The organism is Pseudidiomarina homiensis, from assembly GCF_003987225.1.
In the GTDB taxonomy this organism is placed as follows: domain Bacteria; phylum Pseudomonadota; class Gammaproteobacteria; order Enterobacterales; family Alteromonadaceae; genus Pseudidiomarina; species Pseudidiomarina homiensis.
In genome coordinates, this window is record NZ_PIPX01000003.1 from 57672 (window position 1) to 241171 (window position 183500).

Below are 183500 nucleotides of genomic sequence, written 5' to 3' on the forward strand. Positions count from 1 at the left end.
TGCCGAACTGGTTTTGGCTGAAATTATTATGTTGTTACGCCGCGTGCCCGAGAAAAATGCTGCAGCCCATCGCGGTGGCTGGGATAAGTCGGCGAATGGTTCATTCGAAGCACGCGGTAAAGTGCTTGGCATTGTGGGCTACGGCCATATCGGTAGCCAGTTGAGTATCTTAGCCGAACAGCTCGGCATGCAAGTGCGTTTTTATGACATCGAAACCAAGTTACCGCTTGGCAATGCACTTTCAGTAGGCTCACTCGACGCGCTGCTGGAACAAGCTGACGTGGTGACCTTGCACGTACCGGAAACGGCGCAAACCCAATGGATGATCAGCGCCCCACAATTGGCCAAGATGAAAAAAGGTGCGTTGCTTGTTAATGCTTCACGCGGCACTGTGGTCAACATTGAAGACTTGGCCGCCAGCCTGCGCAGCGGTCACTTAGGTGGCGCAGCTATTGACGTCTTCCCAGTTGAACCAAGCAGCAATAACGACGTATTCGAGTCGCCACTGCGCGGCATCGACAACTGCATTCTGACCCCGCATGTCGGTGGCTCGACCCAAGAAGCCCAAGAAAACATTGGTATTGAAGTGGCTGGCAAGTTGGCACACTACTCTGACAACGGCTCTACCTTGTCGGCAGTCAACTTCCCAGAGGTTTCACTGCCAGCGCACCACGGCGCCCGTCGCTTGTTGCACATTCACCAAAACCGCCCGGGCATGCTAACCAAAATCAACCAGATCATGGCCGAGCAAAACATCAACGTCTCCGGTCAGTACCTGCAAACCGACAGCGAAGTCGGTTACGTGGTCATTGACGTCGACACGCCCGAAGAAAGCACCATTGCGGACGATTTGCTGGAGCAAATGCGCGCCATTGAAGGCACCATTCGCGCTAGGGTTTTGTACTAAGAGCAATTGCACTAGTTAGACATAACTGTATCCAAAAGTCTATTTTTTAGGCTATAATGGACACCATTATGTCTATTTCGGGTGCATTATGAAGTATCAACTCTTAGTCGAACAAGATGTTCAGTCGGCGTTTGCGGACTACCTGCGTACCGCGCGTGAGCAAGCAAAACTGTCGCGCGCAGCACTTGCCGAGAAAAGCACTGTTCCCGCTGCCACAATTAAAAAATTCGAGTTAACTGGGCAAATCTCGTTTCGCCAGTTGCTGTTATTGTGGCAAACCCTCGATGACTTAAAACGACTTTACGAACTTACCCAAGCACAACAGTCAGTGACGCCGACCTCTATCGAAGAGGTGCTGAAAGATGAATTTTAGACCCGTCAAAAAACTTCAAGTACACCGAACCCTTATGTCTGGAGCGAAAGTCTTGGTGGGTACGCTTGCACAAAATCGGCAAGGTGTATTCTTTCAGTATGCGCAAAGCTATCTAGATATGTGAAGAATTCTGCGAGTACTTCGGGGCGACAACACTTTCATAGCGCGTGCGGATTGCTTGACGCTGATTTTCGCACGCCAAGCCTCGACTATGATGATTTAATCAAAGCAACCAAAATACTTTGTAAGTCACCAGCCTATGGTCAATTACAATTTAAGCGCGCAATTTTCAATTTACTCACCTGTAATCAGGATGATCACAGTAAAAACTGGGGGTTTTTACTCAATGACAATGGAGCATGGCACCCAGCTCCGTTTTACGACATCATTTTTAACCCCAGCGCATTTAACGAGCATGCCACAGCCTACGCTGGTTATGGTAAAGAGCCGCCGCTTAAAGCTCTGCAGAAGTTAGCGAACTCTGCTGGCTATACTCGCTGGTCACAGGCAAAGCACGATATTTTAGAAGTTGCCGAGGTTGTTGATGAGTTTAACGCGATTGCCAAGGAGCTCGATATTCAGCAACAAACGCGACGGCTTATCTCGCAACACATTGAACGCTTGCGCGAAGCTCTTCTAAAACACCTTTGACAACGGCTCCGTGTGGCCGGCCAATAGCTATACCGATAAGGCTAGCTAACGAATGCCAAATGTGCGGCCGTCATCAATGACACCTACAAACACTCCATAGTAGGTACCCTCTTGCTCGACGATGCGCAAATAGCCGCCACTGGTGGCATTACTAAGCATCTCATCGCGTGTCAGTTCATTCAGTGCAGCTGACACGTGCTCACGCGATAAGTCCGATATCATAACGGCGCACAATTCATCGGAGCATTGTAAAGCATTCGTGTAAACTTGTGCTTGGTTGCTAAGCAACGTCGCTAACCTTAATCTGACCGTACCAGCTTGCTCAGTACTTTCCTGTGATTGAGCAAGTGCATCAACCTGCTGTTGCAACTCGACAACCGAAAGCTCATCAAGCGTCTCCGTTTCCAACACGCGCCCCTTACCACTTTCTGTTAATAGTGTATGCAAAGATTGATTTACAGTTAGTCCGTCAATTTCAGCATCAGATTGACTTGGGGGAGGCGCTCGTTGTGACTCAACATCAGCATCATTCAAATCTGTAGAATTCGTAACAACCGCAGTCGACTCCTCGTTGGAGTCTTGCTCGGTTGTAGATGCAACATGATGCATCGGTCTATCGTTCTGTATTATCTCGTCACGTTGATTTGCTTGGATATAATAAAAAGCGGCGAATAACGCCGCTAACGTGATAACGACTAGGAGTGTTTTTTTCACTGTCTCTCGATTCCCGTTAGAAGGCCAATAGACCCCCTGTTAACTTCACAAGTTTGATAACAATACCTTTTAGTTTTAAAAAAACAAATTTCAAGGTTATTGCTACCTTTTTACCACTTCTCCGTTATATATAAATCCATATTTCACCTTACGCTAAGGGAAACAAAAAAAGCCGGCGGATGCCGGCTTTATGGTGGCTTTACATAATCACTCTGAATCAGGCTGCGGCCGACCCACGGTGCGCGCCATGGATTCTGGCGACACGTGGCGCACGTCTTTACCTTTGACGAAGAAAATAATGTACTCGGCGATGTTCTGGCAACGGTCACCAATACGCTCGAGTGAGCGCGCTGACCAAAGTACATTCATGACCTTGGGAATACCGCGCGGGTCTTCCATCATGTAGGTCATCAATTGACGGGTTAAGCCTTCGTATTGACGGTCGGCTTGGGCGTCCATTTGATGCACTTCATAAGCGCTGTCGAGGTCCATCCGGGCAAAGGCATCAAGCACACCATGCAACATCGCCAAGACCTGCTGGCCAAGGTTCTCAAGGCTGACTAAGAACTGCTGCTGATCGTTGTTGAAACTCTCGAGGGCCACGCGCGCAATGCGCTCAGCTTCATCACCAATGCGCTCTAAGTCGGCGATGGTTTTGAAAATCGCGATGATCAAACGCAAGTCGCTTGCTGCTGGTTGACGCTTGGCAATGATCTGCACACAAGCTTCGTCAATCTGTACTTCCAACGCATTGATTTTGTAGTCACGCTGCAAGACTTGCTCGGCAAGCTCATGGTCGGAGTTTTCAATCGCGATCAGCGAGTCACGTAGTTGTTGCTCAACCAAGCCGCCCATGTTCATGACCTGGGTACGGACGGCATCGAGTTCGTCATTAAATTTACCGGAAATGTGCCGGCCAGTATTTAATTTATCCATGATTCAGCTCCTCTTAGCCGTAGCGTCCAGTAATGTAGTCTTCGGTCTGCTTCTGGGTCGGCGTGGTAAACAGCGTATTGGTATCAGCATATTCAATCAGCTTACCCATGTACATAAAGGCTGTTTGATCCGAAACCCGTGCTGCTTGTTGCATGTTGTGCGTCACAATTACCACGGTGTATTTTTCTTTCAACTCGGTGATCAGCTCTTCGATCGTCAGTGTTGAAATTGGGTCAAGTGCCGACGTTGGTTCATCGAGCAACAGTACTTCTGGCTCAATCGCAATAGCTCGGGCAATCACCAAACGTTGCTGCTGACCACCTGATAGGCTGAAAGCACTAGCGTTTAGACGATCTTTCACTTCTTCCCAAAGGGCTGCGCCTTTCAATGAGCGTTCGACCACCTCATCTAAGGTACGACGGTCGTTTACACCCATCAAGCGCATGCCGTAGACCACGTTCTCATAGATTGACTTCGGGAACGGGTTCGGACGCTGGAATACCATACCCACACGGCGACGCAATTCAGCGACGTCAACATCTTTGTCGTAGATGTTTTTGTCGTGCAAACGGATCTCGCCGTTCACTTTACAAATCTCAACCAAGTCGTTCATGCGGTTAATGCAACGCAACAACGTTGACTTACCGCAGCCCGACGGGCCGATAAAGGCGGTGACACGGTTACGTGGAATCGCCATGGAAATATCATGCAAAGCTTGAGCATCGCCGTAGTGCAGATTCAAATTGCGAATTTCCATAGCGGTTTGATCCGCCGTTAAATTTTCTAAATCGAGGCTGTCTGCCTGATTGTTTGTCGGAGTTACCGAAATCATAGTAAGACCTTTTCGCTTCTGCTTCGTTAATTAATGCTCAAGTGAGCGATACTTTTCACGTAAATGGTTACGCACGCCAATGGCCGTTAAGTTCAAGCCAATAATCACCGTTACCAACAAGAACGAGGTGGCGTAAACCAGCGGACGTGCCGCTTCAACGTTTGGACTCTGGAAACCAACATCATAAATGTGGAAACCTAAGTGCATAAATTTGCGATCCAAATGGAAGTACGGGAAGTTACCGTCCACCGGCAACATTGGCGCCGACTTCACTACACCGACCAACATCAGCGGGGCAACTTCACCTGCGGCACGCGCTACGGCCAAAATCAGACCGGTCATAATTGCCGGTGAGGCCATTGGAATAATAATCCGCCACAAGGTTTCGGCTTTGGTTGCGCCGAGCGCCAAGCTGCCCTCGCGCAGGGTGCTTGGAATGCGCGACAAACCTTCTTCGGTCGAGACAATCACCACCGGCAAGGTCAAAATCGCCAAGGTAATAGCTGCCCACATGACGCCAGGTGTACCAAAAGTCGGACTCGGCAAGGCTTCTGGGTAGAACACTTGGTCAAGTGAGCCACCTACCATGTAGACGAAGAATCCTAGGCCGAATACCCCGTAAACAATCGACGGTACACCCGCCAAGTTAATCACGGCAATGCGTATCAGTCGGGTAATCGCATTTTTACCGGCATATTCGTGCAGATAAATCGCCGCGATAACCCCGAATGGCGTCACGATGACCGACATCAACAACACCATAAACACGGTACCGAAAATAGCCGGGAACACGCCGCCTTCAGTATTCGCTTCGCGCGGGTCTTCGCTGACAAACTTACCAATTTGCACAAAGAAGTGGCCGATCTTCTCGACTAGGTTCATGTCGTTCGGAAAGTACACCGCCAGCATGCGATACATCGGCAGTGTGACTTCAACACCACGCATGTCGCGCATGACCACTTCGTCGCGGCTCGCTTGGTCGCGCAAGGCGAAGAGTTCTTCTTCCAACACTTCGTAATCGTCGCGCAACTGTTGCTCAGCAGCACTAATGCGCGCTTTTTCAGCTTCAGTTAGCTGGCCTTCAAGGTCCAATGCGCGGCGTTCTAAACGCAGCTGGTTAAGCTGATAGTTAATCGCGCCGATTTCGCTGTCTTGCAGGTCTGCGGCTTGCTCGTTGATCTCGACCACGCGTTCAATGCGCTGCTCAAGTACTGCACGAACGTTCTCACCGTTTGCTACCGACTTGCCGTTTTCGAGCACATCGACCACATAACCATAAAAGTTACCGTCTTTCGAGCGTTCGAGCTTCGCCAAGTCCGCAGGTGTTTCATCGCGCACGATTTGCGGCTCGAGTACCCAAGTAAAGTCCAACGGTACGTATTCACGGTTACCGATTTTGATCAACCAACGATCGAGCGCTACTTCGTTGAAGTCGTCCAGCTGCACACCTGATTCCTTCAGTCGTTCCAGCGGAATCGTTTCAGTGTCGTAGACTTCACCAATAATGGTCGAAATCGAACCATCATTCGCCCGCACGTCCATCTCATGAATTTGTGCTGGCCAGAAGAATGACAGACCACGCCAACCAATCAGAATCAGCAGCCCGATAACCGCGATCAGACTGATACTCACAGAACCTGCGGTGAGCCAAATCCAGGGTTTTCCTGAGTTAAACCATTGCTTCATGGAAATCCTCTCGCTTACATCGAGCTGTATTTATCGCGTAGACGCTGACGAACAAGTTCGGCCACCGTGTTGAACGCGAAGGTGAAAACAAAGAGCACAAAGGCTGCTAAGAAAAGAATGCGGTAATGCGAGCTGCCAACTTCAGACTCTGGCATTTCAACGGCAATGTTGGCCGAAAGCGTACGCATACCTTCAAAGATATTCCAATCCATAATCGGTGTGTTACCGGTGGCCATGAGAACGATCATCGTCTCGCCAACGGCACGACCTAAGCCCATCATAACTGCCGAGAAGATCCCCGGACTCGCCGTGAGCAACACCACCTTGGTTAAGGTTTGCCAAGTGGTCGCACCTAGAGCTAACGAGCCATTCGACAAGTGTTTTGGCACGCTAAATACCGCATCTTCGGCAATCGAGAAAATGGTTGGGATAACCGCGAAGCCCATGGCAATACCCACCACCAACGAGTTGCGCTGGTCAAAGGTGATGCCAAGCTCATTGGTCAGGTACTGACGCACGTTGCCGTCGAATAACACATTCTCGATAACCGGCGACAATTGGAACGACAACCAACCAACGAAGGCCACCAAGGGCACCAAAACCAACGCCGCACTACCATCGGTTAAGCGTGAGCGAATGACCTGCGGAAGTACCGAGCTGAGCATGGCGAACAAGATTATCGACAGCGGCACCAACACAATAACCGCAATGATCCCCGGTAAATAGGCCTCCACCAACGGAGCCAGCCAGAGACCTGCCAAGAATCCTAGAATAACGGTCGGCAGTGCCTCCATGATTTCCACTGTCGGTTTCACCACTTTACGCACGCTCGGTGACATAAAGTAAGCAGTGTAAACGGCCGCTGCAAGACCAATGGGCACCGCGAACAACATCGCATAGGCCGCGGCTTTAATGGTACCGAACGAGATCGGTACTAAGCTGAATTTAGGCTCGAAGTCGTCTGAGCCTGAGGTCGACTGCCACACATAGTCCGGCTCCGGATAACCCTCATACCAAACTTCTTGCCACAGGCCGCTCCACGTTACCTCTGGATGTTCGTTGCTAAGCTCAAAAACATGCAGTTGCTGCCCTTCGCGCATCAATAGGGTGTTTGCGCGCGGGTCAATCACCAAGTTTTGAGCTTTGAACGCATCCGGATGACCGCGATAAAGCTCAGCTTCAGAAGTGGTGTGAAAGACGCCCACCTCGCCGTTTTCGGCAATGGTGTAGAAGGTGCGACGATAGTATTCAACAACGATTTCAGTGATGGCACTTTCAGCCGCTTGGAAATCGCGAATAAACTGATAGCGACGGCCATCATCGCCAGCCACTTCAAACCACTGAGTGATTTTACCGTTGGCATGGCCAAACAATACCGAACTAGCGCCGGCCAATAAGCTCATCGAGGTGACTTCACCAAACCGACGGCTGTCAACATTGATCAGCTGACGTTCCTTCACGGTACCCGTGCGGGTCACATCGAACACCCAGAAGCGATTATTCTGGCGTACCATCACTTGGCGCAAGTCTGGCGTCACAAGCAGTTGATCAACGCCACCGTTAATCGGCAGTTCGCTTACTTTCGACTCCATTTCGACGGCGCCACTAAGAAAGTTACGCTTCGCCTGCATGAAATTTACGAACACGCGGCCTTCGGCACTCTGTGCAGCAAATAACTTTGACTCACCATCGTACTCGTAGGCAAGTTTAACAATGTCCTGATCCTGCGGATCCACTTGCAACAGCTCGCGCGCGTCGAGTTCAACTTCGCGCGGTTCTACAAACATTTCACCGTCAATAAAGCGGCTCGAGAATTTCGGCTCGATAATGCGCACAGCACCGCCAGGAACGGCAAACGCATAGCGGTTATTTTGTGGCTGCGTTTTGGTAAATGCCGTCGGCTTTTGCGCGGTTACCGCGGTACGCATGAGCTCTTTACCAGGCTCCCATTCGGTACCCTTTTTCGCGCGTAAAGCAAAGTAGACGAGTTCGCCATCTGCGGTAAATTGATAACCAATTTCCGATTGCTCTTCCATGCCCATTGCCACTACATTTTCGGCTGGTGTTTGGAAACTACGCTGATGGTTAATTTCAACGCCACGGAAAATCGGCTCAATAACATAGAGCAGATAGAAGAAGATGAGCAACAATGCGACTAAAACCATCACGCCGCCTAGGCTTACGCCCCAGCGCGCCGCGCGATCTTTAATCAGTCGATAATTGCTGGCTCCCAAAGAGGGTTTTGCTGCCGCCATCATAACCTCGAGTGGTTGTGCAAGTTAGAAATTTCATTGCGCGCAGTATAGTAGAAAAGTATGACAGTATTGTTACAGCACCGTCATAAAACTGAAATTTTTGGAAAACTGCTGGCCGAGATTTGGGTAGCCCGTGGTTTTACCACGGGGATTCTCGATTTCAACGATAATGGTCAAAACGTCAGATTTGACCCGTGGTAGAACCACGGGCTACCACCAGCGCAAAAAAAACGCTGTTCGCTTTTTCAAACAGCGAACAGCGACTAGCAAACAGCGCTCTTTCTTAGTTCAAGCCGAGCTTTTCTAGCTCTTGCTCAACGACAACTTTCGGTAGTGGAATGTAACCGTCTTTGTCAACAATGACCTGACCAGCTTTCGACAGCACCATTTTCAAAAACTCTGCAGTGGCTGGATCAAGCGGCTTGTTCGGATGCTTGTTAACGTAAACGTACAAGAAGCGCGAGAGTGGGTACTTACCAGCAAGCGCATTTTCTGTGGTTGCGTCTACATATTCAGCACCTTCTTCAACCGCCAAAGGTACAGTTTTCACACCAGAAGTAAGGTAACCGATACCTGAGTAACCAATCGCATTCAACGACGTTGAAACCGACTGTACTACTGATGCAGAACCGGGTTGCTCATTGACGTTGGCACGGAAGTCACCGTCACACAACGCGATTTCTTTGAAGTAACCGTAGGTACCTGATACTGAGTTACGACCATACAACTGCAAGTCGCGGTTACCCCAGCTACCAGTCAAACCTAAGTCGCCCCAGCGCTGTACTTGCTCAGTAGCGCCACACAAACGGGTGTTACTGAATACCGCGTCGAGCTGGGCAATGGTCATGCCTTCGATTGGGTTATCTTTGTGTACAAAAACCGCCAAAGCATCAATCGCTACGCGTACTGGTGTTGGCTTGTAGCCGTGACGTTTTTCAAAAGCTTCGATTTCTTTCGATTTCATACCACGGCTCATCGGGCCGAAGTTTGAAGTGCCTTCAGTTAACGCTGGTGGCGCAGTTGACGAGCCAGCAGCTTGAATTTGCATGTTTACGTTCGGGTACAGACGTTTAAATTCTTCTGCCCAAAAGGTCATCATGTTGGCGAGTGTGTCAGAACCAACAGAAGAAAGGTTGCCAGAAAGACCACTTACTTTCTCGTATTCAGGGAGGTTGTCAGTCGCTTTTTGGGCGTGGGCAGAGGTTGCTACCAAGCCAGCTACGCTTAAAGCAAGAAGTACTGATTTAACTTTCATAATGACTCCAAGTGTCAGTGCTAAGGTCAGTGCCAAAAATAGTGGATTAAAACTTAGCTTTGCTTAATGAACACTGGGAATTTTAGTAGGTCAATGTGACACTTTGATGACAACTTCTATTTATTTGTCATATTTCTGCCACTTTTTTGTCATGCTTAGGCGGGCGTAATGACCAACTCTTCCGGAACGCGCACGCTGAAGGTGGAACCGCGCCCGACCACAGAATCAATGGTTAGCTTGCAATGATGGTTTTCCACGGCTTGCTTCACAATGGCAAGACCAAGCCCAGAACCACCTTTACTGCTGTTGCGATCTTTATCGATGCGATAGAAACGTTCAGTCAACAAAGGAATGTGCTCGGCAGGAATACCTGGGCCATTATCGGTAACACTGAACTCCATTTGTTTACCCACCGGCCGCCAGCGCACAGTGATTTTGCCGCCTGGTTGCGTGTAATGAATGGCGTTGGTCACTAAATTGGCAAACACACTACGTAGCTCGTCTTCACGACCATACATACTTTGTGCGGCAATCTCGAAGTGTAGCTCATGCTGTTTGGTTTGATTAAGCTGCTCGGTATCTTGTTGGATGCGGCGTAACAGGTCAGGCACCGCAACCGCCCGCTCAAAAATATCACCACGAGCTGAGTCGATACGCGATAACGACAGCAGTTGGTCAACCAAGTTGCGCATACGCTTTGACTGCCCGCTCATATCGGTTACTGCTTTTTGCATTAATGCCGGCGGCATTGCACTGACGTCATCATCCAGCATTTCAAGGTAGCCTTGAATCACCGTCAATGGTGTTTTTAATTCATGGGAAACATTAGCAACGAAGTCTTTACGCATCTGCTCTAATCTGCGTAGCTGTGTTACATCACGCGCCATTAGTAGATACTGATCTTCGCTGTAGGGCATCACACGAACTTCAAGTTCTATGTCTTCACGTACCGGTGATGGCAAATACATTGCTTCGCTAAAATCACCTTTTTGCAGGTAAGCGATAAACTCGGGGTGACGAATCAAGTTGGATAACCGAATACCGGTGTCGGCAGGCCACTTTAAGCCGAAATAGAATTGCCCAAGCTTGTTACACCAAATCAATCCGCCGTCACGACGAAACACGATGGCAGCATCTGGAATTGCTTCAGAAGCTTCACGGAAACGGCGCAAGATGCGCGCTAAGGCGCGACGCCGTTGCTGACTGCGCCGCTGGGTGCGGTAAATACCATCGTAGATATAGCTCCAGCTGCCTGGCGCGCTTGGCGGCAACATAGTGCGACGGTGCCAAAGCCAATCCACCAACTTGTATTGATAGAAATAGTGCCAAGCCAGAATCCCTAACAGGCCAAGGCTCAATACTTGCCACAAATAACCAAACAGCCAGCCAAGCACAGCTAAAGGCACGACATACCAAAGGAAGCCGCGCAGAATAAACACTGCGGAAAAACGCTTATCCATTGAGCCCTACCCTTGCGGTCGCCACTGCTTTAGCGTGGCGAGAATCGATAGCCCACACCGCGCACAGTTTGCACCAAGCGGTCATGGCCATGCATTTCGATGGCTTTACGTAAACGGCGAATATGGACATCCACGGTACGGTCTTCAACGTAGACATTCGTGCCCCAAACATTATCGAGGAGTTGCTCACGACTATACACGCGATCAGGGTGTGTCATAAAGAAGTGAAGCAATTTAAATTCTGTCGGCCCCATATCAAGGCGATCATTAAAGGCACTCACACGATGTGAAATGGGGTCTAATTTTAAGCCTTCGATTTCAAGAGGTTCATCCAAAACGGTAGGCGATACTCGGCGAAACACCGCACGCATACGGGCCATCAATTCTTTCGGCGAAAATGGCTTGGTAATATAGTCATCGGCGCCCACTTCGAGGCCGCGCACTTTGTCTTCTTCTTCGCCGCGAGCCGTCAGCATAATAATCGGAATACTGCGGGTAAAGTCATCGCTTTTCAGCTTCTTCGCTAACTGAATGCCTGAGCCACCCGGCAACATCCAATCGAGTAGAATCATATCGGGGAACGGTTCAACAATTTTCTCTAAAGCAACTTGATAGTCGTTCGCTTCAACCGCTTGATAACCATGCTGCTCCATGACAAAGCTGAGCATTTCGCGAATCGGCGCTTCATCTTCAACAATCAGAATTTTTCGTGACATCGTGCTTCACCTAGTCGTTTTTAAGCAGCGTCATTATTACGTTACTTTATGACAGTTTTATGAATCTACGACATTTTTGTGAAAATTACTGCAATTGGATGTCAAGCCACACTAGACGGTGATCCGAAGAACGCTCACGGTCGGCGACCAAGTCCGCTTTCGCTTCGGCATTGGTGGGCCAAAACACACCGCCGTCGATAATACGAATGCCATAGCTAGACGGCAATACATAGTCCGCCCTTTTACGCCAACCTGCAGTATGCTGCGCCGCCAATGGATTGTCCGGAGTATGCGCCTTGCCACCCGCACTCTTAGGTACAAAATCACCTTGTACAGCTGGATGTTCGAGCAATTGCTCGATAGTGCCCGGCACGTTATCCGTACTTTCAATCGAGGCATTCAAATCACCCGCAATGATAAAACGCTGCTCTTCAAGTAAGCCGCCACGACGACCTTGATCATCGTAGATATATTGGGTTTCGAGGTCACTAAGGTACTCGTGCCAAAAACGCACTTCGTCATGGTTCCGACGACCGTTGCGATTTTCGTCGCCGTCAAACACCGGCGGCGTCGGATGGCTTACCAGCAAATGTAACGGGTACCCGTCAACGTCGAGCATAACATCCCAATGAGACTTCGAGCTCAACGGCATTTGAGCCCAAGCAGTTGCGCTGTACCAAGGCTCATGGGTATTCGGTACTAACGGCTGCAAGGCACCCGGCAAGTCGCGCCATTTAAAAAATTGAAAGGTCCGCGTCGCCGCCTGATCAATCGGGTATTTCGATAGTACCGCCATGCCGTATTGACCTTCATAGTTGCCATAGCCCCAGGCGTCGTCGCCCACGCCGCTCGCTTCACCATCGCGATTAAGGTCAAATGGACTCGCTCGGCCCGTATTCACCGGGGCGATAAAACTGTGCGGATAATCGATCGGAGCCTCACCATTCTGACTGACGGCCAAGAATTCCTTGCGAAAGATCTCCAGCACCTGTGCATCAGGTAGGTAGTCAAATTCGTTCAAGACGATGATGTCTGGTCGCACATGTTGAATAATTTCGGCGATGGCACGAACCTGCGGATGTTGCTGTGCAAGAGCGGCAGGCAAAGCTTGCGCCCCCTCACTTTGCCATTTTTCCGCCGGCAGGTAATTCGATGCATCCATACTGACATTAAAAGTAGCAACCCGGAGCGTAACCGGCGGTTTAGAATTTTTTTTCGGCACATCACACCCATTTAAGAAAAAAGCGAATAAAGCTACAACACCGAACAGAATAGGCTTCATAGACATTCCTGCAACATTTGAAGAGCCGCTGAGACATATTTTTACTGTATTAGTTCCACTTTATCGGTGCAATTACGAGCAAAGTTGATTAAAATACTGTCACATTTTTGACACACGCAAGTGTTATAAAAGCGTACACAAAATTCACAAGGCTCAACATCAAGCGGTATTGCCTTTCAAGATTTTTTTTAAACCACAACCCAGGAAATTAAGAAAGATGAGTACATCTCTGCGATTTTCGCGCACCGCAAGTGCCGTCGCGATTGCCTTAGGCTTTGCCTCAGCAACAGCGGTAGCACAAGACACCTCAGCTTCAATGCGAGGCGAGATTCTTGGACCACAAGGTAGCGGCGCAGCCAATACCACTGTTGTCATCGAACACGTACCATCAGGTAGCCGCACCCAGGTGAACACTGACGGTAACGGTAGCTTCATCGCTAGCGGTTTACGTGTTGGTGGTCCTTACCGCATCACTATCGATTCAGACGTGTATCAAGACGCACAGTATTCAGAAGTGTTCTTGAAGCTGGGCGAAACATTCCGCCTGAATGCACAACTTGAAGCAGCAAACGTTGAACGCATTAGCGTTACGGGTCAGGCTATCAACTACGCACAGTTGAATAACGGCTCAAGCAGCTCGTTTGGTGAAGAGCAAATCGAGTCATTGCCTACCTACAGCCGTGACTTGAAAGAAATCGTTCGTTTGAACCCACTTGCTACGCAGTTGGGCGACGGTGATCAGTTAGTTGTTGCGGGTAACAACCCGAAATACAACTCAATCACTGTTGATGGCATCAACCAGAACGATGACTTCGGTTTGAACAACAACGGTTATCCAACCCAAGGTTCACCGATTTCAATCGACGCGATCGAGCAGATCACTGTTGATGTTGCACCTTTCAACGCCAAAGACACCAACTTTACCGGTGCTAAAGTTAACGCGGTAACCAAGTCGGGAACCAACGAGTTAACTGGCTCAATCTTCTATCAGTACACCAGCGACAGCTTGGCTGGCGACGCAGAAGCTTCTAAGTACGACGAAGATGCGTTACCACCAAATGTTGACTACGAAGAGAAAACTTTAGGTTTCGGTCTTGGCGGCCCAATCATTAAAGATAAATTGTTCTTCTACGTGAACTATGAAACCCAAGACGAAAGCAATGCACCTTACCGTGGTCCTATCGGTTCAGATGCAGCGAACATCGCCAACATCACTACCGAAGAACTCAACGAAGTTCTTGATATCGCGCGTAACGTCTACGGCTTAACTGACGCACAGCTTGGCGGCTGGAACATTCCAGCAGACGAAGAAGATAACAAACTTCTCGTGAAACTTGACTGGAACATCAGCAACGAGCACCGTGCAGCCTTTACTTATCAGCGCACTGACGGTAACTCGATTCGTAACCAATACGGCGGTGACGGCACATTGACCTTGTCATCAAGCTGGTACAACAATGAGCAAATCCTTGACGCTTATGCGGTACAGGTTTACTCAAACTGGAGCTCAAACTTCTCGAGCGACATTAAACTTTCACACAAAAACGTCGAAGCGATTCAAGACCCTTTGAACGGTCGCACCATGGGTATGGTTACCGTGGAAGTTGGCGGTCGTAACGCGATCGAATTTGGTCCTGACTATTCACGTCACGCCAACGAAGGCGAGAACACCACTATCGAATTCCAAGCAAACGGTGAATACCTGCTTGGTGACCACGCGATTGGTTTCGGTTATGCCTTCTCTGAAACCGACATCTATAACTTGTTCGTACAGAACGCTTTAGGTTCATGGGAATTCGACAGCATCGAAGATTTCCGCAACCGTGAAGCGGGTGACTTCTATTATGCTGGAAGTTTAACTGGCGATATTAATGATGCCGCAGCAAACTTCACCCAGGGCACACAAGCACTGTATATCCAAGATACATGGCAACCAACTTGGGATCTTGAGGTTATGTTTGGTGTGCGCTATGAGCGCATGCACGCTGAAGACAAACCTATCTATAACCCAAATTTTGCAGCGCGTTATGGTTTCGCCAATACTGAAAACTTAGATGGCAAAGACTTGATCCTTCCGCGCGTCGGTTTTAACTATCAATTGACCGATGACACTAAACTACGTGGCGGGTTTGGTCGCTACGCTGGTGGCCGGCCAAATGTTTGGGTATCTAACTCATACACCAATAATGGGATGACTTTCTCGCAGTTTGACCGTTACTTGGCCGATGTTCCTTGGTCGGTATTCTTCGACAACGTTGATCCAACTCAAGTACCACAAGAAGTCCAAGACGGCTTGCTTGCAGATGGTTATGTCAACGCAATTGACCCTGATTTCGACCTACCTTCTGATTGGCGCGGAAGTTTAGCTGTTGACTTCAACAACCTTAGCATCCCAGTGCTTGGTGATGATTGGTTTGCGAGCGTTGAGTACATCTACACTCGTCGTAAAGATGACGTGCAGTGGAAAGACTTAACCCGTGTACCATTGTTAGACGAAAATGGTGACCCACGTACCACCGTTGACGGCGGTCGTATTCTCTACGTTGTTGACGACCCGCTTGATAACCACACGCCTAGCGGTGTGGGTGATCATGGCTTCGTGCAACGTTATGACCTCATGTTAACTAACGGTGACGGTGGCAAAAGCCAAATCTTCACGACAACCCTTGGTAAAGCATGGGATAACGGCTTAAGTATGCGTGCCAGCTACACCAACCAAGACATTCAAGAAGCGGTTGCAGGTAGTTCAAGTACTGCACTGTCAAACTATCGTTATCCGGTAGCATTGGATCGTCAGAATGTTCGTCCTGGTACAGCATCTTACCAAGTCGAGCACCGCTTCATGGCGGACGTAACCTATAAGACTGAAATCTTCAACGGTTACACGTCGACTTTCGGTCTATTCTGGGAACGCTACTCTGGTCGTCCTTGGGGCTACGTTTACGACAGCTACGGCGACGTAAGCTTTGGTAACCAACCGTTTGGTCCTTTGGGTCGCTCATCAGTTTACTTGCCATATATTCCAACCGGCGCTGATGACTCAGCAGTTGCATATGAAGACGGCTTTGGTTACGACCAACTTATGGAGTATCTCCAACGCGCAGGCCTAACAGGTTACGAAGGCCAGTACTTGCCACGTAACACTGAGCGCGGTCCATGGACCACTAACTTGGACTTCAAATATACCCAAGAGCTTCCTGGGTTTGCTGAAGGCCACAAAGGTGAGTTGTACATTAACGTACGTAACCTGATCGCTATCTTTGATAAAGACGCTGGTCAGAAACACGTATTGCCATACGGTGACAACGTACGTGAATTGGTAAGTGCTCACATCAACGATGACGGCCAATATGTTTACGGTACGCCTTACAACAACCGTGCATTCGACTTGGTCACGCAAGCACCAACTCGCTACCTTCCAGAGCGTTCAACTTGGCAGGCGAAGATCGGTATCCGCTACCGCTTCTAAGCCAGTTGCTAACAACTGGAATGTAAAAAAGTACAGAAATGTACAAAAAGCCCTCGCATTTGCGGGGGCTTTTTTTTAGAATGCGCGCCATATTGCTTTCTTATTTAAGAGATCGCTAATGGACCACGAACGTTACATGCGTCGCGCCCTTGAACTTGCACAGCAAGCCGAAGCTATCGGTGAAGTGCCTGTTGGTGCTGTCGTGGTCGCCAATGACACCATCATTGGTGAGGGCTATAACGAAGTTATTCGCCTCAGTGACCCCTCGGCTCATGCCGAAGCCCAAGCCATTCGCGCTGCTGGGCAATTTCTCAATAATTACCGTTTAGTCGATACCACTCTGTACGTTTCTCTAGAGCCCTGCGCCATGTGTGCCGGACTCATTACGCATGCGCGCATCAAAACCCTAGTGTTCGCCGCGAGCGACCCGCGTACAGGGGCTACTGGAACGGCTATCGAAGTTCTCAACCACGACACCATGAACCATAAAGTCGAGGTAATTAGCGGTGTACTCGAACAAGAGTCAGCTGCGATCTTGCAGGGTTTTTTCCGTAAAAAACGTGAACATGCAAAGAACAAGAAACGTGAAGAAAAAAGTGTGCATTGATTATTTTTTGACTACTATTTCATCAAACTGTCATAGAAGTTGATTAGGATTTGACACCCAATAACGACAATTTGTTCTAACCACAACCCAGGAAAGCAACATCATGTTGAATAATAAACCTAGTCGTATTGCTGCTGCGGTCGCACTCGCCATTGGCTTGTCGGCAACTGCAACGGCGCAAGAAACGTCATCTAGTCTCCGCGGCGTGGTCACCAGTGAGAACACTGGCCAGACTATCGCTAACGCTAACGTGACTTTGCGTGATGAGCGCACGGGCACTAGCACCACTTTAACGGCAAACGCTAACGGCTTATTTTCAGCACGTGGTCTTGCGGTTGGTGGTCCATACACACTTACTGTCACTGACAACCAGGGTAACAGCGAAGTTATCGAAAACGTGTTCCTCACCCTTGGTGAAACTGAAAACGTAAGTGTACAGATTGCCCAGCAAAGTGTTGAGCGTATCGAAGTATCAGGCCGCCGTTTAACCATGACTTCAGGTTCAAGCAGCCCCGCTTCTAACTTTAGCTTGAGCGACCTACAAGAACAGCCAGCAGCGAATCGTGATATCAAAGACGTGGTACAAATTGACCCGCGTATTTACATCAACGAAACCAACGCCCGCGATATTCAATGTGGTGGTGCAAACCCACGTTTTAATAGCTTGACCGTAGACGGTGTGCGCACCAACGACAACTTCGGCTTGAACTCGAGCGGTTATCCAACTGAACGCATGCCTTTCTCTTACGATGCTATCGAACAGGTCGCCGTCGAATTAGCACCGTTTGACGTACAATACGGTGGTTTTACCGCCTGTAACATCAACGCCGTAACCAAATCGGGTGAGAACGAACTGTTTGGTAGCGTGTTCTTCGATTACACCAATGATTCACTGACCGGCGACGAACTTGAAGGCGAGCCTATCAACATTGGTGCTTTCAACGAAAAACGCTACGGTTTCAACGGTGGCGGAGCATTAATTCAAGACAAATTGTTCGCCTTTGTCGCTTACGAGAAGCTTGAAGGTTCTGATACCTTTGACCGCGGTCCTGAAGGTGCAAACGTTGCGACTCCAGTACTTGGCGTCACTCAAGCCGACCTCGACCGTATCGCTGGCATTGCCCGTGACGTTTATGGTTTTGAGCCAGGTGGTTTCCCATCAAGCTTGCCAGTTGAAGATGAAAAATTCTTGGCGAAGATTGACTGGTACATCAATCAAGATCACCGTGCGCAGTTCACTTACAACTACAACGACGGTTATTCGATTGCCGAGTCTGATGGCGATGACGACGAGTTAGAGTTCTCGAACCATTTCTATTCACGTGGTGCTGAGTTCAATTCGTATGTTGCTCAACTTTACTCTGACTGGACTTACAACTTCTCAACCGAGTTACGTGCAGGTTACTCAGAGCTTGAGAATGCTGTTGTTCCTCTTGGCGGTACCGAAGTCGGTGAAGTACAAATCCGTCACAACGGTAACACCATTTATTTAGGTGCTGATGACTCACGTCACTCGAACAAGCTTGCTTATGACACTATGTTCTACAAGCTTTCGGGAACCTATTTGTACAACGACCATACCTTCACGTTTGGTTACGAGTACGAAAGCTACGACGTTTTCAACTTGTTCATTCAAGAATCACAAGGTGAGCATCGCTTTAGCTCAATCGACGACTTCGAAAGTGGTCTAGTGAACCGTATCATCTATGAGAACGCTGCGGGTACCAACAACCCAGACGACGGTGCTGGTCAGTTTAAATACGCGGTGAACACGTTGTACGCGCAAGATGAGTACTACTTCATTGATCACGACCTGACATTAACTTTGGGCTTACGTTACGATTGGTACACCACCAGTGACGCACCTACCCTCAATCAATCGTTCCAAGACACCTATGGCTTCGCAAATACCGCGACCTTAGATGGTGAAGGTTTGATTCAGCCGCGCGTTGGCATGAACTGGGTGGTGAACGACCAGTTAGAACTCCGTGGTGGTTTCGGTCTGTACTCTGGTGGTAACCCGAACGTCTGGTTGTCGAACAACTACTCCAACAACGGTGTCAGCTTGTACGAAGCGAACCGTTTTGGCGTTAACCTGTTTGACCTCGACTATGGCACTGGTAGCCCTATCATCGACATTCCTTTAGAAATGATCGACGAAGTTGCTGAAGCAGCTGGTCGTGGTCCGGTGAACGCACTTGACCCGAACTTTGAAATTCCAAACGAGTGGAAATTCGCATTCGGTGCAACTTACGTCACCGAGAACGACTACGTGTTAATGGCTGACTTCCTACATACGCGTAAGCAAGATGCCGCCATCATCCGTGATTTGCGTGCGGTACAATCAGGTACAGCACCTGATGGTCGTCCGATTTATGCACGTAACGGCTCTGACGCCTTCTTACTTACTAATGTCGACGGTGACGCAGGCGATCAAACCAGTATTAGTTTTGCGATTTCAAAAGAGCACGATTGGGGCTTCGATTGGTCACTTGCCTACGCCTGGAACAAAGCTGAAGACGTTAACCCAATGACCAGCTCTGTGGCGTACTCCAACTACACAAGTGTAGCGACAGCTGACGCCGAGAATCCCGGCATTGCCACCTCGAACTATGAAATTCCGCATCGTTTCACCTTCCGTGGTACGTACACCGCTGAATGGTTAAACGGTTACGATACCAAGTTCAGTGTGTTTGGTTCTGCCAACAAAGGTCGTCCATACAGCTTTACTATGAACGCTCCTGTCGGAGATATTACTCGCGGCCGCTCACTGTTGTACGTACCCGATGGTATGAATGACAGCAACGTGGTTTGGGGTGACGGTCTTAGCGAAGCACAAATCCAAGAGTTCTTAGCTTTCATTCAGGAAGCCGGTCTTGACCAATACGCTGGTGGTATTGCACCTCGTAACGAGTTCAACAGCGATTGGTGGCACAAAGTTGACCTGAAAGTTGAGCAAGAGTTGCCTGGCTTTATGGATGGTCACAAGTCAAGCGTCTACTTTGTGGTTGATAACTTCACCAACATGCTCAACGACGACTGGGGTGTGTTATACGAAGCTAGCTTCCCACGCGCAGTAAACGTTGCGGAAGTTGATATTAACGACCAAAACCAGTGGGTATTCGAAGAAATCAACCCACGCATTAACTCTGTGCAAGGCCGCGCTGGCTCTCCATCACTTTGGAGTGTTCGCTTAGGCTTCCAGTACGACTTCTAAGTTGTACTGACACGTACAAAAAACCCGGCTTTCAAGCCGGGTTTTTTATTGCCTATTGAAGGGTGTCGCTGGTCTTAACCAAGGTAGACACGCGCATTACGGAACATGCGCATCCACGGACTATCCTCGCCCCACTCATCTGGATGCCAGCTGTTGGCGACAGTGCGGAACACGCGCTCAGGGTGTGGCATCATAATCGACACTCGGCCATCAGGCGTGGTTAAACCAGTAATCCCTTCTGGCGAGCCATTTGGATTCGCTGGGTAATGGCTAGCAACACTGCCGTCATTGTTGATGTAACGCATCGCCACCAACCCTTTCCCAGTGATCTCGGCCAGGTTGTTACCCTTGAATTCCGCTCGCCCTTCGCCATGTGACACTGCGATAGGCATTTTCGAACCGGCCATTTCTTTGAAAAACAGCGATGGACTGTCTTGCACTTCGACCATGCTAAAGCGCGCTTCAAAACGCTCAGAGCGGTTGGTCACAAAGTGTGGCCATGCTTCAGCGCCAGGAATCAGCTCACGTAAGTTCGAGAGCATTTGACAGCCATTACAAACACCAAGGGCAAAGGTTTTATCACGCTCAAAAAATGCCGCAAACTGATCGCGCGCTCGGCTATTGAATAAGATCGACTTCGCCCAGCCTTCACCGGCACCGAGTACGTCACCATAAGAGAAACCACCGCAGGCCACGAGACCGTTGAATTTATCAAGACTCACACGACCACTTAGGATGTCGCTCATGTGAACATCGATAGCAGCAAAGCCCGCACGGTCAAATGCGGCGGCCATTTCGACATGCGAGTTCACTCCTTGCTCACGCAAAATCGCAACCACCGGATCACGGCCAGTATTGATGTACGGCGCGGCAATGTCTTCACTGCTGTCGAAAGTTAAATCAGCAAATAAGCCAGTGTCGGACGTCTGTTGCTTCGCTGTAAATTCTTCGTCGGCACACGCCGGATTATCCCGTAAACGCTGCATTTTATGCGTGGTTTCCGCCCAAATGCTGCGGTAATGACTACGTGCGTGTTCAAGTACCACTTGGCCATCGCGGGTAAACTGTACGACATCTTCGTCAGTAACTTCACCGATCACCTGCACTGCGTCAGCTAAGCCAGCTTCAGCGTAGGCGGCTTGGACTTTCTCAACGTCATCGCTGCGAACCTGAATGACTGCCCCTAGTTCTTCATTAAACAATGCTGCCAAGTCATGTTCATGCATGCCATCAAGACGAACATTAACGCCACAGTGACCGGCAAAGGCCATCTCCGCCACGGTAACAAACAAACCACCATCAGAACGGTCATGGTACGCAAGTAGCTTTTTCTCGCGTACTAACTGTTGGGTAGCGGTAAAGAAACCCGCCAACACCTCTGCACTATCAACCGTTGGCGCTGTTTTGCCGAGCTGACGATAGACTTGGGCCAGTGCCGAACCGCCTAAGCGAGCTTTGCCGGCGCCCAAGTCAATCAATAACAACTTGGTCGCACCTTTATCGGTACGCAACTGTGGGGTCAGCGTGCGGCGTACATCGCGCACGCGACCAAAGGCGGTAATAACCAAGCTCAACGGCGCGGTGACGGCTTTATCTTCGCCATTATCCTGCCACTGGGTTTTCATCGACATCGAATCCTTACCCACAGGAATCGTGATCCCTAGCGCTGGGCAAAGCTCCTCGCCCACTGCTTTTACCGCTTCGTAGAGGCCAGCATCTTCACCAGGGTGGCCTGCTGCCGCCATCCAGTTCGCCGAAAGTTTAATGTGTTTTAAGTCGCCAATATCAGCGGCGGCGATATTGGTTAACGCCTCGCCAACCGCCATTTTCGCCGAAGCTGCAAAGTCGAGCAGTGCCAACGGCGTGCGCTCGCCCATCGCCATCGCCTCACCAGCATAACTATCGTAACTTGCCGCGGTAACGGCAACGTCCGCCACTGGGATCTGCCATGGGCCGACCATCTGGTCACGGGCAACCAGGCCTGTAACGGTGCGGTCACCAATGGTAATCAAAAAGGTCTTCTCGGCAATCGCAGGCAAGCGCAATAAACGTTCTGCAGCTTCAGCAAGTTCGATACCTTGCGTATCTAATTCAATCCCTTGCGCACGCTTTGATTGAACGTCGCGATGCATTTTCGGTGGCTTACCAAGCAGCACGTTTAACGGCAGATCAATTGGCGTATCCTTGAAGTGTGCATCGGTCAGTGTCAAATGTTCTTCTTCGGTGGCTTCACCGATGACCGCATAAGGTGCACGTTCACGTTCACAAATTGCCGCAAAGGTTTCCATGTGTTCTGGCGCAATCGCTAGCACATAGCGTTCTTGCGATTCGTTACACCAAATGGCTAAAGGTGACATGCCTGGCTCATCATTCGGCACCTCACGTAATTCGAAGTTGCCGCCGCGACCGCCATCACTCACCAGTTCCGGCATTGCGTTTGACAACCCACCAGCACCCACGTCATGAATAAATGCGATCGGGTTTTTCTCACCGAGCTGCCAACAGCGATCAATGACTTCTTGGCAACGACGCTCCATTTCTGGGTTGTCACGTTGTACCGAAGCAAAATCCAAATCTTCGCTGGAGGTACCTGAGGTCATGGATGAAGCGGCACCACCGCCCAAACCGATATTCATTGCTGGGCCACCGAGTACCACTAACTTGGCACCCACTGGAATCTCGCCCTTCTCGACGTGATTCTCGCGGATGTTACCCATACCGCCAGCAATCATGATTGGCTTATGATAACCGCGAATTTCCTCGCCATTATGGCTGTTAACTTTTTCTTCAAAGGTACGGAAGTAGCCCGTTAGTGCTGGGCGACCGAACTCATTATTGAATGCTGCGCCACCTAACGGGCCTTCGAGCATAATTTCCAGCGCCGTGACAATGCGATCCGGCTTCCCGAAATCTTCTTCCCATGGTTGTTCAAAACCAGGAATACGTAAATTGGAAACACTAAAACCTACTAAACCCGCTTTAGGTTTAGCACCACGACCGGTTGCACCTTCGTCACGAATTTCACCGCCAGAACCGGTAGCTGCACCAGGGAAAGGTGAAATTGCCGTTGGATGGTTGTGCGTTTCGACCTTCATTAGAATATGCACAGGTTCGTGGAAGTAACTGTACTCGCCCGCAGCTGCGGTACCTGCTGGATAAGGATAGAAGCGCCCCGCTTCTGAACCCACCATAACGGCAGCGTTATCTTTGTAGGCCGACAACACATGATCCGGCGTTGCTTCGAACGTGTTTTTAATCATTTTAAACAGCGATTTAAGCTGCTCTTTGCCATCAATTGTCCAATCGGCATTAAAAATCTTGTGGCGGCAATGCTCTGAGTTGGCTTGCGCAAACATGTACAGCTCGATGTCGTTAGGGTTACGCCCTATCGCGCTGAAGTTTTCATACAGATAGTCTATTTCGTCGTCAGCTAAGGCCAAGCCCATGTCGATATTGGCACGTTGCAACGCGTCACGCCCGCCCGCAAGAATATCAACCGATGCCAACGGAGCTGGTTCGGCAGCGACAAACAATGCCTCAACTGCTTGCAGGCTCGGCATCACGGTTTCCGTCATGCGATCGTGCAAAACAGCCTCGGCCTGCGCTACCTGTTCAGTGGTGAATTCGCCTTCTAAGTAGTAAGCGATGCCGCGCTCGATGCGGCGGATTTGTGCCAAACCACAATTGTGCGCAATATCTGTAGCCTTGGATGACCACGGCGAAATCGTCCCCTGACGTGGCGTCACTACCAGTAAGCGCCCTTCTGGTAAGTGCTGCGCTAGTGCCGGACCATAGGTCAGTAGTTTTTTCAGCACATGCCGATCGGCTTCATCAAGCGCACCTTTAACGTCAACAAAGTGCATGTATTCGGCATAAATATCGCGTACAGGCACATTAGCTTGTTGTAAGCGTTGCAGTAACTTTTCCGTTCGGAATTCAGATAGGGCTGGGGCGCCGCGTACTATCTCCACAGATCATTCTCCAGATTGGCATTGGATGGCAATTACGACTTTTCGCAGCCGCGTATTATAAAGGTTTAATCTTCTTTTTCACACAACCGGAACCATTTCTGTCGGCGGTCATTTAACAAGTGGCGTTTCTTTCGTAACCATGCTCGACGACGAGCATGCGGGACTAACCGTTTTGTTGTTCGCATTATGGGGCCTTATCGCCACTCCCAGTTGGAAGTGAAATATCTAGGGGTTGAGCTGGGATGCGTCCTCGTTCATCCAACCAAACCAACGTATCGTAGTAGCGACGAATGTTTCCTACGTATCGCACTGGCTCATCACCGCGAGCAAACCCATAGCGAGTCTGACGGTAATATTTTTTCTGTCGTAATAAGGGTAGTCGTTTGCGCACATCGATCCAGCGATCAGGATCAGCACCTTGACGCTCGGTCAATACGCGTGCGTCCTCTAAATGTCCGTAACCAATATTGTAGGCCGCCAACGCAAACCACGTGCGGTCAGGCTCTGGAATACGTGCTGGAATGGTATCGAGCATGCGCTCAAAATAGCGTGCGCCACCACGAATACTTTCTTCTGGATTCAGGCGGCTCGTCACACCCATGGCTTCAGCCGTTGGCAGGGTAAGCATCATTAAGCCACGCACACCGGTCGGTGACACGGCTCGTGGATTCCATAAACTTTCTTGATACGAAATTGCCGCCAACAAACGCCAATCAAGTCGCCCGGAGTGTTCAACAAAGAAGTCACGATATTTGGGTAAGGTCGTCTGCACTGCGTCAATAAAAAAGCTCGTATCGACGTAATTAAACTGCGAAACATGACCAAAATGTCTATCGACCAGTTGTGCCAGTTCTCCCGATGCGCGCAATTCACCAAAAAAGCGAATGACCTCTGCATACAAAGAGCCATCACGGCCAGGCGCCAGCATCCAGCTGATGTCTAAGTCTTCACGTACGGTGAACGCAACACTAATGTTGGGGAAGTAACGCCGTTGCATATCCAGAATATTGCTGTCGGCAATGGTAAAGGCGATTTCACCTTCAATCACCGAGCGTAGTAGTTCAGTGGCGTCGTGCTCATTGGTCGCCCGCCATTCCAGGTTGGGGTAATTCTTGCCATTGCGTTGCAACCAATCATGGTGACTACTACCGGCAACCACAACCACTTCGCCGTCTACTTGTGACCAATCACGCGGGCGATCACGCGAGCCTTGACGATAAACCAAACGTTGTGCGACTTCTTGATAAGGAGGACCGAAACGATAGCGCCGATCACGTCGTGGCGTGCGATCTAAGCCAGCAGCAACAACATCGACTTGCGCCTGATCGAGCAGCGTGAAAAGGTCATTAACGTTGTAGCGTGAAACCACTTCGAGCTCGACGTCGAGTTGCTCGGCAAAAGTAGCGGCGAGGGCATATTCGAGGCCGCCCTCGCTTTCTAAGTCATGGTAGTAGGTGGTAGGCCCTAACAGCGTTCCCACTCGCAGCACGCCCCGCTCTTTGATTTCACTAAGGTGGTCCGGCTGCGGTTGCGGCGCGCAGCCAGCCAGTAGCAAAATTGCTAACAAGGCGAGCCAACGCACCATTCTACTTACTCCCACTCGATGGTGGCTGGAGGTTTACCTGAGATGTCATAGACCACCCGTGAGATGCCATCGATTTCGTTGATGATGCGGTTGGAGACTTTTTCCAATAGTTCATAAGGTAAATGTGCCCAACGTGCGGTCATAAAGTCAATAGTTTCGACCGCGCGCAGTGCAATCACCCAATCGTATTTACGGGCGTCACCCATCACACCAACCGAACGCACCGGCAAGAACACCGCAAATGCTTGGCTTACGTCGTGATAAATACCTGCGTTGCGAAGCTCAGAGATGAAAATGTGATCGGCACGACGCAATAGATCGCAGTACTCTTTTTTCACTTCCGCCAGAACGCGTACGCCAAGACCTGGTCCTGGGAACGGGTGGCGATACAGCATGTCGTACGGCAAGCCAAGCTCGAGCCCGATCTTACGTACTTCGTCTTTAAACAATTCGCGTAACGGCTCAACCAGCTCAAGCTTCATATCTTCAGGCAGTCCGCCGACGTTATGATGCGACTTAATCACATGGGCTTTACCGGTTTTCGAGCCAGCTGACTCAATCACATCCGGATAAATGGTCCCTTGCGCTAAATAGGACACATCGTTAATACGCGTGGCTTGCTCATCAAAAATTTCAATAAACACTCGGCCAATGATTTTGCGTTTCGCTTCTGGATCGTGTTCGCCTGCTAATGCATCAAGAAAACGGTTCTCCGCATCCACGTGAACAATATTGAGTCCGTAGTGGTCGCCGAACATTTCCATTACTTGCTCAGCTTCTTGCCAGCGCAATAAGCCGTTATCCACGAAGACGCAGGTCAGTTGGTCGCCAATGGCGCGGTGCAACAACATAGCAGTGACCGAACTATCGACGCCGCCCGATAAGCCAAGAACAACTTTACCGTTGCCCACTTGCTCACGGATGCGTGCCACTGCGTCATTAATGATGTGTGCTGCGGTCCAGTTGGTTTCGCATTCACAAATCTCGACCACAAAGTGCTCAAGCATGCGCATACCTTGACGGGTATGCGTAACTTCTGGATGGAATTGCACACCGTAGAAGTCACGTGCGTCATCAGCCATCGCGGCAATTGCACAGGTCGGCGTTTGCGCGACAATATGGAAGCCTTCTGGCGCTTCGATGACTTTGTCACCGTGACTCATCCATACGTCGAGTAGCGGATTGCCATTGTCGTGCACCGCATCTTCAATGTGGTGGAACAATGGACAAGGTTCGGTGCGTTCTACTTGCGCATAGCCGAACTCTCGCTCTAACGAGCCTTGTACTTTACCGCCCAGTTGCGCGGCCATGGTTTGCATGCCGTAGCACACACCCAATACTGGCACGCCAGCTTCAAACACATACTCAGGTGCCCGCGGTGAGCCTTCTTCAGTTACCGACTCAGGGCCACCCGACAAAATAATGCCGTTGGGGTTAAAGTTTTTGATGTCTTCGGCGTCTACGTCCCACGCCCAAAGTTCACAATAAACGCCAATTTCACGAATACGACGCGCAATAAGCTGGGTGTACTGTGAACCAAAATCTAAAATCAATATGCGATGCGCATGAATATCTTGCATGTCGGCTTAACCCATTCGGTAGTTTGGAGCTTCTTTAGTGATTTGCACATCGTGCACATGTGATTCGCCCATGCCCGCAGAGGTCACACGAACGAATTGCGGCTTGGTGCGCATTTCTTTGATGGTGGCAGAGCCAGTTAAGCCCATTGCCGAGCGCAAACCGCCCATTTGCTGATGAATAATGGTCGCAATAGGTCCTTTATAGGCGATGCGCCCTTCGATACCCTCTGGTACCAGCTTTTCGGCTTCATTGCTGGCCTGGAAATAACGGTCAGATGAACCATGACGTTGATTCATAGCGCCTAAGCTACCCATACCACGGTACGATTTGTAGTAACGCCCTTGATACAGTTCAACTTCGCCCGGCGATTCTTCAGTACCCGCCAACATGCTACCCACCATCACGCAATCCGCGCCTGCGGCAATCGCTTTGGCGATATCGCCTGAGAAGCGAATACCACCATCGGCAATAACCGGAATACCGGTGCCTTTTAGGGCATCGACAGCATCGCTGATTGCGGTAATTTGCGGCACACCACAGCCGGTAACAATGCGCGTGGTACAAATAGAACCAGGGCCAATACCTACTTTAACAGCATCAACGCCCGCATCGGCCAAGGCTTTTGCACCAGCGCCGGTAGCAACGTTGCCAGCAATCAGTTGTAAGTTTGGATAAACTTTGCGGACATAAGCAACGCGATCAATCACGCCCTGCGAATGACCGTGTGAGGTGTCAATCAACAACACATCGACGCCTGCTTCAGCTAGTGCGGCAATGCGCTCTTCGGTACCAGGACCAACGCCGACCGCAGCGCCAACACGCAAGCGACCTAATTCGTCTTTACAGGCGTTAGGTTTATTTTCAGCTTTAGTGAAATCTTTCAGGGTAATCATACCGCGCAGGTGAAACGCGTCATCGACGACCAAAATCTTTTCGATACGATGTTTATGCATTAAGCCAAGAATTTCTTCGCTTTCCGCACTTTCTTTTACCGTAATCAGGTTGTCTTTTGGCGTCATGATGGTGGCAACACGTTTGCTGTTGTCACTTTCGGCACGCGCATCGCGGCCGGTGATAATTCCGACCAACTCACCGTTGGTTTCGACCACCGGAAATCCATGGAAGCCATGTTCGACACTTAAGGCACGAATTTCGCCAAGGCTTGTGTCCGGCGTGACGGTCACAGGATCAGAAACCATGCCACTTTCGTATTTTTTAACCTTACGAACATGGGCTGCTTGCTCAGCAATGGTCATATTCTTATGAATGAAACCCAGTCCACCTTCTTGCGCCAGCGCAATAGCTAAGGCTGCTTCAGTGACGGTATCCATAGCGGCAGAGACCATTGGAATATTCAGCTCAATACCGCGCGTCAAACGCGTGCGCAGGTCAGCAGTATGAGGTAAAACGGTCGAGTGACCGGGGACGAGTAAAACATCGTCAAAGGTAAGAGCTTCTTGAGCGATTCGTAGCATGGCAACATCCCACTAGCTGAGTTAATGTTGCGGGCAGATTTTACTCGTAAACGGCTTTTCAGTAAACTAATTTTTTTGCTAAACGCTACTTAACTAAGGTTCCGCCTCATGCCTGATGCCGCCATTTTCACCGTTGCTCAATTGAATGCTGAAGTACGTCAAGTACTTGAGCAAGGATTTGGCTCTATTTGGTTGCTTGGCGAAATTTCGAACTTTGCCGCGCCGGGGTCCGGTCATTGGTACTTTACACTCAAAGATGAGCGTGCGCAGATCCGCGCTGCTATGTTCCGAAATGCCAATCAGCGCGCTAAAATTCGTCCACAACATGGCATGCAGGTGTTAGTCCGCGCGAAACTTACCGTGTACGAACCGCGCGGAGATTACCAGCTGATCGTGGAGCACATGGAAGACGCTGGAGCGGGTTTACTGCAGCAACGCTATGAGCAGTTAAAGCATAAATTACAAGCGGCTGGCCTGTTTGCTGCGGAACACAAACAAGCACTACCGGACAAAATTCGTAAAGTTGGAGTGATTACCTCACCGACCGGCGCGGCGATACGCGATATTCTGGCGGTACTCAAACGGCGCGACCCGCGTCTCGAGGTGATCATCTACCCCAGCGCGGTGCAAGGACAGGCTGCCGCCAACGACTTATTGTTTGCCTTACAACGCGCCATTGCGCGTAATGAAGTCGATGTTTTAATTTTAAGCCGCGGTGGCGGCTCACTTGAGGACTTGTGGTGTTTTAACGATGAGCAACTGGCATACGCTCTGCATAGCTGCCCGCTGCCCACCATCAGTGCTGTCGGTCACGAGGTCGATTTTACCATTGCGGATTACGTTGCTGATGTACGCGCCCCTACGCCATCGGCCGCTGCCGAATTAGTCAGTCGCGATCAACGCGAAGTGTTGCAACGCTTGCAGCAACTTGATCATCGACTACAGCAGTATTGGCAACGGCAACGTAGCTTTATTCAACAAACCCTGCAGCATTGGCAACATCGGCTTGAACAACAGCACCCGCAACGCCGTTTACAACAACATAGTCAACGCGTTGATGAATTAATGGCACGGGCGACGGTGGCGATGCAACGCAGTCAACGACAAACGCGCGAACGCTTAGGCTATCAGCAGCAGCGTTTACTTGCGGTGCATCCCCAACGGCAATTAACGCCATTGCACCAGCGCTTGCAGCAACTTCAGCAACGGCAAAGCTTGGCGATGCGGCAACTGCTAAAGCATTGGCAGCAACGGCAACAAACCGTCGTGCAGAACCTGCAGTTGGTCAGTCCGCTGCAAACGATTGCCCGTGGTTATGCCGTGGTGCGCTCGCAACAAGGCGAGGTTATCCGCGACCCCGCCCAACTTAAAGCCGATGAAGTTTTTTCGGTACGCGTAGCTGAAGGCGAATTTAATGCGGTTAAAGCCCCTGCAAAGCCTGCAAAATAAAGTACCACAGCGGTAATGTCGCAAAACAGAGCAGCACCCCGTAGCCGACCACGGCCGCTGACAATGTCGGTGCCAATCCGGCCATAATGGCTAAGGCACCGGCCGAAATCATGGCAGGCATTGCAGCCTCCATAATGGTCACTTGTACCGCTAATTGTTCTAAACCAAAGCCCCACAGGAGCAATAAAGCGACCAACGGCATTAGACCTAACTTAATCAGTAACGCCCAAGCAAGTGGACCGCGATCTTCTTGTGGTAAGCGAAAGCGCAGCTGAAATCCAACCGCAACCATAATCACTGGCACTAAGGTCACCGCTAAAGAGTCAATAAAGTGCTGCATAACGTCAGGATAATCGATGCTGCGCAATGCAAAGGCAGCGATGAGCGCAACAAAGGGCGGAAACTTAATGATTTTCCAAGCGATAGTTTTGCCCGATGGGCGTTGCGCCTGTTCACCCTCGGCATGACTGTAGACCGCAGCAATAATGGTGGCGTAGATCGAGAGAATAAAGAATGAGCCAAGTTGATCGTATAGCAAGGCATACGGAATACCTGCTGGTCCAAAAAACGCCTCGATCATCGGAAAGCCAACGAACGATGTGTTTCCCAACGGAATGACAATCAGCATCGCTCCCGTTGTCGTTCGCGACCACTGCCGCCACCGTGCAATCCACATAACCACCGGCACAGTGAGTGCGAGTAACACCCAGGGCAGCAACGCTGGAAATAGCAGCTCTTTACCAAAAGTGAGGGCTGGAATTTTTTGCAGTACCAATGCCGGTAATGCGACATAAATCACATAGGCATTGAGGATTTGCCCAGAATTTTGCGGAAATTGCCGACTCCGTCGCAGCAGTAAGCCAATCAGTACGTAGCCGGCAATATAAAGAAAGTTCGCCATCGTTCAAACAAGCTGGTGAATGATGGCGATAGTCTACAAGGCTTTCACGGCCAAGAGAAATTAGACTTTAGAAGCGGTGTTCAAGACCTACAGCGAAGTAAGTTTGCTCGGCCGCTAAAGTATCCAAGTCGCGGCCAGTGTACCAAGCATACACTTTGGTATTCTTACTAAACTTGTAGTCCGCACCAAAGGCAATAGAGTCATCGTCGCCGTCAACAAATTCCATCATCTGGTATTGTGCTTTTAAACGCCATTGGCCCAATGCATGTTGTACGCTTGCGACAAAACCATCGGCTTCGTTGGTGCCCATGACTTCTTGTTGCTGCTGCCACATCAAACCAAACATGGTATCAGCCACTTTGGTATAACCCACGAGACGCTCGATATCATAACCATCAACGTCGCGATCGATAGCAGCACCAAAGTAATACGGTGTGTCATCTAAGCCTTCGTCGCCGTAAGTTAACGCAAGTGAATAACCGTCGTCTTGCTCGTCACCCTCGCTTAATACCACTGAGCCGGCAATGCGGAACTGTGCGAAAGCAGGTGAATAATAAGACAGGGTATTACTGGTGCGGTTTTCACCCTCAAACAGGGCTTTGACGTCAGCTTCATAGTCGCTGAACTGATCAATATCACCTTGCACGGTTTTCAGTACGGTGTCACGGCGACCTACGGTGAACTCACCAAAACTACCACGCAAACCCACGTACTGGTTGCGTGATTTCAAATTATCATCACCACCTAGATCGGTAAGGTCAACCTGCCATTCTAATTTATAGATGACTTCGAGATCGTCATTGAGCTGAGCGCCGCCCTTTACGCCGATGCGTGAAGCGTTGCTTTTCAGTTCACTGTCGCTACCTTGCCCATCGTCGCTGCTTTGTAAAGAAACATTCGCGCGACCATAAAAGTCGAAACTTACTGGATTCTCGTCCTGAGCTACAGCTACGCCACTAAACAGTGCGAGCGGAAGTACCATCCAAATAGAAGAGTTAACTGTCATAACGGTTACCATCGTTGCTAAGTTGAGAGTTAAGCAGGCCCTTGCCTACTCAATACGCGCATAGCATATGGCACTTTTATGACAGTTTAATGACTATATGTCAGTTTTTTTTCGTTTTGATAAAACTTTTATGGCGTATTTATGACGCTTGCAGTTGTTTTATCCGTTCTGCTTGCTCTTTTTCTGAGGTTGCATAACGTTCCCACTGTGCTGCTGCTTTACGCGCATCGTCAAAAGCTTTGGCTTTTGCGAAGGCTTGCAGCGCTGGATTATAGTTCTCTTGTTCTAATTCAGCCATGCCAATGACCAAGTGCATGGTCCCCGGCTTCTCTAAATTACCCTTGGCAAGTGCGGTCTCGGCAGCAGCGATGGCTTGCGGATAACGTTCCGCATTCAATAGCACTTGTGCACGCTGGGCATCCAACTCACCATCATTGCTCAACTCTGCCGCTTGCTCGAGGGCCGCCACAGCACGGTCTGTCTCACGCGCCGCAATCCAGCTTTGCGCCAGCAGTTTAAGATTACGCAAATCGGCTTCGAGCTTTCCTTCGGCAAGCGCCTGCTCCATCACTTTGCCAGCCTTGTAAGGAATGCCGCCAAAGAAGTAGCTTTGCACTAACATTTGTAAATCTTGGCCTTTGGTCAGAAAGCCTTGCTGGTATGCAGCTTCAAGCATCGCTAACTGTTGCTCATCATTACCGAGTTGACCATAGACACCTGCAAGTTGAACCCAGTATTCAGGTTTGTTGAAGTGCTTGATCATTTTTTCTAAGACCGTTGCAACGGCAGCAGTTTGCTCAAGTTCATAATGAATCGCGCGTTGCAATACGTACCAGTTCTCGTCACCCGCACCGCCGTTTTCTTCGGCGCTAGCAATGGCACGTTGAATCGGCTTGAGTGCGCGTTGATAATCACCTTTTTGATAAAGTGCTTGGGCGCGCAACACATCTGCCTTTTGCGCCTGGTCGTCACCAACCACTTGCTGCCAACGGTCAAGGTACTCGAGCGTAGCGGCATAGTCGCCCTGCCCCAGCGCTAACTGCGCAAGACTGAATAGAGTGTTTTGTTTTAACGCGTCGGGAATCGGATCTTCGTCAACAACTTTAGCGAAATACTGAATCGCTTCCGCCAATTGGTCTTTGCCGTAATACATGTAACCGTAGAAGTTCCATAACATGGCACGTTCGTAGCTATTCATACTACTGAGCTTCGACTCTACGTTCTTCAGCGCCGCTAAGCCGGCGGTAACATCGCCGTTGTCAGCGAGTTCTTGTGCCCGTGCCAGTTGTGAATACACTTGCTCACGCAGCGCTGGTACACGCTTCGTCTCTTGAGCGTGTAAAATTTGCATGTTCGCTTGTGCGAGGACGACAAGGGCTAATGCTGTGATTAATTTACGCATGGTTCTTCTCCTAACCGTCGATCTCAAAGGTTAAACGGTTTTGTACGCCTTCCACTTCTACCGTTTCGCCGTTGACGACACGCGGTTTGTATTTAAATTTCACCACTGCATCCAATGCGGCTTGATCAAAAATCTGCTCAGGTTCGGCCTCGACCACACGTGGGTCACGCACGGTACCTTGCTTGGTTACCGTAAACTCAACCACGACATAGCCTTCAATTCCCCGTTGCAGAGCTCGGCGCGGGTAAGCTGCTTGCACTTTTACAATCGGCAAGTACTCGCCGTCGCTGGTATCAAGGTTCATGCCACCGGCAAGGCCAGTGTCCGCTTGCGCTACTGCAGAGAAATCATAGCTACCCTCACCTGGGGTGAGTTCACTGCTGTCCATTTGCGGCTGTGGCAAGTCTTCCGGCGGTTGCTCTGGCTCGGGCGGCCGTTGCGGTTTACGTTCCTTTTCTTGCACCACTTCTTCTGGCTTCACCCGCACAAAGTCGAGCACACTGCCTTTTGGCGGTTCGGTCATTGCGCCTTCACCACCGGTGATAAAGGATTGCATCAAATAGAACAATCCAAGCGTCACTACGGCGGCTACGGCAAGTGCAGCTAGAAAACGCATAAGCTATTCGTCCTGTGCAGCAATCGAGACATCATAAACGCCAGCGGCACGGGCTGCGTCCATCACTTTAATAAGCGTTTCGGTGGTCGCCAGCTTATCGGCTTGAATCACTACCGAACCTTGCGGGTTCTCAGCGTAAAGCCGTTCGATATTGGCTTGCACGGCACGCACATCTACCTGACGCTTGTTGATCCAGATTTCACCGGTCTCACTAATGGCCACCAAAATATTGGCGCGATCCTTTTGCACTGCGGTTGCTGCGTCTGGACGATTAACGTCGATACCCGCTTCCTTAACAAAGGTGGCGGTCACAATAAAGAAGATCAGCATGATGAACACCACGTCGAGCATGGGCGTCATGTCAATTTGCGTTTCTTCTTCGTCGATCAAATTGGCAAAATGTTGTTTCATAAATAAGCCCTCTAGTGGTGTTCCATCAGCATGCGGTCTTCAAGCTTTAAGCGTTCCCGCTTTGCTGTGCGCTGCAGCCAAGTGGTGGCAAACACCCCCGACAAAGCGCCGACCATGCCAGCCATGGTTGGAATTGTTGCTTTCGATACGCCAGCTGCCATCGAGCGAGCGTTACCTGTGCCAGCGATAGCCATCACATCAAACACTTCAATCATGCCGGTTACGGTGCCCATCAAACCAAGCAGTGGACAAAGTGCCACTAAGGCTTGTAAGACAGGAACTCGACCACCTAAAGCGAGCGATACGCGTGAAATCATGGCTTGCCGAATCTGTTCCGCATTCCACGATGATTTATCATCACGCTGCTGCCATTTTTCGAGCACACGACGCTTCTCTTGCTGATGACCGCGGCTGTAGTAAAAAACGCGCTCCAGAATCATCAACCACATCACGAAGATGAGGATCCCGATGACCACTAACACCTGGCCACCGGTTTCAACAAAGTCCTGAATCGCACTGTAAAAGTCGATGAAGAACACCATGTTTAGTGACTCCGCTCAGAACGCTCCGCGATAATGCCAGAGGCCTGTTCTTGCAAGACATGCACAATATTTCGGCTGCGTGTGTTTAATGTCGCGAACAACAGCGTCATTGGAATCGCGACAACCAAGCCCAGTACAGTTGTCACCAAAGCCTGCGAAATACCGCCCGCCATGAGTTTCGGGTCACCGGTACCAAACAGAGTGATGGCTTGGAAGGTATTGATCATACCGGTTACCGTACCCAACAAACCGAGCAGCGGTGCGACCACTGAAATGATTTTGATAAAGGTTAAGTTGCGCGTGATTTTCGGCACTTCGCGTAAAATCGCCTCACTGAGTTTCAGTTCAAGGGTCTCGGTATCAACTTGCGGATACTTGTCTTGCACCGCCATAACCCGTCCCAGCGGATTGTCCTGTTTAGCCTCATTTTGTTTCAGCTGACGCTTCACTTTACCGCCCATTAGGGTAAGCGTGACAAAGCGCTCTAACGCAATCAGCAAGCCAATCGCACCTAGCGCAAGAATGATGTAACCCACCGTTGAACCTTGCTCGATACGCTCCATGGTTCCTGGGGCTTGAACCAACAAGCCAAGAATCGAACCGCCGGTTGGGTCTAAGCCAAAGCGCACTGGATTGTCATCGCCTTGCTCTAACGCTTCAACTGTCGATAAATAACGGCCACTTGGCTGACGCACGAGTTCTGCGACAGCGTCAGTGCCTGGGATAAGCTCCAAGTATTTACCGTCAGCTACCATGTTGAAGGTACCAACCCGAACTACTGGCTTGGTGACTTTCTCACCGCTCGCCAAAGTTACGGTGGTTTCAAATTCGCTGACTTTACCCGACTCGGTCATTTCCTGTTGTAAGGCAAACCAAACCGACTCGATTTCTTCAATACTGGCGAGCTTTGAACTTGAGCCCATTTTCTGCGCAAGGTCGCTCAAGGCATCGCTGCGCCCCGGATACTCCACCGATACGTAGGAGTTCTGCAGCGTACTTGCGGTATCACCGGCGACTTGCTGCAACACACCAAACAATTCTTTTAACGACCCCATACGCTGAGTGAGTGCTTCTTCGAGCGCCGCCAAATCACGTTCATTGGCTTCAAATTGACCTTCCAGCTCAGCACTGAGTGCTTCGAGTTGATCGCGTTGAGCAATCGCGTCACGTAAAATTTGTTGTTGCTGTTCAGCTTGGGCACGAAAGCGAGCTTCACGCTCCTGATTCGCCTGCGATTGCGCAAACTTGCCTTCCTGCAATTGCTGCAATAGCTGATCAAGGTTCACCGGTTCCTGCGCCAGCACCGGAGTACTCAACGCCAGCACCGCCGCAACGAGTAAATGTTTTAGCTTCAACATGGGTTATTCTCCTGCTTGGGTGTCGGCGTGGAAAATCGGCAGCATGAGCAAATCAGGCGCTAGCTGTTTACGTGCAATCCGCAAAGCTTCTTGCACATTCGATGCATAGCTCGAATCCAGTGCTTGCCACTCACGTTGCTCCTGGTTCCATACACCCATGGTGTCACCGTTGCGCGTCTTATAAATCAGTACCGTGCGGCCAACGCGCAAGAACTCGACGTCTTGGCTTTGCCCGTCAATCTCCTTGGCACCGTTATAGGCTTCGATGGTGCGGCCATATTCAGATTCGATTTGGTAGGCTTCCATAACGCGACGGAATTTTTCCGAAACGTCAACATCCGCGCGGTCCATTAAGTCCTGCAGACTTGCGATACGGTTGGTGCGTTCTTCCTGCAAGAACGGCACATCAAGCTCGACAAAGGTGGCTAAGCTATCGATCATACGCAGCATCAGCGGCGTGATCTGGCGCTCTACGACGCTCACTTCGTCGATCGAGCTATTCAAATCACCCTTTTCGGTTTGTTGCGAGTCAATTTGCTTTTGCAATTGCTGCACATAAACCTCTAGACCTTCGATTTGACGGCTGATTTGTTTGTACTGCTGCACGCGCTCTTGCGTGGTGTCAGCAATCTTATCGACAGTAAGTTGTGAGGAGCGCGCGGCTTGGTTGATTTCGTTAGCAGCATCGACCACAGGGTCAAGTGCTTGCTCTTGCGCGGTTACTTGCGGACTGGCAACGCCAACGGTGGCTAAAAAGCTTGCCACCAACAGCGTGCGAGTGAAACATGGGTTCATGGAAACACCTTGCACACGTTGTGAATGATGGTGTGCAAGATACGTCAGTTCTATGACAGCTTGGTGACTGTATTATGGCAGTTTTATGTCAGGATGAATCTTTTGTGCCAGTTTCATGTAAGTTTCGTGTCATTTCCCGCATATCGACCCCGCTGGGGTGCTGGAATACACGCAGCCCAAACTCTGGCAAAATCGCTAACAAGTGATCGAAAATATCGGACTGGATACTTTCGTACTCGGTCCATGCTGTGGTGTTGGTAAAACAATAAACTTCAATCGGTAAACCGTCAGAAGTAGGGTTCAACTGACGTACCATCAAGGTCATCTCTTGGTGCACACGTTCGTTATTTTCCAAATACTTTTTCACGTAAGCGCGGAACGTACCGATGTTGGTAATTCGGCGGGTATTGACCGGCTCTTTACCCTCATCTTTGAGCTGTTGATTCCAGTCGTCGATCTCTGCTTGCTTGTCTTTCAGGTAATCCTTGAGCAAGCGGAAGCGCTTCACCGCTTTCATCTCATCTTCAGTGAGAAAGTGCACGCTTTGCTGGTCCAGTAACAAACTCCGTTTAATCCGTCGACCACCCGACTCTTGCATGCCCCGCCAGTTCTTAAACGGGTCCGAAATAAAGCGGCGTGTCGGAATAAAGGTAATCGTCTTATCCCAGTTCTGCACTTTCACCTGATGCAGGGCAATATCAATGACATCACCGTCGGCATTCAGATTCGGCATTTCGACCCAATCACCCACGCGGATAATGTCATTCGAGGTGATCTGTACGCTGGCTACAAGGCTCAGTAAGGTGTCTTGGAACACCAACATCAGCACTGCGGCCATTGCGCCTAAACCGGAAAGCAAGATAACCGGCGACTTGTCGATCAGCACCGCAATCATCAGAATCGCGGCAACGGCGTAGATAACAATCTTCGCGACTTGAATGTAACCTTTGATCGGCCGCTGATGCGCATCTGGCTGACGTTCATACAGCATATTGACGATGGTCAACGTGCCGCTAATCGCTCGCGCAATAGTAATGACAATGAATGCGTAGCAAACATTGGTGACGACAATTGTCAGTTCTTCAACAAGGTTAGGTACCGAGGTGATGCCAAAGGCAATGACTAAAGCAGGAACCACATTGGCAATGCGCGCAACGATATTGCGTTCTATCGCTTGGCGGTCTTTGCCGACTGGCGTGTAGCTAATAAGGTTGAGCAGTCCGCGCAGCAGAATTTTTTTCACCACAAAATTGGCGATCCAAGCGCCAAGTAGCAACAAGCCTAGCTTGGTTAGCGTGTCCATATCGGGGCGTTCAATGAGCCACTGTTCTGCGGTTTCGAGTTTTTCTTTTAAATCCTGCATAGTTCGCTGTTCGCTGTTGGCTGTTCGCTCGCTAGTGATTAGAAACCATCTAGGCTTAGGTTTCAACAAGTAGCGTAGCCCGTGGTTTTACCACGGGGTAAATTTCACGTTGCGACTGTGTAGGTTCAATTCGATATTCCCCACAGTAGAACTGCGGGCTACAAACAAAAACGGGAGCCGAAGCTCCCGTTCCAAATCAACCCGCACGTTCAACCAAATCAGAACGCGTAGCTGTATTCCAGACTGATACCAGTACCAACCGTACGACTCTGAATCGTTCGACCGTTTTGCTCGATCTCAACATTGTCACCCAGTATGTTCTGTACTTTAAACTTCAGTTTCGAATTGAAGTCTGGGTAGTACGTATAAACCGCATCAAGACTATGGAACGGTTGTTCGAATGCATCATCGATACCGACTTCACCCTGCTTCACACCTGCGAAGGCGATGCGTTCACCGGCGACGTTGTAGATCAACGAGGCACTGTGTTCGCCGTTGAGCGAGTCATAACCGAGCTGCAAGTTGGCCACATATTTCGAATGGCCAGTCATGCGGCGGGTGTTATTGGTCAACTCAACGTTACCGGTATTGGCGATGCTGATTTCAGAATCAGACAAGGTCAGGTTACCGGTCACAAACAGGCCGTCGGCGATACGGGTTAAGTCTTTTAAGAATTCAAACTCAACGCCATAGACTTCACCAGCTTGACCATTCAAGAAAGTGATAACCCGGTCCGAATCGGTACCTTTGGCTTCCACTGCCTCGATCGGATTAGCAAGATCCTTGTAGAACGCCGCTACCGAGTAATTTTCGCCAGAAGGAAGATACCATTCCCAACGCACATCAAAGTTATCGATATCGGTGGTCATCAACTCGCTGTTACCGCGCACTTTGAAGTTGGTAATTGGGTCAACGAAAATGACTTCTGTCAGTTCACGCAAGTCAGGACGCACCACAGTACTTCCGTAACCAAAGCGCAACTGCATTTCGTCATTGAGCTGGTAGGTTAACGCGAGCGAACCATAAACATCGTCTTCCATACGACCGGCTTCAGCGGGATCGCCAATCATGGTCATATCGCGAATGTCGAGCTGTGCGGCAACTTGCGTATACTGCTCCCAGCGCAAACCACCGCTGACTCGCCAATCCTGGTTCACTTGTACATCAACCAAGCCATAGCCTGCTTCAATTTGCTGTGCGGCAAGGTAGTTAGGATCAGTCGCTGTTGGCGCACCAAATAAGGCCAAGCCGAAGTCAGCGTCGGTGATGTTGGCATCACTGAAAAGATCGTTATAACCAACATTGACCAGGTCTTCGTTATTAACCTGTTCAGCACTCAAGGCGAAACGACGCGAGTACGATGAACGTGCTTTCTTCGAAACTTGTCCGCCACCTTTGACTAAGATTTCCATCTCGGCAAGATAGAGTGGCAGCTCACCATCAACACGCCAGTCTTGCGCATCATCTTGCAAGGTCTGGAACTGCATCGTGGTTGCCGTACGGGTTTGTTGGAAGGCTAAATCGCCAATACCTTCGCCTAAGTCGCGGTTATTGATGCGACGGTAAAACACTTCACCTGGTGCATCACGATTCGCGCGTGAGTCGGCGTACTGCCAGTCCAACGCAAAGCCCCATAGCTCGGGGAAGTAATGCGAACCACGGATTTGGTTCGTTAACAGCTCACGCTGCTCATAACGAATGTCGGTGTCGTAATAACTCAAACCATCTTCGTTGATGGAGTTCAGCGTTTCGATACCACCTTGTTCGACGCGGTCGGCGGTATTACGTAAGAAAATAGTCGATGTCTCAAGCTTGTGATAATCACCTACTTGGATACCAAAGTTAAGCAATCCACTAAGTTCAACGTCTTGGGTGGTAACACGTGTTTCACTACGTTGGTTAACCACCGCCTCGCCGTTGGCGATACCTAGCACTTCTTCCGTTTCTTCGTTATTTGACCAACCACTGTCATAGTCAACTGCCGCCAAGAAACCAAAGGTAATGTCGTTGCCAAGGTCATAGTTTGAGCCATAAGTGACAGAACCTTTGATATCCGGTGCCATCGACTTGGTGTAAACCTCGTTTTGAGTATTCAGCGACGCGGCTAAGCTACGGTTAATCTCTGCCGCTTCAGCCAACGAAATGTTCTCAAAGCTAGCGATGCTTGCGGTATTGATAGACTCTTGATAGCGCGCCAACGCTGACCACATTTCAGGTGATAGCGCACGAGTACCGTCATCTTTACCAAGCCAGTCATCACTGCCGCCAGCGTAGCTCAAACCATCGTCAGAAAGGTTGGTATTCCAGCCAGTACCGATCGAAAGATCAAAGACTTCCTCGGTTGGAATGGAAACCGTACGGATATCCACGTTACCGCCACCAAAGTTGGCCGGCATATCTGGTGAATAGGACTTTTGTACCGACATACTTTCGATAATGCTTGCTGGGAACATATCTAAAGGAATGACGTTACGGGTTGGATCGGGCGAAGGTACAGACGCACCATTCAGTTGCGTACTAGAATAGCGCTCACCCAGGCCACGAACATAAATAAATTTACCGTCAACAAGGGTCAGGCCCGTTACACGGCGCAAGGCCGAAGCCGCGTCGCTGTCACCGGTGCGTGAAATCTGCTCAGCACCAAGAATATCGGCAACGAAAGCTTGTGCTTTGCGCTCTTCAACCACTGCCGCAGCCGAACCTTGCAAACGTGTTCCTGTGGTTACGACTTCTTCAATGGTAGCGTCTTCACTGGTCGACGTATCTTGTTGTGCATAAGCAATAGGTCCTGACAACGCAAGTGCGATGGCAAGGCCTAATTTACTTTGAGTTAAAACAGCCTGCTTTTTCATAGGAAACTCCGATTGCGTGACATGAGAATTACGGGAAAAGCTGCACATCCATGTGCCCCTAATCCGTGCTTAGTCGCGCAGGCCTACGGTCCAGCCGTTGGTCCAATCGTCGTCTTCACTCACCGCGCCGATGAAGTCAACATCATCGAAGAACGGGTCAATGCTGCTTAAGTCAGTTTTTGGTGTAACGGTGACTGGGGCGCCAGAAGCATCAGTCATGTCGCTTGCAGTAACGTAACCTGAAGTCAGCACGCTTGCGCCAGCGCTAAGCGTTACGTTGCCAGTGCCACCTTCAAACCAAGTTTGTGTTTCGGTGTCTTTGAAGTTTTCAGTACAAGCAACCACTGAGTTTTCAATCGACAAATCACCGTTTGCTGCTGCAGTAAGAGTTGCTGCATCATCGATTTCCAAACACTCGCCACGCGCTTCCGTAATCAAGAAGTTATACATCGCGCCGTGCGTACCTTCACGGACCAACACGCCTTCTGATTCGTCAGAGCCGTCAGTTGCAGTGAGTGAGCCGATTGAAGTGAAGTTAGCGATAATCGGATCTGAATAAGGTGTAGCGTCGTTGTTGCCGCTGTTACCGTCGGCTTCGATAGCACGGTTGGCACGGTCATCAGCATGTTTCACAAGGATGTATTGAATCTTACCTTGCCAGCCGTCTGCCCAGTCCAATGAATCATCATCGTTACCGGTCAGAACAACATTTTTCACGTTGGCAGCGCCACCGAAGAACTCGATGCCATCGTCCAAGTTATTGTGAACTTGGATGTACTCTAATGTGGTACCAGAGCCTACAGTGTAGAAAGTGATGCCGTTAAGCTCGTTGTCGAGAGAAACTTCGTAACCGGCGTACTTCACCAATACATAGCGCATGATGCCTGAGTCGTCAGCATTGTCGTCACCGCCGTAGAAGCCAGCGCCGCCCTCACCTTGCAAGACGCAGTTTGCCAGATCGTTTTGGTCACACTTGTTCGAAATACCTAAACCATTGATAACCACACCGCCCCACAAACCACGCGCATTGTCGGCAATATCAAAACCTTCAACTTCTTGTACAGAAGTGAACGTAATCGGTGCGTTGCGGTTACCTTCTGCAATGATGTTGGCACCGCGTGCGATACGAACGAACGAGTCGCCGTCTTCAAATGCAAGGGTTACACCTGCATCGATCGTCAAGGTAGGACCTTCGCGGTTCACGTCAGCAGTCGCTTCAACGTTTTCACCAATGTATAAACCATTTGGGAAAATGTGCGCGCCACCTGGTAATTCAACCAAACGAATGTCGCTGCTCACTGGGTTCTCTGGAGTTGAGAAGCTACGCGGATAAACGCAGTCTGCGCCGATTTTCTCACCACGAATGGTGGTGCCTGATGACTCATACGATGCACAGTTGTTGGTGTCTGGCGTACTACCGCCACCTTCATTCACTGAGTTATCGATTGAAGTAGGGGTTAGGTTGATGTCACCACCACAGCCAGCAAGCAGCATAGAGGCGGTAAAGGCAGAAAGAGCGAAAGCTTTAGTGCGGTTCATGTTAATCTCCGTTGGATTGTAGCCGAAACTGAATTTCGTGAACGCACTTTAAGGACGTTATGTGACACCTAGGTGACGCGTATGTGAACACTTGATGACAATCGGAATGGTTGCGCTTGTCCTTAGTTGGGATAAACTGAGCACAGCTAACTAATGGATGAGTCGATGTCGAGCACCACCAAGATTTCCAAATCCCTCCTCACGAATGTGTTGTCGGTCTATTTTGTCCTGACACTGGTGGTGACCTGTGTGCAGGTGATGGGCGAGTACTTCGATACCAAAAGTCAGCTCGTACAAGAACTGCAAAACCAGCAAAGTACCTTCAGTAACTCCGTTGCGCGATCGCTGTGGGAGTACAACAACCCGCAGATCGAAGCCATTGCTGAGGGCTTGATCAACATCCCTGCCATTGCTGGCGTGATCATCCGTGATGAAGGCAGCGATGTTATCGTAAAGCTTGGTCTCACGGAGAATGTGAACACCTACAATTTGGCGCCTGACGTTGAAGATTACGTGATTGAAGAACACAACGGGCTATTCGGTTATTACTCATCGATTATTTTTGAGTTTGCTGGAACCTCAAACCGCGTCGGTGATGTAACACTATTTTCAACGCGTGATATCGCACTCGAACGTATTCGTTTTAGTCTCTACTTTATTTTCGGCAATGCCATTATCAAAAGTACCTTTTTGATTGTGCTCTTTACCCTGGCCTTCAGTCGTATGCTCAATCGCCCGATGGAAATGTTAACGCAGCAAATCCGTAATTTTCGACTGGATGACCTCGAGCACTCGCGGATTAACCTGAAGAACAACCGCCATGCTGAATTCACCATGCTCGAGCAAGCCTACAACCAACTGCTCGACAACATCGAAGACTATCAAGAAGACTTGAAACGCACGCAGCAACAACTGTTGAAAGTCAACCGCCAGTTAGATGATCAAAACGCCATGCTGGAACAAGAGGTGGCACGGAAGACCTCTAGCTTAAGCCAAGTTTTAACCGACCTTGAACGGCGCAAAAATGAGCTTGAACAACGCCAAGAAAAGCTCGAACGCGAAATTAGACAACGAAAAATCATTGAAGAAGACTTGCGCGAAGCCAACTTGCAATTGCAAAGCTCGGTTACTGCCTCAGAACGCTTACAAGACCAATTGCTTGAAGCCGAAAAACTGGCAGCTCTGGGCCGCTTGGTCGGCGGCATTACCCATGATGTTGGCACCCCGTTGGGCATTGGGATTACCGCAGCAAGCGTGCTCGGCGAAAAACTCGAAGCCATGCGTTCAGCACTCGAGAACCGCGAGCTGACGGAAAGTCAGCTACGTGACTTTCTGACCACGGGCGGCGAAAGCATTGTTTTGCTTGAGAGTAATTTGGCGCGTGCCTCCGAACTCCTTGGCAGTTTTAAACAAGTCGCCGTGGATCAGACCTCCGACGCAGTGCGCGAGATCAATGTGAAACACTATATTGAGAGCGTGCTGCAAGCGCTTCGCCCGCGTTTTAAAAATACACCGCATCAATTTACGCTCGACTGTCCCGACAACATAGTGGTGCGCTGTAACGCTGGTGCCTTAGCGCAAATCGTCACGAATTTAGTCTTAAACTCACTTATTCATGCCTTTGACGATGACCAACAAGGTCAACTCGAGTTAACCATTTCAAGGCACGGTGATGTACTCAACTTGCAGTATCAAGATGACGGTAAAGGCCTTACTGAGTCGCAACAAGAGCAGCTCTTTACGCCATTCTTCACCACCCGCCGCGAACGTGGCGGCAGCGGCTTAGGCACGCACATTATCCATAGCCTCGTCGCACAAACATTCAAAGGTAAAATTTCAATTAAGTCAGCCCCACAAGAGGGCTTGGCTTATACCATCGAACTGCCTATTCAATTTATCGATCGTTAATACGGTCCCAACTCTCACAGCAAGGAACGATGTATGTGGTTTCGTAATTTGCGTATTTATACGTTAGCCGAAGACTTTGAACTGTCGACAGATCTTGACCAAGCGCTCGCTGAGCATAGCTTTAAACCCTGTGGCCGCAGTGAGCTTGCCAGTTTCGGTTGGTCGTCGCCGTTCGGCCCTCGCAGTGAAGTGCTGTTCCACAAAATTGGTGACAGCTACTTATTCTGCGCACGTAAAGAAGAGAAAGTACTGCCCAGCAGTGTCGTTAATGCGCAACTTGAAGAGCAAATCGAAGCCGTCGAAGCCGAACAAGGCCGGCGTGTCGTCGGCAAAGAAAAGCAAACCATGAAAGAAGACCTGGTTCACCGCTTACTGCCGCAAGCCTTCACGCGCTTTAAGTTGACCTGGGGTATGCTCGATATGCAGTTGGGTATTGTCGTTGTTGATGCGTCAGCCAGTAACCAAGCGGAAGATTTTCTCGGTTTATTACGTAGTAGTTTAGGCTCGTTACCGGTGAAACCGTGGTTTAGTGACAATCCGACCGAGCTTTATTTCACGAAATGGCTTAAAGACAGTGAAATCCCCGGCGACTTTGATTTCGGTGATGAGGCTGAGTTACGAGACAGTGACCAAGAAGGCGGCATCATTCGTTGTAAAAACCATGAATTGACCAGCCCGGAAATCTTGGCGCATCTTGAACATGGTAAACAACTCACCAAACTTGGCGTTACTTGGGCTGATCGCATCACCATGGTCATTGAGCAAGATATGGCGATGAAGCGTTTTAAAGCGACGGATATTCTGCTTGATGAACAAGACAAATTGGTAGATGCCAGCGCAGAAGAAAAAATCGACGCTGACTTCGCTTTATTAAGCGGCGAAATCCGTGAACTGTACCCACAGTTGGTTGGTTTATTTAACGACGAAATAAGCGTAGATTAAGTGCGTTTGTGCAACAACATATGTGCAGAAAAACAGAGAGACACTTATTATGACTACTTTACGATTTTCTTTGACCGCACTTGCGAGTGCGATGTTGCTCTCAGCTTGCAGCCAACCCGCAAATGAGACAACTCCTGCGAGTACCGAGCCAGCAGCTGAGAAAACCAGCCACAGCCTAGTGGAAGGTGCCGCGCAACGACTAGATATTTATCAGCCGGTCGATTTAACTGCAGATTTAAATCATCTTTCCGCCGACCAGAAAAAAATGATCGGCTTGCTCATCGATGCTTCAAAAATAATGGATGAGCTTTTTTGGGATCAAGCCTACCCGGGCGACAAGCAAGAGCTTCTTAACGCCATTGATGATCCTAAAGTGAAGCAATTTATCGAAATCAATTACGGGCCGTGGGATCGTCTCAATAACAATGAGCCGTTTTTAACGGGCGTTGATGCCAAGCCCGCTGGCGCCAACTTCTACCCTGCGGATATGAGCAAAGAGGAATTTGAGGGTGCCACTTTTGCTGGCAAGGTTGACCTTTACACGCTGGTGCGTCGCAATCAAGACGGCGAGCTTTACTCGATTCCGTACAACGTGGCGTATACCGAGCAACTGAAAGCCGCCGCTGAATTATTGCGTGAAGCCGCGACCTTAGCTGAAAGCCAAGCCTTTGCGAATTACCTGAAGTTGCGCGCCGATGCTTTCGAGAGCAATAGCTATCAGGCATCTGACTTTGCTTGGATGGACATGACCGATAACGAAATTGACATCGTCATGGGTCCCATCGAAACCTATGAAGATCAACTTTATGGTTATCGCGCCGGTTTTGAATCTTATGTCCTTATCAAAGATATGGACTGGAGCCAGCGTCTCGAAAAATACGCTGAGTATTTGCCAAGCTTACAACGTGGATTGCCTGTAGCCGACGAATACAAAGCCGAGATGCCAGGCTCAGGCGCGCAATTGAACGCCTACGATGTGGTTTACTATGCTGGTCACTCAAATGCGGGCAGCAAGACCATTGCCATCAACCTGCCGAACGACGAACAGGTGCAACTCGAAAAAGGCACGCGCCGCTTACAGCTAAAAAATGCCATGCGTGCGAAGTTTGACGAAATTCTCGTGCCAATTGCCGACGTCCTTATCGTACCGGAACAACGTCAACATATTACCTTCGATGCTTTCTTTGCCAACACCATGTTCCACGAAGTCGCGCATGGACTTGGCATCAAAAACACCATCGATGGCTCGAGTACCGTGCGTCAGGCATTGAAAGAACTGGCTTCTGCGCTTGAAGAAGGCAAAGCCGACATTCTGGGTCTGTACATGGTGACGCAATTGCTTGAGCAAGGTGTGATTACCGAAGGGCAACTTGAAGATTACTACACCACCTTCTTGGCAGGTATTTTCCGTTCAGTTCGTTTTGGCGCTTCAAGTGCACATGGTAAAGCGAACATGATCCGCTTTAACTACTTTGCTGAAGCGGGTGCCTTCACTCGTAACGAGCAAGGTCAATATGCGGTCGACATGGCAGCGATGCGAGCGGCAATGAACAGCTTGTCCGAGAAGATCCTGACCTTACAAGGTGACGGTGATTACCAAGGCGTAGGTGAACTTTTTGCTGAAATGGGCAATGTCCCAGCCGAATTGCAAGCTGATCTCGACCGCTTATCTGCGGCCCAGATCCCTGTCGATATTACCTTCAACCAAGGTAAAGCCACACTCGGCTTGTAAGTCTTACACGCTTTAAGTGTTGCGACCGGCGAGGTAAAACTCGCCGGTCAACTTTCGAAATGCTTCGCTGTACGCCCCGCTCTGATCATGAATCGTCAACTCTTCTTTCGCTACCGCTGCAACTGGCGCTAGCTGCCAACCTTGAATCACTAACTTCACCGGTTTGTTCACGGTCGTCTGAATACTTAGCTCAGTCTTGAGGTGCAGCCCGTGCGCCTCGGCAAGCGTCTGCCATGCAGCAGCTTGTGAGGTCGGCAAGACCCAATACAATGCACCAGAAGCATGTAACGAACGCAGCGCACACAGCAGCCATTGTTGCGGCGCGACACCCCCCTGCCGCGCCGATTCCCGCGCGCTATCACGGCTGCTCAGGTGCTTGGCAAAATAAGGCGGGTTACAAAACACCACATCATAACGCTGCTCAGGTTGCCAGCTCGTCACACAGCACTGGCTTAGATGAATGCGGTCTGGCCATGGACTATGCATGGCATTGTCTTGCGCCTGCGCGACAGCGGCGGCATCAGCATCAAAACCATCAACCTGTGCCTGAGGGGCTCGTTGCGCCGCCATTAATGCGAGCAAACCACTGCCGGTGCCCATATCCAATACCCGCTTAACGCCACCAACGGGCACATAACTACCTAAAAGCAGACTATCGGTGCTGACTTTCATCGCACATTGGTCGTCTTTGATATAAAATTGCTGGCATTGAAAGCCCATTTTGACTCCAACCACAGCGTGATGCTGCAATGAAAGGATGACATCATGACCCCTGACTGGGATCAACTCGAACTCGACGATGACCTTATCGACGTCTTAGTCGCCGCAGAGCTTAATAAGCCCGCCAAAGTGCAACAAGCGGTTATCCCCGCGGCTCTGGCCGGTCAGGACTTGCTGGTCAACTCGCCCACAGGAACTGGCAAAACCTTAGCGTTTTTATTGCCTGCCCTGCAACATTTGCTGGATTTCCCAAGGCAACAGCCAGGCAGCGCTCGGGTGCTGATTCTTGCCCCGACTCGTGAACTCGCACAACAAATTGCCGAGCAAGCCGATGCTTTTGAAGAAACGTCAGGTCTTCGCACCGTGCTCGTTACTGGCGGGGTGAATTATGGCAGTCAGCACAAAATGTTGGAACAGCCGCACGATATTTTAGTGGCTACGCCTGGTCGTCTCTTAGATCTGCTAAATGCCGAACAATATGAACTCGAGCATATCGAATGGCTCGTCATTGATGAAGCTGACCGCATGTTGGATATGGGCTTTGCCAGTGCCGTTGAAATGATCGTGCACTCCGCCTTGCACTTGAAGCAAACCTTACTGTTTTCAGCCACATTGGAAAGCTCTGGGGTGTTGAAGTTCTCGGCGGCCATTCAAAAAGACCCAGAACATATTGTTGTACAACCGCCGAAACGCGAGAAAGGAAAAATTTTACAACGCTGGTACCAAGCTGATACCGCTGAACACAAGTTTCAACTTTTACTCCGTTTGCTTCCAGATTACCCTGGCCGACGAATTATTTTCGTACGCACCCGTGAGAAGGTCGATGAGATTTCTGGCAAACTCTGGAGTGCTGGCATTAAGAACATGACGTTACGCGGCGATATGCCGCAAGATGAGCGGCAAAAAATTATCGCTCGTATGGAGACCTTTGGCGATGCGACCTTGGTCGCCACTGATGTCGCTGCACGTGGCATCGATATCGAAGCGGTTGAACTGGTCGTGAACTATGACCTACCGCGTCAGGCCGACGTCTACTTACATCGAATTGGGCGTACCGGTCGAGCGGGTAAGAATGGTGTTGCGGTGTCACTCGTTGAAGCACACGATGCCGATTTACTGGGCCGTATCGAACGATATCAAGATGGTAAAATCGAACGCCGTGTATTCGCTGAGTTAAAGCCGCAATACAAATTCCCTGACCCGCGGAAGAAAACCAAGAAGAAAAAGAAGAAAGCCGACGCTAAGAAGTCTAAGAAGAAGTCTTAGTACGGCGCTTACGGTGGCGCATAAAGCGCCACCATGTAATCAAATAGAAAGTTGCAGCACCGGCGGCATCGGCCGCCAAATCAGCCCAACTGGACGTGCGATAAGGTAACAGCACTTGCACGTACTCAATCAACAAGCCATAGCCTGATAAGACCAATAAAGCGAGCCAAATCGGAATTGGAAAAGCATGGTGAAAGGCCCACGCCAATACAAAGAATGCGCCAAAGTGGACGACTTTGTCCAGGTGTTCAAAACGCGGCAAGTCGCCGCTTGAAACCTGCATTAAAAAGGCTGCGGTGACTGCGACCAACAACACTAGAAAAATTACTTTTGCCCAATTCTTTGACAGCATCTTTGATCCTTGTGCGAACTGCATCAACCTTTGCGTTTTGGCTGATAAACTCCAACGTTTTCATAACCCTGTTCCTGTAAGTACAAGGCTTGCAACTTACTCATTACACCCTTCTCGCAGTACAGTAGATAATGTTTATCAACGTCAAGTTCCGCAAAAGCCGTAGCTAACTTGAAAAACGGTATGTGCTGCACCGCGACGCCTAACTGGCTCGCGTCAAGTGGTCTTGCTTCTTGCTCGTCCGCGCTACGAATATCAATAATAATCTCACCCGCTTGTGCCGCATCTACGCTATCGACCACATGCGCTTGCTCATCTGTTTGCTCACCAATGTGACGCACTTCTTCAACATTGGCGGCACGCACGACTTGGTACAACAGCTCAGGGTCGAGTTTTGCCTCAGCCTCGAGCACAGCATCACGTTGCGCTTTCACATTGGGCTTCACCGAGATCACGCCACAATATTCTGGCATGCTGCGCGCAATATCCGCCGTGCCAATGTGTTCAGCAATATTAATAATTTCTTGCTTGTCCATGGTGATCAGTGGGCGTAACACAAGGCTATCAATGGCTTCGTCAATCACGGCAAGATTACTCAGGGTTTGACTCGACACCTGACCCAAGGCTTCACCAGTGACTAAGGCGCTCGCATTAATACGTCGCGCGACAATCTGTGCGGTACGTAACATCTGCCGCTTCAACACCACGCCCATCAGGCCGTTGTCGACGTGGGTAAGAATTTCTTCAACCACGGGAGCAAAATCGATGCTGATAAACTTTAATGGATGCGAGCTGGCATAGTTTTCCCACAAATAATACGCCGTCTGTCGTACCCCAGTTTCGTGCCGATCACCGCCTAAGTTGAAGAAGCAAAAGTGCGTCCGAGCACCACGCCGCAACAGTTGAAAACTAGCAACACTCGAGTCAAAGCCGCCGGACAGTAAACTAACGACTGTTTCTTGCGTCGGCAAAGGAAAACCACCAAGTCCTGCTTGTTTGTCACCAAACACGCGTACCACGTCATTATCGATCTCGATGCGCAACTCAACATCCGGACGTTTTAAATCGACCCGCGTACCTGCCACTTGCTGCAACACGCCACCGCCAATATAGCGCTCCAAATCTAAGGAGCTAAATCCATGCTTGCCTTTGCGCTTCACACGCACAGCAAAGCTACGCTGTGTTAACCGTGCGCTCCATGTTGCTAAGACTTGCGCTAAAATCGGCTTAAAGTCAGCCTGTTCACGATCATTTAACGGCAACTCATGGGATTGACTAAACCACGCGATGCCGGGTATGCGCTGAAGTTCTTCGCTTATTTGCTCGGCCACTAGCGGATCATTACTGTCGACATTGACCTCAATGCGATCCCAACACCAGAGTACTTTTACTGGGGTCGCGGCGGGCAATTCAACCCGTTGCAGGATCTTTTTCAGGTTATTTACCAAGACCTTGCCGTAGCGTTTGCGAACACCTTTACTTTTGATGGTGATCTCGGCGTGTAAGCGAATAACAAATTTCATGAACGAACAACTTATTGGATGCTAAAAACGCGCTAGTATAACCGATTTGACGGTCCATCGGAATCAGGGTAACTTGTGCGCGAGCACTTTTAGTCACGTACGAAGTCAGGTAGGCAACATGAGTGATGTCACGTTAGAACAAGCGATTGCCGAGTTAGAAAAAATTGTCGTTCAACTCGAACAAGGCGACCTCCCCCTCGAGAAAGCCCTTGAAGAGTTTGAAAAGGCTGTGCGTTTATCGCGGGTAAGCCAAGAAAAACTGCAACAAGCTGAGCAAAAAGTAAGCCAGCTACTGCAACAGCAAGACGGTGAAAAATTGGCACCCTTTGCCAATGATGCAGACGATCAAGGAGCAGCTTCGTAGTGACCCTTCAAGCTTTGACCGCACCGCAACGAGAAGCTATCAATCGCGTTTTAGAAGAACAATTACAGCTCATCGCATCACCAGCAGCTCGCTTGCATGAGGCGATGCGCTATGCGTTGGTGCTTGGCGGCAAACGCGTCCGTCCATTTCTGACCTACGCGGTTGGCGACATCTGCAGCGCACCGCGCACTACCCTCGATCTCGCCGCGGCAGCAGTGGAGTGCATCCATGCCTACTCATTGATCCATGATGACCTGCCAGCAATGGATGATGACGACTTACGTCGTGGCCAGCCGACCTGTCACAAAGCCTTTGACGAAGCAACCGCTATCCTCGCCGGTGATGCCTTGCAAACCTTGGCGTTTGAACTCCTTAGCAACGCTCAATTGGAGGTGCCAGCGGAGCGTCAGTTGCGCATGTTGCAGGTATTAAGTCGCGCCAGTGGTAGCCGTGGCATGTGTGGTGGCCAAGCACTTGATCTTGCGGCAACCGGCCAACATCTAAGTGAAGCCGAATTGTCGCAAGTACACCAACTGAAAACTGGGGCGCTGATAGAAGCCGCAGTACAACTTGGCGTGCTTGCCGGTAATGATGACGCCCAACAGTACTACGATGACTTCACGGATTTTGCCGCATGGTTGGGATTGGCGTTTCAAGTGCAAGACGACATTCTCGATGTGACCAGTTCCACCGAAACTCTCGGCAAAACCAATGGTAAAGACGAAGCGGCCAATAAAAGCACCTACGTGCAGCTGCTGGGTCTTGAGCAAGCACAAGTAAAGCTCGCGCAATTACACCAGAAAGCGCTTCAAGCCCTGCAAAGAATCCCCTACAATACACAGTTACTAGAAAAGTTCGCAGAACAGTTGTTAAATCGGGATCACTAAACGCATGTCATCTACCTCGCACACCGCACACGGTTCGTATCCGCTGCTTGATACCATTGATACACCAGCAGATTTACGTACGTTAAACGAACGCCAGCTGCCGCAGCTGTGCGCCGAAGTGCGCGAGTTTTTATTGAACTCGGTGAGTCAAAGTAGTGGCCACTTAGCTTCGGGGCTCGGCACGGTAGAGCTGACAGTGGCGTTGCACTATGTCTATGCCACGCCGTATGACCAGTTGGTCTGGGATGTTGGTCACCAAGCGTATCCACATAAAATTTTGACCGGCCGTAAACAACAACTGCATAGCATTCGACAAAAAGATGGCCTGCATCCGTTTCCTTGGCGGCCAGAAAGCGAATACGACACACTAAGCGTGGGGCACTCAAGTACCTCGATTAGCGCGGCGCTTGGCATGGCGATTGCCGCTGAGCGAGAGCGAACCGAACAAAAGGTCGTCGCCATTATTGGTGATGGGGCAATGACCGCAGGTATGGCGTTTGAGGCGCTAAACCATGCCGGTGACATCAAACCGAACATGCTGGTCATTTTGAACGACAATGACATGTCGATTTCCGAGAATGTCGGTGCGCTGAATAACCATTTAGCGCGTGTCTTATCAGGTCGCTTCTATAACTCGGTACGCGAAAGCAGTAAAAAGCTGCTACAAGGCATGCCTGGTATTCAGCACTTGGCCAGCCGCGCCGAAGAACACATGAAAGGTATGGTTGCCCCAGGTACCATTTTTGAAGAGTTAGGCTTTAACTATATTGGCCCGATTGACGGCCATGACGTTAACTTATTGGTGTCCACCTTGCGCAATATGCGCAACCTCAAAGGTCCACAATTCCTCCATATCGTAACGCGCAAAGGTAAGGGCTACGAGCCTGCCGAGAAAGATCCTATCGGTTACCATGGGGTGCCTAAGTTTGACCCTGCAACCACCTCACTGCCAAGTAAAAAAGCCACCTACCCATCGTATTCACAGGTGTTTGGTGATTGGTTGTGTGACATGGCAGCGCGTGACCCGAAGCTCATGGCGGTCACCCCAGCCATGCGCGAAGGTTCTGGAATGGTGCGGTTCTCGCAAGAGTTTCCGCAGCAGTACTTTGATGTTGCTATTGCCGAACAGCATGCGGTGACCTTTGGTGCTGGCCTTGCGATAGGCGGTTACCACCCTGTTGTCGCCATCTATTCGACATTCTTGCAGCGTGGTTATGATCAGTTGATCCACGATGTTGCTTTACAGAATTTACCTGTATTGTTTGCCATCGATCGCGCCGGCATCGTTGGTGCCGACGGCCCCACCCATCAGGGCGCGTTCGACTTAAGCTACCTGCGCTGCATTCCAAATCTCGTTATCATGGCGCCGAGCGATGAAAACGAATGCCGCAATATGCTCTACACCGGCCACCTGCTGCAACAACCCGCAGCTGTTCGCTACCCTCGTGGTAATGGTATTGGCTGTGACATGGACGACGATTTACAGCAACTCGCCATTGGTAAAGGTCGGGTAATACGCGAGCAAGGCGCTGGCAAAGTAGCCATTCTGAGTTTCGGTACCGCACTACATGACGTACTGCCATGTGCCGAGCAACTCGATGCCACGGTCGTCGACATGCGTTTCGTTAAGCCGCTCGATGAAGCACTGATCAATGAACTGGCCGCAGCGCACGACTTACTGGTAACGGTGGAAGATAATGTCGTTGCGGGTGGCGCAGGCAGTGCGGTGGGTGAATATCTGCATCAGCAAGGACTTGCCACGCCGCTGCTACAACTGGGCTTGCCTGACAGCTTTATAAAACACGGTGGTCAGGATGAAGTTCGCAGTGAGCTTGGGCTTGACGCTAAAGGCTTAGAGCATCGTATTCGCGACCGCATGACCAAGATGTAGGATGGCTGCGCTGGCCACACCAGCCAGCAAGTCGTCCAGCATAATCCCCATCCCGCCGTGAAGATGCTTATCACACCAACCGATCGGCCCGGGTTTACGAATATCCAACCAGCGAAACAACACAAACGCAGCGAGTAAGTTAAACCACGTCGCAGGCAAAAAACTCAACGCCAACAGATATCCGGCAATTTCGTCCCATACGATCGCGGGGTGGTCATGCACTCCCAAATGCTGGGCCGTACGTTGACATAGAACAATACCTACAAGCCCCGCAGCGAGGGCAACAAGAACGTACAACCAGCTCGGTAAGCCTTGCAACAGCAGCACCAACGGCACAGCAGCCAAGGTACCAAAGGTGCCAGGCGCTTTCGGTGCCAGCCCACTGCCAAAACCAAGCGATAAAAAATGGACGGGATGCAACAAGGTCTTCGCCGTGACCTTCGGCATGACTTTAGCGGAAGTGTTCATAACCACCAGCTTGCATTGAATCTTCGGTTTCCCATGGCTCGCCGTCACGTTCCAGCCGTAACTTGCCAGGTTCACTGGTAATCCGTCCAATACACGTGGGCTTGGCTGGGTGACGCGCCATTAAGGTGTCAAATACGCCGCGCCGACTCTCAGGAACCGTGAAGCACAATTCGTAATCGTCACCACTACTCAAGGCGAAATGAATCGCTGTATCCGCTGCTACGGATTCTGTGAGCGCTAAACTTAGAGGAATTTCATCAACATCAATGCGGGCTCCGACGTTTGACGCTTTCAGTACATGGCCAAGATCGGCACGCAAACCATCGGAAATATCGATCGCACTCGAGGCGACTTCGCGGAGGTTTTGTCCGAGGGCAACTCGGGGCGAAGGAAAGTACAAACGCTCTAAGACGCGCCGATAATGACTATCCGAAACCGCACAACGCTGTTGCTGACAGGCCAATGCTAAGCCTGCATCACCAAGCGTACCACTTACATAGATCCAGTCCCCTGGCTTCGCTGTATCACGGCGTAGCGCCAAACCATTGGGCACGAAGCCATGTGCGGTAAGCGTCATACTCAAGGGTCCGCGGGTGGTATCGCCACCTACCAATTGGCACCCGTAGTAATCGCAAATCTCGCGCAAACCATGACTAAAGCTGGTTAGCCATTCATGATCGATGTCCGGTAATGTCAGGGCCAGTGACAGCCAAGCGGGCTCAGCCCCCATGGCTGCTAAGTCACTTAAATTGACGGCGGCGATTTTATGGCCAATGGCACGGGCTGGAGTTTGCTGGTCAAAATGCACGCCTGAAACCATGGTGTCGGTCACCACAACGAGTTGGTTATTTTCAGGCACGTTAAGCAAGGCGCCGTCATCGCCGACACCCAGCTCAACATCAGCGCGAGTAGGCCAACGCTGGGTGAAATAAGTGGCTATGAGATCAAATTCACCAAATGCCATAATGGCGAAGCTTACTTGCGGGTCGGGCGCAAACTGTCAATGGCTTTATCGAGTACACCATTAACAAAACGGTGACTTTCATCAGCGCCGAAAGACTTGGCTAACTCAATAGCTTCGTTAATTGCCACTTTGTAAGGCACGTCTAAACGTTCACGTAACTCAAACGCCGCTAACCGAAGTACCGCACGCTCAACTTGATCAAGCTCCGTTAACGGACGATCAAGAAAAGGTGACAAAGCTTCGTCAAGTGTTTTGACTTGGCCAGCAACGCCTCGTACGAGTGCCAAAAAGTAATCAACATCGATTTTACTGGTGTCATTGTCGGTGAGAAATTGAGCTTCGATGTCGCTCATACTGTTCTCACTCAACTGCCATGAATAAATGGCTTGAACCGCTAATTTACGCGCCTTACGGCGTGCAGCAGGTTTCATTGTCTATCCTCTTAAAGCTGTTCTAGCACATTGACCATTTCGAGCGCACTTAAAGCTGCTTCTGCACCTTTATTACCGGCTTTTGTGCCGCTACGCTCAATGGCTTGCTCAATGGTGTCGGTAGTTATAACGCCGTTCGCAACTGGGATGTTGAACTCGTGCATGACACGACTCAAACCGCTATTACATTCGCCCGCAACAAAATCAAAGTGGGGTGTACCACCACGAATCACAGCACCAATTGCAATAACTGCATCATAGTTACCGCTGGCAGCTAGCTTTTTCGCCGCCAAAGGCAACTCATATGCGCCAGGCACTTTCACCACAGTAATCGCATCGTCGCTTACCTGCCCGTAGTGCTTGAGCGTTTGCACCGCACCATCGAGAAGACTATCGACAACAAAATGATTGAACCGCGAAACCACCAGAGCAAATTTTTTACCCGGTGCTGCGATGCCAGCTTCAATAACGTTCATGATTGCATCCTTTTAAAGAAATCGGCGCGATAATAGCACAAATTTTGCTAGCAGGCATGTTGAGGATTTTTACCCTCTGCATGAGCAATCGCTTGCTTCACGCGCGCTAGCTCAGCATCAATGTCACCCGTGATCAGCATTGGCGGACGGATATCGATAACGCGCCTTGAAAAGTCCATAGCAACTGGCACAACGGGAACTTGCGCAGCTTTAGCGATGTGAATAAAGCCCTTCTTCCATTCAGTTACTTTCTTGCGCGTGCCTTCGGGCGCCAATGCGAGAATCAGCTCGTGACGTTGACTAAACTCAGTCACCATTTGCCCCACAACACCTTGTGCAGCGCGCCGATCAACTGGAATCCCGCCAAGCCAGCGCAGAAGGCCATTCACCGGGAAGCGGAAAATGGTGTGCTTACCAAGAAAAGACAGTTTTAAACCTAATGCCAGCATCACAAAAACACCGACAAAAAAATCCCAATTTGAGGTATGGGGAGCGACCGGAATGATAGCTTGGCGGGTATTCGGTAACTCGCCTTCAATGCGCCAACCGCCAAGTAAGCGCATACCAACACGACCTACCCAACGACTGAACCGATTACCACGCGTTGGTAACGGGGCACGCAAGTGCTCAGGAATCTGTGTCATCGTCGTGGTTTATTGACTTGACTCTAATGCGCTGCGCAAGCTTTCTAGTTTTAGCTTCACACGACGCATATTGTCAGGACCCAGCCGCAACATTTGTTTCTGCGCATCGGGTAAGGCTTCTAAAGCAGGGTCCGCAAAGCGATACATTACCGATTCATCGGTTAATTCAATGACGGTACCCACCGACGGTGTCGCCATCAACATCGTAATGGCTTCATTGATAGCCACTTCAGGAGCGGTATCTGGATAACCAATTTCCGCCAGTGCTTCTTGCGCTAATGGCCGGTAATCTTCAAGCATTCCCACAAGAACGTCAGTGTCGAGACTAACAAACCAATCAACTAAGGTGTTGTAGCGGTCATACGAGCGCGGATCGATGTAGATCTTGCCATCTTGTTCCAACACGCGGAATTGTGCTTTTGGTCCTTCGACAACAGCGGCCTCTTTGACCACAATGCCGTTGCGAAGATTATCAACGAACACCACTGCATCGCGGATTAATTGCTCGCTTTGTAAAGGCTCAACGGCCTGCTCTTGTGCTTGCAAGCGCTCGACAATTTCGCTGGTGCTTTGTTGTAAAGGAGGCAGTTCGCGCGCCGGTTTTTCTGGCTCTGGTTCGACCGTTTCAGGCTCTTCTTCGGGTTCGCCCAATTCCACTGTTTCCGCCGGCTCTGCGACCAGTTCAGGTTCCGGCTCTGGCTCTGGTTCAGTCACCGCAACAGGCTGCTCCATTGGTTCTGGTGGTTGCTGTGAATCTTGCGAGAGATACCAAATAATGGCGATAGCAAGCGCAATAACGACCAATAAGGCTATGATAAGTTTACCTTTTCCGCCATTCGTTGTTTGGTCATTAAAGTCTGTATCACTCATTGTCATCTCCTCAAGATAATTTTACCAGCGTCTACTGATCGCGTTCGGCGCGCTGAAAGACCAGCTCGTTGTCACTCGATTGCTCAGCATTGAAGCGGTAGCCATTAGCATTGAATTGCTTTAAACCCGCAACATCAGTGATCTGCTCTTTCATAATGTAGCGTGCCATAGCGCCACGCGCCTTTTTAGCCCAGAAACTTATGACTTTATACTGGCCATTTTTTTCATCTTTAAATACCGGAGTAATTACTTCGGCGGTTAAATTCTTCGGCTCGACGCTCGAAAAATATTCATTCGAAGCCAGATTCACCAAAATAGAGCTGTCGATCGCTTTCAGATCTTCGTTCAGCATATCGGTAATAACGTTGCCCCAAAACTCATAAAGGTTTTTACCACGAGCAGTCTCGAGCTTGGTTCCCATCTCTAAACGGTATGCCTGCATCAAATCGAGCGGGCGTAATACTCCATATAGACCCGACAAAATGCGTAAATGTTCCTGAGCAAAGGCAATTGTTTCAGCAGACATTTTTTCAGCTTGTAAGCCAGTATACACGTCACCATCAAAAGCAAAGACGGCTGGGCGTGCATTATCCGGAGAAAACGGCTGATGCCATTCCGCAAAACGTGCAGCATTTAAGCCAGCAAGTTTGTCGCTGATTTTCATTAGCGACGAGAGATCTTGCGGGCTTAGCGACTGACAACGGTCAACCAACTCTTGGGCATACTCAAGCAGCCGCGGCTGACTGTACTCTTCAGTCGGCAACGGGCTTTCGTAATCCAAATTTTTTGCGGGTGACAACACAACAAGCATCATCCGTTCTCCTTTTGTCCTGCTTACCGATTAAGGCATCGGCTCGAGATCTTCGCCTTCTTTTTCTACTTCAGGTGGCATGAGGTCTTCACGACTTACGCCTAAGGCAAGTGCCAGCGAGCTGGCAATGTAAATCGATGAATAAGTACCGATAAACACACCAAAGAGCAACGCTGTAGCGAAACCATGGATAAGTGCACCGCCAAGGAAGAACAGTGCCAAAAGTACTAACACTGTCGTCAATGACGTGATCACTGTACGACTCATGGTATCGGTCAGTGCACCATCAATAATCTCTTCTGATTCGCCTTTACGGAATTTACGAAAGTTTTCGCGAATTCGATCGCATACCACCACGGTATCGTTAATCGAGTAACCAATCACCGCAAGCAACGCAGCCAATACCGTCAAGTCGAATTCGAGTCCTAAAACGGAAAACAATCCCAACGTGATGATGACATCATGTGCCAACGCTCCTACTGCACCTAAGGCCAAGCGCCATTCAAAACGAAACGCGATATAAGCCAAAATACAGATAAGCGCTGTTAGCATCGCTAAGCCGCCTTGCTCGGTCAGTTGGTCGCCTACATTAGGGCCAACAAACTCGATACGACGCATTGCCACTTCTTCAGTTGAAGCCTCGCGCAATACGCTCAAAACGTTTTCACCAACCTCTTGGGCTTTTACCCCCTCTTGCGGCTCAAGACGAATCAATACGTCTTGTTGGGTGCCAAAGTTTTGTACCACAGCGCCTTCGAAGCCATTCGCATCCAGCGTTGAGCGAATCTCACTCAAGTTGGCCTGTTGCGCGTAGCCGACTTCAATGACAGTACCGCCAGTAAAGTCGAGACCCCAATTAAGTTGGTTAACTGCCAGTGAGACAATCGACGCAGCTAAGAGCAGGCCACTAAAGATCCATGCGCCAAAACGAAAGCGCATGAATGGAATGGTTTTATTAGTTTTAATTAATTCGTGCATGTGGCCTCCTAAACCGACAACTTATCAATGCGTTTGCCACCCCAGATGGCATTGATAACAGCCCGTGTACCCACGATAGCCGTAAACATTGAGGTTAAGATACCGATCATTAGGGTCACGGCGAAACCTTTGATGGGTCCCGTACCGATAGCGAACAAAATAATTGCGGCAATGAGTGTCGTCACGTTGGCATCGGCGATGGTTGATAGCGCACTATCATAACCGTGATGAATCGCTTGCTGCGGACTCCGCTTGGCTTTGATTTCTTCACGTATTCGCTCAAAGATAAGCACGTTGGCGTCAACCGCCATACCCACCGTCAAGACGATACCCGCCATACCCGGCAAGGTCAGCGTCGCGCCTGGGATCATCGACATAACGCCAATAATCAATACCAGGTTCGAGGCCAAAGCGAGATTGGCGACAAGACCAAATTTTTTGTAGTAGATCACCATAAAGATCAAGACCAATACAAAGCCCCAAATGATGGCTTGGGTACCCATATCAATGTTTTCTTGACCAAGGCTTGGACCAACCGTACGTTCTTCAACGATTTGAATCGGTGCAATCAAGGCACCTGCGCGCAATAGTAGCGCGAGGTTCTGTGCTTCTTGTACCGAGCTGATACCGGTAATACTAAAGACACTGCCTAACCGCGACTGAATCGTCGCAACGTTGATGACTTCTTCTTTGCGCTCGAAAATAATGTTGCCTTCGCCATCACGCTCACCTGTCGCCTTAAACTCAATAAACAGGGTCGCCATCGGGTTGCCAACATTATCGCGTGTTGCCAACGACATTTTGTCACCGCCGGCACCATCAAGCGTGATGTTGACTGACGGACGTTGGTTTTCATCAAACGCTGAGTTTGCTTTAACGATGTGATCACCGGTGAGGATGACATCCTCTTCCAACAACACATTGCCGCCATTACGATTTGGGAACAACTCAGAACCGAAAGGTACACGACCCATTTCAGCGTCGCGGACACTGTTTTCCGTATCCACTAAACGAAACTCAAGCGTTGCCGTAGCACCAAGAATTTCTTTCGCGCGTGCAGTATCTTGCACACCCGGCAGTTGCACCACGATGCGGTCAGCGCCTTGACGCTGAACCAAAGGCTCTGCAACACCTAACTCATTTACCCGATTACGCAAAATGGTGACGTTCTGCGAAATCGCATAGTCTTGTGTCTCGGCGACTTGCGCTTCGGTCATGCGCAAGGTGATTTCTTGTGCACCTTCGTCTTCCAAGACGATGTAGCCTTCGTAGGCGCCATCAAGATAGGCCGCGGCAGCGCTAAAATCGTCAGGGGTACGCAAGCGTACGGTTAAGTCATCACCATTGCGCTCGACACTTGTGTAACGAATCCGCTCTTCACGCAAATCAGCACGAATAGTGTCACGCATCTGCCCGAGGATTTTGCGCATGGCTTCGTTCATGTCGACTTCCATCAAGAAGTGCACACCACCACGCAAATCTAGACCGAGCTTCATCGGAGTCGCACCAAGAGCTTCAAGCCATGCAGGAGTTGCCGGCGCTAAATTCAACGCCACCACGTAATCACTACCCAACGACTTTAAGATAGCCTCACGAGCACGCAACTGTTCACTATCAGAATTCAGACGAACGAGAATCTGACCTTCTTCCATGACCACCGACTTAGGTGCAATGTTAAGTTCTTCTAATGTGTCCTCAACCTTGCCTAAGACTTGCGTATCCACCGTGGTCGTACGGGTTGCTGATACCTGCACCGCAAAGTCTTCACCGTACAAGTTTGGCAAAGCATACAGCGCGGCCACCGCCAAAATGGCAATGACCATCAGGTTTTTCCAGAGCGGAAACTTGTTTAACACGTTACATCCTTATCTCTATTACAGAGATTTCATGGTTCCTTTTGGCAGAACCGCTGTTACCGCCGATTTTTGCACGGTTACTTCAACGCCTTCAGCCAGCGCGATAACCATAAAGTCTTTGTCTTCAGTGATCTTAGTGATGCGACCAACCAAGCCACCGTTCATCAATACTTCGTCGCCCTTGCTCACGCTCGCGATAAGTTCTTTATGTTGTTTTACGCGTTTCGCTTGCGGACGATAGATCATGAAGTAAAAGATTAAACCGAACATCACCAGCATGAAGATAAGCTCCATACCACCACCTTGCTGGGCTGCGCCATCTTGTGCGTATGCGGTACCGATTAAAAAGTCCATAATTTCCTCATTCGTATCGAGTTAGATTGAATCACTTTGAGATGGGGCTATTCGTTACACAAACAACCCTACATCGCAATTTTTTGTAAAAATTGTCCCGCATTCTAACGAATTTATCGCGCGAAGGGGAGTCATCTTCGCATGTGACTGCTAGGCATCCGTCACAATCCATGCCAAACTGAGTTTTTTATCGAGCAAAACAGTCGATTATCGCCATGGAACTCTTTTTTTATTGGTTTGATCATTTAGGCGTTGCGGTGTTCGCTATTTCCGGCACGCTGCTGGCCTTCCGCAAAAATATGGACGGCTTTGGCGTGATTGTCCTCGCCTCAGTCACCGCTATTGGCGGCGGCACTCTGCGCGACTTGATTCTGGATTTGCCTGTCTTCTGGGCCTACGACCCCACCTATCTTTACACGATTATTGTTGCTGCTCTTGGCACCATCGTCTGGCTGCGTTTTCGCGATTATATCCACCAAAAAACCTTGCTGACGGCAGATGCTTTCGGCTTGGCCTTCTTTACGGTGATGGGCGCACAAAAAGCGCACATGGCTGAGTTTCCTGCGATTATCTGTGTGGTCATGGGCACCATGACAGCTTGCTTTGGCGGCATGTTACGGGACGTGCTTGCGCGCGACATTCCAATGGTATTAAAAGGCGAACTCTACGCCACAACCTGTTTGATTGGCGCCAGTGTTTACGTGCTTATTGCTGATTACAGTCCGCTACTGGCCCTGTTAGTCGGTGGTGTTGTCACATTACTGCTGCGCCTTGGCGCAATACGCTGGCAGTGGCACTTGCCGGTATTTCAAGAGCATGGTGAGTCGCGTTAACCATGTTACCCACGTCGCTCACCGTCATACTTGCCATACTGTATATCGCGTTGCTCTACAGTATCGCCTATCGTGGTGAACGCAAAACACCGAATGAAATCAAACCCTATCGCTATGCCCTCGCCCAAGGCATCCACTGCACCACTTGGGCGTTTTACGGAACCATCACGCAGTCTGCCTATTACGGCTGGTCGATGGCACCGACGTATTTAGGCGCAATCGCGGTCTTTTTGTTCGCCCATCGCGTGCAAATGCGCTTGCTACATGTTTGTAAGCAAAAGAACCTTACCTCGATTGCTGATGTGATTAGCCACCGCTACGGCAAGTCATCGAGTCTTGCGATCGTGGTGGCCCTACTGGCGTTGATTGGCATCGTCCCCTACATCGCATTGCAGCTACGCGCCGTCACCGGTAGCTTCGCCACCGTTACTGGGTTAGTCGACCAACCATTACCTTGGTTTGGTGACGTTGCCGCACTCGTCGCCTTAGCGATGATGGGCTTTGCCATCTTGTTTGGTACCCGCCGCCTAAGCCTCGCTGAACAGCATTCTGGACTTATGGATGCGGTTGCTTTTGAATCGGTTATCAAGCTCGGCGCCTTTCTACTGGTCGGCTTGTTTGTCAGCTACACCATGTTTGATGGCGTCGGCGACTTATTTACCCAAGCCGCACAACAACCAGAAATAGCTACAGTGATGCAGGGCAAATCCAATGGCGCTTTCATCTATGTGACGCATGTGCTGCTGGGTGCGATCTCGATGTTCTGCTTGCCTAGACAATTTCACGTAAGTTACATCGAAAACACCGACCCAGAAGAGTTGCGTACCGCCCGTTGGGCTTTTCCGCTTTACCTATTTGCCATTAACTTATTTATTTTGCCGATTTCACTTGCCGGTCTGTTACTGGTGCCGCAAGCCGCCCAGCAAGACACCTTCATGCTACAACTGTTGCTGCTGGCCGACGAGCCAACAATTACTGCGGTCGCCTTTATCGGTGGCTTGGCATCGGCGACCAGCATGGTGATTATCGCCACACTCGCACTCAGCATCATGATGTCGAACGATGTCATTATGCCGCTGTGGCTTAAACTTACACAGCGAAAACTACGCAAATTGACCTTCACACCGAATCGTATCTTGACGATCCGGCGGTCGACCATAGCCACCATCATCGTCTTAGCGTTCGGTTTTCACAAACTCACCGAAGCGAATTTGCCGCTGGTTAACGCCGGCTTACTGTCTTTGGCACTCCTTGCGCAACTGGCACCAGCGCTGCTCGGCGGCCTGGTCTGGCGACGCGGCAGTTATTATGGCGTGGTCAGTGGCTTGCTGGCCGGTACCGCATTGTGGGGCTGGTTACTCTTTTGGCCCTCGTTGGCCAGTTCCCGCGATTTACTCGATGTAGAACTCGCAAACGGGGTGCTACTGAGTCTGGGCTGTAACTTAGGCTTGTATCTTGCTGTTTCATGGTTAACCAGTTTACGTACCCCGCCAAGTCAGCGCCGCGACTGGACTAACCCTACCTTGCATCACCAAGAGCTTTATCAACATCAGCCCATCAACTGGGGGCGGTTGCGACAAGTTCTGGCGCGTTTTTTTGATTCCGTAGAAATTGAGCGCCTGCAGCAGCGTGCGCAACTTGATCTTACCAGTGCCGACTCCGAAGACTGGGTACCCACACCGATATTGGCCCGTGTTGAGCGCGAGCTCGCAGCGGTCATTGGTAGTGCCGCCAGTCGAATTTTGTTGGAAGCCGTCACGCAGCAACCTGCGATGCCTATTTCGCAGGTCGTCAACTGGGCCACACAAGCCTCGCAACTGTACAAATTCAATCGCGAATTATTACAAGCCTCGGTAGAAAATATCCCGCAAGGTATTAGTGTGGTCGACCAAGATTTGCGTTTGGTCGCTTGGAATCAACGTTACGAGGAAATCTTCAGCTATCCGAAAGGCTTTCTCAATGCCGGTATGCCGGTCGCCGAGCTCCTGCGCTACAACGCAGAACGCGGCTTACTCGGACGTGGCCACGCCGCTGATCTTGAGCGTGAAGTCGACAAACGCTTGAATTACCTGCGCTCGGGCAGCGCTTATCGGTATCAACGACAGCAAGGCGAACGCCATATCGAATTACAAGGCGCGCCGATGCCAGGCGGTGGCTTTGTGACGACTTACACCGATATTACCGAGCTGGTAGCTGCGCAAGAACAGCTCGAAGACATCAACCGCGAACTCGAACAACGCGTCGCCGATCGTACCCAACAGTTATTGTTAGCCAAACAAGCTGAGGAGAGGGCGCACGAGAGTAAAACGCGCTTCTTCGCCGCGGTTAGTCATGACTTAATGCAGCCCTTTAATGCCGCAACGCTATTCTGTGACATGTTGCGCCAACGACTTGATGGCGAGCACGGCGTCCTGGCCCGACAAATCCAACAGTCGTTACAGAATGCCGAGGAGCTGCTGACGATGTTGCTGGATATGACGCGACTTGAAGCGGGCAACTTACCGGTCAATAAACAGCGCGTAAACTTGCATGAGGTCATTGCGCCAGTGGTAGAGGCACAGCGTGTTATCGCTGCCGAAAAAGGCCTGCAAATTCACTATGTTCCTTGTAACGCCGAAGTTTACACCGACCGCAAGCTACTCAGTCGGATGTTACAGAACTTGCTTTCCAATGCAGTTCGCTACACCCATAAAGGCAAAGTTTTGGTGGGCTGTCGACGTAGTGACAAGGCGGTCCGTATGCATGTTATCGATAGTGGTCAAGGCATTCCGCCGGATCAACTGAAGGCGATCTTCCGTGAGTTTCATCAAGTTTCGCCGCAAGGCGATAATCCAGGCATCGGCTTAGGACTCGCCATTGTCGAACGCCTCGGGCAACTACTAGAGATTCCTCTGCAGGTGAACTCTAAGGTCGGCCAAGGTACTGACTTTTCGATGTTGCTGCCCGTCGAGCGTTGGCGTAGCACCAGCGTTCCCACAGCTACCCCCCACCCCATCAGCGAGGCAAGCTTTTTGCAAGGCAGGTCTTTCTGGCTTATCGATAATGACACGCGCATGCTAGCCGCTGTGCAACAGCTATTGGAAAGCTGGGGGGCTGAGGTTACCAGTGCGGTTAACGCCGATAACTTGCAACGTGATGCTGGCCAAGCACAACCTGACTTATTAATCGTCGATTACCATTTGGACAATAACGTGACTGGCATTGAGGTGCTTCATCAATTGCGCCAGCAACCGCAACTTGCGGAGCTTGATGCGATTGTCATTTCCGCTGATCCAGATGAGGTGCTGCGCGAACAGGCGATTGCCGCGCAGGCTGGCTTTATGCCAAAACCCTTAAAGCCAGCGGCGCTGCGTAGACTTTTGAAGCGTTATTTGCAGAATTAATCTTGGTTGTCAGCAACCAGAGAATGACGATCGGGAACACTCAACATTTGCTTAAACACAATTCCAGCTTGCGTGCGATTGGTCACTTCCAACTTGCGCAGAATAGCCGAAACATGCTGTTTGATAGTGGTTTCTTGGACGTTCAGCTCATAGGCGATTTGCTTGTTTAATAAGCCGTCGGCTAAACATTCGAGCACCCGGTATTGCTGTGGCGTCAGGAGTTCTAGGCGTTGCGCAAAATCCACTTCAGGCGTTGCTTCATTATTGGCGACTGCGTCGCGCAAATGCGCAGGTAACCAAGTGTCGCCAGCGAGCACGTGATGAATCGCTGCCTGCAGCTCAGCGAGCGGCATGGATTTCGGAATGTAGGCACTGGCGCCAAAGGCCATCGCCTGCCGAATGACCGACAACTGCTCATTGGCCGACACCACCACAACAAGGATGTCTGGGTAGCGGCTCCGTAGCGAAGTTATCGCCGACAAACCTTTGTTGCCAGGCATCGATAAGTCGAGCAGCACCAGCTCAAGTTGCGGTTGTTGCTGCAAAACATCGAGTAACTGCGGAAAACTTGCTGCTTCAGCGATATCAGTGGAAAGGGTTTCCACCAGCGCTTGCTTTAGCGCTGCACGAAATAAAGGATGATCATCAGCAATAACTGCACGAGCCATAGATGTTTCGGATTGGTTAAGACTGATGACCATGCTAGCGTGTCCAGAGAGAAAAGTCAGTGGTTACCTACCATCAACTCACCGATAGTAAGTAACCACTTGTAACAGGGGGCTTAGAACTTGTACCCCACTGACAGGGAGATGGTACGCGGGTCGCCATAGAAGCCAACGACAGCGTCATCACCGAAGGTTGGGCCGAAGTTATAACCACCAACACGATACTCTTCGTCGGTTAGGTTTTTACCATGTAGCCCAACATTCCACTGACCACTGTTTGAATACCAAACGATACTTGTATTCAAGAGACCATAGCTGTCTTGGTCAAGCGGCGAGGCGGCTTCAAACATTTGCACGTCATCACGGAACGCATAGTTACCCGACCATACGATCTGTCCACTTTCCAACTCAAAGGTTTGATTGAAACCGAGGTTGTAGGTGAGTTCAGGGGTGTTTTGGAATGACCATGCATCCGTTACATCGGTGGTCTCTCCGGTCGCTGGCTCGGTGTAGACAACGGCATCGAATTCAGCATCGATGTAACCCAACATCGCCGTAAAGTTCAGGCTGTCGGTTGCGGCAAAGACGGTCTCAACTTCAAAACCTTTTACCGTCGATTCACCGGCATTCAAGACTTGTGAAGAGATACCTGCTTCCACAACACGTTGCACGGTCACCTGCATGTCAGTGTAGTCCGAGAAGAACACCGCACTGTTCAGACGCATGCGGCCGTCCAGTAATTCAGACTTCATACCAAACTCGAAAGTGTCGACGATTTCTGGATCGTAAGGCTCATCAATGGTGGGGTTGAGCGACTTATCCGCGCGCATATCCACACCACCCGACTTAAAGCCGTTGCTGTAGCTCGCATACAACATCACGTCATCAGTCGCTTGGAAGTTCACTGCAACATGCGGCGAGAAACGACTCCAGTCACCGCCACTATTAAACTCAGAGTTCACTGCAAATGGATCGCCGTACGCGGCGCGAACTTGCGCTGGGTCATAGGCAGTACCGACAGTGCCATCATTGATATAGTGCACACCTAAATAAGTGTAACGGAAGACATCAGCTTCTTTTTCGTCTTTGGTGTAACGACCACCGAGCGTTAGGCTCCAGTCGTCATTCATTTGGTAGGTACCTTGACCATAGAATGCCAAGCTATCGGTATCTACACAGCCACCGTTATCCACGGTAACGCCGCCCAGGGCAGCCAGATACATTGGCAGCACCGTACCGAACACACCACAAGCTTCGCCATCATAAAAATAGACGCCACCAACAAAGTCAAAGTCACGATTGTTGCTGTAACTTAGTTGGAACTCTTGGGTGAACTGCTCATCTTCATAAATCGCCGGTACCATGAAGATCGGTTCACCGGTCGAGTTAAAGTCGATATTGGTATTGGTGTAGCCTTCACGGCTGGCGGTCACCGATTTAAAGCCCCAGTTCGCATCGACATCCCAGTTGAACGTCAACGACCAGCCTTCAGTCTCGACGATGTTATCAACCGGCATTGCGGTGTTGGAGTTATACACGTCGGCATACGGCTCTTGCCCTGTAATGGCGCTGGTTTGCAAACGGTAGGCGCCTTTCGCGTTCGACTCATCTTCCGTTTTGTCATACGCAAACTTCAGGTCCATAGCGTTATTGATAAGCCATTTGGCTGAGACACGATAGGTCAATAAGTCTTTGTTGTAGTTGTCATCACCGGTATTAACGTATTCGCCAAAGCCATCACGTTGTAGCGAGGCAATCGCCGCCCCTACATAAAAGTTGTCGCCTAGGGCCGTCTGACCAGAGATTTTAAGGTCACGTTGGTTGTAGCTGCCAACGGTACCTTGCACCGATAGCTCGTCATAACCAGTGAGTTCTTTGGTGACATACTTCAGTGCACCACCGATGGTATTCTTACCGTACAGCGTGCCCTGCGGTCCGCGTAGTACTTCGATGCGCTCGAGGTCAAAAACTTCAAGAACTGCGCCTTGTGGCCGCGCGATGTAAACATCATCAATGTAAACACCAACACCTGGTTCAAAACCCCACAGCGGATCTTGTTGTCCGACGCCGCGAATATACGCGGTTAATGTTGAGTTGGTGCCGCGACTTACTTGAATCGTCGCATTGGGAATCCGCTGCTGCAGCTCAGTAATGTCTTCAACACCTACTTCTTCCAAATCGCCAGCACTAAACGATGACACCGAGACTGGCACATCTTGCAAGCTTTCAGTTTTGCGGCGGGCGGTAACTTCAATACGCTCTAAGGCTTTCGCTTCGTTTTCTTCGCTTTGCTCATCCTGTTGAGCGTACGCTGGCATACTGACCACTGACGCTACTGCTAAGGCCAGTAAGGAATGTCGAAACTTGGGTTGACTCATGGTGTCATTCTCCCGGTAACTGTTATTGTTGTACTGTTATCGTTAAGTGCTTTCGGAGCACATTTTTTTTATGGCAGGCTTACCCTAGCGCAAAGAATCAAGTTTGTATTCTGTACGTTAGTACTATGTAAATTAAACAGCGTCTCACGCATGATGTTGCTGTCAAAAATAATAACAACGAGGTAATGCATGTTAAGCATGATTGGATTAGTCGGCGGCCTAGTGCTTCTTATTGTACTTACGCTGCGCGGCATGAACCTTTTTATCAGCGCGCCATTATGCGCCGTCATTGTAGCGCTCACCAGTGGCGTTCCCTTATTTCAAGGTGACATTAACTTCGTCAGTGCCTACATGGATGGCTTTGCTAGTTTCGTCGCCGCTTGGTTTTTCATGTTCTTACTGGGTTCACTCTTTGGTAAATTCATGGAAGATACCGGTGCCGCCGACAGCGTGGCCCACTGGATCATCGGCAAGCTCGGCAAAAAACAAGCAGTACTCGCAGTGGTCTTGGCCTGCGCCATTTTGACCTACGGCGGTGTGAGTGTTTTTGTCGTAGCCTTCTCGGTCTACCCCATGGCATTAGCACTCTTTAAAGATGCTGATTTACCGCGGCGCTTCATTCCGGCGGCGCTGGCATTCGGCTCAGTCACCTTCACCATGACCTCTGCCGGTTCACCAGAAATTCAGAACTGGATCCCGATTCAATACCTCGGCACCTCTCCCTATGCTGCCTGGGAAGTATCATTAGTGGTCGCCGTCATTATGTTCGTCATCGGTTATTGGTGGCTCTCAAAAATGATCAAAGCCGCGGTGTCGCGAGGTGAAAGCTTTCAACAACGCGCCAGCGATCCTGAGCTGGTTGAACGGGAATTGCCCTCGCCCATTAGTGGTTTAGTTCCTTTAATTGTAGTGCTGACCTTAAGCTTCCTCTTCCATGAAGACTTGAAACAAAATGCCCTGATTATCGCCTTGAGCGGCGGCGTTTTAGCCATTGCGATCATCAACTTTCGCTATTTTCAGAATATGTCACGAGCGGTCGGCGAAGCTTCAACCGGTGCGCTCATTGCGATTGGTAATACATCGGCTGTGGTTGGTTTTGGCAGTATTGCCAAAGTGACTCCGGCCTTCGCCGACGCCGTTACCTTCATGACCAGCTTGCCTGGCAACGAATTGGTTGGCGCCGCGGTTGCTGTCAGCGTGATCGCCGGCCTCACCGGGTCAGCCTCGGGCGGCCAAGCAATAGCCTTACCGGAAATCGGTCCGCACTATATGGACCAAGGCGTCAATCCCGACCAGCTCCACCGTATCGTGGCCATTTCATCGGGCGCATTAGATTCCTTGCCACACAATGGCTACGTGGTCACGACCATTCGCGCTATCTGTAATGAAACGCATCAGGCGGCCTACTGGCCGGTGGCTGCGGTGACAGTGGTAGTGCCATTTATTGGCTTGAGCATCGCAATTGCGTTGTTCAACTTCTTCTAAGTTCAACTGTTTTAAGCGAAGGTCGTTATTCATGTTTGAAACAACCCAAGAATCCGCACCGGTGATGGCTGCAGCAATGCAGCCGAGCCAGCTATTGATCATTGATCTGCTGCGTCATGGTGTGCGTCGCCACCCGCAGCAAGAAGTTGTTAGTCGGCGTATTGAAGGTGATATTCATCGCTACACTTATCAAGATTGCTATGCGCGCACCTGCCAACTTGCACATGCCCTCGACGAGTTGCAAATCAAGCCCGGTGAACGCGTCGCCACCTTGGCATGGAATACCTACCGCCACCTTGAGCTTTATTATGCGGTGAGTGGCATCGGGGCGGTTCTGCACACGGTTAACCCGCGTCTCTTGGCCGAGCAAATTGCATGGATTATGCAGGATGCTGATGCGCAATGGTTATTTGTTGACGCGTGCTTTGCGGAACTCGCGAATGCTGTTGTCGCCCAATTGCCGAACTTAAAGGGTGTGGTTGTGTTGGCCGAGAGCAAGCAACAACCAGCACTTGCTGAGGTTGCTACGCCACTGTACGCCTACGAACCATTCATCGCTGACCAACCCACAACCTATACATGGCCTGCGCTGCATGAAGATACCGCCGCGCTACTTTGCTATACCTCTGGTACCACCGGCCATCCGAAAGGTGTGCTCAGCTCACATCGAGCGATGGTGTTACATGCCCAAGCCACCGCCAGTGCTGAGTTATTAGACTTACGCGCCAACACCGTGCTCATGCCGATGGTAGCGATGTATCACGCTGGAGCTTGGGGCGCACCTTATGCGGCGCCGTTAGCAGGCGCTAAGCTAGTGTTACCCGGTAGTGGTATGAGTGGCGCCGACATGCATGAATTGATCACCAAGGAACACGTCAACGTTGGGCTCGGGGTGCCGACGATCTGGTTGACCTTGCATAATCACTTAAGTGAAAAATCCCTAAACGTGCCTTCGCTGGAGCGGGTTTGTGTAGGGGGGGCAGCCTCGCCACTTGGTCTAGTGAAAACCTTTGACCAACAGTATGACGTCTACTGGCAACCCATTTGGGGAATGACGGAAACCGGCCCGTTGGCCTGCTCAGCGCCGCCGGAACCCAGTCTCATGGCGTTACCAACCGAGCAACGCTACCGCATCCAAACCACCGCTGGACGTGCATGCTTCGGCGTTGACATGCAGATCGTCAACGCTGACGGCGAACCGCAGCCACACGACGGTGAGACCAGCGGCGAATTGCGGGTGCGCGGACCATGGATAGCCAGTAGCTACTTTCAACGTGATGACCCAGACACTTTTGCCGAGGGCTGGCTTGCCACTGGCGATATTGCGGTGATTGATGCGCAAGGCTACATGAAAGTGGTCGATCGCAAAAAAGATGTGATCAAGAGCGGCGGTGAATGGATAAGCTCGCTCGATATCGAAAATATTTGCAGCCAACACCCGGCCGTTAACGAAAGCTGTGTGATTGGTGTTAAACATCCAAAATGGGATGAGCGACCACTTTTACTGGTGGTGCCGAACAAAGGCCACCAATTGGATAAAGCCACACTGTACGAATTCTTGCAGGGTAAAATCGCAAAATGGTGGATGCCTGACGACATACTCATCGTTACTGAGTTACCCCACACTGGTACCGGCAAGCTCGTGAAAAACGAACTGCGTAAGCATTACCAAAACTACCTTATCGAATCTCAGGACGCTAACTAGGAGCTCCTTATGCAACGTTTACTGATTGGTTTTCTGATTGTTTGCAGTGTGCTGTTCAGCGTCAGCTGTGCAGCACAAGAAACAGCTGTGCCGATGTTGGTTGAAAAGCAACGTTTTAGCTTTGACAACTACACTACATTGGGTGGCGAAGTTATCCCGCAAGTTACCATTGGCTGGGAGAGCTACGGCGAACTCAACGAGACGAAAGATAATGTGATTCTTATCACCCATTTTTTCTCTGGGAATAGCCATGCGGCTGGTAAATACGCCGCTGACGACATGATGCCAGGTTATTGGGACAGTATCATTGGTCCTGGTAAGGCCATCGATACCAATAAATATTTCGTCATCAGCTCTGATACCTTAGTCAATGCGTTTCCCAACGACCCTAACGTCATTACCACCGGTCCAGCTTCGATGAATCCAGCAACCGGCGAACCGTACGGTCTTGATTTTCCAGTCGTGACCATTCGTGATTTTGTTAACGTGCAGCACGAGCTACTCAAGAGCTTAGGTATTGAGAAATTGCATGCAGTGGTTGGCGCATCTATGGGCTCGCTGCAAGCGCTCGAATGGTCGGTGGCCTATCCTGACATGGTCGAACGCATGGTCTCGGTGATTGGTGCTGGAGCCATGGATGCGTGGACAATTATGGCGCTTGAACATTGGGCGCGCCCGATCAAGCACGACCCTAACTTTAACGGTGGCGATTATTACGGTGGCGAAGCGCCATTGACCGGTATTACCAGTACGTTGGCCATGATCACACAGCAAGCCATGCACCCAGTGATTATGAACATGCGTGCGCCACAGCCTGAAGTGATGCCAGAAACCGCGTTAGAGAGTGTCCTGAACAGCACTCCTGTGCTGGATTATCTTTTTGCTAACTCCGCGAACCGTGCGCCACTAGCAGATGGTAATCACTTACTTTATCTGGTTCGGGCGAATCAGCTGTTTGTCGCTGGTCATGATGGTGACTTAGCCAGTGCGATGGCAAAAGTGAAAGCAAAAACATTGTTTATGCCGGCGACCAATGATTTGTTGCTACAGCCTTATCTCGCCAGAAAGGTAGTGGAAGTACTGAAGCAGCAAGGCAAGGATCCGCAATACAGTGAAATCGAGGGCATCTGGGGGCATCTGGATGGGCTCTTTTCGATTCCGAGTAAAGCTGAAGAGTTACGAGCATTTTTGGAGAGTGAATAAAAAGGGCGCTTCGGCGCCCTTTGCTAGTCTAGTTGCCGCCGAGAATGCCTTTGAGTTTGTCCTTCACTTTGTCTTCGAGCTTATCCTGAAGTTTCGCTTCGAGTAAGCTTTGGAGACGCTCTTCACGGTTTTCGGCGTCGGTGAGTAAGCCTGACAACTCGCTTAAGTCATCACCGTACTCGCCGACAAAGCCATCTGACTGCGTCGTCAATCGTTGCCGCAACTCGGTTAGTTCACTGCCAGCAGCGTCCATCGCCGCAGCTTTGAGGGCCTGCCCTAACTGACGATCGAGATCGGAGCTTAACTTAAAGTCAGGAGACATTAACGCACCTTTGATGTCAGCGTTAATATCGAGACGATTCAAGCTCTCTAAAGCCTTCGCAATGACCTGCGCCCACTGGTTTTCGGCATTTGCTTCAATGGTCATATTCGCAAGGCGCAGAATGGCATTACCGTCAAATTGACTGTCCCGCAAGGCAATATTCCCCTCACTATCTAACAGCGCAGATAAGATGGTTGCGGCAAGTTCGCTACGTTCACTTAACGCGGTCCTGGCTAGGTTAACGCCCTGTACCTTCCATTGTTGACGCGCATCGAAGCCCTCGGCAGTGAGTGCCAACTCACCATTAAGCTGCAATAGCGTCCACAAGTCGTTATTTTCTCCTCGTGCACGGAAAACCGTCGGCTGTCCGAGTTGCTCATGTTGATGGGTAATATTTTCCCAGTCGACATCGAGTACCGTTGGCCCCACGGCAAACTCGGTTCGCGCCTTTTTAATTAAAAAATCAGGTGGTGCATCAGCACCGGTAAATGAAAACCAAATACCCTCGCCTCGTGGGGGCTCAACAGCGGTCTCATCGGCTGATCGCTGTAACATCGGCATGACTTGCTCATAGGCCAGCAACATGTAGTCAGCCCAACGTCGCGCCTGCTCACCAAAAAGAACGGCAGTAATTTCACTTAAGCCATCACTGTTCAATTGCATGAGTTCGCCAACCCGATCAAGATCGTGCTGTGGCGCTGCTTTGACTTTCTGCATTTGCGTTTTTAATTCAGCGACGGCGGTGCTCGCAACTTCCTTAAATTCTTTCAGAGCCTTTTGATCAGAGGCAAATTGTTCTTTCAGCTGCTCGAACTTTTCTTTGCGTTGCTGCAACTGTGCAGGGGTAGAAATATCACCTTCAGATAATTCCTTCATCTGCGCTTCATACTGGCTAAGCTTTTCTTTGCTCGGAAGTTTTTCCATCAACTCTTTAACTCTTTGGCGCTGAGTTTCAAAACTTTCCTTCGCTTCACTGATGGCCGTTGGGGTACGCAAATCCACCCGCGCCATAACATCGTCTAGCGATGGCATCGACAGTTGCAGGTCAGCCATGTTCTCGCCGAACCAGTTTTGCATCTGCGATTTATCCGGTAGTTGGTAGACTTCACCTGCACTGTCACGCTCAGTGTGGACACGGATTCCAGTGCTCACAACTTCTTCAAAATGGAAACGCCCCATCAAAAGTTGTTCCCAATTTAACTCACCAGAAGCTTCGCCGATGGCCACCCGATTAAACTCTGGTTGCGCTGGGTCGGTAACCTGAATATCACTCATGCGGATTTTTAACGGTACCCATTGATGGTCAACCTCAGCGATATTTACCTCAGCACCGTTTAATGTGCCCAAGGTACGCTCAAGCGACCACTTTAAAATGGTGTCGAGCAACAACCACGAAAACGCAGCAATCACACCGACAATAACGAGAAATGCGACCAGACCAGGCCAGCGAAAAGCGCTGCGACGAACGGTATGCTGTTCCATGTGCTTACCCCCTTAAGTTCGCATAAATCGTGTAGAAGCGATTCGCCTTGAGTGCCTGCACGATTTTTAGCTTATTAAACCAAGCCTGAATGCGCTGGCGATATTGACTCACAATCCAAAAACTAACCAGCGCCAGAATCGGTGCAAAGGCAAAACTAAGAACGAGGCTCCCTAAGGTAATCGTATGGTGAAATTGCACCACGCGCCAAAAGGCTGAATCGTACATATTCTGCCACACCGGCTGCCAGCTCTCCGCGGCTAAAATGGCAAAGCCAATCTTATGAAAAACAGGGTCTAACAGGTACGCAAGCCCCGAACAAAGGACAAAACTCAAAATAAAGCCGGATAAATTGACACGGAAGAGGAGAGCAACAAGTAAAATCACCAGATTATGCACCCGCCATAACGGCGTGAACCCCATAATCATACCGAGCACAAAGGCAATCGCTAACGCCCATGCGCCGGACTCAGAATTGAGCGCTTTCAATAGCCTAGCTAATAAAGTCAGCATCCTTTTGCCCCCTAAGTTAACGCTGAATTTAAGCATAGCTTAATGGTTTTTATCTGCTACCCTTTTTTGTAAAGCTTAGATGAAAATTTTACTTGTATTTTCGTCAATTTAGCCGTAAATATGCGCGCAATTCTAGTGCGGAGTTTTTATGCAAAATGCAGCCTTGATCATCCTTGATGATATTACCGATTGGCAACCTTATTACCCCAGCCAATCTATCGTTACCGCGAGCGAGTATTTACTCCAGCAAAACGCCAAAGCACGTGCGCAAATTCTGAATTTGTGCGGTGACTTAAGCTATTTGTCGACCGGTTATTATGTCAGTTTACTCGCCGAGGCGCGTGGCCAACGCGTGTTGCCATCGGTAACCACGATTAATGATCTGGCGAACTTCTCGCACTACCAACTGGTGCTGCCGGCCAATACCGACAAACAAATCAGTAAGTATCTTGGTCAGCAGTCCACCGCCGCAACACAACGTGTGCTGGTATGCTTTGGCCAAGCCGAGAACCCGCAGCTAAGCAGTTTCGCGCGACAAATTTTTGATCGTTATCCGTGCCCGATCCTATGGGTCGAGTTTAGCCATCAAGGGCGCTGGTTTATCACCAATATTGGTGCTGGTCACCTTGGTGAACTCGACGACGCCCAACAAACATTCTTCGGGAATGCGCTAGATAGCTTTAGCAAACGCGTCTGGCGTAAAGCGCGCACGCCAAAAGAGTATCGCTATGACTTGGCGATCTTGCATGATCCCGAAGAAGCGATTCCGACCAGTGACAAAAAGGCATTGCAGAAATTCATTAAGGCGGCGAAAGAAGCGGACATTGACGCGGAGCTTATTACGGCCGAGGACTACAATCGCTTGTTGGAGTTCGATGCGCTCTTTATTCGCGAAACCACGCGCATCAACCACTATACCTATCACTTTGCCAAGAAAGCTGAAGCGAATGGCATGGTGGTCATCGATACACCGCACTCGATCCTGCAATGCGCTAATAAAGTTTTCTTGAAGGAGTTGCTGGATAAGCACAACATTCCCACGCCGCGTACTGAGCTACTGCTGAGCCAACAATCCATTGACTATCAAGCGATTGGCGAACGACTCGGCTATCCAGTTGTGCTTAAGATCCCCGACGGGTCGTTCTCGATTGGGGTCGAAAAAGCGGAGAATATCGACGAACTTAAGGCGATCGCCGCCGATCTTTTTGAAAAATCGACGATCTTATTGGCGCAAGAGTTTGTTCGTACAGAGTTCGACTGGCGCATTGGCGTACTCAATAATCGCCCCATTTACGCCTGCAAGTACTTGATGGCTCGCAACCATTGGCAGATCTACAATCATGCGAGTGCCAGTAGTCGCGGTAAATCCGGCGGTTTTGAAACCGTTGGCGTACACCAAGTACCGAAAGAAGTCATCAAGACCGCGCTGCAAGCAACACGGCTCATCGGCGATGGACTGTACGGTGTCGACATGAAAGTTACCACCAAGGGACCGGTGATCATTGAAATTAACGATAATCCGTCCATTGACGCCGGTGTTGAAGACTTACTCTTGGGTGACGAGCTTTATTACATCATTATGCGCGACTTCGCACGACGCTTGGATGAAAAGTGATGACCCCGACATTGCGTGCCGCCACAACGAACGACTTAACTCAGTTGGTTGCCCTGGAGGCCGCAACTTTTGATTACAGTCAGCTTGGTCGGCAAAGTTTTCGCCGACTTATCACTAGCCCAAGTGCGCATCTATTTGTGCTCTATGAGCACCAACAACTGTTAGGGTACAGCCTGTTACTAACGCGTAAAAATAGTAAGGTGTGGCGTCTCTATTCCATCGCTGTCGCCGCTATTGCCCGCGGTAAGGGCGTTGGCAGGATGCTGTTAGAGCATGCCATAGAGCTGGCAAAAAGGCACGGCGCCACAGCGCTCTCGCTTGAGGTTAAAGTTGATAATCAAGCGGCGATAGAACTCTATCGCCGCTATGATTTTGAAGTTGTGGATTTACTTCCGGACTACTATCCAGGACATGCCGACGGTTACCGCATGCGGTTAACATTTAGCTAGGCTTGTACCACACCCGTTCGCCGCTATCACGATAGCGCGCCAACATTTCACTGATAGGTTTAAGATCGAGGTTGAGACCGCGACTTTTCAAATAGTCTTTATTGTAGAGCTTACTCGCCGAGCGCTCGCCTAGGTCACAGGCAAACGTCACAATGGTTTTACCCGGTCCATGTAACGCCGCTGCTTGCAGCGCACCGGCTAAGTTGAGTGCCGAGCTACTGCCCAGCACAATCGCATCCTGATCACGCACATAACGTGACAATGCCAGTAAGTCTTGGTCGGGTAAATTAACCGCAGCATCGACGCGCGCTTGTTTAAAGTTTTCGACCAGACGCATAATGCCGATGCCTTCAGTAAAAGACCCGCCATTGGCAACATACTCGCCCTGCTTCAAAAAACTATAAATACCAGAGCCATCGGGATCGGTAAGCCAAACTTGCACGTCAGGATTACGTTCTTTCAAATACATAGAGTTACCCGCAATAGTACCGCCAGTTCCGGCAACCGATACAAAAATATCCACTGCACCGTTGGTCTGCTGCCAGATTTCCGGCCCCGTGGTCAGGTAATGTGCTCGCGCGTTACTGGTATTTTCAAACTGGTTGGCCCACCAGTAATCATCACGGCTTTCGGCAAGTTTGCGGGCCGTATGATAAAAGTGGTTATCGTCGCGAAACGGCACCGGATCAACCGTCTTGAGTTGGGCACCATGCAAACTAATCATGCGCTCTTTTTCAGGAGATTGATCGTTTGGCATCACCGCCAACATATTGAGGCCCAATGACCGCGCCACAATGGCTAAACCGATCCCGGTATTGCCTGCGGTGCCTTCAACCACTGTCATTCCTGGTTCCAGCTCGCCGCTCGCCAGCGCATCTTGAATCATTTGCAGCGCCGCACGATCTTTGATGGAGCCACCTGGGTTTTGCGACTCCAGTTTCAACCAGATGTCACAACCGGTAAGTTCCGACAACGAACGGACTCTGATCATGTCAGTCTGACCAATCAAATCGATCGGACGATGCGCATTACGCATAAACTACTCCTTCACCGCTTACGTGTTTAGCTTGTTCTATTGTAACGGTTGCGCTTGAAAAGCGGTACCTTCGCACCACCAACGCGCGGTGCAACCACCGTCACTATCTTGCTGGCAACGCTTTAATACGATGCGATTCGCTTGTTTGTCCGCAGCGGCTAATTTCATCGCAATCATGGCTTCTTCTTGCGACGCTTGGCCGTCCAGTAATGGCCGCTGGCAAGACTCGCCGCGCACCACACCTAAATCTACGAATTCAACGTCCGTACGCGACAATTCATAAGGTTGCATGAATTCAACCTGCTTACTGCGCTCAAGATCCGCTGTTGGAAAGCGTTCGACCGACGTTGCGCAGCCAACTAACAAGCCGCTACTTAAAATCACCATCACTAGATTACGCATACCTTGCCTCTTCCGTGTTCTTTATGAAACCCTACGGTGCTAATGATGAATAGTCTAGTCCGTTTCTGACTAAGCTAGAACTTTCCTGCGCTTAGCTGCATTTTTTGTCAGCTTAGCTACACTTAGTGGCAACCTGCGGAGGCGTTATGAAAACTGAAGCTTATATCGCTCAATTGTTACAACAAGCGGATGTTCAACTGAATGGTTCCCGCCCTTGGGACCTGCAAGTACACAATACAGCCATGTATGCCGATGTTCTTGCACGAGGCAACCTTGGCCTTGGTGAGGCTTACATGCGCGGCGACTGGGACTGTGAGCAGCTCGATGTCCTCTTTCAGCGTATTTTACGCGCTAGTCTTGGTGAGCATATTCGCCCGTTGAAACTCCTCTGGCACCATTTGAAGGCACGCATTCTGAATTTACAAAGTTCCCGTCGTGCCTGGCAAGTCGGTCAACACCATTACGATTTAGGGAATGACCTCTATCGAGCAATGCTTGATGAACGCATGGTCTACACCTGCGGTTATTGGCAGCGCGCGCAAGATCTTGACGCCGCGCAACGCGATAAACTTGAGCTGGTCTGCCGTAAACTGCAACTCAAGCCTGGTATGCGCGTGCTCGATATCGGTTGTGGCTGGGGCAGCTTCATGAAGTATGCCGCCGAGAACTACGGTGTGCGATGCGTGGGACTTACCGTGTCAAAAGCCCAGGTTGAATTGGGCCAGCAACTTTGTGAAGGCTTGCCCATTGAGTTTCGTTTGCAGGATTACCGCGACATCAATGAACCTTTTGATGCCGTCGTCAGCATTGGCATGTTCGAGCATGTTGGACAAAAGAATTACGCCACTTTTATGCGCGTTGCGCAGCGTTGCCTCGCCGATGAAGGACTGTTTTTATTGCATACGATTGGGCGTAATCGCGACGTCCGCGGTACCGATCCGTGGATCAATCGCTATATTTTCCCGAATGGTGAACTACCTTGCCTTAGCCATATTGACGATGCTTCTCGGGAGCTCTTTTGTACGGAGGATATTCATAATTTTGGTGCCGACTACGACACCACGCTCATGGCCTGGTGCGCTAATTTTGAGCAACATTGGCCCGAATTACAGAAACACTACAACGAAACCTTTTATCGGATGTGGCGTTACTACTTGCTTTCCTGCGCCGGAGCTTTCCGCGCGCGTGACTTACAAGTATGGCAATGGGTCTTCAGTAAGCATGGCTTGAGCCATGGCTATGAGCGACCGCAGCTCGACTAAACATCGGTGCTATGTGGTAGTGCGGCGTGGTGCCGCGGCGAGCCATTACAGCTCGCCATTAAAGTCCTTCATGAAGATTTGCCAAGTCGCCATGAACAACGCTGCCACCAAAGGTCCGATAACAAAGCCATTAATGCCAAAGAGCGCAATCCCGCCAATGGTCGAAAACAGCACGACGTAATCTGGTAATTTAGTGTCACGCCCCACTAAAATCGGCCGCAACACATTGTCGGCGAGGCCAATCACAATAGCACCGTAGGCCACTAGTACGGTTGCACTAATCCAAGCGCCTGTCGCATACAAATACAAACTCACGGGAAACCAGATAATCGCAGCGCCAACAGCGGGAATAAGCGACAAGAAGGCCATGACCACGCCCCATAACAACGGTCCAGGAATAGCCAAAATCCAAAAAATGATGCCGCCAAGCGCGCCTTGCACAATGGCCACCACCAGATTGCCTTTTACGGTTGCCCGCGTCACCTCAGCAAACTTCGTAAACAACGCTTGTTCACGCTCGTCACCTAACGGTAAAGCTTTGATGATCAGGTGCACCAGCTTCTTACCGTCACGGAGCAAGAAAAAGGTTAAATACAGCATCAACGCAAGGCTGATCAGGAAACTGAAGGTATTCTGCCCGATGGTAAAGGTCTCTTTGGCCAAAAACTGGCTCGCGCTCACGAGCGACTGTGACAAACGCTCCCTTAAATTATTGGTGTCGACGCCAAACTCCACCAACAACTGATCCACCCAAGGAAAGGCATCACGCAAACGCTGTAAGATTTGCCGCGGGTCAATCTCGCCCGCCTCGATGCGCTGGTAGAACTGTACCCCCTCGCTGACAAACGCCGAGGTCAGTAGAATCACCGGAATCACGACAATGGCCATGAGTGCTAGTAGGGTGAGTAACGCTGCCGTATTAGGCCGTTCGCCGATTTTACTGAGTACCCAACGCTGCATCGGCGCGAAGATGACCGTTACCGCGCACGCCCAGAAAATCGCGCCCCAGAAGGGTTCTAAGATCAAGCCAAAGGCAATACTGACCAATACCAGTAACAGCAAAAATGAGCGACGTTCCAGTTTATCGCGCATGTTCTTTCCTTTCTGTTTAATTTCTATTTATAGTAGATGGAGGTTGCATAGTGACAGCAGTTACTTATCGTAGCAAAAAATTATAGCAAGAAGCGGAGCGCTAGCATGAAAACAATCACCGACCATTTAGCAGAGTACGCGGCTTACCATCGTGATCGTCGCAATATTGCCACTCACTTAGTCGGCATCCCGATGATTGTAGTTGCGCTGCAAATCTTGCTGTCACGACCATACTGGGGTTTTGATGGCTGGTTTATTACACCTGCGCTGATCGTCGCTGTTTTGGCTTCAGTCTTTTATCTGCGCTTAGATCGACCACTCGGGATCCTCATGACGTTATTGCTTGCGCTCACGGTGATACTTGGCTTACAAGTTGCAGCTTTGGCAACCGGAGTATGGCTTACGTGGGGGATCGGCCTGTTTGTAATTGGCTGGCTATTTCAGTTTATTGGGCATTATTTTGAAGGCCGTAAGCCGGCTTTTGTCGACGATATTATGGGGTTGGCAATAGGTCCACTGTTCGTAGTGGCCGAAGTCGTCTTTATGCTTGGCGGAAAAAAAGCGTTGCACCAAGCGATTGAGGCTCGGTTTGCGCAAAAATAAATGACGTCCGTGTCAGCAATACTGTCCAAGCTTATCGTTAGTGTTGAGGTTCTTTCGCACCATCATCTGCCACATATTCCATTGGCGGGTTGACCCAAATAATACGATTTTGGGTTGTTGAACGTTTTGAGGCAGCTTCCACCGCTGCTACATACTCCTGATCAACAACTAATTTGGTTGGTGCTTGTACTGTGTGCGTGCTCGAACATCCGCTGATCAATGCAACGCCCAACAGGCCTAGTGAGAGTACTAAAGTACGCATAATCACCTCCTGCGGTGTCTGTTGCTAGCTAAAGTATAGCTGCATTTTTGAGAATTTTTGCAACTCTAATTGTCTCAATGACTTACAAGTTGTATGCTGGCAAAACCACATCAAAAAGCCATTTTCTTGAACTTGTACAATGAAAAAATTAAGTGCATATCACATTACCGCATCGGTACTTCTTTTGGCCTTCGTCAGTCTCAGCTCGGCGGCAGCTGCCACACTTGAGCCAACTGCTCACGACGAACAACCGCGGCGCAGCAACGTTAGCTTTAATGACGTGCTTAAAGTGCCCTTTAGCAAACCCGACCAACGTACTTACTACGGCGAAGCACCGATACAATTTGTTGAGCGCTGGCAAGCTGTCAAAGACCAGTCATCAACGCCGGTCATCATAAGCATTCATGGCGGCTGCTGGTTAAACGCATACGCTATTGACCACACCTATGCCATGAACAGCGCGTTACGTGAGGCTGGGTTTGAGGTCTGGGCGTTGGAGTACCGTCGGGTAGGTGATACCGGCGGTGGTTGGCCAGGTACATTTGTCGATGTCCAACAGGGCTTAGCTCGTATTGTCGCAGAGTTTGGTGGTGAGCAGGCATTAGCGCAGCGGGATGTCACTCTCATGGGACACAGCGCTGGTGGGCATTTGGCGTTGCTTGCGGCACAGCAAAACACGCAGATCGTTGACCGTGTCGTTGGTTTGGCAGCGATCACCGATCTTAGCACCTATGCGCAGGGCGAAAATAGCTGCCAACAAGCGGGCAAACGTTTTATGGAGGGTGCGGACGCCACAGCGTGGCAGGCCGCTAACCCTGCTACAATGGCACCAGCGCAGCCGGTCTATCTTTTTCACGGCGATGCTGACAGTATTGTGCCACAGCAGCAAAGTCGTACCTACGCCGTGCACGACAACGTGCGACTGCTATGGCTTAAAGGCGCAGGTCATTTCGACGTCATTGATCCACAGAGTCACGCATGGCTTGCTCTCGTCACCCAACTTAAAGAATTAAGCGCACAGAACTAGGAAGCTTTTATGAGTAGTATTGACTTCGCCACCCTTGCCCGCCGTGATGCCGACGATCCGTTGGCGGCCAAGCGCAGTCTTTTTAAAATCCCCGCAGACACGGTTTATTTGGACGGCAATTCGCTTGGTCTATTAACCCATCAAACTGCGCAGCGCGTGCAAGAAGTAGTGCAAGCGCAATGGGGCGATGATGCGATTAAGAGCTGGAACTTGCATGACTGGGTCGATTTACCGCTTAGCGTCGGGAATAAAATTGCACCATTGATTGGGGCTGAGCCGGGGCAGGTTATCTGTTGCGATTCCATTTCAGTTAACCTTTTTAAAGCGCTCAGTGCTGCTCTGCGACTGCAAGATGGCCGTAACACTGTCATCTCGACCGCCGATAACTTTCCAACGGACTTATACATGGTACAGGGGCTCAGTGAGCTCCTTGGCGAACAACGTTGCCAGTTACAGTTGGTTGACGAGGCTGACTTACTTGCTGATCCTCAGCGTGTGATCGACGAAACCACAGCGGTCGTCCTGTTGACTGAAGTTAACTTCCGCACCGGTCGGCGTTTACCCATGCAGCAACTGATTGCGCAGGCGCATGCGGTAGGTGCTTTAGTTATTGTTGACCTTGCACATAGCGCCGGCGCAATGCCCGTGGCGCTCGATGCATGGCGCGCCGACTTCGCCGTCGGTTGTACCTACAAATACTTAAATGGTGGCCCTGGAGCGCCAGCCTTCATCTATGTTGCCGAGCGTCATCTAACACAGCTGCAGCAGCCTATTGCCGGATGGTTTGGGCACGCCCAGCCGTTCGCCTTTGACCCCATTTACCAGCCCTCGCCCACCGTTAAACAAATGCTGAGCGGTACGCCCTCAGTGCTTGCTATGAGCGCGGTCGATGCTGCCTTAGATGCATTTGTGGATGTTGATTTGCAGGAATTGCGAAATAAATCACTGGCGTTAAGTGAGTTGTTTTTGGAGTTACTCGAAGCCAACGGGTTAGCGGGCAGCTTTACCTGTATCTCGCCCAGCACTACCGCCGAACGTGGCAGTCAATTGTCATTTGCACACCCTGAAGCGTACGCCATTTGCCAAGCATTGATTGACGCTAAAGTCATCGCCGATTTTCGTGCGCCTAACTATTTGCGCGTCGGCTTTACGCCGTTGTACACCAGTTATACCGACATCGGCACAGCCGTTGCACGACTGAGCACCATCATGCAACAAGAGAGCTACCGCGCGCCACGTTTTCAGCAGCGACACGCGGTCACATAGTACAAGCCTAGCGCAACACCAACACCGGTGTTGTGCTTTCTTGCAACATACGCATGGTCGTGCTGCCCACCAAGAACTGACGGATACGCGAGTGCCCAAAGGCGCCCATCACCATCATGTCGATGCTGTGTTCCGTTTGGTAAGCATGCAGAGCTTGTTCGACATCGCCGGCAAGCAATGCTGTTTCCACCTCATGACCACCAGTACGCAGTTGTTGCGCCGCCCACTCAAGTCTTTCACGATTATCCGCAGTGTCAGCATCTACCATGACAATATGCACTGGCATACCTTTAAATAGCGGGCTTTGAGCCAGCAATTCGACACCTTTTTTGGTAGTTGCGCTAGCGTCAAATGCCAACATCGCCGTCTTCGGTTCGCTAAAACTGTCTGGAGTTAGCAGCAGTGGGCGATGTACCGTGCGGATCACCGTTTCCAAATGACTGCCAACTTTATGCAGTTGGTTCACCGAATCCTCACCATGTAACCCCATCACTGCGAGTCGAACATCACTTTCCATGTCGAGCAGGGTTTCGGCGAGCTCTCCGTGGCGCTGCCGTTGATGCACATTCTCAACGCCCAACGTCTGAATTTTTTGCGCGGCCTGCTCGAGCACCATATGGCCATGCTTTAGCGCTAACTTGGCGCGCTGTTCATCCAGCTCGGCCAGTTGCTCCAACAAGCCCTCGCGAGTACCTAGACCAATATTTCCGGTCACGTCGGTACTCACCTCGCGCGCATGATCTTCGAGTACGTGTAACAGCATCAACGGTGCCGATAACTGCTTCGCCGACCAAGCTGAATACTCACAGACTGCAGTGTTCGCAGTCGCGGCATCAATGCAGCCAATTACGTAAGACATAGTATTCTCCTTCGTTCGGCCAGTTTAGTGGCCGCCCATGATTTCATCGGTGGCGCCCGGCTTGTCGTGCACACCAAAGCGGTCGACAATGGTAGCGCTGGCTTCATTTAAGCCAATCACTTCAACGTCGGCACCTTCACGACGAAACTTGATCACGACTTTATCAAGCGCGCCAACTGCGGTGATGTCCCAAAAGTGAGCTTTGGTCAAATCAATCACTACTTTATCAACCGCTTCTTTGAAGTCAAAAGACGCCACAAACTTGTCGGCTGAACTAAAGAAGACTTGCCCGATAACCTGATAATGACGCACTGTTCCGTCATTGTCGATCGTTGAACTAACGTGCATAAAGTGACCAATTTTGTTGGCGAAGAACATGGCCGCTAGCAATACGCCAACACCGACACCAATCGCTAGGTTATGGGTCGCCACCACCACCACGACAGTGGTTACCATAACGATGTTGGTCGATAACGGGTGCTTACGCATTTGTCGCAATGAATCCCAACTGAAAGTACCAATAGAGACCATGATCATTACCGCCACCAACGCAGCCATTGGGATTTGTCGCAGCCACTCATCAAGAACCACAATCATCACCATTAAGAAGACACCGGCAACCAACGTCGACAAACGCCCACGACCACCTGACTTCACATTGATAACCGATTGACCAATCATGGCACACCCTGCCATGCCACCGAATAAGCCAGCACCAATATTGGCAATCCCTTGACCACGGCATTCACGGTTCTTGTCACTGGTCGTGTCGGTTAGGTCATCGACAATCGTTGCGGTCATCATCGATTCCAGTAAACCGACTACAGCAAGGCCCATAGAGTAAGGAAAGATGATCATTAAGGTATCGAGGTTAAGTGGCACATCTGGCCATAAGAATATCGGCAACGTATCCGGTAATTCACCCATGTCGCCAACCGTGCGGATATCAATGTTCCAGACAATCGCCACCACCGTTAAGCCAATGATGCAAACCAGTGGCGACGGCAACAGCTTGCCGACTTTAGGTACGTACGGGAACAGATAAATGATACCAAGGCCCGCCGCGGTCATCGCATAAACATGCCATGTCACATTAGTAAGTTCAGGCAACTGCGCCATAAAAATAAGAATCGCCAAGGCATTCACGAAGCCCGTGACCACTGAGCGCGAAACAAAGCGCATTAAATCACCGAGTTTCAACACTCCCATGATGATTTGTAGCACCCCGGTCAGTAAGGTCGCTGCTAGCAAATATTCAAGCCCATGCTCTTTGACTAGGGTCACCATGAGCAATGCCATTGCCCCAGTCGCGGCAGAGATCATGCCAGGACGACCACCGACAAAGGCAATAATCACCGCGATACAGAAGGAGGCATAAAGACCGACCTTTGGATCGACGCCAGCAATAATAGAAAAGGCGATCGCCTCTGGAATAAGCGCCAACGCCACCACAATACCCGCGAGCACATCGCCACGAATATTCGCTAGCCACTGACTACGAATCGTATTCATCATATTTTTTTCACTTAAGTTAACTAAAGAAGGTTAATTAAATAGTTTTATCGCGAGCTGCGATCAATAAAGATGCCGCCTCACTGGGAGCCAGCAAAAAAAGGAAGGTCTGTTACGTCTAGGGTGGCGTAAGCAGTTGCAAAAGATGTTCTCCAATTGCGTTTAAAATAGGGCGCGGAGTATATAGCAAACGCGCCCTAGCTTCAAATTAGTTCCCCTGCGAACCACTCATCACGTCAGCAAGGCTACTTTGCCCCTTCTGCGGGCGAAGTACGGCACACGGACTCCCCGTGTCGCCACAACCTACGCCCTGAATACGTGAGCCAATCGAGCGGTTATCAAAATTTGGCGCCTCCTCGAGTTGCTCAACCAAACGGCCAAGTTGCGTGCGATACAAGCTAGCATCAGCAGTGACGGTGATGCGCTCCATCGCCTGTTCAGCGGCCTGCAAACGCTCGCCTTGCTCGGATTGGGCAAATTCTGTTGGCGCCAATTGTTGGTTGACCACACGTAGTTGCTGACGTGCATTGGTGTGGCCTGAGCGCGCTAAACGCGCATACAAAGCCCCCGCTTTCGGCAGGTCTTGCTCAACCAATGTGCCCGTTTGGTACAACCGTGCTAACGCATACATAGCGGTTAGCAAGTTCGCTTCGGCGGCCTTTTCCAGCAACGGAACCGCGGCTTGTTGATCAGCGCGATCCGTTGCCGCCAACAACTGTACAGCCTTTTCATACTGTGCCGGTGCATAATCTTCGGCGGCGGCGCGGTCGAGCCATAGTTGCGCTTGTTCTGCGTCTTGTTGCACCACAAAGCCTTTCGCATACCAATCCGCAAGCACGAACATAGCCAACGGATTACGGCGACTGGCGCCACGTTCAATGAACGTCTGCGCCTTCGCCAAGTCCTGCTCGACGCCATCGCCACTCGCATAGGCAATCGCCACCACTGCCGCAGCGTCACCACTACCTTTACGCGCAAAACGTTCAAGCTTGGTCAGTTCCGCCTCACAGTCACCACTTTGGCATATCGTCACACCTTCGGTAACGTCTGCGTGAACTTCGACTGATCCTAGATGCATGCCAACGAAAAGCACCACCCCAATCAGTTTTACCGACGAGCGAATCATATCGCTGGCTCCTGTTGGTTAAGTTACATCATTTGGCCAAGCGGGAGGCTTTGACCGTTCAAGTTTAGTAAACCTTGAGCGACTTCAGCATCAAGCAGATACTGTTCATTCTCAATTTTCAGCAGTCCCTGCTGCACAAAGTTTTGCAACACCATCGTCGCTTGTTGCGTCGCCATTTGTTCCAATTGCGCTGGATCTAATTCTGTTTGACCGCTCGCTTCGAGCATGCTCAGAACATAAGTCTTGGCGAGTCGCTCTGCTAAAGGCTTATCGATAGCCACACGAGCACTAGCAACCATGTTTTGCTGGATAAACTGTTCATCAAGCTGAGCCGGTACTTGTTCGAGTTCGGCTAGCGCTACACGCATTGAGCCATCAAGCTCGCCCTCGGGCATACGGAAACCAAAATCACCAATAGCGAACTCAGGCTGCGCCATCAACAGAGCTTCTTTATGACGCTCCATCATTGCCGTCATTTGCTGTTCAAGCACCTGCGGATCCTCTTCACCGACGAAGTCCTTCATGGTCTCAAAGTAATCATCAACAAAACCACGATCGATATTATTAACCGCAGTCAGCAAGCGCAGTTCAGTTGCTTCAGTTCCACCTACAAACACTTGCTCGGCACGATAACCCATGTGTATGTGGGCAAGGCGGCCATCCTCACTTTCTTTAAGTGTGATATCGCTCACTAGATGACTCAGCAAAAAGAGTTCTTCATCCGCAGATTCCACGCGCATTTGACCGATCGTGAACGTCGCCGTCGAAGGGTAATATTTTCCGACAATCATGGTCTTTAAGTCCGCTTGGGCATCGACATTCATAGCCATCGCATTCAACTCAACCGCAAACTCTTCGGCAACGTTGAATAACAGCTGCTCGTAATTGCCTTGATAAGCGAAGCTACCACTACTGTAGCTACCGTCACCACGATACTCAGTCAGCGTGAAGTCGAATTCCGGAATCGCGTCGGTACTTTGCAAACGCGGAATGTAATCTTGATAAACGGCATTGCCCAGAAGGCTTACGCTACCTTGCTGCAGGTAAAACGGCTGGCTTTCATCCCACTGCACATAGGTTTCTAAACCTTTACCGCTATTTTCAGCCTGCCATGAGGCTAAGCCCACCGAAAAACCTTGGTCGGTAAGAATGGGGCCGTGCTGAATAGATAACTCAATATCGGTGGTCAACACTTCGGCCTCTGGATCGGCCAATAACTTCGGTAAATCGATGCCGAGCTCTACAACAACTTGCGAACTAAACCAATTGCGCTCGTAACTCACCACTTCGAGCGTGTAGCCTGGCTGTTCTTGATCGAAAAGTTCCACGTGCTCACGCAAACTCGATTCCGTTTGCGAACCAATGATTGTTGGACTAACGATTAGTCCCGCCGCTACAACAATGGCTCCAATGCCCCATCCTTTCTTGCTCATTTTTATTCTTCCGCAGTTTGTTGTAAAAACGTTAGGTTAACGGATAAGTAGGCACAATTCACGTTAAACCTTTGCGAAAAAGGTGGACTTACCGGTGATCTTTTCCGTTTAATTGTAAGAAATAATATCAAACACCTTTTTACCTTTAGGGAGCCACGTGTTGCGCCAACTCGCATTGCTACTACTCGCCACCGTGTTCGTCTTCAGCGGTATCGCCGGCTGTTCATCCAGTGATTGGCGTAACACCTCGCGCGAACCTGCGGGTTTATCGTTAACCCCAACAGCAACGCAGGAAGCTGTGATTGAAGCCTATGCGGCCGATGCATTTGGTTGGCGTGGCTGGTTTGCGGTGCATACGTGGTTAGCGGTCAAACCTGCAAACGCGGACGAGTATACCGTTTATGAAGTGGTTGGGTGGCGCGTGGACAGCGGGCAACCGGCACTGCGCATTTATCAAACAGCAACGCCCGATCGTTACTGGTACGGTGCACGCCCAGAAAAACTATTGACGGTGACGGGTGAGCAAGCCGCAGATTTGATCCCACAAATTGCCGCAGCGGCAGAAGAATACCCATGGACGAACGAATATGAAGCGGTTCCGGGCCCGAATAGCAACACCTTCCCGGCGTGGATTGCGCTACGTTTTCCCGAGCTTGGATTGCAGTTACCCTTTAGCGCGATTGGCAGTGGCTATGCTGACAATGACCCACGGCTGCCCTACTAGTTTGACTCCCGCGCAAGGCTAACATCTTGCGCGTCGCCGTACACACAGACCCGATCGCGACCATTACCTTTCGCCTGATACAACGCGGTATCTGCGTCATGCAAGGCCAGTTCGATCGAGGATACGTTTAAGTCAACTTCGCTCACCCCGATACTCACCGTCACCGTCAGGTCGGCTTGCTCAGCGGCTAACTTTAACTCCCGCACTTGTTGGCGCAGTGTTTCAGCAATGGCCTCGGCGCTGCTGAGTGACGTGCGGTACAACAAGATCACGAACTCCTCGCCACCGAAGCGGGCGACGACATCATGTGAGCGGCAGGACGCACGGAGTAGCTCGGCAAGCTGCACCAATACTTGGTCACCGACATGATGACCATAGGCATCGTTCACCTGCTTAAAATCATCAAGGTCTATTGCTAAAACCACGAGCGGCACGTTTTGGTGTTTCGCTTTTGCCAATAATTCGTTCGCACGGCGATGAAAATAACGACGATTATAGAGCCCGGTGAGCGAATCCGTTTGTGCTTCGATACGAAGTTGCTCCTGACTGGCTTTAACCTGTTCCAGCATCTTAATGCGATACGCCACAATAAAGGCCAGCATTAATGCTTCGAGCATAATACCAATCCCAACACCGTGCTTGGTCACATAACTAAAATCAAGAATCGACTTGTAATAAAGCACCGCTAGAGCATTAAAAACAAAGAAGAAACCGTGCCCTAATAAGAAATAAATTGCCAATGGATGGCCTTTCCGCCAAATCGACAGGCCCACCGACAGGGTCACCACAATCATGATTGCGGCAATGGTACTGGCATAGCTAAGTGCGCCGACGATATCAAAAATACCGTAGACAAAATCAGCCACGATGACCGCGAGCAACAATGACAAAATCTTGTGTTCGGTGGGAAAGCTACGTTTGGTATCAAAGATCGCGATCATGAACAAAATCAGAAATGCCGCCATCGCCATCAGCGACAAATGAAATTGCAAGGCAATATCGCCGAACAAGCCAAACATATTGCCTAGTAAACCGTACGATAATGCAATCCAAGTCGCGCCAGAAATAAGGTAGAGCGCATAGTAGACGTTTTCGATTGAGCGCGATGAAAAATACAGGAGAAAATTGAAGATAATTAGCGCCAGCAAGATCCCCACCATTAATGCGATATCCAGCATAGTGCCTGCTAACGCATTGCGTGAGTGCTGCTCATCATAAACATTGAGCGCAAACCATTGGTGCGAATACGACCAACTGTGCACGTAAAACGTCGCGCTTTCGCCTGCGCCAAGGGTTGTATCATAAACCGCTTGTTCACGAATCATCGACGGATGTTGCTTCGCGTTATTCAGATCAATTTTAATTTTGTTGCTCAGCAGGCCATCGCGCAGTTCATAAAAACCTACCGCACGATTATGATAAGCCTCAGGGAAGTGAATAAACACGCGCCGGGGCACACTTGCAGTGTTCTCCAGACGAAATCTAAGCCACACTGATTTAGCCTCAGTGCCTAGTGCTAATTGGCTTTCATAGGGGGTGAATGTGAGCGCGCGCACTTCATTAAGGCTCATAGCGTCGCGTGGCGCAACCGAATATTCGATTGGAAAGCTCTCCAACTTTATAGGCTCGGCGCTGATCTGGCTCGTCGGAATGGCAGCATGCGCCGCAGTACTGAAAATCAGCACTATGCAGCTTACCAAAAGCCAGCTCATCAGAAGCCAGCTGAGCTGGCGCAACAATGCAGTCATGTAAAAAAGTCTTTGCAGTTTATTTAATTATTATTGTCCGACAAGCGTAATACATAACGGTAAAAAATTCCACGCAGACGAAAGGGGTGAAAATGTGGATAATAGGCGCTGTTGAATCTTTTCACGGCACACGCCCTCGCAATAAGTAGCGCACACAATGGAAATCAAAGTTAATTTTCTCGACAATCTCCGCCTCGAAGCCAAATTCGACGACTTTACAGTGGTCACCGATCAGCCGATCCGCTATAAAGGCGACGGCTCGGCGCCGAGCCCATTTGACTACTTTTTGGCGTCGTCGGCGATGTGTGCGGCCTATTTTGTGAAGGTCTACTGCTTATCACGTGACATCCCCACCGAAAATATTCGCTTGTCGCAAAACAATATCGTCGACCCAGAGAATCGCTACAACCAGATTTTCAAAATCCAAGTCGAGCTTCCTGAAGATATTTCTGACAAAGATCGCCAAGGCATTTTACGATCCATTGATCGTTGTACCGTTAAAAAGGTTGTGCAAACCGGCCCTGAATTCCAAATTGAAGTGGTCGAGAACCTTGATGAAGATGCTCAGGCGCTATTGATGGGGGCACCAGAGGGCGGCTCACTCACCTACATCGAAGGGAAAGATCTACCGTTAGAGCAAACCATTGCCAACATGACGCAAATTCTTGCCGACCTCGGCATGAAAATAGAGATTGCGTCGTGGCGTAACATCGTGCCACACGTGTGGTCGCTACATATTCGTGATGCCGCATCGCCAATGTGTTTCACCAACGGTAAAGGTGCGACCAAAGAAGCCGCTTTGGCGTCAGCACTAGGTGAGTTCATCGAGCGTTTAAACTGCAACTTCTTCTACAACGACCAGTTCTTTGGCGAAGAGATTGCCAATAGCGAATTCGTACACTATCCGAATGAAAAGTGGTTTGCGTTAACCGAGGACGATAGCCTTCCCAAAGGATTACTCGATGACTATTGCCTGCCAATTTACGATCCAGAAGGCGAGCTGCGCGGCTCACATTTAATTGATACCAATTCTGGACGCCGTGATCGCGGCATCTGCGCTTTACCCTTTAAGCGCCATTCCGACGGTGAAACCCTGTATTTTCCCTCGAATCTGATTGAAAACTTGTACCTGAGCAACGGTATGAGCGCGGGTAATACGCTCGCGGAAGCACAGGTGCAATGTTTGTCGGAGATCTTCGAGCGCGCCGTGAAGCGCGAGATTCTCGAAAACGAAATTGCCCTCCCCGAGGTGCCGGATGACGTGATGGCGCGCTATCCTGAGTTGGTAGAAGCGGTGCAAGCGTTGGAGGCACAAGGTTACCCGATTTTAGTCAAAGACGCCTCGTTAGGTGGTCAATTCCCGGTGATGTGCGTGACCTTGATGAACCCGCGAACGGGAGGCGTATTTGCCTCTTTTGGTGCGCACCCGAGTATGCATGTGGCACTCGAGCGCAGTCTTACCGAGCTGATGCAGGGCCGCAGTTTTGAAGGCCTAAACGACTTCCAGCCACCCACCTTTAATTCCATGGCAGTGAGCGAACCGAATAACTTTGTCGAGCACTTTATCGATTCATCAGGGTTAGTCTCTTGGCGTTTCTTCAGTGCACGCAGCGATTACGAGTTTGCCGACTGGGATTTCTCGGGCAGTAATGCCGAAGAATCCGACGGCTTGTTCCAAATCCTCGCCGACATTGGTAAAGAAGCCTATGTCGCGGTGTATGAAGACCTTGGTGCGCCAGTATGTCGTATTCTGGTACCCGGCTATTCAGAAGTGTACCCGGTCGAAGACCTGGTCTGGGATAACACCAATATGGCGCTCGACTACCGCGAAGACATTCTTAATTTGCATCGTTTGTCGGACGAACAGTTACGCGATCTCGTTGATCGTTTAGAAGAAAGCCAGCTCGACAACTACACCGATATCATCACCTTGATTGGTATTGAGTTCGACGAAAACACCGTCTGGGGCCAACTGACGATTTTAGAACTGAAACTGCTCATTTACTTGGCACTCGGCGAGCACGAAGATGCGCTCGATTGCGTGGAAATGTTCTTACAGTACAACGACAACACCGTTGAGCGTGTGCTGTTCTATCGCGCCGTGCAAGCCGTTTTAGAGATTGAATTAGACGAAGAGCTGGAGCTCGACGACTTTATTTTTAATCTACGCCGCATGTACGGTACCGACACCATGACTGCCGTCGTTGGCTCTGTTACCGGGAATGTCCGCTTTCATGGTCTCAAACCAACCAACATGCAGCTCGACGGTTTAGACAAACACCTGCGCTTAATCGAGAGCTATAAAAAGCTCCATGCCGCACGAGGCGCAAAGCTATAGCTGATCAATATGCTCAAATGCGGCACGTAAACCGGCGTTGTAACCTACTTCAAGGCGCTCGCGCTGACGCGTGAAGCGCCCAACCGGCATAGAGTCCGGCGGGGCAATAATGTGAACCGTGCAGTCCGCGGGCGGGTTTTCGATAAAGTCGATGGTGGCGTTGTAACGTTCAGCACGATCTTCGATAGCATCGCACAACTTCGGATATTGGCTAAGTATACGGCGGGTAATGCCGAGCGAGCGCCCTGAGGTTTTACGATAACCTTTCGCACGCGACAGAATCACTGTGATTTCACGTGCTCCCATCTCATAGGCCTTCAACACCGGAATAGAATCCGCCACACCTCCGTCAGTCATCGCCACGCCATCGACTTCGGGAAAATCACGAAACGCCAACGGAATCGCGCACGATGCCGGAAAGAGCTGATGCATGTTTTGCTCATTCACTTGGATATAGCACGGCGCGCCATCTTCAACCCGCGTCGTTACCGCATAAAGTGGGATTTTGCCCGCTAGGTAGTGTTCGAAGTGCAGCTCAATCTGATCGTAAGACGTGCGCCACAACCATTCCACATCACACAAGTGCCCGCCAAGCATGCCGCGGATTGGGTCAATAAAGTCTTTCGATTGCGCCAGCTCAGTGAGAATCCGGTAGCTGCGTTGGTAGTCATCAGTTAAATAACCAATGAGGTTGGTCGAGCCAGCCGAAACGCCGATAGCGACATCAAAGGGCTTAAATTTATCGCGCATAAACCCATCGAGTACGCCGGCGGCAAAAATACCGCGCATAGCGCCGCCTTCGACAACTAGCGCACGTTTTGTTTTTGCTGTCACAATTGCTTCGCTTCTTATTGGTTATACCGCCTTGCGGCGACTCAAGTCCCCTACCCCACAAATAGTAGCATCGAAAGGCGCTGAATTAAAAAAGGCGCCTAATGCGCCTTTTTAGTCTCTAACTTAACTCTTCTTCATGTGCGTTATTTATTGCACTTCCGAAGTGATTTCTGTCGTGATGGTAAACGGCGTTGCGATACTAATATAACCAGTTACACGCAATGTATAGGTGCCCACCATGTCTGTCCAAAACTGGATAACCTCAGGGTTTTCCAAGGACGCGCTTGATGCAATTTCGACACCATCGGGGTTAACCAAGAAAAAATCTAGGTCAGCGACCCCGGTCCAAGTCAAAGTGGACGTAAGGTTGACATCGTTAGGGCCAATTTCTAGCGGGAATTCCTGAACCTCAAGGTTCTCCGCCGAAACCCCCATTGTTCCTGAGTCAATTTGTTGGCTTTGGGTGAAGCTAACATCAGGAGGCAAAATTGCGCCATCGACATCCATCCGATCGAACATCACGCCCTTATCGAGAACCCGAACTTCTAAGTCATGAATGCCGTCACCTAAGTCATCGAACGCAACCGCTACATCTTGCGGTGATCCTGCAGAAGCATTACGCGCATAAATTGTTTCAGCCCCCATCACGCGCCCATCGCTGATCAGTTCGATAGATACTGGCTGATCACTGGTCGCCAAAAAGTGGAGCCGCACGCGCTCACCTCTCACTTTCGCAAAAACTGACGCATGTGCGTTTTTAGCTTTAGAAACCGTTCCTTCGAATGCTTTGGTATCTGTTTTGCTTTGCCATTTTCCGACATAAACAAATTCTTGAGCACTGTCATCGGCCTGCGCCCAACGTCCTTGACTTGCCCAAAGCGTATCGCCATTCATGAAGGCAATACGATTACCGCTTGTTTCTTTCGCTAAGTCCACCGCCGCTTTAACGTCAATGTAACCAGCGCCTACTTCATGGGGCGCATAGTCCATCGGTTCAGCAGTATCCTTAATTATCTGCTCTATTTGGTCTGGCGACAGCGCTGGATTCGCTTCTAGTAACAATGCAGTCACTCCAGCAATGAACGGTGTTGCCATAGAGGTACCGCTTATCGTGTGGTAGTACAACAGATAATCGGGATTTTCTTCATCAATAACTGGCCCCATTGCCCCAATCGCTGTATTTGGTGCGCGCGTTGACGTTATATTTTGCCCAGGAGCCGTAATATCGGGTAGTTTATATTGATGACCCGCAACCCCCCGACTGGAAAAGTCTGCGAGTAGTTTGTCACTGGTACCAGCTGCCACATTGATAACCCAAGGTGCGATCGCATATTGGTTTAACGTATCCTCTGTAGGGCCTGAGTTTGACGCTGCAAAACTTACCACCATCCCCTTCTTATACGCTTCAAATGACGCTTTGTTTATTGGGTTGTTTGGATCAAACTCTGCACCGTCGCCGCCGCCCCAACTATTGGTAATCACATCGATACCCAACCGTTCTCGGTTCGCAATGGCGTAATCGAAACCCAACAGTGCATACAGAATCGAAATGCCTTCACCGGCGCCAAGCCCCACTAAGCTTGCTCCTGGAGCAATACCATCGTGGTAATAGGCTCTACGTGTATCATCAATAGATGCCATGCCTGTTCCAGCAACGGTACCAGCAACATGGGTACCGTGACCCGACGAGGTATCACTGTTTGGCACCCCTTCTAGAAATGCATTGCGTCCGCCAAGCAAATCAAGATCGCCAACAATTTTTACATTCTCGATCGTTTTGGTTGCGAACTCCAAATCCGGGTGCGTCGCATCGACCCCAGAATCTAACACTGCAATTGTTACGCCTTGTCCGTCTAAACCATAGAAGTCTTGCACATAATGTCCGCCAGTAATTTCACCCGACGTATAGTTGCTGTATTCTAAGGGAGTGTTCGCATAGATACTGCTGACAGCTGGGCTCGCCAGAAGCGCTTGCAATTGCAACTTGCTTACAGTCGCACCTGCGATGGGCATTGTTTGCAGTGCAATGTAGGGGATTCCTAGGTTCTGTAGCACACCATCAATTTGGTTGTGCTCCTCAAATGACACTATTACATCGTAAGGCCCTGTCAGGCTTTGTAGGTCTTGTGAGAGTTTAGGACCCAATAAGGCATCAGCATTTGCGCTCCCTACTCCGATAAGCCCAGACGCCAAAATACTCAATGAAAGAAGAGTTCGTTTCATAATCATGCTCCAAGTAAACGTTGTTGACGTTCACAGAGTTGCAGCAAATGAAAACCGAGGATATAGGGGATCTCCCCTAACTTACCAATATTGAGAAGTGGCTTAACAATTAAAAATGGTGGCCCCTCCCAGATTTGAACTGGGGACCAACCGATTATGAGACGAAAACACCCTCTGTTCAGGCTGTTCGCCTATGAACAAACATGAACAAATAATCCTATTTATATCTATTATTTTCATCAACTTAAATACACTACCGTCAATAACCCCTGTTTACAGTTGTTCACATTCTTACCTCGTTGTGCAATTATCTAGCTACATTGCTGCTACATTTTCGATTGGTGAGTGCGAAATGACGACCCTGACGACAACCCGCGTAAAGCTGACAAATTCCGTTTTGAAAGGCCTGAGTGAGCAGATTCGGCGGGTCAATGATACCGAGCTTCCAGGGTTCCACCTGCGGATCAGCGAGCGTGGCAAAATGACCTATTACCTGTTCTATCGCCTTCACGGTAAACAGGTCAATTTCAAGCTTGGCTCGCATCCTCAAATCACCCCAGCCCAAGCACGGGAAATGGCCAAGCAAAAAGCGGGAGAAGTCGCTAATGGTATCGACGTTCAGCAAGCACGAAAAGCGCAGCGCCTGCAAACCGAGCGCGACAAACTGACACGACTGGAAGCGTTCATCGAGCAGCGCTACCGTCCCTACCAGGAAACGCGTAATCCCAAAACAGCAACTAAGCTCATTCAACAGTTTTACTCCGGCTTCCCTGAGCTCCTGCCATTACAGCTCTCAGACATAACCGCCGCCCGTATCGAAAACTGGCGTAATGCAAAGAAAAAGGGGGGGATGAAAGACGCGACCATTAACAGCTATGTCGCTACACTCAAGGCCGCTTTGAATCGAGCCGTCGACTGGGATCTTATTGACCATCACGATCTGCAGAAAGTCAAACCGCTTAAAAGTGATAATACCCGCGTGCGCTATCTCGAAGATGACGAAGAGCAGCGTCTTCGCGAAGCTCTGCGTGCTCGCGATCAGCGACTTAAAAATGAGCGCGATAGCGCCAATAAGTTTCGCCAGCAGCGTGGTTATCCCTTAAAACCTCCACTTTATGACTATCCCTATGCCGACCATTTAGAGCCCATCGTTTTATTAGCCATGAATACCGGACTACGTAAAAGCGAACTCCTCTCGCTCACCTGGGCGGACGTCGACATAAAGCGTAAGCACCTGACTATTTTGCCGAGTAACGCTAAATCCGGAAAGACCCGTCATGTTCCGCTTAATTCTCATGCGCTGAACGTTTTTAAGGGATGGGCCAAGCATCACGCGCATCAACACTATGTCTTTGAGCGCGCGCCTGGTGACAAGCTACAGGACGTAAAAAAGAGTTGGAATAAGGTGCTAGAAGAGGCGCAAATTGAGAACTTCCGCTTTCATGATTTACGTCACCACTTTGCAAGTCAACTTGCCATGCGCGGCGTGGATCTGAATACCATTCGTGAATTGCTCGGTCACCACAGTATGGAAATGACACTCCGATATGCTCACTTAAGACCTGAGAAAAAGACTGCCGCTGTCGATCTACTTTGACCCTTTGGTTGATAAACATCAAATTGATAAAATCGCGCATGCGGCCTGTTTACTATACCTTGGCTAGCGGTAATTGCCGCAAATAGATCCTGACTAAGCGCTACCACTCAGCCAGGATGATTTAATAGTCTGCGTTATCTTTGCTGGTAATTTATTACCGTCTGACATTTCGGACACGTGTGCAGAGCGAAGAACTTATTCGCCACCCTCTAAATTCGCTCTCGATCTTCCATAACAAGCTTCTTCCTACCTTCAGTGAGATCCCAGAGAAGCGTCAGGCTTGGCGCTTTATATTTCTCTTCACTATAAAATATTTTAAGGTATTCATAATCGCTCCTATGGGCATAAAGCTCATCGCAAAGCCGCCGCCTTTCGGCTAGAAAGAAACTGTGCAAGCGATCCTGAGCCGCAGCGAGTCGCGACATATTTTTGGTAATCACCTCGTAAATACCAAATGCTTTAAAGGTATGGTAGCCGCCGAAAGCAAATCCAGCGCCCATAAAAGAATACATGACAGGTGGGTAATGTTGCCTCATTAGGTAGTAACTGAGAAAGAGGCCTCCAAGAGCAAAAATACATACTGCAATTAATTCGCAATCATCCAGTCTGTTATCTATCAACTTACGCCAGTGTCGAATCTCATAATCGTAAGAGTCGTTTACCGCCTTGTGCAGAAAATTGTAAAGTTTTTCATGTTCCATGAATAAATCTCCTTTTTAAATCTTTCAAGTATTTTCAACGCAAGCCAGACGGTAAAGTCAGCACATACACTTTGTTACCTTAGTGCCGCTCACCATTGTTTTATAGCAACGATTCACTCATTATGTCTCTAAAAAAATAAGAGATAAACAAGGATGAACCGATAATGGCAGCAATTAACTTTTTACGACTCGGAGAGAAAGCGCTCGAACGAATCGCTAATGAGGCCGATATATACTCACTGGTAAAAGGCGGACATATAAGGTTATGGGCTGAAATTCCGCGCACTTGGGCATTGCTGACCTTACCTGATGAAGCTGAAACGGCAGTTGCAAAAGCGGTAGTTGAAGGACTCGTGATGTTGCGCAATGCAGATGCGTTAAGACTTCTTGAAAACGGTGTAATCAAAACAGATACCGTTTACGCATTTGTTGGAGAGAGTATAAAAGCGACTTCTTTTGATAACCCTTTTTCCTCCGAGCTACCAATTGACTTTATAAAAAACTGGGCACCTGAGAGATATAGCAACGAGAGACTAACGTTATACAGAGCAAAGTTAAATGCTGAAGAGGCAAAAACCGGGGGGGCTATATTCAAAGAGATGCTTGAGGGGTCAACAGCTCACAACCAGGAATTTAAAGATGCATTTGCGAACCTTCAAAAGATATTTGCTTCACAACAGCAAATAACGATACAAACACGAGCGATCGAAATCAAAAGGTTGCAAGTACTGGTTGACTCAAGCATTACGCAGTTCAATCCTGCACTTCCTAAAACGACACCGACCACAAATGAGGTTTTTTTATCGCAGTACTCAATCCCCTCGTATCCGATTATTCTAGACACTCTAGAATACCTGCGTGTTAACCCATCGATTAAACCCGCGAACTTATGGAAAAAGCTTCGAGAAGAGCATAATCGCTCTTCCCCAAAGGTTATCGACGTCAACGAGTCAATTATCGATATTTCACAAAATGACATGGCGCATTATGACGCCAACAACAATCGTGAAGAGATGAGCAAGAAACGCTATTCCAACTTGGTTGCCGAACTAAGAAAACTTCTCGATTCATAAGAAAAGAGCCCGGGATTTTGCCCGGGCACTTTTCGATCTCGTAAGTTTCGTCATGAACCAGTACATCACATGAGGAAACTACTATGTCACTACACAAACGTGCATACAGTGAGAGCGAAGCCTCACAGTACATTTGCATGAGTCGCTCATTTTTACGTCAAGCGCGTATGAACGGGCCTCTCGCAAAAAGAACGCCAGGACCACGTTATATAAGAGTCGGGCGCGCAATTCGCTACTTAGTTGACGATCTTGACGCCTGGCTCGAACAACATTGCAAGCACCAATCCCCTCTTCATGCTCTGGAGGGTGGACATGACTGAATCAAAAAAAGAAGCGATTCTTGAGCAGTTCAAGCATTTCCCAAAGCTTCTCATCTGCTTGGACGTATGTAGCCGATCCGGATCGGTGATTTTCGGAGAGAACCCACCTGAGTTAAGCATGTCTTTACTCGCCGAACTGCGAGCAGAAGGGAAAATCGAAAGAAAGTTTCGAGAAGTTCACGGAATACATTGGTGCGAGGTCACTCCGAAGTCAGGGAGAAGACCATGAACCAAAAAGACATGCAACGGCTAGAAGCTCTTTACCCTGATTTAGTTCCATTTTCAGAAATGATTGAAATTGATGACGCTAAATTTATTCTTCAGAAGCTATCCGTATTTCCCCGCCCAAGTTGGCCACGGGTCCTTAGACGCTATAGAGGAAAGGGTTCGAAAAGAGAACGGAACCTATTTCTATACGAATTCGCTGAAGAAACGCGAAACTCACTTCCTAGCTGTATAAAAAGCCTCGATATAGATTCGGAAGAAATAAACACGATTGCTAAATATCAGCTTGGTAGAATCACTGAGATAGCTAAAGGGGTGCTATACGAAGTAGAGGATCATTTTCACGCACCCTATACCTATACGGGGAGAGCCAATTCCGACAAGATACTGTATACCAGTCTGCGACTGTATATGGAAAGGTTAAGACTGATTCCACCAGATGCCTATACCCATCAGAATTTCGCTTCTTGTATCCGGAAAATGCTTTGTATAAAAACATGGAGACGTCAGTTACACGTCGAACTGAAGCGAGCTAGAGAAAAGTTCTTTATATCCCTTGGCGAAGTTAACCAATCTAACGGCTTGTATATCAGTAATTTCGGCGCAGAAAAGCGAAAACATGAAAAAATTGCCAATCAGGAATTCCTTGCCTCTACCTATATGAAAAATTCAAAAGGGGAGATTTTCAGTCTACTTAAGCTCTCAAATGCAACGGTTGCAAACCCGATTAACCGAAGAAATGAATTAATGGCTCGACTGGCCGGAGCAGAGCAAGAAGCCAACCGACGAGGAGATATAGGGTTATTTTTAACGATCACCTGCCCTAGCCGGTTTCACTCTACTCTATCTACCACAGGTCAGCAGAACCCCAAATGGGATGGAAGTACCCCCAAGCAGGCGAGTCAGTATTTATCTAAACTTTGGCAAAAGATCCGCGCAGCGTTAAGCCGACAACAAATACGTATATATGGAATTCGTATTAGCGAGCCACAACATGACGCTACGCCTCATTGGCACATGCTGGTCTTTGTTGCGCCTGAATATACTCAAAACTTAATCGAAACAGCGAAAGAATACGCTTTGCAAGATAGTCCGAATGAACCAGGCGCAACCAAATATCGCTTTGATGTCGAGATTATAGACAAACGGAAAGGCACCGCAACTTCATATATAGCAAAGTACATATCAAAGAATATTGATGGTTTTGGACTAGAGCATGTGGACAACGAGATTCTAATAAAGGCATTTCGCGTCGAAGCCTGGGCAAGCTGTTGGGGGATCCGACAATTTCAGTCATTTGGCATGCCATCGATCACCGGCTGGCGAGAGATCCGAAAAGTAGAACGGGAGTTGCCCGAGTCTTCTCCTTTTCATTTAACACACAAAGCGGCTGATTCAGGGGACTTCGCGGGGTATATAAGAGCAATGGGGGGAGTTTGTATTCCAGCAAAGGAGCGCTCAATTAAGTTGTTATACGATGCTCAATTCGCTCAAGAGTCGGGAGAGGTCAAACTCAGCCAGTATACGCACGAGCCCGTATTTAAAGTTGTTGGGTTACAAGCTGAAGGCAAAAGGCTCCTTACTAGAAGCGAGCGCTGGCAGCGTTGCTCTGAGACTGGGGCGGCATAGCCGCCTAACTTGGAGTACTGGGAATAACTGTACTAATATAGAGCCAAACAATAAACCAAAAGCAAAGGACAGCGTGTTGACTACCTCCAAAGAAGATACCCATCAAAATGCTGATATTGATAAACCTGAAATAGTGATAGCTTTCGTGGCTGCTGTGGGAACAGACATTAACCATTTCTCTAATTTAATAACGCAGGAGCTTTCATTGTATGACTATCGTACAGAGGAAGTAAGAATCTCTCGACAATTTTTGGAATTGTTGAGTCAACCTCCCAACAACGCAACCAAGCTCCAGGAGGTTGATCACTACATGACTTTAGGTAATCGCGTTAGAAAGTTAACTGAAAATAATGCAGCATTAGCATATAGCGCGATTACACTCATAAATAAAAGGCGAAAAGAGCTATCAACAGAAGAAGCACCTCTTAATAGATACGCATGGCTTATAAGATCTTTAAAACACCCCGAGGAAGTCAAAGCTCTTAGAGAAGCATATGGGGATAGTTTATATATAATTGGTATTCATTCCGATGAGAAGGTTAGAAAGAAAAACCTTGAAAAGCTTAGAAAAAAAGCTGATCAAGACGGTTTTGTCGACAAGTTAATCAAGCGAGATGAGGACGAGCTTGAGGGGCATGGTCAGCATACTAGTGATACTTTTCACTTATCAGACTTTTTCATCGACTCTGGCGAAACACTCGATAAGAACAAATATGATATTGAACGCGTATTTGAACTTATATTTGATAATCCATTTTTGACGCCTACATTCGATGAGTATGCCATGTTTATGGCATTTTCCGCATCTACCCGCTCTGCAGATCTATCTAGGCAAGTCGGAGCGGTGATAGCAAAGGATGAAAATATAATTTCCACTGGGGCTAATGATGTTCCAAGAGCGTCAGGGGGGCTTTACTGGCCTATAAATACTAAATCTCATGGGGTTATAGATGAAGACCAAGGCCGGGACTATAAGGTCGGTTATGACTCAAATAGAAAGGTTTTAGACGAGATAATAGCTGATCTGTTAGTAAAGTTAAAAATAGAAAACTCGGAGGAGAATAAGGAAATAATAAAAAGCAGCAAGTTAGGTGACATAACTGAATATGGAAGAGTGGTTCATGCTGAAATGGAAGCTATACTTTCTTGCGGTAGAACCAATAATACAACGGTAGGAACGACGCTTTACTGCACCACTTTTCCCTGCCACAACTGTGCCAAGCATATTATTGCTTCAGGTATCATGAAGGTTTTTTATGTTGAGCCCTATTCGAAAAGTCGCGCTTTGGAGTTCCACAAAGATTCTGTGACTACTTGCAAGAAGAAAGGTGATAAAGTGCTGTTCGCGCCTTTTGTTGGAGTTGGTCCAAAAAACTTCCTAAATTTTTTCTCGTTGAAGCTGGGTTCTGGCGCGGTAGTGAGAAGAAAAGACAAAAATACCGGCAAAAAATTGAGTTGGTCCAAAGAATCCGCTAAGCTCAGAATCGAGCCTGATGTTATGAACTATCTAACTAATGAAGAGTTTGCTCTTCACATTGCGAGTGAGACTTTAGATAAGTATAACAAGGCTTGTCAAAACGAGGGAGAATAGAGATGTGTGTTCAAACTAGAAAACAACAACTTATCGAACATTTGAAAGATGCAGATGACAGAGTTGCCCGTCGGCCACAATGGCAGAAAGCTCTTATCCAAAAGAAAAAAGATATGCTGTTTAAAGCACAGGCTCAACCTGCTTGAGCCATTCACTACAAACTTAGGGAGGTAACAACTACCTAAAGAGTTGTTACCTTTTAGTTACTCTTAAGCGTTCACACGGCTTAGTTAAACCGAGCTCCACCTCTGCCGTTTCTTATTTTCACTCAAGTAATGAATATTATTGAAGACTATTTGCTTTGGTCTTATCGCAATCTTGCTGCTCTCAAGTGTCAACTTCTCTTAAGATGAGACAGATGCCACTAGAGCTTTCTGAGAGGATAACCCTCAGGAGACGAAAATAAAAAATCGAAATTTACCGAAACGCAGACCTTCTCGATTCTTAATTAAGCTGACCAAGATCGAAATCTCGACTTCCTCGTTAGTGAGACACTACCTGCTAGCCTATCCTACCCATCTCAATCACCAAACTTGATAAACCAATAAAGAAACCCTGACCTGCTACAAATTAGCTACAGGAAGCGTTTTTTAGGATACATACGTTAGTGCCTGCTAACTGTATAGAGTTTGTTTGTATTGGTGGCCCCTCCCAGATTTGAACTGGGGACCAACCGATTATGAGTCGGCTGCTCTAACCACTGAGCTAAGGGGCCATTACAGGAAGGTGTTTAATCCCATGGGATTAACAAAGCGGGCGCAAGTATATGCAATTTTGGCCCGCTTGTCATGACCCCGAAGGGCTGTTTTTAAAGCTTTATGTTGTAGAATTCGGCGGCGTTGCGCGCGAATACTTTGTCGATGGCGTCGTCGTCATCGAGGGCTGCAGCAACTGTGGTGATGTCACTGACGTTGAACGGTCGCTCAGCGCGGTTTGACGGTAAGTCAGTACCGAACATCAAACAGTCTGGGTTGGTCTTGTAGAGCGCGCGTACGGCTTCTGTAACGTTCACTTCGGTACGACCAAAGCCGCTGGCTTTAATATGCACGCCAGCTTCAGCTAATTTTCGCACTTGTGACAAACCAGAGCGTGCCATGCCAAGGTGGTCGACCGATGCTTTTGGCAACTTAATGAGCTTTGGAATGACTTCATCAAGTTCACGGCTGTCGACGTACATTTCGAGGTGCCAGCCAGCAAGATCCCAGATGCGCATACCGAAATCAACGAGGTTGTCGAGCCCGCTGACCACGCGACGTTTTAAGTTAACACGTACGCCGCGGACACCGGCATCACGTAACGACAAAATCTTTTCGTCAGATACGGTACTTGGCAAGTTGGTGATGGCGACAAAATTGTCACCGAGCTGGTCCAGCGCAGGGGCAATGTACTTTTGATCAAAGCCTTGTGATGAACCTGACACCAACGCTCCGCCAACAATAGGCAGGTCGCGCGTACGGTGCTTGTAGTCCTCCACCGAAAATGGCGGTGGCAAGAAGCCTTGGTTTTCTATTAATGGATACGCGTCATTGTAAATGTGCAAATGCGCATCGACGATACGACGTGGTTGCGGTGTATCAGTCTTATTCTGATCCATTGCGATCATAAAGTATCCTTTTCAGCGAAATTAGCACCACCTTAACAAAAATAGCGGCAAATTTCATATCAGCACAACTTATACTGGCTACAGGCCAGCACGAATTCAAGCATAAAAAAGCCTCTGCAGTTCGACACTACAGAGGCGTTTTCGTTCGACTTCAGGCTTACTCGTCCAAGAACGACTTCAGCTGTTCTGAACGGCTTGGATGACGAAGCTTGCGTAACGCTTTCGCTTCAATCTGACGGATCCGCTCTCGGGTTACGTCAAACTGTTTACCCACTTCTTCAAGCGTATGGTCAGTATTCATGTCGATACCGAAACGCATGCGCAGAACTTTCGCTTCACGCTGCGTTAAGCCACCCAACACACCGCGAACGGCATTTTTAAGGCTTTCCGAAGTCGCAGAATCCACTGGCAAATCGAGGGTTGTATCCTCGATGAAGTCACCAAGATGCGAATCTTCATCGTCACCAATCGGTGTTTCCATGGAGATCGGCTCTTTGGCAATCTTCAAGACCTTACGGATCTTGTCTTCAGGCATGACCATGCGCTCCGCCAACTCTTCTGGCGACGGCTCACGGCCCATTTCTTGTAGCATTTGACGCGAAATACGGTTCAGCTTATTGATCGTTTCGATCATGTGCACCGGAATACGGATGGTCCGCGCTTGGTCAGCAATCGAACGCGTGATCGCCTGACGAATCCACCAGGTCGCATAAGTTGAGAACTTATAACCACGGCGATATTCGAACTTATCCACGGCTTTCATCAAACCGATGTTACCTTCTTGGATCAAGTCCAAGAACTGCAGGCCACGGTTGGTGTATTTTTTCGCAATCGAAATAACCAAACGTAAGTTCGCTTCGACCATTTCTTTCTTGGCGCGACGCGCTTTCGCTTCACCGATCGACATACGACGGTTGATGTCTTTCACTTTGGCAATAGTAAGTCCGGTTTCGACCTCAACTTCTGCCAGTTTGGCGACACAACGTTCAAGCTCGGTGCGTAGTTCAGCGATGCCATCGGCGTAGCTTTCGCCACTTTCGATCGCTGCTTCCAGCCACGCTGTGCTGTTTTCATTACCGGCGAACGCTTTCATGAAGGCGCGCTTCGGCATGTTTGCCTGCTCGACGCACATTTTCATGATCAAACGTTCTTGCACACGGACACGATGCATCATGTCGCGCATGTCTTTCACTAAACGATCAAACTGCTTAGGTACTAAGCGGAATTGTTTAAACAGATCGCTTAGTGCGTCAATGTCTTTCCGCGCTTTAGCGTTGTCACGGCCATGCTTGCTGATCGCCGCGCGGGTCTTTTCGTACTGGTCACGAAGCTCACCGAATTTTTGCCGTGCGAACTCAGGATCGATGCCGCCTTCATTGGCGTCATCATCATCGTCGTCATCGTCATCGGCATCATCGTCTTCGTCTTCGAGTTCATCTTCAGATAACTCAGAGCCGATGTGCGTTGCCGCGACCGGTGCTTCGTCGACTTCGTTAGGATCGATAAAACCAGAAATGATGTCGGTGAGACGCATTTCTTCGGCTTCACATTGATCCCACTGATCGAGTAAGAAGTTAATGGCTTCAGGATATTCGGCGACTGAGCATTGAACTTGGTTAATACCTTCTTCAATGCGCTTGGCTATGTCGATTTCGCCTTCGCGTGTTAACAACTCGACCGTACCCATTTCACGCATGTACATACGCACAGGGTCTGTCGTGCGGCCTAATTCGCCGTCAACACTAGCGAGCGCTGCCGCCGCTGCTTCCGCAGCATCTTCGTCTGCGGTGTCTTCGCTCATCATCAAGTCATCGGCATCGGGGGCGTTTTCAAACACCTTGATCCCCATGTCGTTAATCATGGCGATGATATCTTCAATTTGATCGGAATCTACAATCTCAGAAGGTAAATGATCGTTGACCTCGGCAAAAGTCAGGTAACCCTGCTCTTTTCCTTTGGCAATAAGAATTCTGAGTTGCGATTGACGACTCTGCTGCATACAGATCTACCACCTGTGATTTCAAATGGATAACTAAAAACCGGTCTTAAACTGAGGTATCGAATTCAAGACCGGATAGTGTAGCAGATTATGCAGTTTCGAGCCAGAAAATAATCAATTCTGTTGTGGGATACGGTCCAATGCTAACTGACCGGTACCAACGAGTTTTCCATCCTCAAAAACCAGTGGTGTGCACTCGTCACGAGTGGTGTTGCCGTCGCCTTCAACGCGATGCGTGCGATAGTAAAGTACATCGTAACGTACGCCATCAATGGTCGTGCGATCAGCAAAGTTTGGGGTGCCCATGGTCGCACGTACTGTCTCAGGTGTTGCTGCGGCAGAAAGTGCAGCGATGTGCGCACGGTTTTCTTCTTCTAACTTACGAAAGTCGCTCGTTGACCAATCATTATCACCGTGGCCATCGGCGACGATCAAGCACCCTTGTAAGGTCAAAACTGAAGTAAAGATAACTGCGCCAGCGGCTAAGGCTTTCATGGTTTTCATTATTATTCCTTTATGACTAAGTTTCAGAGAAGACAAAGGGAGTTAGCGTACGCTACGCTCACAACTTTGTAGTTACCCAAGGATTTAAGCAAGGATAATGCCAAGTTTTTAAATTCATAAAATTACCAATAAAAACAATTATTTAGTTTTGGCGTATTGGTTTTGGTTTGCTTGAGGATGGAGTGGTTTTCACTACTTTTTGTCAATTTTATCAACTTTGTGCGTTGTTCTTTTTCGCTTTATGTTGCATCAATGCCATGTATTCGCGCTTCTCGTCTGCACTCAGCGGCGCCTGTTGCTCTTTGGCAAGCAGCTCATTCGCACGTTGTTCAACAAACAAATCAATGAAATACAAGAAGGTATCGAAAAACTCTTGGCTGATATTGTCTTGCTCAAGATGATGCTCCCAACTTACCAGCTGACGTAAAAGTTTTTCTTCACGCTGACCACGCCAAAGCTCAACCAATTGCGCTGAATTAACATTTTGCTCGCGCGTCTGCCGATGCAGCTCAAGCAGTACGTTGATGCCCGGCAATTTAAGTTGCGCTAACTCTTCGTGCAGCGGTACTTCGTGACCGAGTTGCGGGTATTGCAGGAGCAGTGCTATGGCACGCCGAATCGGCGTCATTTTTAGTTGTTCCGGCGCTTGTGCATGCTGTGGTTTTTGCTTCACTTGACTCGCTACTTGCGAGACTTCGCGGCGTAACAAACGGGCCAGTTCCTGTAACAGTTCTTCGCGGTAATAATCGCTGGCCACTTTTTCAATTAACGGCCGCGCTTGGCTCAACAGCGCCGCACGTCCACCATCGGTGGTGAGATCCAAGCTCTCAGTCAGATGATTGAAAAAGTACTGGGTGAAGCTTTGTGCCTTTGCTAACCGCGCAGTGAACGCTTCGGCGCCTTCTTGGCGGACCAAACTATCTGGGTCTTCGCCATCGGGCAAAAATAGAAAATTCAGTTCAAGGCCGTCGGTTAACAACGGTAAGGCATTTTCGAGTGCGCGCCAGGCCGCGTCTCGGCCCGCACGGTCACCATCGTAGCAACAGGTCACCCGCTTCGTTGCACGGAATAGCATCTGCAATTGCTCAGTCGTCGTTGCTGTGCCTAGCGATGCCACGGCAAAGTCAATCCCCGCTTGGGCTAAGGCCACGACGTCCATATAGCCTTCGACAATAACGACTTGCTCGAGATTGCGATGCGCTTGCTTTACTTCATAGAAACCATACAGTTCCCGGCCTTTATGAAAGATGCGCGTTTCTGGCGAGTTTAAATACTTCGGCCCATCACCGGCCAGAATACGACCACCAAAACCAACCACGCGGCCACGGCGATCACGAATGGGGAACATCACCCGATCGCGGAAGAAGTCGTAATAACGGCCATTATCGTTGCGATTCACCAGCTTCAAGTCGACCAGCTGTTCACGTGATCCTTGATCCTTTGCCAAACTCTTCAGCAGATCATCCCAACCATCCGGGGCGTAGCCAATTTGGAATTGCTTCACGACTTCGCCGCTAAGGCCACGGCCCTTAAGATAATCAACCACCTCGGCTGACTTCTTATGGTTGCGTAACTGATAGGCAAAAAACTTACTGGCACGTTCCATTTGTTGGTAATCATCAGCGGCTTGTTGCCGTTTGCGCGCCTCTGCCTGAGGGTTGGCTGAGGTTTCGCGGGGCACTTCAACACCCAGCATTGCCGCAAGCTCTTCCACTGCATCGGGGAATTCAAGACCGTCATAGCGCATTAAAAAGTCAATGGCATTACCATGCTCGCCACAGCCAAAGCAGTGAAAAAACTGCTTATCCGGAGCTACGGTGAAACTGGGGGTCTTTTCATTATGAAATGGGCAACAGGCCTGATAATTACGGCCCGCTTTTTTAAGCGGCACACGGCTATCCACGACTTCGACCACATCGGCGCGGTCAAGTAGATCATAGATAAAGCTTTTTGGAATCAGCCCTGCCATGGTATCTGCGGTTCCCTTTTGTGTCATCGAGCGAAGGTCGCACGATTGTACCGCTTATTGCAGAAATGAAAAAGCCGAAGCGTGAAACACGGCTTCGGCTCTCAGCAGTCACTGTAAAAGCAGATTGCTCATCAGTAACCAGTCGCGGTGTAAAAGTTCAAGGTCGGCATGCGACCCAACAACTTAGTACAAACGAGTGCGACGCGCATTCTCGCGCGACAATTTCTTCGCGTGACGTTTTACCGCTGCTGCTTTCTTGCGCTTACGCTCTGCAGTTGGCTTCTCGTAGTGTTCACGACGACGTACTTCTGACAATACGCCCGCTTTTTCGCAAGAACGCTTGAAACGACGCAGCGCCACGTCAAACGGCTCGTTTTCTTTTACTTTAACAACTGGCATTAAAATCTCACCTCAATGAAAATTCTGTTGTTTGGTTATCAACTTTGGTCACTTTTTGACCAAGACGAATAAAAATGGTGCTGAATTGTAGCGAGTTCAGATCCTGATGTAAAGCCTGCGATCAATTTAATTCTTTAGGTGAACGTGGCGAGAAAGGATGGAAGCGGTGAAGCATGAAAATCAGGCTGGTCAACATGACACTCATGCTGGTGACTCACCGCTTCCAAAGCGTGATCAACAGAAGTTGTATATTATGTTTTATTTTTGTGAGCAGATTATGACACCTTTACACGTCAAATTATGTCGCAGCAAGCTTATTTTGCGACATTTTTTACCTCTTTTTTAAAAACTTGATACAATACGGCTACTTATCGGCGCAATGTCGATCTATACAAGAGGCTTGCGGGGAGTCTGGCATGTTCGAAACCTTTATTTTTCAATTCACATCTCTGTTCACCATGATCAACCCGGTCGCAGCCGTACCTATTTATATTGCGCTTACCGAAACCATGACACCCAAAGCAGCACGCTGGGTGGCGATGCGCGCCGCGGTAACAGCCTTTATTGCCTTAAGCGTGTTTGCGCTGTTGGGCGAAGCTATTTTTAGTTTCTTCAATATTTCAGTGAACGGCTTGCGGGTCGCGGGCGGTATTTTGTTCTTTGTGATGGGTTTTGAGATGTTACGCGGTCGCACTGTCCCTAAACGGGTCGATGGCGAAACCGATGGAGATTTCGGCTCCGACGTGGCAGTCACACCGATCGGCATCCCAATGATTGCCGGACCAGGGGCCATTACCATGGTGATCTTGGTTATTCAGGAAGGTAAAACCGCAGCCTCGACAGCTTCTTCGAGCATCAGCCTGTTTATCGCTATTGGCTTGGTCTGCGCATTAACGGCAGTGGTGCTCGCCAGTGGCCGACAATTATTAGCCAAGCTCGGCCGCAGCGGTAGTAAGATTCTAATGCGCCTAATGGGACTTATTGTCATGCTCATTGCCGTCGAGTTTTTCTTCGCCGGCATCAAACCCTACGTGATTGATATTGCACGTTCGATCCCAGCCTAGCAGGCTGGGATCGCAGCGTTACTTAGGCTAAAGACGGAACCTCGAGACCGCGCTTGGCATAAAATTCTGCCACATGCGCTTCTAAACGATCCTCGGCAATAGCATCACGCAAGTCTTGCATCACTTTTTGATAAAAATGCAGGTTGTGAATAGTGTTCAAGCGACCACCTAGCATTTCATTACTGCGATCCAAATGGTGCAAGTAGGCGCGTGAATAATTCTTGCAGGTGTAGCAGTCACATTCAGGATCTAATGGACCCGTATCTGTGCGATGTACGGCATTACGTATTTTCACCACACCAGTACTGACAAACAAATGACCATTACGCGCATTCCGCGTCGGCATAACGCAATCAAACATGTCCACGCCACGGCGTACTGCTTCAACTAAGTCTTCTGGCTTACCTACGCCCATCAAGTAACGCGGCTTATCAGCTGGCATTTGTGGCGCAATGTGATCGAGAATGCGCATCATGTCTTCTTTTGGCTCACCAACCGACAGTCCGCCAATTGCATAGCCGTCGAAGCCGATATCGGTCAGGCCATCCAACGAAATGGTCCGCAGCTCTTCATACATACCGCCTTGGATAATGCCAAATAGCGCCGCAGGGTTGTCGCCATGAGCGGTTTTTGAACGCTCTGCCCAGCGCAACGATAGCTCCATCGAGCTACGCGCTTCGGCTTGCGTCGCTGGATATGGCGTACACTCGTCAAAAATCATCACGATGTCTGAGCCTAAGTCACGTTGCACTTCCATCGACTTTTCTGGCGTCAGTAGAATCTTTTCACCATTAATCGGCGAGCGGAAGGTCACGCCCTCTTCGGTGATCTTGCGTAATTCACCAAGACTAAAAACTTGGAAGCCGCCAGAGTCCGTCAGAATGGGCTTATCCCAGTTCATAAAGTCATGCAGATCACCATGCTGTTTGATGATTTGCGTACCTGGACGTAGCATCAGGTGGAAGGTATTACCAAGGCAGATATGCGCACCTGTTGCTTTCACTTCTTCAGGTGTCATGCCTTTGACGGTTCCAGCAGTGCCCACTGGCATAAAGGCTGGTGTTTCGACCACACCGCGGTCAAAAGTCATGCGCCCGCGGCGTGCTTTGCCACAGGTTTTCAATAATTCAAACTTCATTTCATCACCGTTCGGTTAATTCACGGAAAAACAGTCCGAGGGCGCCAGTATACCTTAGCTCGGTTTACGGGTCACAAACATCGCATCGCCATAACTGAAAAAGCGATAGCGTTCTTGAATGGCCTGGTCATAGGCATTGAGGACTTGCTCGCGTCCAGCAAATGCCGAAATCAACATAATCAACGTCGACTCTGGCAGGTGAAAGTTGGTCACCATGGCATCAATAATTTGGAATTCATAACCGGGATAGATAAAGATATCAGTGTCGGAAAAAAACGGCGCTAATTGCTGACCACTTTTTAACGCCGCTTGTGCTGCTGACTCAAGCGAGCGCACTGACGTCGTTCCCACGGCCACAACACGCTTACCAGCAGCTTTGGTCGCTAAAATCGCATCAACAGTTTCTTGCGGCACTTCAGCGTATTCACTGTGCATGTGATGTTCTTCGATATTATCAACGCGCACAGGCTGAAACGTGCCAGCACCAACATGCAAGGTCACATAAGCAAACTGCACTCCTTTGGCTTTGAGCGCAGTTAGAATCGCATCATCGAAGTGTAAACCTGCGGTCGGCGCGGCAACAGCGCCCGGTTTTTTATTGTAGACCGTTTGATAGCGCTCACGATCGCTCGCCTCATCGGGGCGATCAATATAGGGCGGCAAAGGCATATGCCCGTAGCTTTCCAGAACTTCTAAGACCGGCGCTGCGGTTAAAAACTTAAGCTCAAACAATGCGCCTTCACGGCCCACCATTTCAACATCAACCTTACCTTCGAGAATAAATTTGGCGCCAGGCTTCGGCGCGCGGTTACTGCGTACATGCGCCAGCACCCGTTGGTCGTCCAGCAAGCGTTCGACCAATACTTCTATTTTGCCGCCCGAAACCTTCTCACCGAGCATCCGCGCCGGAATCACACGGGTATCGTTGAACACCAACAGGTCGCCAGCTTCAAGTTCATCCACAATCGCTTTGAACTGTGAATGCTCGACCGCACCGGTTTCACCATCAAGGCGCAACATACGGCTCGCACTGCGATCCGGCTGAGGGTAACGAGCTATCAGCTCATCAGGTAATGCAAAGGTAAAGTCTTTTACGTCCATAGGTATCACTGCCGCTATTTTGAGCGCGTACTTTACCTGTTTTGACGGGCAAAAAAAAGCACGCCCGAAGGCGTGCAAACAGAGATGACAACCGATCCTATTGATCAGTTAAAAGTTGTACGTCGTTGCTTTAGTTAACAGATCACTTGGCGATTCACATTTATCTAATTGACCTTTCGAGAAAATATAGATTTTGTCATTGCCGCCTTGTTCTGCTTGGCCTGCGCCTTCGAGTACAAAGGTTACATTTTCCGATGCTGGCAACGCCCGCAACGTACGGCCGTAATCACACAGAGTACTCGCCATAGTTTGTTCAAAACTCGCAAGTTGCTTCTGCAATAACTCTGCACGCTCGGCTTTACGCACTTCTACTTTCTTGCGCACTTGTTGACGCGCTTCAGCGATTTCTGCACGCGCTGTTTCCAATGCTTGCTGGGTTTCTTCCAATTCGACCCGTGCCTGTGCTAGTTCTTTCTCAATCGCCTCGCTTTCAGCTCCCTCAGCGCTGCGTTTGGCCAGCTCTAAGTCACGTACACGGCGGCGAAGTTCACGCATATCACCGGCTGATTCACGGACTTCATCGGTCACCGTGCGAATGATGCGAATATTACCTTCGCCGTCACCTTCAATATCTTCAGTAACAATTTCTAAGCCTTCCAGCGCTTCAGATGCTGCCGCTAAGCCTTCGGTTACCGCCAGTTCAATTTCGACACTATCGATACCTTCAATGTGCGGCATATCAGGCATCGGTGGAATAGGTACTTCACCGCCGAAAAACATGATGCGGTTACCACCGATCCGAGTGCGGTACACGACGCCTTGGCCAGCTAAATAGTTGTAGCTCAAACGGTCACGTGAAATCACATGACGTTGATCTGATTTACTTTCCTGCTCCAGTGCGGTCGAAAAAATGCTATTCATAATTTCAAGTTGCTTTCGCAGCTCGTTTCGTTGTTTCTCGTCCGCATGAGCAACTGTACTTGTCGTCAGTGCTAATGCGACCGCAGAAATCGCCATTAAGGTACGCATGGTATTACTCCTTCGTCTCAAAATTTGGGGTGGTATCCAAGTCACTCGGCTCAATAAGCTGATCTGTGACTTGTGAAAGTTGATAAGCAAAATAAACCTGATCGTCTTCGCGCTGTGCATTTACATAACGAATCAAGTCTTCCATATCCTCTTGGCGCTCACTGCGATTGGTGGTCAATACATAATTCACCAATTGCTGATTAGCGGCTGCCACATCATCGCGGAAGTCTTCGCGCAAGTTCGCCGCGTAATCGGCCATTTGCAATTGCTGTTCAGCAGCGTAAGCATTCATGCGCTCGGACACTGCGGCCTGTAATTGTTGTTCAGTCAATCCACCACCAAAGTGAACATTGAAGCCTTGATCGGTCACTTGTACCTGTAACTGACTTACAATGGCTAGCAACGCCAGCGCCGAGCAGGCCAGTGAGGCTACCGGTAAAAAAGGCCGTTGCCACCAGCGCAAAGGCTGTTCGGCGTGACCGCGAAAGGTCAGTTCACGCGGCCATTCAGGTACGCGTTCGGCTTGGGTCTGATCGGCAGTCTGCTGGATCCAATTTTCAAATTCATGTGACTTATTCATACGTCCTCCACCAACTGCTGTAAACGTTCAACCGCTTTGTATAAGCGTGACTTCACGGTGTTCAGCGGTACATCAAGTTGCTGACTAATCTCTTGTAACTTCAAATGCTGAAAAAACTTCAGCTCGACAACAATGCGTTGCTCAATCGGCAGCTCCTGCATGGCTTTCACCAATTGCTGGGTGCGTTGCTGCCCCTGATAAACGGCTTCCGGGTTGTGCCAATCGAGCTCACTTTCTTGCTGTTCAAAATCATGTTCATCAGCAAAATCTTTACGCCGACGAAAGTGCTCGATACAGCGATGGTGAGCGATCTTCATCAGCCAGTTCTTGAATGAACTTTCACCACGCCAGCCAGCTAAATTGCGGAATAGCGACAAAAACACGTCCTGCATTAAATCCATGGCGTCGTCACGACTGCCGCTCATGCGCAGAGCGTAGTTAAACACTAATCCTTCGTAGCGCTGTACCAATTGCAACCAGGCCTGTTTGTTATTTTCTAAGGCTCGCCTCACGAGCCGCTCATCTGATGGTGCAAACACAATTGAGTTCCTTTGTTCTTTGCTACTGTAGTCGAGCGCCAACAACAAAAAGTTTTCGTAACAGCAAAAAAATTTCTTATGCGCACAAAAAAAGGCGACCGAAGCCGCCTTTCTATAGTGGACGAGGTTGGCTTAAACGCCAAATGCCGCCTTCAAAATAAAGAAGAAGATAATCGACATAATCGCACCTGCCGGCAGGGTAACCACCCACGACACGACAATGTTACGAACCACACCCAAGTTCAATGCGGCGATACCGCGCGCCATACCTACACCGAGCACCGCACCCACTAGGGTTTGCGTCGTCGAAATAGGGAGACCGGTACCAGAAGCAATAACCACCGTCGACGCGGCCGCTAATTCTGCGGCGAAACCACGGCTTGGGGTCAAGTGCGTAATCCCTTTACCAATGGTTGCGATAACGCGCTTACCGAGCATCGCTAGACCTAGTACGATACCTACGGCACCGACTGGCAATACCCACCATGCGAGCGCGGCCTTGCTCGAAATCTCACCACCACTTTGCACGACACTTACGACTGCAGCCAATGGACCAATCGCATTCGCAACGTCATTTGAACCGTGGGCAAAAGCCATGGCACAGGCGGTAACCACCATCAATACAGCGAATACTTTTTCGACATTGGTGTAATGCATGTCTTTATCGGCCGAAGGGTCAAAGCGTAGACGGCCGATCATGATTTTACCGATGATTCCTACCACCACACCAATACCTATCGCCAAGGCAATGCCGTCGAAGGTTGAGAACTGCACACCAACGTGCTTCAGTCCCTTCTTGATGGTAACCAACGCGATAACAAAGCCGGTAAGTCCCATGTAGAAAGGTACATAGCGTTTGGCCATGTCGAGCGGGTTTTCCCGATCAAAAATAAGCTTCTGTGCGCTTATAAAGATGAAATAGGCAATGAGGCCGGCGATCATAGGTGTCACCACCCAACTACCGACAATACCTAGTACCTTTGACCACTCCACCGAGTCAGGACTCACACCGACGGCGGCAAAGCCAACGATAGCGCCGATAATCGAGTGCGTTGTCGACACTGGCCAACCCAAATACGACGCGATTAGCAGCCAGAAACCAGCGGCTAAGAGAGCGCCAATCATACCGAATACGAGCAGTTCCGGTGCATCGACAAAGTACGCCGAGTCAATAATACCTTTGCGAATCGTCGAGGTAACTTCACCACCCGCCAAATACGCACCAGCAAACTCGAAAATCATCGCGACAATAATCGCTTGTTTGATGGTTAACGCTTTAGAACCTACTGAGGTTCCCATAGCGTTCGCAACGTCATTGGCACCGATACCCCACGCCATAAAGAAGGCAAACGCTGCTGCCATCAAGATCAACGTGAGGTTATAAGTTGAAATAATATCCATTGTTTGTCTCCGACTTAGACTCGTGCAAGCATGAGCTCAAATCGCGCGCCCACGCGCTCGGCTAGGTCCGCGAGATCACCGACCCAATCAAGGATTTTGTAGAGAAACATCGCATCAAGCGGATTCATGTCCTGCTCTAACGCACGTAGCTGACGGCGTAGTTTAACTTGCAGGGCATCGGTATCTTGCTCAATGTTGTCCAGCTCAGAAATCAGGCTATCAACAATCTTACGCTCGCGGCCTTTGAAGCCCACTTCGAGCAGATCATCGAATTCACCAATGGTTTCTTTGGCTTTATCGGTGGCATCCAAACAGCGCTGCAGATACGCATCAAAGCCTTCAACCATCGACTCTGGTACTTGTAATTCACGTCCAGTAATCAGGCCGGAAATATCTTTAGCTTTGTTCGCGATGCGGTCTTGTTGCGATACCAGTTCGAGCAAATCGGTGCGCTCGACAGGCATAAACAAACCACCAGGAAGGTTCAAACGGATTTCGCGTTTCAGATCATCTGCGGCTTTTTCTTTTTTCACAATCGCCTTGCGATGCTCTTCAGCGTCATCCCAATTGCCGGCATAAACGGCTTGAAAGAAGGGTTTTAAAGTCATTGCGCAGTCATGCACTTGTTCAATGTGCTCGATCATCGGTTTGATCGGTGACTTTGCAAATACACCTAGAAACGAGTTTGCAGACATAAAAGTTCGCCTTTGTTGCTGCTATTAGAATCATCGTGTTCCCGATCATTATCGGGGTGCGCATACTAGCCAAAATGTAAGCGCTGCGCAAAGAGTATTCCACGTTGTTTTTGCGAAATAACCCGTTTATTGTAATTCAATACCATCACAATGTAAGAGAAACCTAAATGTTTGAATGGATCTTTTTACCCGAGGCGTGGATTGCCTTAGCGACCCTAACCGCTCTCGAAGTCGTCTTAGGCATTGATAATATTATCTTTATTTCTATTCTAGTTGGGCGTTTGCCTGAAAGCCAACGGCAGAAAGCACGTCAAATTGGCTTGTTGCTCGCCATGGGAATGCGGATTGCGTTACTGCTAAGTATCGTCTGGGTCATGGGCTTAACAGAGCCGTTATTTGAGGTACTTGGCTTTGCCTTCTCGGGGCGCGACTTAATTCTTTTCTTTGGTGGTTTATTCTTGCTCGGTAAAAGTACCTTAGAGATTCATCATAGTCTCGAGGGTGCGGAAGAAACCAAAACATCTGGGAAAGCGGCCACGTTTGGCGCCATTATCACCCAGATCGCCGTCATCGATATCGTCTTCTCACTCGATTCGGTAATTACTGCAGTAGGTTTAGTCGATTATGTCGCAGTTATGATTATTGCGGTCGTCGTTGCGGTCTTGGTGATGATGCTTGCCGCCAAAGCGATTGGTGACTTTGTCGACCGTCATCCGACCATCAAGATGTTAGCACTGAGCTTTCTCATTCTGATCGGCTTTACGCTGATGGGCGAAGGGTTAGGCTTCCATGTACCCAAAGGCTACGTGTACTTTGCGATGGCATTCTCACTCGTCGTGGAGTTGCTCAACATTCGTATTCGCGCACGTAACCAACCCGTCCATTTGAAAAAGCGGATTGCCGAGGACTAATCGGCAACCCGCTCTGAACGCTTAAAGCAAGTGAGGTTAGAAACTGTAAACTAAGGTCACTGCTGTTTCAGTGTCTAACTTCTCTTTGCTCGGGTCTTCTAAATACGAGTTATGGCTTGCCGCCACAGAAAACTTCAATGCCAGTGAACTATTCACGTTTGCCGACACTGACAGTTCGCCACGCGACTTGGTATTTTCTTCACCAATTTCCGTCGAGGCTAACGCGTTCAGCTTCGAGTTCTTGGTGATATCCCATACTAAGTTACCGGCAAGACGCAAAATTGCGCTACTTTCTTGTTCCTGAGCGACACCATCAATAATCGGCTTATTGTATGAGAGACCTGGACCGATCTCGTAGTCAGCAAACAACGTAGGACTGTAGCGATAGCGAGCACCGTAACCCACAGCGACAGTTCCGCGGTAGTCATAACCGCTAAACTTGTCTTCTTCATAAGAGCCAAAAATAAAAATCGAGGAGCGACTTTCAGGACTGAACTTGTAGTTCGACTGCCCTGACACGAATAAGCGATCGCCTGTGGTGTAGGTTTCACCGGTCGACTGGTCTTCTTGTTTTGAACGGTAATAATCGATAACACCCTTGTGACGCCAGTTTTCGTAGTCACGAGCAGCATTCAATTTGGTTTTGAAAGTTTCGGTTTTGGTGTTACCTGAGGTGAATAGCAAACCGAGCTCAGCCGATGCATCCCAGTCTTTTTTCTCTTCCGTGTCTAAATCGCTTGCATCGTCAAACATGAATATTGACGCTTGCGCATACGCACTTGGCAAGCCAAGACAGGCAAACACAGCCAGCGCTGGCAAAGTCTTCTTAAAGTTCACAAACACCTCGTCTTTTTCACAATCCCACATTACGCGTCAGTATAACGTGGGATTGCCTCGAAAAAGAACCCCGATTAGTTCACTTTAGCGTCCAATTCGCCCGTTTCGTAGCGTTTGAACATTTCTTCTAGCGAAATCGGCTTGATTTTGTGCGCTTGGCCAGCACAGCCGAATGCCTCATAGCGAGCTTTACAAATGTCGAACATGGCATCGGTCGACGCTTTTAAGAACTTACGAGGGTCGAAGTTGCTGGTGTTTTGGGCCAGATGACGACGTACCGCGCCAGTCGACGCAAGACGCAAGTCGGTATCGATATTTACTTTACGCACACCATGCTTAATACCTTCAGCAATTTGCTCAACAGGCACACCGTACGTTTCTGGGATCTCGCCGCCAAATTCGTTAATCACTTTCAACCATTCTTGCGGTACCGAAGACGAACCGTGCATCACCAAATGCGTGGTTGGAATACGCTTGTGGATTTCTTTGATGCGGTCGATCGCAAGAATATCGCCAGTTGGTGGACGGCTAAACTTGTAGGCACCGTGTGAAGTACCACAAGCAATCGCCAACGCATCAACATTGGTTGCCTTAACGAACTGCGCAGCCTCTTCAGGGTCAGTCAACAGTTGGTCGTGGCTAAGTTTTCCTTCAGCACCAACACCGTCTTCTTCGCCCGCTTCACCGGTTTCCAATGAACCTAACACACCCAGCTCACCTTCAACCGAAACACCGCAGGCATGCGCCATGGCAACAGCGGTCTGGGTAACCTGAACGTTATAATCGTAATCCGCTGGGGTCTTGCCGTCTTCTTTTAACGAGCCATCCATCATTACTGAGCTAAAACCCAGTTGAATTGAACGCTGACAAACCGCTGGCGAGGTGCCGTGATCTTGGTGCATCACCACTGGAATATGAGGCCATTCTTCGATTGCCGCAAGAATCAGGTGACGTAAAAACGGAGCGCCTGCGTAAGTACGCGCACCCGCTGAAGCCTGCACGATCACTGGGCTATCGGTGGCATCCGCAGCTTCCATAATGGCGCGCATTTGCTCGAGGTTATTAACATTAAAAGCGGGTACGCCATAGCCGTTCTCGGCAGCGTGGTCGAGCAATTGGCGTAGTGAAATTAAAGCCATGAGTTATCTCCTGATCGTTGAATCGTAATGGTTTTTAACCATTCTCTGCGCGTTCTTCCAGAATCGCGACTGCAGGTAGTTTTTTACCTTCTAAGAATTCCAAAAAGGCACCGCCACCGGTCGAAATATAGCTGATTTTATCAGCGATGCCGTACTTATCAATCGCTGCAAGAGTGTCACCACCTCCAGCAATCGAAAATGCTGAGCTCTGCGCAATGGCTTCGGCTAACGCTTTAGTGCCTGCGCCAAATTGGTCAAATTCAAACACGCCCACCGGTCCATTCCATACGATGGTTCCGGCATTTTGCAGAATTTTTGCAAAAGCCTCGGCAGTATCTGGGCCAATATCAAAAATCATATCATCCGCGCGCACATCGCTAACTGACTTGGTTTCTGCGGCCGCTTCAGGGCTGAATTCTTTACCGGTGACGACATCGGTTGGCACTGGAATATCGCCACCTTTGGCTTGTGCCGCAGCAACTAGGCGTGCTGCTTCGTCCATCAAGTCAGCTTCATACAACGACTTGCCCACATCATGACCTGCCGCAGCAATAAAGGTGTTGGCAATGCCACCACCAACGATGAGCTGATCCACCACTCCTGACAGCGATTCCAACACAGTCAGCTTGGTCGAGACCTTTGAGCCACCGACAATTGCGACTAAAGGACGAGCCGGATTGGCTAATGCTTTGCCTAATGCTTCAAGCTCTGCCGCGAGTAATGGCCCAGCGCATGCAACATCAGCGTATTTCGCCACACCATGAGTAGAGGCTTGGGCACGGTGCGCGGTACCGAAGGCATCCATCACAAACACGTCACATAACGCTGCTAATTTTTGCGCTAAAGCATCGTTGTTTTTCTTTTCGCCTTGATTAAACCGTACGTTCTCAAAGACCACGACTTCGCCCTGCGCTACCTCAACGTCGTCAAGGTAATCGGTGGCAAGTTTAACCGGAACTGATAGTGCTTCATTCAGATAATCGACCACCGGCTGCAACGAAAATTGTGCGTCGTACACGCCTTCTTCGGGACGCCCTAAATGCGACATCACCATAACCTTCGCACCAGCATCAAGCGCTTTCTGAATGGTTGGAAGCGCAGCTTTGAGACGCGCGTCTGAGGTTACCTTGCCGTCTTTTACCGGCACATTCAGATCTTCACGGATCAAAACGCGTAAATCGGTTAAATCGAGATCATCCATGGTGATGACTGAAGACATTACTGCACCCTCTTGCTTATTCGTTAAGTTGAAACTGACTGCTGTGCAAGCATCACTTGAGCCGTATCGAGCATGCGATTGGCAAAGCCCCACTCATTGTCACACCAGCACAGTACTTTAATTAAATGCTTGTCGGCGACCCGTGTTTGGGTGCCATCCACAATACTTGAGCGTGGATCATGATTAAAATCGATCGAGACCAGGGGCTCGTCAATATAACCCAAAATGTTCGCCATACGGCCTCGAGCCGCCTGCGATAGCAGACTGTTAACGCGGTCGATACTCACTTCATCACGCACCGTCACGCTGATGTCCATTGCCGTCACATTGGTGGTGGGCACACGTACCTGAATGGCTTCGAACTTGCCCGCAAAGTGCGGCATGATGCGCTCAATACCCCGCGCTAAACGGGTATCTACCGGAATAATCGAACGCCCAGCAGCACGCGCCAAACGCGGATCTTGATGATAAGCATCAATAACTTGCTGGTCGTGCATGGCGGCATGAATCGTGGTAATCGCACCACTCTTAATACCAAAGGCATCGTCGAGTACTTTCAATACCGGTACGCTACAGTTGGTTGTGCATGACCCATTTGAGACAATTTTGTGGGCGGCAGTTAACTGATCACTGTTCACCCCAAAGATCGCAGTAAAGTCGACATCTGGATCACCTGGATGCGAGTAAAGTACCCGCGAGATGCCCAACTCGTGATAATGCGCGCCGTCTTCGCGCGAACCGTGAACACCGGTGCAATCCAACACAATGTCGACGCCAAGTTGCGACCAATCAAGGCAGCTAATCTCTGCTTCAGCAGACACGCTGATCACGTCATCACCAACTTGCAACTGATGCTTGTCGGGCGTCGTCACGGGCTGCTGGAAGCGACCATGACTGGTGTCGTACTTAAGTAAGTGCGCCATCGCCGATACTGGTGCCAGCTCATTGATGGCGACAACCTGCAACTGCTCACGATAGCCGCGCTCGTATAGGGCCCGCAATACATTGCGGCCAATACGACCGAAACCATTAATAGCTATCCGCGCAGTGGCTTTGCTCATTCGGCGAGTAACTCCTCAGCAGCAGCAACAATGTGCTCCGCGGTAAAACCAAAATGCTTAAACAGGTCGCCAGCAGGTGCTGACTCACCAAAACTTGTCATACCGATAATGCGGCCGTTTAGACCTACATACTTGTACCAGTAGTCAGCGATACCTGCTTCGACCGCAACACGTTTGCTCACTGAACTTGGTAACACCGCTTCGCGGTAGTCGGCCGGTTGTGCGTCAAATACATCGGTGGCAGGTAAAGATACCACACGCACCTGCTTACCCTGTGCCTGCAATGTTTTCGCGGCAGCCATGGTAATCGCGACTTCTGAACCCGTAGCAATCAAAATAAGTTCAGGCGCGGCGGGGCTATCAAGCAACACGTAACCACCACGCGCGACATTCGCTAACTGCTCTGCATTGCGCTCCTGCTGTGGTAAGCCTTGGCGGCTAAATACCAGTGCGGTTGGTCCGTCTTTGCGTTCCAGTGCAGCTTTCCATGCGACTGCCGACTCCACTTGGTCACATGGGCGCCAAGTGCTCATGTTCGGTGTCATGCGCAAGCTCGCTAATTGCTCTACCGGCTGGTGCGTCGGGCCGTCTTCGCCGAGCCCAATCGAGTCGTGGGTATACACGAAAATGCTTTGCTGCTTCATCAACGCCGCCATACGTACCGCATTGCGCGCATACTCCATGAACATCAAGAAGGTTGCACCGTAAGGCACTAAACCGCCGTGCAAGGCGATACCGTTCATGATCGCCGACATACCAAATTCGCGTACGCCGTAATAGACATAATTGCCACTAGCATCTTCTGCGGTAACGCCTTTCGCGCCATCCCACAAGGTCAGGTTTGAGCCCGCCAAATCGGCTGAGCCGCCAAGTAGTTCAGGGAGTTCTGGGGCAAACGCATTGATCGCATTTTGCGACGCTTTACGACTCGCAATGTCTGCCGGCTCTGCTTGTAACTTCTCGATGTATGCTTGCGCATGCTCGGCAAAATCACTCGGCAATTCGTTCGCTAATCGGCGCTTCAATTCCGCCGCCAATTCTGGGTGAGCATCTGCGTAGGCAGAAAACCGTTGGTTCCATTCGTTTTCTTGTGCCGCACCTGCGTCCTTCGCTGACCACTGTTGATAAACATCATCAGGAACTTCAAACGCAGCGTAATTCCAACCGAGTTGCTTACGTGCTGCAGCAATTTCGTCGGCACCCAGCGGTGCACCGTGACAACTTTCACTGCCTTGCTTATTCGGCGCTCCAAAACCAATGATCGTTTTGCAAATGATCAATGTCGGTTTGGCTGTTTCGCCGCGCGCCGCTTGGATCGCTTGGTCGACGGCTTGCGCGTCATGTCCATCCACGTCACGAATAACGTGCCAGCCATAGGCTTCGAAACGTTTCGCGGTGTCATCGGTGAACCAGCCTTCAACTTCTCCGTCAATGGAAATGCCGTTGTCGTCATAAAATGCAATGAGCTTGCCCAAGCCAAGCGTTCCTGCCAATGAGCAAACTTCATGGGAGATACCTTCCATCAAGCAGCCATCGCCAAGGAAGGTGTAGGTATAGTGATCGATAATGTCATGACTTGGGCGGTTAAACTGTGCCGCGAGCACTTTCTCGGCGAGCGCCATACCGACAGCGTTCGAGATACCTTGCCCTAATGGGCCTGTGGTGGTTTCAATACCAGGCGCGTAACCGTACTCAGGGTGACCAGGGGTTTTGGAATGCAACTGCCGAAAGTTTTTCAGATCATCGATGTTGAGCTCATAGCCCGTTAGGTGCAGCAACGAGTAAATTAGCATGGAACCATGACCGTTCGACAATACAAAACGGTCGCGATCAGCCCAATTGGGGTTTGCAGGGTTATGTTTCAGATAGTCCCGCCAGAGCACCTCGGCGATGTCGGCCATGCCCATCGGCGCACCCGGATGTCCGGAATTGGCTTGTTGTACGGCATCCATGCTGAGTGCGCGGATAGCGTTGGCGAGATGCTTGCGTTCAGAAACTGCTGTCGTCATAACGAAAAACCCCAAATTGCTGCTTGAGAAAAATGCTCACTAGGTGCGCGTATTCTCCACAATTCGGGGCTTCTAAGCAAATTAGATGTCGGCGCGCAGAGCTTCTGCTTTATCGGTTTTCTCCCACGGGAAAGCATCGCGACCGAAGTGACCATAGGCTGCCGTCTGTTGATAAATCGGGCGTTCTAGGTCGAGCATCTGAATCAAACCATAGGGACGCAAGTCAAAATGTTTGCGAACTAGAGCGATTAATTGCTCTTCGCTATAAGGACTCGTACCAAAGGTCTCAATGCTAATCGACGTTGGTTCGGCCACACCGATTGCATAAGAAACCTGAATTTCACAGCGTTCCGCAAGGCCCGCAGCCACCAAGTTTTTCGCCACGTAGCGCGCCGCATAGGCCGCACTGCGATCCACTTTCGATGGATCTTTACCTGAGAATGCACCACCACCGTGCCGCGCCATACCGCCATAAGTATCGACGATGATCTTGCGACCGGTTAAGCCACAGTCACCCATAGGTCCGCCAATCACGAATTTCCCAGTTGGATTAATAAAAATCCGCTCTTGATTCACTGGGAACCATTCCTCTGGCAACACTGGCTTGATGATGGTTTCGATCACGGCTTCACGCAAATCCGCTTGGCTAATGCCTTCAGCATGCTGCGTAGAGAGCACCACGGTATCAATTGCCACCGGCTTGCCGTCTTCATAAACGAAAGTCAGCTGGCTTTTTGCATCGGGACGTAACCACGGCAACGTGCCATTCTTACGCACTTCGGCTTGACGCTGCATGAGTCGGTGCGCATAAGTAATCGGCGCAGGCATCAACACGTCAGTCTCATTTGAGGCGTAACCAAACATTAAACCTTGGTCACCGGCGCCTTGCTCTTCGAGTGACGCGCGATCCACACCTTGGTTGATATCCATCGACTGCTTACCAATGGCATTTAATACCGCACACGAAGCGCCATCGAAGCCCATGTCAGAATGGGTATAACCGATTTCACGGACGGTGTTACGTGCCAACTCTTCGATATCAACCCATGCGGTTGTCGAAACTTCACCACCGACCAACACCATGCCGGTTTTGACATAAGTTTCGCAGGCCACGCGAGCGCGTGGGTCCTGAGTAAGAATTGCATCGAGAACTGCATCTGAAATTTGATCGGCAATTTTATCCGGATGTCCTTCTGATACTGACTCAGAGGTAAAAAGGTGCTTCGCCATAGTGTTCGGTCTCAACTTATCTTTAAGCTAAAAAATTGGGCGTAGTTTAACGAAACCACGCCCAACTTTCCACATTTAGACGTCTAAAAGTCTTTATTTCTGTTTCAACGTTGCCATATCAATAACAAAGCGATATTTCACATCGCTTTTCAGCATCCGTTCGTAGGCTTCATTGATATCATCCATCGCAATCATTTCGATGTCAGAGGTGATGCCATGTTCGGCACAGAAATCGAGCATCTCTTGGGTTTCGGCAATCCCCCCAATCAATGAACCAGCCAGACTGCGACGCTTGGCGATCAAGTTGAATACAGCTGGTGAAGGATGATGCTCAGCAGGGACGCCCACCAAACACATCGTGCCATTCAACCGCAACAGGCTCAGATAAGCATCCAAGTCATGCGGAGCTGCCACGGTGTTTAAGATAAAGTCGAGCTGATTGGTCCAAGCTTTCATTTGCTCTTCATCTTTCGAAATGACTACATGATCAGCACCTAAGCGCTTGCCATCTTCGACTTTACCCGGCGAGGTGGTGAACAGCACCACTTCGGCGCCCATCGCTGCGGCTAACTTCACCGCCATGTGACCAAGACCACCTAGCCCCACTACACCGACTTTATGGCCCTTGGTGACGCCCCAGTGACGTAATGGTGAATAGGTCGTAATACCGGCACACAGCAACGGTGCAACACCGGCTAAATCAAGGCCTTCGGACACGCTCAAGACGAAGCTTTCTTTGACGGTGATGCGATTCGAGTAACCGCCAAAAGTGACGCCACCTAAATGCTTGTCTTCGCCGTTGTAAGTGCCAACAAAACCATTCTCACAGTACTGCTCGTGGCCCTCGTCACAGCTATGACAGTGCCCACAAGCGTCGACCATGCAGCCGACACCCACAGTGTCACCCACTTTAAATTTGCTTACCTTGTCGCCGACTCGGGTCACCTTGCCGACGATTTCGTGTCCCGGTACGCATGGGAATACAGTTCCACCCCATTCATTACGTGCCTGATGCAAATCTGAGTGGCAAACACCGCAGTACGCAATTTCGATTTCAACGTCTTCCGCAGTCGGGTCGCGACGTTCAAACTCAAAATACTCCAGATCTTTGTCTGCAGCCTGTGCTGCGTAACCTATTGCTTGTGGCATAGCGTACTCCTTTTTGCTTACTGTTCGGGATAAAGCAGGGCTTCATTCACCGTCTGCGTGAGCGGGTGATAGCCAGGCTTGGCTTGCTGATAAACTTCGCGCGCCCATTTCAGATTGTCGGGCGTTTTCGCCAGCTCACGGTAGAGCGGGCTGACCAGTTTGTTACGGCCAATAGTAAGCAAGTAGTTACGCAAACGATCCCGCGCTGGTTCATAGTTTTTTACGATCGCTAACTTTAACCATGCGTGCGCAATCTCTGCGTTCTTGCTTTGCGTCAAGTTAAACTGCTCATCAAGCCGACGCATATTCACGCTGGAAATATCCAGCGGTAGGTTGTTAATGAAATGCAGCCATTCGTGCGTGGTCCACTCTTGTGTTGTTAACTGACCCCCTTTTAACCAACGTTGCATTTGCTTTTCAACTTCCGCAAACGCATTTGATGTCGGCTTGGGCGCATCTGCTGGTAAACCTGGCTCATGAATCCACTCATTGACCTGTTCCATCGACACGACGTTAGGGTTCTTGGCCAGTAAGTGACGCGCTAAATACGCTTTGAATTCGGCGGTTGAAATACTTTGGAAGGCGAAGTCATCGAAGTACTGACGCAAGAAGTTATCAAACGTCTCACGACCAAACTTGTTTTCGAGATACACCAAGAACAGTTGGCCTTTTACATACGGGACCTGCGAAAACACATCATCAGGGTGACGTGTACCCAATTCGAGGTTGAGTACTGTGTCTTTCGACGCCAAGCGTTCCATATTGTCGAGCAGGTCTTGGTAGCCTAGCGCCAATTCCATTTGCGCACGGCGTTCACCGAATAGCGACTCCATAATGCGATTCTCAACATAACTGGTGAAGCCTTCGTTAAGCCACAGATCGCGCCAGCTGGCATTGGTCACGAGGTTGCCCGACCATGAATGCGCTAATTCGTGGGCGATAAGGTTAATCAAGGTGCGGTCGCCGGACACCACCGTTGGCGTAATGAACGATAACCGTGGATTTTCCATGCCGCCAAATGGGAAACTCGGTGGCAACACCAGCAAATCATAACGATCCCAACGATAAGGCCCATACATTTCTTCAGTAGCGGTGATCATCGCTGGGGTATCTGCCCATTCCCAAGCAGCGTCATCAATGATGTACGGTTCAGCAAAAACTGCGACATTGTCGCTGATCTCTTTCACCACTAACTCGCCCGCAGCGATAGCAATCAGGTACGGCGGGATCGGCTGCGGCATGCTAAACGAATAATTGCCATCAAGCTCCGGATCGAGACTATTATCAGCACTCATCACCGCCAACATGCCGGCCGGAGTGCGAACGGTTGCATCATAGGTTAAACGCAACGCTGGCGTGTCTTGAATCGGAATCCAACTGCGCGCATGAATCGGCTGCGATTGACTGAACATAAACGGAAACTTGCCACTTTGGGTCTGTTCGGGACTCAACCATTGCAGGCCACTGGCGGTGGGAGCAGTCGCATAGTGAATGCGCAGTTTGTCCGTTGCTTCACCAATGCTTACTGTTAACTCTTGCCCTAAAGTTTCATGGGGTTCGGCGAGTTCAAAACTGGTTTCTTGCCACGCATTATCTTGCCAAATTTCTGCTTTGCTGATGGTCAGCTCACGCGTGTCCATGTGCACGGTGGTTGCATCGTTACTTTTGCGCACTAAATCGTAGGTCGCGGTACCGCGTAGTTGTTTCGCCTCAAAATCAACGGTCAAATCAAGTTCCAGATGAGGTGTTGTCACTTCCTGCAATTTTGCATAGCTATGTGCATCTTCAGCCCATGCACTTTGGCTACTGGCGGCGGCCATGACTGTTGCCGCATACGCCCACTGTTTTAGGTTGTACTTTGTCGCCATGTTGGGTTTCCTTCTGATAAGATGATGACGTTAGTTAATTAGGATCATGTTATGCGAGTACCGCGAATTTATCACCCTTTGCTTGACGCTTTACCCGAAAATAGTGAACAACCGAGCTTAGCAGAGGGTCAAGTCTTCGCTTTAGGCGATGAAGCAGCCAACCATGTCGGTCGTGTGTTACGCATGACTGCAGGCCAAGCGCTCGAGGTCTTTACCGGCGACGGCTACGATTACAGCGCCGAGATTGTCAGCGCCAGCAAGAAAAACGTCGAGGTTCGCATCACTGGCTTGCAATTCAATCAAAGCGAATCACCCATTAAGATTCATTTGGGCCAGGGCATTTCGCGCGGTGATCGTATGGACTTTGTCTTGCAAAAGTCTGTCGAACTAGGGGTGCATAGCATCACGCCCTTATTTACCGAACGTTGCGGCGTTAAGCTCAGTGGTGAGCGACTCGAAAAAAAGCGCCAGCAGTGGCAAAAAATCGTGGTTAGTGCTTGCGAACAAAGTGGCCGAGCTGTGGTACCCAAGGTGCATCCACCTGTTTCACTCGCACAGTGGCTACAAGACTTACCGCAAGCGCTGCGCTTGACGCTCGACCCGCAAGCCCCAAAGGCATTGCGTGAACAACAACTTAGCAACGACCTTGTGCAGTTACTCATTGGCCCGGAGGGCGGTCTAACCGATGCCGAAGTCGCAACTGCGGCGGCCGCCGAATTCCAAGCCGTGCAACTAGGTCCTCGCGTGTTACGCACTGAAACCGCTGCGTTAACAGCGTTATCCGTCGTGCAATATCAATTCGGCGATCTCGCCGGCAGCGCAAACTAATTTACTCAGGAGCTCAACCATGAAGTTAGCTATGATTATGGACCCTATCGCGAGCGTGAAAACCTACAAGGATACGAGCTTCCGTCTGTTACTCGAAGCCCAAGCGCGAGGTTACGAATGCCATTACCTCGAGATGCACGATTTGTCATTGGTACAAGGGCAACCCATGGCGCGCAGTCGCACGGTCAAAGTGGTCGATCAACCTGACGACTTTTATCAGCTTGGTGAGGTTGTTGAGCAGCCGTTGGCTGATTTCGATGTGATCATGATGCGCAAGGATCCGCCGTTTGATACCGAATATGTCTACGCGACCTACATGTTAGAATTGGCCGAGCAAGCTGGTGCGTTGGTCGTCAACAAGCCGCAAAGCTTACGCGACTGCAATGAAAAGTTATTTACCGCTTGGTTCGCTGACCTGACACCACCGACCATCGTTACCCGTCGTGCCGAGCAAATTAGAGCGTTTCATCAAGAACACCAAGACATTATCTTGAAACCGCTCGATGGGATGGGTGGCGCATCGATTTTTCGTGTTGGTGCGGACGGCAACAACCTCGGTGTCATTATCGAAACCCTGACTGCCCACGGTACCCGCTATGCCATGATTCAGCGCTACATGCCGGAGATCAAAGACGGCGATAAACGTATTCTGATTATCGACGGTGAACCCATGCCCTACTCACTCGCACGCGTTCCTTCGGCTGGTGAAACCCGCGGTAACCTAGCCGCTGGTGGCAGCGGTCGACCGCAACCGCTCAGCGATAGCGACTGGGAATTGGCCCGTCGTGTTGGTCCTGAACTAAAGCGTCGAGGCTTGTTCTTGGTAGGCTTGGACGTGATTGGCGACCGCATCACCGAAATAAATGTGACCAGCCCCACTTGTATGCGCGAGATCGAAGCCGCATATGACATTAATATAGCTGGACAACTTTTTAGCGCCATTGAAGCGCGTAAAAAAGCTTAATGCGCTAAGGCTGAGAGGTTTATGGAAGCACTGACGAATTTACAGAATCACTTTTTAATTGCCATGCCTGATATGGAAGATCCGTTTTTCCATCGCTCGGTCACCTATATTTGTGAACACAATGAAGAAGGTGCCATGGGGTTAGTGATCAACCAACCGATTGAGTTGAATGTTGCCAAAGTCCTCGAGCAACTTGAAATCGTCGTGCCTGAACAGTCCGTCATGTTCGACAAACCAGTGTTTGCCGGCGGTCCGTTGGCCCGTGACCGTGGCTTTGTGTTGCACGGCTCTAGCAACGATTGGAACAGCTCTGCGCACATTAGTGATGACATCATGATCACCACTTCCAAAGACATCCTTGAAGCCATGGGACGTAACCAAGCTCCCGAGAACTTTATTTTGACCCTCGGCTACGCGGGTTGGGAAGCAGGGCAACTTGAACGTGAATTGGCCGACAACAGCTGGCTGACCATTCCTGCGGACCCAGATATCTTGTTCCACACGCCAAGTAGTGAGCGTTGGCAGCGCGCCACTGAGAAGCTTGGTTTTCACGCTTGGCAACTTGGTCCGGGGGCTGGGCACGCATGAGCCAACTGCTGGGCTTTGACTTCGGTACCCACAACATCGGCGTTGCGGTTGGCCAAACTGTTACCGGCACCGCCTCGCCATTACCAGCATTAAAAGCTAAGGATGGTCAACCCGACTGGGTGAAGGTCGAGAAAATCATCGCCGAGTGGCAACCTAAGCTGTTGGTCGTTGGCCTGCCCTTGAACATGGATGGTAGTGAGCAACCACTTACTGATTTAGCCAGAAAGTTCGCTAACCGCCTGCACGGCCGTTTTGGCTTGCCGATAGAGCTGCAAGATGAACGCTTGACCACGGTCGCAGCGAAAGAGGAGTTGTTCGCTCGCGGCGGCTACCGCGAGCTGAGTAAGGACAAGATCGATAGCGCTGCAGCGCAATTGATCCTCGAAGACTATCTGGCCAACCTCTAAGCCATCGATTTACAAATTTTCTTCCGCGTATTGTGCCAAGTTACTGCGCACCACACCGTTTAAGTTGACGGTAGCACTGCCCGGATAATCTTTAAAACGCTCGACGATATAGGTCAGGCCTGAAGTTACCGCTGTCAAATAATAACTATCAATCTGCGCCAAGTTACCGGAACAAATAATCTTCGTGCCGGTGCCACAACGGGTAATTATTGTTTTCAGTTGCGAGGCAGTAAGGTTCTGCGACTCATCAAGCAAGACAATAGCGTTTTGAATACTACGACCGCGCATAAAGTTCAGTGACTTAAACTGAATATTCGCCTTATTCATGATGTAGTTGAGACTCGAATCCATGCTTTCATCATGTTTATGGAGCACTTCTAACGAGTCGGTAATGGCCGCCAGCCATGGCGCCATTTTTTCCTCTTCGGTGCCCGGCAAATAACCGATCGACTCAGCGATTTCAGGCGTGTTCCGCGTAACAATAATCTTTTCGTAAATACCTTGTTCAATCACCAGCTCTAGCGCTGATGCCAGTGCCAACAGGGTTTTACCACTACCTGCAGGCCCCGTGAGAATCACCAAATCGATACTCGGGTCGAGCAAGGCATTCATGGCCATTGCTTGATAAATATTCTTTGGATGAATCCCCCATGCGTGGTAACTCATCATGCGTTCGAAACCTAAGTCGTGTATCCGCACATGTTCGCTATCGTAGCCCACCACTTTGGCAGCAAAATGCTCTGTTTCATCAATCAGATACTGATTACGGAACACCGTCGGCAACACGGCACGTTCAACTTCATGAAAGGTCTCTCGGCCTTCTTGCACACTCGTCACTTCGCCAACGTTTTGCCAGAAATCGCCTTCTAACTCGACGAAGCCTTTTGACAAAAAGCGAATATCATCGATCAATTGGTCAGTGCGATAGTCCTCGACAAACTTGATGCCAGCACCTTTCGCCTTCAAACGCATGTTGATGTCTTTTGTCACCAACACCACTTTGGTCTGGCTATGCTTCTTTTGTAACTCAAGCGCTGCTTGAATAATACGGTGGTCGTTTTCCGACAAGTTCAGCACCGAATCGGTTTGCTTTAATTGGTAGTCAGGAAAGATTGCTAACGTACCTTCAGCATGGTGCGCACCCTGCATACGACTTAAGGGCACACCGGCCAAAATTTCCTCCGGACTCGCGTCTTTCAATGCATCTTCGAGCGAGCGAATGGCTACACGCGCTTCGCGGCTTACATCTTTATGACGATCTTTTATATTGTCGAGCTCTTCTAGCACGACCATGGGAATGACGACGTTGTGTTCTTCAAAATTCAGGAAAGCGAGGGGTTCATGGAGTAAGATGTTGGTGTCTAACAGATAATATTTGGGCGTTGTTTCTGTCATGCGCAACCTCAAGCAGCAGGAATGTTTAATTATAATTTTTGCGTGCCAAGCAACTTTAAGACTAGCGCAGATTTCATGAAAATGATGTGAAGAATGAAAAAAATTTCGCTACCATGTGCGCCCTTTTGCAAGTCGCAGTTAGTAGAGGAAGTTTGCATGACCCAAAGCACGGTACAAGATCCTGCACAAGCGTTTGTTGCTGGCCAGCGTTGGCTTAGCGAAACCGAACTCGAGCAAGGACTCGGCCTGATCACTCAGGTCAATGGCCGCATGCTAACTGTGCTGTTTCCCGCGACCGGGGAGCTGCGTCACTACGCTAGCCAACAGGCACCCTTGGCCCGTTACCAATTACTGCCCGACGATCGCGGTCAGCATGCTGACGGCTGGTGGTTCCGTGTCACTGAGATCAGCGTAAGCAATCATATTGTCACTTATCACGGACTGCGCGAAGACACTGCTGAAGAGGTCACGCTACCCGAGGCACAATTGGCCGCCCAGGTTGCCACCCAGCATCCGCTCACACGCATTCTTGCTGGCAAGACCGACCGCCTTGATATGTATCGCCTGCGCCAACAAGCGCAGCAACACCTGCAGCGTTGGCAGCAAAGTAAAGTCAGCGGCTTACTCGGTGCCCGAGCACAACTGCTTCCGCATCAACTCTATATTGCCTACACCGTTGCCGATCGTTTTCAACCACGCGTGTTACTGGCCGATGAAGTGGGGCTTGGCAAAACGATTGAAGCAGGCATGATCTTGCAACGCCGTTTATTAACCGGTCGCAGCCAACGTGCACTGATCATTGTCCCTGATAGCCTATGCCATCAGTGGTTAGTTGAGCTGAAACGACGCTTCGCGTTGGCCTTCAGCCTATTTGATAAGGAACGTTGCGACACCTTAAGTGACGACCACGAGAATGTGTTCGCCGCCGAGCAACTCATCCTACTACCACAAAGCTTACTCGATGACGCACAATGGTTGACGCAATTGCTCACCGCCGACTTTGATCTGCTGATTGTCGATGAAGCGCACCGCGTCGAACCCGAATCAGATCACTTTATCCAACTGCAGCAACTCACCGCGGCAATTGGTAGTGTTCTGCTACTAACAGCAACACCGGAACAAGCAGGCATGACTGCACACTTTGCGCGCCTGCAGTTACTCGACCCCGACCGTTTTCATGATTTCGAAGCGTTTCTTCGCGAGCAAGAAAACTATCAAGCACTCTCGCCAATGGCGGAAGTCCTTGCTAAACATGGTGCGGAAAAACTCCTCGACCGCGTGCTTGACTTCTATGGCACTGGCCGGCTGATGTTCCGCAACAGTCGCGCCCATATCGGCGGGTTCCCAGAACGCCAGTTACACACCTACGAATTGACCGAGCTCGAGCTCGAAGGCGCGGATACTTTTACTGGTAAAGCACACTGGTTACGCCAATTACTGCAACAACACAAAAACGAAAAAGTCGTGTTAATTTGTGGTTCGTCACTGACCGTACAAGAGCTCTACGATTATTTACGTATCGAGCATGGCATTCACGCTGCGGTGTTCCATGAGGGCATGACGCTGTTAGAACGTGACCGCGCCGCCGAATTTTTTGCCAGCCCTGAAGAAGGTTGTCCGATTCTATTGTGTTCCGAAATCGGCAGCGAAGGGCGCAACTTCCAGTTTGCCCAGCACTTGGTGTTGTTTGATTTACCGACGCATCCCGACTTGCTCGAGCAACGTATTGGCCGCCTGGACCGAATTGGGCAAAGCGCTACCGTACACATCCACGTCCCCGTAGTGCTCGGCACCCGTGATGACCTTTTACTGCAGTGGTACGAAGCCATGCAAGCATTTGCGCAACCCAATGCAGTCGGATCACTTATCTATGACGCTTATGCCAACGAGCTGGCTCGTTTTATCAACGCCGCTGACACTGATGAAGATGATGACGCTGACGCCTTTGACGCATTACTGAACGCTACTGCACAACGCGCGGCGGAGTTGCGCGAAAGTATTGGCAATGGTCGCGACAAGTTGCAAGAACTGAATGCATTTCGTCCGCAGCAAGCGCAAGCCATTGTCGCTGAAGTTGCCGCTCATGAGCGCAGCGCTGAGCTCGCCGCCTTTATGCAAGAGTTTTGGGCGCGCTTCGGGGTTGATTACGATGCCCTTAACGATAACAGCGGTTGGTTACGGCCAACGGAGCATATGCGCGTGACCTTGCCAGGACTACCCGATGAAGGCATCACTGTGACCTTTTCCCGCGACTATGCCTTGGCACATGAACACGTCGAGTTCCTCACATGGGATCATCCACAAGTGCAACATGCACTCGAGCTTTTGACACGTGACAGCTATGGTTCAACCTGTGTCGCATTGATGCAAAACCGCGCCTTACCGGCTGGAGCTTGGTTTGTGGAGCTCAATTTCAGCAGCCAGCTTACCACTGCTGCGCGTCTGGTTGCGCAAGAGTTTTACCCGCAACAAAGCTTGCGCGTGCTGTTAGATAGCCAAGGTCGTGATTTAACCACGCGTGTTGCTGCTGGAGCCCTTGATCAGCAATTACAATTTATCGATAAAAAGCAAGCGCGACAGCTTATGCAGCAATTACGCCAGCAGCTACAGCAGCACATTAAGGCGGCATGGGAGCCAGCTGAACAGCAACAGCAGCAACGTGTTGTTCAAGCACAACAGCAACTCACGCAGACCATGCAAGCTGCCCAGCAACGGTTACAAGAACTGAAACAGCGCAACCCAGCGGTACGGCAAGCTGAAGTTGATGCACTGACCGAGCGTGAACAGCAACTGCAACAGGCACTCAAACAGCCGCTGTTACAGCTTGATAGTGTGCGCGTTATGGTGAACATGCCCGCATGACACTACTTCATTATGCGCCACCTACCGACCCATACTTGACACTGGTGCATCAGGATGACGCCTTGGTGGTGGTGAATAAACCCGCGGGACTACTTAGTGTGCCAGGGAAAGATCCTGCCCACCGCGATTCAGTTTGGGCTCGTGTCACACGGGTGTTCCCAGATGCGCGTATTGTGCATCGGTTGGACATGGCGACCTCAGGCTTGCTGGTGTTGGCGCTTGGTAAGCAGGCACAAGCGCATCTGCAGCGCCAGTTTGAACGGCGGGTGGTACGCAAATACTACCGCGCAAAAGTGGCCGGGCAGCTACCGGCACAACGTGGCAGTATTGAGCTCGCCATGCGCTGCGACTGGCCCAATCGCCCGCGACAGATGATCGATCTGATCGAAGGCCGCCATGCGCAAACCCGTTATCAAGTGGTGAGCTATCAAGATGGGGTAAGCGAAGTACTGTTATTCCCGGTAACAGGCCGGTCACATCAATTACGGGTACACATGCAAGTGCTCGGCACACCTATTTTAGGTGACAAGTTTTACGCTGACGCTGAGGCTTATGCCGCAGCGCCACGCTTACTCCTACATGCCGAGGAGATTGGGTTCTCGCATCCGCACACCGAACAGCCCATTAACTTTCACTGCCCTGCTGACTTTTAATCAGCTCGTAGGCGGCTTGAATTTCTTGCGCTTTTTCCTGCGCTGACTCACGCATTTCAGGCGGCAAGCCTTGCGCTGCTAATTTGTCGGGGTGATGTTTTGCCATCAGTTTGCGATAGGCTTTTTTAACCTCAGCAAAACTTGCTTGGCGGGTAACCCCTAAAATGGCATAGGCATCGTCTAAGCGTTCACCTGGGCTCTGGCTTGGGCCACTGCCTTGATAGCCAGCTCCGCCGCCTTGCCCGCCACGAAAACGCTGGCCCGCTTGCGCCATTTGTAGCCACAAATCCAGTTGCGCTCGGCGAAATCCTAATGCTTGCGTCACGCGCAACAACACATCGTATTCCGCCTGCTCAAGTTTACCGTCGTGCAAGGCCACCACTAAAATTTGTTCCACAAAGATTTGCAACAGATCTTTGCGCCAGCCCACTTGTCGACGAAACGCCGAGACTTTGGTCACCAACGGATAATCCGCTTTTTTACCCTCGCGAAAAGCTTCTTGCGCCTGTGCCTGAGCTGACTCGTTAAGTTTCAAATGTTGCATCAACGCCGAAACATAGTTGATGTCTTGCTCTGTTACGCGGCCCTTGGACTTGGCTAAATGCCCCAGCACTGCAAACAAGGTGTCGATGAAGGACTTCTGCATTGCTGCGCCACCACCTTGACGCATATTTTGCTCAAGCGCTTTGTCAAACCAGTGACCGATCAGAACGCCCAGAAAAATACCTGGCCAACGCAACAACAGGTAGCCGAAAAATCCACCCAGCACTTTACCCCAAACCATGTCTACTCCTTCGCCTTAAAACAAACTCAACTGCTCGTCTGTAACTACTCACTTTGGGCAAAAGCGGGCATAACGCGCTCGACCAAAAATGCACGAAAATCGTCAAACTCCGCGTAAATCGCTGCAACATCGTGAAGATAAGCCAAATTTCGCGGAATATCTTGTAAATAACCGGGGTTGCCATCACGCTCATAACGACGCGCAAAAAGGCCACTAACGTAGCAATGGCGTTGCATCCCCATCCAATCAAACCAGCGTTGCCAGGTCGCCTGATCAACGTTGAGATCACTGCGCGTCTGGCGCAGATATAAATAGCAATCATCGGCAAGTTGCTGAACCTTGGTCTGCGGCCAGCGCACATAACAATCGCGCAGCAAACTTACCGCATCGTAGGTGATCGGTCCAACGGCGGCATCGTGAAAGCCGGTAAAAGCGAGTTCGCCTTCACCTTGCACCAAAATATTGCGCGCATGCAGCTTCCGATGCACACCAACCTGCGGCTGCTCCAGCGCATTGCTCACCATGCGCTCACAAAAATCTTGCCACAATGCTTGCTCTGCTGCCGTGAGTTGTAACTGCAAATGTTCTTTGAGCAGCCATTGCTCCATGAGTTCCAACTCGGCTCGAAGTTCTCGTTCAGCAAAAGTCGGTAATGGCCCCTCTTCTGTCATTTGCACCTGCATGATTTTTGCCAGTTGCGGATACACTTGGGAATACCACGAAACCATCGTGGGTTCACTAAGATGGCTTAACAGCAGACTAGAACCTAAATCTGTCATTAACATAAAGCCGCGTTGCTCGTGAACAGCAACTAACTCAGGCACGAATACCCCGTGCTGACTGTAACTGTCAGCCACAGCGCTATAATTACGCAGCGCTTGTTCGGTATTTTGGGTATCTACCGCAATAAAGCTACGTACACCATCCGTCACGCGATAATAACGCCACGGTCGTGCATCACCAAAAACTGGCTGCAAATCCTGCTGAGCTTGACCCGTTACCGATTCGCACCAAGCTTGCAATTGCACTTCTCGCTTATTTTCCACGCTATTTCCTCGTTCACAAATGGCAGGCTTAGTTATTTTGCTTTATCATACCTTCCACATTAGAAAGGACAACGTTGAGTCAGCTATCGCATGCATTACATTACCAAAGGAGCCTGCTTGGGCTTAAGTTTCGCGCTAACTGTTGGTTTTTCCAGCGGCGCGACAGCTCAAGACAACACAGACTTTTTGCAACAATGCCCCGTGCGAGCGCCGCTGTTTGTCACCACCGACTTAGATCCCATTGATGAATTGGCCCCCGAAGCCATTGGCGTGCGTGCAGATGCAGCTGACATCGACTCTGAGACAACTTTGGCATCTTTTACCGGTAACGTACAAGTTCAACTTAATCAGCAATTCTTATTGACCGAACAGGCGACAGTGAATCAACAGTCGGGCAATATCAATGCGAGCGGTGCAACCCAATTTACCGACGGCTACGTGCAAGTCAGTAGTGATAACTTTCGGCTGAACTCAGGCGATAACCGTGCCTACCTAGCCGGTGCCAAATACCAGCTACGCGACACCGGTGCTCACGGTACCGCTGAGCTGCTTTCGATTTCACCAGAACAAGTTCTGCTGGCTGGATCAACCTTCACCACCTGTCCAACCGATCAACCAGCATGGCAACTGAGTGCCGACGAGATCAGTTTAAGTGAGGACGAAGCGTGGGGTGAAGCATGGCATGCGAAATTCGAACTCTTTGGTGTGCCCGTTCTGTACGTCCCTTACATCAACTTCCCGATTACCGATGAGCGTAAGTCTGGCTTTTTATTTCCAACCGTACGCTCCTCGCAAAAAAACGGCTTCGAATTTGAAATTCCTTACTACATTAATATTGCGCCTAACCAAGATGCAACGATTACACCGCGGTACATGGCGGAACGCGGGTTGCAATTACAAGGTGAATACCGCGCACTCACTGAAGGTGGTTCTGGGCAAATCAACGTTGCTTACCTCGACAACGACGATAGTTTAGCGAACGACGATTCACGCTATCTTTGGCGCGTCGAACATCAACAGCGTTGGAGTCCAAGTTGGCGCTCGTACGTTAATATTCTCGACACCAGTGATGATGATTACTTAAACGACTTTGGCAGCGAGTTTGCTGGCCGCGCCGACGCACAACTCTATCGCCACGCGCGGGTTGATTATCATAGCGAGCATGCGCAGGTAATGCTCCGTGCGGAAGATTTCGAGATCTTGGGTGACTATCGTTCACCGTACCGCACGGCTCCACAATTAACGACGTTATTTGATTGGCAGACCTTAAGTGCGCTTGAACTCAATTTGTTTTCCGAACTTACCCATTTTCGTAATCAAGACAATAGCAACGACTACGCCACTAGATTCCATATTGAGCCTGCAGTAAAACTTGCCTTCGAAGAGCCAGCTTACGACTTCCTCAGCGAGTTACGCTACAGCTACAGCTATTACGACCAAGCTGCAATTAGTACCCAAGATAATCCGATGCTGAGTGAAAATCCGTCGCGCACCGTGCCGCAGTTCCGCATCCGCGGACGCTTGAACCTAGAACGTGATTTTGCCTGGGGTGATGCCAGCTACCAACAAGTGTTGCAGCCACAAATTCAATACCTGTACGTGCCTTACCGTGATCAGTCGGCTATTGGTATCTACGATTCAACGCTGATGCAGGACGACTACCAAGGTCTGTTCCGCGCGCGGCGCTTTTCGGGCCTCGACCGTATCGCCGATGCCAATCAAATTACAGTTGGTGCTTCAACCAGCATCTTTAACGAAAATGCCCGTGAATTGCTGCGCTTTAGTGCGGGGCAAATCTACTACTTTGATGACAGCCAAGTCAGTTTATTTGGGGAAGAGAGTCAAATTGCTAACGACCGCTCAGACTTAGCTTTTGAAACACGTTTTCGTTTCAACAATCGGTTGTATTTGAACGCTGCCATGCAATACGACATGGAGCAAAATAATACCCGCAAAAGTCAGACTGCGGTTGAGTACCGCGTCGATGAGCGTAACCTCATTCAGTTTAGTCACCGGCAAGTTACAAATATTCTTAACGACGATATCGAACAATTAGGCCTGCAAGCGGTCTACCAAGTGAAAGCCAATTGGCAAGTGGCCAGCAACTGGTTTTATGATCTTGAACAGAAACGTACCAACGACGCACTTCTTGCGTTACAGTACAACGATTGTTGTTGGGCGATACGCGTCAGTGCTTATCGACGTATCAACCGAAATTTAGAATTACAAGCAACTGACCCGATGAATCAGCAACCAGAATTTGATAACGGCGTCAGTGTACAATTTATTATTAAGGGGTTAGGGTCCGATAACAGTAATTTATTCGACCTCATTGAGCAGAGTCTGTTCGGTTATCGCCACCCGTTTTACTTAAGCAACTAGGTAGTTTTCATGATTAAGATGTTGAAAATAGTGAGCATTGCGTGGCTTACCCTCGCAAGTTTAACCATTCCGTTACAAGCCAATGAAGTGCTCGATCGTGTTGCCGTCATCGTTAACGATGGCGTCATTCTGCAAAGCGAAGTCGACACTATGCTCGTGCAAATTAAGCGTAACGCCGCCGAGCAGGATATTAAATTACCCAGTGATGATGTTTTACGAGTGCAAGCAATCGACCGCCTCGTCTTACAAGAAATTCAACTCCAAATCGCGCGCCGTAATGGTATCGAAGTAAGCGATGCGCAACTTGAGCAGACTATTGCCAGCATCGCTCGCGAAGCAGGTATCACCGTCGAAGGGTTACGTGCCGAAATCACCGGCCTTGGTTCAACGTGGCAAGGTTATCGCGAATCGATTCGACGCGAGATGATCATTGGTGAACTGCAGCGTAATGCAGTTCGCGATCGGGTTTACATTTCGCCACAAGAAATCGCCAACTTAACGAAGATGATGGAAGAAATGTCCAGCAATGAAGTTGAGTATCGCTTGAGCCATATTCTTATTGGCCTGCGTGACGGCAGCAGCAGTGCCGAAGTGCAAACCGCGCGAGAACGTGCTGAAAACGTTTTGCAATCATTACAAGATGGCCGCGATTTTGCCGAAACCGCGATCAGTTCTTCGGCAGGTTCACGAGCATTAGAAGGCGGTGACCTGGGCTGGATGAATATTAACGCCATGCCGACGCTCTTCGCTGAAGCCGTTCGTGACAAACGCAAGGGTGACCTCATTGGTCCGATCAAAAGTGGCGTTGGCTTTCACATTCTGCAAGTCGCCGATACCCGCGGTATTGAAACCGTCGAAATTGAAGAAGTGAAGGCGCGCCATATCTTATTGCGTCCTTCGGTAATTCTTTCTGACAAACGCGCCAAAGAGCAGCTAAACGAATTCCGCCAACAAATTATCGCTGGCGAAGCGGAGTTTTCCGACTTAGCGCTCGAGCACTCTGACGATACCGGTTCAGCAAGCCAAGGCGGTGACTTAGGCTGGAATGACCCTAGCGTTTTCGATGATGCCTTTAAGCAAGCTGTGGAAAACGCAGAGCTCGGTGAGATCAGTGAACCGTTCCGCTCGCAATTCGGCTGGCACATTGTTGAGGTGCTTGACCGCCGAGTACAGGATGCCACCGAGCGTAGTAAAGAAAACCGCGCATACCAGTTGCTGTACCGTCGTAAATACCAAGAAGAATTGGAAAACTGGCAGCAAGAAATGCGCGATCAAGCCTACATTGAAGAGGTCACTGAGTGACGCTAATGCGCATCGCCTACAGTACAGGTGAACCCGCCGGTATAGGTCCCGACATTGCTGTGCTGTTAGCACAGCAAACTTGGCCCTGCGAACTGGTGGTGTTGGGCGACAAGCAAGTACTCCAAGACCGAGCACAACAGCTCGGTCTTGCCGTTTCATTGGTCGCTTATGATGCACAGCGTGAGCCACAACAATGGCCGCAGGGCACCTTAGTGGTTGCACAACATGACACTGCAGTTGCGGTTACTGCCGGACAACTTCATCCAGCAAACAGCGGCTACGTCGTCGAACTACTCGAGCATGCTGGCCGCGGCTGTCTTGCGCAAGAGTTTGCCGCAGTGATGACTGGCCCAGTCCACAAAGGCATCATCAATGACGCTGGCATCTCCTTTAGTGGTCACACAGAATTTTTTGCCGAGTTAAGCAACACAGAGCAAGTCGTTATGATGCTTGCCACCCCTGGTCTGCGCGTGGCGCTAGTTACCACACACTTGCCATTGATACGCGTCGCCGAAACCATTCAGCGCCCTCTCGTTGAGCGAGTGTTGCGTATTGTGCATGACGATTTGCAACGCAAATTTGGCTGTGCCGAGCCGGAAATTTTAGTTTGTGGATTGAACCCTCATGCTGGCGAACAAGGCCACCTAGGACGTGAAGAAATAGAGCACATCACACCGGCACTCAACGCGTTACAGCAAGAGGGTATCAAGGTAAGCGGCCCGTGGCCTGCGGATACGGTTTTTCAGCCTCACTATATAGAAAATGCCGATGCGGTGGTCGCGATGTACCATGATCAGGGGCTGCCCGTGCTAAAATATCGAGGATTCGGTAACGCGGTGAACATCACCTTAGGGTTACCCTTTATTCGCACCTCAGTCGACCATGGCACCGCCCTAGACAAAGCCGGCAGCGGTGATATATCGATTGGCAGCGCCCAATACGCTTTGCAGACGGCCATCGACATGGCACTTCAGCAGCAACAGAATTGATGAGAATTACATGAGTAAAACCCACCTCGGTCATCGCGCCCGAAAACGTTTTGGACAAAATTTTCTTCACGACACCATGGTCATTGACGCCATTGTCGATGCCATAAATCCGCAAAACGATGAACAGTTAGTTGAGATTGGTCCTGGACTCGCAGCATTAACCGAGCCGGTAACCGAGCGCATCGACCACTTAACCGTAGTTGAGCTTGATCGCGACCTCGCCGACCGACTCGAACAGCACCCGTTCATACAACAGAAACTGACGGTCTATCGCGGCGACGCCTTGAAAACCGATTTTCGTCAGTTTCAAACCGACGAACGCAAACTGCGGGTGTTCGGTAACCTGCCGTATAACATTTCGACGCCAATCATTTTTCATCTTTTGGACCAACTCGACAGCATTCAAGACATGCATTTTATGCTGCAGAAAGAAGTGGTCGACCGCTTAGCCGCAGGGCCCGGCAGTAAAACCTATGGCCGGCTATCGGTGTCAGTCCAGCAAGCTTGTGCAGTGGAGCCAGTATTAACAGTGCCGTCAGGCGCTTTTACCCCGCCGCCGAAAGTTGAATCTGCGGTCGTGCGTTTAACCCCGTATACCGAACCGCCGCATCCTGTACACGACCGCAAAACCCTGCAGCAACTCTGTTTAGTGGCTTTTAACCAGCGCCGTAAAACGATTCGTAATAACCTCAAGCAACATATTCCGGCCGAGCAACTGGAACAACTGGGGATTGACCCTAGCGCACGTCCAGAAACCTTGAGCGTGGCCGACTACTGCCGCTTAGCGAACTGGTATTATGAACAGCAAGGAGACTTATGAGTACGATAGCAATTGACGTTAAGACCCATTACCTTGCCGCACAATCCGATCCGGACAAAGGCCAATATGTATTTGCCTATACCATCACCATCACCAACCAAGGTGAGCAATCGGTACAGCTCTTGAATCGCGCTTGGCGAATTACCGATGCGGACCACAAAATCACTCGAGTTGCTGGTGACGGCGTAGTCGGTGAACAACCGCACATCGCACCCGGCGAATCCTTCAGTTACACCAGCGGTACGGTGTTAGCGACCCCAATCGGCACCATGGAAGGTCATTACGGTATGGTCAATGCAGACGGCAGTAAATTCGAAGCGAAAATACCTTCGTTCCGGCTTGCCGTGCCGAATATTTTGCACTAATTCGGTAACGCCATGGCTCGGTACTTCGTTGGTGATCTTCAAGGTTGCGTCAAACAACTCGATACTTTACTGGCGACGGTCAACTTTGATCGTCGCTTTGACGAGCTTTGGTGTGTGGGGGATATCGTCGCCCGCGGCCCCGATTCGCTGGCCTGTTTAGAGCGTTTGCACGAATTGGGCAGCGCCGCAAAGTGTGTCTTGGGGAATCATGATCTTAATTTACTTGCGGTACTTACCGGAGTTCGTAAGGCTAACCCCAAAGACAAACTCGACGCTATTCTAGCGCTACCAGCGGAAGAACAACGTCAGTGGATAGATTTTTTAGTACAACAGCCTCTGTTGCAACATGCCGATGATGTAGTCATGACCCACGCGGGCCTCTTTCCGCAGTGGAGCCTCGCCGAAGCCAAAGGCTACGCCGACGAAGTGAGTGAGAGCCTACAACGCGCTTGGCGCTTCCAAAAACTCGGCCCTTGGTTAAACAAAATGTATGGTAATGAGCCTGCGTGCTGGTCTCCCAAGTTGAGCGGCCCAGAACGCATTCGCTTCATCATTAACGCGTTCACGCGCATGCGCTTTCTTGATCACCAACAATGTTTGAATTTAACCGTAAAGACAGCGCCGAACGACGACACCAAGGCACAAGGCTTATTGCCTTGGTTCGCGCACTGGCAGCCACAACAATTTAGTCTGGTGTTCGGGCACTGGGCGGCATTACAAGGGCAAACGCAACGCGATGATGTGATTGGTTTAGACACTGGTTGTGTCTGGGGTGAGCATATGACGCTCCTGCGCTGGCCTGATGGCCAGCGCTGGTATGCTGAAAATAACTAGTTGAGCGTCACACGGGCAAACTTGCGTTTACCAACCTGATAAACAGCCGTGGTTCCTGCTTGTACTTGTAGTTTTGAATCCGTGACTTTCTCGCCGTCAATTTTAACTGCGCTTTGTTTAATCATACGCATGCCATCGGACGTTGAATTCACTAACCCTGCATCTTTCAGTAAGTTGCAAATACCCAAACTACCGTCGTCACTGGCCAGCTCAAGTTCAGGCATATCATCTGGAATCGCATTTTTACTAAAGCGCTGCACAAAGTCTTGCTCAGCAGCATCAGCAGCTGCGGCATCATGGAAGCGCGCAATAATTTCTTTGGCTAACAGAACTTTGTAATCACGAGGGTTAGCACCGTCAGCGATCGCCTGCTTAAAGCTAGCGAGCTCATCAAGCGGACGGAAGCTTAGCAACTCGTAGTAACGCCACATTAACTCGTCAGAAATCGACATCAACTTACCAAACATATCGTTAGCAGGCTCGGTAATGCCGACGTAGTTACCCAAGGATTTCGACATTTTCTGAACACCGTCGAGACCTTCGAGCAACGGAACCATAATCACCGTTTGCGGCTTTTGGCTTTCTTCTTTCTGAAGTTCACGGCCCATCAGCAAATTAAAGCGCTGATCAGTACCGCCCATTTCAACGTCGGCTTTTAACTCGACCGAATCCCAACCTTGCACCAGAGGGTATAAAAACTCGTGAATGGCGATCGGCTGGCCAGTGTTGTAGCGCTTTTTAAAGTCATCACGTTCCAACATCCGCGCCACCGTTTGGCGAGCCGCAAGTTTAATCATATCGTCAGCGCCAAACTTACTCATCCATTCAGAATTGAAGCGCACCTCGGTTTTCGTCGGATCAAGAATCTTGAAGACCTGTTCTTTGTAGGTCTGCGCGTTGGCAAGCACATCATCACGCGATAACGGCTTACGTGTCACATTTTTGCCCGTTGGATCGCCGATCATGCCAGTAAAATCGCCGATCAGAAAAACAACTTTGTGGCCCAAGTCTTGGAACAGGCGTAATTTATTGATCAGTACCGTATGGCCTAGATGCAAATCAGGTGCAGTTGGATCAAATCCGGCTTTGATCACCAGCGGCTTGCCCTGCTCGAGCTTTTCTTTAAGTTCTTCTGTTAGCAGAATTTCTTCGGTACCACGCGCGATTTCAGCAAGCGCATCCGCGACTGACATTGCCATGCTCTTTTCACTCCTGATTAAAAACCACTCATCCCAACTTGGGCAAAAAATGCGGTCAACATTTAGCTCTAAACGGGGCATTGTATGCTATTTACAGCGGTGTTTTAAGCGCAAATAACGGTAAAGCGACTGGAAAATAGTCACGCTTCGTATTATTCTGCAACAAAACCTAATGGAAATTAGGTTGTCGTAAAGAAGATAAAGTGCGCTAACCGCAGGAAGTTTATGAAGGTCATTACTCAACGAATGGCAGGACTGTTCGCACAGTTGCCCCGCCGTCACCAAATTCTTTTGTCCGCTGTGGCGTTGACCACACTGACAGTTGTGTTGCTGCCATCAGAGCCAGCGACAGCGTCGCGTAATACCTCAGATCCAAGTCTTGCCGACAAGCAGCTCATTTTGGGTGAGCGCCTAGAAGTGCCGGTAAAAGTGAAAGGCGGCGTAGCAAAACCTGCCGCAAAAGCGGTCGATGGCCGCCAATTGCCGGCGCTTGATGACACTACTGCTGCCGACACCGTAGTCATTGAAGAACCGGTGCAACCAAGTGTGCATTGGAGCGGCTATGAAGTGAAGTCAGGTGATAGCTTGGCACGCATTTTTGATGTCATGGGCTTTACGCCGCAACAGCTCTATAAACTCACGCAAGATGATCAAGCAGAGAAGTATTTGCTGAAGATTCATCCTGGTGACACTCTGCGGTTTGCCAAAAACCCTGAGGGTGAGCTCATTCAGTTGGCGTTCCAAATCAGCCCGATTGAAACCCTTATCGTCAGCCAAACCGAACAAGGTTACGTAAGCGAAATCGCGACCAAAGAAGTTCAGGTTCAAGAAGCGTTTGCCTACGCTGAAATTGATTCAAACTTCTGGAACGCTGGTATCAACGCAGGTCTGACCGATAATCAAATTATGAGTATCGCCAACATCTTTGGTTGGGACATCGACTTTGCCCTCGACTTGCGTAAAGGCGACGAATTTTCGGTGATTTACGAAAAAGAATATGTCGATGGCGAGTTTGCGGGCTATGGCAAGGTTCTCGCAGCTGAATTCGTCAACCAAGGCAACAAATATCAGGCTATTTTGCACAATAACGGCGAATACTATGCCGCTGACGGGAAAGCCATGCGTAAGTCGTTCTTACGCTCGCCGGTGAAGTTTACTTACATCAGCTCGAGCTTTAATCCACGCAGATTGCACCCAGTGACTGGCCGTGTACGTCCGCATAACGGTACGGATTACGCGGCGAATGTTGGCACACCGGTGATGTCCTCTGGTGCCGGTAAAGTTATCGCCAGCGCTTATGACAATTTGAACGGCAATTATGTCTTTATTCAACATGGCGAACGCTATGTCACCAAGTACTTGCACTTGAGCAAGCGTCACGTGAAGCGCGGCGATCGTGTTAAGCAAGGCGAAGTGATTGGCCGCGTTGGCGCAACGGGTCGCGTCACTGGCGCCCACTTACATTACGAATTCTTAGTCGACGGCGTACATCGCAATCCACGTACCGTGAAGTTTCCACAAGCAGAATCGCTCACCGCGCAAGAGCTACCTGAGTTTAATAAGATCGCTGAGCAACGTTTAGCGATGCTGGCTGACCAAAAACGCGTTCAGCTAGCCATGCGCTAATACGGTTGTATGCAAGCGCAGCAGGAACTCTATATCGGGCTCATGTCGGGCACCAGCATGGACGCACTTGATGCCGTGCTGGTGGACTTTCAAGGCACCCAGCCGAAGCTTCTACAGCACATTGATACACCACTCGGTGAACCGCTACGTAGCGAACTCATTGCCTTATGTAAGCCCGGCAATAATGAATTGCACCGTCTGGCCCTAGCCGACCGACAATTCGCTGAGCTCTCAGCGGAACTCGTGCTCAAATTGCTACAGGTCGCGGGCTATCCAGCATCGGCAATTCAAGCGATTGGCAGTCATGGGCAGACCGTGCGCCATATGCCCGAAGCGATTTCACCCTACACCGTGCAATTAGGCGATCCCAATACGCTTGCTGCGCTTACCGGAATTCCAGTAGTCGCCGACTTTAGACGCAAGGATATAGCGCTTGGCGGCCAAGGTGCGCCGCTGGTTCCCGCGTTTCATGATGCGCTCTTTCGCCAACAGGCTGCTGACGCTGATGCAATTGCCATACTCAATCTCGGCGGCATTGCCAATATCTCGGTATTACAGGCGCAGAACAATGAAGTGCTGGGGTTTGATACCGGTCCTGCCAATACCTTGCTTGATCTTTGGTTTCAATTGCAACATTCCGATGCAGCCGACACCTTTGACCGTAATGGCGATTATGCCGCCAGCGGTAAAGTCATCGACAGGTTGCTCGAGAAGCTCATGCAGGACCCGTATATTCGGCAAGCGCCACCGAAAAGTACCGGACGTGAGTACTTTAATCAGCAATGGCTAGAGGACTATCTTGAGCAGCTTCCACATTGGCATGGTGCTGATTTACAAGCCACCCTGGCGGAATTTACCGCGCAGTCAGTGGCGCATGGTCTACAGCAATGTCAGGTCGATAGTATTAAGAAGGTTTATGTCGCAGGCGGGGGCGCATTCAATCGGGATCTTATGCAGCGTCTACGCCACAATTACCCTCAGGCGAATTGGCATTCAGTGGCAGAGCTTGGGGTTGACCCACAACACTTAGAGGCCATGGCGTTTGCTTGGCTCGCGCGTCAATATATGTTGCGCCAGCCTGGCAATTTACCCACCGTGACCGGCGCTAGCCGCGCCACGGTGTTAGGCGGTTTATATCTACCTTAAAGCTTGGCGAAAGCGTCGCGGGTAAGATTTTCATTGTTGCCGTTGTCGCCGACCACAATACTATCTTCAATCCGCACGCCACCATAAGGGCGCAATTCATCAATCCGTTGCCAATTCAGTTCCTTGGCATCAGCATAAGCTTCAAGCAACTGATCAACCACATACAAACCAGGTTCAATGGTAAACACCTGCCCAGCTTCTATTGGACGCAACAAGCGTAAGAACGGATGACGCGGATCACGGTCATAGAGATCGCCACGATCATTACGCAGGAAGCCGCCAACGTCATGCACTTGCAAACCAATGAAATGGCCTAAGCCGTGCGGGAAGAACGCACTCGAAATTCCTTGCTCATAAATACTCTCGGCAGAGCCACGCACGAGTTCAAAGTCACTCAGTATTTGCGCGATCTTAAGATGTTGTGACACGTGTAACTGATAGTAGTTAATGCCAGGCTTAATTTCGCTCAACAACTCTTGTTGCGCAGCGTCGACCGCGTTGACTAAGTCGGCGAAGAAGCCAGTTTCGCTGCGACTGTACGTGCGGGTGATATCAGCACAGTAACCACGATAGGTAGCTCCGGCATCAATCAGGAATGAGCGACTTTCTTGCGGAGCCGCCGTCTCATAGACATCGTAGTGCAAGATTGCGCCATGCTCATTCAACCCTACAATGCTGTTGTAAGGCAGTTCACTTTCACGAAAGTTGATCGCAGCAAGGTAGGCATGATGAATTTCCAATTCGCTTTTTCCAGCGAAAAAGGCGTCCTTCGCCGCCATGTGCGCATGCGCTGCTCGCTCATTGGCAACACGCAGATTTTCAACTTCCCATGCGGTTTTTAACGCACGGTGAAAATGCAAGTGATCAATTAAGTTCTGTGGGTTGCGCGCACGCACTGGCCAGCTATTCACTGGCTCAGCAAAGTCTTCACCAATAAACGCAGCAGCTTTTAGCTTGTCACCCAAATAAGCAGTTAACTTATCAAGCTCATCAATGACCACAAGTTCAACATGATCTTGCCATTCCGCAGGCTCAATCTTAACGGCGGCATGCCAGAAATCGCGCGGCTGGAACAAAAACACCACTGGTCGCTCGCCAGGTGTGTAAAAAATAGCACTTTTCGGACTATCCGTTACTGGAATCCAATATTTGAAGAGAGGATTAACCTTAAATGGTGCGGGATTGTCATCGAGGAAGGCGACTCGAGGTTGTCCCGCATACACCAGAACTGAGTCAAAGTCGGTCGCAGCAAGTGCTGCGTCAAAACGTGCTTGAACCGTCGCAATATGCGCCGCGTAAGAACTCATGAAGACCTCGCTTGCGAGTTATACAGAGAAGCTAGCGCCACAACCACAAGTAGTTGTCGCATTAGGATTGTCAACGAAGAAGCGTGCGCCTTGCAGGCCTTCTTCGTAGTTAACAGTGCCGCCCACTAAGTACTGAAGACTCATAGGGTCAACCACCAGAATTACACCGTTCTTTTCGATTTCCATGTCACCAGGGTTTACTTTCTCGTCAAAAGTAAAGCCATATTGGAAGCCTGAACAACCGCCCCCAGTCACGTAAACACGCAACTTCAACGCCGGGTTTTCCTCGTCGGCGATCAGGGTTTTCACTTTATTCGCTGCCGCTTCTGTAAATTGAATCGGCATTGCTTGCGCTGCATCAGTCATTCGAATACTACCTCCACTTATAAGGCGTTCATTTTCTCGTACCTGACTAAAGCGGTCAAGTATTGTCCCTCGTTAGTTCGCTCCACAAAAACACCCGTGCGAGCTCACGTGGTGAGCCATCCTCGAGACGTACACGAATACGCACCTGTTCGGGGGCAAACCCAACGGGTAACCGAAAACTTCCTGTTTGCGCTTTAAAATAACGCATGGTGAAGCTTTGTTGATCAGCGCTTAGTCCGGCGAGTTCATATAAGTCTAAGGTGATGACCTGGTCGTCCTCCGTGCGTCCCTCGACGGTGGCTTGTAGCGTACCCTTTACAAAGCCACGCTGCCGCTCCGTTTGTAACACCGCGAAACGGAACTGATAATGTCTGTCGTCGCTCAATTGCTTAAGTTCAAAGTCATCCACCACAACGCCGGCAGCAGTCAGTTCTGGTGCCATAATCTTCCGGTAAAAACTCAGCTCACGTTTTTGTGCTAAAACTTCGTCTTGTAAAGCTGCAAGCTCCTGTTGTAATTGCTTCCTCGCGGCTTGCTCGATGCCCAGTTCTACCTCGGCCATATGACGTTGGTAATCCGCCGTTTCCGCTTGCTCGTAAAGTGTCAGCTCACGTTCCTCTAGCTCGGCAACACGCTGCATCAAATACCAGTTATGCCCAGCGCCGAGCAGATAGCCAATAGCTAAGCCAGCTAATCCAAGCAACACAAAGAAAATGTATTTTTGCTTCTCATTCATAACGGATGTTCTTATCATGGAATGCACGACATAGTACGCAGCATCGCTTCAGGTCGCAACTTAGCGAAGCGCCACTCACAACTTAGGAACGTACAATGACACTGCTTTGGGTCAAAGGATTACACCTAGCGTTTATGGTCGCTTGGTTTGCCGGGATTTTCTATTTGCCGCGCCTGTTTGTCTATCATGCACAAACCGAATCAACTGAAGTCAGCGCGCAGTTAAAGGTGATGGAACGTCGCCTGCTCTACTTTGTCACGCCATTCGCGATCCTTACGCTCGTTTTTGGGGTGTGGTTGATCGTTGCCTACGGCAGCGCTTGGTTTGCCGCTAGTGGTTGGATGCACGTAAAGTTAGCTATCGTCACTTTGCTATACGGCTACCATATGTATTGCTTTAAATTGCTTGCCGATTTTGCCCACGACCGCAACCGCCGCAGCCATAAATTCTATCGTGTCTTCAATGAAATACCGGTGCTGGCATTGTTTGCGATTATTCTGTTAGCCGTGCTGAAGCCTTTTTAAGCGCAACATTCTTTTTGTTGGCGTTCTTTGCTATCATTGCGGCCCAGTGTTTGAACACCTTTTCTCAACTCACTGAGGCCTTACGCTATGAACTTTACGGGCGCCAATATACTCTCTGTCGAGCAGTTTAATCGCGATAGCATTGAGCAAATTTTTCAGGTCGCAGACCGCATGCTGCCCTATGCACGGCGACAGAAACGCACGCGCGTGCTCGACGGCGCCATTCTCGGGAATTTATTTTTCGAACCTTCGACGCGAACCCGCGTTAGTTTTGGTACGGCTTTCAATTTGCTAGGTGGCGAAGTTCGTGAAACCACCGGAATGGAAAGCTCAGCACTAGCCAAGGGTGAGTCGCTGTATGACACAGCGCGAGTACTCAGTAGCTATAGCGACGTCATTGCCATGCGGCACCCCAAATCGGGTTCAGTAGCTGAGTTTGCCGAGGGTAGTCGCGTACCTGTCATCAACGGTGGTGACGGCGCCAACGAGCACCCAACACAAGCGCTCCTCGACTTGTACACGATTAAAAAAGAGCTGGCGTACCACGGCCATGCTGTCGACGGCATGCACATTTGCATGATGGGCGACCTTAAATTTGGCCGCACGGTGCACTCGCTGTCGCGTTTATTGGCGTTGTACAACAACATTCGCTTCACGCTGATTTCACCACGTGAACTGATGATGCCCGATAGTGTGATGAACGTGATTGAGAAAGCCGGACACCATGTTGTTGTTACCGATCAAGTAAGTGGTAGTTCCGACGCCGATATCGTCTATCAGACCCGCATTCAACAAGAGCGCTTTACTTCGCCTGCGGAAGCTGATCAATATCGCGGCAAATTCCGTTTAAATAGCGAAATTTACACCAAGCACTACAAACCGAACACCGTCATTATGCATCCGTTGCCGCGTGACTCGCGCGCCGAAGCCAACGAATTGGATAATGACCTTAACCAAAATCCGAATCTCGCCATTTTTCGCCAAGCCGATAATGGTGTACTGATTCGTATGGCGTTGTTCGCACTGACCTTAGGGGTCGCTGATCAAATTGAAAAGTATGAATGTGAAGTCAACTGGTACAGCGACAAGCGCAACGTCTAACTCACCAAGAGAGGATCATGATGTCTCGATCTGAAGATTTATTTGCCCAAGCCCAGCTCACCATCCCAGGTGGCGTTAATTCACCAGTTCGCGCCTTTAATGGCGTCGGTGGCTCACCGATTTTCATCGAACGGGCTGACGGTGCTTACATGTATGACGCCGATGGTCAGCGCTATATCGACTACGTCGGATCTTGGGGACCGATGATTCTCGGACACAATAACGCCGCGATTCGCGAGGCCACCCATGCTGCAGTTGAACGTGGTTTGAGCTTTGGTACACCGACCGCCAGCGAAATCACCATGGCGGAAAAAATTATCTCACTGGTGCCATCGATCGAAAAAGTTCGCATGGTCAATTCCGGTACCGAAGCCACGATGACCGCAATCCGCTTGGCGCGCGGTTACACCGGCCGCGACAAAATTCTCAAGTTCGAAGGCTGCTATCACGGTCATGCCGATGCGCTATTGGTAAAAGCTGGCTCAGGCGCGCTGACGCTGGGCGTGCCCAACTCACCAGGGATTCCAGAAGATTTCGCTAAGCACACCTTGACGGTCACCTTTAATGATCTTGACTCAGTTCGCGCCATCTTCAACGAAGTCGGCAACGAGATCGCCACAATCATTGTTGAACCGGTCGCTGGCAATATGAACTGTATTCCTCCAGCACCAGGCTTTCTTGAAGGCCTGCGTGAAATCTGTGATGAGTTCGGCAGTGTACTCATTTTTGACGAAGTTATGTCCGGCTTCCGTGTTGCCCGCGGTGGCGCACAAGAGTTCTACCAAGTTACCCCAGATCTAACGACCCTTGGTAAGGTCATTGGTGGCGGTATGCCTGTGGGTGCTTTTGGTGGTAAGCGCGAAATCATGGACTACATCGCCCCCGTAGGCCCTGTGTACCAAGCGGGAACACTGTCAGGCAACCCTGTTGCGATGGCAGCTGGACTTGCTGCATTGAATCAACTTGATAATGCTGAGCTCTACCCAGACTTGAATGCGAAAGTAGAGCGCTTAGTCACTGGCATGCAACAACTTGCTGACGCTGCAGGTGTGCCATTCACCACCAACCGTGCAGGTTCGATGTTCGGCTTTTTCTTCAGCAAAGATCCGCAAGTGAACAGTTACCAACAGGCAACTGAATGCAACATGGATCACTTTAAGAAGTTCTATCACAGTATGCTGAAGCAAGGCGTGTACTTGGCCCCATCAGCATTTGAGGCCGGTTTCATGTCGGCGGCACACACTGACGCCGATATCGACGCTACCTTAGCAGCCGCCAAAGTAGCCTTTGCCGAGCTGTAACTACCTAGGTCGTGGTGGTTAGAAAATCTTCTCCCACCACGACTTCTCTTCGATTTCGCCCGCACAGTTCATATCTTCCGCTACGTTCACCGGAAATGCCGGAAAGGTTCGTTGTTCACGACAACCATCAGGAATCGGTATACCTGTTTGCGGGTGGAACGCTTGATACTGAAGCGGCGCAGGCAGCGCAACATCGAGGGGCTGAACACCTAACTGACTAAAGGTATTGGCCAGCACTGGCAAAGCACCTGTCGCCCCAGTCAGCTGAATCGGTTTATTGTCATCACGGCCGAGCCAGACCGTCATTAAGCGCTGAGCATCGTACGCAACAAACCAGCTATCACGATAATCATTGGTCGTGCCACTTTTACCAGCCATAGCATCTAGCCCAAACAGCTCAGCCAAACGCTTGCCGGTGCCCTCGTTCACCACACCACGTAAACCATAATTCACCAATGCCGTACTGAGCGGGTCAAATACCTCGCGCCCAGCACTTGGCTGGTGTTCATACAAGCGCAAGCCATCATGATTCGTAAGTGCGGCAATCGTTGTATACGGGCGATAGCGACCATAATGAGCCCATACACCGTAAAGCTCTGTCATCTGCAGCGGCGATAACTCCACCGAACCAAGCGCTAATGCTGGAACGCTCGGAATCGGTGTGTCGATACCGCCTTGGCGTAATTTCGTCACGATAGTATCGATACCGACTTCCAGCGCTAATTTGACTGCTGGCACATTGCGTGACTGCGCTAAAGCGTCATAAAGCATGATAGCGCCGACAAACTCACCATCATAATTTTCTGGCTGCCACACTTGCCCATCAACCGCCTCGAGCGTTATAGGAGTATCTTGCACGATACTGGCAAGGTTATAACTGCCGGGCTGCGCCAAGGCCAACCCATAGATCGTTGGTTTAATAAGTGAGCCCACCTGCCGCATCGCACCGGTTGCACGATTGAAGCCAAGCTGCTGACGGTCGCGATCGCCAACGATGGCACTCAAGCTAGCTTGTTGGTGATTGGCGATCACTGCAGCGACTTGTAATTCTTTGCTCTCGCTCAAACGAGGTAACTGCTCAGCGATACTGTTTTCCACGGCTTGCTGGGCCATGGGGTCAAAATAGGTAAACACTCGTAAGCCCTGTTCGTTCCAGTCTTCAGGAACTTGTAGCTGGCTAAGTTCATGTTTTACTTGGGCTAAATAATGCGGTGCCCACGTGCGGCCTTGGCGCTCTTGCCGCGACGAAACGAGTGGCTCTTCAAGCGCAGCTAAATAGGTCCGCTGATTGATCAGTTGCTGCGCGAACATGAGCTGCAAGATCATATCGCGGCGCTCTCGCACCCGCTCAGAATAACGGTACGGATTATAATACGATGGGCCTTTCACTATCGCGACCAACATCGCCATCTCGGCCGGACTAAGTTCTTCGACTTGTTTTCCGAAATAGAAGCGGCTAGCAAGACCAACGCCATGTATCGCACGGCCGCCGTCTTGACCAAAGTAAATCTCATTAAAGTAGGTCTCGAGGATCTCGTCCTTGCTAAAACGAAAGTCGATGATCAGTGCCATCAGAGCTTCATTTGCCTTCCGCAACAGGGTTTGCTCACGGCTCAGATAAAGGTTCTTCACCAACTGTTGGGTTAAGGTACTCCCACCTTGCACCGTGTCCATAGCTGCTAAATTTGCCAACGCAGCGCGACCGATAGAGCTTAATGAAACTCCTGCATGATGATAAAAATCTCGATCTTCCACCAATAATAAGGTTTCGATCAGTAGACTCGGTAATCGCTCAAGCCCGACGATCAAGCGGTCTTCGCCATTTTCCGCAGTGACTTGCCCCAACACTAAAGGGTCGATCTGAAAACGATTCAATGCACGCCCGTCGGGCATACTTTGCAAGTGTTCAATAACGCCATTACGGGCAAACTGCACCCGCACTTTTTGCGCCATCGCAGGGCCATCGGCAAAGTCAAATGGACGCCGATGAACTTCAATGCTGCGGCCTTGGGTACGGTAGCTACCACTTTGTGCCAGCGTGGCACTTTCTCGATAGCGCAGTTGTTGTAGCTCTTGCAGCAGTTGTTGTGGGCGTAAAGGTTGCTGCGGAGCGAGTTGCAACGGTCGCGCATAAACAATAGCGGAAGCTTCGTAACGCTCGCTGGCGAAACGCTTCGTTAAGGAACTATCTAAATAAATAAGATAGAAACCTAAAACCGCCACAAAAACGGCCGCTAACTTTGCAAGAGTAACCCATAAAAAACGCATAGAGCTTCCAATATCCAATTCGTTCTTACTGCTTTAACATCCGCTTGGTTTTTTGCGTAGCTTGCGCTTGTAGCGGATCATCAGGCCAAGGATGCTTAGGATAGCGCCCTTTCATCTCTTTTTTTACTTGTTGATACGCATTTTGCCAAAAACTTGCTAAATCAGCGGTCCGTTGCAACGGTCGTCGTGCCGGTGATAACAGCTCTAGCACAAGGGTGACTTGGTTTTGACAAATTGTCGGAGACACCGGCTCACCAAAGACTTCTTGTAGTTTCAGCGCAACCGTCGGCAGCTCACTTTGGTAATCGATGCGGTGACGCAAGCCACTTGGTGCTTGCCAATGCGTCGGACACAGGCGCGCTAACTGCTGTTGTTGCGCATAATCCAAACGCGCCTGCAGCGCCGCAAGCGGTGACCATCGTTGCAACTCTGCAAGACTCTGGAGCGATTGCCAGTAAGGCGCCGCCCAGCTTTCGAGCTCTTGTCTTAAGGCTTCAACATGAAAGTCAGGCCACGCTTGGCCAGCGCCCAAATGCTGCCGCGCCAAATTGACCCGCGCCAGAAACTGTTGCACTTCATCAGCCGTTAACAAGTTCTCTAAAAGGTCGTGTTGGCGTTGCACCAATTCCACCAGTAGTTGCACACGCGCAGCCGCCGAAGGTTGCTGTTGCGCCGGCCGTTCAGCGAGCACTATCGCCCCTAAGCGCTGCCGTTCGACCGCTTGCAAGCGTTGTTGTGGACCTTGCCACGCCAACTCGGTTTGCCAATGCAGATCGAGCGCAGGATGGTCGAGCTGAGATCGGTCGAGCGCAACAAAATCATCAATGATCGCGTCGGCACTACGCTCACTCAACCGCATTGACAGAATAAGTATTAGCGCATCACCGTTGCGCGTATCCTGCCCATGGAATTGAGCACCTCCGCCGTAGGCCACTAGGTAACTATCGCTACTACTGCGATGATTGGCATTTCGAGATGCACTCCGAGATGCACTACGGCCTAGAGCTACGCGGTCAGGGTAGCCCCATAATGCCAACGTTGCGACCTCCTCCACACTGATGTCGTTGACTTGCTCCCTGCCACCTAATTTGCGCTGCCACCACTGCCAGCGCTGTCGAGCTTGCTTGCCGAGTTGCTGAGCGGTCAACGGCAAGTGTTGCTGAGCGGCGGGGTATTCGAGTTGTGCTAACAGCAACGCCGCCTTACTTCGGGCGTACTCGTCGAGATCCTGCGCAGCCACCGCAATACGCGCTATACGTGGTTCATTGCCCAAGGCTGCGACCTGTTGACCGACCTTCGTTAAATGGCCACGCTCATCCAGTACACCTAACTGCTTAAGTAAGTGCTCGCCTACTTCCAAATGTACTGAATTCGGTGAACTCAGAAACTTTAAATCCTTAACCTCGCTGCCCCAGCGTTTCGCTTCGAGCACTAAGCCAGCTAAATCTTCGGTTTCAACGGCAGGCGCATCAAAGTCACGTAAACCTTGCGTATCCCCTTCAGCCCAAATTCGAAAACAATGACCGGGTCCCAATCGCCCTGCACGACCCGCCCGTTGCGTTGCCGCCGCCTTGCTAATGCGCTCGGTCGCCAGTCTGGTCAAACCATGGCGCGGATAAAACGTAGCCCGTCGCTCACGACCACTGTCGACCACCACATCAATACCCGGAATTGTGACACTGGTTTCAGCGATGTTGGTCGCCAACACCACTTTCTTTTGTCCTGACGGTAACGCCTGCAAGGCTGCCTGTTGTTCGGCAAGCGTCAACTGCCGATGCAGCGGTTGCACATGAATGTTCGCACCCAAGTCTAAAGTTTTAGCTAAGTGGGTGATCTCGCGCCAGCCTGGTAAAAAAACCAATACCCCATGCTCGGCAAGCTGCACCGCCTCACGCACTACCGTTGCGGTATGGGGTAACCACTCACTGCGTGGCGGTACCGCTCGGTAGTGCATGGTGATCGGGTGTTGCCGCCCTTCACTGACGAGTACTTTCGCATCACCAAGCCACTGTGCGATCTGTTCTGCTGGCAGTGTCGCCGACATGATCAGTAAACCTAAGTCGGGTCGCAACGGCAGCGCCTCGAGTAACATCGCCAAACTTAAATCACTAAATAAATTACGCTCATGAAACTCATCAAACAGTACTGCACCGATGCCGGTGAGCTCAGGATCTTGTTGTAGGTATTGGGTGAAGGTACCTTCGGTGACAATCAGCAGTCGTGTGCTAGAGCTACTGCGTTGTTCACCGCGGACATGGTAACCCACTTGCTCGCCAACCGCTTCACCGAGCTGTTGGGCAAGATAATGAGCAATAGAGATAGCCGCCAAGCGACGTGGTTGTAGCAATACAATACGTTGGCCCTGCCACGACTCGGCGCGCAGCAGGGCCAGCGGTAAAGCGGTCGACTTGCCCGCACCGGGCGGTGCTTGCAAGACCAGTTTTTGTCCCGGTAACTGCGCTATTACTTCTGGGAGCAGCGCAGTTATCGGTAAATCATTCAGTTTTGACGCGGCCAACTTAGTCTTGTAGCAAAGCGGCAATAGTGCGCACACCTAGAGCGGTTGCTCCAGTCGCCCACATGGCATTAGCACTGTTGTGATAGGCCCCAGCAATATCGAAATGCAACCAGCCCTTGCCTTGATTTGGCGCAAAACGCAGTAAGAAGCCAGCAGCGTTACTCGCACCGCCAGTACCACCACCTTTTTGCGGACGGCTATTGGCACAATCAGCAAACGCCGAAGGTGTATTTTCCTGATGCCAACGCTGTAACGGTAAGCGCCATAAATTTTCCCGCTGAACGGCTGCAGTACTAAGTGCTTGGTTGGCCAGCTCGTCATCAACACTAAACAAGGCATTGTACTCATTACCCACCGCCACTTGCGCTGCACCGGTTAAGGTAGCGGCATCCATGACACGTTTAGCGCCGACTTCACCCGCGTATTGCAGACCATCAGCTAAAACTAAACGCCCTTCAGCATCGGTATTCACAACTTCGACAGTGACGCCATTTTTATAGGTAATGATATCGCCAAGTTTGTAGGCGGTGCCGTCAACAAGGTTTTCTGCACAGCAAAGCACCAGTTGTACGCGCTTCTGCAAACCTTGCTCGATGGCCAAACCTAAAGCGCCAGCAACAGTAGCAGCGCCACCCATGTCGCACTTCATGGCCAACATCCCTTCGCTTGATTTCAGGCTATAACCACCCGAATCAAAGGTGATACCTTTGCCAACCAGCACAGTGTCGATCTCTGCGTTGGCATCGCCACTCGGATTATAATCAACCACTAACATACAAGGTGCGTGTTTGCTCGCCCGGCCTACGGTATGAATACCCATCCAGCCTTCTTGCACCAACTCGTCACCTTTAATGACTTTACTGGTGACCTTTTCTGGCGCTATCGAAGCTAACTTGTCAGCCACCCGTTGAGCTAACGACTCTGGGTAAATATCCGCCGGAGGTAAGTTAATCAATTCTCGCGTCCAGTTAACGATGTTACGTGTTTGGCTCAGCGCATCGGCGTTACTCGCCCACGCAACCTTATTTGTACTACGGGTGTCGGTATAACCATTAGCGAACGCCCACTGACGCTCAAAGTCCCAACCTTCACCGCTTAACTGCACTGAGCTCACACCCAGGTTATCAAGCTGGCGACCTGCTTTTTGCACTTTTCGTAAGTTTTCGGCCTCGTCCTGGCCTAAATAAATCGTTGCCCCTTGGTCACCGACAATGACCGGCGCCGATCTTTTCCAAGCAGAATCCGAAAACTCTTGTTGAACAACAAAAACAGCAAGTGCAGTAGACATGGTTACAAGCTCCCAGTATGGTTGCGAATCAATTGAAGTATATCCTAACTAAGCTACATGAGGCTGACAATGCAGTTTGACAACCCCTTGCAGCAGGCTTTTTTAGTGCGCCGCTATAAACGCTTTCTGGCTGATGTTTATCATCCGGATTGGGCCGAACATAACACGCCTGATAACCCCATGACGGTGCATTGCCCAAATACCGGAGCAATGACGGGCTGTGCTGAATCAGGCATGCGGGTCTGGTTGAGTGACTCAGGGAATCCAAAGCGCAAATACCGTTACACTTGGGAACTTGCCGAAACCTCCGATGGTCACACCATTTGTGTCAACACCCACCGTGCCAATACGGTGGTCGGCGAAGCCCTAAAGCAACAGCTTTTACCCGAAATTGGCGGACTCACGGAGCTCACAGCAGAGCAACGTTACGGCTACGATAATCGACGGATTGATTGGTTAGCCCGTAACACCAAAGACCAACAGCTCTATATCGAAGTTAAAAGTGTAACGCTGGCAGATGGAACGCAAGGGTATTTTCCCGACACCGTCAGTCAGCGCGCGAGTGACCACTTACGCAGTCTGATGGCAATGGTGGAAGAAGGGCATCGTGCTGTTGTACTTTATTGTGTATTTCATGGTGCGGTCGAACAGGTCAGCGCAGCACGACATTGCGATCCAAACTATGCCGAGACAGCGCAAATCGCCAAGCAAAAAGGTGTTGAATTTTATGCGCTTAAGTGCTCAATTGCTGCAAATGGAATAAACCCTGTTGGGCCTTTACCAGTGACCAGCTAAACAGACTGTTGCATAAATAAAATTGCGCAGGGTTGTGCTTTCTGGTATATGTACCGACCTTTTTGAAGAACCATCTCATATAGGAGATCCACAATGCCTCAAGGAACGCCGAAAAAAGCTCATGGCATTTTGGCACAAGCTGGCTTGGAACCTTACCAAGAGCAGCCGAATGAAGAGTATATGAACGAGAAGCAGCGCGCACACTTCCGCAAGATCTTGGAAGTTTGGCGCAACCAGCTTCGTGAAGAAGTGGATCGCACCGTACATCACATGAAAGATGAAGCGGCTAACTTTCCAGACCCTGTCGATCGTGCTGCGCAAGAAGAAGAGTTCAGCCTTGAATTGCGTACCCGTGACCGCGAGCGCAAGCTGATCAAAAAGATCGAGAAAACACTGCAAAAAATCGAAGCTGATGACTTTGGTTTCTGTGATCAGTGCGGCATCGAAATCGGCATTCGCCGCTTAGAAGCTCGACCTACTGCAGACCTCTGCGTAGACTGCAAGACACTTGCAGAAATTAAAGAGAAGCAACTTACTGGCGCCTAAGGTGGCCAGCGCTCTTCCTTATTGTGGACGCTTTGCCCCGACTCCGTCGGGGCCGCTACACTTCGGTTCGTTGATTGCGGCTGTCGCAAGCTACCTCGATGCCAAAGCTCACCAAGGCAAGTGGCTCGTACGTATCGAAGATGTAGATAAACCACGAGCCGTCGCCGGCGCCGATACCATCATTCTAAAGCAACTCGAAACCTTCGGTTTACACTGGGACGGCGAAGTACTCTACCAGTCGCGCCGCGACGCTGCGTACGGTGCTGCATTAAGCCAACTACAAGAGCGTAAACTCTGCTATTACTGCACCTGCACACGCAAGCAGATAAAGACGCGCGGCCCTTATTACACCGGCTATTGTCGTACGAAGAATCGCAGCGCAGATAATGCGGCGATTCGCTTTTGTAATGACCAGCCTGTAACGCAGTTTATAGACCGCTGGCAGGACGAAGTTGTGATTGAACCGGCATTTGCTGCCGAAGACTTTGTGCTCTACCGTCGCGATCAGCTTTATACCTACCAGCTTGCGGTCGTCGTAGATGACATTGAACAAGGCATCACCGATCTGGTGCGTGGTGCTGATTTGTTGACGCCAACGGCTTGGCAACTAACCTTGTGGCAGCAATTGAGCACCCGCCGCCCGCGACTTATGCATGTACCTTTGGCACTTGATGCGAATGGTCGTAAGTTAAGTAAGCAGAACCATGCGCCAGCGTTAGCTAGCAATGAGATTCGGCGACAATTGCAAGAAGCCATGCAATTCCTTGGCATCACCGATATTGATGCGGGGAACAGCGTTGCACAAATGTTGCAGCAAGCAACTAACGTTTGGGCGGCAAAGTATCTTTCCTGAAAGGCGTGGACAAGCTACAATACGCTGGTTTTTAATACAGTTGTCGAATAGGGAGACACAACCATTATCAAACGCATGAAAGCCCTCGCCAAAAAAGCGCTAGGCGCAAAAGAACAAAACAGCGAGTTACCGGCAAATATTCTTGCTAAACCCATAGTGATCTCCCGTGATCAACACCCTATCTCGCGTAAAGACATTGCCGAACCAGCGCTAAAAGTGCTTTATCGGTTACACAATGCCGGTTACGAAGCCTATCTGGTTGGCGGTTGCGTACGTGACCTACTGCTTGGTTTAAAGCCCAAAGACTTCGATGTCGCCACCAATGCAAGCCCCGAGCAAGTGCATAAGCTGTTTCGCAACTGCCGCTTAGTCGGCCGCCGCTTTCGCTTGGCACACATCATGTTTGGCCGCGAAGTTATTGAAGTGGCAACGTTCCGTGGCCACCATGACGATGAAACCGAAGAACAAAAACATGCTAAGCGCGATGCGCAGGGTATGTTAGTGCGCGACAACGTTTACGGCACCATCGAAGAAGACGCGCAGCGTCGTGATTTCACCGTCAACGCTCTGTATTACAACATTGCCGATTTCGCCATCTACGATTTTGCCAATGGCGTGCGCGACATTGAAACCGGCGTCCTACGAATGATTGGTGATGCTGAAACACGCTACCGCGAAGACCCTGTACGTATGTTACGTGCCATCCGCTTCGCGACTAAGCTGTCCATGCGTATGGACGATAGCGTTGCTCAGCCAATCAAAGAACACGCAGCACTGTTGCAAAACATTCCTCCAGCTCGGCTGTTTGAGGAGTGCTTGAAGCTCTTTACCGCAGGTAAAGCGTTAGCCAATTTCGAAATGCTCAGCGACTATCATTTGTTCCAACAGCTCTTTCCGTTGCTGAAAAGCTACTTACAGGCTCCCGATGAAGCCCCTTATCAGATGATTCGGCAGACCTTCGCGGACACCGATAGTCGCATTCAGCAGGGGCTGAGTATAACGCCAGCCTATTTGTTCGCCGCACTGCTTTGGTGGCCGTTACAAGCACGTATGGAACAGCTTATGTTCGAGAGTGGCTTGCCACCGATTGATGCGATGAACATCGCCGCAGCAGATGTTTGGGGACGCCAAGTACAGACCGTATCGGTACCTAAACGTTTTACGATTCCGGCACGGGAAATTTGGCAGATGCAACAACGCTTTGAGCGCGCAAAAGGGAAACGTGTGCAAACACTGCTAGGCCACCCGCGCTTTCGCGCTGCCTATGACTTCTTGTTGTTGCGCGCAGCAACAGCGACCCCATTAGAACGTAAACAGCTCACTGCACAAGCAGAGTTTTGGACCGAACAACAAAAAGGCCACTCGCCTAGCTCACCCGCCGCACATGACAACGCAGCGCCAGCACGCAAAAAGCGCGGCCGTCGCGGTGGTCGACGCCGCGGTGGTCCACGTAAAAAACCGAGCGGTGATACGCCTAAGTCATGAGTACCATTTATGTTGGACTTGGCGCCAATTTGGGTAATCCAGTACAGACGTTAACCGAGCTGCTGGAGCGGCTACAACAGGTGCCAGAACTCAGTCACATCAAGTGCTCTAGCTTTTATCGTAGTACGCCGATGGGCCCACAAGATCAACCCGATTACGTTAATGCCGTGTTGTGTGCGCAAACACATCTTGCACCTTTAGCATTACTCGACTTGTTGCAAAACCTCGAGAATGAATTTGGTCGCGTGCGCAATCGGCGCTGGGGCGCACGTACATTAGACTTAGACCTACTGTTGTTTGCCGATATAAGCCTGCACCATCCGCGCCTCACCGTGCCGCACCCTGGTCTTACCGAACGTGATTTCGTGCTCGTCCCGCTGCACGAAATAGCACCCGACCTAGAGCTTCCCGATGGCCGAAGTATCGGCTCACTCCTCAAGCATTTACCGAGCCATGACCTCGTAAAAATTACCTGATACAATCGAAGCCATCGACGTACTTAGGTAAGGACCTAACATGGCAGCAACGACCATCGCCAAACTAGCAAAAATGAAAGCCGCAGGCGAGAAGATCGCCTCGCTCACCGCATATGACGCATCTTTTGCGAAACTATTCGCGCAGCAAGGTGTTGATTTTATGCTGGTCGGCGACTCGTTAGGCAATGTCGTGCTTGGCGAGTCCAGCACCTTGCCAGTGACGGTTGATGACATTGCTTACCATACCCGCGCAGTACGTAACGGTGCGCCAGACGCCTTTGTCATGGCGGATATGCCTTTTATGAGTTATGCCACGCCAGAACAGGCCTGCCAAGAAGCCGCAAAATTGATGCGTGCCGGGGCCAACATGGTCAAGCTCGAGGGTGGTGATTGGTTATTAGAAACCATTCGCCAACTGGTCGAGCGCAGTGTTCCTGTGTGTGCTCACTTAGGTCTGTTGCCACAATCAGTGAACGTGCTAGGTGGCTATAAAGTACAGGGTAAAGAAGCAAGTGCCGCTGACAATACGTTGCGGCAAGCGCTCGCCCTACAAGAAGCTGGCGCACAACTTCTGGTCCTCGAATGTGTGCCAAGTTCTCTAGCCAAACGCATTAGCGCGGCGTTGGACATCCCCACAATCGGTATAGGCGCAGGGCCAGACTGCGATGGCCAAATCCTCGTTATGCATGACATGTTGGGCTTAAACAGCGACTACTTACCTAAGTTTGTGAAAGACTTTTTAGCCGAGGCCGGTGATCTTGCGGGTGCCGTTGAGCTTTACGTCAAACAAGTGAAAGACGGTAGCTTTCCCGGCCCTGAGCATAGTTTCAAAGGTTAACTTCCATGCAACTGTTTAAGAGTCTGCAAGAATTACGGGCGTGGCGCGATCAACAACAAGGCCGCATTGCCTTGGTGCCAACCATGGGCAACCTGCATGAAGGGCATCTAAAGTTGGTCGACTTAGCCAAACAGCATGCCGACCTGGTGATCGTTAGTATTTTCGTGAATCCGCTACAATTTGGCGCCAACGAAGATCTCGATAATTATCCACGAACCCTAGACGCTGACTGCCAAGCCCTTGCCGAACGCGGCGCTCATGGCGTTTTTGCTCCTCAAGTCAGCGATGTGTACCCGCGCGGACTAGCGGTGCAAACCTTTATCGAAGTACCGCAGCTATCGGAAATACTATGCGGCGCAAGTCGGCCTGGACATTTTCGTGGCGTGGCGACGATTGTTGCCAAGTTATTCAACATGGTACAACCTCAGGTCGCCATCTTTGGTGAAAAGGACTTCCAGCAGTTACAAGTGATTCGCTTAATGACGCAAGACCTGAGCTTGCCTGTGGAGGTCATTGGCATGCCGACAGAGCGTGCTGAAGATGGTTTAGCTTTAAGTTCGCGTAACGGTTACCTATCGACATCTGAGCGCCAGCAAGCACCGCTCATTTATCAAACGCTTCAAGCTTTGGCGGCGGCCATTGCTGAGCAAAGGGTCGACCAAGAGGTTGCGCTCGCCACTGCGCGACACCAGCTTGAAAGTAACGGTTTTCGGGTGGATTATCTAGAACTACGTCGGCAAGCAGACTTGCAAGCCGCTACGGCTGACGATAAAGAATTAGTCGTACTGGTGGCTGCGTTCTTAGGCCGCACGCGCTTAATCGATAACCTGCAGTTCGCGCGCTAGGCTACCCTTGGCGCGCTAACAGCCCTAGTTCACGCATTTCGGTATGGAGAGCACCGCGTAAACTCATCGCCTCGTTCGCGATTTCGCGTTGCTCCTCCAACACTTCTCGCAACATCTCTATCGTCGTTAGTGGATTTGCCAAGACCACACGAAACACCACCGTCGGCTCACGGTGATAATGACCGGGGTTAAGTTTGGTCCGTGACACAAACGAACGTCCGGTTTCACGCTGGCGTTTTTGAATAAACCGCGTAATGGCATTCAAGTGCGGGGTTAAGCGCTTTACTTGTTCAGGAGTTGCGTGCTGTAACGCGGCTTTGACTTGGCGCGGCACAAAACGGTAGGTCAGCAAGCACAACTGCGGCTCAGTAATCACCTCAAAGTCGTCTTGCTCGGCGATCAACGCCGCAAAAGCTTTGGCCTTTTCAATGCTCTTATCGATAAGCAGCTCGTAGCCACGGCGACCCATCACATGCATAGCCGAATAAACCAGCATCGCCATTCCCGGCCGCGAACCTTCCATGGTATGCGCACCAAGGTCTTTCGAACCGTGGCGAATCACATACTCCGCATGATGCTCAATCGCGCGCACCATACCTGGCTCTTTAAACAGCACCATGCCCGCACCCATAGGCACATACATTTGCTTATGCGCATCAATCGTCACGCTATCGGCGCGTTCAACCCCAGCGAGGAGTTGCCGGTGTTGTGCCGACATCAACGTGGCGCCGCCCCATGCCGCATCGACATGGAAGTGTGCGCCAATCTCTGCGGCGTAATCCGCTAAATCATTCAGCGGGTCAATATGACCTGTTTCCGTGGTGCCGCCAACGCCCACGATAGCAAGCACCTTGCCACCATCGGCGGCGACTTGATCGCAGGCTTCACGTAGTTTATCCAGACGAATACGGTTGTGGTCATCGGTGGCAACACCAATCAAATTGTGGCGACCGATACCAAGTACGTCAGCAGCCTTGGCCAACGAATAGTGGCCGCGCTCCGACACCATCACCGTTAAACGACGGTAGCCATAATGCGACAAACCTGCCGCTAACCCCTCAGCGGCGACACCAGCGAAGCCATTGGTTGGTTTTAGCAGCAAGTTACGTGCAACCCAGAGCGCGGTGATATTCGCCACCGTTCCGCCAGAACACATTGCGCCTAGCGAATGCTGCGCGCTGTGCATCCAACGTCGGTAAAAATCTGCATCACGGCCGTAAACGAGGTTATGTAACATCCCCAAAACGTTGCGCTCTAACGGCGTAAACGCTTTCGAAGTTTCAATCTTCACCAAGTTCTGATTTAAGCCGACCATCAACTTGGCCAGCGGTAACAGAAAGTAAGGCAAGGCTGAGGTCATATGCCCAATAAAGCGCGGTGATGAGGTGTGTACCGAATGCGCAACCAAGTTATTCAACAAGAATTCTGTGTGATCAGATACATAGCGGGGCTGTTCCGGTACTTCACTCGCCGAAAAGTTGTGCTCGATCTCGTGCAGAGGCTTCTCGCGCGCAACAATATGCTCACCAAGAAATCCCATCAGGTTTTCTGACAGATCTTTTTCGATGCGACCGAGGGTCGACTCTGGAGCCTCTGGTAAAGTGAAGATCTTTAAGAGAGCTTCTTCACTTACTTCAGCAAAAACTTGGTCACTCAACGCTTCATCCTTAGAGCTGAAACTCAACGGTTACAGAACTGCTTATTCTGCCTCGATCGCGGAAAAATAGCGACCGTCTTCGGGAAGGTTAGCAGTCAATTGCCAAAGTTGCTGGCCACTGCGTTGATATTTGCGCTCAAATGGGGTGATCGCTGCATGCTTCGCGAGTAACGGTTGCAAGTTCGCGGCACAGTTTACCAACGCCAAACTACTCGCAACTTCGGTTAAGTAGGTGACCCAATTTGAACGCATGACCAACTCACCGCCAAGTCCTAAAACATAAGGCCAGACTGGGCTGCCGTGCCAACGGCGGCTAAGGTGGGCAGCTTTAGGCCAAGGATTTGGATACAAAATGTAATGCTTCTCGAGCTGCCAATGTTGCTCGACTGCAAGTCGCCAGAAATCCTGTAGATCGGCGCGTACCAACAAGTAGCGCTGCCCTTGCTCAGAAGTTTCATAATTGGCATGCCGCTGCAGACGATGGGCGGATTTATCGACGCCGATCACCAGTGCTTCTGGATGCTCCTGCGCCAGCCACGCAGTACTCTCACCTACGCCACAACAGCTATCCAATATGATCGGACCGGACCATTGCGCAACCTGTTGCGCTGCCTGTTCAAAAGCCTCACGATTATGTTCCTGAATCGGCTTTTTAAATGGCGAGCGCAAATGCCGCATGACGACTTGCGTGAGATCTTCATGATTGCCATGCTGGTTTGTCGTAACTGGACGTGATTCCTTTGCTGTCACGAGCGAATCCCCACGCCACGCTGCAATAATGTATACGCCGTCAAGAAGAAGCCAATGTTAAACGCGACAATCACGCCTAGCGCCACGCCGACGTTCACATCCGACACGCCCAAGAAGCCATAACGGAACGCATTTACCATGTACAAAATAGGGTTCGCTTGCGCAACGGTTTGCCACACTCCAGGGAGGAGGCTAATGCTAAAGAATACCCCACCCAAATACGTTAGGGGCGTTAACACAAAGGTCGGTACAATCGAGATATCATCAAAAGTCTTGGCATAAACGGCATTGATAAGCCCTGCCAACGAGAACAATGTCGAGGTTAAAATCACCGTAAGTACTAAAATCCCAGCGTGATTAATACTAACGTTTTCAACGAAAGCGAACGACACCACGGTCACGATAACGGCGACAATCAACGCACGTGCCAAGCCTCCGCCAACGTAGCCGGCGATAATCACCGGTGTCGATACCGGCGCGACTAACATTTCTTCGATGTTGCGCTGAAACTTCGCACTGAAGAACGATGATGCAACATTCGAGTAGGAGTTGGTGATGATCGACATCATGATCAGCCCAGGCACAATAAATTCCATATAGGGCCGCCCGCTCATATCCCCAATCCGTTCACCAACGATGCTACCGAAAATGATGAAATACAGGGTCATGGTGATCGCTGGCGGTACCAAGGTCTGAATCCAAATCCGCAGAAAGCGGGTGCACTCTTTGATCCAGATGGTTTTTAAGGCAATAAAACTATACGACGCTGCCATTATTTCGCTCCTGCTGCAGATTTGTTTGCTCGCCCACGCTCTACCAGATCAACAAACAGCTCTTCGAGGCGATTTGCTTTGTTACGCATCGACAGTACTTTAATTTCTTGTGCGCTTAGTTGCTCAAACACCTTGTTTAAGCCTTGCGACTTTTCGACATCCACCTCAATAGTGTGATCATCGGTTTGGCGCATGGTAAAACCATCAAGTTGCGGTTCAATACGTTGCTCGTCACCCCGACTGATATCCAAGACGAAGGTTTCACGGTTCAAGGTTGCCAATAGACGCTTGATCGAGGTGTTTTCCACAATGGTTCCGTGATCGATGATCGCGATGTTGCGACACAAGGTTTCAGCTTCTTCGAGATAATGTGTCGTTAGAATGATGGTAATACCCTGCTTGTTAATCTCTTCAAGGTAATCCCACATGCTGCGCCGCAGCTCGATATCAACCCCAGCGGTGGGCTCGTCAAGAATCAATAACCGCGGCTCATGTAACAAGGCACGAGCGATCATTAGACGACGTTTCATACCGCCCGAGAGCATGCGCGCAGGTGAGTCTCGCTTATCCCATAAGCCCAACTGCTTGAGGTAATGCTCTGCTCGTTCATGAGCCACTTCTCGCGGCACACCATAATAACCAGCCTGGTTCACCACAATCTGGCGCACCGTTTCAAACTGATTAAAGTTGAACTCTTGCGGCACCAAGCCAATTTGTCGCTTCAGTTCAACCAATTGAGTATCGAGGTCATAGCCGAAAACATTCACTTCACCCGAGGTTTTGTTCACCAATGATGAAATGATGCCGATGGTTGTCGACTTGCCGGCCCCATTCGGGCCAAGCAACGCAAAGAAGTCGCCTTCTTCGACTTCAAGGTTGATCCCCTTTAAGGCTTCGAAACCACCTTTATACGTTTTCCGTAAGTCTTTTATCGATAAAGCTTTCATGTACTGTTATGACTCCTCTCGCGCTGCTGACTGATCGTAGCCCCAACGCGGCTGCAGCTTTTGTGCTAACTGCAAATGATCAAGAATTCTCGCCACCACAAAATCAACCAAATCATCGACGCTTTGCGGTTGATGGTAAAAGCCAGGTGCAGCAGGCATCACCGTGACGCCCAATTGCGCCAGCTTAAGCATGTTCTCAAGATGTAACGCAGACAGTGGCATTTCACGTGGCACCACAATCAATTGCCCGCGCTCTTTGATAACCACGTCAGCAGCACGCTCGAGTAGTGTGTCACTAGCACCGTGGGCAATGGCAGATAAGGTTCCCGTTGAGCAAGGACAAATCACCATACGCTTCGGTGCTGCTGAACCGGAGGCTACGGGTGAGAACCATTGTTCTTTGCCGTAAACCTGCAACTGCTCAGCGGTGACTTTAAAGTGTTCCCGCAAGGCATCTCCCATCGCTTTTGGCGCAGCCGGCAACTGCCAATTAAGCTCGGTTGCAAAGACCACGCGCGCCGCACTGGACATCAACAGATGAACCTGTTGCTGTTGTTGCAGCAAGCATTCTAACAAACGCACTGCATAAGGTGCACCCGAGGCGCCAGTAATCGCGAGTGTTATTGCCTGACTAGATCGACTCATGGTGATTCTCCTCTGCTGCTGTTAACGCCTTAAGCAAGCGTTGGTGCAAACCGCCAAAGCCACCGTTGCTCATGATCAAAACGTGATCACCAGGCGTTAAAGTACGTTCCAATTTCTCGAGTAGTTCATCGGTGGTGTGACTAATGTCTGCGTTAGGAACATAGTCACTCAACTGCCACTCGATGCCTTCCGGCTGCAGTAAATAACAAGCATCGGCAGTCGCCAATGCCGGAGCGAGATCCGCCGCATGCACACCACGTTTCATGGTGTTCGAACGCGGTTCCAACACTGCCACAATGCGCTCTGCACCCACTTTTGCGCGAAGCGCATCGATGGTCAGTCGAATAGCGGTTGGATGATGCGCAAAATCATCATAGATCGCAACGTTATTAGGGCTACCGATTAACTCCAAGCGACGTTTGGTATTTTTGAACTCGGTAAGTGCAGCGGCGGCCACATCAAGTGGCACACCAACGTGATGCGCTGCAGCCATCGCCATAATCGCATTGGTCGCATTATGCACGCCAACAATTTGCCATTGCACTTCGACACACTCATTACCATGCATGACTTCGAATTGCGTGGCATCGTCGCTTAATAATTTAAATTGCCAGTCACCGCCTAGGGTCTGCAGTTCACTCCAACAGCCTCGTTCGAGGACTTCTTTTAGGTTTTCATCCTGTTGTGGATAAATAATTTGACCATAGCCTGGAATAATTCGCACTAAATGGTGGAACTGCGTTTGAATCGCCGCGAGATCGGGGAAAATGTCAGCATGATCGTACTCGAGATTATTGAGGATCAAGGTCGACGGCTGATAGTGTACAAACTTCGAGCGCTTATCAAAAAAAGCGGTGTCATACTCGTCGGCTTCAATAACAAAGAAATCACTGTTACCGAGCTGTGCCGAGCAACCAAAGTTAGCTAACACGCCACCCACTAGAAATCCTGGTTGATAACCTGCGTAAGCCAAAATCCAGGCCAGCATGCTCGAGGTTGTCGTTTTGCCATGGGTGCCAGCGACCGCCAAAACCCATTTATCTTGCAGTAATTCATCGTGCAGCCACTGAGCACCCGACCGATACGGAATGCGTTGATTAAGCACCGCTTCCACCGCAGCATTGCCACGACTCAGCACATTACCAATGATAACAAGGTCAGGTCTTGGATCGAGCTGTGAGGCATCGTAGCCTTGATAAACCGTAATCCCTAACGCTGCCAGTTGGTCACTCATCGGTGGATAAACATGGGCATCGCTCCCGGTGACATGATGCCCCATCGCCTTTGCCAACGCGGCAATTCCTCCCATGAAAGTGCCGCAAATGCCTAAAATATGAATGTGCATAAAAATTTAGCTCGTTCTACGTTATCGGTGCACGAAAATTGCGGCTAGTGTAGCATGCGAGACACTTTTACGGAGATTCTTGCAGGCAATTTACCTATTTTTGCGGTAAACTTAGCCGCGATTTTGAGCAGCCCACCAAATGAGGATGTTATGCAGCGTTTAATTCCGACGTTACGCCGTGATCAAGTCGCCGAAGGCCTAATCTCAGTCATCAATACTTTGCAGATTTGTGCGAAAGAAATTTCGTACCGACTCCATCAAGGAGAACTCGCCGGTGTTCTCGGCTCGACGCTCGACGAAAACATCCAAGGCGAAACACAGAAAAAGCTCGATGTGCTTGCCAATCAGCTGCTAAAAGATATTCTGCTCGAAAATAAATTTGTCCGCGCGGTCGCTTCTGAAGAAGAAGAAGGCATTGTTGAAGGCTTTGACGACGGTCGTTATTTGGTCGCCTTTGACCCGCTCGACGGCAGCTCAAATATCGACATCAACAGCATGGTCGGTACTATTTTCTCGGTCTTACCAACGCCAGAGGACGGTCGCTCTGGCAGCGAAATGTTCTTACAGCCGGGTCGCGAACAGGTAATGGCAGGTTACGTTCTTTATGGCCCTTCAACGATGTTAGTGTTCACTACCGGCAAGGGCGTTCGAGTGTTCACTCTAGACACGACCGTCGGTGAGTTCTTGCTGACCGATGAAAATGTCGAGATCCCAGCAGACACCTGCGAGTTTGCCATCAATATGTCGAATTACCGCCATTGGCAGCCAGAAATGCGCACTTACATTGACGATTTATTAGCCGGCGATACGGGCCCGCGCTGCAAAAACTTCAACATGCGTTGGATTGCTGCAATGGTTGCCGACGTGCATCGCGTTCTCTGTCGCGGCGGGTTATTTACCTACCCATGGGACAAACGTAAGCCGGGTAAACCCTACAAACTGCGCTTGATGTACGAAGGCAATCCAATGGCGTATTTGGTTGAGCAAGCCGGTGGCCGAGCTCATAGCGGCGAACAGCGTATTTTAGATATACAACCTGAGCACATCCATCAACGCATTGGCGTTATTTTGGGATCAGCCAACGAAGTAGATACCTGTTTGAGCTATCTGCAAGGTTCGCATTCCGCGCCAAGCAACGTATAATAAGCGGCCAAAACTTTTATTCTGACTTTAAGTTATCAATAGGAAACACCATGAGCTTGAGTGATGTAAGTGCAGGCAAGAACCTGCCAGATGAAGTGAATGTGATCATCGAGATCCCTGCGAACGCAGATCCGATCAAATACGAAGTCGACAAAGATACCGGTACCCTTTGGGTTGACCGTTTTATGGCGACCCCGATGTTCTATCCAGCGAACTATGGTTTCGTCAACGATACTTTATCGCTCGACGGCGACCCTGTTGATGTGCTGGTTCCTACGCCATACCCACTGCAAGCCGGTTCAGTTATCAAATGCCGTCCAGTTGGTGTTTTGAAAATGACTGACGAGTCAGGTGAAGATGCGAAAGTTATCGCCGTACCGATCAGCAAGCTGAGCAAAGAGTACGATCACATTCAAGACGTGAACGACTTGCCAGAATTGCTTAAAGCGCAAATCACTCACTTCTTCGAGCGTTACAAAGAGCTCGAAAAAGGTAAATGGGTGAAAGTTGAGGGCTGGGGCGATATTAACGAAGCGAAAGAAGAAATCGTTTCTTCGTACAAACGCGCGCAAGCCAAATAAAGCCTATGAGCACCTGTGTCGAGCTGAAGCAACTTCAGTTTACGTGGCCGGGTGCTCAGTTGCCGCTGCTGAGCATTCCAGAGCTAACGATTAACCGTGGTGAACGGATACTGTTACGGGGTGCAAGTGGTAGCGGCAAGTCAACTTTGCTTGGCCTTATCGCGGGCATTCACACCAGTGGCCCGGGCCAAGTAAAGGTGCTTGGCGAGGATCTTGCAAGCCTCAGTCAGCATCACCGCGATCGCTTGCGGGCAAATGATATTGGCTATATTTTCCAACAGTTTAATCTCTTACCCTATTTATCAGCGATGGCCAACGTGACCCTCGCATGCCAGTTTGCCCCTGCGCGCCGGAAGCGACTTGCGCAACAATCCATAACCGCGGAAGCAGAGAACTTATTAACCCGTTTAGGGTTAACCTCGGCCCAGCAACGGCAACCCGCGCACCAATTGAGTGTCGGTCAACAACAGCGCGTTGCTGCTGCGCGAGCGTTACTTGGCAGCCCTGCTCTGATTATCGCCGACGAGCCAACGTCTGCGCTTGACCAAGCCCATCGCGATGACTTTATTCAACTTCTCTTTGAAGCCTGCGATGCGCAACAAACAACTTTATTGTTCGTCACGCATGACGCTACGTTAGCGCCTTTGTTTCCGCGGTCTATCGAATTGAGCGACATCAACCACGGCAGCGGAGGACGCGATGTTTAAACTCGCATTAGCCAGCCTGTGGAACCGTCGCGGTAGCGTGTGGCTAACGATCTTAGCCATTGCGGTAAGCACCTTATTATTACTCGGGGTTGAGCGTATACGCGTACAAACCCAAGCGAATTTCTCAAATACCATTTCAGGAACGGACTTAATTGTTGGAGCACGTACGGGATCAACTGAATTATTGCTAAGTAGTGTTTTTCATATTGGCAATCTTTCGAATACGTTGAGTTGGCAAAGCTACGAACATTTACGCGAGCTACCGGGAGTGACTTGGCATATTCCAATGGCGATGGGCGACAGTGTTCATGGCTTTCCGGTCATTGCGACTACCGATGCGCTGTTTGCACACTTTAAATACGGTAACAAGCGCCCGTTGGCCTTCGCTGCCGGAAGTCCATTCCAACAGCATGAGCAGCTGACCATTGCGGTCGTAGGTGCCGAGGTGGCAAGTGAGCGGCAATTGCAAGTTAATGATGACCTCATCGTTGCGCACGGTACCGGTGAAATTAGCTTTAGCCAACACGATGCTCATCCATTTCGCGTCGTCGGTGTACTTAAACGAACCGGAACGCCTATTGATCGGGGCGTTTTTATTCCGCTAGCGGCACAAGGTCTTGTCCATGGTGAGTATCTTCCCGACAGTGAGCATGATGATCACGCTGATGAAGACCATCAACATGACCGTCATGAACATGAAGCGCATCAAGAACCTCCGGTGTATACCCTGAGTGCGGTATTGCTGGGCCTTGAAAACCCCGCCCTTGCTTTACGCCTGCAACGCACCATCAACACCTATCGTGGTGAAGCTTTATCGGCAATTATGCCTGGCCTCGCATTACAAAATTTTTGGCGTACTTTAAGTCTGTTTGAACGCGCTCTGGTCGCTATCTCAGTACTAGTGGTCATTACCGGTCTGTTAGGGATGTTGACGACGCTGTTGGCGAGTTTACGTGAACGCCGCCGCGAAATGGCAGTCTTACGTTCTATTGGCGCAGGACCTATTACTATTTTAGGGTTATTAGTCGTTGAGGCATTTGTCGTAACCTTGGTCGGTGTCATGTTGGGTACCGTCGGCCTCTACAGTGTGTTAATTTTTGGCGCCGAACTATTGCAACAGCAACTCGGTATCCACGTTAGCGCAAGTGTACTAACCTTGCGCGAGTTGTATCTTTTGTTAGCAATCTTACTTGCTGCAACGGTACTCAGTTTATTTCCCGCATGGCGCGCTTATCGCAACGCGTTAGCGGACGGACTTACGGTGAAGCTATGAAGTGGTTATTTGCAAGTATGTTGTCGTTCTGCGTGGCGTTTGCGCTGCCAGCTTACGGACAGGAGTTTGCTGAAACAGAATGGAAAGACCTCGTCCCTGAAGGCTACAAGCCCCCACCGGTACGCAGTCAGGCCTTTTACGACATGAACCCGGAAGCAATGGGCCAGCCTGATATGAATGCGCCGGTGGTTGAAGCATTAGATGGTAAGAAAATCCGTATCCCCGGCTTCGTGGTGCAGTTGCAAGCTGAAGACAGTAAGGTAACGGAGTTTCTGTTAGTGCCGTATGAGGGGGCTTGTATCCACGTACCACCACCACCGCCCAATCAGGTCGTTCTCGTGCGCTTTCCGGAAGGCTATCCGATTCGCCAAGCTTTTAATCCAGTATGGGTTGAAGGCACGATTAAGGTTGAACGTGCTGAAGGTGATTTAGCTGTTGTCGCCTATCAAATGGATGCAGTGAATGTAGCGCCGTATCAATAACGGCGCTTGCTGCTAGCGCAACTTAGAAGTGGAATTCAACGCCTAAATAAGGCCCTTTGTACTCTAAGTTCGAGTAAATACCATCAAGATCGTCTAGCTCAACATTGAAAACGCGATAGCCCAGCTGCAGATTCACATCTACTGCGAGATTCTCGATAGGGCGATACTCAACACCAAACTCATAATCTTCTACTTTTGAGTCTTCAATACTGACCGCATTGGCAAGGCCATATAGCGTAAGGTCTGTCGCTGGAATGCCCACACGCACTTGACTGTAAAGTGTTGGGATCCAACCATCAGTGCTTTGCCCCTGTAGCGTTTGTTGGCCTCGGACTTCAATACTGCCATCCACGCGTTTCGCGGTTACCCCAAGGTCGAACGACACTAAGTCATTATCGAAGAGTTCATAATAAAACGTGTAGTCGGTGTGGCTCAGGTCAGCAGTGTAGTCAAGGCGACTATCGGCCGCAAAAGTTGTGCCGAAAAACGAAAACTCTTCGTCGAGCAGCTGACTGCCGTCGGTTGTAAGGTCATTTTGCCGAACTTTCACGTTGGGGATGAGCGGGATTGGATGCTCAAAGGCAATGTAAGCGCTACCCTGCTGTTCATCACCAAACGAAAAGTCAGGACTCATTTGTTCGGAACCAAAGGACCCACTGGTATCCGTTTGCCAAGCCTGTGCACCTGCATAAACACCGAATACAGTATCCGCATTCGCTTGCGGTGCGGCAACAACTCCAACGCTGCTGGCTAGTAACGCCACAGCCATAGTTACTTTGCGCATGCCTTACTCCTTTAAACTCGACTAGCTATCATTTTAGCGACCGCACTTCGGCCACAACGTCTAGCGCGTCAGCATCGGTGAATTGCAGTTGAAAAGCAACGCTTTCTCCCACCCTAAACGGATTTTTTACACCAAAAAACATAATGTGGTAGCTACCCGGCTGGAAAACCACCTGCTCGTCAGCGTTAATAGTAAGCTCCGGCACGCGGCGCATGCGCATCATACCTTCATCATTCATAACATGCTGGTGCACTTCGCTGGCACGTGAAGCATCGCTACTGACGCCACTTAATGTAACGGCCTGAGCGCCATCGTTACGAATAACAAAATAGCCTGCCCCATTTTCTGTACCTGGGATTGTCGGTTTTACCCAAGCATCGCTAACCGTAACATCGGCCCAAACACTCAGCGGCAAAACAAAACATGCTGCCAGTGCCAATTGTTGTAATCGCTTCACAAGATTCTCCCATGCTGATTCATGGGGTTAGTTTACACAGCTTTTGGGCGTTTTCGAACTAACAAATACAGAATCCCTAATAGCAACAGGTACGGCCATAGCCAACTAAAGAGGACTGCTACCAATGCCACACCAGCAACAGCAACACCAACCGCAATGCTCCCCCCAATTGCAACTACCAGTGCAAAAGCGCCAAGTGCTATAGCGACCAAAACCAAACCAGTGACGCCGATACTAATCACTAAACCGACCACAGCACCGATCAGTCCTAAGATCTCGTCACCAAAAAGAAATAAAGCTAACAGTCCGGCGATAACCCAAAGCCAAGTTGATTGTTTACGCATAGTGTTCTCCAACTAAACCACTTCAAGCGGTTGCTACATTTTATGTTTTACTTCTATGCTTTGTTTATTCAATATTCGTGCCATCTTTTTATTTCTTTTTATTCAACAGGTTACGCTTGATGAAAAGTGTGAGGCATAAAAAAACCGCCACTATGTGGCGGTTTTCACAACTCGATTCACAGTTGTTCTTAGAAGTTATACGTTAGTTCAGCATAGTAATACCCACCGTTAAAGCCGAATGGCGCGTTGGTATTTGGATACATAAAGATCCCGTTGAACTGACTTTCTGGACGTTGCTTGTCTGGGTATTCATCGAACAAGTTCTGCACGCCTGCACTCACCGTTAACTGGTCGCTAAGCAAGTATTTGGCGGACAAGTCAGTAACCCACTTCGCGCTAAACTTAGTTTGCACACCTTGGTTATTCTCGAGAACATAATCACCGAAGTAATTGAATGCTAAACGTGTTTCCAGATCGCCTAGACTATGGGTAAACGCAACACTACCGCTATTATGCGGCACTGAACGTGTCATTCGTGTGCGCTCAACACCATCAAACAGGTTATCCTCTAGCCCGTCGAGCAGGACCGGTAGATTGATGTCATCGATCTCGGTTTTATTGTAGCCATACGCAAGTTGTGCGCGTAAAGACCCCATCTGCTCAAGCTCAAACGTTTGCGAAGCAACCACGTCAACACCTTGGGTGGTAGTATCAACGGCGTTCACAAAGAAGCGCGCATTGTCAGCACCGCTTGCGGCGAGAGCATCGCCAACTGCCGGGGAATCTTCCGGACTCAAATCGCCGGAAAGGATAATGCGGTCGTCAATAGCGATCTGGAAGGCGTCAATGGTTAAGGTAAAACCTTCGTACCCGTTATAGACCACACCTGCACTAAAGCTTTGCGACTCTTCAGGCTCTAAACCTTCAATACCTAAAGCTTGGGCAACTGGACTAATATTATTAAAGGTACCGCTTTGCTCTGCCTGAAGCCCATCGCCACGATCGACAAATAGGGTAGAAATATTCGAGAAATACAACTGTTGCACGCTCGGCGCACGGAAGCCAGTATTTGCCGTCGCACGAATTGCCCATTCATCATTTAGATCGTAACGACCAGATACCTTCCAGCTGGTATTACTACCGAAGTCCGAATAATCCTCGTATCGAACAGCTGCACCCCATTGGAAATTAGCGGTCAGCATATTTTCGACTTCTAAGTAGAAACCAGTGTTATCACGGGATTCATCAACCTCTGACTCAGGTTTAAAACCGGTAAATCCCTGACTACCCGCAGGACGGTTCTGATAGCCACCGTTAAGGTAAGAAGCTTCTTCACCTGCAGCAATTTGATAGCTGTTTTCACGGTAACTTACACCAAAGGCAACGGCGAGATCCGAATTGTTGACGAACGGGAAGAAACGCTGAAAATCGATTGTCGCGTTAAATTCATCGGTAGTTAGTGTTCCCGCGTCGAATTCAGTTTGTGAGCTAGGACCAATCGAAGCATTTAGAGAGTTTTCTAAGCGGTACTGGAATTCACTTTCGCCAACACCGGCACTAGCATCGACAGCCCAGCCTGACAGGTCAAAGCGATAGCCAACATAAGCTGACATGTCTTGGGTTTCAGGGCTCAATAACGGCAAGAAGCCATCAGGGTAAATCTCTAAAATGTTTCGGTTGTCGAGCGCACGACGATAAAATGCGCCACTTTGCGACGTTCGATCACTCGCACCACCAAAGGCATAGAGTTCCCCCTCACCTGCTGCCAGTGCAGCATTGAAAAAGACGGCCTTGTTCTCGAAGGATGCAGCACCTACATGGTGGTTCAATCGGTCAAACGTTTCTTCGCGCGGGTCGAGTTCACCATCAACAAGTGGGTATTGTTGCCGCGGATCGAGTCCGGCTCGATTGGTTTTATTTTTGTGGTGGTATTCAGCGGCAACGGTAAAGTGACCATCATCACCCAAGGCAAATCCGGTGCTACCATGAACTTTGTATTGTTCGCCGTCGCCTTCATAGGTTTGCCCAGCATTTGCGGTGATCGAGCCACCTTCAGATTGATCCTTGAGAACGATGTTAATGACACCAGCAATCGCGTCAGAACCATACAGCGCGGCTGCACCGTCGCGTAGCACTTCGATACGCTTGATAGAAGAGATTGGAATCGCGTTTAGATCAACGTTAGAACTGCCGCGACCGGTGGTACCATTTAGGTGCACCAATGCACTCATATGGCGGCGTTTGCCGTTTACGAGTACCAGTGTATGGTCCGGAGACAGTCCTCGCAACGAGGCTGGACGCACTGCGTCTGAGCCATCAGTGATCGACGAGCTGGGGAAGTTAAAACTAGGAACTGCATATTGCAGTGCGCGAGCGGTTTCGGTAATACCGCTGGCTGATAGCTCTTCGCCTGAAATGATATCAACTGGTGCTGTGCCGTCGGTGGCTGTGCGCATCGACAAGCGTGAACCGATAACTTGAATACGTTCTTCTGCTTCAACATTCGCGCCATTTTCGTCTTGGGCAAATGCAGCGGGGCTCACGACGGTTAAGCCGGACAGTGCGCCCGTGCTCAACATTGCGAGCAAGGTCTTGTTCGTTTTCATGCTAATTACCTCTCCTAGATGAGTACTTCTTATAGTCCGATGAGCATAGCAATGGATCAGGCAAATGCTTAGTTGACTTTAGTCTAAGAAAGATCGAAAAGCGAAGAGCGATGTTTGCTGTTTGCTGTTCGCACGCTCACTGCGTTCACTCTTGGTTTAAACCAACAACAAACAGCGAATAGCGAACAACGCAGTTATCCGTGAGACATAAAAAAACCCCAGTCCATTTGGACTGGGGTTCTCTATTTAAAGCCTGGCGGTGTCCTACTCTCACATGGGGAAGCCCCACACTACCATCGGCGCTGAAGCGTTTCACTACTGAGTTCGGAATGGATCAGGTGGTTCCACTTCGCTATGGCCGCCAGGCATAAACTTGTCAAAAATAAGGTCGAAGCTGATTGTAACAAGCACGGTGCCACCCTGCTTGTTTCCCCGTAGTAGAACTACGGGCTACATTTGGTAAAGGGTCGAACATGTGTTCGAGACAACCCTAAACACCTTCGGTGTTGTATGGTTAAGCCTCACGGGCAATTAGTACGGGTTAGCTCAACGCATTACTACGCTTCCA

General features: G+C 50.0%; 156 protein-coding genes, 1 tRNA gene, 1 rRNA gene and 1 pseudogene (1 of these 159 only partly in view). 64 read left to right on the forward strand and 95 right to left on the reverse strand.

Features of this window, described 5'->3' with window-relative positions:
- From serA to CWI70_RS11230, 3 genes and pseudogenes are all read left to right on the forward strand, one after another.
- Window positions 1-907: the 3' portion of a phosphoglycerate dehydrogenase gene (serA, locus tag CWI70_RS11220; RefSeq protein ID WP_126773789.1), read on the forward strand. The gene continues 335 nt to the left of window position 1, outside the view; the window shows 907 of its 1242 coding nt (coding positions 336-1242); its start codon lies beyond the left edge, outside the window; the stop codon is at window positions 905-907.
- 88 nt (window positions 908-995) lie between these two features.
- The gene (locus CWI70_RS11225) at window positions 996-1280 is read left to right on the forward strand and encodes a helix-turn-helix domain-containing protein (protein ID WP_126773790.1); all 285 of its coding nucleotides are present in this window, start codon (window positions 996-998) and stop codon (window positions 1278-1280) included.
- Window positions 1281-1418: 138 nt separating this feature from the next.
- Window positions 1419-1931: pseudogene (locus tag CWI70_RS11230) on the forward strand (type II toxin-antitoxin system HipA family toxin); the annotation flags it as partial.
- Between the two features lie 45 nt (window positions 1932-1976).
- On the opposite strand, the gene CWI70_RS12440 reads toward CWI70_RS11230, so the two are convergent.
- The 5 genes from CWI70_RS12440 to CWI70_RS11255 form a co-directional block, all read right to left on the reverse strand.
- A complete protein-coding gene (locus CWI70_RS12440) occupies window positions 1977-2540 on the reverse strand; it encodes a hypothetical protein (RefSeq protein ID WP_126773794.1) in 564 nt (187 codons plus the stop codon).
- A 312-nt stretch (window positions 2541-2852) separates the two neighbouring features.
- Window positions 2853-3581: a phosphate signaling complex protein PhoU gene (phoU, locus tag CWI70_RS11240; RefSeq protein ID WP_126773796.1), complete on the reverse strand. Its 729-nt coding sequence runs from the start codon at window positions 3579-3581 to the stop codon at window positions 2853-2855.
- Between the two features lie 13 nt (window positions 3582-3594).
- Window positions 3595-4413: a phosphate ABC transporter ATP-binding protein PstB gene (gene pstB, locus CWI70_RS11245; protein WP_126773798.1), complete on the reverse strand. Its 819-nt coding sequence runs from the start codon at window positions 4411-4413 to the stop codon at window positions 3595-3597.
- Between the two features lie 30 nt (window positions 4414-4443).
- Complete coding sequence (gene pstA / locus CWI70_RS11250; protein ID WP_126773800.1) at window positions 4444-6099, reverse strand: phosphate ABC transporter permease PstA; 1656 nt, start codon at window positions 6097-6099, stop codon at window positions 4444-4446.
- Between the two features lie 14 nt (window positions 6100-6113).
- Complete coding sequence (locus CWI70_RS11255; RefSeq protein ID WP_420849359.1) at window positions 6114-8357, reverse strand: ABC transporter permease subunit; 2244 nt, start codon at window positions 8355-8357, stop codon at window positions 6114-6116.
- Between the two features lie 57 nt (window positions 8358-8414).
- On the opposite strand from CWI70_RS11255, the gene CWI70_RS12420 reads away from it, so the two are divergent.
- Window positions 8415-8555, forward strand: a complete 141-nt coding sequence (locus tag CWI70_RS12420; RefSeq protein ID WP_157980900.1) for a hypothetical protein — start codon at window positions 8415-8417, stop codon at window positions 8553-8555.
- Window positions 8556-8637: 82 nt separating this feature from the next.
- Here CWI70_RS12420 and CWI70_RS11260 read toward each other — a convergent pair whose 3' ends face one another.
- The 4 genes from CWI70_RS11260 to CWI70_RS11275 all read right to left on the reverse strand — a co-directional run bounded on the left by CWI70_RS11260 (window position 8638) and on the right by CWI70_RS11275 (window position 13067).
- Window positions 8638-9609 carry a PstS family phosphate ABC transporter substrate-binding protein gene (locus tag CWI70_RS11260; RefSeq protein ID WP_126773804.1) on the reverse strand — a complete coding sequence of 324 codons (972 nt, stop codon included), beginning with the start codon at window positions 9607-9609 and terminating at the stop codon, window positions 8638-8640.
- Window positions 9610-9764: 155 nt separating this feature from the next.
- Entirely contained in the window at window positions 9765-11069 is a 1305-nt protein-coding gene (gene phoR / locus CWI70_RS11265) for a phosphate regulon sensor histidine kinase PhoR (RefSeq protein WP_126773806.1), read from the reverse strand.
- Window positions 11070-11098: 29 nt separating this feature from the next.
- Window positions 11099-11785 carry a phosphate regulon transcriptional regulator PhoB gene (gene phoB / locus CWI70_RS11270; protein WP_126773808.1) on the reverse strand — a complete coding sequence of 229 codons (687 nt, stop codon included), beginning with the start codon at window positions 11783-11785 and terminating at the stop codon, window positions 11099-11101.
- Window positions 11786-11870: 85 nt separating this feature from the next.
- Window positions 11871-13067: an endonuclease/exonuclease/phosphatase family protein gene (locus CWI70_RS11275; protein WP_241967895.1), complete on the reverse strand. Its 1197-nt coding sequence runs from the start codon at window positions 13065-13067 to the stop codon at window positions 11871-11873.
- A 217-nt stretch (window positions 13068-13284) separates the two neighbouring features.
- Between CWI70_RS11275 and CWI70_RS11280 the strand changes: the two genes are divergently transcribed.
- From CWI70_RS11280 to CWI70_RS11290, 3 genes are all read left to right on the forward strand, one after another.
- On the forward strand, window positions 13285-16536 hold the full coding sequence (locus CWI70_RS11280; RefSeq protein ID WP_126773811.1) for a TonB-dependent receptor: 3252 nt from the start codon (window positions 13285-13287) through the stop codon (window positions 16534-16536).
- Between the two features lie 118 nt (window positions 16537-16654).
- Entirely contained in the window at window positions 16655-17143 is a 489-nt protein-coding gene (gene tadA / locus CWI70_RS11285; protein ID WP_126773813.1) for a tRNA adenosine(34) deaminase TadA, read from the forward strand.
- Window positions 17144-17246: 103 nt separating this feature from the next.
- A complete protein-coding gene (locus tag CWI70_RS11290) occupies window positions 17247-20360 on the forward strand; it encodes a TonB-dependent receptor (RefSeq protein ID WP_198677700.1) in 3114 nt (1037 codons plus the stop codon).
- Between the two features lie 74 nt (window positions 20361-20434).
- Here CWI70_RS11290 and purL read toward each other — a convergent pair whose 3' ends face one another.
- The 4 genes from purL to guaB all read right to left on the reverse strand — a co-directional run bounded on the left by purL (window position 20435) and on the right by guaB (window position 28972).
- Window positions 20435-24331, reverse strand: a complete 3897-nt coding sequence (gene purL / locus CWI70_RS11295; RefSeq protein WP_126773817.1) for a phosphoribosylformylglycinamidine synthase — start codon at window positions 24329-24331, stop codon at window positions 20435-20437.
- A gap of 184 nt (window positions 24332-24515) precedes the next feature.
- Entirely contained in the window at window positions 24516-25916 is a 1401-nt protein-coding gene (mltF, locus tag CWI70_RS11300; protein WP_126773819.1) for a membrane-bound lytic murein transglycosylase MltF, read from the reverse strand.
- A gap of 5 nt (window positions 25917-25921) precedes the next feature.
- On the reverse strand, window positions 25922-27496 hold the full coding sequence (gene guaA, locus CWI70_RS11305) for a glutamine-hydrolyzing GMP synthase (protein ID WP_126773821.1): 1575 nt from the start codon (window positions 27494-27496) through the stop codon (window positions 25922-25924).
- Between the two features lie 6 nt (window positions 27497-27502).
- Window positions 27503-28972, reverse strand: coding sequence for an IMP dehydrogenase (gene guaB / locus CWI70_RS11310; RefSeq protein WP_126773823.1), 1470 nt, complete (start codon window positions 28970-28972; stop codon window positions 27503-27505).
- A 108-nt stretch (window positions 28973-29080) separates the two neighbouring features.
- Between guaB and xseA the strand changes: the two genes are divergently transcribed.
- Entirely contained in the window at window positions 29081-30421 is a 1341-nt protein-coding gene (gene xseA, locus CWI70_RS11315; protein WP_126773824.1) for an exodeoxyribonuclease VII large subunit, read from the forward strand.
- Here the strand turns inward: xseA and CWI70_RS11320 are convergent.
- The 11 genes from CWI70_RS11320 to CWI70_RS11370 form a co-directional block, all read right to left on the reverse strand.
- A complete protein-coding gene (locus tag CWI70_RS11320; protein WP_126773826.1) occupies window positions 30393-31322 on the reverse strand; it encodes an AEC family transporter in 930 nt (309 codons plus the stop codon). The two genes, xseA and CWI70_RS11320, sit on opposite strands and share 29 nt — an antisense overlap.
- Window positions 31323-31389: 67 nt before the next feature.
- On the reverse strand, window positions 31390-32328 hold the full coding sequence (locus CWI70_RS11325) for a porin (RefSeq protein ID WP_157980901.1): 939 nt from the start codon (window positions 32326-32328) through the stop codon (window positions 31390-31392).
- A 139-nt stretch (window positions 32329-32467) separates the two neighbouring features.
- A complete protein-coding gene (locus CWI70_RS11330) occupies window positions 32468-33730 on the reverse strand; it encodes a tetratricopeptide repeat protein (RefSeq protein WP_126773830.1) in 1263 nt (420 codons plus the stop codon).
- A 10-nt stretch (window positions 33731-33740) separates the two neighbouring features.
- The gene (locus CWI70_RS11335) at window positions 33741-34346 is read right to left on the reverse strand and encodes an energy transducer TonB (RefSeq protein ID WP_126773832.1); all 606 of its coding nucleotides are present in this window, start codon (window positions 34344-34346) and stop codon (window positions 33741-33743) included.
- A 3-nt stretch (window positions 34347-34349) separates the two neighbouring features.
- Complete coding sequence (locus tag CWI70_RS11340; protein ID WP_126773834.1) at window positions 34350-34757, reverse strand: ExbD/TolR family protein; 408 nt, start codon at window positions 34755-34757, stop codon at window positions 34350-34352.
- An 11-nt stretch (window positions 34758-34768) separates the two neighbouring features.
- Window positions 34769-35299 (reverse strand): MotA/TolQ/ExbB proton channel family protein, encoded by a 531-nt coding sequence (locus tag CWI70_RS11345; protein WP_126773836.1) that lies wholly within the window; start codon window positions 35297-35299, stop codon window positions 34769-34771.
- 2 nt (window positions 35300-35301) lie between these two features.
- Window positions 35302-36657 carry a MotA/TolQ/ExbB proton channel family protein gene (locus CWI70_RS11350; protein WP_126773838.1) on the reverse strand — a complete coding sequence of 452 codons (1356 nt, stop codon included), beginning with the start codon at window positions 36655-36657 and terminating at the stop codon, window positions 35302-35304.
- Window positions 36658-36660: 3 nt separating this feature from the next.
- The gene (locus CWI70_RS11355) at window positions 36661-37350 is read right to left on the reverse strand and encodes a DUF3450 domain-containing protein (RefSeq protein ID WP_420849360.1); all 690 of its coding nucleotides are present in this window, start codon (window positions 37348-37350) and stop codon (window positions 36661-36663) included.
- A gap of 190 nt (window positions 37351-37540) precedes the next feature.
- A complete protein-coding gene (locus CWI70_RS11360) occupies window positions 37541-38815 on the reverse strand; it encodes a mechanosensitive ion channel family protein (RefSeq protein ID WP_241967896.1) in 1275 nt (424 codons plus the stop codon).
- 218 nt (window positions 38816-39033) lie between these two features.
- The gene (locus CWI70_RS11365; protein ID WP_198677701.1) at window positions 39034-41667 is read right to left on the reverse strand and encodes a TonB-dependent receptor domain-containing protein; all 2634 of its coding nucleotides are present in this window, start codon (window positions 41665-41667) and stop codon (window positions 39034-39036) included.
- Window positions 41668-41736: 69 nt separating this feature from the next.
- Complete coding sequence (locus CWI70_RS11370) at window positions 41737-43206, reverse strand: hypothetical protein (protein WP_126773844.1); 1470 nt, start codon at window positions 43204-43206, stop codon at window positions 41737-41739.
- Between the two features lie 165 nt (window positions 43207-43371).
- Here CWI70_RS11370 and CWI70_RS11375 point away from each other — a divergent pair, with 165 nt between their 5' ends.
- The 3 genes from CWI70_RS11375 to CWI70_RS11385 are packed head-to-tail and all read left to right on the forward strand — an operon-like array spanning window position 43372 to window position 47788.
- Window positions 43372-45114, forward strand: coding sequence for a sensor histidine kinase (locus CWI70_RS11375; RefSeq protein WP_126773846.1), 1743 nt, complete (start codon window positions 43372-43374; stop codon window positions 45112-45114).
- A gap of 33 nt (window positions 45115-45147) precedes the next feature.
- Window positions 45148-46056, forward strand: a complete 909-nt coding sequence (rdgC, locus tag CWI70_RS11380) for a recombination-associated protein RdgC (RefSeq protein WP_126773848.1) — start codon at window positions 45148-45150, stop codon at window positions 46054-46056.
- A 49-nt stretch (window positions 46057-46105) separates the two neighbouring features.
- Complete coding sequence (locus CWI70_RS11385) at window positions 46106-47788, forward strand: dipeptidyl-peptidase 3 family protein (protein ID WP_126773850.1); 1683 nt, start codon at window positions 46106-46108, stop codon at window positions 47786-47788.
- 12 nt (window positions 47789-47800) lie between these two features.
- On the opposite strand, the gene CWI70_RS11390 is transcribed toward CWI70_RS11385, so the two are convergent.
- Window positions 47801-48508 carry a tRNA1(Val) (adenine(37)-N6)-methyltransferase gene (locus CWI70_RS11390; RefSeq protein ID WP_126773852.1) on the reverse strand — a complete coding sequence of 236 codons (708 nt, stop codon included), beginning with the start codon at window positions 48506-48508 and terminating at the stop codon, window positions 47801-47803.
- Window positions 48509-48553: 45 nt separating this feature from the next.
- Between CWI70_RS11390 and srmB the strand changes: the two genes are divergently transcribed.
- Window positions 48554-49774 carry an ATP-dependent RNA helicase SrmB gene (gene srmB, locus CWI70_RS11395; RefSeq protein ID WP_126773853.1) on the forward strand — a complete coding sequence of 407 codons (1221 nt, stop codon included), beginning with the start codon at window positions 48554-48556 and terminating at the stop codon, window positions 49772-49774.
- Here the strand turns inward: srmB and CWI70_RS11400 are convergent.
- On the reverse strand, window positions 49758-50150 hold the full coding sequence (locus CWI70_RS11400; protein ID WP_126773855.1) for a VanZ family protein: 393 nt from the start codon (window positions 50148-50150) through the stop codon (window positions 49758-49760). The two genes, srmB and CWI70_RS11400, sit on opposite strands and share 17 nt — an antisense overlap.
- The gene (gene thiI / locus CWI70_RS11405; protein WP_126773857.1) at window positions 50150-51649 is read right to left on the reverse strand and encodes a tRNA uracil 4-sulfurtransferase ThiI; all 1500 of its coding nucleotides are present in this window, start codon (window positions 51647-51649) and stop codon (window positions 50150-50152) included. The genes CWI70_RS11400 and thiI overlap by 1 nt, the downstream gene beginning before the upstream one ends.
- 118 nt (window positions 51650-51767) lie before the next feature.
- Here thiI and xseB point away from each other — a divergent pair, with 118 nt between their 5' ends.
- Genes xseB through dxs form a run of 3 tightly spaced genes read left to right on the forward strand, consistent with a single transcriptional unit; the run spans window position 51768 to window position 54791 of the window.
- Window positions 51768-52013, forward strand: a complete 246-nt coding sequence (gene xseB / locus CWI70_RS11410; protein WP_126773859.1) for an exodeoxyribonuclease VII small subunit — start codon at window positions 51768-51770, stop codon at window positions 52011-52013.
- Window positions 52013-52900 (forward strand): (2E,6E)-farnesyl diphosphate synthase, encoded by an 888-nt coding sequence (ispA, locus tag CWI70_RS11415; RefSeq protein ID WP_126773860.1) that lies wholly within the window; start codon window positions 52013-52015, stop codon window positions 52898-52900. Before xseB ends, ispA begins: the two co-directional genes overlap by 1 nt.
- Window positions 52901-52904: 4 nt before the next feature.
- The gene (gene dxs / locus CWI70_RS11420; RefSeq protein ID WP_126773862.1) at window positions 52905-54791 is read left to right on the forward strand and encodes a 1-deoxy-D-xylulose-5-phosphate synthase; all 1887 of its coding nucleotides are present in this window, start codon (window positions 52905-52907) and stop codon (window positions 54789-54791) included.
- On the opposite strand, the gene CWI70_RS11425 is transcribed toward dxs, so the two are convergent.
- From CWI70_RS11425 to yajC, 10 genes are read right to left on the reverse strand one after another with little or no spacing between them, the layout of a single operon-like run.
- A complete protein-coding gene (locus CWI70_RS11425; RefSeq protein WP_126773864.1) occupies window positions 54753-55259 on the reverse strand; it encodes a phosphatidylglycerophosphatase A family protein in 507 nt (168 codons plus the stop codon). The two genes, dxs and CWI70_RS11425, sit on opposite strands and share 39 nt — an antisense overlap.
- Entirely contained in the window at window positions 55243-56223 is a 981-nt protein-coding gene (gene thiL / locus CWI70_RS11430) for a thiamine-phosphate kinase (protein ID WP_126773865.1), read from the reverse strand. The genes CWI70_RS11425 and thiL overlap by 17 nt, the downstream gene beginning before the upstream one ends.
- An 11-nt stretch (window positions 56224-56234) precedes the next feature.
- The gene (gene nusB / locus CWI70_RS11435) at window positions 56235-56654 is read right to left on the reverse strand and encodes a transcription antitermination factor NusB (RefSeq protein ID WP_126773867.1); all 420 of its coding nucleotides are present in this window, start codon (window positions 56652-56654) and stop codon (window positions 56235-56237) included.
- A gap of 11 nt (window positions 56655-56665) precedes the next feature.
- The gene (gene ribH / locus CWI70_RS11440) at window positions 56666-57130 is read right to left on the reverse strand and encodes a 6,7-dimethyl-8-ribityllumazine synthase (RefSeq protein WP_126773869.1); all 465 of its coding nucleotides are present in this window, start codon (window positions 57128-57130) and stop codon (window positions 56666-56668) included.
- A gap of 47 nt (window positions 57131-57177) precedes the next feature.
- Entirely contained in the window at window positions 57178-57774 is a 597-nt protein-coding gene (locus tag CWI70_RS11445) for a lysophospholipid acyltransferase family protein (protein WP_241967897.1), read from the reverse strand.
- A gap of 9 nt (window positions 57775-57783) precedes the next feature.
- The gene (locus CWI70_RS11450) at window positions 57784-58644 is read right to left on the reverse strand and encodes a DUF3014 domain-containing protein (RefSeq protein WP_126773871.1); all 861 of its coding nucleotides are present in this window, start codon (window positions 58642-58644) and stop codon (window positions 57784-57786) included.
- A 31-nt stretch (window positions 58645-58675) separates the two neighbouring features.
- Window positions 58676-59458, reverse strand: a complete 783-nt coding sequence (yaaA, locus tag CWI70_RS11455; protein WP_373567126.1) for a peroxide stress protein YaaA — start codon at window positions 59456-59458, stop codon at window positions 58676-58678.
- A 27-nt stretch (window positions 59459-59485) separates the two neighbouring features.
- Window positions 59486-60433, reverse strand: a complete 948-nt coding sequence (gene secF / locus CWI70_RS11460) for a protein translocase subunit SecF (RefSeq protein ID WP_126773873.1) — start codon at window positions 60431-60433, stop codon at window positions 59486-59488.
- A gap of 8 nt (window positions 60434-60441) precedes the next feature.
- Window positions 60442-62289: a protein translocase subunit SecD gene (gene secD / locus CWI70_RS11465; RefSeq protein ID WP_126773875.1), complete on the reverse strand. Its 1848-nt coding sequence runs from the start codon at window positions 62287-62289 to the stop codon at window positions 60442-60444.
- A gap of 18 nt (window positions 62290-62307) precedes the next feature.
- Entirely contained in the window at window positions 62308-62643 is a 336-nt protein-coding gene (gene yajC / locus CWI70_RS11470) for a preprotein translocase subunit YajC (protein WP_126773877.1), read from the reverse strand.
- Window positions 62644-62858: 215 nt separating this feature from the next.
- Here yajC and CWI70_RS11475 point away from each other — a divergent pair, with 215 nt between their 5' ends.
- On the forward strand, window positions 62859-63476 hold the full coding sequence (locus tag CWI70_RS11475; protein WP_126773879.1) for a trimeric intracellular cation channel family protein: 618 nt from the start codon (window positions 62859-62861) through the stop codon (window positions 63474-63476).
- 2 nt (window positions 63477-63478) lie between these two features.
- Window positions 63479-66859, forward strand: a complete 3381-nt coding sequence (locus CWI70_RS11480; RefSeq protein ID WP_126773881.1) for a hybrid sensor histidine kinase/response regulator — start codon at window positions 63479-63481, stop codon at window positions 66857-66859.
- On the opposite strand, the gene CWI70_RS11485 is transcribed toward CWI70_RS11480, so the two are convergent.
- Window positions 66856-67527 carry a response regulator gene (locus CWI70_RS11485; protein ID WP_126773883.1) on the reverse strand — a complete coding sequence of 224 codons (672 nt, stop codon included), beginning with the start codon at window positions 67525-67527 and terminating at the stop codon, window positions 66856-66858. The two genes, CWI70_RS11480 and CWI70_RS11485, sit on opposite strands and share 4 nt — an antisense overlap.
- A gap of 113 nt (window positions 67528-67640) precedes the next feature.
- Entirely contained in the window at window positions 67641-69902 is a 2262-nt protein-coding gene (locus CWI70_RS11490) for a TonB-dependent receptor (protein WP_126773884.1), read from the reverse strand.
- 189 nt (window positions 69903-70091) lie between these two features.
- On the opposite strand from CWI70_RS11490, the gene CWI70_RS11495 reads away from it, so the two are divergent.
- The 3 genes from CWI70_RS11495 to CWI70_RS11505 are packed head-to-tail and all read left to right on the forward strand — an operon-like array spanning window position 70092 to window position 74295.
- Window positions 70092-71387: a GntP family permease gene (locus CWI70_RS11495; protein ID WP_126773886.1), complete on the forward strand. Its 1296-nt coding sequence runs from the start codon at window positions 70092-70094 to the stop codon at window positions 71385-71387.
- 31 nt (window positions 71388-71418) lie between these two features.
- Window positions 71419-73092 carry a long-chain fatty acid--CoA ligase gene (locus CWI70_RS11500; RefSeq protein WP_241967898.1) on the forward strand — a complete coding sequence of 558 codons (1674 nt, stop codon included), beginning with the start codon at window positions 71419-71421 and terminating at the stop codon, window positions 73090-73092.
- 9 nt (window positions 73093-73101) lie between these two features.
- Complete coding sequence (locus CWI70_RS11505; RefSeq protein WP_126773888.1) at window positions 73102-74295, forward strand: E22 family MetX-like putative esterase; 1194 nt, start codon at window positions 73102-73104, stop codon at window positions 74293-74295.
- Between the two features lie 28 nt (window positions 74296-74323).
- Here CWI70_RS11505 and CWI70_RS11510 read toward each other — a convergent pair whose 3' ends face one another.
- Window positions 74324-76099, reverse strand: coding sequence for a TIGR03545 family protein (locus tag CWI70_RS11510; RefSeq protein WP_126773890.1), 1776 nt, complete (start codon window positions 76097-76099; stop codon window positions 74324-74326).
- A gap of 4 nt (window positions 76100-76103) precedes the next feature.
- A complete protein-coding gene (locus CWI70_RS11515) occupies window positions 76104-76610 on the reverse strand; it encodes a TIGR03546 family protein (RefSeq protein WP_126773892.1) in 507 nt (168 codons plus the stop codon).
- A 148-nt stretch (window positions 76611-76758) separates the two neighbouring features.
- Here CWI70_RS11515 and CWI70_RS11520 point away from each other — a divergent pair, with 148 nt between their 5' ends.
- Entirely contained in the window at window positions 76759-78225 is a 1467-nt protein-coding gene (locus tag CWI70_RS11520; protein ID WP_126773894.1) for a RimK family protein, read from the forward strand.
- The gene (locus CWI70_RS11525) at window positions 78225-78674 is read left to right on the forward strand and encodes a GNAT family N-acetyltransferase (protein ID WP_126773896.1); all 450 of its coding nucleotides are present in this window, start codon (window positions 78225-78227) and stop codon (window positions 78672-78674) included. Before CWI70_RS11520 ends, CWI70_RS11525 begins: the two co-directional genes overlap by 1 nt.
- Here the strand turns inward: CWI70_RS11525 and CWI70_RS11530 are convergent.
- Window positions 78667-79710, reverse strand: a complete 1044-nt coding sequence (locus tag CWI70_RS11530; RefSeq protein WP_126773898.1) for a cysteine synthase A — start codon at window positions 79708-79710, stop codon at window positions 78667-78669. The two genes, CWI70_RS11525 and CWI70_RS11530, sit on opposite strands and share 8 nt — an antisense overlap.
- Before the next feature lie 36 nt (window positions 79711-79746).
- Window positions 79747-80112 carry an Rcs stress response system protein RcsF gene (gene rcsF / locus CWI70_RS11535; protein ID WP_126773900.1) on the reverse strand — a complete coding sequence of 122 codons (366 nt, stop codon included), beginning with the start codon at window positions 80110-80112 and terminating at the stop codon, window positions 79747-79749.
- Window positions 80113-80258: 146 nt separating this feature from the next.
- Between rcsF and cfa the strand changes: the two genes are divergently transcribed.
- Complete coding sequence (gene cfa / locus CWI70_RS11540; protein WP_126773902.1) at window positions 80259-81374, forward strand: cyclopropane fatty acyl phospholipid synthase; 1116 nt, start codon at window positions 80259-80261, stop codon at window positions 81372-81374.
- A gap of 45 nt (window positions 81375-81419) precedes the next feature.
- Here cfa and CWI70_RS11545 read toward each other — a convergent pair whose 3' ends face one another.
- On the reverse strand, window positions 81420-82466 hold the full coding sequence (locus CWI70_RS11545) for an AI-2E family transporter (protein ID WP_126773904.1): 1047 nt from the start codon (window positions 82464-82466) through the stop codon (window positions 81420-81422).
- 105 nt (window positions 82467-82571) lie between these two features.
- Here CWI70_RS11545 and CWI70_RS11550 point away from each other — a divergent pair, with 105 nt between their 5' ends.
- On the forward strand, window positions 82572-83069 hold the full coding sequence (locus CWI70_RS11550) for an Mpo1 family 2-hydroxy fatty acid dioxygenase (protein ID WP_126773906.1): 498 nt from the start codon (window positions 82572-82574) through the stop codon (window positions 83067-83069).
- 37 nt (window positions 83070-83106) lie between these two features.
- On the opposite strand, the gene CWI70_RS11555 is transcribed toward CWI70_RS11550, so the two are convergent.
- Window positions 83107-83331: a hypothetical protein gene (locus CWI70_RS11555; RefSeq protein ID WP_126773908.1), complete on the reverse strand. Its 225-nt coding sequence runs from the start codon at window positions 83329-83331 to the stop codon at window positions 83107-83109.
- Between the two features lie 139 nt (window positions 83332-83470).
- Between CWI70_RS11555 and CWI70_RS11560 the strand changes: the two genes are divergently transcribed.
- The gene (locus CWI70_RS11560) at window positions 83471-84358 is read left to right on the forward strand and encodes an alpha/beta hydrolase family protein (protein ID WP_126773910.1); all 888 of its coding nucleotides are present in this window, start codon (window positions 83471-83473) and stop codon (window positions 84356-84358) included.
- Window positions 84359-84376: 18 nt separating this feature from the next.
- On the forward strand, window positions 84377-85624 hold the full coding sequence (kynU, locus tag CWI70_RS11565; protein ID WP_420849363.1) for a kynureninase: 1248 nt from the start codon (window positions 84377-84379) through the stop codon (window positions 85622-85624).
- Window positions 85625-85631: 7 nt separating this feature from the next.
- Here the strand turns inward: kynU and CWI70_RS11570 are convergent, their stop codons facing one another.
- From CWI70_RS11570 to CWI70_RS11585, 4 genes are all read right to left on the reverse strand, one after another.
- Window positions 85632-86483, reverse strand: a complete 852-nt coding sequence (locus tag CWI70_RS11570) for a universal stress protein (protein ID WP_126773914.1) — start codon at window positions 86481-86483, stop codon at window positions 85632-85634.
- A gap of 24 nt (window positions 86484-86507) precedes the next feature.
- The gene (locus tag CWI70_RS11575; RefSeq protein WP_126773916.1) at window positions 86508-87998 is read right to left on the reverse strand and encodes a SulP family inorganic anion transporter; all 1491 of its coding nucleotides are present in this window, start codon (window positions 87996-87998) and stop codon (window positions 86508-86510) included.
- Window positions 87999-88203: 205 nt separating this feature from the next.
- Entirely contained in the window at window positions 88204-89121 is a 918-nt protein-coding gene (locus CWI70_RS11580; RefSeq protein ID WP_126773918.1) for a tetratricopeptide repeat protein, read from the reverse strand.
- Window positions 89122-89144: 23 nt separating this feature from the next.
- The gene (locus CWI70_RS11585) at window positions 89145-90554 is read right to left on the reverse strand and encodes a YdgA family protein (RefSeq protein ID WP_126773920.1); all 1410 of its coding nucleotides are present in this window, start codon (window positions 90552-90554) and stop codon (window positions 89145-89147) included.
- 160 nt (window positions 90555-90714) lie between these two features.
- On the opposite strand from CWI70_RS11585, the gene CWI70_RS11590 reads away from it, so the two are divergent.
- The gene (locus CWI70_RS11590; protein ID WP_241967904.1) at window positions 90715-91278 is read left to right on the forward strand and encodes a DUF3750 domain-containing protein; all 564 of its coding nucleotides are present in this window, start codon (window positions 90715-90717) and stop codon (window positions 91276-91278) included.
- Here the strand turns inward: CWI70_RS11590 and CWI70_RS11595 are convergent.
- Complete coding sequence (locus CWI70_RS11595) at window positions 91275-93026, reverse strand: GGDEF domain-containing protein (RefSeq protein ID WP_126773922.1); 1752 nt, start codon at window positions 93024-93026, stop codon at window positions 91275-91277. The two genes, CWI70_RS11590 and CWI70_RS11595, sit on opposite strands and share 4 nt — an antisense overlap.
- A gap of 157 nt (window positions 93027-93183) precedes the next feature.
- Between CWI70_RS11595 and CWI70_RS11600 the strand changes: the two genes are divergently transcribed.
- Complete coding sequence (locus CWI70_RS11600; RefSeq protein ID WP_126773923.1) at window positions 93184-95364, forward strand: OsmC domain/YcaO domain-containing protein; 2181 nt, start codon at window positions 93184-93186, stop codon at window positions 95362-95364.
- Here the strand turns inward: CWI70_RS11600 and CWI70_RS11605 are convergent.
- Complete coding sequence (locus CWI70_RS11605) at window positions 95359-96198, reverse strand: patatin-like phospholipase family protein (RefSeq protein WP_241967899.1); 840 nt, start codon at window positions 96196-96198, stop codon at window positions 95359-95361. The genes CWI70_RS11600 and CWI70_RS11605 overlap by 6 nt on opposite strands.
- Window positions 96199-96345: 147 nt before the next feature.
- Window positions 96346-98421, reverse strand: coding sequence for a S8 family serine peptidase (locus CWI70_RS11610; RefSeq protein ID WP_126773927.1), 2076 nt, complete (start codon window positions 98419-98421; stop codon window positions 96346-96348).
- Window positions 98422-98773: 352 nt separating this feature from the next.
- Here CWI70_RS11610 and CWI70_RS11615 point away from each other — a divergent pair, with 352 nt between their 5' ends.
- Window positions 98774-100018: a tyrosine-type recombinase/integrase gene (locus CWI70_RS11615; protein WP_126773929.1), complete on the forward strand. Its 1245-nt coding sequence runs from the start codon at window positions 98774-98776 to the stop codon at window positions 100016-100018.
- Window positions 100019-100227: 209 nt separating this feature from the next.
- Here the strand turns inward: CWI70_RS11615 and CWI70_RS11620 are convergent, their stop codons facing one another.
- Window positions 100228-100719 (reverse strand): hypothetical protein, encoded by a 492-nt coding sequence (locus CWI70_RS11620; protein WP_126773930.1) that lies wholly within the window; start codon window positions 100717-100719, stop codon window positions 100228-100230.
- 164 nt (window positions 100720-100883) lie between these two features.
- Between CWI70_RS11620 and CWI70_RS11625 the strand changes: the two genes are divergently transcribed.
- From CWI70_RS11625 to CWI70_RS12425, 4 genes are all read left to right on the forward strand, one after another.
- The gene (locus tag CWI70_RS11625; protein WP_126773932.1) at window positions 100884-101792 is read left to right on the forward strand and encodes a hypothetical protein; all 909 of its coding nucleotides are present in this window, start codon (window positions 100884-100886) and stop codon (window positions 101790-101792) included.
- 545 nt (window positions 101793-102337) lie between these two features.
- Complete coding sequence (locus CWI70_RS11635) at window positions 102338-103966, forward strand: replication endonuclease (protein ID WP_126773936.1); 1629 nt, start codon at window positions 102338-102340, stop codon at window positions 103964-103966.
- Window positions 103967-104039: 73 nt separating this feature from the next.
- Window positions 104040-105557, forward strand: coding sequence for an anti-phage dCTP deaminase (locus tag CWI70_RS11640; protein ID WP_198677702.1), 1518 nt, complete (start codon window positions 104040-104042; stop codon window positions 105555-105557).
- 2 nt (window positions 105558-105559) lie between these two features.
- A complete protein-coding gene (locus CWI70_RS12425) occupies window positions 105560-105703 on the forward strand; it encodes a hypothetical protein (protein ID WP_157980904.1) in 144 nt (47 codons plus the stop codon).
- A gap of 493 nt (window positions 105704-106196) precedes the next feature.
- Here CWI70_RS12425 and CWI70_RS11645 read toward each other — a convergent pair.
- The 6 genes from CWI70_RS11645 to rpsU all read right to left on the reverse strand — a co-directional run bounded on the left by CWI70_RS11645 (window position 106197) and on the right by rpsU (window position 112031).
- Window positions 106197-106272, reverse strand: a tRNA-Ile gene (locus tag CWI70_RS11645).
- A gap of 93 nt (window positions 106273-106365) precedes the next feature.
- Window positions 106366-107160: an amidohydrolase family protein gene (locus CWI70_RS11650; protein WP_241967900.1), complete on the reverse strand. Its 795-nt coding sequence runs from the start codon at window positions 107158-107160 to the stop codon at window positions 106366-106368.
- Between the two features lie 157 nt (window positions 107161-107317).
- Window positions 107318-109159 carry an RNA polymerase sigma factor RpoD gene (rpoD, locus tag CWI70_RS11655; protein WP_126773940.1) on the reverse strand — a complete coding sequence of 614 codons (1842 nt, stop codon included), beginning with the start codon at window positions 109157-109159 and terminating at the stop codon, window positions 107318-107320.
- Between the two features lie 114 nt (window positions 109160-109273).
- Window positions 109274-109663: a DUF3192 domain-containing protein gene (locus CWI70_RS11660; RefSeq protein WP_126773942.1), complete on the reverse strand. Its 390-nt coding sequence runs from the start codon at window positions 109661-109663 to the stop codon at window positions 109274-109276.
- Window positions 109664-109874: 211 nt separating this feature from the next.
- Window positions 109875-111632 carry a DNA primase gene (gene dnaG / locus CWI70_RS11665; RefSeq protein WP_126773944.1) on the reverse strand — a complete coding sequence of 586 codons (1758 nt, stop codon included), beginning with the start codon at window positions 111630-111632 and terminating at the stop codon, window positions 109875-109877.
- Between the two features lie 183 nt (window positions 111633-111815).
- Entirely contained in the window at window positions 111816-112031 is a 216-nt protein-coding gene (gene rpsU, locus CWI70_RS11670) for a 30S ribosomal protein S21 (RefSeq protein ID WP_026860840.1), read from the reverse strand.
- Between the two features lie 416 nt (window positions 112032-112447).
- On the opposite strand from rpsU, the gene CWI70_RS11675 reads away from it, so the two are divergent.
- Complete coding sequence (locus tag CWI70_RS11675) at window positions 112448-113095, forward strand: MarC family protein (protein WP_126773946.1); 648 nt, start codon at window positions 112448-112450, stop codon at window positions 113093-113095.
- Window positions 113096-113117: 22 nt separating this feature from the next.
- On the opposite strand, the gene tgt is transcribed toward CWI70_RS11675, so the two are convergent.
- The 7 genes from tgt to CWI70_RS11710 form a co-directional block, all read right to left on the reverse strand.
- Window positions 113118-114233, reverse strand: a complete 1116-nt coding sequence (tgt, locus tag CWI70_RS11680) for a tRNA guanosine(34) transglycosylase Tgt (RefSeq protein ID WP_126773948.1) — start codon at window positions 114231-114233, stop codon at window positions 113118-113120.
- Between the two features lie 54 nt (window positions 114234-114287).
- Complete coding sequence (queA, locus tag CWI70_RS11685; protein ID WP_126773950.1) at window positions 114288-115334, reverse strand: tRNA preQ1(34) S-adenosylmethionine ribosyltransferase-isomerase QueA; 1047 nt, start codon at window positions 115332-115334, stop codon at window positions 114288-114290.
- Window positions 115335-115442: 108 nt separating this feature from the next.
- Window positions 115443-116363 carry a hypothetical protein gene (locus CWI70_RS11690; protein ID WP_126773951.1) on the reverse strand — a complete coding sequence of 307 codons (921 nt, stop codon included), beginning with the start codon at window positions 116361-116363 and terminating at the stop codon, window positions 115443-115445.
- 4 nt (window positions 116364-116367) lie between these two features.
- The gene (locus tag CWI70_RS11695; protein ID WP_126773953.1) at window positions 116368-116943 is read right to left on the reverse strand and encodes a hypothetical protein; all 576 of its coding nucleotides are present in this window, start codon (window positions 116941-116943) and stop codon (window positions 116368-116370) included.
- Window positions 116940-117482: an RNA polymerase sigma factor gene (locus CWI70_RS11700; protein ID WP_198677703.1), complete on the reverse strand. Its 543-nt coding sequence runs from the start codon at window positions 117480-117482 to the stop codon at window positions 116940-116942. Before CWI70_RS11700 ends, CWI70_RS11695 begins: the two co-directional genes overlap by 4 nt.
- A 132-nt stretch (window positions 117483-117614) precedes the next feature.
- Window positions 117615-118883, reverse strand: a complete 1269-nt coding sequence (locus CWI70_RS11705; RefSeq protein WP_126773955.1) for an inorganic phosphate transporter — start codon at window positions 118881-118883, stop codon at window positions 117615-117617.
- A gap of 14 nt (window positions 118884-118897) precedes the next feature.
- The gene (locus CWI70_RS11710) at window positions 118898-119578 is read right to left on the reverse strand and encodes a TIGR00153 family protein (RefSeq protein WP_126773957.1); all 681 of its coding nucleotides are present in this window, start codon (window positions 119576-119578) and stop codon (window positions 118898-118900) included.
- A 167-nt stretch (window positions 119579-119745) separates the two neighbouring features.
- Between CWI70_RS11710 and CWI70_RS11715 the strand changes: the two genes are divergently transcribed.
- Window positions 119746-120489, forward strand: coding sequence for a TerC family protein (locus tag CWI70_RS11715; protein WP_126773959.1), 744 nt, complete (start codon window positions 119746-119748; stop codon window positions 120487-120489).
- A gap of 36 nt (window positions 120490-120525) precedes the next feature.
- On the opposite strand, the gene CWI70_RS11720 is transcribed toward CWI70_RS11715, so the two are convergent.
- The 8 genes from CWI70_RS11720 to CWI70_RS11755 all read right to left on the reverse strand — a co-directional run bounded on the left by CWI70_RS11720 (window position 120526) and on the right by CWI70_RS11755 (window position 131001).
- Complete coding sequence (locus CWI70_RS11720; protein WP_241967901.1) at window positions 120526-121326, reverse strand: DUF481 domain-containing protein; 801 nt, start codon at window positions 121324-121326, stop codon at window positions 120526-120528.
- 74 nt (window positions 121327-121400) lie between these two features.
- Window positions 121401-122465, reverse strand: a complete 1065-nt coding sequence (fba, locus tag CWI70_RS11725) for a class II fructose-bisphosphate aldolase (RefSeq protein WP_126773961.1) — start codon at window positions 122463-122465, stop codon at window positions 121401-121403.
- 34 nt (window positions 122466-122499) lie between these two features.
- Entirely contained in the window at window positions 122500-123684 is a 1185-nt protein-coding gene (locus CWI70_RS11730; protein ID WP_126773963.1) for a phosphoglycerate kinase, read from the reverse strand.
- Between the two features lie 23 nt (window positions 123685-123707).
- Window positions 123708-124745, reverse strand: a complete 1038-nt coding sequence (gene epd, locus CWI70_RS11735; protein WP_126773965.1) for an erythrose-4-phosphate dehydrogenase — start codon at window positions 124743-124745, stop codon at window positions 123708-123710.
- Window positions 124742-126754, reverse strand: coding sequence for a transketolase (tkt, locus tag CWI70_RS11740; protein WP_126773966.1), 2013 nt, complete (start codon window positions 126752-126754; stop codon window positions 124742-124744). The genes epd and tkt overlap by 4 nt, the downstream gene beginning before the upstream one ends.
- An 81-nt stretch (window positions 126755-126835) precedes the next feature.
- Window positions 126836-127984: a methionine adenosyltransferase gene (gene metK, locus CWI70_RS11745; protein WP_126773968.1), complete on the reverse strand. Its 1149-nt coding sequence runs from the start codon at window positions 127982-127984 to the stop codon at window positions 126836-126838.
- 93 nt (window positions 127985-128077) lie between these two features.
- The gene (locus CWI70_RS11750) at window positions 128078-129133 is read right to left on the reverse strand and encodes an NAD(P)-dependent alcohol dehydrogenase (RefSeq protein ID WP_126773970.1); all 1056 of its coding nucleotides are present in this window, start codon (window positions 129131-129133) and stop codon (window positions 128078-128080) included.
- Between the two features lie 17 nt (window positions 129134-129150).
- Window positions 129151-131001 carry a M1 family metallopeptidase gene (locus tag CWI70_RS11755; protein ID WP_126773972.1) on the reverse strand — a complete coding sequence of 617 codons (1851 nt, stop codon included), beginning with the start codon at window positions 130999-131001 and terminating at the stop codon, window positions 129151-129153.
- 51 nt (window positions 131002-131052) lie between these two features.
- On the opposite strand from CWI70_RS11755, the gene CWI70_RS11760 reads away from it, so the two are divergent.
- From CWI70_RS11760 to ruvX, 4 genes are read left to right on the forward strand one after another with little or no spacing between them, the layout of a single operon-like run.
- On the forward strand, window positions 131053-131829 hold the full coding sequence (locus tag CWI70_RS11760; protein WP_126773974.1) for a 16S rRNA (uracil(1498)-N(3))-methyltransferase: 777 nt from the start codon (window positions 131053-131055) through the stop codon (window positions 131827-131829).
- 19 nt (window positions 131830-131848) lie between these two features.
- Window positions 131849-132793, forward strand: a complete 945-nt coding sequence (gene gshB, locus CWI70_RS11765) for a glutathione synthase (protein ID WP_126773976.1) — start codon at window positions 131849-131851, stop codon at window positions 132791-132793.
- Between the two features lie 30 nt (window positions 132794-132823).
- On the forward strand, window positions 132824-133381 hold the full coding sequence (locus tag CWI70_RS11770; RefSeq protein WP_126774067.1) for a YqgE/AlgH family protein: 558 nt from the start codon (window positions 132824-132826) through the stop codon (window positions 133379-133381).
- Entirely contained in the window at window positions 133378-133788 is a 411-nt protein-coding gene (gene ruvX / locus CWI70_RS11775; RefSeq protein WP_126773978.1) for a Holliday junction resolvase RuvX, read from the forward strand. Before CWI70_RS11770 ends, ruvX begins: the two co-directional genes overlap by 4 nt.
- 9 nt (window positions 133789-133797) lie before the next feature.
- Here the strand turns inward: ruvX and CWI70_RS11780 are convergent, their stop codons facing one another.
- The gene (locus CWI70_RS11780) at window positions 133798-135183 is read right to left on the reverse strand and encodes a PhoH family protein (protein ID WP_126773980.1); all 1386 of its coding nucleotides are present in this window, start codon (window positions 135181-135183) and stop codon (window positions 133798-133800) included.
- A gap of 156 nt (window positions 135184-135339) precedes the next feature.
- Between CWI70_RS11780 and CWI70_RS11785 the strand changes: the two genes are divergently transcribed.
- Together CWI70_RS11785 and CWI70_RS11790 are read left to right on the forward strand one after the other, a co-directional pair.
- Window positions 135340-138045, forward strand: coding sequence for a helicase-related protein (locus CWI70_RS11785; RefSeq protein ID WP_126773982.1), 2706 nt, complete (start codon window positions 135340-135342; stop codon window positions 138043-138045).
- Entirely contained in the window at window positions 138042-138698 is a 657-nt protein-coding gene (locus CWI70_RS11790; RefSeq protein WP_126773984.1) for a pseudouridine synthase, read from the forward strand. The genes CWI70_RS11785 and CWI70_RS11790 overlap by 4 nt, the downstream gene beginning before the upstream one ends.
- Here the strand turns inward: CWI70_RS11790 and djlA are convergent.
- Both djlA and CWI70_RS11800 read right to left on the reverse strand, forming a co-directional pair.
- Entirely contained in the window at window positions 138670-139482 is an 813-nt protein-coding gene (gene djlA, locus CWI70_RS11795) for a co-chaperone DjlA (RefSeq protein ID WP_126773986.1), read from the reverse strand. The genes CWI70_RS11790 and djlA overlap by 29 nt on opposite strands.
- Before the next feature lie 44 nt (window positions 139483-139526).
- On the reverse strand, window positions 139527-140528 hold the full coding sequence (locus tag CWI70_RS11800; protein ID WP_157980905.1) for an aminoglycoside phosphotransferase family protein: 1002 nt from the start codon (window positions 140526-140528) through the stop codon (window positions 139527-139529).
- Window positions 140529-140645: 117 nt separating this feature from the next.
- Here CWI70_RS11800 and CWI70_RS11805 point away from each other — a divergent pair, with 117 nt between their 5' ends.
- From CWI70_RS11805 to CWI70_RS11830, 6 genes are read left to right on the forward strand one after another with little or no spacing between them, the layout of a single operon-like run.
- Window positions 140646-142910: an LPS-assembly protein LptD gene (locus CWI70_RS11805; protein ID WP_198677704.1), complete on the forward strand. Its 2265-nt coding sequence runs from the start codon at window positions 140646-140648 to the stop codon at window positions 142908-142910.
- Window positions 142911-142919: 9 nt separating this feature from the next.
- Window positions 142920-144212, forward strand: a complete 1293-nt coding sequence (gene surA, locus CWI70_RS11810; protein WP_309137190.1) for a peptidylprolyl isomerase SurA — start codon at window positions 142920-142922, stop codon at window positions 144210-144212.
- A gap of 5 nt (window positions 144213-144217) precedes the next feature.
- Window positions 144218-145201: a 4-hydroxythreonine-4-phosphate dehydrogenase PdxA gene (gene pdxA, locus CWI70_RS11815; RefSeq protein WP_126774071.1), complete on the forward strand. Its 984-nt coding sequence runs from the start codon at window positions 144218-144220 to the stop codon at window positions 145199-145201.
- 10 nt (window positions 145202-145211) lie between these two features.
- Window positions 145212-146021 carry a 16S rRNA (adenine(1518)-N(6)/adenine(1519)-N(6))-dimethyltransferase RsmA gene (gene rsmA, locus CWI70_RS11820; RefSeq protein WP_126773992.1) on the forward strand — a complete coding sequence of 270 codons (810 nt, stop codon included), beginning with the start codon at window positions 145212-145214 and terminating at the stop codon, window positions 146019-146021.
- Window positions 146018-146386, forward strand: a complete 369-nt coding sequence (gene apaG, locus CWI70_RS11825; protein ID WP_126773994.1) for a Co2+/Mg2+ efflux protein ApaG — start codon at window positions 146018-146020, stop codon at window positions 146384-146386. The genes rsmA and apaG overlap by 4 nt, the downstream gene beginning before the upstream one ends.
- A 12-nt stretch (window positions 146387-146398) precedes the next feature.
- Window positions 146399-147220, forward strand: coding sequence for a symmetrical bis(5'-nucleosyl)-tetraphosphatase (locus CWI70_RS11830; protein WP_126773996.1), 822 nt, complete (start codon window positions 146399-146401; stop codon window positions 147218-147220).
- On the opposite strand, the gene tyrS is transcribed toward CWI70_RS11830, so the two are convergent.
- On the reverse strand, window positions 147217-148419 hold the full coding sequence (tyrS, locus tag CWI70_RS11835; protein ID WP_126773998.1) for a tyrosine--tRNA ligase: 1203 nt from the start codon (window positions 148417-148419) through the stop codon (window positions 147217-147219). The genes CWI70_RS11830 and tyrS overlap by 4 nt on opposite strands.
- Window positions 148420-148644: 225 nt before the next feature.
- Between tyrS and CWI70_RS11840 the strand changes: the two genes are divergently transcribed.
- Both CWI70_RS11840 and CWI70_RS11845 read left to right on the forward strand, forming a co-directional pair.
- Window positions 148645-150045 (forward strand): peptidoglycan DD-metalloendopeptidase family protein, encoded by a 1401-nt coding sequence (locus tag CWI70_RS11840; protein WP_241967902.1) that lies wholly within the window; start codon window positions 148645-148647, stop codon window positions 150043-150045.
- A 9-nt stretch (window positions 150046-150054) separates the two neighbouring features.
- Complete coding sequence (locus CWI70_RS11845; protein ID WP_126774000.1) at window positions 150055-151191, forward strand: anhydro-N-acetylmuramic acid kinase; 1137 nt, start codon at window positions 150055-150057, stop codon at window positions 151189-151191.
- Here CWI70_RS11845 and pepQ read toward each other — a convergent pair.
- The 3 genes from pepQ to CWI70_RS11860 are packed head-to-tail and all read right to left on the reverse strand — an operon-like array spanning window position 151188 to window position 153600.
- Entirely contained in the window at window positions 151188-152498 is a 1311-nt protein-coding gene (gene pepQ, locus CWI70_RS11850; protein WP_126774002.1) for a Xaa-Pro dipeptidase, read from the reverse strand. The two genes, CWI70_RS11845 and pepQ, sit on opposite strands and share 4 nt — an antisense overlap.
- Before the next feature lie 18 nt (window positions 152499-152516).
- Window positions 152517-152864, reverse strand: a complete 348-nt coding sequence (gene erpA, locus CWI70_RS11855) for an iron-sulfur cluster insertion protein ErpA (protein WP_126774004.1) — start codon at window positions 152862-152864, stop codon at window positions 152517-152519.
- Between the two features lie 55 nt (window positions 152865-152919).
- Window positions 152920-153600: a DUF6776 family protein gene (locus tag CWI70_RS11860; RefSeq protein WP_126774006.1), complete on the reverse strand. Its 681-nt coding sequence runs from the start codon at window positions 153598-153600 to the stop codon at window positions 152920-152922.
- 95 nt (window positions 153601-153695) lie between these two features.
- Here CWI70_RS11860 and hemJ point away from each other — a divergent pair, with 95 nt between their 5' ends.
- From hemJ to hemL, 3 genes are all read left to right on the forward strand, one after another.
- Window positions 153696-154124: a protoporphyrinogen oxidase HemJ gene (gene hemJ / locus CWI70_RS11865; protein ID WP_126774008.1), complete on the forward strand. Its 429-nt coding sequence runs from the start codon at window positions 153696-153698 to the stop codon at window positions 154122-154124.
- 87 nt (window positions 154125-154211) lie between these two features.
- Window positions 154212-155225 carry an aspartate carbamoyltransferase gene (locus CWI70_RS11870; RefSeq protein ID WP_126774010.1) on the forward strand — a complete coding sequence of 338 codons (1014 nt, stop codon included), beginning with the start codon at window positions 154212-154214 and terminating at the stop codon, window positions 155223-155225.
- 20 nt (window positions 155226-155245) lie between these two features.
- Complete coding sequence (hemL, locus tag CWI70_RS11875) at window positions 155246-156526, forward strand: glutamate-1-semialdehyde 2,1-aminomutase (RefSeq protein ID WP_126774075.1); 1281 nt, start codon at window positions 155246-155248, stop codon at window positions 156524-156526.
- An 18-nt stretch (window positions 156527-156544) separates the two neighbouring features.
- Here hemL and mrcB read toward each other — a convergent pair whose 3' ends face one another.
- The 3 genes from mrcB to pepB are packed head-to-tail and all read right to left on the reverse strand — an operon-like array spanning window position 156545 to window position 162600.
- Entirely contained in the window at window positions 156545-158794 is a 2250-nt protein-coding gene (gene mrcB / locus CWI70_RS11880; protein ID WP_126774012.1) for a penicillin-binding protein 1B, read from the reverse strand.
- Window positions 158795-158819: 25 nt separating this feature from the next.
- Window positions 158820-161312, reverse strand: a complete 2493-nt coding sequence (gene hrpB / locus CWI70_RS11885; RefSeq protein WP_157980906.1) for an ATP-dependent helicase HrpB — start codon at window positions 161310-161312, stop codon at window positions 158820-158822.
- A 1-nt stretch (window position 161313) separates the two neighbouring features.
- Window positions 161314-162600 carry an aminopeptidase PepB gene (gene pepB / locus CWI70_RS11890; RefSeq protein WP_126774015.1) on the reverse strand — a complete coding sequence of 429 codons (1287 nt, stop codon included), beginning with the start codon at window positions 162598-162600 and terminating at the stop codon, window positions 161314-161316.
- Window positions 162601-162669: 69 nt separating this feature from the next.
- On the opposite strand from pepB, the gene sfsA reads away from it, so the two are divergent.
- The 7 genes from sfsA to panC all read left to right on the forward strand — a co-directional run bounded on the left by sfsA (window position 162670) and on the right by panC (window position 168438).
- Window positions 162670-163395, forward strand: a complete 726-nt coding sequence (gene sfsA, locus CWI70_RS11895) for a DNA/RNA nuclease SfsA (protein WP_126774017.1) — start codon at window positions 162670-162672, stop codon at window positions 163393-163395.
- 93 nt (window positions 163396-163488) lie between these two features.
- Window positions 163489-163941, forward strand: coding sequence for an RNA polymerase-binding protein DksA (gene dksA / locus CWI70_RS11900; RefSeq protein WP_126774019.1), 453 nt, complete (start codon window positions 163489-163491; stop codon window positions 163939-163941).
- A gap of 1 nt (window position 163942) precedes the next feature.
- Complete coding sequence (gene gluQRS / locus CWI70_RS11905) at window positions 163943-164794, forward strand: tRNA glutamyl-Q(34) synthetase GluQRS (RefSeq protein ID WP_126774021.1); 852 nt, start codon at window positions 163943-163945, stop codon at window positions 164792-164794.
- 75 nt (window positions 164795-164869) lie between these two features.
- A complete protein-coding gene (gene pcnB, locus CWI70_RS11910) occupies window positions 164870-166279 on the forward strand; it encodes a polynucleotide adenylyltransferase PcnB (protein ID WP_126774023.1) in 1410 nt (469 codons plus the stop codon).
- Window positions 166276-166755, forward strand: a complete 480-nt coding sequence (folK, locus tag CWI70_RS11915; RefSeq protein ID WP_126774025.1) for a 2-amino-4-hydroxy-6-hydroxymethyldihydropteridine diphosphokinase — start codon at window positions 166276-166278, stop codon at window positions 166753-166755. Before pcnB ends, folK begins: the two co-directional genes overlap by 4 nt.
- A gap of 40 nt (window positions 166756-166795) precedes the next feature.
- Window positions 166796-167593: a 3-methyl-2-oxobutanoate hydroxymethyltransferase gene (gene panB, locus CWI70_RS11920; protein ID WP_126774027.1), complete on the forward strand. Its 798-nt coding sequence runs from the start codon at window positions 166796-166798 to the stop codon at window positions 167591-167593.
- Between the two features lie 5 nt (window positions 167594-167598).
- Complete coding sequence (panC, locus tag CWI70_RS11925) at window positions 167599-168438, forward strand: pantoate--beta-alanine ligase (protein ID WP_126774029.1); 840 nt, start codon at window positions 167599-167601, stop codon at window positions 168436-168438.
- Between the two features lies 1 nt (window position 168439).
- Here panC and panP read toward each other — a convergent pair whose 3' ends face one another.
- Genes panP through mpl form a run of 6 tightly spaced genes read right to left on the reverse strand, consistent with a single transcriptional unit; the run spans window position 168440 to window position 174555 of the window.
- Window positions 168440-170095 (reverse strand): pyridoxal-dependent aspartate 1-decarboxylase PanP, encoded by a 1656-nt coding sequence (panP, locus tag CWI70_RS11930; RefSeq protein ID WP_126774031.1) that lies wholly within the window; start codon window positions 170093-170095, stop codon window positions 168440-168442.
- Window positions 170096-170137: 42 nt separating this feature from the next.
- Window positions 170138-170845, reverse strand: coding sequence for a tRNA (guanine(46)-N(7))-methyltransferase TrmB (gene trmB, locus CWI70_RS11935; RefSeq protein ID WP_198677705.1), 708 nt, complete (start codon window positions 170843-170845; stop codon window positions 170138-170140).
- Window positions 170842-171618: an ABC transporter permease gene (locus CWI70_RS11940; protein WP_198677706.1), complete on the reverse strand. Its 777-nt coding sequence runs from the start codon at window positions 171616-171618 to the stop codon at window positions 170842-170844. Before CWI70_RS11940 ends, trmB begins: the two co-directional genes overlap by 4 nt.
- Window positions 171618-172565 carry an ABC transporter ATP-binding protein gene (locus tag CWI70_RS11945; protein WP_126774035.1) on the reverse strand — a complete coding sequence of 316 codons (948 nt, stop codon included), beginning with the start codon at window positions 172563-172565 and terminating at the stop codon, window positions 171618-171620. The genes CWI70_RS11940 and CWI70_RS11945 overlap by 1 nt, the downstream gene beginning before the upstream one ends.
- Before the next feature lie 6 nt (window positions 172566-172571).
- On the reverse strand, window positions 172572-173210 hold the full coding sequence (locus CWI70_RS11950; RefSeq protein ID WP_126774037.1) for a flavin prenyltransferase UbiX: 639 nt from the start codon (window positions 173208-173210) through the stop codon (window positions 172572-172574).
- The gene (gene mpl / locus CWI70_RS11955) at window positions 173197-174555 is read right to left on the reverse strand and encodes a UDP-N-acetylmuramate:L-alanyl-gamma-D-glutamyl-meso-diaminopimelate ligase (protein WP_126774039.1); all 1359 of its coding nucleotides are present in this window, start codon (window positions 174553-174555) and stop codon (window positions 173197-173199) included. The genes CWI70_RS11950 and mpl overlap by 14 nt, the downstream gene beginning before the upstream one ends.
- 150 nt (window positions 174556-174705) lie before the next feature.
- On the opposite strand from mpl, the gene CWI70_RS11960 reads away from it, so the two are divergent.
- The 5 genes from CWI70_RS11960 to CWI70_RS11980 are packed head-to-tail and all read left to right on the forward strand — an operon-like array spanning window position 174706 to window position 178741.
- Complete coding sequence (locus CWI70_RS11960) at window positions 174706-175698, forward strand: class 1 fructose-bisphosphatase (protein WP_126774041.1); 993 nt, start codon at window positions 174706-174708, stop codon at window positions 175696-175698.
- Between the two features lie 50 nt (window positions 175699-175748).
- Window positions 175749-176279 carry an inorganic diphosphatase gene (ppa, locus tag CWI70_RS11965; RefSeq protein WP_126774042.1) on the forward strand — a complete coding sequence of 177 codons (531 nt, stop codon included), beginning with the start codon at window positions 175749-175751 and terminating at the stop codon, window positions 176277-176279.
- Window positions 176280-176284: 5 nt separating this feature from the next.
- Window positions 176285-176986 carry an ABC transporter ATP-binding protein gene (locus CWI70_RS11970; RefSeq protein WP_126774043.1) on the forward strand — a complete coding sequence of 234 codons (702 nt, stop codon included), beginning with the start codon at window positions 176285-176287 and terminating at the stop codon, window positions 176984-176986.
- Window positions 176979-178259 (forward strand): ABC transporter permease, encoded by a 1281-nt coding sequence (locus CWI70_RS11975; protein WP_126774044.1) that lies wholly within the window; start codon window positions 176979-176981, stop codon window positions 178257-178259. The genes CWI70_RS11970 and CWI70_RS11975 overlap by 8 nt, the downstream gene beginning before the upstream one ends.
- Window positions 178256-178741 (forward strand): DUF3299 domain-containing protein, encoded by a 486-nt coding sequence (locus CWI70_RS11980; RefSeq protein ID WP_126774045.1) that lies wholly within the window; start codon window positions 178256-178258, stop codon window positions 178739-178741. Before CWI70_RS11975 ends, CWI70_RS11980 begins: the two co-directional genes overlap by 4 nt.
- A 22-nt stretch (window positions 178742-178763) precedes the next feature.
- Here CWI70_RS11980 and CWI70_RS11985 read toward each other — a convergent pair whose 3' ends face one another.
- The 5 genes from CWI70_RS11985 to rrf all read right to left on the reverse strand — a co-directional run bounded on the left by CWI70_RS11985 (window position 178764) and on the right by rrf (window position 183298).
- Complete coding sequence (locus tag CWI70_RS11985) at window positions 178764-179525, reverse strand: TIGR04219 family outer membrane beta-barrel protein (protein WP_126774046.1); 762 nt, start codon at window positions 179523-179525, stop codon at window positions 178764-178766.
- Window positions 179526-179553: 28 nt separating this feature from the next.
- Window positions 179554-179982 carry a copper chaperone PCu(A)C gene (locus CWI70_RS11990; RefSeq protein ID WP_126774047.1) on the reverse strand — a complete coding sequence of 143 codons (429 nt, stop codon included), beginning with the start codon at window positions 179980-179982 and terminating at the stop codon, window positions 179554-179556.
- A gap of 32 nt (window positions 179983-180014) precedes the next feature.
- The gene (locus tag CWI70_RS11995; RefSeq protein WP_126774048.1) at window positions 180015-180326 is read right to left on the reverse strand and encodes a hypothetical protein; all 312 of its coding nucleotides are present in this window, start codon (window positions 180324-180326) and stop codon (window positions 180015-180017) included.
- Window positions 180327-180514: 188 nt separating this feature from the next.
- Entirely contained in the window at window positions 180515-182932 is a 2418-nt protein-coding gene (locus tag CWI70_RS12000; protein ID WP_241967903.1) for a TonB-dependent receptor plug domain-containing protein, read from the reverse strand.
- A gap of 251 nt (window positions 182933-183183) precedes the next feature.
- Window positions 183184-183298 (reverse strand): 5S ribosomal RNA (gene rrf / locus CWI70_RS12005).
- Between the last annotated feature and the right edge of the window lie 202 nt (window positions 183299-183500).

Coding starts and splice junctions, on each gene's coding strand:
- yajC (WP_126773877.1), bottom strand. CDS start 62,643: ATGGACTTTTTAATCGGTACCGCATACGCACAAGATGGCGCAGCCCAG.
- CWI70_RS11495 (WP_126773886.1), top strand. CDS start 70,092: ATGTTAAGCATGATTGGATTAGTCGGCGGCCTAGTGCTTCTTATTGTA.
- gshB (WP_126773976.1), top strand. CDS start 131,849: ATGAAGTTAGCTATGATTATGGACCCTATCGCGAGCGTGAAAACCTAC.
- rcsF (WP_126773900.1), bottom strand. CDS start 80,112: ATGCGTAATCTAGTGATGGTGATTTTAAGTAGCGGCTTGTTAGTTGGC.
- CWI70_RS11480 (WP_126773881.1), top strand. CDS start 63,479: ATGTTACCCACGTCGCTCACCGTCATACTTGCCATACTGTATATCGCG.
- CWI70_RS12420 (WP_157980900.1), top strand. CDS start 8,415: ATGACAGTATTGTTACAGCACCGTCATAAAACTGAAATTTTTGGAAAA.
- CWI70_RS11690 (WP_126773951.1), bottom strand. CDS start 116,363: ATGCGTACCTTAATGGCGATTTCTGCGGTCGCATTAGCACTGACGACA.
- CWI70_RS11575 (WP_126773916.1), bottom strand. CDS start 87,998: ATGATGAATACGATTCGTAGTCAGTGGCTAGCGAATATTCGTGGCGAT.
- CWI70_RS11325 (WP_157980901.1), bottom strand. CDS start 32,328: ATGACAGTTAACTCTTCTATTTGGATGGTACTTCCGCTCGCACTGTTT.
- CWI70_RS11500 (WP_241967898.1), top strand. CDS start 71,419: ATGTTTGAAACAACCCAAGAATCCGCACCGGTGATGGCTGCAGCAATG.
- CWI70_RS11530 (WP_126773898.1), bottom strand. CDS start 79,710: ATGCGTAATGCGCATCGTCCGATCGATTTGATTGGTCAGACTGACATG.
- CWI70_RS11425 (WP_126773864.1), bottom strand. CDS start 55,259: ATGAACACTTCCGCTAAAGTCATGCCGAAGGTCACGGCGAAGACCTTG.
- CWI70_RS11660 (WP_126773942.1), bottom strand. CDS start 109,663: ATGAAAACCATGAAAGCCTTAGCCGCTGGCGCAGTTATCTTTACTTCA.
- thiL (WP_126773865.1), bottom strand. CDS start 56,223: ATGGCATTTGGTGAATTTGATCTCATAGCCACTTATTTCACCCAGCGT.
- CWI70_RS11450 (WP_126773871.1), bottom strand. CDS start 58,644: ATGAGTGATACAGACTTTAATGACCAAACAACGAATGGCGGAAAAGGT.
- CWI70_RS11375 (WP_126773846.1), top strand. CDS start 43,372: ATGTCGAGCACCACCAAGATTTCCAAATCCCTCCTCACGAATGTGTTG.
- guaA (WP_126773821.1), bottom strand. CDS start 27,496: ATGCAAGATATTCATGCGCATCGCATATTGATTTTAGATTTTGGTTCA.
- rpsU (WP_026860840.1), bottom strand. CDS start 112,031: ATGCCAGTTGTTAAAGTAAAAGAAAACGAGCCGTTTGACGTGGCGCTG.
- CWI70_RS11635 (WP_126773936.1), top strand. CDS start 102,338: ATGAACCAAAAAGACATGCAACGGCTAGAAGCTCTTTACCCTGATTTA.
- guaB (WP_126773823.1), bottom strand. CDS start 28,972: ATGCTACGAATCGCTCAAGAAGCTCTTACCTTTGACGATGTTTTACTC.
- CWI70_RS11365 (WP_198677701.1), bottom strand. CDS start 41,667: ATGAAAAAGCAGGCTGTTTTAACTCAAAGTAAATTAGGCCTTGCCATC.
- pepQ (WP_126774002.1), bottom strand. CDS start 152,498: ATGAGTTCTTACGCGGCGCATATTGCGACGGTTCAAGCACGTTTTGAC.
- panC (WP_126774029.1), top strand. CDS start 167,599: ATGCAACTGTTTAAGAGTCTGCAAGAATTACGGGCGTGGCGCGATCAA.
- CWI70_RS11400 (WP_126773855.1), bottom strand. CDS start 50,150: ATGCAGTTCGCACAAGGATCAAAGATGCTGTCAAAGAATTGGGCAAAA.
- CWI70_RS12425 (WP_157980904.1), top strand. CDS start 105,560: ATGTGTGTTCAAACTAGAAAACAACAACTTATCGAACATTTGAAAGAT.
- CWI70_RS11275 (WP_241967895.1), bottom strand. CDS start 13,067: ATGAAGCCTATTCTGTTCGGTGTTGTAGCTTTATTCGCTTTTTTCTTA.
- rsmA (WP_126773992.1), top strand. CDS start 145,212: ATGAGTAAAACCCACCTCGGTCATCGCGCCCGAAAACGTTTTGGACAA.
- CWI70_RS11560 (WP_126773910.1), top strand. CDS start 83,471: ATGAAAAAATTAAGTGCATATCACATTACCGCATCGGTACTTCTTTTG.
- CWI70_RS11335 (WP_126773832.1), bottom strand. CDS start 34,346: ATGCGTTTTCTAGCTGCACTTGCCGTAGCCGCCGTAGTGACGCTTGGA.
- CWI70_RS11280 (WP_126773811.1), top strand. CDS start 13,285: ATGAGTACATCTCTGCGATTTTCGCGCACCGCAAGTGCCGTCGCGATT.
- CWI70_RS11485 (WP_126773883.1), bottom strand. CDS start 67,527: ATGGCTCGTGCAGTTATTGCTGATGATCATCCTTTATTTCGTGCAGCG.
- fba (WP_126773961.1), bottom strand. CDS start 122,465: ATGGCTTTAATTTCACTACGCCAATTGCTCGACCACGCTGCCGAGAAC.
- CWI70_RS11650 (WP_241967900.1), bottom strand. CDS start 107,160: ATGATCGCAATGGATCAGAATAAGACTGATACACCGCAACCACGTCGT.
- CWI70_RS11610 (WP_126773927.1), bottom strand. CDS start 98,421: ATGAAACGAACTCTTCTTTCATTGAGTATTTTGGCGTCTGGGCTTATC.
- apaG (WP_126773994.1), top strand. CDS start 146,018: ATGAGTACGATAGCAATTGACGTTAAGACCCATTACCTTGCCGCACAA.
- phoR (WP_126773806.1), bottom strand. CDS start 11,069: ATGGATAAGCGTTTTTCCGCAGTGTTTATTCTGCGCGGCTTCCTTTGG.
- CWI70_RS11510 (WP_126773890.1), bottom strand. CDS start 76,099: ATGGAACAGCATACCGTTCGTCGCAGCGCTTTTCGCTGGCCTGGTCTG.
- CWI70_RS11475 (WP_126773879.1), top strand. CDS start 62,859: ATGGAACTCTTTTTTTATTGGTTTGATCATTTAGGCGTTGCGGTGTTC.
- CWI70_RS11730 (WP_126773963.1), bottom strand. CDS start 123,684: ATGTCTTCAGTCATCACCATGGATGATCTCGATTTAACCGATTTACGC.
- CWI70_RS11255 (WP_420849359.1), bottom strand. CDS start 8,357: ATGATGGCGGCAGCAAAACCCTCTTTGGGAGCCAGCAATTATCGACTG.
- CWI70_RS11945 (WP_126774035.1), bottom strand. CDS start 172,565: ATGAAAGCTTTATCGATAAAAGACTTACGGAAAACGTATAAAGGTGGT.
- phoB (WP_126773808.1), bottom strand. CDS start 11,785: ATGTCACGAAAAATTCTGATTGTTGAAGATGAAGCGCCGATTCGCGAA.
- CWI70_RS11980 (WP_126774045.1), top strand. CDS start 178,256: ATGAAGTGGTTATTTGCAAGTATGTTGTCGTTCTGCGTGGCGTTTGCG.
- CWI70_RS11995 (WP_126774048.1), bottom strand. CDS start 180,326: ATGCGTAAACAATCAACTTGGCTTTGGGTTATCGCCGGACTGTTAGCT.
- CWI70_RS11675 (WP_126773946.1), top strand. CDS start 112,448: ATGTTCGAAACCTTTATTTTTCAATTCACATCTCTGTTCACCATGATC.
- CWI70_RS11755 (WP_126773972.1), bottom strand. CDS start 131,001: ATGGCGACAAAGTACAACCTAAAACAGTGGGCGTATGCGGCAACAGTC.
- CWI70_RS11545 (WP_126773904.1), bottom strand. CDS start 82,466: ATGCGCGATAAACTGGAACGTCGCTCATTTTTGCTGTTACTGGTATTG.
- metK (WP_126773968.1), bottom strand. CDS start 127,984: ATGGCGAAGCACCTTTTTACCTCTGAGTCAGTATCAGAAGGACATCCG.
- pcnB (WP_126774023.1), top strand. CDS start 164,870: ATGAAAGCCCTCGCCAAAAAAGCGCTAGGCGCAAAAGAACAAAACAGC.
- CWI70_RS11840 (WP_241967902.1), top strand. CDS start 148,645: ATGAAGGTCATTACTCAACGAATGGCAGGACTGTTCGCACAGTTGCCC.
- tkt (WP_126773966.1), bottom strand. CDS start 126,754: ATGACGACAGCAGTTTCTGAACGCAAGCATCTCGCCAACGCTATCCGC.
- CWI70_RS11580 (WP_126773918.1), bottom strand. CDS start 89,121: ATGATTCGCTCGTCGGTAAAACTGATTGGGGTGGTGCTTTTCGTTGGC.
- CWI70_RS11350 (WP_126773838.1), bottom strand. CDS start 36,657: ATGTTGAAGCTAAAACATTTACTCGTTGCGGCGGTGCTGGCGTTGAGT.
- cfa (WP_126773902.1), top strand. CDS start 80,259: ATGAAAACTGAAGCTTATATCGCTCAATTGTTACAACAAGCGGATGTT.
- sfsA (WP_126774017.1), top strand. CDS start 162,670: ATGCAGTTTGACAACCCCTTGCAGCAGGCTTTTTTAGTGCGCCGCTAT.
- CWI70_RS11960 (WP_126774041.1), top strand. CDS start 174,706: ATGCAGCGTTTAATTCCGACGTTACGCCGTGATCAAGTCGCCGAAGGC.
- CWI70_RS11490 (WP_126773884.1), bottom strand. CDS start 69,902: ATGAGTCAACCCAAGTTTCGACATTCCTTACTGGCCTTAGCAGTAGCG.
- CWI70_RS11970 (WP_126774043.1), top strand. CDS start 176,285: ATGAGCACCTGTGTCGAGCTGAAGCAACTTCAGTTTACGTGGCCGGGT.
- hemJ (WP_126774008.1), top strand. CDS start 153,696: ATGACACTGCTTTGGGTCAAAGGATTACACCTAGCGTTTATGGTCGCT.
- CWI70_RS11785 (WP_126773982.1), top strand. CDS start 135,340: ATGACCCAAAGCACGGTACAAGATCCTGCACAAGCGTTTGTTGCTGGC.
- CWI70_RS11225 (WP_126773790.1), top strand. CDS start 996: ATGAAGTATCAACTCTTAGTCGAACAAGATGTTCAGTCGGCGTTTGCG.
- epd (WP_126773965.1), bottom strand. CDS start 124,745: ATGAGCAAAGCCACTGCGCGGATAGCTATTAATGGTTTCGGTCGTATT.
- pstB (WP_126773798.1), bottom strand. CDS start 4,413: ATGATTTCGGTAACTCCGACAAACAATCAGGCAGACAGCCTCGATTTA.
- nusB (WP_126773867.1), bottom strand. CDS start 56,654: ATGAAACCTGCTGCACGCCGTAAGGCGCGTAAATTAGCGGTTCAAGCC.
- rpoD (WP_126773940.1), bottom strand. CDS start 109,159: ATGCAGCAGAGTCGTCAATCGCAACTCAGAATTCTTATTGCCAAAGGA.
- dksA (WP_126774019.1), top strand. CDS start 163,489: ATGCCTCAAGGAACGCCGAAAAAAGCTCATGGCATTTTGGCACAAGCT.
- CWI70_RS11845 (WP_126774000.1), top strand. CDS start 150,055: ATGCAAGCGCAGCAGGAACTCTATATCGGGCTCATGTCGGGCACCAGC.
- CWI70_RS11940 (WP_198677706.1), bottom strand. CDS start 171,618: ATGGCAGCGTCGTATAGTTTTATTGCCTTAAAAACCATCTGGATCAAA.
- CWI70_RS11750 (WP_126773970.1), bottom strand. CDS start 129,133: ATGCCACAAGCAATAGGTTACGCAGCACAGGCTGCAGACAAAGATCTG.
- ribH (WP_126773869.1), bottom strand. CDS start 57,130: ATGAACGTTATTGAAGCTGGCATCGCAGCACCGGGTAAAAAATTTGCT.
- CWI70_RS11330 (WP_126773830.1), bottom strand. CDS start 33,730: ATGCGTAAATTAATCACAGCATTAGCCCTTGTCGTCCTCGCACAAGCG.
- CWI70_RS11260 (WP_126773804.1), bottom strand. CDS start 9,609: ATGAAAGTTAAATCAGTACTTCTTGCTTTAAGCGTAGCTGGCTTGGTA.
- CWI70_RS11445 (WP_241967897.1), bottom strand. CDS start 57,774: ATGACACAGATTCCTGAGCACTTGCGTGCCCCGTTACCAACGCGTGGT.
- CWI70_RS12440 (WP_126773794.1), bottom strand. CDS start 2,540: ATGCATCATGTTGCATCTACAACCGAGCAAGACTCCAACGAGGAGTCG.
- CWI70_RS11370 (WP_126773844.1), bottom strand. CDS start 43,206: ATGAACCGCACTAAAGCTTTCGCTCTTTCTGCCTTTACCGCCTCTATG.
- CWI70_RS11570 (WP_126773914.1), bottom strand. CDS start 86,483: ATGTCTTACGTAATTGGCTGCATTGATGCCGCGACTGCGAACACTGCA.
- CWI70_RS11705 (WP_126773955.1), bottom strand. CDS start 118,883: ATGGATATTATTTCAACTTATAACCTCACGTTGATCTTGATGGCAGCA.
- rdgC (WP_126773848.1), top strand. CDS start 45,148: ATGTGGTTTCGTAATTTGCGTATTTATACGTTAGCCGAAGACTTTGAA.
- erpA (WP_126774004.1), bottom strand. CDS start 152,864: ATGACTGATGCAGCGCAAGCAATGCCGATTCAATTTACAGAAGCGGCA.
- ruvX (WP_126773978.1), top strand. CDS start 133,378: ATGAGCCAACTGCTGGGCTTTGACTTCGGTACCCACAACATCGGCGTT.
- CWI70_RS11715 (WP_126773959.1), top strand. CDS start 119,746: ATGTTTGAATGGATCTTTTTACCCGAGGCGTGGATTGCCTTAGCGACC.
- CWI70_RS11595 (WP_126773922.1), bottom strand. CDS start 93,026: ATGACTGCATTGTTGCGCCAGCTCAGCTGGCTTCTGATGAGCTGGCTT.
- CWI70_RS11290 (WP_198677700.1), top strand. CDS start 17,247: ATGTTGAATAATAAACCTAGTCGTATTGCTGCTGCGGTCGCACTCGCC.
- CWI70_RS11320 (WP_126773826.1), bottom strand. CDS start 31,322: ATGGCGAACTTTCTTTATATTGCCGGCTACGTACTGATTGGCTTACTG.
- dnaG (WP_126773944.1), bottom strand. CDS start 111,632: ATGGCAGGGCTGATTCCAAAAAGCTTTATCTATGATCTACTTGACCGC.
- CWI70_RS11760 (WP_126773974.1), top strand. CDS start 131,053: ATGCGAGTACCGCGAATTTATCACCCTTTGCTTGACGCTTTACCCGAA.
- panB (WP_126774027.1), top strand. CDS start 166,796: ATGGCAGCAACGACCATCGCCAAACTAGCAAAAATGAAAGCCGCAGGC.
- hemL (WP_126774075.1), top strand. CDS start 155,246: ATGTCTCGATCTGAAGATTTATTTGCCCAAGCCCAGCTCACCATCCCA.
- secF (WP_126773873.1), bottom strand. CDS start 60,433: ATGCACGAATTAATTAAAACTAATAAAACCATTCCATTCATGCGCTTT.
- folK (WP_126774025.1), top strand. CDS start 166,276: ATGAGTACCATTTATGTTGGACTTGGCGCCAATTTGGGTAATCCAGTA.
- yaaA (WP_373567126.1), bottom strand. CDS start 59,458: ATGATGCTTGTTGTGTTGTCACCCGCAAAAAATTTGGATTACGAAAGC.
- CWI70_RS12000 (WP_241967903.1), bottom strand. CDS start 182,932: ATGAAAACGAACAAGACCTTGCTCGCAATGTTGAGCACGGGCGCACTG.
- CWI70_RS11505 (WP_126773888.1), top strand. CDS start 73,102: ATGCAACGTTTACTGATTGGTTTTCTGATTGTTTGCAGTGTGCTGTTC.
- CWI70_RS11520 (WP_126773894.1), top strand. CDS start 76,759: ATGCAAAATGCAGCCTTGATCATCCTTGATGATATTACCGATTGGCAA.
- CWI70_RS11555 (WP_126773908.1), bottom strand. CDS start 83,331: ATGCGTACTTTAGTACTCTCACTAGGCCTGTTGGGCGTTGCATTGATC.
- surA (WP_309137190.1), top strand. CDS start 142,920: ATGATTAAGATGTTGAAAATAGTGAGCATTGCGTGGCTTACCCTCGCA.
- CWI70_RS11790 (WP_126773984.1), top strand. CDS start 138,042: ATGACACTACTTCATTATGCGCCACCTACCGACCCATACTTGACACTG.
- CWI70_RS11710 (WP_126773957.1), bottom strand. CDS start 119,578: ATGTCTGCAAACTCGTTTCTAGGTGTATTTGCAAAGTCACCGATCAAA.
- CWI70_RS11615 (WP_126773929.1), top strand. CDS start 98,774: ATGACGACCCTGACGACAACCCGCGTAAAGCTGACAAATTCCGTTTTG.
- xseA (WP_126773824.1), top strand. CDS start 29,081: ATGCCTGATGCCGCCATTTTCACCGTTGCTCAATTGAATGCTGAAGTA.
- tgt (WP_126773948.1), bottom strand. CDS start 114,233: ATGAAGTTTGAATTATTGAAAACCTGTGGCAAAGCACGCCGCGGGCGC.
- CWI70_RS11870 (WP_126774010.1), top strand. CDS start 154,212: ATGAACTTTACGGGCGCCAATATACTCTCTGTCGAGCAGTTTAATCGC.
- CWI70_RS11985 (WP_126774046.1), bottom strand. CDS start 179,525: ATGCGCAAAGTAACTATGGCTGTGGCGTTACTAGCCAGCAGCGTTGGA.
- djlA (WP_126773986.1), bottom strand. CDS start 139,482: ATGGTTTGGGGTAAAGTGCTGGGTGGATTTTTCGGCTACCTGTTGTTG.
- thiI (WP_126773857.1), bottom strand. CDS start 51,649: ATGAAATTTGTTATTCGCTTACACGCCGAGATCACCATCAAAAGTAAA.
- srmB (WP_126773853.1), top strand. CDS start 48,554: ATGACCCCTGACTGGGATCAACTCGAACTCGACGATGACCTTATCGAC.
- queA (WP_126773950.1), bottom strand. CDS start 115,334: ATGGACGTAAAAGACTTTACCTTTGCATTACCTGATGAGCTGATAGCT.
- CWI70_RS11390 (WP_126773852.1), bottom strand. CDS start 48,508: ATGGGCTTTCAATGCCAGCAATTTTATATCAAAGACGACCAATGTGCG.
- phoU (WP_126773796.1), bottom strand. CDS start 3,581: ATGGATAAATTAAATACTGGCCGGCACATTTCCGGTAAATTTAATGAC.
- ppa (WP_126774042.1), top strand. CDS start 175,749: ATGAGCTTGAGTGATGTAAGTGCAGGCAAGAACCTGCCAGATGAAGTG.
- CWI70_RS11525 (WP_126773896.1), top strand. CDS start 78,225: ATGACCCCGACATTGCGTGCCGCCACAACGAACGACTTAACTCAGTTG.
- CWI70_RS11385 (WP_126773850.1), top strand. CDS start 46,106: ATGACTACTTTACGATTTTCTTTGACCGCACTTGCGAGTGCGATGTTG.
- pdxA (WP_126774071.1), top strand. CDS start 144,218: ATGCGCATCGCCTACAGTACAGGTGAACCCGCCGGTATAGGTCCCGAC.
- CWI70_RS11345 (WP_126773836.1), bottom strand. CDS start 35,299: ATGGTGTTCTTCATCGACTTTTACAGTGCGATTCAGGACTTTGTTGAA.
- mltF (WP_126773819.1), bottom strand. CDS start 25,916: ATGGTGCGTTGGCTCGCCTTGTTAGCAATTTTGCTACTGGCTGGCTGC.
- pepB (WP_126774015.1), bottom strand. CDS start 162,600: ATGTCTACTGCACTTGCTGTTTTTGTTGTTCAACAAGAGTTTTCGGAT.
- CWI70_RS11625 (WP_126773932.1), top strand. CDS start 100,884: ATGGCAGCAATTAACTTTTTACGACTCGGAGAGAAAGCGCTCGAACGA.
- xseB (WP_126773859.1), top strand. CDS start 51,768: ATGAGTGATGTCACGTTAGAACAAGCGATTGCCGAGTTAGAAAAAATT.
- tadA (WP_126773813.1), top strand. CDS start 16,655: ATGGACCACGAACGTTACATGCGTCGCGCCCTTGAACTTGCACAGCAA.
- CWI70_RS11360 (WP_241967896.1), bottom strand. CDS start 38,815: ATGCAGGATTTAAAAGAAAAACTCGAAACCGCAGAACAGTGGCTCATT.
- CWI70_RS11830 (WP_126773996.1), top strand. CDS start 146,399: ATGGCTCGGTACTTCGTTGGTGATCTTCAAGGTTGCGTCAAACAACTC.
- CWI70_RS11550 (WP_126773906.1), top strand. CDS start 82,572: ATGAAAACAATCACCGACCATTTAGCAGAGTACGCGGCTTACCATCGT.
- CWI70_RS11950 (WP_126774037.1), bottom strand. CDS start 173,210: ATGAGTCGATCTAGTCAGGCAATAACACTCGCGATTACTGGCGCCTCG.
- tyrS (WP_126773998.1), bottom strand. CDS start 148,419: ATGGCAATGTCAGTCGCGGATGCGCTTGCTGAAATCGCGCGTGGTACC.
- CWI70_RS11975 (WP_126774044.1), top strand. CDS start 176,979: ATGTTTAAACTCGCATTAGCCAGCCTGTGGAACCGTCGCGGTAGCGTG.
- CWI70_RS11585 (WP_126773920.1), bottom strand. CDS start 90,554: ATGAGCAAGAAAGGATGGGGCATTGGAGCCATTGTTGTAGCGGCGGGA.
- dxs (WP_126773862.1), top strand. CDS start 52,905: ATGTCATCTACCTCGCACACCGCACACGGTTCGTATCCGCTGCTTGAT.
- CWI70_RS11515 (WP_126773892.1), bottom strand. CDS start 76,610: ATGCTGACTTTATTAGCTAGGCTATTGAAAGCGCTCAATTCTGAGTCC.
- pstA (WP_126773800.1), bottom strand. CDS start 6,099: ATGAAGCAATGGTTTAACTCAGGAAAACCCTGGATTTGGCTCACCGCA.
- CWI70_RS11600 (WP_126773923.1), top strand. CDS start 93,184: ATGGAAATCAAAGTTAATTTTCTCGACAATCTCCGCCTCGAAGCCAAA.
- CWI70_RS11780 (WP_126773980.1), bottom strand. CDS start 135,183: ATGACAGAAACAACGCCCAAATATTATCTGTTAGACACCAACATCTTA.
- mrcB (WP_126774012.1), bottom strand. CDS start 158,794: ATGCGTTTTTTATGGGTTACTCTTGCAAAGTTAGCGGCCGTTTTTGTG.
- CWI70_RS11620 (WP_126773930.1), bottom strand. CDS start 100,719: ATGGAACATGAAAAACTTTACAATTTTCTGCACAAGGCGGTAAACGAC.
- CWI70_RS11340 (WP_126773834.1), bottom strand. CDS start 34,757: ATGAAACAACATTTTGCCAATTTGATCGACGAAGAAGAAACGCAAATT.
- CWI70_RS11860 (WP_126774006.1), bottom strand. CDS start 153,600: ATGAATGAGAAGCAAAAATACATTTTCTTTGTGTTGCTTGGATTAGCT.
- mpl (WP_126774039.1), bottom strand. CDS start 174,555: ATGCACATTCATATTTTAGGCATTTGCGGCACTTTCATGGGAGGAATT.
- CWI70_RS11695 (WP_126773953.1), bottom strand. CDS start 116,943: ATGAATAAGTCACATGAATTTGAAAATTGGATCCAGCAGACTGCCGAT.